The 230,686-nt window shown below is 42.5% G+C and carries 178 protein-coding genes and 4 tRNA genes (2 of these 182 cut by a window edge); 124 read left to right on the top strand and 58 right to left on the bottom strand.

Going from position 1 to position 230,686, the window contains the following annotated elements:
* Positions 1–568, top strand: partial view of a MarC family protein gene (locus tag I6E61_RS08230; RefSeq protein ID WP_194196894.1) — the 3' portion only. 74 nt of this gene lie to the left of the window's left edge; only the last 568 of its 642 coding nucleotides appear in the window; the start codon falls outside the window, past its left edge; its stop codon occupies positions 566–568.
* A gap of 275 nt (positions 569–843) precedes the next feature.
* Positions 844–2,226, top strand: a complete 1,383-nt coding sequence (locus I6E61_RS08225) for an NAD(P)-binding domain-containing protein (RefSeq protein WP_197132997.1) — start codon at positions 844–846, stop codon at positions 2,224–2,226.
* A gap of 163 nt (positions 2,227–2,389) precedes the next feature.
* On the opposite strand, the gene I6E61_RS08220 is transcribed toward I6E61_RS08225, so the two are convergent.
* Positions 2,390–2,992, bottom strand: coding sequence for a LysE/ArgO family amino acid transporter (locus I6E61_RS08220; protein ID WP_197132994.1), 603 nt, complete (start codon positions 2,990–2,992; stop codon positions 2,390–2,392).
* A gap of 149 nt (positions 2,993–3,141) precedes the next feature.
* Here I6E61_RS08220 and I6E61_RS08215 point away from each other — a divergent pair, with 149 nt between their 5' ends.
* The 3 genes from I6E61_RS08215 (at position 3,142) to I6E61_RS08205 (ending at position 5,414) form a co-directional block, all read left to right on the top strand.
* The gene (locus tag I6E61_RS08215; protein WP_320158581.1) at positions 3,142–3,927 is read left to right on the top strand and encodes a hypothetical protein; all 786 of its coding nucleotides are present in this window, start codon (positions 3,142–3,144) and stop codon (positions 3,925–3,927) included.
* A 218-nt stretch (positions 3,928–4,145) separates the two neighbouring features.
* Positions 4,146–4,817, top strand: coding sequence for a hypothetical protein (locus tag I6E61_RS08210; RefSeq protein WP_197132991.1), 672 nt, complete (start codon positions 4,146–4,148; stop codon positions 4,815–4,817).
* Between the two features lie 45 nt (positions 4,818–4,862).
* Positions 4,863–5,414, top strand: a complete 552-nt coding sequence (locus tag I6E61_RS08205) for a hypothetical protein (protein ID WP_197132988.1) — start codon at positions 4,863–4,865, stop codon at positions 5,412–5,414.
* A 212-nt stretch (positions 5,415–5,626) separates the two neighbouring features.
* Here the strand turns inward: I6E61_RS08205 and rluB are convergent, their stop codons facing one another.
* Complete coding sequence (rluB, locus tag I6E61_RS08200; protein ID WP_194362818.1) at positions 5,627–6,574, bottom strand: 23S rRNA pseudouridine(2605) synthase RluB; 948 nt, start codon at positions 6,572–6,574, stop codon at positions 5,627–5,629.
* Between the two features lie 553 nt (positions 6,575–7,127).
* Here rluB and I6E61_RS08195 point away from each other — a divergent pair.
* The 17 genes from I6E61_RS08195 (at position 7,128) to I6E61_RS08115 (ending at position 26,978) form a co-directional block, all read left to right on the top strand.
* Positions 7,128–8,219, top strand: a complete 1,092-nt coding sequence (locus I6E61_RS08195; protein ID WP_197132985.1) for a polysaccharide biosynthesis/export family protein — start codon at positions 7,128–7,130, stop codon at positions 8,217–8,219.
* Positions 8,220–8,228: 9 nt separating this feature from the next.
* Entirely contained in the window at positions 8,229–8,705 is a 477-nt protein-coding gene (locus I6E61_RS08190; RefSeq protein WP_197132982.1) for a low molecular weight protein-tyrosine-phosphatase, read from the top strand.
* Between the two features lie 31 nt (positions 8,706–8,736).
* Positions 8,737–10,998 carry a polysaccharide biosynthesis tyrosine autokinase gene (locus I6E61_RS08185; RefSeq protein ID WP_197132979.1) on the top strand — a complete coding sequence of 754 codons (2,262 nt, stop codon included), beginning with the start codon at positions 8,737–8,739 and terminating at the stop codon, positions 10,996–10,998.
* 54 nt (positions 10,999–11,052) lie between these two features.
* Positions 11,053–13,056 (top strand): nucleoside-diphosphate sugar epimerase/dehydratase, encoded by a 2,004-nt coding sequence (locus I6E61_RS08180; RefSeq protein ID WP_197132959.1) that lies wholly within the window; start codon positions 11,053–11,055, stop codon positions 13,054–13,056.
* 73 nt (positions 13,057–13,129) lie between these two features.
* Positions 13,130–14,446 carry a lipopolysaccharide biosynthesis protein gene (locus tag I6E61_RS08175; protein WP_197132956.1) on the top strand — a complete coding sequence of 439 codons (1,317 nt, stop codon included), beginning with the start codon at positions 13,130–13,132 and terminating at the stop codon, positions 14,444–14,446.
* A gap of 69 nt (positions 14,447–14,515) precedes the next feature.
* A complete protein-coding gene (locus tag I6E61_RS08170) occupies positions 14,516–15,532 on the top strand; it encodes a glycosyltransferase family A protein (protein ID WP_197132954.1) in 1,017 nt (338 codons plus the stop codon).
* On the top strand, positions 15,525–16,715 hold the full coding sequence (locus I6E61_RS08165) for a hypothetical protein (protein ID WP_197132951.1): 1,191 nt from the start codon (positions 15,525–15,527) through the stop codon (positions 16,713–16,715). The genes I6E61_RS08170 and I6E61_RS08165 overlap by 8 nt, the downstream gene beginning before the upstream one ends.
* 13 nt (positions 16,716–16,728) lie before the next feature.
* Positions 16,729–17,811, top strand: a complete 1,083-nt coding sequence (locus I6E61_RS08160) for a polysaccharide pyruvyl transferase family protein (RefSeq protein ID WP_197132948.1) — start codon at positions 16,729–16,731, stop codon at positions 17,809–17,811.
* Positions 17,808–18,800 carry a glycosyltransferase family 2 protein gene (locus I6E61_RS08155; RefSeq protein ID WP_197132933.1) on the top strand — a complete coding sequence of 331 codons (993 nt, stop codon included), beginning with the start codon at positions 17,808–17,810 and terminating at the stop codon, positions 18,798–18,800. Before I6E61_RS08160 ends, I6E61_RS08155 begins: the two co-directional genes overlap by 4 nt.
* Before the next feature lie 66 nt (positions 18,801–18,866).
* The gene (locus I6E61_RS08150) at positions 18,867–19,994 is read left to right on the top strand and encodes a glycosyltransferase (RefSeq protein WP_227685734.1); all 1,128 of its coding nucleotides are present in this window, start codon (positions 18,867–18,869) and stop codon (positions 19,992–19,994) included.
* A 146-nt stretch (positions 19,995–20,140) separates the two neighbouring features.
* Entirely contained in the window at positions 20,141–21,181 is a 1,041-nt protein-coding gene (locus tag I6E61_RS08145) for an EpsG family protein (protein ID WP_197132930.1), read from the top strand.
* Positions 21,181–22,044, top strand: a complete 864-nt coding sequence (locus tag I6E61_RS08140; RefSeq protein ID WP_197132927.1) for a glycosyltransferase family 2 protein — start codon at positions 21,181–21,183, stop codon at positions 22,042–22,044. The genes I6E61_RS08145 and I6E61_RS08140 overlap by 1 nt, the downstream gene beginning before the upstream one ends.
* Positions 22,045–22,075: 31 nt before the next feature.
* Positions 22,076–23,257 carry a glycosyltransferase gene (locus tag I6E61_RS08135; RefSeq protein ID WP_197132924.1) on the top strand — a complete coding sequence of 394 codons (1,182 nt, stop codon included), beginning with the start codon at positions 22,076–22,078 and terminating at the stop codon, positions 23,255–23,257.
* Complete coding sequence (locus tag I6E61_RS08130) at positions 23,254–23,877, top strand: sugar transferase (protein ID WP_197132921.1); 624 nt, start codon at positions 23,254–23,256, stop codon at positions 23,875–23,877. The genes I6E61_RS08135 and I6E61_RS08130 overlap by 4 nt, the downstream gene beginning before the upstream one ends.
* A 101-nt stretch (positions 23,878–23,978) precedes the next feature.
* Positions 23,979–25,178 (top strand): DegT/DnrJ/EryC1/StrS aminotransferase family protein, encoded by a 1,200-nt coding sequence (locus I6E61_RS08125; protein WP_197132918.1) that lies wholly within the window; start codon positions 23,979–23,981, stop codon positions 25,176–25,178.
* A gap of 294 nt (positions 25,179–25,472) precedes the next feature.
* Positions 25,473–26,360 carry a bifunctional methylenetetrahydrofolate dehydrogenase/methenyltetrahydrofolate cyclohydrolase FolD gene (folD, locus tag I6E61_RS08120; protein WP_197132915.1) on the top strand — a complete coding sequence of 296 codons (888 nt, stop codon included), beginning with the start codon at positions 25,473–25,475 and terminating at the stop codon, positions 26,358–26,360.
* Between the two features lie 99 nt (positions 26,361–26,459).
* Entirely contained in the window at positions 26,460–26,978 is a 519-nt protein-coding gene (locus I6E61_RS08115) for a phosphate-starvation-inducible protein PsiE (protein ID WP_194196915.1), read from the top strand.
* Positions 26,979–27,160: 182 nt separating this feature from the next.
* Here I6E61_RS08115 and I6E61_RS08110 read toward each other — a convergent pair whose 3' ends face one another.
* The 3 genes from I6E61_RS08110 to I6E61_RS08100 all read right to left on the bottom strand — a co-directional run bounded on the left by I6E61_RS08110 (position 27,161) and on the right by I6E61_RS08100 (position 29,628).
* Positions 27,161–27,562, bottom strand: a complete 402-nt coding sequence (locus I6E61_RS08110) for a hypothetical protein (protein WP_197132912.1) — start codon at positions 27,560–27,562, stop codon at positions 27,161–27,163.
* Between the two features lie 276 nt (positions 27,563–27,838).
* Positions 27,839–29,053, bottom strand: coding sequence for a magnesium/cobalt transporter CorA (gene corA / locus I6E61_RS08105; protein ID WP_197132909.1), 1,215 nt, complete (start codon positions 29,051–29,053; stop codon positions 27,839–27,841).
* Positions 29,054–29,238: 185 nt separating this feature from the next.
* On the bottom strand, positions 29,239–29,628 hold the full coding sequence (locus I6E61_RS08100) for a DUF2237 family protein (protein WP_194196918.1): 390 nt from the start codon (positions 29,626–29,628) through the stop codon (positions 29,239–29,241).
* A gap of 481 nt (positions 29,629–30,109) precedes the next feature.
* Between I6E61_RS08100 and I6E61_RS08095 the strand changes: the two genes are divergently transcribed.
* The 12 genes from I6E61_RS08095 (at position 30,110) to I6E61_RS08040 (ending at position 46,458) form a co-directional block, all read left to right on the top strand.
* Positions 30,110–31,417, top strand: a complete 1,308-nt coding sequence (locus tag I6E61_RS08095) for an ATP phosphoribosyltransferase regulatory subunit (protein ID WP_197132906.1) — start codon at positions 30,110–30,112, stop codon at positions 31,415–31,417.
* A gap of 222 nt (positions 31,418–31,639) precedes the next feature.
* Positions 31,640–32,929: an adenylosuccinate synthase gene (locus tag I6E61_RS08090; RefSeq protein ID WP_110922316.1), complete on the top strand. Its 1,290-nt coding sequence runs from the start codon at positions 31,640–31,642 to the stop codon at positions 32,927–32,929.
* 434 nt (positions 32,930–33,363) lie between these two features.
* Positions 33,364–33,795, top strand: coding sequence for a nucleoside-diphosphate kinase (gene ndk / locus I6E61_RS08085; RefSeq protein WP_197100686.1), 432 nt, complete (start codon positions 33,364–33,366; stop codon positions 33,793–33,795).
* Between the two features lie 508 nt (positions 33,796–34,303).
* Entirely contained in the window at positions 34,304–35,533 is a 1,230-nt protein-coding gene (gene rlmN, locus I6E61_RS08080; protein ID WP_197132902.1) for a 23S rRNA (adenine(2503)-C(2))-methyltransferase RlmN, read from the top strand.
* A 212-nt stretch (positions 35,534–35,745) separates the two neighbouring features.
* Positions 35,746–36,681, top strand: a complete 936-nt coding sequence (gene pilW, locus I6E61_RS08075) for a type IV pilus biogenesis/stability protein PilW (RefSeq protein WP_227685733.1) — start codon at positions 35,746–35,748, stop codon at positions 36,679–36,681.
* Positions 36,678–37,490 (top strand): RodZ family helix-turn-helix domain-containing protein, encoded by an 813-nt coding sequence (locus tag I6E61_RS08070; RefSeq protein WP_197132881.1) that lies wholly within the window; start codon positions 36,678–36,680, stop codon positions 37,488–37,490. The genes pilW and I6E61_RS08070 overlap by 4 nt, the downstream gene beginning before the upstream one ends.
* Before the next feature lie 81 nt (positions 37,491–37,571).
* Positions 37,572–38,687, top strand: a complete 1,116-nt coding sequence (ispG, locus tag I6E61_RS08065) for a flavodoxin-dependent (E)-4-hydroxy-3-methylbut-2-enyl-diphosphate synthase (RefSeq protein ID WP_197132878.1) — start codon at positions 37,572–37,574, stop codon at positions 38,685–38,687.
* A 129-nt stretch (positions 38,688–38,816) separates the two neighbouring features.
* Entirely contained in the window at positions 38,817–40,106 is a 1,290-nt protein-coding gene (gene hisS, locus I6E61_RS08060) for a histidine--tRNA ligase (RefSeq protein ID WP_197132875.1), read from the top strand.
* Between the two features lie 63 nt (positions 40,107–40,169).
* Complete coding sequence (locus I6E61_RS08055; protein ID WP_197132872.1) at positions 40,170–40,967, top strand: tetratricopeptide repeat protein; 798 nt, start codon at positions 40,170–40,172, stop codon at positions 40,965–40,967.
* A 251-nt stretch (positions 40,968–41,218) separates the two neighbouring features.
* Positions 41,219–42,427, top strand: a complete 1,209-nt coding sequence (gene bamB / locus I6E61_RS08050; protein ID WP_197132869.1) for an outer membrane protein assembly factor BamB — start codon at positions 41,219–41,221, stop codon at positions 42,425–42,427.
* A gap of 483 nt (positions 42,428–42,910) precedes the next feature.
* Positions 42,911–44,335 carry a ribosome biogenesis GTPase Der gene (gene der, locus I6E61_RS08045; RefSeq protein WP_197132866.1) on the top strand — a complete coding sequence of 475 codons (1,425 nt, stop codon included), beginning with the start codon at positions 42,911–42,913 and terminating at the stop codon, positions 44,333–44,335.
* 185 nt (positions 44,336–44,520) lie between these two features.
* Entirely contained in the window at positions 44,521–46,458 is a 1,938-nt protein-coding gene (locus I6E61_RS08040; RefSeq protein ID WP_197132845.1) for a HAMP domain-containing sensor histidine kinase, read from the top strand.
* 111 nt (positions 46,459–46,569) lie between these two features.
* Here the strand turns inward: I6E61_RS08040 and I6E61_RS08035 are convergent, their stop codons facing one another.
* Positions 46,570–47,736, bottom strand: coding sequence for a D-alanyl-D-alanine carboxypeptidase family protein (locus tag I6E61_RS08035; protein ID WP_197132841.1), 1,167 nt, complete (start codon positions 47,734–47,736; stop codon positions 46,570–46,572).
* Between the two features lie 468 nt (positions 47,737–48,204).
* Positions 48,205–48,639: an MCR_0457 family protein gene (locus tag I6E61_RS08030; protein WP_110922327.1), complete on the bottom strand. Its 435-nt coding sequence runs from the start codon at positions 48,637–48,639 to the stop codon at positions 48,205–48,207.
* Positions 48,640–49,137: 498 nt separating this feature from the next.
* On the opposite strand from I6E61_RS08030, the gene surE reads away from it, so the two are divergent.
* From surE to modB, 12 genes are all read left to right on the top strand, one after another.
* Entirely contained in the window at positions 49,138–49,950 is an 813-nt protein-coding gene (surE, locus tag I6E61_RS08025; protein ID WP_197132838.1) for a 5'/3'-nucleotidase SurE, read from the top strand.
* A 177-nt stretch (positions 49,951–50,127) separates the two neighbouring features.
* Entirely contained in the window at positions 50,128–50,919 is a 792-nt protein-coding gene (locus tag I6E61_RS08020; RefSeq protein ID WP_197132821.1) for a peptidoglycan DD-metalloendopeptidase family protein, read from the top strand.
* Positions 50,920–51,043: 124 nt separating this feature from the next.
* Positions 51,044–52,345, top strand: a complete 1,302-nt coding sequence (locus tag I6E61_RS08015) for a lytic murein transglycosylase (protein ID WP_197132818.1) — start codon at positions 51,044–51,046, stop codon at positions 52,343–52,345.
* A 423-nt stretch (positions 52,346–52,768) separates the two neighbouring features.
* Complete coding sequence (gene glp / locus I6E61_RS08010; RefSeq protein ID WP_197132815.1) at positions 52,769–54,064, top strand: gephyrin-like molybdotransferase Glp; 1,296 nt, start codon at positions 52,769–52,771, stop codon at positions 54,062–54,064.
* Positions 54,065–54,191: 127 nt separating this feature from the next.
* Complete coding sequence (gene moaA, locus I6E61_RS08005) at positions 54,192–55,226, top strand: GTP 3',8-cyclase MoaA (RefSeq protein ID WP_197132812.1); 1,035 nt, start codon at positions 54,192–54,194, stop codon at positions 55,224–55,226.
* 98 nt (positions 55,227–55,324) lie between these two features.
* Positions 55,325–55,855, top strand: a complete 531-nt coding sequence (moaB, locus tag I6E61_RS08000; RefSeq protein ID WP_197132809.1) for a molybdenum cofactor biosynthesis protein B — start codon at positions 55,325–55,327, stop codon at positions 55,853–55,855.
* Positions 55,856–55,863: 8 nt separating this feature from the next.
* Complete coding sequence (locus tag I6E61_RS07995) at positions 55,864–56,586, top strand: molybdenum cofactor guanylyltransferase (protein WP_197132806.1); 723 nt, start codon at positions 55,864–55,866, stop codon at positions 56,584–56,586.
* Between the two features lie 25 nt (positions 56,587–56,611).
* A complete protein-coding gene (gene moaC, locus I6E61_RS07990) occupies positions 56,612–57,118 on the top strand; it encodes a cyclic pyranopterin monophosphate synthase MoaC (RefSeq protein ID WP_197132803.1) in 507 nt (168 codons plus the stop codon).
* A 77-nt stretch (positions 57,119–57,195) separates the two neighbouring features.
* A complete protein-coding gene (locus I6E61_RS07985; RefSeq protein ID WP_227685732.1) occupies positions 57,196–57,495 on the top strand; it encodes a MoaD/ThiS family protein in 300 nt (99 codons plus the stop codon).
* Between the two features lie 74 nt (positions 57,496–57,569).
* Positions 57,570–58,061 (top strand): molybdenum cofactor biosynthesis protein MoaE, encoded by a 492-nt coding sequence (locus I6E61_RS07980; protein WP_197132800.1) that lies wholly within the window; start codon positions 57,570–57,572, stop codon positions 58,059–58,061.
* Positions 58,054–58,887, top strand: coding sequence for a molybdate ABC transporter substrate-binding protein (modA, locus tag I6E61_RS07975; RefSeq protein ID WP_197132797.1), 834 nt, complete (start codon positions 58,054–58,056; stop codon positions 58,885–58,887). Before I6E61_RS07980 ends, modA begins: the two co-directional genes overlap by 8 nt.
* A gap of 54 nt (positions 58,888–58,941) precedes the next feature.
* Positions 58,942–59,643 (top strand): molybdate ABC transporter permease subunit, encoded by a 702-nt coding sequence (gene modB / locus I6E61_RS07970; protein ID WP_197132794.1) that lies wholly within the window; start codon positions 58,942–58,944, stop codon positions 59,641–59,643.
* Between the two features lie 95 nt (positions 59,644–59,738).
* Here modB and I6E61_RS07965 read toward each other — a convergent pair whose 3' ends face one another.
* The 4 genes from I6E61_RS07965 to I6E61_RS07950 form a co-directional block, all read right to left on the bottom strand.
* Complete coding sequence (locus I6E61_RS07965; protein ID WP_197132781.1) at positions 59,739–60,740, bottom strand: D-cysteine desulfhydrase family protein; 1,002 nt, start codon at positions 60,738–60,740, stop codon at positions 59,739–59,741.
* Positions 60,741–60,899: 159 nt separating this feature from the next.
* On the bottom strand, positions 60,900–61,712 hold the full coding sequence (locus tag I6E61_RS07960) for a DUF5020 family protein (protein WP_320158579.1): 813 nt from the start codon (positions 61,710–61,712) through the stop codon (positions 60,900–60,902).
* Positions 61,713–62,388: 676 nt separating this feature from the next.
* Positions 62,389–62,465: transfer RNA gene (locus I6E61_RS07955), tRNA-Asp, on the bottom strand.
* A gap of 53 nt (positions 62,466–62,518) precedes the next feature.
* Positions 62,519–62,594, bottom strand: a tRNA-Val gene (locus tag I6E61_RS07950).
* Positions 62,595–62,888: 294 nt separating this feature from the next.
* On the opposite strand from I6E61_RS07950, the gene I6E61_RS07945 reads away from it, so the two are divergent.
* The 7 genes from I6E61_RS07945 (at position 62,889) to I6E61_RS07915 (ending at position 73,270) form a co-directional block, all read left to right on the top strand.
* The gene (locus tag I6E61_RS07945; protein ID WP_265091288.1) at positions 62,889–64,526 is read left to right on the top strand and encodes a cardiolipin synthase; all 1,638 of its coding nucleotides are present in this window, start codon (positions 62,889–62,891) and stop codon (positions 64,524–64,526) included.
* 104 nt (positions 64,527–64,630) lie between these two features.
* Positions 64,631–66,178 (top strand): tetratricopeptide repeat protein, encoded by a 1,548-nt coding sequence (locus tag I6E61_RS07940; RefSeq protein WP_197132779.1) that lies wholly within the window; start codon positions 64,631–64,633, stop codon positions 66,176–66,178.
* 143 nt (positions 66,179–66,321) lie between these two features.
* On the top strand, positions 66,322–67,914 hold the full coding sequence (locus I6E61_RS07935; RefSeq protein WP_197132776.1) for a 3-deoxy-D-manno-octulosonic acid transferase: 1,593 nt from the start codon (positions 66,322–66,324) through the stop codon (positions 67,912–67,914).
* Positions 67,911–68,645 carry a 16S rRNA (uracil(1498)-N(3))-methyltransferase gene (locus tag I6E61_RS07930; RefSeq protein ID WP_197132773.1) on the top strand — a complete coding sequence of 245 codons (735 nt, stop codon included), beginning with the start codon at positions 67,911–67,913 and terminating at the stop codon, positions 68,643–68,645. Before I6E61_RS07935 ends, I6E61_RS07930 begins: the two co-directional genes overlap by 4 nt.
* Before the next feature lie 381 nt (positions 68,646–69,026).
* Positions 69,027–70,136 carry an extracellular solute-binding protein gene (locus tag I6E61_RS07925; protein WP_197132770.1) on the top strand — a complete coding sequence of 370 codons (1,110 nt, stop codon included), beginning with the start codon at positions 69,027–69,029 and terminating at the stop codon, positions 70,134–70,136.
* Positions 70,137–70,263: 127 nt separating this feature from the next.
* Complete coding sequence (locus I6E61_RS07920; RefSeq protein WP_197132767.1) at positions 70,264–71,958, top strand: iron ABC transporter permease; 1,695 nt, start codon at positions 70,264–70,266, stop codon at positions 71,956–71,958.
* Between the two features lie 145 nt (positions 71,959–72,103).
* Positions 72,104–73,270, top strand: a complete 1,167-nt coding sequence (locus I6E61_RS07915; RefSeq protein WP_265091290.1) for an ABC transporter ATP-binding protein — start codon at positions 72,104–72,106, stop codon at positions 73,268–73,270.
* Positions 73,271–73,368: 98 nt separating this feature from the next.
* Here I6E61_RS07915 and I6E61_RS07910 read toward each other — a convergent pair whose 3' ends face one another.
* Positions 73,369–74,232, bottom strand: coding sequence for a methyltransferase (locus I6E61_RS07910; protein ID WP_197132761.1), 864 nt, complete (start codon positions 74,230–74,232; stop codon positions 73,369–73,371).
* A 162-nt stretch (positions 74,233–74,394) separates the two neighbouring features.
* Positions 74,395–74,676: a hypothetical protein gene (locus I6E61_RS07905; protein ID WP_197132758.1), complete on the bottom strand. Its 282-nt coding sequence runs from the start codon at positions 74,674–74,676 to the stop codon at positions 74,395–74,397.
* 449 nt (positions 74,677–75,125) lie between these two features.
* Between I6E61_RS07905 and gyrA the strand changes: the two genes are divergently transcribed.
* From gyrA to I6E61_RS07875, 6 genes are all read left to right on the top strand, one after another.
* On the top strand, positions 75,126–77,927 hold the full coding sequence (gyrA, locus tag I6E61_RS07900) for a DNA gyrase subunit A (protein WP_197132755.1): 2,802 nt from the start codon (positions 75,126–75,128) through the stop codon (positions 77,925–77,927).
* A 202-nt stretch (positions 77,928–78,129) separates the two neighbouring features.
* Positions 78,130–79,200 (top strand): EamA family transporter RarD, encoded by a 1,071-nt coding sequence (gene rarD, locus I6E61_RS07895; protein WP_197132752.1) that lies wholly within the window; start codon positions 78,130–78,132, stop codon positions 79,198–79,200.
* 240 nt (positions 79,201–79,440) lie between these two features.
* Positions 79,441–80,508 (top strand): EamA family transporter RarD, encoded by a 1,068-nt coding sequence (gene rarD / locus I6E61_RS07890; RefSeq protein ID WP_197132748.1) that lies wholly within the window; start codon positions 79,441–79,443, stop codon positions 80,506–80,508.
* A 188-nt stretch (positions 80,509–80,696) separates the two neighbouring features.
* Positions 80,697–81,365 carry a glutathione S-transferase gene (locus I6E61_RS07885; RefSeq protein WP_197132733.1) on the top strand — a complete coding sequence of 223 codons (669 nt, stop codon included), beginning with the start codon at positions 80,697–80,699 and terminating at the stop codon, positions 81,363–81,365.
* A gap of 92 nt (positions 81,366–81,457) precedes the next feature.
* The gene (locus I6E61_RS07880) at positions 81,458–81,709 is read left to right on the top strand and encodes a hypothetical protein (protein ID WP_197132730.1); all 252 of its coding nucleotides are present in this window, start codon (positions 81,458–81,460) and stop codon (positions 81,707–81,709) included.
* A gap of 32 nt (positions 81,710–81,741) precedes the next feature.
* On the top strand, positions 81,742–82,887 hold the full coding sequence (locus I6E61_RS07875) for a ribonuclease Z (protein ID WP_197132727.1): 1,146 nt from the start codon (positions 81,742–81,744) through the stop codon (positions 82,885–82,887).
* Between the two features lie 40 nt (positions 82,888–82,927).
* Here the strand turns inward: I6E61_RS07875 and I6E61_RS07870 are convergent, their stop codons facing one another.
* Positions 82,928–83,875, bottom strand: coding sequence for an ATP-binding protein (locus I6E61_RS07870; protein WP_197133206.1), 948 nt, complete (start codon positions 83,873–83,875; stop codon positions 82,928–82,930).
* Positions 83,876–84,079: 204 nt separating this feature from the next.
* Between I6E61_RS07870 and I6E61_RS07865 the strand changes: the two genes are divergently transcribed.
* The 4 genes from I6E61_RS07865 (at position 84,080) to I6E61_RS07850 (ending at position 88,251) form a co-directional block, all read left to right on the top strand.
* Positions 84,080–85,150, top strand: coding sequence for a protein kinase (locus I6E61_RS07865; RefSeq protein ID WP_197132724.1), 1,071 nt, complete (start codon positions 84,080–84,082; stop codon positions 85,148–85,150).
* Between the two features lie 168 nt (positions 85,151–85,318).
* Complete coding sequence (locus I6E61_RS07860) at positions 85,319–85,879, top strand: DJ-1/PfpI family protein (RefSeq protein WP_320158580.1); 561 nt, start codon at positions 85,319–85,321, stop codon at positions 85,877–85,879.
* 30 nt (positions 85,880–85,909) lie between these two features.
* Positions 85,910–86,308 carry a ribbon-helix-helix domain-containing protein gene (locus I6E61_RS07855; protein WP_194196956.1) on the top strand — a complete coding sequence of 133 codons (399 nt, stop codon included), beginning with the start codon at positions 85,910–85,912 and terminating at the stop codon, positions 86,306–86,308.
* Positions 86,309–87,186: 878 nt separating this feature from the next.
* Positions 87,187–88,251 carry a 2,3-butanediol dehydrogenase gene (locus I6E61_RS07850; RefSeq protein WP_197132707.1) on the top strand — a complete coding sequence of 355 codons (1,065 nt, stop codon included), beginning with the start codon at positions 87,187–87,189 and terminating at the stop codon, positions 88,249–88,251.
* A 144-nt stretch (positions 88,252–88,395) separates the two neighbouring features.
* Here I6E61_RS07850 and I6E61_RS07845 read toward each other — a convergent pair.
* The 3 genes from I6E61_RS07845 to I6E61_RS07835 form a co-directional block, all read right to left on the bottom strand.
* Positions 88,396–88,480: transfer RNA gene (locus tag I6E61_RS07845), tRNA-Leu, on the bottom strand.
* Positions 88,481–88,695: 215 nt separating this feature from the next.
* Positions 88,696–90,489, bottom strand: a complete 1,794-nt coding sequence (locus I6E61_RS07840) for a sigma 54-interacting transcriptional regulator (RefSeq protein ID WP_197132705.1) — start codon at positions 90,487–90,489, stop codon at positions 88,696–88,698.
* 101 nt (positions 90,490–90,590) lie between these two features.
* Positions 90,591–91,922, bottom strand: a complete 1,332-nt coding sequence (locus tag I6E61_RS07835) for a nitrogen regulation protein NR(II) (protein WP_197132703.1) — start codon at positions 91,920–91,922, stop codon at positions 90,591–90,593.
* Positions 91,923–92,055: 133 nt separating this feature from the next.
* Between I6E61_RS07835 and rimO the strand changes: the two genes are divergently transcribed.
* The 12 genes from rimO to I6E61_RS07775 all read left to right on the top strand — a co-directional run bounded on the left by rimO (position 92,056) and on the right by I6E61_RS07775 (position 107,023).
* Positions 92,056–93,648 (top strand): 30S ribosomal protein S12 methylthiotransferase RimO, encoded by a 1,593-nt coding sequence (gene rimO, locus I6E61_RS07830; RefSeq protein WP_197132701.1) that lies wholly within the window; start codon positions 92,056–92,058, stop codon positions 93,646–93,648.
* A gap of 183 nt (positions 93,649–93,831) precedes the next feature.
* Positions 93,832–94,557 carry a UMP kinase gene (gene pyrH / locus I6E61_RS07825; protein ID WP_110922359.1) on the top strand — a complete coding sequence of 242 codons (726 nt, stop codon included), beginning with the start codon at positions 93,832–93,834 and terminating at the stop codon, positions 94,555–94,557.
* Positions 94,558–94,706: 149 nt separating this feature from the next.
* On the top strand, positions 94,707–95,261 hold the full coding sequence (gene frr / locus I6E61_RS07820) for a ribosome recycling factor (protein WP_194196961.1): 555 nt from the start codon (positions 94,707–94,709) through the stop codon (positions 95,259–95,261).
* Positions 95,262–95,477: 216 nt separating this feature from the next.
* Entirely contained in the window at positions 95,478–96,236 is a 759-nt protein-coding gene (gene uppS / locus I6E61_RS07815; RefSeq protein WP_197132699.1) for a polyprenyl diphosphate synthase, read from the top strand.
* A 191-nt stretch (positions 96,237–96,427) separates the two neighbouring features.
* Positions 96,428–97,237 carry a phosphatidate cytidylyltransferase gene (locus I6E61_RS07810; RefSeq protein ID WP_197132697.1) on the top strand — a complete coding sequence of 270 codons (810 nt, stop codon included), beginning with the start codon at positions 96,428–96,430 and terminating at the stop codon, positions 97,235–97,237.
* Between the two features lie 92 nt (positions 97,238–97,329).
* Positions 97,330–98,535 (top strand): 1-deoxy-D-xylulose-5-phosphate reductoisomerase, encoded by a 1,206-nt coding sequence (gene ispC, locus I6E61_RS07805; RefSeq protein WP_197132695.1) that lies wholly within the window; start codon positions 97,330–97,332, stop codon positions 98,533–98,535.
* A gap of 110 nt (positions 98,536–98,645) precedes the next feature.
* On the top strand, positions 98,646–100,022 hold the full coding sequence (rseP, locus tag I6E61_RS07800) for an RIP metalloprotease RseP (protein WP_197132692.1): 1,377 nt from the start codon (positions 98,646–98,648) through the stop codon (positions 100,020–100,022).
* Between the two features lie 264 nt (positions 100,023–100,286).
* Positions 100,287–102,680, top strand: coding sequence for an outer membrane protein assembly factor BamA (gene bamA / locus I6E61_RS07795; protein WP_197132689.1), 2,394 nt, complete (start codon positions 100,287–100,289; stop codon positions 102,678–102,680).
* A 139-nt stretch (positions 102,681–102,819) separates the two neighbouring features.
* Positions 102,820–103,836, top strand: a complete 1,017-nt coding sequence (gene lpxD, locus I6E61_RS07790) for a UDP-3-O-(3-hydroxymyristoyl)glucosamine N-acyltransferase (RefSeq protein WP_197132686.1) — start codon at positions 102,820–102,822, stop codon at positions 103,834–103,836.
* A 52-nt stretch (positions 103,837–103,888) separates the two neighbouring features.
* On the top strand, positions 103,889–104,398 hold the full coding sequence (fabZ, locus tag I6E61_RS07785) for a 3-hydroxyacyl-ACP dehydratase FabZ (protein WP_110922367.1): 510 nt from the start codon (positions 103,889–103,891) through the stop codon (positions 104,396–104,398).
* Between the two features lie 185 nt (positions 104,399–104,583).
* Positions 104,584–105,363 carry an acyl-ACP--UDP-N-acetylglucosamine O-acyltransferase gene (lpxA, locus tag I6E61_RS07780; protein ID WP_197132683.1) on the top strand — a complete coding sequence of 260 codons (780 nt, stop codon included), beginning with the start codon at positions 104,584–104,586 and terminating at the stop codon, positions 105,361–105,363.
* Between the two features lie 307 nt (positions 105,364–105,670).
* Positions 105,671–107,023 (top strand): sodium-dependent transporter, encoded by a 1,353-nt coding sequence (locus I6E61_RS07775; RefSeq protein WP_197132680.1) that lies wholly within the window; start codon positions 105,671–105,673, stop codon positions 107,021–107,023.
* A gap of 108 nt (positions 107,024–107,131) precedes the next feature.
* On the opposite strand, the gene tgt is transcribed toward I6E61_RS07775, so the two are convergent.
* Positions 107,132–108,283 (bottom strand): tRNA guanosine(34) transglycosylase Tgt, encoded by a 1,152-nt coding sequence (gene tgt / locus I6E61_RS07770; RefSeq protein WP_197132677.1) that lies wholly within the window; start codon positions 108,281–108,283, stop codon positions 107,132–107,134.
* A gap of 395 nt (positions 108,284–108,678) precedes the next feature.
* Between tgt and I6E61_RS07765 the strand changes: the two genes are divergently transcribed.
* Positions 108,679–109,329, top strand: coding sequence for a heme-binding protein (locus I6E61_RS07765; RefSeq protein ID WP_197132674.1), 651 nt, complete (start codon positions 108,679–108,681; stop codon positions 109,327–109,329).
* Positions 109,330–109,485: 156 nt separating this feature from the next.
* Here I6E61_RS07765 and asd read toward each other — a convergent pair whose 3' ends face one another.
* Complete coding sequence (gene asd / locus I6E61_RS07760; RefSeq protein WP_197132671.1) at positions 109,486–110,619, bottom strand: aspartate-semialdehyde dehydrogenase; 1,134 nt, start codon at positions 110,617–110,619, stop codon at positions 109,486–109,488.
* A 422-nt stretch (positions 110,620–111,041) separates the two neighbouring features.
* Here asd and I6E61_RS07755 point away from each other — a divergent pair, with 422 nt between their 5' ends.
* Entirely contained in the window at positions 111,042–112,169 is a 1,128-nt protein-coding gene (locus tag I6E61_RS07755; RefSeq protein ID WP_197132668.1) for an endonuclease/exonuclease/phosphatase family protein, read from the top strand.
* A gap of 614 nt (positions 112,170–112,783) precedes the next feature.
* On the opposite strand, the gene I6E61_RS07750 is transcribed toward I6E61_RS07755, so the two are convergent.
* Positions 112,784–114,184 (bottom strand): peptidylprolyl isomerase, encoded by a 1,401-nt coding sequence (locus tag I6E61_RS07750; protein ID WP_197132665.1) that lies wholly within the window; start codon positions 114,182–114,184, stop codon positions 112,784–112,786.
* 187 nt (positions 114,185–114,371) lie between these two features.
* Complete coding sequence (gene lptD / locus I6E61_RS07745) at positions 114,372–117,479, bottom strand: LPS assembly protein LptD (protein WP_320158578.1); 3,108 nt, start codon at positions 117,477–117,479, stop codon at positions 114,372–114,374.
* A 383-nt stretch (positions 117,480–117,862) separates the two neighbouring features.
* On the opposite strand from lptD, the gene I6E61_RS07740 reads away from it, so the two are divergent.
* Both I6E61_RS07740 and murU read left to right on the top strand, forming a co-directional pair.
* The gene (locus I6E61_RS07740; protein WP_197132659.1) at positions 117,863–118,975 is read left to right on the top strand and encodes an aminoglycoside phosphotransferase family protein; all 1,113 of its coding nucleotides are present in this window, start codon (positions 117,863–117,865) and stop codon (positions 118,973–118,975) included.
* A 58-nt stretch (positions 118,976–119,033) separates the two neighbouring features.
* Positions 119,034–119,768 (top strand): N-acetylmuramate alpha-1-phosphate uridylyltransferase MurU, encoded by a 735-nt coding sequence (murU, locus tag I6E61_RS07735; protein ID WP_197132656.1) that lies wholly within the window; start codon positions 119,034–119,036, stop codon positions 119,766–119,768.
* 429 nt (positions 119,769–120,197) lie between these two features.
* On the opposite strand, the gene cydB is transcribed toward murU, so the two are convergent.
* From cydB to I6E61_RS07705, 6 genes are all read right to left on the bottom strand, one after another.
* On the bottom strand, positions 120,198–121,214 hold the full coding sequence (cydB, locus tag I6E61_RS07730) for a cytochrome d ubiquinol oxidase subunit II (RefSeq protein ID WP_197132653.1): 1,017 nt from the start codon (positions 121,212–121,214) through the stop codon (positions 120,198–120,200).
* Positions 121,214–122,710: a cytochrome ubiquinol oxidase subunit I gene (locus tag I6E61_RS07725; RefSeq protein WP_227685729.1), complete on the bottom strand. Its 1,497-nt coding sequence runs from the start codon at positions 122,708–122,710 to the stop codon at positions 121,214–121,216. The genes cydB and I6E61_RS07725 overlap by 1 nt, the downstream gene beginning before the upstream one ends.
* A gap of 426 nt (positions 122,711–123,136) precedes the next feature.
* Positions 123,137–125,617, bottom strand: coding sequence for a triacylglycerol lipase (locus I6E61_RS07720; protein WP_197132650.1), 2,481 nt, complete (start codon positions 125,615–125,617; stop codon positions 123,137–123,139).
* 563 nt (positions 125,618–126,180) lie between these two features.
* On the bottom strand, positions 126,181–127,278 hold the full coding sequence (locus tag I6E61_RS07715) for a hypothetical protein (RefSeq protein WP_197132647.1): 1,098 nt from the start codon (positions 127,276–127,278) through the stop codon (positions 126,181–126,183).
* 224 nt (positions 127,279–127,502) lie between these two features.
* The gene (gene coq7 / locus I6E61_RS07710) at positions 127,503–128,147 is read right to left on the bottom strand and encodes a 2-polyprenyl-3-methyl-6-methoxy-1,4-benzoquinone monooxygenase (protein ID WP_197132645.1); all 645 of its coding nucleotides are present in this window, start codon (positions 128,145–128,147) and stop codon (positions 127,503–127,505) included.
* Positions 128,148–128,386: 239 nt separating this feature from the next.
* On the bottom strand, positions 128,387–129,718 hold the full coding sequence (locus tag I6E61_RS07705; protein ID WP_197132641.1) for an MFS transporter: 1,332 nt from the start codon (positions 129,716–129,718) through the stop codon (positions 128,387–128,389).
* 456 nt (positions 129,719–130,174) lie between these two features.
* On the opposite strand from I6E61_RS07705, the gene I6E61_RS07700 reads away from it, so the two are divergent.
* Positions 130,175–133,456: an autotransporter assembly complex family protein gene (locus I6E61_RS07700; RefSeq protein WP_197132639.1), complete on the top strand. Its 3,282-nt coding sequence runs from the start codon at positions 130,175–130,177 to the stop codon at positions 133,454–133,456.
* Positions 133,457–133,528: 72 nt separating this feature from the next.
* Positions 133,529–138,523: a translocation/assembly module TamB domain-containing protein gene (locus I6E61_RS07695; protein WP_197132626.1), complete on the top strand. Its 4,995-nt coding sequence runs from the start codon at positions 133,529–133,531 to the stop codon at positions 138,521–138,523.
* Positions 138,524–138,760: 237 nt separating this feature from the next.
* Here the strand turns inward: I6E61_RS07695 and hemP are convergent, their stop codons facing one another.
* Entirely contained in the window at positions 138,761–138,925 is a 165-nt protein-coding gene (gene hemP, locus I6E61_RS07690; protein WP_010200173.1) for a hemin uptake protein HemP, read from the bottom strand.
* A gap of 279 nt (positions 138,926–139,204) precedes the next feature.
* Between hemP and I6E61_RS07685 the strand changes: the two genes are divergently transcribed.
* The 19 genes from I6E61_RS07685 to I6E61_RS07595 all read left to right on the top strand — a co-directional run bounded on the left by I6E61_RS07685 (position 139,205) and on the right by I6E61_RS07595 (position 161,856).
* Positions 139,205–140,341 carry an NUDIX domain-containing protein gene (locus tag I6E61_RS07685; RefSeq protein ID WP_197132614.1) on the top strand — a complete coding sequence of 379 codons (1,137 nt, stop codon included), beginning with the start codon at positions 139,205–139,207 and terminating at the stop codon, positions 140,339–140,341.
* A gap of 438 nt (positions 140,342–140,779) precedes the next feature.
* Positions 140,780–141,946: a lipocalin family protein gene (locus I6E61_RS07680; RefSeq protein WP_197132612.1), complete on the top strand. Its 1,167-nt coding sequence runs from the start codon at positions 140,780–140,782 to the stop codon at positions 141,944–141,946.
* A 400-nt stretch (positions 141,947–142,346) separates the two neighbouring features.
* Positions 142,347–143,789, top strand: coding sequence for a glyceraldehyde-3-phosphate dehydrogenase (locus I6E61_RS07675; RefSeq protein WP_197132609.1), 1,443 nt, complete (start codon positions 142,347–142,349; stop codon positions 143,787–143,789).
* 300 nt (positions 143,790–144,089) lie between these two features.
* Positions 144,090–145,301: an Obg family GTPase CgtA gene (gene cgtA / locus I6E61_RS07670; RefSeq protein ID WP_194196989.1), complete on the top strand. Its 1,212-nt coding sequence runs from the start codon at positions 144,090–144,092 to the stop codon at positions 145,299–145,301.
* An 81-nt stretch (positions 145,302–145,382) separates the two neighbouring features.
* Entirely contained in the window at positions 145,383–146,555 is a 1,173-nt protein-coding gene (gene proB / locus I6E61_RS07665) for a glutamate 5-kinase (protein ID WP_194196990.1), read from the top strand.
* Between the two features lie 186 nt (positions 146,556–146,741).
* Positions 146,742–147,878, top strand: coding sequence for a uroporphyrinogen decarboxylase (hemE, locus tag I6E61_RS07660; RefSeq protein ID WP_197132606.1), 1,137 nt, complete (start codon positions 146,742–146,744; stop codon positions 147,876–147,878).
* A gap of 85 nt (positions 147,879–147,963) precedes the next feature.
* A complete protein-coding gene (gene argC, locus I6E61_RS07655) occupies positions 147,964–149,031 on the top strand; it encodes an N-acetyl-gamma-glutamyl-phosphate reductase (protein WP_197132603.1) in 1,068 nt (355 codons plus the stop codon).
* A gap of 103 nt (positions 149,032–149,134) precedes the next feature.
* A complete protein-coding gene (locus I6E61_RS07650) occupies positions 149,135–149,968 on the top strand; it encodes a hypothetical protein (protein WP_197132600.1) in 834 nt (277 codons plus the stop codon).
* 176 nt (positions 149,969–150,144) lie between these two features.
* Positions 150,145–150,552: an ATP-dependent Clp protease adaptor ClpS gene (locus I6E61_RS07645; RefSeq protein WP_110922394.1), complete on the top strand. Its 408-nt coding sequence runs from the start codon at positions 150,145–150,147 to the stop codon at positions 150,550–150,552.
* Between the two features lie 514 nt (positions 150,553–151,066).
* A complete protein-coding gene (locus tag I6E61_RS07640) occupies positions 151,067–153,631 on the top strand; it encodes an AAA family ATPase (RefSeq protein ID WP_197132597.1) in 2,565 nt (854 codons plus the stop codon).
* 177 nt (positions 153,632–153,808) lie between these two features.
* Positions 153,809–154,546: a uracil-DNA glycosylase gene (locus tag I6E61_RS07635; RefSeq protein ID WP_197132594.1), complete on the top strand. Its 738-nt coding sequence runs from the start codon at positions 153,809–153,811 to the stop codon at positions 154,544–154,546.
* Complete coding sequence (gene tadA / locus I6E61_RS07630; protein WP_197132591.1) at positions 154,547–155,113, top strand: tRNA adenosine(34) deaminase TadA; 567 nt, start codon at positions 154,547–154,549, stop codon at positions 155,111–155,113. It abuts the gene before it with no gap.
* A gap of 120 nt (positions 155,114–155,233) precedes the next feature.
* Positions 155,234–156,001 carry a (d)CMP kinase gene (gene cmk, locus I6E61_RS07625; protein WP_197132588.1) on the top strand — a complete coding sequence of 256 codons (768 nt, stop codon included), beginning with the start codon at positions 155,234–155,236 and terminating at the stop codon, positions 155,999–156,001.
* 299 nt (positions 156,002–156,300) lie between these two features.
* Positions 156,301–157,989, top strand: coding sequence for a 30S ribosomal protein S1 (rpsA, locus tag I6E61_RS07620; RefSeq protein ID WP_110922399.1), 1,689 nt, complete (start codon positions 156,301–156,303; stop codon positions 157,987–157,989).
* Positions 157,990–158,340: 351 nt separating this feature from the next.
* Positions 158,341–158,646 carry an integration host factor subunit beta gene (locus I6E61_RS07615; protein WP_110922400.1) on the top strand — a complete coding sequence of 102 codons (306 nt, stop codon included), beginning with the start codon at positions 158,341–158,343 and terminating at the stop codon, positions 158,644–158,646.
* Positions 158,647–158,763: 117 nt separating this feature from the next.
* A complete protein-coding gene (locus I6E61_RS07610) occupies positions 158,764–159,171 on the top strand; it encodes a lipopolysaccharide assembly protein LapA domain-containing protein (protein ID WP_197132585.1) in 408 nt (135 codons plus the stop codon).
* A 73-nt stretch (positions 159,172–159,244) separates the two neighbouring features.
* Positions 159,245–159,943, top strand: coding sequence for an orotidine-5'-phosphate decarboxylase (gene pyrF / locus I6E61_RS07605; RefSeq protein WP_197132582.1), 699 nt, complete (start codon positions 159,245–159,247; stop codon positions 159,941–159,943).
* Positions 159,944–160,057: 114 nt separating this feature from the next.
* Positions 160,058–160,855 (top strand): metallophosphoesterase, encoded by a 798-nt coding sequence (locus I6E61_RS07600; RefSeq protein WP_227685728.1) that lies wholly within the window; start codon positions 160,058–160,060, stop codon positions 160,853–160,855.
* A gap of 164 nt (positions 160,856–161,019) precedes the next feature.
* The gene (locus I6E61_RS07595) at positions 161,020–161,856 is read left to right on the top strand and encodes a histidine phosphatase family protein (protein WP_197132576.1); all 837 of its coding nucleotides are present in this window, start codon (positions 161,020–161,022) and stop codon (positions 161,854–161,856) included.
* Positions 161,857–161,982: 126 nt separating this feature from the next.
* Here I6E61_RS07595 and rpsT read toward each other — a convergent pair whose 3' ends face one another.
* The gene (rpsT, locus tag I6E61_RS07590; RefSeq protein ID WP_010200097.1) at positions 161,983–162,249 is read right to left on the bottom strand and encodes a 30S ribosomal protein S20; all 267 of its coding nucleotides are present in this window, start codon (positions 162,247–162,249) and stop codon (positions 161,983–161,985) included.
* A 501-nt stretch (positions 162,250–162,750) separates the two neighbouring features.
* Between rpsT and I6E61_RS07585 the strand changes: the two genes are divergently transcribed.
* From I6E61_RS07585 to I6E61_RS07565, 5 genes are all read left to right on the top strand, one after another.
* Positions 162,751–163,452 carry an NAD-dependent epimerase/dehydratase family protein gene (locus tag I6E61_RS07585; RefSeq protein ID WP_197132573.1) on the top strand — a complete coding sequence of 234 codons (702 nt, stop codon included), beginning with the start codon at positions 162,751–162,753 and terminating at the stop codon, positions 163,450–163,452.
* Between the two features lie 91 nt (positions 163,453–163,543).
* Positions 163,544–164,077, top strand: coding sequence for a ribonuclease E activity regulator RraA (gene rraA, locus I6E61_RS07580; RefSeq protein WP_197132570.1), 534 nt, complete (start codon positions 163,544–163,546; stop codon positions 164,075–164,077).
* 217 nt (positions 164,078–164,294) lie between these two features.
* Positions 164,295–167,996, top strand: a complete 3,702-nt coding sequence (mfd, locus tag I6E61_RS07575) for a transcription-repair coupling factor (protein WP_197132567.1) — start codon at positions 164,295–164,297, stop codon at positions 167,994–167,996.
* 223 nt (positions 167,997–168,219) lie between these two features.
* A complete protein-coding gene (locus I6E61_RS07570) occupies positions 168,220–168,654 on the top strand; it encodes an HIT domain-containing protein (protein WP_110922409.1) in 435 nt (144 codons plus the stop codon).
* A gap of 585 nt (positions 168,655–169,239) precedes the next feature.
* On the top strand, positions 169,240–170,523 hold the full coding sequence (locus I6E61_RS07565; RefSeq protein WP_227685727.1) for an adenylate/guanylate cyclase domain-containing protein: 1,284 nt from the start codon (positions 169,240–169,242) through the stop codon (positions 170,521–170,523).
* Positions 170,524–170,628: 105 nt separating this feature from the next.
* Here I6E61_RS07565 and fdx read toward each other — a convergent pair whose 3' ends face one another.
* From fdx to I6E61_RS07525, 8 genes are all read right to left on the bottom strand, one after another.
* Positions 170,629–170,967: an ISC system 2Fe-2S type ferredoxin gene (fdx, locus tag I6E61_RS07560; RefSeq protein WP_110922411.1), complete on the bottom strand. Its 339-nt coding sequence runs from the start codon at positions 170,965–170,967 to the stop codon at positions 170,629–170,631.
* Between the two features lie 70 nt (positions 170,968–171,037).
* Complete coding sequence (gene hscA, locus I6E61_RS07555) at positions 171,038–172,918, bottom strand: Fe-S protein assembly chaperone HscA (protein ID WP_197132560.1); 1,881 nt, start codon at positions 172,916–172,918, stop codon at positions 171,038–171,040.
* A gap of 328 nt (positions 172,919–173,246) precedes the next feature.
* Positions 173,247–173,828: a Fe-S protein assembly co-chaperone HscB gene (gene hscB, locus I6E61_RS07550; protein ID WP_197132557.1), complete on the bottom strand. Its 582-nt coding sequence runs from the start codon at positions 173,826–173,828 to the stop codon at positions 173,247–173,249.
* Between the two features lie 119 nt (positions 173,829–173,947).
* On the bottom strand, positions 173,948–174,268 hold the full coding sequence (gene iscA, locus I6E61_RS07545) for an iron-sulfur cluster assembly protein IscA (RefSeq protein ID WP_110922414.1): 321 nt from the start codon (positions 174,266–174,268) through the stop codon (positions 173,948–173,950).
* A 225-nt stretch (positions 174,269–174,493) separates the two neighbouring features.
* Positions 174,494–174,904 (bottom strand): Fe-S cluster assembly scaffold IscU, encoded by a 411-nt coding sequence (iscU, locus tag I6E61_RS07540; protein ID WP_110922415.1) that lies wholly within the window; start codon positions 174,902–174,904, stop codon positions 174,494–174,496.
* Positions 174,905–175,053: 149 nt separating this feature from the next.
* The gene (locus tag I6E61_RS07535) at positions 175,054–176,280 is read right to left on the bottom strand and encodes an IscS subfamily cysteine desulfurase (RefSeq protein ID WP_197132554.1); all 1,227 of its coding nucleotides are present in this window, start codon (positions 176,278–176,280) and stop codon (positions 175,054–175,056) included.
* Positions 176,277–176,786 carry an Rrf2 family transcriptional regulator gene (locus I6E61_RS07530; protein ID WP_197132551.1) on the bottom strand — a complete coding sequence of 170 codons (510 nt, stop codon included), beginning with the start codon at positions 176,784–176,786 and terminating at the stop codon, positions 176,277–176,279. The genes I6E61_RS07535 and I6E61_RS07530 overlap by 4 nt, the downstream gene beginning before the upstream one ends.
* Positions 176,787–177,289: 503 nt before the next feature.
* A complete protein-coding gene (locus I6E61_RS07525) occupies positions 177,290–177,934 on the bottom strand; it encodes a hypothetical protein (protein WP_197132548.1) in 645 nt (214 codons plus the stop codon).
* Between the two features lie 518 nt (positions 177,935–178,452).
* Here I6E61_RS07525 and I6E61_RS07520 point away from each other — a divergent pair.
* On the top strand, positions 178,453–178,725 hold the full coding sequence (locus I6E61_RS07520; RefSeq protein ID WP_045445077.1) for an HU family DNA-binding protein: 273 nt from the start codon (positions 178,453–178,455) through the stop codon (positions 178,723–178,725).
* A 384-nt stretch (positions 178,726–179,109) separates the two neighbouring features.
* Positions 179,110–180,984: a SurA N-terminal domain-containing protein gene (locus tag I6E61_RS07515; protein WP_197132545.1), complete on the top strand. Its 1,875-nt coding sequence runs from the start codon at positions 179,110–179,112 to the stop codon at positions 180,982–180,984.
* 239 nt (positions 180,985–181,223) lie between these two features.
* On the opposite strand, the gene purH is transcribed toward I6E61_RS07515, so the two are convergent.
* The 6 genes from purH to mrcB form a co-directional block, all read right to left on the bottom strand.
* Positions 181,224–182,804 carry a bifunctional phosphoribosylaminoimidazolecarboxamide formyltransferase/IMP cyclohydrolase gene (purH, locus tag I6E61_RS07510; RefSeq protein WP_197132542.1) on the bottom strand — a complete coding sequence of 527 codons (1,581 nt, stop codon included), beginning with the start codon at positions 182,802–182,804 and terminating at the stop codon, positions 181,224–181,226.
* Between the two features lie 153 nt (positions 182,805–182,957).
* Positions 182,958–183,320 carry a DNA-binding transcriptional regulator Fis gene (fis, locus tag I6E61_RS07505; protein WP_197132539.1) on the bottom strand — a complete coding sequence of 121 codons (363 nt, stop codon included), beginning with the start codon at positions 183,318–183,320 and terminating at the stop codon, positions 182,958–182,960.
* Between the two features lie 205 nt (positions 183,321–183,525).
* Positions 183,526–184,710 (bottom strand): DUF3426 domain-containing protein, encoded by a 1,185-nt coding sequence (locus tag I6E61_RS07500; RefSeq protein ID WP_197132536.1) that lies wholly within the window; start codon positions 184,708–184,710, stop codon positions 183,526–183,528.
* Positions 184,711–184,891: 181 nt separating this feature from the next.
* Entirely contained in the window at positions 184,892–185,818 is a 927-nt protein-coding gene (gene prmA / locus I6E61_RS07495) for a 50S ribosomal protein L11 methyltransferase (RefSeq protein WP_197132533.1), read from the bottom strand.
* A 122-nt stretch (positions 185,819–185,940) separates the two neighbouring features.
* The gene (locus I6E61_RS07490; RefSeq protein WP_197132530.1) at positions 185,941–186,735 is read right to left on the bottom strand and encodes a tetratricopeptide repeat protein; all 795 of its coding nucleotides are present in this window, start codon (positions 186,733–186,735) and stop codon (positions 185,941–185,943) included.
* 32 nt (positions 186,736–186,767) lie between these two features.
* Positions 186,768–189,236: a penicillin-binding protein 1B gene (mrcB, locus tag I6E61_RS07485; RefSeq protein ID WP_197132527.1), complete on the bottom strand. Its 2,469-nt coding sequence runs from the start codon at positions 189,234–189,236 to the stop codon at positions 186,768–186,770.
* 654 nt (positions 189,237–189,890) lie between these two features.
* On the opposite strand from mrcB, the gene I6E61_RS07480 reads away from it, so the two are divergent.
* Entirely contained in the window at positions 189,891–192,752 is a 2,862-nt protein-coding gene (locus I6E61_RS07480; RefSeq protein ID WP_197132524.1) for a heavy metal translocating P-type ATPase, read from the top strand.
* 8 nt (positions 192,753–192,760) lie between these two features.
* On the opposite strand, the gene I6E61_RS07475 is transcribed toward I6E61_RS07480, so the two are convergent.
* The 9 genes from I6E61_RS07475 to I6E61_RS07435 all read right to left on the bottom strand — a co-directional run bounded on the left by I6E61_RS07475 (position 192,761) and on the right by I6E61_RS07435 (position 205,949).
* The gene (locus I6E61_RS07475) at positions 192,761–193,102 is read right to left on the bottom strand and encodes a hypothetical protein (RefSeq protein WP_197132521.1); all 342 of its coding nucleotides are present in this window, start codon (positions 193,100–193,102) and stop codon (positions 192,761–192,763) included.
* Positions 193,099–193,800, bottom strand: a complete 702-nt coding sequence (locus I6E61_RS07470) for a GAD-like domain-containing protein (RefSeq protein ID WP_197132518.1) — start codon at positions 193,798–193,800, stop codon at positions 193,099–193,101. Before I6E61_RS07470 ends, I6E61_RS07475 begins: the two co-directional genes overlap by 4 nt.
* A gap of 16 nt (positions 193,801–193,816) precedes the next feature.
* Entirely contained in the window at positions 193,817–194,332 is a 516-nt protein-coding gene (locus tag I6E61_RS07465; protein ID WP_197132515.1) for an ankyrin repeat domain-containing protein, read from the bottom strand.
* 12 nt (positions 194,333–194,344) lie between these two features.
* Positions 194,345–195,478 (bottom strand): GH-E family nuclease, encoded by a 1,134-nt coding sequence (locus I6E61_RS07460; RefSeq protein ID WP_197132512.1) that lies wholly within the window; start codon positions 195,476–195,478, stop codon positions 194,345–194,347.
* Positions 195,475–198,171: a DUF2345 domain-containing protein gene (locus tag I6E61_RS07455; protein WP_197132509.1), complete on the bottom strand. Its 2,697-nt coding sequence runs from the start codon at positions 198,169–198,171 to the stop codon at positions 195,475–195,477. Before I6E61_RS07455 ends, I6E61_RS07460 begins: the two co-directional genes overlap by 4 nt.
* Positions 198,172–198,268: 97 nt before the next feature.
* On the bottom strand, positions 198,269–199,075 hold the full coding sequence (locus tag I6E61_RS07450) for an OmpA family protein (RefSeq protein WP_197132506.1): 807 nt from the start codon (positions 199,073–199,075) through the stop codon (positions 198,269–198,271).
* A gap of 85 nt (positions 199,076–199,160) precedes the next feature.
* A complete protein-coding gene (tagF, locus tag I6E61_RS07445; protein ID WP_197132504.1) occupies positions 199,161–200,141 on the bottom strand; it encodes a type VI secretion system-associated protein TagF in 981 nt (326 codons plus the stop codon).
* On the bottom strand, positions 200,138–204,187 hold the full coding sequence (gene tssM / locus I6E61_RS07440) for a type VI secretion system membrane subunit TssM (RefSeq protein WP_197132500.1): 4,050 nt from the start codon (positions 204,185–204,187) through the stop codon (positions 200,138–200,140). The genes tagF and tssM overlap by 4 nt, the downstream gene beginning before the upstream one ends.
* A gap of 67 nt (positions 204,188–204,254) precedes the next feature.
* Positions 204,255–205,949: a hypothetical protein gene (locus I6E61_RS07435; RefSeq protein WP_197132480.1), complete on the bottom strand. Its 1,695-nt coding sequence runs from the start codon at positions 205,947–205,949 to the stop codon at positions 204,255–204,257.
* A gap of 429 nt (positions 205,950–206,378) precedes the next feature.
* Here I6E61_RS07435 and I6E61_RS07430 point away from each other — a divergent pair, with 429 nt between their 5' ends.
* The 4 genes from I6E61_RS07430 (at position 206,379) to icmH (ending at position 210,536) form a co-directional block, all read left to right on the top strand.
* Positions 206,379–207,413, top strand: a complete 1,035-nt coding sequence (locus I6E61_RS07430) for a M15 family metallopeptidase (protein WP_320158577.1) — start codon at positions 206,379–206,381, stop codon at positions 207,411–207,413.
* Positions 207,414–207,456: 43 nt separating this feature from the next.
* Positions 207,457–208,125, top strand: a complete 669-nt coding sequence (locus I6E61_RS07425) for a hypothetical protein (RefSeq protein ID WP_197132477.1) — start codon at positions 207,457–207,459, stop codon at positions 208,123–208,125.
* A 9-nt stretch (positions 208,126–208,134) separates the two neighbouring features.
* A complete protein-coding gene (gene tssK, locus I6E61_RS07420; protein ID WP_197100844.1) occupies positions 208,135–209,481 on the top strand; it encodes a type VI secretion system baseplate subunit TssK in 1,347 nt (448 codons plus the stop codon).
* A 242-nt stretch (positions 209,482–209,723) separates the two neighbouring features.
* Positions 209,724–210,536, top strand: a complete 813-nt coding sequence (gene icmH / locus I6E61_RS07415; protein WP_197132474.1) for a type IVB secretion system protein IcmH/DotU — start codon at positions 209,724–209,726, stop codon at positions 210,534–210,536.
* 278 nt (positions 210,537–210,814) lie between these two features.
* On the opposite strand, the gene I6E61_RS07410 is transcribed toward icmH, so the two are convergent.
* A tRNA-Asn gene (locus I6E61_RS07410) sits at positions 210,815–210,890 on the bottom strand.
* 289 nt (positions 210,891–211,179) lie between these two features.
* Complete coding sequence (locus I6E61_RS07405; RefSeq protein WP_197132470.1) at positions 211,180–212,382, bottom strand: pyridoxal phosphate-dependent aminotransferase; 1,203 nt, start codon at positions 212,380–212,382, stop codon at positions 211,180–211,182.
* Positions 212,383–213,047: 665 nt separating this feature from the next.
* Between I6E61_RS07405 and I6E61_RS07400 the strand changes: the two genes are divergently transcribed.
* From I6E61_RS07400 to I6E61_RS07365, 8 genes are all read left to right on the top strand, one after another.
* Positions 213,048–213,785: an SDR family NAD(P)-dependent oxidoreductase gene (locus tag I6E61_RS07400; RefSeq protein WP_197132467.1), complete on the top strand. Its 738-nt coding sequence runs from the start codon at positions 213,048–213,050 to the stop codon at positions 213,783–213,785.
* 257 nt (positions 213,786–214,042) lie between these two features.
* Positions 214,043–215,773, top strand: coding sequence for an NAD(P)/FAD-dependent oxidoreductase (locus I6E61_RS07395; protein WP_197132464.1), 1,731 nt, complete (start codon positions 214,043–214,045; stop codon positions 215,771–215,773).
* A 40-nt stretch (positions 215,774–215,813) separates the two neighbouring features.
* Positions 215,814–216,764 carry a DUF1365 domain-containing protein gene (locus I6E61_RS07390; RefSeq protein WP_197132461.1) on the top strand — a complete coding sequence of 317 codons (951 nt, stop codon included), beginning with the start codon at positions 215,814–215,816 and terminating at the stop codon, positions 216,762–216,764.
* Positions 216,765–216,886: 122 nt separating this feature from the next.
* Positions 216,887–218,341: a cyclopropane-fatty-acyl-phospholipid synthase family protein gene (locus I6E61_RS07385; RefSeq protein WP_197132458.1), complete on the top strand. Its 1,455-nt coding sequence runs from the start codon at positions 216,887–216,889 to the stop codon at positions 218,339–218,341.
* Between the two features lie 200 nt (positions 218,342–218,541).
* Positions 218,542–218,952 carry a DUF2177 family protein gene (locus tag I6E61_RS07380; protein WP_197132455.1) on the top strand — a complete coding sequence of 137 codons (411 nt, stop codon included), beginning with the start codon at positions 218,542–218,544 and terminating at the stop codon, positions 218,950–218,952.
* Positions 218,953–219,028: 76 nt separating this feature from the next.
* Positions 219,029–219,538, top strand: a complete 510-nt coding sequence (locus I6E61_RS07375) for an acyl-CoA thioesterase (RefSeq protein WP_197132438.1) — start codon at positions 219,029–219,031, stop codon at positions 219,536–219,538.
* Between the two features lie 219 nt (positions 219,539–219,757).
* Positions 219,758–220,828 (top strand): cation diffusion facilitator family transporter, encoded by a 1,071-nt coding sequence (locus I6E61_RS07370; RefSeq protein WP_197132435.1) that lies wholly within the window; start codon positions 219,758–219,760, stop codon positions 220,826–220,828.
* Positions 220,829–220,853: 25 nt separating this feature from the next.
* The gene (locus I6E61_RS07365; protein ID WP_197132432.1) at positions 220,854–221,447 is read left to right on the top strand and encodes a DUF2059 domain-containing protein; all 594 of its coding nucleotides are present in this window, start codon (positions 220,854–220,856) and stop codon (positions 221,445–221,447) included.
* 171 nt (positions 221,448–221,618) lie between these two features.
* On the opposite strand, the gene dps is transcribed toward I6E61_RS07365, so the two are convergent.
* Positions 221,619–222,101, bottom strand: a complete 483-nt coding sequence (gene dps, locus I6E61_RS07360; RefSeq protein WP_197132429.1) for a DNA starvation/stationary phase protection protein Dps — start codon at positions 222,099–222,101, stop codon at positions 221,619–221,621.
* 402 nt (positions 222,102–222,503) lie between these two features.
* Here dps and uvrB point away from each other — a divergent pair, with 402 nt between their 5' ends.
* The 3 genes from uvrB (at position 222,504) to I6E61_RS07345 (ending at position 226,527) form a co-directional block, all read left to right on the top strand.
* Positions 222,504–224,615 carry an excinuclease ABC subunit UvrB gene (gene uvrB / locus I6E61_RS07355; RefSeq protein WP_197132427.1) on the top strand — a complete coding sequence of 704 codons (2,112 nt, stop codon included), beginning with the start codon at positions 222,504–222,506 and terminating at the stop codon, positions 224,613–224,615.
* Between the two features lie 301 nt (positions 224,616–224,916).
* Entirely contained in the window at positions 224,917–225,969 is a 1,053-nt protein-coding gene (locus tag I6E61_RS07350) for a histidinol-phosphate transaminase (protein ID WP_320158576.1), read from the top strand.
* Between the two features lie 174 nt (positions 225,970–226,143).
* Positions 226,144–226,527, top strand: coding sequence for a hypothetical protein (locus I6E61_RS07345; RefSeq protein ID WP_227685725.1), 384 nt, complete (start codon positions 226,144–226,146; stop codon positions 226,525–226,527).
* Between the two features lie 125 nt (positions 226,528–226,652).
* Here I6E61_RS07345 and I6E61_RS07340 read toward each other — a convergent pair whose 3' ends face one another.
* The 3 genes from I6E61_RS07340 to I6E61_RS07330 all read right to left on the bottom strand — a co-directional run bounded on the left by I6E61_RS07340 (position 226,653) and on the right by I6E61_RS07330 (position 228,962).
* Complete coding sequence (locus I6E61_RS07340) at positions 226,653–227,057, bottom strand: hypothetical protein (RefSeq protein WP_197132424.1); 405 nt, start codon at positions 227,055–227,057, stop codon at positions 226,653–226,655.
* 300 nt (positions 227,058–227,357) lie between these two features.
* Positions 227,358–227,873 (bottom strand): hypothetical protein, encoded by a 516-nt coding sequence (locus I6E61_RS07335; RefSeq protein ID WP_194197046.1) that lies wholly within the window; start codon positions 227,871–227,873, stop codon positions 227,358–227,360.
* A gap of 489 nt (positions 227,874–228,362) precedes the next feature.
* Positions 228,363–228,962 carry a YbhB/YbcL family Raf kinase inhibitor-like protein gene (locus I6E61_RS07330; protein ID WP_197132421.1) on the bottom strand — a complete coding sequence of 200 codons (600 nt, stop codon included), beginning with the start codon at positions 228,960–228,962 and terminating at the stop codon, positions 228,363–228,365.
* 564 nt (positions 228,963–229,526) lie between these two features.
* On the opposite strand from I6E61_RS07330, the gene recJ reads away from it, so the two are divergent.
* A protein-coding gene (gene recJ, locus I6E61_RS07325) for a single-stranded-DNA-specific exonuclease RecJ (protein WP_197132418.1) crosses the window boundary here: on the top strand, positions 229,527–230,686 show its 5' portion. It continues 682 nt past the right edge of the window; the window shows 1,160 of its 1,842 coding nt (coding positions 1–1,160); it begins with the start codon at positions 229,527–229,529; its stop codon lies beyond the right edge, outside the window.

Genomic DNA, 230,686 nt, shown 5'->3' with positions numbered 1-230,686 from the left:
TCTGGATTTGACCCGCGGTTATTCAATGAATAACCGACGTAAAGTCGCGCGTGTGGCTTGTTTAACGATTTTTATTACGATTAGCTTTTTTACTGTAGCAGGTGAGTCATTACTCAAAATATTGGGTATTTCTATTGGTTCGTTCCAGCTGGCGGGTGGTATTTTGGTGTTTTTGATTGCCCTAAATATGATGAATGGTGAAGGTAATCCAGTTAAACCTGACCAAGAAAATTTCGATGTCGATCATGTACAAGACTCCCCAGTTTCAATGGCAGCAGCCGTTGTCCCTCTCGCTATTCCAATGATGATTGGGCCGGGCGGTATTTCAACGGTGATTATTTATTCTTCACAAGTTTCTGGCGTACTGCAAGTATCGGCCATATTAATAGCTGGATTGTTAATCAGTTTGTTTTGTTATTTGGCATTGATGGCAGCAGGTCGTATTAGCCGTTTATTGGGTGATACGGGACTCAACATTATGAGTAGAATTATGGGAATGTTGTTGGCGGCAGTTTCTATCGAAATTATCGTTAATGGCCTACGCACGCTGTTTCCTGCTTTGGTTTAACGAAAAGGTTGCTTCCCTATATGCTTGCCTCAAATATTTAGAATGATCTTTCAATTTTTAGGTTGTAAAAAAAGCTTACCGCTTACTCCTCCTATCAGCTAAAAACCTCTAAAACTCTCCAAAACTTCTAAATATTCTATAAAAATGGCTAAAAGCGATTTTTATAGAATAGCTATGTCTAAAATAACGATATTAATCACCAAAAGTATTCGAAAAAACACAACCCATAAAAATATGTTACAGTGGAGGAACAACTAATATCATAGGAGTTAATTTTGAGTAACAAAAGAATTGCTATTTTAGGGGCAGGTCCAAGTGGTTTAGCACAATTACGCGCTTTTGAGGCGGCACGATTGGCTGGTGCAACCGACTTACCTGAAATAGTCTGTTATGAAAAGCAAAATGCTATCGGCGGTATGTGGAATTATAGTTGGCGTACTGGTTTAGATAGAAACGGTGAACCCGTCCACGGTAGTATGTACCGTTATTTGTGGTCCAATGGTCCAAAAGAGTGCTTAGAGTTTGCCGACTATTCGTTTGATGAACACTTTGGTGAAGCCATCCCTTCATACCCGCCACGTGAAGTCTTAAAAGACTACATCATGGGGCGTATCGATAAACAAGATATCCAAAAATACATCCGTTTTGAATGCCCTGTACGTTGGGTATCATTTGACGATGACACACAAAAATTCACCGTGACGGTGATGAATCATAAAACCAATGAGCAAGAAGTCGAAGAGTTTGATTATGTCGTGGTAGCGACTGGTCACTTCTCAACGCCAAATATGCCATATTTTGAAGGTTTAGAAACTTTTCCAGGTCGTATCCTGCATGCACATGATTTCCGTGATGCGCTAGAATTTAAAGACGAAGATATCTTACTCATTGGTAGTAGCTATTCAGCCGAAGACATTGGCACGCAGTGTTATAAATATGGCACCAAATCAGTAACCATTAGCTATCGCACACAAGCACTGGGTTATGACTGGCCAGAGGGTATCAAAGAGGTTCCTTTAGTCACTCATTTTGAAGATGACGTGGCGCACTTTGCTGATGGTACGAGTCAAAAGTTTGACGCTATTATCATGTGTACTGGTTATTTGTTCCACTTTCCGTTTATGCCAGACGAATTGCGCTTGCAGACGCATAACTGCTTGTATCCAGAAAATCTATACAAAGGTGTCTTTTGGCAGCCCAATCCAAAGCTTATTTATTTAGGTATGCAGGATCAGTATTTCACCTTCAATATGTTTGATGCCCAAGCATGGTATGCACGTGACGTTATGATGGGCGATGTTGCCGTACCTGACTTGGCGACACGGACAGCCGATGAGCAAGAGTGGGTGGCAACCTATGCTAAATGTGTCACAGTTAGCGATTCGATTGACTTTCAGGCGGCTTATATCCGTGATTTGACCAATGCGACAGACTATCCAGAATTCGCGGTAGAAAAGCAAGGTGAAATCCTAAAAGAGTGGCAAGAAGATAAAACCGACAATATCATGACCTTTAGAGAGAAAGGCTATCGTTCGACATTGACGGGTACATTATCTCCTGAGTTACCGGAGCCTTGGTTAGATGTTCTTGATGATTCGCTTGAGCATTTTTTGAATATGTCGCTTGTGAAGCCTAAAAAACGCAAAAAAGCATCGTAAATAATTGGCATCGCTAACAGTTAGTATTGTCTAAAAAGATAAAAAACCAAATACGTTTCAGCGTGTTTGGTTTTTTTGTGCAGGGTACATTCAGCTACTATAGTCGGCTCAATATAATTTGGAGACTGACACAGTATACAGTTCATAGAGGGTTGACTCTATATCAGCTATGATATAAGTGCCAAGCCAAATACAGCATCAATATGCCGATTAGAGCATCGAGGATATTCCATGCTTTTGGCTTTTCAAACAAAGGTCTGAGTAGTCGTGCCGCATAACCCAATGCAAAAAAGAAAAAGAACGAAGCACTGACAGCACCCACACCAAAGGCCAATTTGCTACTAGCACCCGTTGAAACCATACCGACGAGTACCAATGTATCTAAATAGACGTGCGGGTTGAGCCACGTAAAGCCAAAGCATAGCAATAGTGCTTTTTTTAAGCTAGTGACAACCTGACCATCGACAGTCATTGCATGTGAGCGCCGGACGCTGGCATATAAGCTTTGTAGCCCGTAGACCAGCAAAAACAGCGCGCCTGCTAGTCGGGCTATATTTACCGCTTGTGGATAGCGAGCGGTTACAGCACCGAATCCAGCAACACCTGCCGAGATCAATAACGCATCACTAACGGCACAAAATAAACAGATGAAAAAGACGTGTTCACGTTTAATGCCTTGTTTAAGTACAAAGGCGTTTTGTGATCCAATCGCTAAGATGAGCGATAGACCAAGTAAAAAGCCAGAAGTATAGTCAGTCGCATTCATAGTAATGTACTTATTCTTTTGAAGAGTAGGAATATTGACACTTTGCTTACTGGCAGTGCCAAAAAAAGCTGTTAAGATACGTTATTGAATCAATATATGCAATACGAGCTCAATTTGAGTGCACGGAATGAGAGGCAAGGTAGGTCATGGTGGTAAGTTTGACGAGAATACTACAATCATTTGGACAAGCGCCAGATGACTTGCCAACACAAGCGGCCAAGCACGCTCAGGAAATGGGTGTCAGCCAAGTGACAGATTCGACGGATATTAGCTCGACTGATATTAGTGTGAATAATGACAGTATAAATAATGACAGCGAGCAAGCTGATAGAACGTCTTCTGTATTGACACCGCCTGAACGTGCCAACCGTATTTGTGATGCATTGGCACAAGTGAGTGATATTCGAACGCCCACGCCTTTGACTGATCGCTATTTGTCCAATCGTGCTCAGATGCGCCCGACCAATAGACCTCCTTTTGACCCAGATACTTTATGGTATCTCAAACATGGACGCTGTCCGATTATGACTGAGCTTATTGATGTGGTGGATGAGGCCACGCTAAACGCCATGCCTATTGAGGCTGTGGCAATCCTAGACCGAATCAATGGTAAGTTAAAGCGCTACCGTGAATGGAGCAGCGAGCTCAACGAGCAGCAACAGCAGCAGCATAATGAGCGTCAGTTTGTCATCGATAAGCTGGTGTCCGAGAGTATTCCAGAAGCGCTGCATCATTATGAGCAACTACAGCGGTTCAGCCCACATCGTACCAAAAACAATATGGTACAAGGCAAGATGACCGCAGGGGATATGCTGACCGATTTGTTTCTTGAGATTGATTATGAGCTTGATGAGTTGCTAGATGAGCTGCATCAAACGGTAATGAATCGTCTGGCCTCAACACACCGTTATGTCAAAAGCCGGACGAAAAGTTAGTTAATAATGGCTTAGATGATCATTGTCAATTTAAGACAGCTAAGTGCCATTAAATCCAATCGACTCACTATGATGCATAACAATATAGGGCTTTAATAAAGCCTTATTTTTTTGTTTAATAATAGCAACTCTAAAATATGAAAGGCCTAAGCATCAAGACGTATCAAAAATAATAATAAGCTTGCCACAAAATTCTGCTAAATAATAAGGACAGTCTAATGACCCAAGTTACTGCGATGTTTGTCATGTTTGTTTTGTATGGGCTGTTGCCAGTCGCTGGGTTATACCTAGGGTATCGGGGTATCAAAAAATTCACCGCGCCCAAAATGCTTGAATATAAAGCGATGCCGCAGTTGGGTTATATCCCTGAAAAGAGTCTACCTGTTGAAGTTAAAACAGCTCTTGACCAAATTAATGAAAAAGGTGAGAAGCTACGTGTCATTTATGGTGATACCAATAATGATGGAAAGATTGATGATAAAGATACCGTCACCGAAACGTATATTATGATTCAAAACCTGATGGACAGGCATGTGCCACTTGCCGTGGCGGACTATCGCCGTTTGCATGACTTAGATGGTAGGGATGGTGCACTCGCTGACACGACCAAGATTAAGCATTCTAATGTCACTGGTAAAGAGGCGCTGCTAGATGTATTAAGTACGATTAATACGCAGTTTGATGATTTACTTAATGCATCCTATCATCAAGATGGACAAAAGCTACTCGCGACCAACCGCTATCTACAAAAGCGCTTTGATAATCCTGCTGGTAATACAGAGTTTCAAAAGCTCGATAGCAGTGTAAGTAGTGCCGGTAATGAGGCAAATATTCAAGCGATTGAAAGTCCAACGGGTACAAATGTGAGTGCTGAAGATATTAAACTATAAATGCAGAATTTTGTGATTAAAGGGTAGAATGAAGAGTAAGCATATATGAGCATCTTAATAGGCATTGGCATTGTAACGACAGTTACTACCTTTTATCTGGGTAAAAAAGGCTGGCAAGCTTTCCATAAAGCTGTTGGTATTACGCCAGGTGTGCTCGTCTATCAGAATGATAATGCACCATTGTCATTATCCAAACTCAGTTGGCAGCAATTAAGTTTAAATAAGAAACATCTAAAAAATCTGCCAGAGCAGCAACTGCACCAACTGCAACGTATTGATGAAAAAGTGAATCACTATCAAGCGTATCAAACAGCGCTACAAGCTCAGCATAAGACGCCTGAGGTAACAGAGCAGCAGTTTGTATTGAATAAGATGCTGCATACTCGGCTTCCAGAAATGTTAGCCAGTCATTACCATTTAACAAATATAAGCGCCGATAATATAAGTAATGACAATGAAGCGGAAGCCAATGAATTATTACAGAGCGTGTTAAATAATATTGAGCAGCGCTTAGATAAGTTACTGGCGCAAATGGACACGCAGCAGTTGCAAGAATTACGAGTAATGAAAAACTACATCAATAGTCATGATAGCTAAGCCTAGATTATGAGATTTATCACGACTTGCTATAAACGACCCACGAAAAAGCTGCCAATGATTATTCATCACTGGCAGCTTTTTTTATGCGTCATTTTAAAACGATACCATTCGCAAAAATTAGAGTAGCAAGGAAAACAAGTGCAAGTACTACGAATGGTAGACTAAACGAGTTTGACACAGCTAATCGTATTTTTTGGGTTTGGTATCACTTAACGCTTATCGTTGCGGTCACGAGTGTTACGCGTACCACGGCTGGCAGGGCTAGCACTGCTTTTAGGTTTTGCGCTGCTGTTGCGATTGTCGCTACCACTGCGGCTATCGCTACGGCTGTCAGTAGCGCGACGTGCTTTAAGCGGCTTGCTTCTGATACGCTCTTGCTTCTCTTTCGCTGCGCCATGCAGACCCGTACCATAACGAGGACGCAAGCTTACTAAATCGGTCAACGTATTGATGTCTTTTCTGTCGAGTTCTAAGAAGCGACCAGTACGTAGCTCTTTTGGTAGAGCAATCGTGCCATAGCGTGTGCGTAGTAGACGGCTAACTTTTAGGCCTTGCGATTCAAACAAGCGACGTACTTCACGGTTACGGCCTTCTTTTAGCTGGACGTGATACCATTTATTGACGCCTTCACCGCCACCGTCTTTGATATCTTCAAACTTTGCAAGGCCGTCTTCTAGCATGACGCCAGCCGTTAGTGCACGGGCAATCTCAGGCGTTACTTCACCCAATACACGTACCGCATATTCACGAGTGACTTCACCAGAGGGATGCATCAAGCGATGCGCCATTTCACCATCATTGGTAAACAGTAACAGACCTGTTGAATTGATATCCAATCGTCCGACCATCACCCAGCGATCATGAGTCAGCTTTGGCAAACGCTCAAAAACGGTTGGACGGCCTTCTGGATCTTTAGCAGAGCAGACTTCGCCTTCAGGCTTGTAGTAAGCGATAACACGGCGACGCTTCTCATTTTCAGAGGTGTATTTGATCTGACGGCCATCAACGCGAATCTCATCGCCTTGTTCAACACGATCACCGATGGTTGCTGGGCCGTTATTGACAGTGACGCGACCAGCTTTGATGACTTCTTCCATCTGACGGCGTGAACCAAGGCCCATGCGGGCGAGGGCTTTCTGTAATTTTTCGTCTTTCATAATCATAACCTTGAGTCGGTGGGTTTACATTTCTCAATGTAAAAAAATTTGGATTGACTATTCTACGCTATTTTGATGGCTTTAGCACGAAAACCTGTTGTTACTAATTATATAAGTTGTTGTTATGAAAATAAAATTGAATAAAAGTTTATTAACTATATACAGCTATTTCAACCAGATATCGGCTCGATTATATCGAAAGTTATATTTTGACAAAAGATAGCCTTGTTTAATTAATACTAAATTATGGGTTGAAATATAAAGTGCGACACTCACTTTTGAAAGTTACAGAATTATTACTTGTATTCTTTGCTATCTGCTCACTATTTAATCCTTCCAGTTGTGTCTACTTCTAAATAAATTGGTTAGGCATTGTTATAAAAGGGCTGTATTGAAAATGGGTAATAATCAGAAATTGTTATATGAGAATTTATAAATATTGCGTTGTGTATAGTTTGAGTGTATATTTGATATATACATTCTTTTTAGTGAATATATTTATCATAGTGAGCGGCTTCGATTTTATGCAATATTATAAATATGAGTAACTGTTATGGTTTATAAATACTTCATTTCTGTACGCAAGCGCTTTTTGATGACGAGCATTGTTGGCTTGTTATTAACACTCTCACTTGCGAGTTGCACAGTCAATTCAGGACTTCAGTCTGGAGATGTACCGGAATCAGGTGCATTCACTGCAGAAAATGGCCTACAGTTTTATATTCAACCTTTGAATTTGGCGACCTTGCCACGTACAGAAGCCGTTACCCCAGATCAGGATTTATATCATTTAATAAAAACGTCTGGTCGAGTCAGTTATGGAATTGCTAAAGGTGACATTCTCAATATCATACTTACCAGTTATCCAGATATTAATGCATCGACATCTAACCTAACCGTTGATCAGCAAGGCTTTATACAGTTCCCACTGATAGGACGCATTCAAGCCAGCGGAATGAGTGTGCCGCAATTCACCGCAACCTTACAAAGTAAATTACAACGCTATCTAAAATACTCAGATCCTCAGGTCAAAATCATTAATTATCGTGGTAGCAAGTTTTTTGTGGATGGTGAAGTCAAGGAGTCTGGTGAGTTTACGATTGCTGATGTGCCAGTCTCCGTATATGGGGCAATCTCTATGGCAGGTGGTACGACTGATGCTGGTGATTCAAATCATATTGTCTTAAATCGCCAAGGCAAGAGTTACAAGCTAGGTATCCAATCATTACAGCAAATGGGACTGTCTGCCAATCAAATATATTTACAAGATGGTGACGCCATTCATGTCAACAGCCAAAGCCGTAATAGAGTCTATGTATTGGGTGAGTTTGGCAAAATTGAACCAGTGTCTATTCCTGAGCAAGGGCTGAGCTTGGCACATGTGTTAGGCGAGTCGAACGGGCTAAATTCTAATACCGCCAATGCTGCCAAAGTATATATCGTTCGTGATAACCCGCAATCACAATATACGCATATTTATTATGTCGATATGCAGAGCATCACCAGTTTGGCATTGGCGAGCCGTTTTGACATGCAGGCCAACGACATACTTTATGTAGATCCAACAGGTTTAGCACGCTGGAATCGTATCATCAGCGCCATTCTTCCTTCAACATCAGCAATCAATCTGATTTCAGGGATATAGGAGTCCATTATGACTGCGTTTGACAGTATCTTAGTCGTCTGCGTTGGCAATATATGCCGTAGCCCGATGGCCGCTGCTATTTTGAGAGAGCGCTATCCAGACAAGCACGTAGACTCTGCAGGTCTGTCAGCGTTAGTAGGTCATTCTGCGGATACTAAAGCCATAGAATTGATGGCCATGCACGATATCGACATCAGCTCACATATCGCCAAACCCATCAGCGAAGCATTAGTCAGTCATGCAGATTTAATTTTGACTATGTCAGTGAGTCAAACCAAGTGGATTGAGAATCGGTGGCCGCATTGCCGTGGTAGAACTTTTCGAATTGGACATTGGATTGATAAAGATATTGCAGATCCTTATCAGCAGGATAACTCGGTATTTGAGACGAGTAGACAAGATATTGACGACAGTCTTGAGCAGTGGGCTATCAAGATGAGCGAGGCGATTGTCATAAAAGAATTGAAGGTTAGTGAGTGCTATTAAGCGGTAAACATTGAGTAGTGAGTATATGGTTATGAATAAAACAGATTCAAAAAACCTATCAATGCCTATGGGCAAAAAAGACACTGACGACATCGACTTAATGGCGCTGGTTTTAGTATTGCTGCGCGGTTGGAAAATAATAGCGCTCATGGTGTTATTAGGTTTACTGATAGGTTTTTTGTATACCCGCCATGTCAATCCAACGTTTAAATCTGATGCGCTGATACAGATTGAAGAAAATGCGCAAGGGGTGGAAGCACTTGGCGCGAGCATCTCAGAGTTGGTCGGTGCAGAAACAAGCAAAGCAGAAACAGAGGCAGAGCTTATAAGATCACGCATGATACTAGAGCCTGTAGTCGATCTACTGCATCTGCGTATTAGGCTCACGGATCCTAATATTGGATATATTGATACGATCAAAAGAAACTATATAGAGACTCAAGTTAATACAACTGATGAAGTGTCACTGAATACCGAAAATGGCGTAGTAGAGATCAGTCAGTTTGATGTGTCGAAAGCTTATTTGAACCAATCTTTTACTTTGAGTAGATCTGCTACTGGATTTGTTTTAAGTAATGGTCTGGATAGCTTTAAAGGTCAGCTTGGTCAGCCGTATCAGTTTAAAGGATCAAAAGGTCAGATTAATATTATCGTGACCGGATTACCGACGGGTAATTACCCAATTAGTATTAGTAAACAGACATTGAAAGCCACGACAGATGGTATCAATAGCGCACTAACGGTTGAAGAAAAAGGACAAAGCACGGGTATTATTCAGCTATCGATGACGGGTACAAACCAAGAGCAAATCACGACCATACTCAATCAAATAGTTCGATCTTATGTGGATCAAAACCAGTCACGCGGCTCTGAAGAAACCACCAAAACGCTCACCTTTATGGAAACGCAGATACCGCTATTGAAAGGGAAGCTAGAAGCGTCTGAAGCACTATTTAATGACTTTCGTAAAAAACACGGCACTATCGATGTGGCTCAAGAGGCTGAGTTGCTATTAAATGAAAAATCCCGAATCGATGGGCAGCTCAACGATCTTAAGCTCAGAAAAGCAGACTTGACCACTTATTATACTGAAGAACATCCCTTGGTCGTCCAGATTAATGAGCAGCTCAAAGTGCTGAGTAATAGAACGAGACAAATCGAAAATACGGTATCAGGTCTACCTGAAATCCAGCGAGAGTTTTTAAAGCTATCAGAAGACACCGCCATCAATCGAGAAATCTATCTAACGCTACTCAAGAATTATGAACAACTAAAAATCGTGAAAGCGGGCCAAATCGGCTATGCCCGAGTTATCGATACACCCACCAGTACCTTTAATGCCATTGCCCCTAATAAGCCACAAATCATGATGCTAGCCATAATGGTGGGTGCGATGCTTGGGGTGATATTGGTTTTACTCAGAAACTTAATGGGGACGGTTGTAAAAGATCCAGAGCGTTTAGAGTCTAAGACAGGTATTCCTGTCATTGCCACGATTCCGCGCTCACCTTTACTATCCAGACTGAGTAAAAATAAAAAGACCACCGATCGAATGCTTGCTCATGTTGACCACAGTAGTTTGAGCTATGAAGCCATTAAAAGTTTGAGAACAAACCTGATGTTTGGTATGCCAACAGGCGCAGGGGTCGGAGAGTCCGCACAAGTCATATTGATTACTGGAGAAAGCCCAGGTGTCGGTAAGTCCTTTATCGCAGCCAATTTATCTGAGGTGTTTGCACAGCTTGATAAAAAGATTTTGGTCATTGATGGCGACATGCGTTTAGGTGCGCTGCATAAGATGTTTAAACTGGGCCCGCAGGAGGGTCTTGCAGATTATCTGATGCAGGATAAAAGTAGCGCATCTCCCATTAATGGCACTCAAGCCATTAGCGAGATATCTAGTCCAAGGATTGAAGGTTTTATTCATCCTACTGGTATGGAGAACATTGATTTTATATCGCGAGGACAGTCGTCAAATAATCCTACTTCACTATTAATAGGTCAAAAGTTTAATCAGCTTATGACAGTGCTGAAGACGCAATATGACTATATTGTCATTGACTCGCCACCAATATTGGCAGCTTCAGACGCGATGGTGTTGGCGCAACATGCAGACAAGGTGCTTATCGTTACTAAATTTAATCGCTCAGTAGAAGGTCAGCTGATGTATGCGGTCAAGCAGATGAGTAAAGCCAACGTACAAGTAGATGGCATTATTCTCAATGATGTACAGCAAAGCCGTATGAATAAATACAGCTATCATTACCATTATGCCTATGGAAATAACCGCTAATTAGTATTTTGTGGTTGTTCATTATCATCAATACAACTTAAGTGGGTGGATCTTATGTTTATAAAAACAGAGTCTGACAATGCTTATCGGTCGACTGGTGAGTTGCATCAATGGTCGAAGCGTGCGGCTCTGCTTTTATTGTCATTACCACGGTTTGTCAAATGCTCTATTTTATTTAGCATAGATTATGCTGTATCGATTTCTTGCTTATTTTTAGCGTTGGCATTACGACAAGGGTATGTGGCGCATCATGTCAGCCCTATAATATTGGTTTCGTATGCCTTTACTCCTGTGGCAAGCTTGTACCTTATCGGGTTTTATAGAGGTGCTTCTAGAGGTTTTTTTGATGCGGTAATGGGTCGTGTATTGCAGTTGTTTTTGTTGCTTATTATCGTCTACCAAGTGCTTATCTATGTAAGTCCCCTATCAATGATACCGCGCTCAGTACCCATCATATTTCTATTTTCTTTTTTTATCTGGTTATGGAACAGTAGGCTGATAATACGTACCTTTTTGAAAAGGCTGCAGAAAACAGACGAAAAACGTCGTTCAAATGATTGCTGTGATAACGTGATTATTTATGGCGCAGGAGAAGCGGGTAGAGAGCTGCTAGAAAGCTTGAGATATTCCCATAAATATAACGTGGTGGCATACATCGATGATGATCAACAGCTGAGAGGTGCTTACTTGCATGGTAGAAAAATATATGCCGGTCATGCGCTGCCCTCGTTAATAGAGAAGTTTGATGTGGCACAGGTGATTTTGGCGATGCCTTCTATGAGCCGTGCCCGCAAAAAGCAGATTATGGATAGCCTATCAGGTATTTCTGTCAAGATAAAAGACTTACCGAGCTTACGAGAGTTGGCAGACGAGCGAGTGACAGTCAGTCATATACGACCCGTTGATATTTTGGATGTCCTTGAACGCGATACAGTCGAGCCAGTCGCTGAGTTGCTGCAAAAAAATATTACTGGCAAAAACGTCCTCGTGACAGGTGCTGGTGGCTCTATTGGTAGTGAATTGTGTCGGCAAATTATTAAGAATAAGCCTAAATGCTTGGTGTTATATGAGCAGTCTGAATATGCTCTATATACGATAGATCAAGAGCTCAGAAATAAAAAGATAGAAAATATCGATTATCAAGATATTGAGATTATTAGTATCATCGGAAGCGTGAGCAATGAAAAAAAATTAATCAATATATTCAAAATTAACCATATAAATACAATTTATCATGCAGCAGCCTACAAGCATGTCCCGATTGTTGAGTCCAATCCCTTTGAAGGCACGATTAACAATACCAAAGGCACCTATCACTGTGCTCGTGCGGCGATAGAGGCTAAAGCAGACACCTTTGTATTGATCTCTACGGACAAAGCAGTGCGACCTACTAATATCATGGGGGCATCCAAACGCTTGGCTGAGTTGGTTTGTCAAGGATTGAGTCAACATAGTAGTCACACTTGTTTTAGCATGGTGCGTTTTGGCAACGTATTGGGTTCTTCAGGCTCTGTCGTACCGTTATTTACCAAACAGATTGAGCAGGGTGGTCCGATTACCATCACCCATCCAGACATAACACGCTACTTTATGACGATTCCCGAAGCGGCCAGTTTGGTGATTCAGGCAGGTGCTATGGCATTTGGTGGGGAAGTGTTTGTACTTGATATGGGTGCACCCGTGAAAATTATAGACCTTGCCAAGCGTATGATTCGTTTGACTGGCTGCGAGCTAAAAGATGCGAGTAACCCTAACGGAGATATCGAAATTGTGTTTACTGGATTGAGGCCAGGTGAAAAGCTCTACGAAGAGTTGATTATAGGTGAAGATAATATCGAGACCACGTTTCATCCGTTAATCATGCAAGCAATGGAGCACAGCTTTCCTTTGGAAGATATCGAAAATATTTTGTTTGAGTTTATAGAAAAAGCCAAACAGCAGGATGTGGCATGGCTAAAAACACAATTTAGAGCATTTGTGGAAGGCTATCGTGAAGGGGATGATGTCAGGATTAAGGTCGAAAAACTGACATCACCGCTGGTGGATGAAATTGGTTAATACAGTAGATAGCTAACCGCGAGACTGTTAATTCTTTATAAGTTTTACGAAGTATCAAATTGGATGATGAGCAATGGCTTCTGAAGTGTTGTTATCGATACAAAGCGTAATCAGTCGATTGAAAACCAGTCACTTTGTACGAGATGTGGCCATGGTTGGAGGCGGTATTGCGGCTGGTCAGGCAATCGCTATGGTCTTTATGCCGTTTCTCACCAGATTATATAGCCCTGAAGATTTTGGTATTGCTGCCGCATTTGCCGCAATCATCAGTATTATTACTCCGATTGCGACTATGGGTTATGCCAATGCCATTGTGATGCCTGATAGTGACGAGGATGCTGCAGCCATTATCAGGTTGTCTGTATTGCTCAGTTTATTTATAGCGGCTATAGCGTTCATCGTTGTCTATTTCGGCAATGTTTATTTGGCACGATGGACGGGTATGGAAAGTACACCATACATGTTGTATCTCATACCGTTGACGCTATTGGCAGGCGCGTTTCTATCTGTTGCTGATCAGTCTGCTATCAGAGTAGGTTTGTTCAAGGCCAAAGCTCGTGCTTATGTAGAGAGCAAGCTTGTGACAGATACCAGTAAGTTGATAGGTGGTGTGTTGGCACCTTCTGGTATGTTGCTTATTTTATTAACGATAGCAGGACAGCTTACGAATTTTATAATGCAGATGCTCCGTGTGCCTAGGATTGGTGTATTAAATGTCCGAAATTGGTTCGGCACGGTTGGTATCCGTAACGCCGCTATATCGCAGCGTGACTTTGCCATATACCGCATGCCACAGAGTATGATGAATGCTGCTTCAGTAGGGTTGCCAACTATCTTGTTAGCATCACTATTTAGTGCTTCTTCTGCTGGGCAGTATTCGTTGGCTGTTCTTGTGCTCGGCGCACCAGCGATGTTGTTAGGCCAAGCTGTTGGAGAGGTTTTTTATCCTAAGATTACGCGTGCGATCACAGCAAACTCACCAGAGGCTTATCAATTTTTATTAAAGGTCACGATGATTCTGTTAGTGGTTGGTATTGTACCCTTCGGTACAGTGTTCGTTTTCGGTGATTATCTTTTTTCTTTAGTGTTTGGAGCAGAGTGGGCATTAGCAGGTAGTTATTCGCAGTGGCTTTCTATTTGGCTTTTGTCCAGCTTGGTATCGGGTGCGAGCACTGCGGCATTGCCAGCATTACGTTTGCAGCGTTTTCTTTTAATCAGAGAAGTGTTTGCAGTGATATTTCGTGCTGCAGCATTGTATGTAGGTTTTTACGTTTTTGAGTCAGATATGGTCGCTATTGCCCTGTTCTCATTTGTTGGGGTCTTGCTTAGTTTATCTATCGTTTATGTCGCTTTTCGGCGTCTTGTTCATATCCATGAAGTGCAGCAGTAGGTAAATATTTTGACTGCGTTGGATGGCACAAAGGATATGCATTAGAAGTCTCAACTCAAGAGGCTCATTATGATTTCAGTTATTATCGCCGCATTTAATGCCGCTGCCACTATTGATCTTTGTATTAGTAGTATTGACGTTGCGAAAAAAAGCCATGAGATTGAGTTGATAGTTATTGACGATGGTTCTGATGATGAGACTGCTAGGTTATTGCATAGGTGGGAGAGTGATAGGGCGTGGATTACGGTGAAATATCAAAAAAACAGTGGCGTGGCAGACGCTCGTAATACTGGGCTTGATATCGCAACCGGCAACTACATTGTTTTTATAGATGCGGACGACACTATCGACGATTGGTATTTTGACTTTGTCATTGCACAAGCGGTTGATCGGGATATCGAGATGTTGGCGTTTGGTCATAAGCGCATCATGCTAAATGGTGATGTAATCGAGCGCCATAACATTTCAGCAGAATATTCACGGCAAGATATTGAGAGTTTGCAACTGAGAGTGACAGAGAATAGAAATATATATTGGTATGTAACTACCAAAGTTTATAGCAAAAGCCTGATAGCGGATTTACGGTTTAATTGTGACGTAAAGCTTGGTGAAGATGGTATTTTTAATATTGAGTGCTTGGATAAAGCGAACCATTTATCTGTCGTACCCGACTGTCCATATAACTACTATGAAAATGCTACTTCGATGACGAGTTTGCAATATAAGCCAGGGCTGTTGGAGTCTATTGAAGCAGACTATAAAGCCAGAGTCAGGATACATGACTGGTCTATCAGTGCTACTGAGAAGCAAGTGTTGCTATCAGATTTCGCACGTAGTTATATCGAGCATATGCTGCCATATTTACTCAATAATTTGGCTTATATTGAGGTATGGAAACGCCATGCAGAGTTGATAAAAATACGCCAGTCTTTCGTTTATCAGAACTGTTTACTGCACTATCATCAACAACACCCAGCACGCGGCATTCGTATCTTGATTTCATGTTTTTCACGACATTGGTATGTTATGACATTGGTTTTTCTTCAACTGTCTTGGACTAAAGCAAAGGTAAAAAGACATGTTTAACATTGATTTGTTTCCTCAGGCATTAAAGAGTGACGAAAGCGGACAGACTCGTTCTTGTTTGCTGAAACAAACGACCGCGAGCGAAAGTGTCACTGAGCAAGAATTGTGGTTTGCGTATCCTATTAATCTACCCATGCCAGAAGACGATGATTGCGACTCTTATTTGTTAGCCACATTGTTGCCCGCGATGCAGTTGCGTGCTGCTATTCGTGTCCATGGTAGTGTGTCCCGCGAGCTATTAGCCAACCTGACAGAGCTACAGCATGTCTGGAACAAATGGTTACCAGAGCATTATTTTTTGATTGATATACAAGTTGATCGTATTAGAGAGAGCGACGTACAAGTAGATGGTGCGATTGCTGCATTTTCTGGCGGTGTGGATGCTCAGTTTACCGCTTATCGTCATGCGACAGGCATAGCGGGATATGCCACGCGAGATATTAAAGCAGGGGTTTTTGTGCATGGCTTTGACATACCTTTAACTGATACCGAAGGCTTTACCAATGCAGCAAAAATAGCAGCCAAAGCGCTTGCAGATATCAATATCGAGCTGTTGCCAGTTGAGACAAATATTCGCATGCTTTGGTCTATTAATTGGGAGGACTACCATGCTGCTGCTATTGCCTCAGTATTATGCGGCTTAAAAAAATATGCTGGTATTGGGCTCATCGGTAGCGGTGACCCTTATGATGTATTGACTAGCCCTTGGGGCTCACATCCAATTACTGATCCGCTGCTGAGTTCTGGCGACTTTAGAGTGATTCATGATGGCGCTGGCTTTAGTCGATCGGAGAAGCTTCAAGCGCTTTCAGCATGGCCCTTGGGTATTGAAAGCCTGCGTTTCTGTTGGGCGGGTGACCAGAATGATAGCAACTGCGGCCGCTGTGAAAAATGTGTTAGAACGCGTCTCAATTTTTTGGTCGCAGGTATAGATAATCCAAAATGTTTTAGCGAGCCCATTGATTCATCACTTCTTAAATCGATGGTTTTAAAAAATGAAAGCGTACGTATAGATTGGAATCTAATTCGTCATGAGATAATTAAAACGGGAAGAGGTCTTGAATGGCTTCCATACATTGAAAAAGTACTTAAGCGTAAACCATCTCCAAAATTGAATGGGTTGTTTCCTTTTGGCTCAAGGCGTCGTATGTGGGTGAAAAAAATGTTAATGAGAAGCAAATAAGGGAGTGTCGAAAATGAATACTACCGCTATAAAAAAACTCATACCACTCAGACTAAAAAAATATTTAGCCGCCTATATTGGCGTGCGCGATTTACTACTACCGAGCAGTAATCGATGCTTCGTTTTCCTTGCTGCTGACTATGGCAATATTGGTGATATCGCTATCTCTCATGCTCAAAAGCAATACTTGCAACGTGTGATGACCGATTATGAGGTTATTAGCGTTCCCATCAGTCAAACCAGATTAGTGCTTAACTCGATTAAACAGCAAATAAAAGAGAAGGATATCGTCACTATTATCGGTGGCGGTAATATGGGTGGTACATATCCTGATATTGAGGAGCTGCGCCAATTAGTCATCAAGGCGTTTCCTGCAAATCGTATTATTTGTTTTCCTCAGACATTGGACTGGAATGATTCTGCTAAGTCTAAGCATGCATTGCATCGTATCGTAAACGTCTATGCCAAACATCCAGATATACATATTTTTGCCAGAGAGTCGATGACAGCGGCCAAGCTTATTAAGCTTTTTGCTGAATGTAGCAATGTCCATATTGGTCTTGTGCCAGATATCGTCATGAGTGCCAATGCAGCAATGCTTGGAGCGACAGATGGCTTAGCACCTTCAGGTATTTTGCGCTGCTTACGAGATGACAAAGAAGCTGCGCTATCGACAGAGCAATATGCAATGATAGACAAAGCCCTAGCAGATACTGGCTATCAGATTGAAAAAACAGACACCCATGCTGGCGGCTCTCAATTAGACGAGGCACATTGTTTAAAGTTACTGACTGATAAGCTTAGCCAGTTTCGTGCTGCAAAGTTGGTTGTAACTGACCGTTTGCATGGCATGATTTTATGTTTGCTGTCGGGTACGCCTTGCTTGGTATTACCGAACTCCAATCATAAGATAAGACAGACGCAGTTGGACTGGTTACGCAATCATCCAAGACTCGTATTTTTAGAGTTAGATGAGATTGCTGAGATTCCAAAGTTCATCGATAGGCTTCTATCACTACCTCACGGCACGATGATTGAGTCACCCGTTCACATCAATGAATACAATGATTTAAAAAAATCGGTGGCCAGAATATGACCAGCGCAGCCGAGCCATTGGTGAGTATTATCGTGCCAGTATATAACGTCGCGTCATATATCGACGCCTGCTTAGCATCCATCAAGCAGCAGACTTATAAGAATATTGAAATTATCGTCGTTGAAGATTGCTCTACTGATGACTCAAAACAAGCACTAACCCCACATCTCACAGATAAGCGCATAAAAGTCATTCAACATAACGAAAACAGTGGCCTTTCTGCTGCTCGTAATACCGGCATTAAATCTGCAATAGGCGAGTATATGATGTTCGTTGATTCCGATGATATTGTAGATATTCGCTTGGTGGCAGCTTGTGTAGATTGCGCCCTCACCACGAATGCAGAAGTAGTGACGTATGGTTTTGTACCGTTCAAAGAGGGCATAGCAGAGACAGAACTACCGTATCCAGCTGCCAGCTTAGCATTCGATGCCACTAAAATAGACGACTCGTATTTTAGCCTACCGCATTTTGCATGGCTCAAATTTATTCGGTCTAGTGTCGTGCGTTCTGCCTCGCTACATTTCCCAGTGGGCTTGTACTACGAGGATTGGCCATTTCATTGGCATCTCGGTTTATCTGCTAAGGTGAGATATCAACTGCCTATTGATTTTTATCTGTATAGACAGCGAGGCACGTCGATTACAGGGTCAACGGATAAAAAGCTATTAGACCTTTTCGTTATTCACTCAGAAGTCATAACTCTAGTAGAGAGCTATCAAGTGGATAAAGTTAAAAAAATACTTGCCAATAAAATCAGACAAAGTCATTGGAGTATTCTTACTCGTATAGACAATGAATATTTAGCAGCTGCATTAGCACAAGCTAAAAAAGCAGATAAAACGCTGCGATTAAAGGGTTATCAGAACAATTTGACGTTAAGGAATATAGTGATCAGCAACATAGTACATATGCCAAGCCAAGTCGCTTTGTCTATGTTGCAGGTGCTTCGTCAAGCACTAGATAAAAAAGCAAGAATGAAAGGTTAGTAGATAATAGGTTGAAAATAGTTTTGAAAAACCCGTTTGGTTTTATGCTTCTTAATAGGTAAAGAGATGGCTATTCAGAGAGTACTGCACATAGTGGGGAAAATGGATCGTGCTGGGGCAGAGACCATGCTCATGAATCTATATCGCCATATAGATCATAGCCAGATTCAGTTTGATTTTATTACCTTTACCGATGAGGTCGGTGACTATGATGCTGAGATAAAAGCGTTGGGCGGTAGAATTATACCCGTTTTAGCCAGTCATTCATTGACGCGTATGTGGCAGCTTAAACACTTCCTTAAACAACACCCTGACTATCAAATCGTTCATGCTCATATGCTATTAAATAATGCTTTTCATCTATTGGCTGCTAAAAGTGCTGGCGTGCCACATCGCATTTCACACTCTCATAGTACCAGTAATGGTAAAACCAATATCGTCAAAAAAATATATGAGCAATGGGCATTAATTACCAATCGTACATTAGCCACTAAGAGAATTAGCTGCGGTGACCATGCTGCAAATTACCTATTCGGTACTACGAAAGATGTGTGGCTACTACCCAATGCCGTTGATATACAAAAGATGATGACAGTCGCTAACCAATCACGACATTATATTGATCAGGAGTTTGGTGCTAAAGGATTTGGATATAAAGGACTTGGACATAAAGGGTTAAAAATTATCCAAGTCGGTCGTCTCAATGAGGTTAAAAACCATCAGTTTTCTTTAGAATTCGCTGAGCAGCTAAAAAAACGTCAGATTGACTTTACCTTATATATTGTTGGGCAAGGTCCATTGGCTGCGATGCTAAAGCAGCAAGTGCAAGACAAATCACTGTGCAGCAATATCAAGTTTTTGGGGCTGCGTACGGATATCACAGAACTGATGGCCAGCGCAGATTATATGATCATGCCTTCTTTGCATGAGGGCTTTCCAGTTGTATTGGTAGAGAGTCAAACCGTTGGGTTAATAGCGTTGGTCTCTGATCAAGTATCACCTGAAGTGGATTTGGGGCTTGGACTGGTGAAGTTTTTACCGATTCATTCGGCCAAGGAGTGGGTCGATTGTTTATTGAAACCTAAAGACATAGGGCCTAATGAAAAACAAATAACAGAAGCACTAAATCTATATGGATTCAGTGCTGTGACAAACGCGGAAAAGTTAACGCAAATGTATTTGAATATGAAATGACAGCTTTTGCTGTTTATCTATAGCAGGTTTAGCGTGATTTGAGTACAAGGAATGAGAGTAAAAGTGCGACACATAATAGGCTGAGCAAGCCTGCAATCATATCTGATTGATATAGAGTTGATTATATCTACCTTATCGAGGGTTAAATGCTTCCATACCTATTGGTTCTTAGCCTTGTTATCTTTTGGATCGTACTGGAGAAAAAATCTCTCAATCGTACGTCTTTTTGGTTGCCGTTAATTATTTTGACATTATTTGCAGGCGCTCGAAGTTATCGTGTTGGTACAGATACAGGGAACTATACAAGAAATTTTAACAGTCAATTAAATGTCGAATATTTTAGATTTAACAAAGACATTGAGTTTGGTTATCAAGCTTTAGAGTATGCATTGTTAAGTGTGACAAGCAGCTACTTTTGGCTTTTGACGATTACCAGCTTAATCATTGTGTACTGCTATCTTAAGATTATTAAAAGATACAGCGTCAACTATTGGTTTTCGGTATTTTTATTTATCACATTAGGTGTTTATACGTTTTTTTTCAACGGATTGCGTCAAGGGTTGGCGATGGCACTATTTGCATTGGCTGTTCCCTATTTATTAGAAGAAAGACTTATTCCATATCTGTTGGTGTGTGCGGTCGCCTCATTATTTCACGTTACCGCCTTATTCATGATTCCATTTTATTTTATCGTCAACTTAAGGGTAAGGCCTGTATATAAAATTTTGGCAACATTCTTAGGGTCGTTATTGGTAAGTGGGGTACTGGTCTCTTATATTGCTTCTACCAATGATAGGTACGAGGGTTATGCAAAAGCTTCTGAAGAAGCAGGTGGGTTTTTAACGCTCGGATTTTATACCGCTCTCATGATTTTAATTATGTTTGTGAGTTACGTATATAAAATTAAAGATGAAAATTACCAGAAGCTCATAACGTTTTATGCATCAGGCGTGGTTTTTATCATACCGCTAGCGATGTTGGGTACGAGTCCTTCAGGGCCGCAAAGGTTACTGGCGTATTTTACGTGGACATTAATTTTGATACTGCCTGTGATGCTGAAGAAAATAAATAACATTTACCTTTATATCGCTAGTGTGCTGTTGTTTCTCACTTACTTTATGTTGACGACATCGAGATTTAGTAACTTGAGTCCGTATATTCTCAATCCGATATTTGAGGTTTTCTAATGAAAAATCAGACGTACATATCCATTGGTATCCCTATTTATAACGCTGAAGCATACTTGGAAGATGCCATAAACTCAGTATTGGCTCAAACGTATGAGCTATGGGAGCTGATATTAATTGATGATGGCTCTACGGATGGTTCATTGGCCATCGCTCGACGTTTCCAGAAAGCGGATAATAGAATAAAAGTCATCTCGGATGGCAAAAACAAAAAACTGCCAACACGCTTAAATCAGCTCATTGATGAATCGCAATATGATTATATTGCCCGCATGGATGCAGATGATCTCATTCACCCAGACAGATTGACCATTCAAATGGCATTTTTAGCAAGTAATACAGATTGTGACCTAGTGTCCACGGGTGTGGTATCTATTGATAATCATAATAAGGTATATGGCTGTCGTCATGTAGACCGTATTTATACGAAGTTCGACGAAATCGCGCCAGCATATCCTATTGTACATGCCTCTATTTTGGCAAGAAAGACTTGGTATGAACGCAACAGATATGATGAGAATTATCCAAGGTCTGAAGATTATGACCTATGGTGTAGAGCTATAGCCAGTCGAGATTTAAGATTGGCGGTATTGCCAGACTTGTTATATTACTATCGAGAAGAGGGCAACTTATCATTAGAAAAAATCATTCGATCATACAAAGACAGCTTTAAAACCTACCGTGAATATAAAGGACGTAGTGCATTAGGATCTTTGAAACTCAACGCAAAAATAGCAACGGTTAGATTGCTGGACGCTATGGGTTTGTTGCAACGAATAGCCAATAAAAGAAATAAATTAATGATGTCTAATGAACTAAAAACGCAGCATCAAGCTGTCGTTGATAGCATCTGTGCTGAGTGAGTTCACTAATGAGAAACAATGAGGTGCTTAAATGAGTTTCAAAATATGCTTTCTTGTGACAGATGCCGTTTCATTTAATGCTCTATACCGCAATCAGCTTGAGTATATGAGAGACAACTCAGATTTTGATATTACGCTAATCTGTGGGGGTAATGAGGCGCAGCTAGATATTTTACGGGCACGTGATATAGGTAATGTGGTCAATTTAAACTTTCAACGCAAACCTTCTTTATTTGAAGATACTAAGTCACTGGTGCTGCTAACTCGTTACTTTCTATTGAATCGTTTTGATGTGGTGGTTTATCTAACCCCCAAAGCGCTACTATTAGGAAGTATTGCAAGTGCATTTACTTTGCAAAAGAGACGGATTGCTTTCAGTGTGGGTAGAGCTTATGAGAATTTTTCAGGTTTCAAAAAGCGGATATTTCAGGGTTTTGATACATTAAGTTTTGCCTTGTCTCATGAAGTTCTATTCGTGTCTGAGTCACTATTGGCTGTATGTTTGGAAGAAAGGATTTTAAAAAATAGTAAAGCAACCGTTATCGATAATGGCTCATTTAATGGGATAGATATCGATTTGCTTAGTCCTATAGATCAGCAGAAAAAAGATGCATTAAGAGAAAAATATAAAGTGCCTTTAGACTGTTTTTTAATTTGTGTGGTAGGACGAGTGTGTGAAGATAAAGGTCTAACAGACATTGGTTATATATCTAAAACACTCAAAGAAGAAAATGTCCACTTTATCTTTATTGGAGGTTTTGAAGATGATGTGGGGCAAGCCATCGTAGAAAAAATGGTTAAAGACAATAGAGCTGTATATATACCAGCCAACCCAAATGTACACGAGGTTTTCCAGTGTGCTGATTTGCATTTATTTTTGAGCTATCGGGAAGGGTTTGGCAGTGTGGCGATTGAAGCGGCAAGTTGCGGTGTTCCTACGTTTGCCTATGATGTTGTCGGTGTAAAAGACAGTGTGAAAGAAGGTGTTAGCGGTCAAAAATTTACATTTAAAGATGTGCAAGCGGTGGCAACAGCAATTAGTAATGCTGCTACTGATGAGAGTTTCAAAAATAGATACCCTGAGGCAAGAGACTGGGCCACTGCGAATTTCGAACAAAATAGATTATGGCAAAGCTTTTTAATTTTTTATTTGCCCCGTGTTGATGATGTTATAAATAACAGCGTGGATGGAGAAAGGCGGGCGGAACAATGATAAAACGACTATTTGATATCACGGCGGCTACTACCGCATTATTGGTATTGTCTCCTGTATATGCTATTACTGCCTACAAAGTTAGCAAGAATTTGGGTTCGCCCGTCTTGTTCCGTCAGACTCGCCCAGGTCTGCATGGTCAGTCATTTGAGATGATAAAATTTCGCTCAATGAAAGACAGTGCAGATACAGACGGCAATCTGTTAGAAGACGCTGAGCGTCTCACGGGATTTGGTAAAGCATTGCGTAATACCAGTCTGGATGAGTTGCCTGAGTTATGGAATGTGATTAAGGGTGACATGAGCTTGGTTGGTCCGCGCCCGTTATTGATGGAGTATCTGCCATTATATAGCGAGGAGCAAGCTCGCCGTCATAAGGTACGCCCGGGTATTACGGGGTACGCACAAATTAACGGTCGTAATGCTATTGGTTGGCAAGAGCGGTTTGAGCTTGATAATTGGTATGTGGACAATCAATCGCTATGGCTAGATATAAAAATCTTACTAAAAACAGTAAAAAAAGTCATCGTAAAGGATGGTGTTAGCGCAGAAGGCGAGGCGACCATGAGTAAGTTTACGGGTAATGAGACTAGGGCGTGTCCTAGCAAAAATATGCTTTAATAGATTGAGAACACGCTCTAGCTATTCAATCAAGTCTTTGAGTATTAAAATGTTGTGTAAGAAGCAATAAACCATTAGACATAAGTACCATAGAGGAACATATGCTAAATACCCCTTTTTCACCTTGGCCAAGTTTTACGCAACAAGAGGCCGATGCCGTTAGCCAAGTATTGTTATCCAACAAGGTTAATTATTGGACAGGGCAAGAATGTCGTCAGTTTGAGCAGGAGTTCGCTGATTGGTCAGGCAGCAAGTACGCGATTGCAATGGGTAATGGTACCTTAGCCCTAGATGTGGCCTTGCAAGCCCTTGGAATAGGAGCAGGTGATGAAGTGATTGTTACACCGCGCACTTTTATTGCCAGTATTTCATCGGTAGTCAATGTGGGTGCGACACCTATTTTTGCAGATGTTGATGATGCGACAGGTAATATCACAGCCGATACCATCGCTGCTGTATTGACTGATAAAACCAAAGGTATCGTGTGCGTGCATCTGTCTGGTTGGCCGTGTGATATGGACGACATCATGGCACTCGCAGATGAGTATGGTTTGTATGTTATTGAGGATTGTGCACAGGCGCATGGCGCACAGTACAAAGGCCGCAGTGTTGGCAGCATCGGTCATATTGGTGCATGGAGCTTTTGTCAGGATAAAATCATGACGACAGGTGGTGAAGGCGGTATGGTCACGACCAATGACGAGCAGCTATGGCGTAAAATGTGGGCGTATAAAGATCATGGTAAAAGCTATGCAGCGGTCTATGAGACTGAGCATGAACCTGGTTATAATTGGCTGCATGAGAGCTTTGGCACCAATTGGCGCATGACGGAGATGCAAGGTGTCATAGGGCGGATTCAATTGGAGAGGATGAGTGATTGGACTGCCAAGCGTACTGCCAATGCACAATCGATACTAGATGCGTGTGCTGATTGGGAAGAACAAGGCTATCTGTCGGTGCCAAGGCTAGAGGCGTCTGCTCAGTTTTCAGGTTCTACACATGCGTACTATAAACTGTATGTATATGTGCAACCGGATAACTTACCTAATGATTGGTCCAGAGATCGTATTATTCAAATGATAAATGAGCAAGGCGTACCTTGTTTTTCTGGATCTGCTTCAGAGGTGTATTTGGAAAAAGCGTTTGATGATACAGGGTTACGCCCAGAGACTAGATTGCCAGTCGCAAAGCAGTTGGGCGAGACTAGCTTGATGTTTTTGGTTCATCCTACATTGACCACCGCAGAGATAGAGCAAACGGTTCAAGCTATCGACAGCGTGTTTGGTTCAATAGCTAAATGAAGCATTGCTGATACGCACTGGTGTTCTGTACCGAAATGCCAGTCTGATATCAGCTTTATGGTTTATTGAAATGTTGATTGAAAGTCATTAAAGGTTTATGGATGATAATGTGATACCGCTTAATAGAGTCTGTATAGAAATTTATGAGTATCTAACCTTATGCCATGCTAGGATTTTTAGACGCAGGCAGGTACAATATCACTATCAATCATACCTTGATTAAGGATAAGACAGGCATGCAAGCAATTGCGGCGCTGTCTTTATTTTTTTGTCATACCCTCTATTGGAGTTCCTATGTCTATTGCGTCTACTACCCAAGAGTCTGCCACCATTTTGGACGGCAAAGCACTTGCCAAACAAATAGAACAACAACTGCGCACGCGCGTGGATGCTATCAAAGAAAAGACAGGACGTACGCCGAGCTTGGCCACCATCTTAGTTGGTGCAGACCCTGCATCTGCAACTTATGTACGTATGAAAGGCAATGCCTGTAAGCGTGTCGGCATGGACTCTATACGGGTTGAGATGCCAACTGAGACCACCACTGAACAGCTCATGGCAAAGATAGAAGAGCTGAATAATAACCCAGACGTACATGGTATTTTGCTACAGCATCCTGTCCCTGCGCATATCGATGAACGTGCTTGTTTTGAGCAGATCGATTTGGCAAAAGACGTCGATGGCGTCACCTGCCTTGGCTTTGGTCGCATGGGTATGCAGCAGTCAGCCTATGGTTCATGTACGCCGCAAGGTATCATGCATTTGTTAGAGCATCACAATATTGAGCTCTCAGGTAAAGAAGCAGTCGTCGTCGGTCGTAGCGCCATCTTGGGCAAACCAATGGCAATGATGCTATTGAACGCCAACTGTACCGTGACCATTTGCCATTCTAGAACTCAGGATTTGGCGGCGCACATTAAGCGTGCTGATATCGTGGTTGGCGCTGTAGGTGTGCCAGAATTGATTAAAGCAGAGTGGATCAAAGCGGGCGCTGTCGTCATCGATGCAGGGTTCCATCCTACTGATAATGGTGGCGTGGGTGATATCGAGCTAGAAGGTGTAGAGAACATCGCCAGTGCTTATACGCCAGTACCTGGTGGTGTTGGACCAATGACCATCAACACCTTGATTCGTCAGACTGTTGATGCCGCTGAAAAGTCAGCAGGATTGAGCATCGACTAAAAAGAGAGTAATAGAAATACTGATTGCCGATATATAAGGGGCCTGAGGCAATAATAACTCAGGCTAAATCAACCACATTTCAGTTGATAGGACCTAAACATGGCTAAAAAAAACGTAGGTATTCATGAGCGACTACAGAGTATCGGTAGAGAGTTTGTCGATATTTGCCACTACGTTATCTTATTTCTAATCAGTGTGGTGGTCGTGTGGACGGCAGGCAAGGAGTTTATTGAGATTGTCCAAAAAGGCTCAGCGGACTTAAAAGATATCTTGATGTTATTTATTTATCTTGAGCTACTAGCCATGATAGGGATTTATTTTAAAACCCATCGTCTGCCAGTACAGTTTTTGATATTCATTGCGATAACAGCGTTGTCACGGCATTTGGTGGTCGATGTACAGGCCGTCTCAGATTATTTTCATTTATGGCTACTGGCGACGATTTCTGTAGCTATTATGCTGTTAAGTGCTTCTATCGTAATACTGACATGGACAGCAAAAACCTTTGGCCGCCCAGAGGACAATCTTGATAAACAGCATGCAAACTTAACGGTTAAAGCACTGTTGCCTGATAATGCACAAGCGCCTGATAGCCATACCAAGCATCGCCGTGAGTGATATATGATGACCAGCACAAAAAAGGGCTACCAACGGGTAGCCCTTTTTTATTGCCTGCTCAAACTCTATGTTTGACCCTTAACGATTTAAATATCTTTTGAGGGTGTCAACTAACCATTATATAAAGCAGTACTATGTAGGCCACCTGCGGCGACAGTACTTTTTAAAGAAGCACCTCCTAATTAAGCACTTTCTAAATAGGTGTTTTCTACATAAATCGTTTTAGTTGAGCGCATGATATTACCAGCATTGTCTGTGGCTTCTAAGAGGATAGTATTGCTACCTAAAGCCAATAAGATACGATCCTTAAAATGACCTTCAGTATCCACTTCTAAGATGTGCGCTGACTCTTCGTTGAGCGTATAAGTGAGCGATTTAACACCATTACTGTCTTGTACTTGGCCTGAGACAAATAAGTCTGCAGTCGTACTATAGCCATCCGTAAAGTTACTATCGGTGGTTAATAAAGGCGGTGTCCCATCAATGATAGCGATGGCCATGTCAGAAGCATCATCGCCACAAGCTGCGAGCACTAAAGCAGTGGCAACGAAAGTCACGGTTCGAATCAGGTGAGATAAGCGCATAAAAAACCTTAATAAGTTCACAGTAGTATTATGTCAAAACATCAAGATAGCGAGGAGTAGAGGTGCAATCACTATATTTGATAGGCTTAGCAAGTTTGACGTGGCTCATCACATTCTTGCAATTGAGGTTATATCAATCATGAGAAAAGCTTAATAATAATATTGCAAATAGGAAATTTTATCAATAAATAAATGAGAAGGCGATATCATTATTAGCAATACGGCCTTCTCACTTAACGATGGATAAAACATCACGTATCTATTATAAAACGCGTGCTATAACCATTTTAGTCTTTTGAAGTTATAAAATAGATAGCCACATAACGAACCAATAATGAGCATAATCACAAGGTAGGAATACTGCCAGTGTAGCTCAGGCATAAAGTCAAAATTCATCCCATAGATACCAGCGATGGCCGTCGGTACAGCTAAGATACCCGCCCAAGCTGCAAGTTTACGCACCACTTCATTCTGTCCCATATTGACCATGGCCATATAAGTGTTCATGACCACGCTGAGCATTTCATTAAGTCCGTTGATGGCATCTAGAGAGTGTAATAAATGGTCATTAACATCGCGAAAATAAGGTTTTGCGGCCTGAGAAAACCCCGAGACCAGCTCGCTTTTTTTATGGTTGATAAAAAAGCTACAGATGTCTTGTACAGGCAAAATAATGGCACGCATATGTACCAATTGCGACTTTAGCTCATAAAGGTTTTTGAGCGTGGTTTTGTCAAACTCAGAGGTAAAGACATAGCGCTCTTGCTCACGTAGATACCGTCCCAAGCGATCTGTGACCGGCATATAGTTATCAACGATAAAATCGAGGATAGCATGTAGCACAAATATTGGCCCCATACGGAGCTTTTCAGGTCGACGATGACAATGCTCACGGACAGGAGCGTAGGAGTTTGATGGGCCATTACGAATGGTGATTAGATAGTTTTTGCCCATAAATATCGCTGTGGTGCCATAGCGAATGATTTTGTCTTCCAGCTTGGCCGTACGTAACACTACGAAAACCATGTCATTATCGTAATTCTCGACTTTGGCGCGCTGATGGTCAGCGAAAGCATCTTCAATCGCCAGTTCATGTAAGCCAAAAGCTTCTTTGACTTTGACCATGGTCTCTAAGCTAGGATCGTATAAACCTAACCAAATAAACTGACCATTGTTACTCAAAGCACGACTGACATCGTTCAGTGCGACCCTATCGAGATTTTCGCCCGTCTTACGCGAATAAGAATAGCAGTTGACAACCTCATCCTCACTCGACAAGTCAATATCTTCATAGCGTTCAGAATCAGGATCGTAGACCGTCATGGTCTCGATGGTATCCTCATTCGTTGCATCAGTATCACCGTAGATGTAACTGCCATTGTTGTCTAAATATAAATGTGCATCATTCATATCGGCATAAAGACGGTTGATATTGGAGTCGGGTGCAATACGCGCTGTTTTCTGAATCAACTGATCATTATTTTTTTCCATACACCCTCCTTTAATAAGTAGTACCAATCCCAAAAAACACGATTAGCTGTGTCAAACTTGTTTAGTCTACAATGCGTAGTACTTGCACTCGTTTTCCTTGCGACTCTAATTTTTGTGAATGGTATAAAAAAATATATCGATACCGCAATTCATGTCATAACTCATGTCACAACTTATGACACGCTCTAAAGGGCATAGCGCTTTAACGTCTCAATATCCACTAAGCTCAATAAACTCTCATGACACGCTTCTAGTTTTATTTGCGGTGCAATATCGAAGTCTAGCGCTTCAACCCAGCGTAGGGCACAGATACACCAGTAGTCACCAGGTTTGAGGCCCGCAAAATTATATTCAGGGAGCGGCGTAATAAGATCATTGCCGCGACTGGCAGAAAAGTTTAAAAACTCGCTGGTCATCTTGACGCAAACAGTATGCTGACCGACGTCGTGATTGCCAGTATGACAAAAGCCATTGCGATAGTAGCCAGTGATAGGATCAAAGCAGCAGCTGGCAAGCGCTGTACCTAAAACATTGGTTTGGTTGATGGCTGGGTTTGGGTGATAATCAGATGACATAAGGCTTCCGAGATAAAAGTATGCGTTAGTGTATCATGAGTCTGCCGCAAAGGCGTTGTCCTAACCATGCTCATGACTGTCTTTATTGTATAGAATGATTGTGACATTTCTGAATCGAACTATTACTTATATAGGGTATAGATAATCTTCATCGTTTTAGTGTTGATAAGGCGTAATTAGATAGTGATTGTGGCCAATTGTCACTAGGCGAACCTTAACTGCTATGCTAAACTAAAACTGTAAAGCGCCTTGATTATTTATCGCCGTTTATTAGCGTATAAAGATACTCGTCTTATCATTCTAAATAATACTTATTACTCACCCTTTTGCGGTTACCTAGTTTGTTTATAAATAATTGGGTCAATGATGTTGTGCGTTAAAAATAAAAAATGCGTGACGTCAATGCAATTGTAAATATAACCTTTAAGTACCGCATCAGTACCGCGTTTTTGGTAAGCGATACGCCAAACAAGGATTTATTGTGTCTGTCAGTCCTGATTTTGCAAAACCTGCCCCGTCAAATACTACCAATCAAGCAGCGACTCAGCATGCCAACGATGCTGCTGCATCTAATAGCACGCCGTATCTCAGCCATTTTTCTAGCGATGTTGCCAACAGCTGGCTATTGCCTGATGGTGTGGTCGATGTGTTGTTTGAAGATGCGCATAAGCAAGAAGTGCTTAGGCATCAATTGACCAAGCAGCTTATCTCTCATGGCTATCAGCTCGTAAGCCCACCAATGATTGAGTTCACTGAGTCATTGCTAAGTGGCGCCTCAGAAGATTTAAAACGTCAAACCTTTAAAATTATCGATCAGTTAACGGGTCGATTGATGGGGTTGCGTGCGGACATCACACCACAGATTTTGCGTATCGATGCGCATCATGGTGGTACAGGTATTGCGCGTTATTGCTATGCAGGCGATGTCATTCATACTTTGCCATCAGGCCTATTTGGCTCACGTACACCTTTGCAGCTTGGTGCTGAGATATTTGGTTGTGCCTCACTTGCCGCAGATATTGAGCTGATAGATGTGTTGTTCACTATGGTGAATACACTGAATATGAGTGCTGCGCTACATATAGACTTAGGTCACGTCGCCATATTCAAGCGCTTAGCAGAGTTGGCTCAATTATCTGATCATGATACTGAGCAATTGATGCATTTATATGCCAATAAAAACTTGCCAGAGCTAAAACGTGTCTGTCAGTCATTGCCATTGGGTGATGATTTCTATGCATTGGCACGCTTGGGTCATGATATTACCAATCTATTGGCAAGGTTGTCAGAGACAGCGCAGCAAGACACGCAAGTCGCGACTGCTATCAATGAATTACAACGTCTAAAAACACATCTACAAGAGCAGTGGCAGTGCCCTGTGAGTATCGATGTGACGGAACTATCAGGCTATCATTATCACACTGGTATCGTATTCAACGGTTATATCAATAGTGAGACTCAGCCACTGGTACGTGGCGGTCGTTTCGATGGTATGCAAAGCGGCAATCAGTTAGCACTCAATCAGCCACGTGAAGCCACCGGCTTTAGTATGGATGTCAGTCGTTTGCTAGCACACACTCAGCTCGAGGCGCCAATTATCGTATTGGTCGACTATGAAGCATTGAGCAGTGCGAGCCAAGAGCAAATGCAGACGCTGTTGCAGCAAATCGAGAGTTTACGCCAGCAAGGCTATCGCGTCACCATGCCATTAGATATAGCAGATTGCCCAGTTGGCATGACGCATCGCTTGAGCTTTATCGATAATCATTGGCAGTTACAGAATATTTAAGCATTAATTTTAATAGTATTATCATTTTTTAACGTTTTTAAAATCAAGGTAACGAAAGTCATAGTTGATTCAGTTTAAAAGAGAGTCAAGTCAACCAAGCGCAGAGGTATATGTCATACTTCAAGCGAGGTTAACGCTATCACTCTTTTATATAAGATTGACTATACCGCCGTTTTAAACCGTTATTGTACACACCTCAATACATAAAGGTAAGGATTGATCATGGGTAAGAATGTCGTAGTTTTGGGTAGCCAATGGGGCGATGAAGGTAAAGGTAAAATCGTTGATTTGCTAACCGAAAAAGCCTCAGCAGTCGCTCGCTTTCAAGGCGGCCATAACGCTGGTCACACGTTAGTTGTCGATGGCAAAACCACCGTCTTGCATTTAATCCCATCAGGTATCTTACGTGAAGGCGTTACCTGCTTCATCGGTAACGGTGTCGTATTAGCCCCTGACGCATTGCTAAAAGAAATGAAAGAGCTAGAAGACAACAACGTACCTGTACGTGAGCGTCTGCGCATTTCACCGAATTGCCCACTTATCATGCCATATCACGTAGCGCTTGACCAAGCACGTGAAGCCAAGCGTGGCAGCGGTAAAATCGGTACAACGGGACGTGGTATCGGTCCTGCTTATGAAGATAAAGTAGCACGCCGTGCCATCAAACTTGCTGATTTATTCCGTGAAGATTTAGAAGAAAAACTACGCAACCTAATCGAATATCACAACTTCCAACTGACTCAGTATTATAAAGTGGAAGCGATTGATTTTGATGAAACACTTAAGCTGTGCAAAGAGTGGAAAGAAGAGATTAAGGGTATGGTTACTGATGTAACTGAAGACCTAAATCAATTGCGTCTTGCTGGCGAAAATCTAATGTTCGAAGGTGCTCAAGGTACGCTACTTGATATCGATCATGGTACTTATCCGTTTGTGACCAGCTCAAGTGTCACTGCTGGTGGCGTGTCTACTGGTACTGGTATCGGTCCATTATATTTAGATTACGTACTTGGTATCACCAAGGCTTACACCACGCGTGTTGGTAGTGGCCCATTCCCAACAGAACTATTCGATGATGTTGGTGCTCATTTGGCCAAAGTCGGTCATGAATTTGGTGCGACCACTGGTCGTGCGCGTCGCTGTGGTTGGTTCGATGCTGAAGCATTACGCCGTGCCGTGGTACTGAACTCTATGTCAGGTATTTGCTTGACTAAGCTTGACGTATTAGATGGTCTTGAAGAGTTACTAATCGGTGTGGGTTATAACCTACCTGAGACTGAGTGTGCAGGCGCACATGATGCTGAATTCTATGAGTCAGTTACGCCTAAGTACGAAACCATGCAAGGCTGGAGTGAGTCAACCGTTGGTGTAACCAACTATGACGACCTACCAGAGAACGCTAAAAAATACATCAAACGTATCGAAGCCTTGATTGGTTGCCCAGTTGATATCATCTCAACTGGTCCTGATCGTGAAGAGACTATCGTACTGCGTGACCCATACGACGCGTAAGGATAGTGATTCAGATATGAAGCTGCTACTGTGTCAGACTCGTTTAATGTACTAATTGTACAATTCGTACTCGTCTTCCTTGTATCAGCTTTATATTTGTTACACTCTCAACAGACTAAATAATCGACTGACAAAACCCTAGTGCTAAGCATTAGGGTTTTTGCTTTTAGCCTGTTTTATGGTTTATGAATAGTTTATACATATTAAATAGCATCTATTAAATTTATAGTTATGCAAGGTGCGGTCATAAATTAACCCTATCATTTATGGTCTCAATCATTATAATAGGCAGCAATCCTATGTTGGCGCTCAGGTTTTAGATTTGACTAACAATAAGTTAGTCAAGTCAGCCCAAGTCGACATTGTGGCCAAAGATAAAACAAAGCATTTACCATTTTATTTTTATCCAATTTATCATTTATTAGGAGCTTTTCATGGCTAACGAACGTACTCTATCTATCATCAAACCTGACGCAGTTGCTGGCAACCACATTGGTGCTATCTACAGCCGCTTCGAGCAAGCTGGTCTAAAAATTGTTGCTGCTAAAATGATGCAACTTGATGATGAAAAAGCAGGCGGTTTCTACGCTGAGCACGCTGAACGTCCATTTTACAACGACCTAAAATCTTTCATGATGTCAGGTCCAGTATTGGTATCAGTATTAGAAGGCGAAAACGCTATCGCTAAGCATCGTGAAATCATGGGCGCAACTAACCCTAAAGACGCTGCTGAAGGTACTATCCGTGCTGATTTCGCTAGCAGTATCGATGAAAACGCCGTTCATGGTTCAGATTCAGCTGAATCAGCAGCACGTGAAATCAGCTATTTCTTCAGCGATGATGAAGTTTGTGCACGTACGCGCTAATATAGTAAACCAACTATAAACGATGACGGCATTAGACTTGTTTGCTGTAACTGCTATAATTAGCTAGTTACGATTTACACTCGTCTTATGCATACTGGTTTTATATTTGATTCACTGTATACGACTGACGTAGCAAATTAGCTGTCAATCAGTCGTATCGCGAGACGGCTTATATCTTATGGGTATAAGCCGTTTTAGCTATTATAATAATCCTATAGTCAAAGAATTATTAAACTGCTACGGCGTTACCCTCCTTAGATGTACTACTTGTACAATCTGTAGTCGGCTGCCTTGTATCCGCTTTAGAGTTCTGTGACCATATTATTCATTGAAATTCTTAATGACTTGCCTCATTATTAATTTTACTGAGCGTTATCAATCCCTTATCAGCATGTTTTTATCGAATGCGCTCATAACGGATTGCTCATGCACTTATATATCATGTATGACAACATTCATATAAACAATTGCACCGCTTATCTAAGCTTATGCAAAAAGGTTATCTATTATGTCCACTGTTCAATCACCGATCCAACATATCCCTGCTAAGCTGACAGATAGCATCAAGCTAGTTGATGAAGCTCAGGCAAAAACCAATCTGTTAGGAATGACGCAAGCCCAACTTGCAGAGTATTTTAAGAGCATTGGCGAAAAGCCTTTTCGTTCAACGCAGGTGGTTAGGTGGATATATCAGCAGGGCGTGACAGATTTTGAGCAAATGACCAATCTTAGCAAATCATTGCGTGATAAGTTATCACTCAACGCTTGTGTCATTCCGCCAAAGGTGATTCATCGTCAATATAGTGATGATGGCACGCGTAAATGGGTATTTGAAGTCACGGGTGGCTCATTGGTTGAGACCGTTCTTATTCCTGCAGATGACAGCAAACTAAACGGCCGTAAGACATTGTGTGTGTCTTCGCAAGTAGGCTGTGCGTTGGACTGTAGTTTTTGTAGTACGGGCAAGCAAGGGTTTGAGCGTGATTTAACCGCTGCTGAGATTATTGGGCAGCTGTGGGTGGCCAATGCTTCTTATATGACTGACGAAAATGACAGCTTAGAAAACGTCGATCATAGTCTATGGGAAAATAACGTCACCAACGTCGTGATGATGGGAATGGGTGAGCCGCTATTGAATTATAAACCAGTGGTTGGCTCAATGGAGCTGATGCTCAGCGATCATGCTTATGGATTGTCAAAGCGCCGAGTCACATTATCGACTTCAGGTGTCGTACCTAAGATGTATCAGTTGGCGCAAGATATCGATGTGGCATTGGCCATTTCATTACATGCACCCAATGATGAGCTGCGTAATGAGCTGGTGCCAATTAATAAGAAGTATCCGCTAGAAGAGCTGATCGCTGCGGCAAAAAACTATGTATTTGACGTCAATCCACGTCACAAAAAACACGTTACGATTGAGTATGTAATGCTTGATGGGGTTAATGATAGCAACGAGCATGCTCATCAGTTGGTTGCACTATTAGAGGGGCTACCAAGTAAGATTAACTTGATCCCATTCAATCCGTTCCCACATGCAAACTACGACAAATCAAGCAACAACCGCATTCACGCTTTTAGTAATATACTAAGCGAAGCAGGTTTTGTTTGTACCATTCGTCAAACCCGCGGTGATGATATTGATGCGGCCTGTGGTCAATTGGTTGGACAAGTGGCAGATCGTACTAGACGCTCAGCCGCATGGCAGCAGAGTATTAAAGACCGTGAAAACGTTTAGTAGGACCTTAGACAGGTAAGTTTAGTATTTGCTTGTCTTCGAAGATAAGCTGTCTTTTATCTGTCGCAATGGTAATAAAAATGTAGCAATAACAATCAGTATTGATGAGTACAGCAATTAATCACAACTAAATTGTACTTATGGGGGTTAAATCTATTAAACTGATGCCTCGAGGATCGAACGCATTGAATCACAGTTTTATGATGGCGGCTATGATGACTTCTAAAAATTCTTGTCAGTTTAAATATCAAACATTATTTTCTAAAGATCGTAGGCAGTTGAGTGCAGTGACGAACCAAACACCGAGCCTTAAGCATATGGTGCTAGCAACAGCGCTTATAGGGTTATTGCTGACTGGTTGCCAGAGTACACCAACCAATGGATCGACTAGTAGCACGGTCTATCAAGGATCTACACGATCCAGTGATAATCGCAAAACTGATCAAAAAGAAGTGGCTCGCGTGCGCACCTCACTTGCCGCGCAATACATTCGTGAAAACGATCTCGATACGGCCCAGCGCCAACTAGAAAAAGCCTTTGCTGCTGATAGCCGTTACGCGCCAGCCTATGATATGATGGGTGTTTTGCTGCAGCAAGAGGGCAGTCCGCGCAATCTTGAAAAAGCTGATGAATACTTCAAGAAGGCGATTGCACTTGATAAAGATTTTGAGCAAGCAAATAATAACTATGGCGTTTATTTGTCACAGATGAAGCGTTATAGTGAGGCGGCTGAGCAGTTTGAGATTGCAGGTTCAGCATTGGGTTACGAAGGGCGTATTGGTGCGTTAGAGAACTTAGGTCGCACGTATTTACAGCTAGGTGATCGCAGTGCCGCTTCTAGAGCATTTTTACGTGCGCTTGATGGCAATCGTAATAGCATTATTGCCCATATTGAATTGGTAGATTTATTGTTTGAGCAACAGCGTATTCCACAGGCTCAAAGACTTTATGATGAAACATTGGTGATAGTACAAAGGCAGGGTGTTAGCCCGCGCGTACTATTACAAGGTATTAAACTTGCTGCTGCGCAAAATAATATAGCGACACGTCAAAAATTAGCACAGCAGCTTTTATCCGCTTATCCATTAAGTGATGAAGCAAAAAAACTTAAGACTTGGCTTAACAATCCAGAGGCACCATGGAAATGACCAACCCCTCATTAAACACTCAATCTAACGCTCAGGGATCATTTGGTGCCATGTTGCAGCAAGCCCGAAAATCTAAGCAGATCAGCTTAGAAGAGGCAGCTGCCGAGTTATTTATTTTAAAGCGTCATTTACAAGCGCTAGAAAATGAGAATTTTGCTGATTTACCACAAGCAACGTTTGCTCGTGGTTTTGCAATAAACTATGCCAAATTTTTGGGATTGGATGCAACCAAAGTCGCTAGCAGTTTTGATGCGGCTTATCCTAGTGAACTTAAGGCTAAATCGGTTAATAATACGAATACACCATTGCGTCCGATGGGCACGTTGCAGCGCGATACCCGTAACCGCATTCGCTTTAACCCGTTACTGATTTTGGCCATCATTGGCGTCATTGTTTTGGCAGTTTTCTTGTTCCGTATGGTGAGCAATGCCAGTAAAGAAAATAACGCAGAACCAGAAGCTACAGTAGATGATGTGTCTGAAATAGAACAAGCCCAAGGCGCTGCGATTGATAGTGCAACTGGCGTTGGCGCGTCTGGCTCTGCATTAAATTTAGGCGGTGCTGAAGTAGGGCCAGCTGCGTTGGAAGTCAAACTGACTGATACTGCAGTCATTAGCATCATTGATGCCTCTGGTAGCACTTTAATAGAGGGTTCGCAAACAACGGGTGATTATCAGTTGTCAGGCACACCGCCGTTCAGTGTGAAAATTGATAACGTCGATAACGTTAGCTTGACGCTCAACCAAGAAGCGGTTGCGTTAGATTCTTATGCCACTGATAATCAAGCCAGTTTTGAACTAGCACCTTAATTGCCAAAGCCAATAGCTGTTTATAGTTATTATAAGCATGTGTCTTCTATATTTTTTTCGCTCTAATAAAAGGGTTTGTCTATGTCAACGTCAGCGCCTATTAACCGTCGCCTTACCAAAAAAATATATGTCGGTGATGTTGCGATTGGTGGTGATGCACCGATCAGTGTGCAAAGTATGACAAATACTGACACTTGTGATGTGGCAGCGACTGTTGCTCAGATCGAACGCTGTGTTGAAGCAGGTGCTGATCTGATGCGTGTCTCGACGCCCACGATGGATACCGTCAAAGCGTTTGGCGAAATTCGTAAATTGGTCAGTGTCCCTTTGATTGCTGATGTGCATTTTGATCATAAGATTGCATTGGCAGTGGCCGAAGCGGGCGCTGATTGTCTACGTATCAACCCAGGCAACATCGGCAGCGATGCCAAAGTACGTGAAGTCGTCGCTTGTGCCAAACATTATAATATTCCTATTCGTATTGGTGTGAATGCAGGTTCTTTAGAAAAAGACATTCAGCGTAAATATACTGAGCCAACTGGCGCTGCCATGCTCGAATCTGCGATGCGCCACATTGATATATTAGAGCGTCTAAATTTTGATCAATATAAAGTGTCGGTCAAAGCCAGTAATGTGTTTTTGACATTGGATGCTTATCGCCTTATATCTGCTCAAATCGATAATCCATTACATCTTGGTGTGACAGAGGCTGGCGTTTATCGTACTGGCGCCGTAAAGTCTGCAATCGCTTTAGGTGGTTTATTGTTAGATGGTATCGGCGATACCATTCGTATCTCTCTAGCAGCAGAGCCTGAAGAAGAAATTAAAATTGGTTTTGATATTCTAAAATCATTAAATATTCGTTCTAATGGTGTTAACTTTATCGCTTGTCCAAGTTGCTCACGTCAAGAGTTTGATGTGATTAGAGTGATGACCGCGTTAGAGTCACGCTTAGAAGATATCCGTGAACCGATGAATTTGTCAGTGATTGGCTGTAAAGTGAACGGCCCAGGTGAAGCGAAAGAGTCGGATATTGGTATCGTTGGCGCTGCACGTAAGTCCTTGGTATATCGTATGGGTGAAAAAAGCCATCTTATTGATACCAATAATCTGGTTGACGAAATAGAAGGTATGGTACGCGCTCACGCCGCAGACCTCGCCAAACAGCGTGAAAATGAGATTATTCGAGTAAAATAAAACGCAAAGCGTTTTGAATGAAAACAGTAGGCGACTATTAAAAACAATCGTGCCATTAAAAATAATACGCCACTGTTAGTAAAAAATGATAGACATACTTGTTAAAAATTTTAAGGATACGACCGTACCATGATTAAAGCTATCAAAGGGTTCAATGATATTTTGCCTGACCAGTCCGCAAAATGGTTACATTTAGAGGCAATACTGGCTGACGTTTTGGGCAGATACGGCTATGAGCATATTCGTTTGCCAATCGTTGAGCAGACCGATTTGTTTGCACGTGCTATCGGCGGCGCAACAGATATCGTCGAAAAAGAGATGTATAGCTTCACTGATAAGTCTGATCCACCAACGCCATTGGCACTACGTCCTGAAGGTACCGCTGGTGCAGTACGTGCAGTGATTGAGCACAATCTACTGCGCGGCGATACACCCAAATTATGGTATATCGGTCCGATGTTTCGCTATGAGCGTCCACAAAAAGGCCGTTATCGTCAGTTCCATCAGTTGGGTGTCGAAAGCTTCGGTAGTGCATTGCCAGATGCTGATGCTGAATTGATTGCGATGACCCATTTAATGTGGCAAGAGTTGGGTCTAAAAGACGAGATGCATTTGCAGCTGAATAGTCTAGGGGAGCTGGATGAGCGTTACGCTTATCGCGAAGCACTTGTGGCTTATTTGACGGATAAAAAAGATCAGCTCGACGAAGACAGCAAGCGCCGTCTAACGACCAATCCACTACGCATTCTAGACAGTAAAGAAGCGAGTACCCAAGCTGTATTGGCAGACGCGCCAAAGCTAGCTGAATTTTTGGGTGCGGATAGCATGGCGCATTTTGAGCAAGTACAAGCGTATTTGACGACACTTGGTATCAAATTTGAGATTAATCCGCATCTGGTACGTGGGCTTGATTACTATAATAAAACCGTCTTTGAATGGGTAACAGATAAGCTTGGTAGTCAAGCTACTGTGTGTGCTGGCGGCCGTTATGATGGTCTAGTTGGACAGCTAAAATCTATCGGTACCGATGCCAGTAAGCCAGTGAAGTCTGAGCCCGGTGTTGGGTTTGCGATGGGGCTTGAGCGTTTATTGTTGTTGATGGAAGCGGTGGCACCGATCTCTGATATACCTGCTTGTGATGTATTTGTAGTCGCTCATCCAGAAGTCTATAGTGCTGGTATTGGTTATGCACAGGACTTGCGTTACAGTCGTCCAGATGTACGGGTCAAAATGGCAAGTGCAACCAGCCTAAAAGCGCAAATGAAAAAAGCGGATAAGTCAGGTGCTGCATTAACGGTTATTATTGCTCAGCAAGAGTTGGATGATAATACCATTAGTGTGAAGGATATGCAGACGGGTGAGCAACAGACGGTTGCGACAGATTGGTTGTCAAATAAAGACAATTTTTCTCGTAACTGATCGGTTTCGGCTTCCTCAGTTTTAGCATCAGCAATTTAATATAAATTTATCAGGTAAATAGATATGGCTCTGACCCCCAATTCGCCGAATGCAGACAATTCAATGCAAGCGCTAAAGCAATACGGCAGCTATATTGTCACTGCGATTTTATTAGCATTGGCCGCCTATTTTGGTTGGACGTATTGGCAGGACAATCATGCACGGGTGGATACTGTGGCGGCGGATAGTTATGCTGATATTCAGCGATTGAATGAAGAAGTTAGCTTGTCATCACAAAACCCTGATTTAGAAGCAGAGGCACAGGCAGCGCTTGAACAGAGCCGTACACAACTGAGCAGTGATATCGATACATTGGTGAGTACGCATGGTGAGTCAGTCTATGCATGGCAAGCATTGATGATTAAAGCTCGTCATGAAGTTGATAGCGACGATTTTGCTGCTGCTACAGAGACTTTTAAGAAAGCACTGGCAATCGATTTGGGTGATGCAGGCTTAGAGGCTATTACTCGTTTGCGTTATGCAAAAACGTTGTTGGCGACAGGTGACACAGATGCAGCATTGGCAGAAGCTAAAAAGGACATGCCAAGCTCTTTTGAAGCCAGTCAGCAAGAACTGCTAGGTGATATCTACTTAGTACAAGACAATAAAGAATCAGCAGTTAAATCGTACAACAATGCTTGGGAGCTGTTACGCAGCCGTCAAGAAACGCGTGCAGTATTGGCGTTAAAGATGGAAAGCTTGGGTACGGTGCCTGAGCCTATCGAAGACCAAGCCAGCCTTATCCAAGAGTCAAACGCTTCTGTCCAGTTACCAGTGACCGCTGACTCTGCAGAAGCATCTGCTGCTGAGGTTACGCAATAGTCGTATCGTCGTAAATATTATTGACTAATAATGGCACTTGTATTCTACTTAGCTGTACTGATAGTCAGTAACTAACCAACTAACATTGTTCCATATACCAGTTCTATATACTAAATGGCGCAGTAAATCAGTAGCACATTACGACACAGGGCGCTGATTTGACGTGCTTTGCTAATACTATTAGTCGATTAGTTATTTATCGATAGCTAATTTACTAATTAATAATAATTTATTTGTAGTGAGAACTTATAATGACTCAATCTATTCGCTCTAGCAAAACCTCAAAAGCTAAAACCATCAAAACGACGGTTATGCATGTGGCCGTACTGGCAGTAATGAGTACTGCAGTGATTGGGTGTAATCGCGGTATCAAACCCATTGTCAATGATCCGGTAAAGCTGGTACAGATTGCTGAGCCTATTAGTGTACTACAACCTGTTTTTAGTACGGATGTCGGTAATAAAAAAGTCAGTAAAAAAGATCCACTAGATTTGCAGGTTGGTTACACCAATGGACAAATCGTTACTGCATCACGCGGTGGTGAATTGACTGGTTTTAATAATACTGGTGAGCGTCTATGGTCAGTGAATGTTGACGAACAAATCACCGGTGGTGTCGCTTTAGATGCATTGAGCCAAACGGCAATTATCAGCACGCGTAGCGGTCAGGTAATGGCGTTTGATAGTGCCACTGGCGAAAAACGCTGGGAGCAACAGCTATCAGGGTCAGTGTTGACACCTGCACTCATTACCAATAACCGTGTTGTTTTGTCAGCAAACAATGGCTTTTTACATGGCTTATCACTACAAACTGGACAGTCTGTATGGCAGTTTGCCACACAAGTACCAGATATCAGTGTGCGTGGCAGTGCGGCGCCAACACTATTAGATAGTAAGACGGCATTATTGGCTACGGCCGATGGACGTTTACATGCAGTGACAGCGGATAATGGCTTGCCGCAGTGGTCAAGACGCGTTGGCGTTGGTACTGGTAGCAGTGAAGTTGAGCGCATGAGTGATGTTGATGGCATGCCTATCGTTGATAAAAATCAAATGTTCGCCATTAGTTATAGTGGTCAGTTATTAGGTATTGATTTGGCATCGCGCCAAGTGATGTTCGTTAATGAACAAGCTAGCTTAAAAGCGTTGGCCGTCAATACTCAGCAAGTCATTGCGACTGGTTTAGATGGTAAGGTTGTTGCTTATGATCGCAGCACTGGTGCGGTATTGTGGGAAAGTGAAGAGTTGGCTTATCGTCATTTGACCAATCCTGTGATGATCGGCAACTACATTGCAGTTGGTGATTTAGATGGTGTAGTCCATTTATTTGACCCTGCTAGTGGTAAAATTGTCAGCCGCGTAGAAACTAAAGGTGCGTTGAGCAGCTTGCAGGTACAAGGCAGTCGTTTGATGACTCAAAGTACCTCAGGACAAGTCGCAATCTGGCAATTAACACGCTAAGATATTGATTAATAAGCATTAAGTTAAATAATATGTTTTAATATAGTTAATTCAGTTTAAAAGAGAGTCAAGGCAACCGAGTGCAGATGTAACTATGGTACGTCAAGCGGGGTTAAGGCTAGCACTCTTTTATAGAGAATTGACTATAGTACTATTATACGATTTGATTGATCTTGATTTTATAAAATACAAACGCTGCTTAGTCAGCGTTTAGTGCCTTGTGTAAATGACTTGTTTAAACACAGGCTTTCGCGTACTCTATGCGACCGATGCGCTATAGGCGTTATCTATATATATTATCTATACAAAATGTAATCCCCTTTATATAGCATTCATTAATCGCAAAATAGTTGATTATTTGTTTTTGCTATCGTTTTATTATTTATTTTAATTTATGGTCAAGTGCGGTAGGTTCGCTGTTATGTTATTGGTTATCAGAATAACTGTACTGTCCGTCATTTTGCCTTTCACTGAGAGTAATCCATGAGTATCAAGCCTGTGGTCGCCTTAATTGGTCGTCCAAACGTCGGTAAATCTACCTTATTTAATCAGTTCACAAAAAGTCGGCAGGCATTGGTTGCTGATTTATCAGGACTGACTCGTGACCGTCAATATGGCGATGCTACTTACGAAGATAAGTCTTTCATTGTTGTAGACACTGGTGGTATCGGTGAGGCGGATGATGGTAGCGGTAACATCGATGATTATATGTCTGAGCAATCGCATACTGCGATTCATGAAGCTGATATCATTGTATTCGTCGTTGATGCTCGTGCCGGTATGATTGGTGCCGACGCTGAGATTGGTAAGTTTTTGCACACACTTGGCAAGCCAGTATATGTTGTTGCCAACAAGGTCGATGGCGTCCATGATGCTGCGCCTGCCGAATTCTACGCATTAGGATTGGGCGAGCCGTATCCGATGGCTGCCAGTCATGGTCGCGGTGTTGGTAATTTGCTAGAAATACTGACTGCAGATATGCCTGAGCAAGAAAATATTGTAGAGCCAAGAGGCTTAAAGCTTGCCATTATCGGTCGTCCAAATGTTGGTAAATCAACGCTAGTCAACCGTCTGCTAGGTGAAGATCGAGTGGTGGTTTTCGATATGCCTGGTACCACACGCGACAGTATTTACATTCCTTATAAGCGTGAAGGCAAAGATTACGTATTGATTGACACCGCTGGTGTACGCCGCCGCGGTAAAATCGATGAAAAAGTCGAAAAGTTCTCTGTCATCAAAACTTTGCAAGCAATCGAAGACTCTAACGTCACCGTTATTGTGATTGATGCTCATGAAGGTATCGTCGATCAAGATTTGCATATGATTGGCTATGCACTTGATGCGGGTCGTGCATTAGTAGTGGCAATCAATAAATGGGATGGTCTGACGCAGGATCAAAGAGACTATATTAAAATTGAGATGGATCGTCGTTTCAACTTTATCCCTTATGTGAAAATTCATTTGATATCGGCGCTGCATGGTACTGGTGTGGGTAATTTATATCCATCTATCTTACGTGCTTATAAATCATCTATGTTTGAGGTATCAACCAATCGTTTGACTCAGATTTTGCAAGATGCTGTGACTGCGAACCCGCCACCAACCGTGTCTGGTCGCCGAATTAAATTGCGCTATGCACATATTGGTGGTCACAACCCGCCAGTTATCGTTATTCATGGTAACCAGACCAGCTCATTACCTAAAAGCTATCAGCGCTATCTTGAAAACCAGTTCCGTCAGGTATTCAAGCTCGAAGGTACGCCGCTTAATGTCGTTCTTAAACAAAATGACAACCCATATGCAAATAAGAGCGACACTCCTACCAAAGCGAAAGAACAGCAGTTGCGTCAACGTGAGCGTAACCGGGCACAAAAATTCACTACTAAAGATAAAAAACCTCGCAAATAGATAAGACAGTTGACTCATTCATTATTTACTTTATCGCGCCATAGAGTGCGATAAAGTATGCTGTACGCTACTGTATCTGTGGTTGCTTTAGCTGTCATGAAGAGTGAGTGTCTATCAGTTTCACCTATCACACCTTCCTAATAGCTGTAGTATAAATCAATGTTATCTTAACTTAGTTGAGTGATATGAACAGCCGTTCACCGCAAACTATCTCTAAGCTTATCCGGCGCTCTGTCGCACAGGCCCTCATACTAGCTGTGTTAGTAGGCTTTTTATTGTCTTTTATTTATGGTCTGATCTATCACTACGCAGAAAAATATCGGCATGTCCAGCAGCTAGCTACACTACTAACTACCAGTGCATCGACGGCTGATAGCGCCGATGTTGTGGCTGAGCAAGTAAAATTTCTGTTAGAGAATGAACCAAGCATCAAAAGTATTTTATTTTATTCAACACTCCAACCTATTGATGATGTCAGCCAATCAAACGATAATTGGAGGAATGCATTATTTGCAGATACCGTTAGCTTTAACTATCCGGTAACCAGCAACTATATTAATATCGATAGTGACGTCAATGCGTTAACACCTAAGCAGCAATCGGCTACTACTTTATTAGGTAATACACATGAGTCGTCAGCAGCTGATAAAGTCGATAAAGACAGTGCGTTAATTGGTTATATTAATATTACTTTAGATGTGCAATTACTTCGGTTGCATTGGTATCGTAGCAACTCGCTGTTATGGCTTTTTACTACAATACTGGCAGTGCTTTGGGCATTATATATTCTGCGTAAACTCAAATGGCCAGTCAGAGATGTTGAATCTTTGACCGAAGCATGCGATATCGTGTTAAAAAACACAGAGCTTGAGCAGTTACCAGTTATTCCACAACATTTTAATTTTCAAGAGCTGACATTGATTAAAGAGGCTTTCATTGCCTTATTTAATCGTTTGCAAAAAGTCAGGCTAGATTATGAGTCGCTTGCTACTTTTGAGCAGCAGTTACATAGCAAAGATTTGTCTCTCGATGTACAGTTACATAACTTTCAAAGTATGATAACCCATGAGCTGAAAACTTCGCTAAATGCTATTGTGGGTGGCTTACAGTTGCTGGATTACGACTTACTCACTAGAGATCAGAAGGATGCTATTGAAATCATTAGTAGTGGTAGTGATAAGTTAGTATCTTCGCTTGAGCATATTATCCAATTAAATCAAATACAAAAAGGTCAGGTAACTATCAGTTGTAATGAATTCAATCCACTACAATTGATTGCAGATCTCTTGGCAGAGTTTGAGCCTGTTGCTCAGAAGAAAGGCTTAACATTGACCAGTCGTATTCATCATATTGACTATAGCCTTGCAGGTGATGCTGAAAAGATACAACAAATTTTATCGATATTACTTAATAATGCAATCAAGTTTACGCCTGCTGGGCAAGTGATTATTACGTCGCAATTGACCCATTTTGATAAAAGTAATCGTTGGCAAATTAGTGTGAAAGATACGGGTATCGGTATTGATCGTAATCATATAGAGGATATTTTTAATCCATTTTTTCAGGTGGATTCATCACAAACTCGGCAGTACGAGGGGTCAGGTGTTGGGTTGCCTGTGGTTAAGCAAATAGCGCAGCTTATGGGTGCCGCTATCGAAGTTGATAGTACGTTAGGATTAGGTACAGAGTTTACGCTGACGGTAGTAATGCCTACCAAGCACCAGTCGCAGCAGCAGCAGCTATTGGCCGGGTTGACGGTCATTTATTATTATTATCATGAGGTGGGTTTTTTAGGGAACGAGTTGGAGCGTTTAGGAGCAACCGTTATCTACCATCAGCAAGAACAGCTGGTTATTGATGAGATAAGTATCAAAAAAGTAAATATGGTCATGTTTGCAGAGGATATCATTGTAAAAAAAGCAGAGTCCTTAGCCGACCGTATCCGTCGATCTGAAAGTGAGCACCGTGCCTTGTTGGTGTACTGGTATTCACCGCATCGCGCCCAGTATTTAGACAGTTTTGAGCATGGGTTGAAGGTTGCAGGTATCGATTATTGTCGTAGTGCTACTTATAAAGATAAGGCTTTAAGTGATTTGTTAAAAAGTTGGTTAATCTGGAAATAAGCTAAGCTGTCCCTTACCACTTATCACAATTATAAAAAAGACGCCCCATAAGGCGTCTTTTTTATTGAACAACCTGCTTATCAGGCAGGTTGTTCATATCTCATCTGATGCTTAAAAGAGGTTCTGTACCCAACGTGCAAGACGCTGCCAAGTACGGCTCATAAAGCCTGATTCTTCAATATCGCTAGTGGCAATGATAGGCACTGATGCTACGGCCTTACCATCAATGACAGCCATCATTTTACCAATTTCTTGACCTTTTTTGATAGGTGCTTCTAGGCTTTCAGGGATATCAACCACAGTCGTGATTTTATTCTTTTGAGTTTTGCTGGTCAAAATCTGTAAATTATCACCAGTAGTCAGCTCAACTTCGTCCGCTTCTCCGAACCATACTGGGACTTTGCTGACGAATTGTCCAGCAGGTGCTTTGGTAACGGTAGTGAAGTGGCCAAATCCCCAATTGAGAAGTTCACGTGATTGATCAGCACGGGCTTGTTGGCTCTTGGTGCCCATGATGACAGAAATCAAGCGCATACCATCGCGATTGCTTGAAGCAACTAAGCAATAGCCCGCCGCATCAGTGTGGCCAGTTTTTAGGCCATCAACGGTAGGGTCAGTAATGAGCAAAGCATTACGGTTACCTTGGGTAATACCATTATAGGTAAATTCTTTTTCTGAATAAATGTTGTAATAGTCGCCACTGTTTTTGATGATAGCGCGAGCGAGTTTAGATAAATCTAAAGCAGATGCTAAGTGGCCTTCATCCGGCATACCGGTAGCATTGACAAAATTAGAGTTCTCCATGCCAATTTTTTCTGCTTGCTCATTCATTAAGATAGCAAACGATGCTTCGCTACCAGCAATGTGCTCAGCCATCGCTTTTGACGCATCATTACCTGATTGAATGATAATACCGCGTAGCATGTCAATGACGCTGGCCGTTTTATTCACTGGCACATACATACAAGACTGACTGCTACTGCCACGGCACCAAGCATTTGGGCTCATTAACACTTGCTCGTCTTCTTTGAGATCGCCCGATGCTAAGCGTTGCTCAATGATATAACTGGTCATCATCTTGGTGAGAGACGCTGGTGGTAGTGATTCATTGGCATTTTTTTGTGCCAAGATTTCACCAGTGTTGTAGTCCATTAATACATAGGCGGTATTGTCCATCTCGGGTGGCTGTATAGCAGCACTTGCCATCACTGCACTCATTGAGATACTTACACCAACTACCAGCTGTACAAGCTGGTTTTTTACACGCTTTACTGTCATATATCGTTACACCGCATCATGGAACCAAATGTATCTATTGCTTGTATCCTGTACTAATTTTCATACATTATTTTAAGCAGCATGTCTTAAATGCAATGTTTAAAATAATGTATCGACGAAAATATGAATCGCTGCGCAATAGACATAAAATTAACGCCTTATCTTAGCAAAATGAGAACCGATGGGGAATCGATAAATACAAAAAATAAGGCGCGACTAAAAACAAAGAAGAATATTTATGGAAGGTTTGGTTATAGCCACAAAAAAGCCTGCTGCACCGTCTATTATTTTGAGCGGGGCTACAGCAAGCTTTTATCGTACAAATTAAATCACACAGTTTTTAAGTCTATTTCTATACAGACCCTATACCGCTTTTTTATTATCGTTGATGATAGCGGGTTTGTCATACTACTGGCAGTAGATTAGTTGTATCTAGGTACTAATAATTAATCGTATCTAGCCTAGCGACTAATATTCAGCATTCGCTAAATCTTCACACAGTGCTTTGTTCTCTTGTTTTGAGAAACCCATCGTCCAACTACGAATGCCTTGTAAGATTTGACGATAGTCTTGTTGAGTTGATAGATATTGAATGGCTGCTTTTGGATCCTCTAGAGACGGCATCAATTCGTGCAGCTGCACACCATATGATTTATAAAAACGCTGTTTTTGGTTACCATTCAGCATCGGAGGACATATCTCTGACAGCACTTGCATCACTGCAATTTCATGCTTGGTTATGTTTACGCCAGCCATGTCTAGAGGTATGGTTGTGTCGGGGTTATTCGCCGCAAAAGATGCTTGAGATAGCATAGCAGCAGACGTTATTAAGCCTGCAAGACCAAATTTTGGTGCAGTTTTCGCTATGACAGAAGCTATAGATAATATCGATTGATTTTTCATTTAGCATTACACTCGCTTATCTTTATTTGATGGTCATATGTTAATGGCTAAAAAAACAAAAGTCACATAAAATATTGACTTATGTGTAGATGTCTTGTGAGCCAAAGGCATTTTTTAGCAACATATCAGCAGCATATACTTGTAAGTTACGTCAGCATAAAAATATAAGTTTATATTGTTGTCCGTTGTTGCCTATTGTAACGTGAAGCGCGATGTTTTTGCCCCTGCTAATGTTAGTGACTATACGGATAAAGTCATTAGTAAAATAACAAATCAGCTAGATTCTAAGCAAAGACATGGTTCGTGTCAGGATACTATGTAGGGTATAATCTTTTATCGTCACGATTGCACTATAGCCTTGATATACTGAACTAATATCGTGCAATTTTTTCATGACTGTGATGTTATCACTTTTGTTTTCGGTTCTAATTATAGCAATTTTATACCGATAAAGTTCATAAGTGGACAGGCGGTCATTTATAAATATATTGAGTAGCAATGAAATTTTTGATTAGTAATGATGATGGGGTTTATGCGCCAGGGTTATTGGCACTGTATCAGGCATTGTCTACCATTGGTGACGTGGTAGTGGTTGCACCAAATAGTGAGCAGAGTGGTTATGCTAGTGCATTGAGTGTGACTACGCCATTACACACTCATGAACTGCCTTCTGGATTTATCGCTGTGAACGGTTCGCCTGCAGACTGTATTTATTTAGCGTTGCATGAGTTATATCGTCATACACGTTTTGACTGGGTGATTACGGGGATCAACTCGGGTGCTAATTTAGGGCAAGATGTTATGTTTTCTGGTACCTTTGGTGCGGCTTTAACAGCGCAGCTTTTTGGCGTTCCAGCTATCGCAACTTCTTTAGTAGGCGGTGGTGTCAAAGGAGGTGGGCAAGAGCAAGTCAGTCATTATCAGCTGGCGGCAGATGAGATAGTCAAGCTATTAGCTGAAACTTCAATATTAGATGCCTGCAAAAATTTGCCCTATCACGTATTAAACGTTAATATTCCGAATGTTAATCATGCCGATGAGATCAAAGGTCGCAAGATAACCTCGTTGGGGCATCGTCAGGTTGCACGTCCTGTGCACCATATGGTCGATCCACGCGGGCGAGATGCCTATTGGCTGTCGCTACGTAAATGTAAACATGAGTTGCCAGAAAAAACGGAAGATATACAATCATCTGCCATACAATTGACGGATGACCAAGCAGTGGCAGCGGGCTATATTAGCCTATCACCAGTGCGACTCCATCATACGCCAGCTGCCGCGCTAGATAGTTTATCTACGTTAGCCTTATAAATGCGCTATATAAAACGATGAATAGCACTAGGTAGGTGGTGAAAGGCAAAATAATATGTCGATTATCAAATGACCGATGGTGGTAATTGTCAAATATTCAAGTAGTATAAAAGTTAGCAACATGCTTGTGAGTCACACAAGACGTTTGTGAGTAATGTAAAAAATAGGAAACCTTGTATGAAGAAGCTTATTGCTGGATCACGCTTTGCAACAGCGGCATTGATTGGCACTCTAACAGTAGCAACCTTAACGATAGTAGGTTGTGCCACCAAGCCTACTTACCAATCAGCTAACCAAGCTGGCCCTACGATTATCACCAATGCACAAGGCATTCCTAACTATCATCGCGTGCAGCGTGGCGATACGGTCAGTCAAATCGCCGAGCGCTATCGTATCAGTTATCGTCAAATTGGTACGCTCAATGGTTTGGACAGTAAATATACGATTTATAGTGGTCAATGGCTCAAGCTATGGCAAGGTGGCCAAGAGACGGCAGCGAATAACACGTATACACAGCCTCAGCAAACCTATACACCTCCTGTAACGAGTACGCCTCAGAATAACTCACAAAATCCTGTCTATGCAGTGACTGCAAACGCAACGTCAGGTTATGAATATCCGAGTCGCAATCAAGTCACTCGTAATTTTGATGCGGCAGCTGGCACGATGGGTATGTGGTTTGCTGGTAATGTTGGTGATCCAGTGCTTGCCAGTCAGTCTGGAACAGTGCTTTACTCAGGTAATGGCCTAACAGAATATGGCAACCTTATTATGATTCGTCACAGTGATAACTACATCACTGCCTATGCACACAATAGCGAGCTACTGGTCAAAGAAGGTGATGCGGTACAGCTGGGCCAACGCATTGCAAGCATGGGTAACAGTGGTCAGACTAACCAAGTTGGCTTAGAATTCCAAGTACGTCTAAATGGCAATCCTATCGACCCACGTGCGGTATTGGGACGTTAAGTTTGACACCGTATTTTTAATTGTTTGGCAAATTTAGTCGCTTTATTGATATTGCTTTATGAACTTAATTTGAATAAAGTTGTTTTGTTTGAGTCACTTTACTTATTCATACCTGAGAATTTTTATGATGTTAAAAAAACAGTACATTGCTTTTTTCCCAGCCTTAGTCATGGTTGGGTGTACGAGCCAACAGGCCATGCAAGAATCTAACAAACCCGTGCGTCAAGGCAATGTTGAGATTACCCAGACCCAAACGATACAAGTGAAACCAACACCGCAGCCAGTAGTCACGCAGCCAGTAGCAAAGCCAACTTACAACAGCTTCTATGATTGGAAGTCGGATTTTTCCATGCGTGCAATTGCATCAGGCAATGATGCGGCAACTGTCCGTCGTTTGCTTGACTCAGCTTACTTAAATCAACAAGTGATTTCGCTAGACTCAGGACAGCCAGAGTTCTCTAAGATGCCTTGGGAATATGTAGATTCTGCTGTATCTGATGGACGCGTAAGTACCGGTAAGCGTAAGTTTGCCGAGCAACGTGCGTATCTATCGCAGTTAGAATCACAGTATGGTGTGAGTGCAGAAATTGTCGCTGCTATCTGGGGTATGGAGTCTTCATATGGCGTTGTGACTGGTAATAGTAGTCTGCCAAGCTCGTTGGGTAGTTTGGCTTATGACGGTCGTCGCCAAGAGTTTGCAGAAACTCAGCTACTGTCATTAGCGACGCTATTACAGCGTGGTGATGTGTCATGGTCACAGCTTGAAGGCTCTTGGGCTGGTGGTATGGGTCAGACTCAGTTTATCCCTGCCACGTGGCTTAAGCATGGTGTCGATGGTGATGGTGATGGACATCGCAATCCATGGGCTACTGGCGATGCTTTGGCTTCTACGGCTAATTACCTAAGCAATTCAGGTTGGGTCCGTGGGTTAGCACCGTTTTATGAAGCGACGGTTCCTACCTCGTTTGATTATTCAACCGTTGGTAGCAAGCAGTCGGCGGCTAGATGGGCCGCAATGGGCGTTGATACAATAGCGGATGTGTCGTTGGATGCTAATACAGAAATGGAGCTATGGCTACCAGCTGGCAAGGATGGCCCAGTATTATTGTTAAGCCCAAACTTTGATGTAATCAAAGTCTATAACAACTCATCAAGCTATGCACTAGGGGTGAGCTTACTGGGTAAAGCAATCACAGGACAAGGCGGCTTACAAAAATCATGGCCGCGCTATGAGCGTCCGTTATCGACTACTCAGGTACGCAATTTACAACAGCGTTTGACCAGTGCAGGCTATGACACAAAAGGCGCTGATGGTATTGTTGGTACTAATACTCGTATGGCATTCCAACGCTGGCAGGGAGATAATGGTCAGACTCCAGATGGCTTTATCACCCAGCGTAGCGCGTCTTCATTAGCATCATGGTGAGAGAAGCTATTGCTGTTCATACGTGATATAAGTGCCACTATTTTCGACCGCTAATGTTTCAATGATTACGTTACTTTGTTCTACAAAAAGCACCTTGCCAAGGTGCTTTTTTTGCCTCAGTCTATGGGTGATTTTGCTGATAGCTATCGAGACGATGAATAGGGAGCACTCAAGCTGAATATACTGCGGTTTTGTCAAAACTTATCAGGACAAGGTTAATACAAGAAAATTACGATTGTGAGTGCTAGACTCTAAGGCGTGTCCTCATTTTTATCACCATTTTTAAAATGAGGACAGGCCCTAGAAAACGGGATTTTTTAAGCCACGTTTTTTAACAGCAGCTTTTAGATGATAATTTTCAAATAACAGTTTTCGAATAACAGTTTTCAAATAATAAATAGAATAATCCAAAGAGTGTGCAATATGATTACCATGGAAGAACTACAAGCGGCGATAAAGAAGCGCATAAATAACTACAACGATACCGACTTTCCACTACAAAATAGAGATCTGCAGACGTGCGATTTATTAGACAGTCGCAACCATATTTTGGCGCAAGAAATCACCTCGACATTTGATGTGCCCAGGCAAAATCTATCTGCGATGGATGGTTATGCGATTGCTCAAGGTAGCGAGCTATCAAAAGACAGCACTATCGACATTATCGGAGAGTCTCAGGCTGGCTGTGCTTATACAGGTGAGTTGGTAGTAGGGCAAGGTGTCCGTATCTTTACGGGTGCAGTAGTGCCAGACGGTTGCGATACGGTTATTATGCAAGAGAACACCAATTTTTCGGACATAAAAGATACGCTCGATAAATCACAACCTTATGCCATAATGCTATCACAAGCAGCTCAGGTTGATAGCAATATCCGCTCGCAAGGCGAAGAGATTGAGTCTGGTGAAGTTGTTCTCAAGATAGGCAAGCGTATTAACCCTGCCGATATCAGCTTACTGGCAAATTTAGGTATCAGCCAAGTTCGTATATTTGAGCCGCTGACGGTAGGTGTTCTAGCAACTGGTGATGAACTTGTGGCGATTGGCAGTGAGCTTACCAGCCTCGCGCAAATATATAACTCCAATACCCCAACGCTTAAAAGCCTCCTATCAGACTTACCTATTGTCATTCGTGACTATGGCATTGTTCCTGATAACTTAGAGCAGACAACCGCTGCTGTTCATGATGCCATGCAAGACTGTGATGTCATTATCTCGACAGCGGGCGTGTCTGTTGGTGATTATGACTTTTTAACTACTGTAATTGAGCAGTTAGGACAAATTAATCACTATAAAGTCGCTATGAAACCAGGCAAGCCTTTCGTGTTTGGTGAATTGAACAAAGACATTGACAAGCCAGTGCTGTACTTTGGTCTACCGGGTAATCCATTATCCACAGTCGTTGGCGCGCTACAGTTTGTGATACCAGCGCTGTGGCAGATGTCAGGCGCGGACGTGTTAGAGCAGCCTATGCAGCTGAGTATTCAAGCCACGCTCACCAATGACATCAGAAAATCAGCAGGTCGTAAAGACTTTCAGCGCGGTGTGCTGTCACAGAATGCAGTAGGCAGTTATGAAGTCGAGAGCTTCACCAGTCAGCAATCTCATAGAATAAAGCAGCTTAGCCGTGCCAATTGTTTTATTGTATTGCATAAGGACAGCGGCAATGTCTCCGCAAATAGTACGGTCACGGTACAACCTTTTCCTTGGTTATATAATTAATTTCCTATGTGTTAACTTACTATAAGGTGAGTATCAAACAACTGATAGTGACTTCTAAAATGGTATGCTAAACGCAAATAATAAAGTAATGCTTATAGATAGTAAGCAATACTGACGGTAGTAAAATATGAGTGATAATAACGTCAAAATAGGCAGTGCTCAAAAGTACTCGCCACTGGAAAACTATGAACCCCTGACGGATGGGTTTTCACGTCGTCTGACTTATCTGCGTCTATCTATCACTGATTTTTGTAATTTTAGCTGTGAATACTGTCTACCAAATGGCTATCAAGGCAAACGTCCTGATGACGAATTGAGTGTGCCTGAGATTGCCACATTAATACGCGGCTTTGCCCAAGTAGGGACTAAAAAAGTCAGAATTACTGGTGGTGAGCCTTCTATTCGCCGCGATGTTGTTGAGATTATAAAAACGATTAAGCAAACTGATGGCATCGAGACAGTGGCTATGACCAGTAATGGTTATAAGCTCGGCAAGCATTTGGCCAGTTGGCAAGCCGCAGGACTGGATCAGCTCAATATCAGTATGGATAGCTTTGATGCCGAGACCTTTCATAAGATGACTGGCTTTAATAGTTTGCCGCAGCTGCTCATCGATATGGATATGCTATTAGAAACGACAGATATTAAACTCAAAATAAACGGTGTTTTGATGGCAGAGACGGCCTTCGAAAATCTCATGGATGCCATCGACTATGTAAAAGACAGAAAAGTCACCTATCGTTTTATCGAGTTTATGCAGACCAGTGATAATAGCGATCTGTTTTTTGCCCAGCATGCGCAGTCTGATATCATCACTGACTATCTATTGGATCATGGCTGGCAACCACATGAGCGTGGGAGTAGCGATGGCCCAGCGGTAGAGTACAGTCATCCTGAATATGTAGGCCGTATCGGTATGATCGCACCTTATGCCGCGCATTTTTGTGATACCTGTAATCGCCTGCGAGTTAGCAGTCAGGGTAAAGTGCATTTATGTCTGTTCGATCAAGGCAATTACGATATCCGTCCGTATCTGCAGCAAAACGATGTGCAAGGACTGGTGAATACCTTACATGAGTTTATGCCGATCAAGCCTGAGCACCATCATCTGCACGACTCTAACAGTGGCATCATGCACAATCTATCAATCATTGGTGGTTAATGTGTATAACCATTAAGCATGACACACGACATTGAATAGCTAGAATGCCAACGACATTTTTAAACATACTATAAAATCATATGTATAAAGGACTTTTTATGAGTAAACCTGCTGCAGAGTTTATCCCACTTAATATAGCTGTATTGACCGTCTCCGACAGTCGTACGCTAGCACAAGACACGTCAGGGCAGTACTTAGTCGATAGTCTAGAAGAAGCAGGCCACCATCTGGCAGACCGTCAGCTGATTACCGATAATATTTATCAAATAAGAGCCGTGATTAGTGGTTGGATTGCGGATCCGAAAGTCCATGCCGTGATAACAACTGGCGGCACAGGGTTTTTCATTAGAGACAGTATGCCAGAGGCTGTAAATGTACTGTTCGATAAGTCTATCGATGGCTTTGGTGAAATGTTCCGTCTCATCTCAAAAGATGAGATTGGCATGTCTACCGTGCAGTCGCGGGCAGTGGCTGGCATGGCAAATGGCACGGGCATATTCTGCTTGCCTGGCTCATCTGGAGCGTGCCGTACTGGTTGGGAAGGTGTCTTAAAAGAGCAGTTTGATAGTCGTACGCGTCCCTGTAATTTTGTGCCACACTTCTTGGCACAAAACCCAAGTCACGACTGATATTGCCAATGATGACTACCTCAAATCGTATGAATGGCTTGGCAGGCATTGTTATTTTAGCTGGTGGCGCCTCTAAACGTATGGGTACGCCCAAAGCGGAGCTTCCTTTGCCGACAGGGGAACGCTTGCTCGACTATCATGTCCGTCATGCGCTCGAGCTAAATGTGGCTGATACCAATCTGCCTATTATGATTGCAGACAATGGTCGCGGGTTTGATATTGATGCAGATTTGATGCAAAATCGACCGCATTCGGCTGTTTCTCATATCCCTGATTATATTGCTAATAAGAGTGATGAACAGATGGATACGGCTGGTGCATTGGCCGCTATTGAGTCTGCTATGCAAACATTGATGAAGGTAAATGCTTCAGCGGCTGGTTCAGTGACCATAGCTAACAGCGAGCCATCATGGCTGATGGTCATTAGTTGCGATAGTTTGATACCGGCGACTGATTTGTGGCACGAATTGCAACGGGCGAGTGCTCAGGCCGCGGATAAAAAAGTCATTTGCTTAACAGATGACAGTCACTTATACCCACTATTAGGACTTTATCAGTTGGGCATTGAGCCTGATTTAAAAGCCTATATTGATAGTGGTCAGCGCCGAGTGATGCCGTTTATCAAACCTATGGTGCAATCTGTACCCTTTGCAAAGAGCTGGCAGCACTTGACCAATTTTAATACGCCTGAAGATTTTGCACAGGCATGTACGGCTTTAAATAATTTATAAAAAAGTCTATCGAGAGAAAGCATAAATGAATATCAGTAGCCAAGAAAACAACCAGTCGACCTTGTCTCATTTAGACAGTGACGGTGATATCACTATGGTTGATGTCAGTGGCAAGACCGCCACGACACGCGAGGCTCACGCTGTTGGGCAAGTGCGTTTCCCAAGCGAGATTTATACCCAAATTAAAGCAGCTGATGGCATGACCAAAAAGGGCAGTATCACGCAGACGGCTCATATCGCAGGTATCATGGCGGCCAAGCGTACGCATGACCTCATTCCACTTTGTCATCCGCTGCCATTGGATAAGATTGGCTTGAGCTTTGAGTATGACGATGCCAGTCATAGTATTAGTGTGAGCGCGACGGTCAAAGTCACCCACAAGACTGGAGTCGAGATGGAAGCATTAACAGCCGTCAGTGTGGCTTGCTTGACCATTTATGACATGACCAAAGCACTGTCACATAACATCACCATCGATGATATTCGTCTGATTAAGAAGACGGGTGGTAAATCCGATTATCAACACAAATAGCATTATCAGATTTTGTTTGAACACTTAGCAATATAATAAATATGAAGATCGACAGCTTGTAATAAATGGAAGGTTTTATGAGTACTACTGATGTTATGGATAATGTTGACATAGAAAAAAACAGTGAATCATTAATGACTATTAATATTCTATACTTCGCCAGTCTAGCTGATGAAGCGGGCTGTCATGAGGAAAAGGTGAGCATTGACTCATCAATGTCGCTTATTGATTTATATACACAGTTGAGTCAAACACATCGCTTTAGCCGTCCACAATCAGAGCTGCGAGTGGCAGTAAACGATTATTTCGCTAAGTGGACCGACCCTATTTCTGATGGCGATAGTGTGGTGTTTATCACGCCAGTTGCTGGTGGCTAAATTAATAAATGGATAGATAGGTGTATAGGTATTCATAACTATTCAACGGACAGTAGAATAAACAGAGAAAATACATGACAGATAATGTTCATAGCCATTCGATGACGATCAAGCGTAGTGTTGATGAAGTATATGCAGTCGCTGAGCGTGATGGTTTTGCTTTATTAGATGTAGCGATTGATGAGGACAGACTCAAAAAAACGCTCGATGACGATAGCTGCGGCGCATTTGTCTGCTTTGAAGGTCGAGTACGCAATCATAATAATGCCACTAGCGTTGATCGTTTGACTTATTATGGTTATGAGGATTTGGCGATCAATCAAGGCCGCGCCATTATAGAAGAAGCCAAAAAGCGTTTTGAGATTACTCATGCTGTTGCGATACATCGTATCGGTGCTCTAGAAGTGGGCGATGTGGCCATATGGGTGGGCGTTGTTTCTGCCCATCGTTACCCCGCTTTTGATGCATGCCGCTGGATACTAGACACGGTAAAGGCGGATATTCCTGTATGGAAGCAAGAGTATTACGAGGATAGCTCTTCTAAATGGCTGAGCAATAATGGGTAAGTTAGCGTTATCAGCATCTACTGGGTTGCTAGTATTATTGAGCGCTTGTACGCAAGAGAGTAGTGCTGATATAGAGTCTGCTGCCAACTCATCTGAGTCTTCCCAAACATTACGTATCGCTGCTGCTGCCAATTTGTCTGATGTACTACCGAGTATTATCGATGCGTATCAAGCAGATAGAAACTTAGCTGAATCTGATATCGAGGTGACATATAGCTCATCAGGTAAGCTATATGCCCAAATAATTGCTGGTGCGCCTTATGATGTCTTCTTATCTGCGAATCAAGCATTTCCTGCCAGGCTTGCGGAAGAGAATGAGGGTAGTGATTCAAAAGATATAACATACGCTCCGTTTACTTATGCGCAAGGGCAGTTGGCGCTATATAGTGTGACTAAATCATTAAGTGAGCTCAATATAGAATCACTGGCTGATGTCTTGACGAATGATGCAACTGTTAAAATCACCATCGCCAATCCTGAGCTTGCTCCTTATGGCGCATCGGCTAAAGCATTTTTAGAGTCAAAAAACATCTATGAGCCTTTAAGTAAGCAAAAACGGATCATACAGGCAGAAAATATCAGCCAAGCCTTTCAATATGCACATACCGCTAGTGTCGATTATGGTTTTGTTGCGCAGTCACAACTCATCGCGATTAAGGCCAAGCCTAAGCAGTTTATGACGTTAAAACCAGACGCTTATCCTGCTATTTTGCAAGATGGTATCGTAGTCAGTGACTCAGACATGGCTGTAGATTTTACTGACTATTTACGCTCAACAGCAGGGCAGCAGTATTTTTCACAAGCTGGCTATCTGCCTGTACAGTAATCCAATACAATACCACTTTTATCTTTATTACCAGTAGGGACGAGCAGTGACATTATGATAGATGAGTCGCTTATGTCAGATATGCTAAGTCCATTGTGGGTGAGTATTAAGCTTGCGGGTGTCACGACCTTCTGCTTATTATTGTTTGCTACGCCCGTAGCCTATTGGCTTGCAAAACCTAGCAATAATAAATATATAGCACGATTTAAAGTCTTGCTTATAGGCATTATCGCCATGCCACTCGTTTTACCGCCTACCGTTATAGGGTTCTACCTTTTATTATTGCTTAGTCCTAATATGAGTATTGGCCTGTGGCTTAGTGAGCATAATATCAGCCCATTGATATTTACCTTCGAAGGGCTGGTGATTGGCTCTATTATTTACTCGTTACCTTTCTATATCCAACCTGTCTATGCGCAGTTTTTGCGTATTCCGAAAAGCGTGACGGAGGTTGCAAGCTTATTAGAGTCAAGCCGTCTCAGGCGTTTTATAACGGTTGCGTTACCACAGGCACGCATTGGTATTGTGCTAGGTAGCTTGATCAGCTTTGCCCATACTATTGGTGAATTTGGTGTCGTGCTGATGATAGGCGGTAGCATCTCTGGTGAGACTAAGGTGATATCAATTGCGATATATGAGCAAGTCGAAGCGCTTAACTATGAGGCAGCGCACATGATGTCAGGCTTCCTTATTGTCATCGGTGTGCTCATGGTGGTTTTGATTGCTAGTCTGAGCCGAATGAATCAGCGTTCATAACACTTAAACGAACTAGCAAGCCCTTATTTTCTCACTAGTAGAGGCATCGGTCAGTTTGAGGCCACTTATCAGAGTAAAGATACTAGCAATTGCCATTAGAGTTTCTGAGCAAAGTCCAAATCATTTGAATATGCAAATAGAGCGGGTGCGCCGCCTGTATGCCAAAATAAAACACTGTCCGTTTTTTTAATTACGCCTGTGCGAATCATATCTATTAGTCCGCCCATCGCTCTGCCTGTATAGACAGGATCTAACAATATGCCCTCAGTTTGGGCAGTCAAGGCAATCGCTTCGTTTTCTAATGCACCAACTACACCATAACCTTCTCCGACATAGTCAGCGTTTAGTATTAAGTCCGACTCTGAAAACTCATAATCTGCACCGATTAACTTTGCCGTACGATTGGCGAGGGAGAGGGTATATTGATCAAACGGAACTTTGTCCGTTTCACCTTTATCAATATTGATGCCTACTATTTGACAAGGTGAGTTGAACGCTTTTTTACCAAGCATTAAGCCGGCTTGTGTTCCTCCAGAGCTCGAAGCAAAAATGATATGAGTAAAGGATAGATTCATACTTTTGCATTGCGACTCTAGCTCTTTATAGGCTTCTACAAATGCTAAAGCACCTAGCTCATTTGAGCCACCATAAGGCACTACGTAAGGTTTTTTGCCTTGAGTTATTAACTGTTCGACAATGTCAGGAATATCCTCTCCCTTGCGATTGGCGCCTGCCCAGTGGATATGACAACCGAAGATTTTATCCAACAACAAATTGCCGCCGGCTTGTTCAGGCTCTTTGCCACCTAAGACTAAATGGCACCCCAGTCCTAAACTTGCAGCAGCAGCGGCAGTTTGGCGACAATGGTTCGATTGCGCAGCACCCGCAGTGATAATCGTATCAGCACCTTTAGCCAGTGCATCGCCGATAATAAACTCAAGCTTGCGCGTTTTATTACCACCCAATGCGAGTCCAGTATTGTCGTCTCTTTTCATAAAAATGGTGGGCCCATCAAGCTTTTGGCTCAACTTGCTAAGCGCTATTAAAGGTGTTGGGAAAAACCCTAAAGACTCTCTAGCGATGTGACTATATTCCATATTTTATCCATTTTATAATAAAAGAGATGATGGATCAGTTTACTGTAATTCTACGGTGAGCTGTACTAAATTTTCTTGGTTTAAAAATCCTGTCGATGAACAAAAAAGCCTCATGCAATACTTAATATTAGCATGAGGCTTGTTTAAACAATCAGCGGTTTAAAAGTGCAATTTAACCAAAGCACTAGGTGAGTTCTGAGTCTCATCAGTACCGTATTTATTTTTCCAGTAGCTATATTCCATACCGACTTCTAGGCGGTTATCAATGCCCAGAACATCTTGTAAGTTATATTTGATCTGAGGATTGATATGAAGTTGGTCTTTTGTGTCATCGTTGTTAAAGGAGTAGTCCACGAAACCATCGACCACAAAATTATTTTTCTCCCAACCATAGACTAAAGTGATTTGTTGGTCGTCAGCAGTATTGTCATTGAAAGCGTGAAGTAAAGATGCTGATGCGTATTTCATGCCCGAAATAGGCACATTTAAGTCTGCACCAATACCGACCAAATAGTTGTCTTGACTAAAGCCTGAACTGTTCGAGCCAAATTCATACTGTGCTTCTAGATTAACCTGTTTGATAAAACTGTCATCGAAGGTTTGCAACTTAAGCTTAGGAGAGAACTCACCATAAGTCTCTTTAAATTTGTTGTTTTCACTATCACTAGCACCTTGAAGACGATCCACAAAGAAAAACACGCCGCCCCAAGTGTGGGCTGAAACATGTTCTAATGTGATGGTCGTTAATTCACCATCTTCTACCAGCTCGTAGTCGTCACCATAAAGAAGAGATACACTGGTATCGCTAAAGAGCATCTCGGCATGACTGCTGCTCATAGCCCCTAGGGCCATAGTAGCGACCAAAGCGGTAGCTAATGGTTTGATGAAGGATAGATTTTTTTTAACGAGATTTTTATCTTTAATGTTACTGTTGAGCGTTAGGGGTAGGCTTGCAGAGGGATTGTAATGCACAGTGGTACTCCTTTAGATACAGTCATTATCTTAGTAAAATCGGCATGAGTGTCCGGGATGACACTTTGATTTATTACGACATACCCATACTACTAAGAATAAAATAAAGTTAATTTTCAGTAGAAATAGAGAGAAATAAAAACTCTAACTCTAAGTGCTATTTACATTGTAAGAATCTGCTTATTTTACTGTGACTTTTAGCAACATTATTTAACACTTTGAAACAGTTAAGCATTTTTTCTATTCTTTAACAACTATAAATCAATGGGTAATAAACTGTTCGAGAGTCATCTTAGGTGCTTGATGTTTTGTAAGATTATGATTTTATTGAATTAACTGACCATTTGGTCAGTTAAATTTATTTTGTAAGGAAAAATGAGTACAGAGATAGCTGTGCTCTCTGATGAATGACGAAAAAGGTATTGCCTGAGGTGAGAGTGAATGTGACTGATATGAAAGGTAGTGATAAATAGAGGTAGCAATGATGACGGAAGGCTAAGTTTAAAAGGGCTTGGTGAGTGATGGTTAATACATAGACTTATATAGAATGTAATAGATCTTACTTTCTATATTCAATGATAGTGTGTCAGAATTTTCAGACACAAAAAAACCTCAAACAATCTAATGTTTGAGGCGAAACTTGCTTAAACTCGAAAGTTTAAATTCGTTTTAAATATGGCGCAGCGGACGGGACTCGAACCCGCGACCCCCGGCGTGACAGGCCGGTATTCTAACCAACTGAACTACCGCTGCTTAGGTCTCTTTAGCATTTTACCTTTATGAGAAGGTCCACTTCGCTAAAGTAGTGGTGGGTGATGACGGATTCGAACCGCCGACATTCTGCGTGTAAGGCAGACGCTCTACCAACTGAGCTAATCACCCGCGAACAATTGCTATGCAATTTATTCAACATCAAATGAGCTCTTAAGTTTGTCACTAAGCTCCGTTGCTGTGGATGTGTATTATATAGATTTATAGTTGCCTGTCAAACAGTTTTTTAAAATTTTAGTAAACAATTTAAAATACTTTCTGAATATTAGTGTTTATAGGCATGAAAGCCCCGTGTTTACTAAGGTGTTCATAAAAGTACTTATTATAGCTAGCTATTGTTTGATGGCTAAAAACTACTATACTATTGATGATATTTTACGACTCGTGCTTTATTTATTTTAATCGTTGGAGGCTGGCATAGATAATTCCATTGTTGAACAAACTGCTACGACCTGGTCTTGGGGTGATTTTGCAGGATTGGGTTTGGTATTGCACATTGTTCTCATGATAGTCATGACGCTACGTGTCGTATCGGTGCAGCGAAATATAGGTGTATCGATTGCTTGGGTCGCTGTGCTTTATACCGTGCCTGTTTTTGGATTTATCGCTTATATACTACTAGGTGAGCCGATGATTGGGCGGCGCTATCGCAAGCGGGTAGATCAAGCGGGCATATTGATGAGTGACATGGCACAGCGTGAGCGTTTGGTTTTTGATCAAGGACAAGACTTACTGCCAGCCAATTATCGCGGTGTTAGCCAGATAGGCACGCGTTGGACAGGGCTTGGGGTATTTCCTAATCACAAAATGCAGCTATTGACTGATCCCAATACTATTTTTCAGAGCCTGATCGAAGATATCAATGCTGCACAGAGCATTATCCTGATGGAGTTTTACATTGTTTATCCTAAGGGGCAGGTGATAGAGGTAATAGAAGCGTTGTCAGCGGCAGCGCAGCGCGGGGTAGAGTGTCATATATTGGCGGATAGCGTGGGCAGTTTCAGCTTCTTTAATAGTGATGCGCACCAGACATTAGAAAAAGCAGGCGTTTTTGTCCATCAGTCGCTGCCAGTGGGTCTGTTTAAGACACTATTTAAGCGTTCTGATTTGCGCAATCATCGTAAGCTCGTCGCTATTGATGAATATATTGGTTATATCGGTAGCTTTAACTTGGTCGATCCGAGGTTTTTTAAACAAAATAAAAATGTGGGACAGTGGATTGATGTGGCGATACGCACGACCAGCCAACACTCTATTAGTATTACGACAGCCATGGCAATAGTGGTGGCTACGGATATCGGTGCTGAAAATAATGACAATTTACACGCACTTAATAAGCGAGTAAATGGCTATACACGTAAGCTATATGTGATGAACCCAACTATTAACGATCTAAACAGTCGGGTAAAAGTGCTAGGGAGTAGTATCGACTATCATGAACAACCAGATATTGGCTCGACATCCATTGTGATACCGAAGATGCCTATCGTAGAAGGTGTAATTGCTCAGCTTATCCCTTCGGCACCGCAAGTGACGGAGCACGTGATTTATAACACGTTGGTCACGGTGATTCATCGCGCCAATAAACGCATTCGTATCACCACTCCGTATTTTGTACCTGATGAAGCATTGTCAGGCGCATTGACGACAGCTGCTAAGCGAGGGGTGGATGTCACGCTGATTGTGCCCGAAAAAGTCGACTCGTTCCTTGTGCAGCATGCATCACAAGCCTATTATCAAGAGTTGCTGGAAGCGGGTGTAACCATTGCTTTGTTTAAAGGCGGGCTGTTGCATACCAAAACGGTGGTAATCGATGATGATTACTGTCTGTTTGGCACTGTGAATATCGACATGCGCAGCTTTTACTTAAACATGGAGGTCAGCTTGGCCATTTATACACCAGAGATGGTTGCTCAAGTGGCAGATTGCCAAGCGGCTTACCTAGAAAGTTGCCGGTTTTTGAGTTTAGAGGATTGGCAGCAGCGCCGCGGATCAAAGCGGTTGTTTGACAACGTCGTCCGTTTGTTTAGTCCTTTATTGTAGCGTTTTCAATTTTAGGGTAAGGTAAATCGCTGATCTTGTTTTGGTACCATGATGGTTTTATTTTTTCTATTATTAATTTATCCATATAAAGGACGCGCTTGTCTATGTATGCATCATCTGCATCACCCCTAACGCCTTTTGATTATATTGCAGCAGGCTATTGGCAAGATTTCTTAGCCGGACGAGCCATCGCTGGTGGCATTGCTTATGAAACTGAGCTTCGTGATTGCGTTTTGGATGAGTCGCTTGCAAGTTTGCAGCGAATAGATACGTTATTGTCGCAGATACGCCGTGAAATGATTAAAGTCGGTCAATGGGATGAAGCGTCACTTTTGGTCGATGAGCGCTATCGTAATTTTATGATGTTTTTGGCATTTTATGCTGGGCGAGTCTTGGCGCAGCAGTGGCAAAGCACATCGCATTGGTACGGGCAATTTGAGCTACGTAAGCGCTATCCTGAATTGTCACTCATAGCAGATGATTTTTATCAGCATATGGCAGTTATTTATCGTGATGACGTTGGTATTAGTGCCGATGCGTCATTGTTTTTTGCCTTAGAGCCAATTGGGTTACGTTTATTTGGTCATATTGATAGACAGTTTGAAGCGGTACAAGGCGGCCAAGTCGCTAGCGGACTATATCAAGCAGTTAATGCAAGATTGCCAAAACTAAATGATGATCAAGTGGTTAAATCAGGCACACTGGCACCAGTTACTCAAATTACTCCAAGCTACTTAAAGCATGCAGATATAGATACAGATATAAATGCAGGTGCTGACATAGAGAACGTCAAAGCAGTTGATATGCATACACCATTGGAAAAGCAGTGGGTAAATGATACGCCCGCTGCTATACCAGAACCTAAAATACTATCTCAGCCAGACAGTCAAAGTCAGCTTGTACTATCTAAAGAAGAGCCGCCAATAGAACAGGTTAAACCAGTAGAAAGTGCTGCCTCAGAGCAGGCTATCTCTAGTCAACTGTCAAAGCCGTTGTCAAATCAGCCACTAACATCTTCAGCATCGCCTGCGCCGTCTTCAAAAGACTTATCGATGCCAGAAATGTTTACGCAACTGCGCATAGAGTTAGAGAGCCTTGATGTGGTTCAGACATCTGGTCAGATTGAATATCAGCAAGCTAGTAATGTGTTAGAGCAGTTTGAACAACACATTGCCAAGCAAAAAAAACCGCGAGCGCAAATTGTATTTTCAGAGAGTCATTTGGCTGCCAAAAAACGAGCGTTGTTAAAGCTACAAGAGGTGGCAAGAGCTGGGAACACCGCTGCTATGTTAAGATTAGCGATATATGAGTTACTCGATGAAGGTATAGCGGCTGATAAAAGTGCTGCTACAGAATCGGGTACTGCTTGGGTCAAGCAAGCAGCTAGCAAAAACGACAGTCGTGCTCAGCGCCTATTAAGTAAGATGTTTTACCAAGGGCTAGGTGTGGCGCAAGATATTGATAATGGCAAATATTGGCTAGAACAAGCGGCAGAAAATGGCCATATGGAAGCCATAAAAATCGTTGAACAATGGCAGCAAGCACAAGCACTGATAACGACCCAAAAGCAAGAACAGCATAGTATCAAGCGTTATCAGTTATTATTTGCAGCCGTTATAGTGGTCGCGTTACTGATACTAGTCGTTGTTTAAAGCTTTTTCACTAAGTTAGGTATTTAAGTCATGACTTATGTATGCGATAAAAGTTTATTGTTATGCACTAAATTCAGGTAGAATTGGCGCAATTTTTACCGCCACTTTCTACTATTCGATCCATTACTAATCTGGGCTACTTCATGCCATCGTCTCATACCTCATCCGATTGTCCTTTATCCGCGTCTGATTCTGAATCATTGACTAGCCAAACTGTCTATCAGCCGCCATCTTATTACCAGTTTGCCATCAGCTTACTTAAGCCCGCGTATCGACTGCAAGTATGGCGACGCTCACATAAGCGTGACAACTATCAGCAAGAAGTTGAGCAGCGTTTTGGTAAAAACTATCCATCAGTTCCAGTAGTAAATGCAGAGGATGCGAGCCCCGCACCAGTAGATATGCCGAGCACTGATAAAGGTATCATTTGGTGCCATGCAGTCTCATTGGGTGAGACCAATACGGTCGCACCGTTACTCGATATGTTATTGGCTAGTGGTTATCAGATATGGTTAACCAACACCACTCAAACGGGATTTGCCCGTGGTGCGAGTCGTTTCGCCGATGAGATTGCTCAAGGTCGAATGAGCCATAGTTACGTACCTGTCGATAGCCCTGCCGTGATCGAACGTTTTTTAGCTCATGTAAAGCCTGATATCGCACTGTTTGTAGAAACAGAGCTGTGGGCTAATATTTTAACCAAACTGTCCGAACATCGTATTCCTAGCATCTTAGTCAATGGTCGACTGTCTGCGTCATCTTTTACACGTTATCAAAAGATTGGTGCTGTCAGCCGTAGCATGATGAAAAACCTTGCGTTAATTATTGCGCAAGACAATGAATCAGCCAAACGCTTTCGACAATTGGGTGCTGATAGTGCGCAAATTCGTGTGGCAGGCTCGTTGAAATGGGTGATTAATACGCCAAAAAATAATGCCGCTCATAGCACCGCTCACAGCAATATGGCTGTTACTGATGCGAAGACAGTCGATGTAGAAGATGAATATCAGCATATACAACACCAAAAAATTGAGTTGGCAACAGAGTTTGGTGTCGTAGGTCGACCGATTTGGGTGGCAGCAAGTACACATGGTGGTGAAGAAGAAATCGCATTGTCATTGCACAAACAGCTACTATCCAACCCCGCACTCACTGACGCGCTACTCATTATAGTGCCTAGACATCCTGAGCGTTTTGACGAAGTTGCAACGCTCATTCAAAGTACAGAATTAACCATGTCACAGCGTAGTGCAGAGGAATCGATTAGCGCAGATACGCATGTTTATCTGGCTGATAGTATGGGTGAGCTAATGACGTGGTATCAGTTGGCAGATGTGGCATTAGTTGGTGGTTCTTTGGTTGATGTAGGTGGGCATAACCCCGTTGAGCCCGCGAGTGTCGCAACGCCTGTGCTGATGGGGCGCAATACTCAGTCTTGCCAAACGGTGGTTGATAGATTGTCAGAAGTTGGCGCGTTATATCAACCAAGTAATACGTTTTATCGTCCAGTTTCCCTAGATATGGCGAGTACAACCACTTTACCTAAGGCAGGTAAAAATAATGATGTAGCGCTTATTTATCAGCAGTTATTATCTTGGTTGAGTCATCTGGATGTTGCAAAGCAGGCGGGACAAGCAGGTGAGCAATTGACTGTGCAGAAGCAAGCCGTATTGGTGCGTCAATTCACCATGATTGAAGACGTGATTGAGCAATACTCAAATCAAGAGCTGCTATGAACTGTATATTATTGTCCGCTACGAACTTCTCGAACGACTCAGCAGTAATTAATGAGCCATCGCAAATCAGCCATGTCAATAAAGTACTGGGTGCAACAGTCGGCGACACGCTCAAAGTTGGCCAGTTAGAGGGTTATTTAGGTACTGCCATCATAAAAAACATCAGCGCTGATAGCATCCAGTTGTACGATATTCAACTTAATGTTACTCCGCCGCCTAAGTTAGATCTTACGGTCGTATTAGCATTACCACGCCCCAAAGTATTACGACGCTTGATCATGGACATGACCGCATTGGGTGTACGCGATATTGCCCTGATCAACAGCTATCGTACCCAAAAAAGCTATTGGCAAAGTCCAATGCTTGAGCGGCTCGATGAGTTTGTATTAGAAGGACTGCAACAAGGTGTTGATACGATTGCACCTCGTATCAGGTTAGAAAAGCGCTTTAAGCCATTTGTCGAGGATGAGCTGGCAAGTCTAATTACCAATCGTGCTATCGTCGCGCATCCATATAGTGAGCTGTCATTTGCACAGTATTTACTACGGCAAACACCACAGCAATCACTAACGCTTCCAAGCTTGGTTTGTATCGGTGCTGAAGGTGGCTGGATAGATTACGAGATAGAGCTACTTGCCGCACAAGATTGCACAGCCGTAAATATAGGCCCACGCATCTTACGTACCGAAGCCGCTGTGAATGCTATCTTAGGACAGTGGCTGCTACAATAAAATATAGTCAGAGAACGGCTATGACGTTACCTTCCTTAAATATACTAGTTACTTTGCTTAGATGTACCGCTTGTACAATCTTCAGGCGGCTGCCTTATATCCATTTAGACTTCTTTAACTATATCAAAAATACCTGAAAATACGCAAAAGCTCTGTGAGTTATTTGGCCATCAAAGTTGATAAATAGGTATCTCAATAATAATTGCTGATTCATAAAGTTAGCCTATCTTTGAATCAAATAAATGGATTGATAATTACTCTCATTTCGATTAGTATATCGTGTTCATCTGTCGCAGTATTACCCCTCTTAATAGTCAGGGGGTTATTGCCGTTCTGTACCATTGCTGTCTTATCTTTTTTAGCATTATTATGGGGAAAATCATGTCATTAAGTGCCATTAGCGCTAACCTAACTTCTACCAAGCTTATCTTGCCTGTTGCCGTATTTGGCATGATGTTGGGATTGGCAGGCTGTAGTAATTCATCTACGACAGAAGAGACTGGAGAAGCGGGTACTGAAGAACAAGCGGCTAACGATGGTGCTACCGGTACAGATGAGCAAACGATTACTATTTATTCTTCACGTAATGAGCAGTTAATTAAGCCATTGCTAGATCGTTATACCGAACAAACAGGTGTGAAGGTTGAGTTGGTGACGGACAGTACAGGCCCGCTGATGGCACGTTTAAAAGCTGAAGGTCAGAACACGCCAGCCGATATGCTGTTGACAGTGGATGCTGGTAACTTATGGCAAGCGGCAGAGCAAGGCCTGTTGCAGCCAGTATCGTCTACTGTATTAGAAGCCAACGTTCCTGCAAAGTATCGCGATCCAAAAGGTCAGTGGACGGGTCTGTCATTACGCGCCCGTACTATCTTTTATGACCCAAGCAAAGTCAGTGCCGACCAGTTATCTACTTATGCAGATTTAGCCGATCCAAAATGGAAAGGCAAATTATGCCTACGCACCTCTAAGAAGGTATACAACCAATCGCTTGTGGCTAGTATGATGGAACATTTGGGCGAAGACAAAACAGAAGAAATCGTTCGCGGTTGGGTTGATAACTTAGCTACTGACGTGTTCAGTGATGACGTTGCCATGCTAGAAGCCATCGCCGCTGGTCAGTGTGAAGTGGGTGTTGCCAATAGTTACTATTATGGTCGTCTGCTAGATGAAAAACCAGACTTCCCTGTCAGCATATTTTGGGCAAACCAAGACACGACTGGTACGCATGTAAACATCTCAGGCGCTGGTGTGGTAGCTGGATCAGACAATCCAGACGGTACGCTTAAACTAATAGAGTGGTTGTCATCTGATGAGGCGCAAGGTCTGTATGCCAGCTCAGATAAAGAATTCCCAGTCAAAGAAGGTATTGATGAGTCAGATCTGCTCAGATCATGGGGCCCATTCAACAAAGATGACATCAGCGTGCAGAAGTTTGGCGAATTGCAAACCCAAGCCATTCAGTTGATGGACAAAGCAGGTTATAAATAGGCGTCATGACCAATAATACCAATCTTAAAAACGAGAATAAGCTAGCTGGCTAAGTTTGATACGGCTCATCGTGTTTTTGAGGTTGGTATGATGTAAGGTCTTTATGCGTATGACACGGTAATAATTTATGAGCACAATGCCAGGCGCGTCTGTACGTCAGAATGATACAGTCAATGACACGGTAATTAATAATACTATTATTGATAAGCATCAGATTGTCAGCCAAGACCATACCCTCCGTAAACGTATTATCTCAAAATCAGTCTTAGGACTGATTTCGTTGTTTATGCTGGTGCCAATTGTAATCGTACTGCTATCGTGGACCCAGCCTGTCGCGGATATTTGGGGTCACATGACGGAGTATGTACTACCGCAAGTATTGAAAAACACCGCGATTTTATTGCTAATGGTAGTCGTCATTTCTGGGACTATCGGCACCGCTCTTGCTTGGGTGACCAGCATGTACCGCTTCCCTGGGCAGCGGTTTTTTTCGTGGGCGTTGATGTTGCCGCTTGCGATACCTGCCTATGTATTGGCGTTTGTTACCCTCGGTATTGTAGATTTTAGTGGGCCGTTACAGACAGGTCTACGTGATATGGGTATCGGCACTGCAATTCCTTCGGTACGTAATGTCTGGGGTGCAGGTTTGGTATTATCACTAGCATTTTACCCCTACGTTTATCTGTTGGCACGCCAAGCTTTTTTGTCGCAGGGTAGGCGGGCGATAGAGGCGGGACAGATGCTAGGCTTAAGCCGTGGTCGCGTATTTTTTCGTTTGGCATTACCGCAAGCACTACCGTGGATTATTGGTGGTTTATTATTAGCCAGCATGGAGACCCTTGCAGACTTTGGCGCAGTATCTGTTTTCAATGTCGATACGTTTACGACGGCTATTTACAAAGCATGGTTTGGCTTCTTCAGTCTAACGACTGCGGCACAATTGGCGGCATTATTAATCAGCATGATATTTATCGTTGTCTTGTTTGAGCAGTATTGGCAGGCAAAGCGCGGTCAGTCTATCACTCAAGGCAGTAGCCAGCGTTTTGAAGTTAGTAAATCAGCTAAATGGGCCATGACATTACTGTGTACGGTCGTGTTTTCAGTGGCTTTTTTCATACCGTTTCTCCAGCTTATCTATTGGACCGCATTAAACTTCAGGCAAGATTTTGATGCGCGTTATATTGGTTTTGTGACCAATAGCCTTATGATTGCGAGTATGACCACGATTTTCATCGGCTTTTTGGCCATTATTATTGCGTGGATAAAACGTCAATATCCTGACAGGTCAACCAAGCTAATGACCACTTTGGCCAATTTGGGTTATGTGGTGCCAGGTACGGTATTGGCTGTCGGAATCTTCATTCCAATCGCATGGTTAGACAATCAAATGATTGCCTTTGGCATTACGTCACAGCAAGTATTATCAGGCAGTGTTATTGTTATGCTGTTGGCACTATCAACGCGCTTTATGACTGTTAGTTTCCAACCCATCGATCGTCAATTGCAACGGCTGACCGTCAATCAAGAGGCGGCTGCTAAATTACTGAGTGATAGCGCTTATCAACGATGGCGACATGTGATATTGCCAGTGCTCAGTCCTGGTGTACTGACCGCGTTATTGATGGGCTTCGTCGAAGTGATGAAAGAGATGCCGATTACGCTGATGACTAGGCGCCAAGGCTGGGATACATTGGCAGTACGGGTATTTGAGATGACCAGTGAAGGCATGTGGGGACGAGCCGCGTTGCCAAGCTTATTGATAGTGCTGGTTGGTCTGTTGCCTGTCTGGATACTATTGCGTCAAAGCGACAAGCAAAGCTAAACGTGGTGTTGAAATTCACCTCAAATATTATAGTCTTTCGTCGCAATTTCTCTATCGCTCTACTGCTTTATCTATGGATTTTATTTACTAACTGGTACCGTCTATGCACACTGATTCAATCAAAGGCTCATCAGGCTCTCAATCAATGGATACTGAAGCAAGCACTAGTATCAATTCTTATTTTAGTGTGCAAGATTTAATCGTCGGTTATGACGATACGATTATCGTTAATGGACTGTCGCTAGTGCTACAGCAAGGCGAGATTGGTTGCTTTCTGGGTTACAGCGGTTGCGGCAAGACCACCGCATTACGCGCCATTGCAGGGTTAGAGCAAAGTCGCGGCGGTAATATTCATCTGAGTAATCAGTGTTTAACAGATATCACCGATCGTAAGTCCTATACAGTAGCGCCTGCCAAGCGTGGCATGGGGATGGTGTTTCAGGACTATGCATTATTTGGTCATCTAAGCGTGGCAAAGAACATCGCTTTTGGTCTGAACAAATGGTCTGCCGCTGATAAAAAAGCACGAGTGGCTGAAATGCTGAGCCTTGTTGAATTGACCGAGCACGCGGATAAACGTCCGAATGAGCTTTCAGGTGGACAGCAGCAGCGAGTGGCCTTAGCCCGCGCATTAGCGCCAAAGCCCAAACTCTTGCTACTTGATGAGCCGTTTTCGAATTTGGATGTGGTACTACGCGAATCATTGGCAATGAATGTCCGTGATATCCTAAAACGCACCAATACCACGGCTATTATTGTCACTCATGATCAAAATGAAGCCTTTGCATTAGCGGATAAAGTTGGGGTAATGCAAGCAGGTAAGTTGGTGCAGTGGGCGACTCCGAGCGAGCTTTATCATGAGCCAGTCAGTCCTTTCGTTGCTGAGTTCGTCGGCGAGGGCGCGATGATAGATGGCATCATCAAAGAAGGTCATGTTGAGACAGCACTGGGTAATATTTATCGCCGTATGGAAGTTCATGATGAGTCGGGTCAATCGCAGTACTGTGAATATGATTATCCAAATGGCACATTGATTAAAGTATTGGTACGCCCTGACGACATCATTCATGACGACGATAGTAAGCAGACGGCATTGGTTATCGGGCGTGTGTTTCGCGGTGCGAACTACTTGTACCGCTTACAGCTCGATGATGGGCAGACCGTACTGTCGCTAGTTGCCAGTCATCACAATCATGGCATAGGAACACGCATCGGTATTTTTCCCATGCTTGAGCATGTAGTCGTGTTTGATGAAAAGAACATCAATGCGACCACGTGGTCAGAGTACGATAGGTCAGAAGAGGCACAGTAGCAGTTAGTAGAGATTGCTCAAAAGACTCGATTTTTCGTACTTATCTCTCAAAGAAATAAGTACGAAAGCTCGGATAGATTAATGATATACGTATTAATTTAACGAGTGGCTAGTATGTGCAAATAGCGTCCCAGCCACTTGTAGGGTTCTAATTGCGAATAGCGCAGTTCCATCCGAATGACTGCTTCTGGGTCATTATGTCCGCCGCGCTTGAGTGGTGCATAGTCATGAAATACACGCAGACCACTGGTGCGCACCGTTTTATAATGATGTGTCGCCAGCCAAGACTCTACTTCTTCTTTAGCGACAGGATAATTGGGCGTTAGGCTTTTTTTGTTGTCAGCTTTGTATTCGGGATTATCAAGTAAATTAAAATTCCCCATTATCAGGTTGCGATAATCGAAGCTCTTTGGGTTATAAAAGCACAGTGACAGCGCACCATTATCTGTTAGATGCTGATCAAAAAAGCTCATGACGGCAGCGGGCTCTGCCAACCATTCAAGTAGGGCATGACAGAGTATCAAATCAAATTTATCTTTCTTATCACCGTTTAGCTTTCCTGCAAGATCTTGATACGGGCAAACATGCCATGTGATATCTAACACTTGATCACTCTTTTCCGCGCTTGCTTTTGCTTTTTCTAGCATATTCTCAGAGATATCATTGATAATCAGCGTGTGACCTTGAGCAGCAAGTTCTATCGAAATCTGAGCCAATCCTGCACCCACATCTAAGATACGTAGCGGTCGATTCAGATCTTTACTCACTTTCGCGCAATACTCAAAGATATCACGACGCAGTACTGCCAGTCGGATGTCACCTTTTAAACCACCGTAGACCTTCTTTTCAAAATGATCAGCAATGGCATCAAAGCTACGGTCAGTACGTGTGTCTGCAGATAAGTCTTCTGGTGGTATGGAGTGGCTTGAGTCAGGTTGGCTGTCTTGATTTTTAGTTGGCATAAGGTATTTAGATCAATAATTAAGAGGTTTAGAGTATAGTCAGCGAACTACTAAACCGCTACGGTGTTACCCTCCCTAGAGGTACTATATGTACAATCTGCGGTCGGCTGCCTTGTAGCTGTTTTAGATTTCTTTGACTACAAGAAAAATATTCAGTCCAATCTAGCGTTTCAAACGTCTGTTAATGACCCATTTGAAGATGATTTTCGATAAAATAATAATGACAAATACGACGATAACAAACACCCACATACCATTGCCTTGTAGGTTTTCTTGATAGGCTTTTGCCAAGTATGCTGATAAGGCCATCGCGACTAAAAGTGTGCCCCAACGGACATAAGGTACAGCACGATTGTTATGGTTAGGAAATTTAGAAACATAATCGCTCGAAAAGCTATATAGCACCATTGCTAAAATCCAAACAATTGCAAGAATGATATCCATAATAAGAGTAGCCTGTTAAGTCGTAATTTAAGTGATGTAAAAGATAAGTTAGTGTAGCGTTTAAATTTTTTTTGTCTAGAGCGTGTTTTCAATTTACTCGATAGTCATTTAAACAGGCTAAATGGGTCAAAAACAGCAAAATTAGTGAATCAAAACCTCCCTATCAGTAATATATTTTCAAAGGGTGTTGATTGCTTCAAATATTGCGGTTAATAGGCTGTTTTGCTTGATTTTAATGGTAGTCAGAACCCCCTAAATCGGCAAATTTGTGCTAAAATAGCTTCTTTATTTTACTATCAAAAATATCATCATTTTCCCAGTATTTTTCACGCTTTATAGTGTTGCTATGCCTGTTGTGTTTATTGGTTTTTACCGATACTTAATGAGGTCAATACGCTATCTATAAAGCCTGCAAAATTAATAGCGTGGATATGAGTGAAGGAGTGTATATGAGCGAGTCGGTCAGTCCTATTGGCATTGTAGATGAACTGAAGCAGTCCTATCTGGATTATGCGATGAGCGTGATTGTCTCGCGTGCGCTACCTGATGTACGTGATGGGTTCAAGCCTGTCCATCGCCGCGTGATGTATGCCATGCATGTGCTATCTAATGACTACAATAAGCCATACAAGAAATCTGCACGTGTGGTCGGTGATGTCATCGGTAAGTACCATCCGCATGGCGATAGCGCGGTATATGATGCAATCGTCCGTATGGCGCAGGATTTCAGCTTGCGTTATCCGATGGTTGATGGTCAAGGTAACTTTGGCTCGATCGATGATGATCCTCCGGCAGCCATGCGTTATACCGAAGTACGTATGACCAAACTGACTCACCAGATGCTTGCTGATTTGGACAAAGACACGGTCGATTGGGAAGACAACTACGACGGCTCTGAGCGCATGCCAAGCGTGATGCCAGCACGTATTCCTAACCTATTGGTCAATGGCGCAACGGGTATTGCTGTCGGTATGGCGACCAACATGGCACCGCATAACCTGACCGAAGTGATCAATGCTTGTTTGGCGTATGCCGAAAACCCACAAGTTTCAGCTGAAGAGTTGATGTCACATATCTCAGGTCCTGACTTTCCTACAGGCGGTATCATCTATGGCCGTGCAGGTATCTTAGATGCTTATCGCACGGGTAAAGGACGTTTGCACATCCGTGGTCGTTATCATATCGAGCCGATGAGCAATGCTGGTGTCAACCGTGATCGCGAGCGCATTGTGTTCACAGAAGTACCTTATCAAACCAATAAAGCCAAGTTGATTGAGCGTATCGCAGAATTGGTTCGTGATAAAAAAATCGAAGGCATTAGCGAAATTCGTGATGAGTCTGATAAAGACGGTATGCGTATCGCTATTGACTTGCGTCGTGGTGAGACTGCTGAAGTTATTGTTAATAACTTGTTCTTACAAACGCCACTTGAGTCTAGCTTTAGTATCAATATGGTGGCGCTTGATAATGGTCAGCCAAAGCTATTGACCTTGCGCCAGCTGATTGCTGCTTTCGTCCGCCATCGTCAAGAAGTAGTGACACGCCGTACTATTTACGAATTGAACAAAGCGCGCGTTCGTGGTCATCTGCTTGAAGGCCTAACGGTCGCACTAGCAAATATTGACGAAATTATTGCGACCATTAAAGCCTCTGCAAACCGTGGCTTAGCACGCGAAAGCTTGTTAAATAATACGTGGGGCTCAGGCAGCGTCGTTGCGATGCTTACCGCTGCTGGTAGTCAGTCTGTACGTCCTGAGTTTATCGAAGGCGAAGATCCTAAAGCGCCATTTGGTCTGATCGAAGGCGAAGAACGTTATCGCTTGTCCCTCGAGCAGGTCAATGCCATTTTAGATATGCAGTTGCATCGTCTGACGGGTCTTGAGCAAGACAAATTGACCGAAGAATATCAAGATCTATTGCGTGAAATCGCGCATTTAGAGTCTATCTTAGGTGACTTTGATAAGTTAATGGCCATTATTTCTAATGAGATGATTGAGATTCGTGATAACTTTGGTGATGAGCGTCGTACTGATATCATCGATTCACGTATGGACTTTAACCGTGAAGACCTCATTCCTGAACAGACGGTCGTGATGACAGTATCACGTACTGGTTATGCAAAAACTCAGCCGATTGACGACTATGTCGCGCAAAAACGTGGCGGTAAAGGTAAGTCTGCAACGGCAATGAAAGAAGATGATGTGATTGATCATCTGATTGTAACCTCAACGCATGCGACGGTATTGTGCTTCACTGATAGTGGGCGTGTCTTTAGCTTACGTGGCTTTGAAGTGCCTATCGCCAGTCGCGGTGCTCGTGGCCGTCCATTGGTCAATCTAATCGGCTTAAATGGTGATGAAACCGTTACAACGATACTTCCTATTCCAAAAATTGCAGAAGACGTATCAGCAACAGGCGAAATATCAGACGCAGACATCTTAATAGATAGCGATGATGATTCATTAGAGGGCAGTAACCAAGCAGAGGCGCCTTTTGTCTTCTTTGCAACGGCTAATGGTACCGTGAAGCGTGTTGAGCTCAAGCAGTTTGCGAATATTCGTTCTAATGGCTTGATTGCAGTTGGGCTAGAAGAAGGCGATAAGCTGGTAAGCGCTCGTATTACTAATGGTAGCCAAGAAGTGATGTTATTTGCTTCAAGTGGTAAAGCCATTCGCTTTGATGAGAATGATGCTCGTGCGATGGGCCGTACTGCGAAAGGCGTCCGTGGTATGCGTCTGTCTGCTGAAGAATTTATCAAGTCACTGGTCGTTATCGAAGATGATGTACGCGAAATCCTAATTGCTTGTGAAAAAGGCTTTGGTAAACGTACATTCATTGATGAGTTCAATACGCAAAATCGTGGTGGTGGCGGTGTTATCGCTATCAAGACCAGTGAGCGTAATGGTGCGCTAGTTCGTGCCACTAAGGTTGATCCTGAAGATGACATCATCCTAATCTCAGACAAAGGCACGTTAGTTCGTACGCCAGTTCAGCATGTGGCCAGTTCTGGTCGTAATACGCAAGGTGTCACGCTGATTCGTCTATCAAAAGATGAGAAACTGGTTGCCATGGCGCGTGTTGAGCACGAAGAAAGCGATGATGAGCTGGTCGATGCTATGAGAGAAGACGGTACATTTGATGTAGAAGGTCAAGAGCAAATAGACATCGATGCGGCGACTGGTAACGCAGTGCCGACCGACGTCAGTGATGTTACTGACATTGCAAATAGTGATGAATTAGACGGCGAGTAAGTATCTCAGTAGTTAGCTTTTTGATCTAGTCTTATATGATTGTTCTAGAAAAGCCTCTGACGTTATCGTCGGAGGCTTTTTTGTTTTTCTGAGGATTACTAATTTTTGAGATCTGCTGTTAGTTCTTAAGATTATATAAATCTCAGCTTCTATATTTTTTTATAAATTACGCCCATAAAGTTATATTTTTAAGGCTGTTGTTATGCTTACGACCAATCAAACCTTTCAAGGTACCCTTGCATCGATATCGTCGAGCTTTTTATTCGCGATGATGTTTTTGTTCGGGCTTTTTATGCTGCCCTTAACGGGTACACAAGTAGCGTCATGGCGTGTATTGATGATGCTATTGAGTCTGATGTTACTAGTCAGTTTTACCAAGCAGTGGCAGCATGTTTTTGACTATATAAAGACACTAAAGACATTGAAAGAATGGCTCATATTTATACTACCAGCACCGATTTTGGGTGGACAGATTTGGCTGTTTATGTGGGCACCGGTGAACGGCTTTGGTTTGGATGTGACTTTGGGTTACTTTTTATTGCCGCTAGTGATGATAGTACTGGGACGATTTTTTTATCATGAGTATATGAGCGTATTACAGTGGGCGGCAGCACTATTTGCCGCGATGGGTATTGGCTATGATATATTCCAATATGGGTCTATATCTTGGGTGACGCTGTTTGTGTGCTTGGGTTATCCGCCGTACTATCTACTGCGGCGTACACTGTCTGTGCCACCAGTGACAGGGCTACTGTTTGATTTAACACTGCTGACGCCAGTGGTACTCACCATGTTATATTTTAGTGGTGGTTTTAGTGTGGCAATACAGGATATGAAGTTTTGGTATCTATTGCCATTACTGGGTGCCTTTAGTGCGCTGGCTATGTCGCTGACGATGATTGCTAGTAGTAAATTGCCTGTTTCATTGTTTGGGGCGTTAAGCTATATAGAGCCCATGCTGTTATTTGTGTTATCGATCACAGTTCTCAGCCAAAGCCTCGAGGAAGGTGGCTCTCTCTTTATGTATGGCATGATTACACTTGCGCTACTGGTCATGATGGCTGATAGTGTCACAGGCTATATGGTTCGTCGTCGTGACGATCATTTGCATGGCTACAATGAGCCACAGATAGGAGGCTTTCCGCCACGTCGTCATTTTATCAATCAGCGTATCGATGGTGTGCTAACAGCCCATCGTTTTCGCAAGAAACGCCGCTATCAAAAAAAGCTGGTGAGAATAAAACAAAAAATCGCACAACTTGATATAAAATAACTACTTAGGTGTATCTAATTTACTCATTGTATAAGTTAAGCCAGTAGATGAACACTGGCATTGCTTATCTGTTTTGACTTTGACATAATGCCCGCCATGATGTAAGCACGATACATTCAAAGCGTTTATCTTAGATTGCGCGACGACCTTATTTGCAAAAGCCTCAGACGTTCTCGTCTGAGGCTTTTGTTTTTTTTAAAAATTGCCAAGGATGTGCACCAATCTTTAAAGGCCGCTGCCATGATGACTACTAACCAAACCTCGCAGGGTACAATCACTGCCGTGGCTGCAAACTTTTTGTACTCACTGCTGTTCTTATTTGGCTTACTACTGCAACCGTTATCAGGTACACAGGTTGCTTCGTGGCGCGTGCTGACGATGTTTTTTAGTCTAGTGCTGCTGGTCACTGTACTGAAGCAGTGGCAGCATATTTTTGATTATCTAAAAACATTAAAAAACGCGAAAGAGTGGTTTTTATTTATACTACCCACACCGATTTTAGGTGCGCAAATCTGGATATTCATGTGGGCACCCGTCAATGGCTTGGGGCTGGAAGTAACGTTAGGCTACTTCTTATATCCGATGATTATGATTGTGGTTGGTCGGTTCTTCTATAATGAAGACATGAGCCTACTCCAGTGGGTTGCCATCGGATGCGCAGGCTTCGGTATTGCTTATGATATCTTCCAATACGGTGCTATTTCTTGGGCGACGTTGTTTGTCTGCTTGGGTTACCCGCCTTATTATTTACTGCGTCGCTATCTGGCAGTGCCACCCATCACGGGTCTGATCTCAGACCTTGTGTTGCTATTACCTGTCGTGATAATCGCACTGTATATGAATGGTGGCTTTGAAGTAGCGATAACCAACCATAAGCTATGGTATCTGTTGCCTTTACTTGGCATTATTAGTACGGCTGCGATGTCATTGACGATGATAGCGAGTCAGAAATTGCCAGTCTCGTTGTTTGGTACTTTATGCTACCTTGAGCCGATATTTTTGTTTGTGTTTTCCATCGCTATTTTGGATCATAATGTCGAAGAAGGCTCGATGCTGATGTATAGCATGATTTTCATCGCATTGCTTATCATGATTGCGGATAGTGCACTTGGTTATATGGCACGCAAACGTGACGACCGACTACATGGCTACAATGAGCCACAAGTGGGTAGCTTCCCTCCACGCCGTCGTCTCAAAAATCGCCGTATCAAAGGCGTATTAGCCGCGCATCGGTTTCGCAAAATTATGAAGTATCAGCAAAAAATAGATAAGATGACACGTAAAATCGAAGCATTGCATTTAAAGTAAATCTGGCTAGTTGGCGTAGGTTGAGTCTGGCTTAGCAGGCCGTATCTTTTGGTACAACGTGGTGCGGTTTCTATGTTAAAGATGAGGTAATTACGCTATTATCAAGAGCAGTGCTGCCATATTTAGATAAATGCAGCACACCCTATATAAAACCTTATTGCTCATTCACACTATAACTAGGATAGTTTATGTTGCATCTTCATCATTTAGCAAACTCACGCTCGTTTCGTATTTTATGGCTATTAGAAGAGTTGAACGTCGATTACAACTTGACGAGCTACGAGCGTAATAAAGCATATCGCGCGCCAGAAAGTCTAAAAAAAGTACACCCACTTGGCAACGTGCCAATACTAGAAGTGAAGGATCGCGCGCTGATTGAGTCAGGGTTTATCATTGAGTATCTACTCAAGCATTATGATAAAGAGCAGCAGTTTAAACCTGCTGATGACAACGAAGCAGCATGGGAAGCTTATACTTTTTGGCTGCATTTTGCTGAGTCATCACTGATGCCACTGCTGGTAATGCGTTTGGTATTCACCAAAGTGGTTCAACAGTCCCCAATGCTGATCAAACCCATCAGTAAAAAAATCCAAGGTCAAGTCGAAAAAAACATGATCAGCAGTGGTCTAGAAAAAATGCTGTATATGATCGAGCAGCGCTTGCAAGACAATCATTGGTTTGCAGGCAGTGACTTTAGTGCGGCTGATATTCAGATGCATCTTGCGCTTGTTGGGGCTAACGCTGGTGCAGGTTTGGACAGTCGTAAATATGCCAATATTTTGAACTGGCTCAAACGTTGTGAAGAGCGTGATGCCTTTAAACGTGCAGAACAAAAGGGTGGTCGTTTGCAGTTTTAGACGAAACACATTTGCACAGTGAGAAATAACTCATTTAATAGTAAAATAAAAGGTTTTGTTTATCATAGACAAAACCTTTTTTGGGATAAAAGATGACAGATCTGAATAAATCAAATGCTTCAAATACAGATATCGCTGCTGAATCACAAATTGATAGAGCCGCTATTAATAGCCAGCAAGTCTCTATCAAATCTTGGTCGCAGAAAATTCTGGTTGTAATACTATGCGCAGCGAGCTTTTATGGTGGTTGGAAATCTTATGAGTCCAATATGGTCAATGAGTGTACGGCCAATGGTGGGCAGATGGTTGAAGCGCAAAAAACCATGATGTGCCAATTGTCATAGCAGATAAATATCATGTGTAAGGGATGTAATCTATGTTGAGGTTGACTTTTTTGGGTACCTCTGCCGGTGTGCCGACCAAACAGCGTAATGTAACCGCACTGGCGATTGAATGTCTGAATACGCATGGTACTCAGCCAAATAATCAATCACGAGCTGCTAATCAGAACAAGAAGTCACGTCCATGGCTACTAATTGACTGTGGCGAAGGTACGCAGCAGCAACTATTACATACCAAGCTCTCTTTGCATCAACTAGCCGCCATCTGTATCACTCATGTGCATGGCGATCATTGCTATGGCCTGCCAGGTCTATTGGCAAGTGCGGCGATGTCAGGACGCCGTGAGACACTGACGATTATCGCGCCACAAGCAATTGCTACTCTGCTTGAGGCTTATACGATAACCACTGAGCTATATCTACCGTTTACTGTTAATTTTATAGCGATTGAAGAGGTGCTGTCTGAGCAAGGTGATACAAACAAGGTGAACATCCGCTTGAGTGACCAGCATCAGCTTGATATTGATATCACGCCGCTATCACATCGGGTCGCATCTCATGCATTTGGTATCACGCAGACCATCCATCATCGCACGCTTGATACGGATAAACTGCTAGCGCAAGGCATTCCTGCCAGTGCACTGTGGGGTAAATTGCAGCAAGGTCACGATGTCATCACTGAAGAGGGTCAGCAGTTGTGTGCAGATGATTATGTCAATGATGACCTATCACGAACACGAGTAGTGGTGGCTGGCGATAACGATACGCCAACGTGTCTCACGGATGCACTGGTTGATACGGATCTATTGGTGCATGAAGCGACGTATACGCATGAGGTATTGACTAAGATTCAAGCCAAAAATCCAGAGTTTGATCCGATGCATAGCAGTGCGCAATTGGTAGGTGACTTTGCAGAGAAGAGCGGCATGAGTAATTTAATTTTGACGCACTTTAGCGCCCGTTATCAGGGTTTTGATAACCCTAATAGCAAGACGCCAAATATGGCATACATTCGTTTGGATGCTGAGAGCGTTTACAAAGGTAGTCTTTGGTTAGCTGCAGATTTCGACCAATATATGGTCGATGGCGCAGTTAACTCGATAAGCAATCAAGAGGGTAGTCAAGAGGGCTGTCAAAAGAAAAACCGCGTGCAGTATATAGGTTCTGCACGCAATAATTAGACATGGCTGAGCTTAGATATAATTTAGCGTTAGATATTACTTAGCGCTTACTGTCTTCAATTTCCAATTGCGTTATACCGCTCCAGTATCGACTGAACTGATATGCTACCCGTCCTGAGCGACCACCACGTTCAGAGGCCCAACGTAGCGCATCCTTTCTGATCTTGTCAGGCATAGACTGACTTTCCAAAACGGTCTTAGCATTACTATCCATATCAGCTGAGATTTTTTGCTGCTCTAAATTCAGATAATGCTGAACGATATGCAGATAAGTCTGCTGATCCATAGGGTGGAAAGTGAGTGATAAACCAAATCTATCTGACAATGACACGGTCTCATCAATGGCCTCATAAGGATTGACTTCATCCGTCTGCCCATTATAAATGTCGACATTGTCTTTCATCATTTGCGGTAGCAGGCGACGGCGATTACTGGTGGCATAGACCAGTAGTTTGTCTTGCTCAGAGTCTAGCGAGCCATCAAGCACGCTTTTTAGCGCACGATAGCTTTCGTCTTGACCGTCAAAAGCTAGGTCATCACAGTATACGATGTAGCGGCAATTACAGTCTGCTGGTAGGGCATTAATAGCAGCGCGAATCTTATCTAATACTTGCAGATCATCGCGTGCAACCTCAATAATACGCAAGCCTTCACTATGATGGGCTTGTAGCAAAGCGCGAATCAACGATGATTTACCGGCACCGCGTGTCCCAGACATTAATACGTGATTGGCAGGATAACCTTTAATAAACTGACGGGTGTTTTGTACCAGTTTCGACTTTTGCGTATCGATACCATGCAAGTCATCTAAGCTCAAAAATAGGTTGACTGATAAAGGCTGCAGGTGACCTGTACGTCCACCAACCCAGCGATAAGCAAGCTGGCTTGGGTCGATTTCGATAGTTGGTGTAACTCGCTCTTGCAAGTACTGACTGAGTAAGTCTAACAACGGTGCGGGTAGGGCATAAGTAGGCTGATTAGATGGCATGGTGGTTGGGATGGTTGATTGTGACATAGTGGCTCAAATATTTAAGGTTGTCTTTAATACCATACCCAAAAATATCATTAACGCAGCTAAAATTCTAGTGCCTACAATCTCAATGCCTACTGAGCGTAGTACTGGTAAAAATTATTCGCGCTATTATTATTTTTGGAAATGATACGAATGGGAAGGCAGTGATCTCACCATATTATGAGAAACAATACCATGGGAAATAGTGCCAGTAATTTATTTACTATACAAGCGTTGCAGAGACAATCTCAGCAACTATTGCCTATTATTACGCAAGAATTAGTCGCACAACACTTTAGTGAGATAGTACATCAACGTATTGCTCAGCAAAGCACAGAACAAACGCAAGGTGAGCATGCGCAAGTTGTCAAAACACAAGATATCAAAACGCAAAATATTGAAAATACGTCCTACCAAGGTCTGACACGCGCCCAACATCCACAGTTTGGTCAAGTTATGATTAAATGGCAGTTGAGTGCTGACGCTTATCCTATCTCTCCTGATTTAGCTCATGAAGCAGACGTTTTAGCTGCTGTAAATGCTTCATTGATAGTCAAAGATAATGCTATCGTACCGCTGCTATTAGCTCGTCATTGCGTAAACGTTCAGATACTAGAGTCGTCTCAACAGCTGGTAATCTTAGTCATGCCTTATTACTCTAATGGTAGCTTAGCAGGACAGTTGAGCGATCGAAATCAGCATTTATTGACAGCACCACAAAAACATCATTTCATCATGCAGTCTGCCTGTTTAATAGCCAATGTGCATCAAGCTGGCTGGTTGCATAATGATATTAAACCTAGCAATATTTTGCTGCATGACTCTTTCGATAGCTCCTTGCTAAATAATGCAGGTGCCAGCAGCTTAATGCCAAATTTATTATTGACTGATTTTGCCTTGTCAGAGAGGTTTAACGATCTAAAAGAAGGAAGTCCTGCTGGTACACCCGCGTATCTCGCACCTGAGCGCTGGCAAGGACAGAGTGCAACGGTGCAAAGTGATATCTACGCGTTTGGCGTAATGATGGTTGAAATACTAACAGGCACGCGTCCGTTTCAGGTAAGTGCTAACAGCAATGATAAATTAAAAGCGTGGGCGATTCAGCATTGCCAACAACCTATTCCAAAATTGCCATTAGAATATAGTCACTATCAATGTATGGTCGATAAGGCATTGGCGAAGCGGATAGAGAGACGGTATCGGAGTATGGAGGAGGTACTGATAGATTTAACATCATTAGACAATCGCTAAGTTTATGATTTTATTTTCAAAAAGTGATTGTTTGTAGTATTCACATGTTACCTAGTCGTTGTTTTTTATGTTTGAATGGATATTCAGGCTCATTTTAAGCTCAGTCACTATAAGCTAATCTGGGTTCCCATATTTCATTACAATGTTTTATTACAATACAGTGAGAATATCATGGCTAAAGTACTTATCATAACCGGTGATTTTGTTGAAGACTATGAAAACATGGTTCCGTTCCAAGCGCTACTAGCGATGGGACATGAGGTTGATGCGGTCTGCCCAGATAAAATTGCAGGTGATGGCATTGCTACCTCAATACACGATTTTGAAGGTGACCAAACTTATACCGAAAAACGCGGTCATAATTTTGTCCTTAATGCATCTTTTGCCGATATCAATGTCGCAGATTACGATGCTCTGTATTTACCAGGTGGACGTGCGCCAGAATACTTGCGTTTGAATGCTAAAGTCATTGCAATGATTCAGCATTTCGCAAATACTGATAAACCGATTGCGTCGGTTTGCCATGGTCCACAAATGCTGACGGCTGCTGGCGTATTAAAGGGTAAAAAAGTATCTGCTTATCCTGCGTGTCAGCCAGAAATAGAAATGGCTGGAGCCGAATATGTCAAGTTACCTATGGATGGCGCTATTACAGATGGCCAACTGGTAACGGCTCCTGCATGGCCTGCCCATCCAGCTATGCTGAAGCAATTTGTTGCCTTGTTATAAGCTTTAATGAGTATCGAGAGAGGATGTTATATGTGCCAATTGTTTATTAGTGCTGACGACAGCTTGTGGAGCTCTAAAACCAAATCACTTCGAATTCAGGGAGTTGTCACCTCAATTCGCTTAGAGGTATTTTTTTGGGATATATTAGAAGAGTTGTCATTTCGGGATCAAATGACGGTTAATCAGTTGATCACGAAGCTATATCTCGAATCTCTCGATGCTGATCATGATATTGGCAATTTCACCTCTTTTTTGAGAGTTTGTTGTTCTCGTTATTTATCTTTAATAGCCGATGGCGATCTTTCTCGCGAAACAAGGTTACCTTTAGAAAAAGTTGATGCAAAAAATATAATTCAACGTGAAACCCTCCGTAAAAATCAACGTAGTGCATTATTCAATGACAGTGAGAAAAATCCTTCTGTTCATTAGGGTATATCCTCAATTCAAGCGATAGTTATCTAACTGGGCTAAAAATGGCTAAATTTTGCCAAACAGCTAGGGTCTGTTGAACATTCAAATGTGGTGCTGGCAGTCACTATTTTTTAGACAATATGCAGTGAAATTTTTGACGCCTAGTCATTCTAGGTTAAACAATTTCGCCATGTATTGGCAAAAAATAGTACTGCCCCAAAGGGCTGATGCTAAAATCACTCCAAACGTTGTTGCAAGCCTAACTAAGGTCTCGACATTATCATCGGCTTGCGCCTAGTTTGGTGCAATTTTATCAATCAGCAGCTCTAATATTTGAATGTTCAACAGACCCTAGTCAATATCTCGATATTATCTACACTATTTTTCTCGTTTGACGACAATTTATCTTATTTTTATCCTCATTTCTGAAATGAGGACACACCCTAGTTATGCCTATAGCAAGTGCATGATCATATAGTCATCCCACTACAAAAGTATTACTGATAGGGCATTGGTGAAGCGTGTAGAGAGGAAATGTCAGAGTATGATGGATGTATTAACTGCCTCAAATGTTATACTGGATAGTATAAATTATTTTTTAACAGTATTTAACAATACTTAACAGTCTTGATACTTTGAAAGTTTTTCAGAGTCGGATAATGAAGTATAGGTTTTTCATTAACTCTCATTGTTAGCCTGTTTTTTTAATTATATAGTCAGTTCAATACAAAAAATAGTTAGCAAGATTGGAGTGAGTTTTTTGTCACTTCTGTCTGCATAGGCACAGCCTGAAATAAAAACTTAACTCGGTCGCGTGTCATATAAAATGCATCTATTTTGTTTAGAATTGACTATACCAATCAAGAGTATGTTGATTATAAACAAAGGAGTTTTATATGAAAGCAGCACGTTTTTATGATAAAGGTGATATTCGTATTGAAGATATTCCAGAGCCTACAGTAAAACCAGGCACAGTTGGTATTGATGTGGCATGGTGTGGTATTTGTGGTACTGATTTGCATGAGTTTATGGAAGGTCCTATCTTTATTCCGCCGTGTGGTCATCCTCATCCTATTTCAGGCGAGTCGGCACCAATTACGATGGGGCATGAGTTCTCAGGGGTTGTGTATGCCGTTGGTGAAGGTGTTAATGATATTGAAGTCGGTCAGCATGTAGTGGTCGAACCATATATTATCTCTGATGATGTACCAACAGGCCCTGGTGAAGATTATCACTTATCAAAAGACATGAACTTTATTGGTTTGGGTGGTCGTGGTGGTGGTTTGTCTGAAAAAATTGCTGTGAAAAGCCGCTGGGTACATCCTATCGCCAATAATATTCCATTAGATCAAGCTGCTTTGATTGAGCCGTTAGCTGTTGGCTATCACGCGTATATGCGTAGTGGTGCTAAAGCAGGTGATGTGGCATTGGTTGGTGGCGGTGGCCCTATTGGTCTATTATTATCTGCGGTGCTAAAAGCCAAAGGTATCACTGTAATTCTGACGGAGCTAAGTGCTAAGCGTAAAGAGAAAGCCAAAGAAAGTGGGGTTGCTGATTATATATTAGACCCTACAGAAATTGATTTAAAAAAAGAAGTCATGAGCATCACTGATAATCGCGGTGTGGATGTGGCCTTTGAATGTACTAGTGTGAATAAGGTGTTGGATTCGTTGGTTGAGCTTAGTAAACCGACTGGTGTGGTCGTGATTGTTTCTATTTGGAGCCATCCAGCTAATGTAAACGTACATAGTGTGGTGATGAAAGAGCTTGATGTACGTGGCACGATTGGCTACGTGAACAATCATAAAGATACAATCCAGCTGGTTGAAGATGGTTTGGTTAATCTTGAGCCATTTATTACTCAGCGCATCGCTTTAGATGATCTGATATCCAAAGGCTTTGAGACATTGATTCATAACAATGAATCAGCAGTAAAAATCATTGTCAATCCAAATCTATAATCGTTGTATATCGCCAGTGAGTCAGTACTATATCTTTGATATGATCCCCACTAATTAGCGGGGATTTTTTATACAAACTCCAGACACAAAAAAACCTGCTAAAAGCAGGCTTTGATATTTGGTCTAAGATGTACTATCCGAAAATGGTGGGGCTGGAGAGACTCGAACTCTCACACCTTGCGGCGCCAGAACCTAAATCTGGTGCGTCTACCAATTCCGCCACAGCCCCATTTTCGTTACTCTATCATTATTAGTGTTTAAACTCAAACACAACGTAGATAGTTAACTGATTCGGTAGTGCGTCTCAGTGGTTGGCTATTATATAGAGTTTGAATAGTTTGGCAACCCCTATTTGCAATTATTTTTAATTAATTAACGTTTTTTTTGTCTAAATATTATAAGTAATTGATATTAATATAATTTTTTATTGGGTTTTTTACGTCCTTATTCAAGATTTCTTTGCACTTCTGATGCTGTGATATCTAATTGCTGCAATTTACGGGTCAATGTATTGCGTCCCCAACCAAGTAAGTTGGCAGCAGCTATCTTTTTGCCACCGCTATGGTTGAGTGCCGCTGTCAGTAAAACACGCTCGAACTCAGGTGTCGCTGTCTGCAAAATATCCGTTTCTCCAGTTTGCAACGACTGAGTAGCCCAAACAGCCAGTGCTTGCTGCCAACTTGTCGTGTTAGAGGTCAGCTGACTTTGTGGGATATGGTTTTGGCTATTCGTATCCTCACTATATAAATCTTGTTCTAGATGGGGCTCTAGATTAGAAGGGATGTTTTCGAGCAGCTCTGGTGGCAAGTCCTCCGCCATGACGGTGTCGCCAGTCGCCATCACGGTCAACCATAGGCAGACATTTTCAAGCTGACGCACATTACCGCGCCACTCAAAAGACTGCATGATCTGTACGGCCATCGGATGTAGCTGCTTGGGTGCAGTATCCATTTGTTCGGCAGCACGCTTCATAAAGTAAGTTGCTAGTGCAGGGATGTCTTCGCGTCGTGTCCGTAATGGTGGAAGGGGTAAGCGAATCACGTTAAGGCGATAAAATAAATCCTCGCGGAATTTACCTTGCTTAACCAGCTCTTCTAAATTTTGGTGAGTAGCAGCAATGATGCGCACATTTACTTTGATGGGTTGCTGACCACCCACTCGATAAAACTCTCCATTGGCGAGTACGCGTAGCAGTCGTGTTTGAGTGCTAAACGGCATGTCACCGATTTCATCTAGAAATAATGTCCCACCATCAGCCTGTTCGAAACGCCCTGGTCGTGTCGTCGTCGCACCAGTGAAGGCGCCTTTTGCATGACCGAATAATTCAGACTCAATCAGATCATGCGGAATGGCTGCCATATTGAGTGCAATAAAAGGCTGCTGGTGACGTGGAGAATGCTGATGTAAGGCACTGGCGACCAATTCTTTTCCTGTTCCTGATTCACCTGTGATCAAAACAGTAATAGGTGAGTGTGCCAATCTGCCAATAGCACGAAACACGGTCTGCATGGCTTGTGATTGACCAATAATGCCACTAGGATTGTCATTCGTGCTAGTGTCTACTTTGACGTCAGCTTTAAGTTTGGGTTTTTTACTGACTTTGCTGACCGTATTAGCCTCATTAATAGGCTTAGATTTATTATCCGGCTTTGTCTTAATATCCGCTGTTGTATCAGCCGTTATTTTCGCTTCAGATGTATCGGATTTGGTTGCCTTACTCTCTATCACCAGATTAGGTTGGTAGTTGATCGCTTTATAGATCGTGGCAACGGCATCATCTAAGTCGAATGGTTTGGGTAGATATTCAAATGCCCCCGTTTGATAGCTATTAATAGCAGAGGTGAGGTCAGAGTGAGCAGTCATGATGACAATAGGCAGCTTAGGAAAGTGCTGATGTACCCAGTCGCTAAAGGACAACCCATCCATCATCGGCATACGAATATCAGTCAATATCACATCAGGTAACTGCGTGACCGACTCAGTTTCTTGCAATATATCATTAAGGCGTCCCCATGCTGCTTGCGCTTGGGTAAAGCTAATAACCGTCAGCCCTGCATCCTCAAAAGTATCTGCTAACACCATTCTTAATGCGGCATCATCATCGATCAGCCATAACGTTGCTGGGTCAACATTGGGATTATTATTGACTGTTACTTTTATGCTTGGTTCACTTGGCAGTGGCTCGGCTACCGTTTGATTATCGCTTTTAGGTTTGTGTTTTTCGCTATATTCAGTCATGTATTAGGCCTAATGAGCAATGAGTTGGTTCAGGATTGTAGTATCGTATTTGTGATTTAATCGTTTTTAGTAATACCTATTGTTTACACTGCAATCATTGGTTAGTGAAACGGCAGGTAAAGTGTAAAGCGTGTCTGCTGTTGGCCTTGTACCTGTGTGGAGCTGACATCAATCATACCACGATGATGGCTGATGATATCTTGCACAATAGATAATCCTAGACCAGTCCCTGCAGCACGGCTGGTTACCATTGGGAAAAATATTTGTCCAATCAATTCTGGATCAATCCCTGATCCATTATCGGTAATGTTTACTTGTAAGACTTGTTTGTGCTGGTGTCCAATAATGGTATGTTGAAAGGCGACCCGCGTTTGGATGTGTAGGGTTGGCTGGTAATCTATATAGCAGTCACTGTCAGTCTCTGAATCGGTAGATTGCAACTTTTTGGCTTCCGATAGCTCTTGCTGTTGCAGCGTTTGTTCAAACTCAGTCATGGACTCACAAGCATTATTAATCAGGTTTAAAAATACTTGAATTAATTGGTCTTTATCAGCGCATAACTCAGGCAATGATAAATCATAATCTCGCTGTAGCGTTAATTGCGGGTACTGGTTAATGACTAATGACAGTACATGCTCTAAGGGCTCGTGAATGTTCAGTGTTTGCCAGTTTGGCAGTTGATTAGAGCCGAGGAACTGTCCTACCAGATGGGCTAAGCGATCCGTCTCTGAAATAATGATATCGGTATAGCCACGTAGTTTTTCGGTGGTCTTTTGTAGTTCGTCATTGTGATTCGAAACAGAGTTTTTGCTGCCTATAGAAGTGGAAGGCTCTCTGTTAAAAGTAGCGTCATCGCTGAATTTGATAAATTTTCGTTGTAATAGTTGTGCAGCACCGCGAATGCCAGCCAGCGGGTTTTTTATCTCATGGGCAACTGAGCGTAGCATATGACGTGCCACACCATATTGCTGCTGCTGACGTTGCTCTTCTGAGATACGACTTTGGCGATCTTTGCCCCACATCTCGATGATAAAATACGTCTTCTGCTCGTAGATGAGCGGCGTCACGCTATAATCGACGGAAAACGATAAATTACCATTTAGTTGCGTATTTATGATGTGATCATGATCAATGAATGGTTGCTGATATTGTCTTGCGAGCTCAAACCTTTCAGCTAAAGAGCAGTTTTGCTCATAGACTTCGTCATTATTGATGGGAGTGCTGTCTTTGGGTTTTAACTCTTCGGGTGCGAGCAATGACAATATGGGTTGCTTGAGCAGTCTGCCACTACTGATAGCCAGTAGTTGTTCGGCTTGAGCATTTAGCCAAGTGATACAAAGATCTTCATTGACCCACAAGATGGCTGTGAACAAATGCTGTGAGATGAATGCCAAATCAGGTGTCGATTTTGCGGTTGTCAAATGGGTTGTCATGGGTCGGCGCCTACAAAAAAATACTCAATATAATATTTAACCATAAATCAACACTATAGAGCGGCAAAACTGGCGATTTTTGCAAAAAAAACGTACAATGCGCACAGCCACTTTATCTCTAGCAAGGTTAGCCATGCCCAAAACTTCTACCGAGTCGGCCAATCCGACTATTACTACCTCACCGTCAGCTTCTATCGCTCCAAAAGACACTGCCACTATTTTTAATCCTGCCAAGCCAAATATAGCGCAAGATAGTCAGGCAGATGTCAGTCAAACAGATACTAAACAACCTTACCATCATAAAGCCAATCATAACCAAAACCGTAGTGTAGCCCAAAGCAGTGATGTAACGATTGCCAATGCGACTGCTACGATGCCAGTTAGTGCAGCGCCAAAAATTGGTTTTGTATCGTTAGGTTGTCCAAAAGCCTTGGTGGATAGCGAGCGTATCATCACCGAGTTGAGCCGTGATGGTTATCAAGTAGCCAGCGACTATGAAGGTGCGGATCTGGTCGTGGTCAATACTTGCGGTTTTATTGAATCAGCAGTACAAGAGTCGCTTGATGCAATCGGTGAAGCTATTAGCAAAAACGGCAAGGTCATCGTGACGGGTTGCTTGGGTAAAGAAGCGGATAAAATCCGTGCAATGCACCCAGCTGTACTTGCCGTGACGGGCGCGCATGCCTATGACGAAGTCATTACAGCAGTTGCACAGCACGTGCCCAAGCCAAACCGTAGTAAGGATGCAAACTACGATCCTAAAATAGATTTGATCAATGAGGCGGGCATCAAATTGACCCCAAGTCATTATGCCTATCTAAAAATATCTGAAGGCTGCAACCACCGTTGTACCTTCTGCATTATTCCAAGCCTACGCGGCGATTTGGACTCACGTCCAATTGATAACGTCATGAATGAAGCATTGGCGCTGAAAAATGCTGGCGTGAAAGAATTATTAATTATCTCGCAAGACACTTCCGCTTATGGACTGGATCTAAAGTATAGGACCAGTTTTTGGAATGGTATGCCGCTGAAGTCGAAGTTCTATGACTTATGCAAAGCGTTAAATGATTTAGGTATTTGGGTACGCTTGCATTATGTCTACCCATATCCGCATGTGGACAAAGTCGTCGAACTGATGGGCGAAAAGAAACTATTGCCTTATTTAGACATTCCTTTCCAACATGCCAGTCATCGCATCCTAAAAGCAATGAAACGTCCAGCGCATAGTGAAAACACCTTGGCACGTATCAAAGCATGGCGTGAGATTTGCCCTGATATCGTTATTCGCTCAACCTTCGTTGTTGGTTTCCCTGGTGAGACAGAAGAAGATTTCCAATGCTTGCTTGATTGGTTGGTTGAAGCGCGCCTTGATCGCGTTGGCGCATTTACCTATTCAGAAGTTGAAGGTGCCGTGGCCAATGATTTGCCAGATCACGTACCTGAAGACGTTAAAAAGTCTCGTTACGAGCGTCTAATGACGCTACAACAAGATATTTCAGCGCAAAAACTACAAGAAAAAATCGGCAAAACCTTGATGGTATTGGTCGATGAGATTGATAGTGAAGAAGGTATTGCGATTTGCCGTAGCTATGCGGATGCACCTGAAATTGATGGTCACGTCTACGTTGACGACATCACTGCACAAGTCAAAGTCGGGCAGTTCTTAACCGTCACTATTGACGATGCTAGCGAATATGACTTGTTTGGCAGCTATAAAGGTTAAAATCCTAACACGATAGGCAAGTGAAAATTGCCCCACAAAGGGCAGTTTTTGCTACAATTAGCGCAATTTAGCCTTTTGGCATGCTTATCATCAAGTATGTCGGTATCGTCCATACCAAAGGCAAACTCCATTTGTATTTTACCGATAACTTTAATTATAATTTAATGATAACAAGGTGATCTCATGTCTGACAAAAACCCGCGTTACTCTCGTATTTTGCTAAAACTCTCTGGCGAAGCCTTAGCTGGTGGCAAAGACATGGGTATTGATACCGAAGTGCTTGATAAAATGAGTTTGTCTATTGCCCATTTGCGTGGACTTGGTGTCCAAGTTGGTATCGTGGTCGGCGGTGGTAACTTATATCGCGGTGCCCAATTACAAAAAGAAGGATTGGTTGGCCGCGTTACGGGTGATCAAATGGGTATGCTAGCGACAGTTATGAATGGTTTGGCAATGCGTGATGCCCTTGAGCGCCGTAACATTAAAACGCGCCTGATGTCAGCACTTCCTATTGGCGAAGTGACCGAAAGCTATAGCAGTCGTAACGCGATTCGTTATCTGAAAAATGGCGATGTCTGCATCTTTGTGGCGGGTACAGGCAATCCATTCTTTACCACTGATACGGCTGCTTGCTTGCGTGGTATCGAAATCGAAGCGGGCTTGATTTTAAAAGCGACCAAAGTCGATGGCGTTTATGACAAAGACCCAAGCCTACATGCTGATGCGGTCAAATACGACGGTTTAACGTTTGACGAAGTGTTAGAGCAAAAGCTTGGTGTCATGGATTTAACTGCTATTGCCTTGTGCCGTGAGCATAACGTACCGCTACAAGTTTTTGATATGACCAAGCCTAACGCGTTATTAAATGTCATTATGGGTGAAAATGAAGGCACACGTGTTTATCACTAATCTGCTTTGATGAGCCCCACATTAATATCACAACGTAAATAATTAAAGTTACGTCAGTCGCTGATAATCAATACTAATGATTAATAGCGACTACTGATATAACTCACAACAATGAATGATTTGTCGGTAGCGATAAATAAGGACACATGATGATTAAAGAGATTAAGCAAGACGGCGAAGCACGCATGCAAAAAACGTTGGAAGCGCTGCAGAATACTTTCAGTAAAGTTCGTACAGGCCGTGCCCACCCAGGTATGTTGTCAGGTGTGATGGTCAGCTACTACGGTGCTGATACCGCCCTCAATCAAGTGGCGAGTGTAAACGTTGAAGACTCACGTACACTGCTTGTTCAGCCGTTTGACCGTACTATGGTACAAGCGATTGATAAAGCCATTCGTGAAGCAGATTTGGGTCTAAACCCAATGACTGCTGATGTGATTCGTGTACCGATGCCAGCATTGACGGAAGAAACACGTCGCGATATGCAAAAGCTTGCGCGTGGAGAAGCTGAGAACAGCCGAGTCTCTATCCGTAATATTCGCCGCGACATGATGAATGATATTAAAGACTTAGCAAAAGAAAAAGAAATATCAGAAGATGACGAGCGCCGCGCCAGTGATGATATCCAAAAAATCACAGACAAATATATCGAAACCATCGATAAAAGTCTGACCAAAAAAGAAAGCGATTTGATGGACGTCTAAATACTGACTCCTCTGTCACTTATGGCACAGATTGATTCAGTTATTCCTCCCTATTAAGCAGCCAATGTGCCAACGCTATTGGCTGCTTATTATTGTGTAAGCACTAAGCGCCTGATGACTGCATTATGATAAATTTATGAATTATTTGTCTGATGCTTTTTAATCGCCCTCGTACACGTTATCATTATCTTACCTCAACAATAAGCAAGCTCGCCTATGTCCACTTCAGCCGTTTTGGCTCCTACTATTCTTCCTCGTCATATCGCTATCATTATGGATGGTAACAATCGCTATGGCAAAGCCAATGATTTAGGAAAAGGCCAAGGGCATGTCGCTGGCAAAGACGCGCTAGATCCCATCGTTGAGTATTGTGTGGATGCTGGTATCGAGGTGTTGACGGTATTTGCCTTTTCTAGTGAGAACTGGCAACGTCCGCCTAGTGAAGTAGCACTGCTAATGCAGCTGTTAGCCTCGACTATTCATGAGCAAATACCACGCATGTATGAGTACCGTATACGCTTACGTTTCATTGGCGATCGCAGTCAACTAAGTGATGACTTACAAGCATTGATGGCAGATGCTGAAGCAAAAACGGCAGACTTTGAAGCCATGACACTGGTTATCGCTATCAGTTATGGTGGACAGTGGGATATTGCGAATGCTGCAAAACAGTTGGCGCAGCAAGTAGAGTCAGGACAGTTACGTGCTGATGATATCAATAAAGAGGTGCTCGGTGAGTATGTTCAGTTAGCAGACGAACCAGCCGTAGACATGTTAGTACGTACGGGCGGTGAGTACCGAATATCCAATTTCGTATTGTGGCAATCAGCCTACGCCGAGTTATTCTTCACCCAAACATTATGGCCGAATTTTGCAGCAGATGAGTTGGCGACGATGGTAACAGAGTTTGCTCAACGTCAACGCCGTTTTGGTAAAACCAGTGAGCAGATAGTAATAGAGCAAGACAGTCGCTAAAACAGTCACCGTTTTAAGCATTTACTTAGTATTTTGCAAAGCCGTTATTGTATGAGTAGTTAATATTGGTTGTTTATGAAATAATAAACCGCTTCAAGGAGTGTTAATTGCTATTAGTGGGCTATTGTAGATTAGCTGTTATAATGCACTTTTTGATCATGCGCTATTCATTATTATAAGGCTCAATAAGTATGTGGCAACGGATTAAGACGGCAATTGTTCTCGTTATTATCGTTGGTATTGCAATGTTTGCGAGCCAAACCCCTGTTTTATTTGCACCGCTGTTAGCTATTGGCGTTATTATTGCGGCTCATGAATGGACGAAGCTGATGCCCAAATGGCGTCAACCAGTTGTATTTGTGCTATTAGTCTTGGTGCTGACGTTAGTCTCACTCATGCTTAAAGTGACTTGGCTGTTTTGGTGGGTGGCGTCACTCGCTATATGGTTGATGGCGCTATCTTGGGTCAGAGTATTTCCAACTCATACCAATTGGTACGGAAAAAAACTGGCGTTGATGGGTGCTGTTATATTGACTGCATCGATTACGGCTATGTTTTATCTGTGGCAACTATCGGCATGGTGGCTGCTCTATGTATTCTTATTGGTCTGGTGTGCAGATAGTGGTGCTTACTTTGTAGGTCGCAAGCTCGGTCGTCGCAAGATGGCACCGAATGTCTCTCCTAATAAGAGCATGGAAGGGCTGGCTGGCGGTTTGATCACAGGCCTGCTAGTGGTTATTGGTATTAGTGTCTTTAAACTACAATTGACTGGTGTGCCGTTAGTCGCATTTGTGGCATTATCAGCGATAACGATTTTAGCATCAGTACTTGGTGATTTGTTTGAGTCGATGCTCAAACGCCGTGCTGATGTAAAAGACTCAGGAACGATTCTTCCAGGTCATGGCGGCATACTGGATCGTATCGATTCGCTATTGTCTGCCACACCAATATTTGCACTTGGTTTTTGGGCGATACAACAGTTTGGCTTGATCGTCGTATAAGGCATCAACGTCAAAGCGTTCAAAAATCAAAGCGTTCAAAAATCAGAGCGCTTATTTATTTTTATTTCTCACAGTATCCTTCATAGGCATCAATGGTTATGACGCAACGCATCGCTGTACTAGGCGCAACAGGTTCGATTGGCGATAGTACGTTAGCAATCTTAGCAGCACAACCACAGTACACGGTCTATGCTTTGTCCGGCTATCACCGTTTAGACAAGTTGTTCGAACTTTGCAAACAGTTTTTACCGAAACGTGTCAGTGTACCGACAGCCGCTGTTGATGATTTTGCTCAGCGTCTTAGTACGGCAGGTTTGGACATCGATGTCGTGGGCGGCGAGCAAGGGCTGATAGATATTGCCGTTGACTCGCAAACTGATACCGTGGTCGCCGCGATTGTGGGTGCCGCTGGCCTACCTTCTACTTTGGCAGCAGCTCGTGCGGGTAAGCGTATTTTACTTGCCAACAAAGAAGCGCTAGTGATGGCAGGGCAGGTGATGATTAACGCTGTCAAAATGCACAATGCCACTTTGCTGCCACTTGATTCAGAACACAATGCTATCTTTCAGTGCTTGCCACTCGCCATTCAGCAAGACAATACCCAAATCCATCAGTTAGAGCATGGTGTACGTAAGTTATGGTTGACCGCCTCTGGTGGGCCATTTTTGCAGCAGTCATTTGAGCAGATGCAACAGGCAAGCGTCGCTCAGGCAGTCAAACATCCAAACTGGTCAATGGGTCAAAAAATATCCGTCGACTCTGCAACGATGATGAATAAAGGATTGGAGTTGATAGAAGCTTGTCATTTATTTGATTTGACTGAGGATAAGATAAATGTGGTCATTCATCCACAAAGTATCATTCACTCAATGGTAGAATATAGCGATGGCAGCTTCTTAGCGCAGCTGGGCAGCCCAGATATGAAAACGCCTATCGCGCACGCACTCAGCTATCCAAACCGAATTGAGAGTGGCTCGCAGCCATTGGATTTATATGCGCTCAGCGGATTAGAATTTATCAAGCCAGACTTGCAAAAATTTGCGTGTTTACGTCTAGCACGTCAAGCCATGCAATCAGGTACGCAAGCGACCATTGTACTCAATGCTGCGAACGAAATCGCAGTGGCTGCATTCTTGGATGGACAAATTCGTCTGACTGATATTGCGGATATCAATGAGCAAGCCTTAAATGACATTCAGGTGCCACCATTGACTGAAACTGCTGACATAGAAGATATATTAACGATTGATAAGATAGCACGCCATCTTACTGACAAACTCGTGGCAAAGTTGAATTAATCGTAATTAGTATAATCGCAGAAAAAAGCTTTTAGTCAAAAGACGATTTATAGCAGACCCTAGCAAAGATGTTGATAAAAGATGCTAAGAAATCATACTGAGAAAAGATCATGACGTTTTTATTAACGCTCCTTGCAGCAATATTTGTCTTAGGTCCGCTCATTGCTTTGCATGAGTGGGGTCACTATATCGTGGCACGTATGTGCGGCGTTAAGGTGTTGACTTACTCTATTGGTTTTGGGCCCAAGCTCTTTGGTTGGACCAGCAAAAAAAGCGGTATCGATTATCGTATTTCGGCATTACCACTGGGTGGTTATGTCAAAATGCTCGACGAGCGTGAAGGTGAGGTGGCCAAAGATGAGCAACATTTGGCGTTTAATCATCAGCATCCGCTAAAGAAGATCGCGATTGCCGCTGCTGGCCCTATCATGAATTTTGTTATTGCTATCGCCCTGTTTTGGGTACTGTTTATGACCCCATCAGAGCAGCTAGCGACTAAAATTGGCAGCGTATTGCCTGATACGCCTGCTGCTATGGCACAGCTACCCGTTGGTGGTAAAATTGTGGCGATTGATGGTCATGACGTGCAAACGTGGGAAGGCATCAATTATCGTCTGGCTGGACGTATGGGCGAGACAGATGATGTGAGTATCACGGTGCAATCAGACATCCAGACTGATAACTCTGCCAAAACGTATCAAGCACCCGTGCAGCAATTTATGCAAGGCGCCGCACAAGGTAAAGACGCATTGACCAGCTTTGGCATGCTGCCATGGCAACCAGATATTGCTCCGATAGTGGGTGATTTAAGCGCTGATGGTGCTGCCAGTCGGCAGGGGCTAAAAGTAGGTGATCGCATTACGGCTATCAATGATACAGAAATCAAAGACTGGATCAGTGCTACCCGTATCATCCGCGATAGTCCTGAAACGCTGCTTAATTTTACCGTCCTACGTGACGAAAAATCTTTGCAATTGCAGATTATGCCGCAAGGTAAAAAAGATAACTTAGGTAACGATTATGGCCAAATTGGTGCTATGGTGGTACAGTCTGAGATTGTGGTTCCTGATGCATATAAAACCACAGTCGTTTACGGTCCTGGCGAGTCGTTAGTAAAATCATTTGAGAAGACCGAGCAGTTAGCAGTAATGACGGTTAGCTCAATGGGGAAGATGCTGTCGGGCATGATTGGGTTGGATAATTTATCAGGTCCTATCACGATTGCCAAAGTTGCCAAACAGAGCTTTGATATCAGTTGGCAGATGGTATTGTCTACTGCGGCTTTGATTAGTTTGAGTCTTGCTGTATTGAATCTTTTGCCCATTCCTGTATTGGATGGTGGTCATATCGTTTATCACTTCATTGAGCTGATTCGCGGTAAGCCACTCTCTGAAGGTGTGCAAATGGTTGGTCTGAATATCGGTTTACTCTTGCTGGCAGGTTTCATGGTGTTAGCAATTGGTAATGATATAAGTCGGCTATTTTGATTAAATGATAGCTAATATAAATGATAAGGCATTATGTACTAATGGCTTTAAGCCTATCGTAGTCTGATTATCGTTACGATAGGTGTGAGAGCTTTGTGTCATAGTCTCTGTACTAAACGTAATTTTTAGTTTATTTTGTGATGCATTTTATATAAAGTGTTCTGAGTCTCCCACGTATGAGTTGAAAATTCCATATGCAATGGGTTAGACAATATGAACTTTTTAACTTAACTTAAGCAAGTTTTTTATTGACGGATAGTGTTTATGCGTACGCCTTTATTTATGAGCGCGGCAGGGTTGCCGTTAGTTGTAACAATGATGAGTATGCCGGTACATGCTGCAGATTTTGTAGTCACTGATATCGGTTTCAATGGTCTACAACGCCTAACCCCCGATAGCCTCTATCCGGTTCTGCCTATTACGGTAGGGGATACAGTGACTGATAGCAGTTTAGCGGCTAGTATTAAGTCGTTATATGCTACTGAAAATTTTGCTGACATTCAAAGTCGTGTCGAAGGCGGTCAGCTACGATATGATGTGATTGAGCGTCCGATCATTGCTGAAGTAAATTTTGAAGGCAATAAGCTCATTCCAAAAGAAGGGCTAGAGCAAGGGTTAAAGAATGCTGGATTAACTGCAGGTGAGGTTTTAAAACAAGCCACACTACAAGGCGTAGCCAATGAGCTACAGCAGCAATATATCAGTCAGGGTTATTACAATAGTAATATTGAAGTAGACCAAACTGTCCTAGATGGTAATCGTGTCAAGCTAGATGTACGTTTCGTCGAAGGCGATGCTGCTAAAGTGGTTGATATCAATATCATTGGTAACAAGCACTTTAGTGATGAAGACATCAAAAATGTGTTCGCACTAAAAGAATCTTCTTGGACGCGTTTGTTGTCTAAATCTGACCGTTATGCTCAAGAGAAACTAGCGGCAAGCCTAGAGAGTTTGAAAGCGCTTTATCAAAATGATGGTTATGTGCGTTTTGCAGTAGACAATGCTGTACTGAATATCAGTGAAGATAAAAACAGTATCTTTATTGAGGTAAGCCTTAACGAAGGCGAACAGTACCAGTTTGGCGAAGTCAACTTCTTAGGCAAGCCGACTTTTGATAATGCTGAACTCAAAGAAATGGTTACTTTTGCGCCTGATGAAACATACTCACAGGCTAAGCTAGATGCTACTACCGCAGCACTCAAGAGCAGTTATGGCAATAAAGGTTATTATCTAGCACAGGTCAGACCAGTTCCACGTATCAATGATGAGACTAAAGTAGTCGATATTGATTATTTTATCGACCCTGCACGTCCTATCTATGTGCGTCGTATCAACTTTACGGGTAATATTAAAACCCAAGATGAAGTACTACGCCGAGAAATGCGTCAGTTAGAAGGCACGCTGTCTTCTAATGACAAGATTCAGCTGTCACGTACGCGCTTAATGCGTACTGGTTTCTTTAAAAACGTGACGGTCGATGTCAAACCTGTGCCTAACCAGCCAGACCAAGTTGATGTGAACTATGTAGTTGAAGAGCAGCCTTCTGGTAGCTCAACCATTGCGGCGGGTTACTCACAAAGTGGCGGTGTAACATTTCAGTTAGACTTGACCCAAAACAACTTTATGGGTACTGGTAACCGTCTTAAAGCGGCATTATCACGCTCAGAGACTTATGACTCTTATAGCCTAGGATATACCGACCCATACTTTACAGAAAATGGCGTGTCGCAAGGTCTTAGTGCTTATTATCGCAAGACCAAATACGACGATGATAACGTCAGTAACTATGTGACCGACTCTCTTGGTTCTACGCTAACGTACAGCTATCCAATTGATGAAACTAAGCGTATTAGTGCAGGTTTGAATATCGACAATACGACCGTACGTGGTGGTAGTTATCTTGGGATATCTAACGCTCAAGAGCTGTTAGATGATGGTGGAACGGTAACATACTATGATGATGATGATTTAAGCGATGCCAGTTTTAAAAACGACTATACGACTTATAACTTACTATTAGGTTGGGATTACAGCACGCTAGATCGTCCTGTTTTTCCAACGAAAGGTATGAGCCATGCAATTGATGCAACGATTGGTGTTGGTGATGCTAGTTATCAAAAGTTAACCTATAGCGGTAATGTTTATTATCCTGTTTACAAAGACTTTATCGCACGTGGCTATACCAAGCTTGGTTATGGTAATGACTTGCCTTTCTATGAAAACTTCTATGCTGGTGGTTATGGTTCGGTACGTGGCTATGAGTCTTCAACGCTTGGACCAACATCGGAAACATATTACGATGTGATTAATGGTACAGACGGTACAGATGAAGAGGTCGGTGGTAATGCATTGGCTACATTTGGTGCTGAGCTGATTCTGCCAATGCCGTTTAAAGGGGATTGGGCAGATCAAGTACGTCCAGTGTTGTTTGCTGAGGGCGGTCAAGTCTTTGATACCACTGGCAAAGAAGATGAAACCTATGGCGATACGGGTGTATCACTGATCACGCAAGACAATGACTTACGCTATAGCGCGGGTGCTGGGATAACTTGGTACACGCCAATTGGACCGATTTCATTGAGTTATGCTGTGCCTATCGGTGACAAAGATGGCGACGAGACTGAAGCAGTTCAGTTCCAGATTGGTAGTACGTTCTAACCAAGTACGACCAGCTGTTCTCGTTTCATTAATGACAAAAAATTAGTGGAATACTGACGTATCAGTCAGATATAAATAGGTCGCCAAGATGTTTTTCAGCTTGGCGACTGACTTATTCATAATAACGTTAATATTACCTATGATAACGATAGAGCAAATTGTCACTCGTATTGAGCAGCGTCAGCCTGTTACCAACAAGTCTGATATAAACGCTCAACAACTACGCCGAGAGTTTAATAGCGTTGGTAGTCTGACTACTGCCGATCAGCAGCAGTTGAGTTTTTTGGCTAATGCTCGCTATGTCTCTAGTCTTGCGAGCACGCAGGCAGGAGTAGTGCTGGTTACGGCTGAGCTTCGTGATCAAGTGCCATCGACAGCCATAGCATTAGTGGTTGCAAGTCCTTATTTGGCCTACGCGAGTACCAGTCAGCTGTTTGCTCAAGAGTCATTGCCTAATGGTATTCATCCAAGCGCTGTAATTGCTGATAGCGCTGTGATTGGTGACCAGGTTAGTATCGGTCCTTTTTGTGTAATTGGTGACTATGTGCATATTGGTGAGCGCAGTTCACTGGCTGCTCATGTGGTCGTTGAGGCAAATACTACGGTAGGCACTGATTGCGTTATCAAACCACACGTGGTCATTGGGCATGATTGCATTATTGGTAATCATGTTAGATTGCATGCAGGCGCGAGTGTTGGCTCAGAAGGTTTTGGGTTTGCACCAACCAGCAATCCTAGCAATACAGGCTGGGAGCGTATCGCTCAGCTAGGACGTGTGATAATCGGTGACCATGTGCGAGTCGGTAGTCAAACTTGTATTGATCGTGGTGCCATCGATGATACGGTTATCGGCAATCATGTTATTATTGATAACCTAGTACAAGTCGCCCATAACGTAAGAATTGGTGATGGTACCGCTATCGCTTCACAAACAGCCATCGCTGGCAGTACTAGTATTGGTAAGCGTTGCATCATTGGTGGTGCTGTTGGTATTACTGGTCATATTGAGATCACAGATGATGTGACTTTGTCTGGCATGACGATGGTAACCAAATCGATTAAAACTGCTGGTTCATATTCCTCTGGAACGGCTGCAATGCCGACGGCTAACTGGCGACGTGCTGCGGTACGTTTTCGTCAGCTTGGTCATGATTAGCGCAATTACAAACAAATCATAAAGATTCAAAACATAGCAAGGAAGCGCCATTATGAGCAGCCAAGATATAAATATTTTAAATGATGACAATATTAAAAGTTTAGATGAGCAAGGTCTTAAGTTACCATTAACTTATCACACGCTTAAGCATTATTTGCCACACCGTTATCCTTTTCTTCTAGTGGACAAAATTATTGATTGTACCCCTGGAGAATGCATTACTGGTGTGAAGAACGTGACGATTAATGAAGAATTCTTTAATGGGCATTTTCCTGATGAGCCGATTATGCCAGGGGTATTAATGGTAGAGTGCATGGCTCAAGTCTCAGGCGTTCTTGGATTCATTAGTGCGGGGCTCACGGCAGAAGATGGTTATCTATATCTGTTTGCAGGCGTAGACAAGGTTCGTTTTAAGCGCCGTGTTATCCCTGGTGATCAGCTGACTATTCGTGCTAAAACCGTGATGCAAAAGCGTGGCATTTATAAGTTCGACTGTACTGTGCATGTCGACGATGAGCTGGCTGCTAGCGCTCAAATAATGATTGCTCGTCAAGAGCAATAGCATTGACTGAAAACGATAATGTCCATAGTGAGCCATAGCATCTAAATAGCTATGTTAAAATGGACGATCAGAAAGACCGTTGAATATTTTATATAATAGCAGAGCCATTTTTAGTTTTTTAAACAACGCTAGAGTGGCTGTATTTTTACCATTTACTCGCATCAGATGATACAAAGGCCCACATTATGAGTCAGATCCATTCAACAGCACTCATCTCACCGTCCGCTCAGATTGATGAGACTGCCACTATTGGTCCATATTGTATCGTCGGTGACGAGGTAACCATCGGTGCACATACCGTTTTGCATCGACATGTAGTTGTCACTAAGTTGACTCGTATTGGTCAGCACAATCAGATTTATCAGTTTGCGAGCATTGGTGAAGATCCACAAGATTTGAAATATGCTGGTGAACGTACATGGCTCGAGATTGGCGATCATAATACCATTCGTGAGGCTTGTAGCTTACATCGTGGTACAGCACAAGATGGTGAGCTGACCAAAATTGGCAGCCATAATCTGCTGATGGTCAATACGCATGTGGCTCATGACTGTGTGATTGGCGATCACAATGTGCTGGCTAATAATGTCGGTGTGGCAGGGCATGTCACGATTGGCGATCATACGATCATCGGTGGTAACTCAGGCATTCATCAGTTCTGTACGGTTGACGACTATAGTTTGATTGGTGGGGCGAGTTTAATTCTAAAAGACGTGGCTGCCTTTACGATGGTATCTGGTAATCCGGCAAAAGCGCATGGTTTGAACATCGAAGGTATGCGCCGTAAAGGTTGGTCAAAAGAGACCATCAATTTTTTACGCGAAGCCTATCGTACAATTTTCAGATCGGGTTTGACGACCGTAAAAGCGCTAGAAGTTTTGAATAATGAGCTGTTGCCACAAGAGCCAAAAATTCAACTGCTCATTGACTCATTACAGAAAAGCCGTCGCGGCGTGGTACGTTAAAAGTAGGATAAAATGCGCTAAAAGTTATTAATATTACAAGTCTTCTAATCGAAAAAACGCTTGTTAACTTTAGAGAAAACCCTGAAAGTCATAACTATTAGTTATGGCTTTTTATGTTTGTGAGTACTTGACTTTTTTGGTCGCTTAGCAGAAACTGAGCGTTTACGGTATTGTAATCAATTCTTTCTTAATGTTACTGGGCGTTTCGCATTGATGCGCTTATTAAATAGCCTACTATTGTGAATGGCTTTTATGATAATCAAGGAAGATTATCAGTGACATTAATTGAAGCACGAGGATGGAAAAAATGTCTATCAATAAACAAGAACATGCACAGTGGAGCTCAAGTTTTGGCTTCGTGTTGGCAGCAGTAGGTTCAGCAGTTGGTTTGGGAAATATATGGAAATTTCCATATATGGTAGGTGAAAGTGGTGGTTCAGCTTTCGTTATTGCTTATTTATTCTGTATCGCGCTGGTCGGTTTCCCAATCTTGGTTGCTGAATGGCTGATTGGTCGCCGCGGACAAAAGAACCCAGTTAATACCTTTGTTGATGTTGCTGCCAGTGAAGGCAAGTCACGCAGTTGGGGAATTATTGGGGCTTCAGGTATTTTGGGTGGCTTCTTAATTCTATCGTTCTATAGTGTCATCGGTGGTTGGGCACTCAACTATGTGACTAAAATAGCGACAGGTCAGTTTGTTGGACAAGATAGCGATGCTGTCGGTGCCACATTTGATGCTATGTTAGCGTCTGCTGGTACATTAACGATATGGCACACGGTATTTATGATCTTTACCGCTGTTATCGTTGGTATTGGTGTAACGAGCGGGATTGAAAGAACCGCTAAGATTTTAATGCCGTTATTAGGTGTGATTTTATTCGTTATCGTTGGCTACAACGTCATGAATGGTGGCTTTGGTGAGGCAGTGGCTTATCTGTTTACTCCTGATTTAAGCAAGCTTACCGAAGATGTTATGATTGCCGCATTGGGTCATGCTTTTTTCACACTATCAATTGGTATGGGTATTATGGTCGCTTATGGCTCGTATTTGGGTCGTGAAGTGAACTTGCTTAAGACGGCGCGTATGGTTGTTATTCTAGATACTGTGATTGCTTTGGCTGCTGGTCTAGCTATTTTCCCAATTATCTTTAGTAATGGCCTAGATCCTGCTTCAGGTCCTGGTTTGATTTTTGTCAGTTTGCCAATTGCTTTTGGTAGCATGGGTGCCGGTACGATTATTGGTACATTGTTCTTCTTACTTATTACCTTTGCTGCTGTTACATCAGCAATCTCATTACTTGAGCCAACGGTTGAGTTTTTAGAAGAGCGTACCTCTATGAGCCGTACCGTAGCGACGATCGTTTCGAGCACTATAATTTGGTTGTTAGGTATTGCAGCATTACTATCGTTCAATCTATGGTCTGACGTTACTATCTTGGATAACAACATCTTTGATGCTTTGGATAAACTGACTAGTAAATTCATTCTACCTTTAACAGGTCTTGCAGCGATTATATTCCTTGCTTGGAGAATGGATCAGCGTAGTATTCAACAAGAGCTTGGATTGTCTAATGGCGCGTTTCAGATTTGGCAAATCGTTGCTAAATTTGTTGCCCCAATTGCAGTCGTGGTCGTATTTGTTAATGCACTAATCTCGTAAGGATTAGGCACAGCATTTGATTGTTCTGTATTAAAAGTAATAGATAGAAAAAGGGCTTAAGATAATTCTTAAGCCCTTTTTTTATTCAAATTAAAATGCTAATGAATGTTAGCGTAAATTTAACTCAGGAACCGTTTGACCACGTTTGGTATAAAACTCAATGACAAACTCATCAAACTTGTCTTGTTCAATAGCATCTCTAATACCCTGCATCAAACGTTGGTAATAACGTAGGTTATGAATGGTTGCTAGCTGAGCACCCAACATCTCTTTGCATTTATTCAAATGGTAAAGATAAGCTCGGCTAAAGTTCTGGCAGGTGTAGCAGTCGCATTCAGGGTCTAATGGGCCTTCATCGTTGCGATACTGGCTATTACGGATACGTACCACACCAGCATTGTCTGTATCGCCTGTGACAAAATAGTGACCGTTACGCGCGTTACGGGTGGGCATGACACAGTCAAACATATCGACGCCGCGGCGTACACCTTCAACCAAATCCTCAGGCTTACCAACACCCATCAGGTAGCGCGGCTTATCTGCTGGCATATCATCAGGAAGGTAGTCTAGGACATCCATCATCTCATCTTTTGGCTCACCAACAGACAGACCGCCAATAGCATAACCATCAAAGCCAATATTTAGCAGACCTTCAAGTGATTGCTGACGCAAATCAGGATACATGCTGCCTTGTACGATACCAAATAAGGCATTGGTACTGCCCAGTCTGTTGTGCTCATCCACACAGCGTTGTCCCCAACGTAATGATAGCTCTAAAGACTTTTTGGCTTCGTCATGAGTGGCTGGATAAGGCGTACACTCATCGAACTGCATGACGATATCTGAGTTTAAGCTGTACTGAATTTGCATCGATTTTTCTGGAGACAGAAATACCTTGGCACCATCGATAGGAGATTTGAAGTCGACACCTTCTTCGGTGATTTTACGCATGGCACCTAGACTGAATACTTGGAAACCACCTGAATCAGTCAGGATAGGTTTGTCCCAATGCATAAACTTATGCAAGCCGCCAAACTTATCAATCACTTCGGTACCTGGACGCAACCATAGGTGAAAGGTATTGCCCAAAATAATATCCGCACCGATGGCCTCGATATCACGTGGCAGCATACCTTTGACCGTACCATAAGTACCAACAGGCATAAAAGCAGGCGTTTGCACGTCGCCATGATTGAGATGAACTGTACCACGGCGCGCACGCGTTTCGCCGATGGCTGTTTTATGTAAGACAAATTGCATATGATTATCACTATTTACGCTATGAAAATGGCGATAATTATAGCATTGTTAGCGGTTTTTTTGGACATATAGTCAGAGAATCACTGAACTGCTACGGTGTTACTCTACCTAAATGTACTACTTGTACAATTTTCAGTCGACGGCCTTATACCCGTTTTAGCGTTCTTTAACTATAGATATTGGGTGTCATCGATATACGCTCGATACACACTTTGTTCAATATCGCTTTGTCATAACCAAAAAACACAGATAGCACCCCAAAAGACACAGACAGCAAGTGGCGTCATTGATAAAGTATAAATCATACAGGCGAGGCAGCCAAAGTCATCGGACTTATTTGAAGAAACAGAGTTATTTTAAGAAACAGAGTTATTTTAAGAAAATAGGAAAATAGTATGAAAAAGACAGGTTATTTATTATTAATGGGCGGATTATTATTGATATCAAAAGGAGCGATGGCCGCTGAGACAGAAGAGCCTGATTACACGGTACTGTCGCAATCAGGCGATTTTGAGCTGCGTCGTTATGATGAGCAGCTCGTGGCGCAAACGTGGGTGAGTGGTGACCAAGACGCCGCCAGTCGCGCAGGGTTTAAGACATTAGCCGATTATATCTTTGGCAACAATACAGCGCCAACAGGCGGCAGTAGTAAAATTAGCATGACAGCGCCTGTCACGATGCAGTCTGAAGCCGGTAATGAATCACAAAAAATTGCAATGACAGCACCAGTAAGCATGCAGCAAGAGAATGGTAAATGGCGCGTGCAGTTCACTATGCCTAGTCAATACACTATGCAAACACTGCCAAAGCCTAATAATCCAAATGTTGAGATTATTGAAGTGCCTGCACAGACTTATGGTGTCATTAAATTCTCTTGGCTCGCAGGAGAAGACAAAGTAGCGGAAAAAACCGCAGCGTTGCAAACATGGATGCAAGACCAGAATCTGACGCCTACAGGTGAGCCTGAATTGGCACGTTATAACCCACCTTGGACGCTCCCATTTTTGCGCCGCAATGAGGTCATGATTGCCTACGAGTCAAAATAGTAGTCGCAAAATAAGCGTTGGTTTTTATAAATACGTTATTTATCTGCTTTGACTATTCTTAAATTCGGTGCAATGGGCAAAGTTCATAAAAATTAGGCCCATAAAAAAAGACAGCAATCGCTGTCTTTTTTTTACGCAATGTTTGAGTTAGCTTGTCTAGTTTTTTTGCTCGCGGATGATATTGAGCATACGGCGTAATGGTTCAGCTGCGCCCCATAGCAGTTGGTCACCGACAGTAAATGCACCTAGATACTCAGGACCCATATTGAGCTTGCGCAAACGACCTAACGCAACAGTCAAAGTACCAGTGACAGCTACTGGCGTTAAGCGGTTCATGGTGGCTTCTTTGTCGTCTTCAACCAAGTCCAACCATTCGTTACCGCTATTTTTCAGAGCTGCTTCGATCTCTTCTAGTGGAATGTCTTTTTTGAGTTTGATAGTTAAGCCTTGTGCATGACAGCGCATCGCACCGACGCGTACACACATACCGTCGATAGCAATCTTATCAGCTTCAGAATTACCAAGGATTTTGTTGGTTTCAACACCACCTTTCCATTCTTCTTTTGACTGTTTGTTCTCTAGTTGAACATCAATATATGGGATTAAGCTACCAGCCAAAGGCACACCAAAGTACTGAGTAGGGAAGTCATTCGAGCGCTGAGTCTGAGCGATTTTTTTATCGATCTCAAGAATCGCGCTAGCAGGATCAGCTAACTCGTCTTTGACCGCATCATGTAATACGCCCATACCACTGATGAGCTCGCGCATGTTATTAGCACCAGAGCCACTAGCGGCCTGATAAGTCATGGCGCTGACCCATTCGACCCAGCCTCTATTAAACAACTCACCGATAGCCATCAGCATCAATGACACGGTACAGTTACCACCGATGAAGTCTTTTTTGCCATTGGCTAGAGCGCTATCAATGACATTGCGGTTGACCGGATCAAGAATGATGATGCTGTCATCTTTCATACGTAAAGTGCTTGCCGCATCGATCCAATAACCCTCCCAACCGCCATCACGTAATGGTTGATGTACCTTTGACGTGTAATCACCACCTTGGCAAGTAATAACGACATCACAAGCAGCAAGTGCGTCAATATCATGAGCATCTTTTAATTGGCTGGTTTCAATACCCTCAAAGCTCGGCGCATCTCCGCCTGCATTGCTGGTTGAAAAGAACACAGGTGTGATGCCATTGAAGTCATTTTCTTCTTGCATACGTTGTATCAATACTGACCCAACCATACCGCGCCAGCCTACCAAACCTACTGTTAAATTACTCATGAAATCCAATCCTATTTACAATTATTTTTTGCATCACCAACCGATAACAATGCCGTGAATAGCGCTAAAAAGCAAGGCGTTTTAGTAGTTTTCTATATACTATTAACTATGTTCGTTATAACTTTAAGTTATTAGAATAATGGAAATACTTACTAAGCCTTAGACAGACCCTAATAATACCTAGAAATCACGACTATCAAAAAACTCACATGATAGTTGTTATTATGAGCGGGTAAATATTGTATATGTTTTATGATAGTTGTCGCATAATAACTACTCATTAGTAGTCTATAATATTACGAAATGCTAAGGTAAGAAGCTAACGTCAATTCAGACCAAGCCGTGCAAGATTTCGTCATCGAATAAGTCATGAGCAGGGCCATTTCTTCAGTCATCATCTTAATAGACGGTTAATACACATTATGGATCTCTCACTACTATATTACAGCCTACAGGGGCTAGCAGGATTCATTGCCTTTGTGACGATTTGGGGTTGGATACCACTTGATAATTGGTGGGTGCGCGGTGTTGAGTTTCCACGCATTCAAATCATGGTGTTAGGTACCATTGCTTGGATTGGCATGCTGCTGTTTTGGTCAGAATGGCAGTTAAGTCAGTGGGTGCTATTCTCAGTCTTAAGTATCACTTTAGCGTTTCAGCTGAGAATGATACTGCCTTATACCAGACTGTGGAAAAAAGAAGTCGAGAAAGCAAAAGACAAGCCAGAAGGGCAGGAGAACCATCTGAAAATAATGGTTTCAAATGTACTGACACCCAATGATGACACCCAGAAATTGGTCGGTTTAGTCGAGCAAAAACAGCCTGATATCTTGATTACGTTGGAAAGCGATAAAAAATGGGAAAGGGCCTTACACCAAATCGAATCAGATTATCCTTATACCGTAAAAGTTCCATTAGATAACTTATACGGTATGCATCTCTATTCTAAGCTTGAGCTGATTGATCCTGAAGTCAAATACTTGATGATAGATGACATCCCTTCTATTCATGCACAACTGCGACTACAAAGTGGTCGCGTCATTTGGTTGTACTGCTTGCATCCTATGCCGCCTAGTCCAACCGAAGCAGATAAATCTACCACTCGTGACGCCGAGTTACTGATGGTCGGAAAACACATAAAAGAGAACAACCAAACAGCGATATTGGCAGGTGATCTCAATGATGTGGCATGGTCAAAGACGACTCGACGTTTTCAGCGTATATCTGGACTACTAGACCCACGTATCGGCAGACATTTTATCAATACTTTCCACGTCAATTATCCATTTCTGCGCTGGGCGTTGGATCATATCTTTCATAGCGCCTGCTTTACTGTCGTAGATATTAAGCGTATGCCTTCTGTTGGCTCTGACCACTTTCCTGTTATGACAACGCTACAATATGAGCCGGAAAAAACCAATCAACAAGCGCAAAATGCGCCTACTAAGGATGCAGAAGATATTAGAGAGACAGATCACAAAATAAAAGAAGGTAAAAAAGAAGGTAAAAAAGAAGGTAAAAAGGTATCAAAAGAACACGCAGAAGAATGAAGCGTTTTGGGTCAACAGATACTAGTTTGATAGCTTATTGCGCTATTAAGCTTCCTCTGAAAACGTAAGCATATGCTTACGTCAAATAAGGTCTTTAGCCTCTAGTTGTATTAAACTGATTGCCCTACAATACGACCATCAACACAAGGATATGCAAGGATGCAGTGTTGAGACAGTATCAATAAAAGTTCAGGTCAGCCCGCTGTCTTATAGGTTACTGTTCATGACTTAGGATGAGTCAACACGGAAGAGATAATAACAACAACATGAAGCGTTAAAGCCCCGAACCAATCGCCCTAGGTTCGGGGCTTTTCTTTATTTGTACAGAGTTAAGCCGTATAAAATTAGCTTTCAGAGAGTTGGCGCATGTATCTAATGATTAAAATAATAGATTAAGATGTCTACACTACATCTCGAGGTAGTAAATCTGATATTAGCAAAGTATTAGCAGGGGTAGAGCATATGCCATTTTTAACCCATTTAGATAACTATCGAGTGAATTGAAGACATGCCCTAGATTTTTATAGTTTTTAAAGCACAAATAAAAAGGGTACATGCATTGGCATGTACCCTTTTTCACAAAGACTATTTATGTGATTAGTCTATTCAGTGGCTTATCCAAGTACTTGGATATAAGCGCTAGAACGTAACTCTTGTAGCCAGTCTTCTTGAGCCTGTGGTGCTAGGCGTTGGTACAATGCTTGACGTGCCATACTGCGACGATATTGCTCACTAACATCTTGATCACGCTTACCGTCAATTTTTAAGATATGCCAGCCAAACTGGGTCTTGAAGGGAGCAGAGTAATCACCGACTGCTGTATTTTTCATGACAGCTTCAAACGGACCGACCATGTCTTCTTCACTGACCCAGTCAAGATCGCCACCACGACCAGCTGAGCCTGGATCATCTGAGTAGGTCGATGCTAAACCAGCAAAGTCAGCACCACTACGTAACTGTTCATATAAGTCATTGATTTTTTGTTCAGCAAGCGCATCCGTCTGGAGCTCATCAACTTTAACTAATATGTGACGAGTTTGCCACTGCGGTATCAGCATGGTATCACTGGCTTTTTTATCAGCAAGCTTAATGATATCGATACCTTCAGGAGTAATTAATGGCTCACTGACAGCACCGACATCAAGCTTGGTAATTTGGCTTGATAACTCTGTAGGTAATGAGGCGGCTTTGTGAAAGCCCATATCGCCACCTTGTAGCGGGATAGGATAGCTACCTTGGCTAGCAGCAACAGCTTCTGTAACATTAACATTTGATACGAGCAGGCGAGTGCGTAACGCTTCCGCTACCTTTAATGCTTCTGCACGCTGAGCCTCGGATAGACGGCTATAGTCATCTATGTAAGGCACGCGTACATGGATTGTTTGATATTCACTTTGGTTTAAACGCTTGGCTTCAGGCGATGCCAAAAATGCATCAATATCTTGCTCGCTGATGCGGACACGACTACTGATTTGGCGTTGCTGCAATGTTTGAATAGAGGCATCTTCGATCATTTGAGCACGTAGAGCGGCGTAGCTACCAGGTCTGGCTGCATCTAAGCGTTGCTGTAATGCTGCAATGCTACCGAGTCCTTCTGCTTGTGCGATTTGACCAAGGCGCTGATTGATAGCCGCATCATCAGGCTTTAGACCTGAGCGCTTGATCATAGACAGCTGTAGCTCACGTAAAATAAGTGCATTTAACACTTCAGACTGTAGCTGTGCTGAGTTGTCAATTGGCTCACCAGCAGCTTGAGCACGTGCTTGAGCTTGCGCAATAGCAGCAACCAATTCACTTTTTAAGATAGCATCTTCATTGACCAATGCAATGATACCGTCTGTGCTATTGGCTGGGGTCAAGCGATTCACGTTGCTTTGTTCAGCATTGGTTGTCGCTTTAGCCGCTGCAGGTTTTACGGTGGCAGCTTGGGCATTGAGACTAAGCACAAGGCCTGCACTCATACCCATAGAAAACAGTACAGCACGGCTGGTTTGACGTACAGAAAAAAATCTCATGATGCTCCTCATCAATGTCATCGCATCGGATGGTAGTTGGACAGCACTATCTTTTATGTTTTTAATAATTACATACTGGATGGTGTTGCCCATAATGTTATAAATAATATCACGTAATTAGATAATGACGCGAGTATAAGCTTAGTTGGCTTCTTAGTCGCGTATATTTCATGTATTGGTTAAACCACTAATTTTTCCACGCTGTTTGTACAGGCTCAAAACCGAGTACTTTTTCAGAGAGTAAACTTGTCAAACTACTTTTACCACTGCCCAGACCACTGAGTCTAATCTCGGCCATAATAGCTTGTGTTGGCTCTTCTGTAATATCTAAGTCATTATAGTAACGACGACCATAAACGGCAAAGCCAAAGCAGCAGTCTTCATAATCCACACCAACGAGCGCATCAAGCATTTTACTATCACTATAATCGTATTGGAGCTGTGTCATCACACGCCATTTATTATTGATAGGGAACACGGCAGATGCAGTGACTGCATCTAGTTCTTCTTGGTTGGTATTCGTATCAGTTTGACGTTTAATCAAGCCAACATTGAATAGACTGTTCTCATTTGGCTGATAGCGTAGCTGAGTAGTGATATAGCTTAGATCGTAACTGTGCTTCAATGCACCGTTAACATCGACCCAAACGTTATTATATGGTTGAATGCTAGAGTCCCACGCTATACCTGATGATGAGGTAGTAAAAACTGGTTCATCATCAACCAGTGTTACACGACCATCGTCGATATAAAACTGCTCTGCAATACTACCATCGAAACGTGTCACACCCGTTGCATCGATGTAACGATAGTTAACGCCAGGGGTAATCGCATGCAAATCTTGCAAGCGGTCATGCCCTAAAAACCAACTGTCCGAAAAAAGTTGTTCATAATTAACTGAGGCAATGCGAGTATTAAAGTTGGGAATATCATTTTGGTCCTCGTATGGCGCATATGTATATTTCAATCGCGGACTTAGCAACTGATAGCCACCCATCGTATCGTCAAAAGCGCCAAATGGTGAGCCAGCTTGGTAGAAAGTTAATCCGGCATCAATACTGGCTTGTGGTACAAACACTGATTGACTACCATCTTCTTCACTTAATGAATTGTCTTCTAAGCTATCCTCATCATACACAGTATAGAGATGTTGCAGACTGAGTTTTGGCTTAATATAACCCCATGAAGATTCAATTGGGTAGGCGGCACTAATTTTATTATAAAGACGTGTGCCGCTTTTTTCGTTTTCAGAGCCATCATCGATAGATTTTTTAAAGTACGCCGAATCACTAACACCTGTGACTTCAAAGTTACTGTTCGTAGGTATGCGGTAGTTCAATGTCAACTGTGGTAGGCGAGAATAAGGTCGATCTTTATCTTCTAGTTCCTCACCATCGCTATCAACTGCATCTAGTGTTTGAAAAGATTCAACCTTCAGCTCACCAGTCACATAATCATTATAGTAGTTAAGTCGCGCGCGTCTCGGCAAGTTTACGGTGCTATCAGATAAACCCATTGTGTCAAAATCATCTAAGTAATCAGAATCTGATACGTAGCTGTATTTGAGATCCCCACTCAAACGCGGAATACTTTTGGATTCCCACGTATGCTCATAAAAAAGACTACTACGGTCTTCATCGTCATACTCGTTATCACTGGGCAGGTATGAGCCGTTTAAGGTTCCTTTGCCATAGTCTTCGGTTAAATAGCGAAACTCACCTGATATCATTGGGTTACGATCAGTATAAATATGCGTATCGAGTGTGGCGTCGTAATTGGGTGCCAAATTCAAGTAATAAGGAACCTCAATTTCTAGACCACTTTCACTATCAAAACCAACGTTCGGTAATAAGACGCCACTACTACGACGACTGTCTATAGGGAAGTTAAAATAAGGCAAATAAAAGACGGGAACATCGGCGATACGGAAGGTTGTATCATAGGCTTTACCGCGACCTGTCTCTGTATCTAAGTCAATACTTTTGGCATCAAATTGCCACTTGCGATCCATGGGTGGGCAGGTACTAAACATCACTTCGTCTAATTCGTACTGACTGTCATTAGGTCTGTTCAAACGCTTGGCATAGCCATGAGCTTGTAGGCCGACACTCGCAAAAGCCACATCGTTAGCGGTTGATTGTCCGGTATTGGTATTGTAAGCCAAGCTGTCTGCCACACCGATTAGGCCACTTTGTGCTGTCTTGTCTACAAGGCTATTGGATGTATTATCTGGCGCGCCATCACGTGTTACGCTTTGCCCAGTCGCTTGGTCAGTAAACATGACATTGCCTTGAGCTGCCGCCACACCACTACTCAAATCTAACGAGACTTTTTCTGCTGCTATTTGCTGAGTGCCTTGATTAATAATGACATTACCCGAGAGCTCGGCGTAGTCAACGCTATCGTAATAACCATAGTCCGACTCTGTAAATAAAGGTGCTCGGTTATTTTCGAGGCTATTAGTTGCTCCAGCCTCGTTTACAGCACGCTGATAATTAGGGTTGCTCTTTGGGTAAACCCATTGGCCTTCACAGCGTTCTGAGCTATCTACAGTACGTATTGGCAGCTGTAAGTCTTTACCTACTTTTGGAATGGTTTGAGGGCTGGTTGTGTCGACCGTGCTATCTGCTGCTGGAACTTCAGTATCGGGTGTTAGTTCATAAAACTCTGCCAAGCGCATTAAGCTGTCTTGAATACTTTCATCGCTCAAATCAAGCTTGTTGGTATTTTTTGCAGTTTTAGGCGTGCTTGTATTATTAGTTTGTGTGGCAGAAATGTTTTTCTGAGCATCCAATGCTGGTACAAAAGCTGGATTGTTACTGTCTTGAGTATCGCTGTCTTTATTGCCGCTATCTTTAATGGCAGTGATTTCTAGAGAGCTATTATTACCGATAGAGTCATCACTGAATTTGCTATCGTCAAAAGAGCTGTTATCTAAAGTGCTACCATCTAAATCCGTATCATCACCATCAATACTGTTGGTTAAAGTCGAGTCATCAATAGTAGATTTAGTGGCAACGGCTGCCTGTTGCGACTGTTTGGTTGCAGTAGTAGCCTTTGGACTCTGACTCGCTTGATAGTTGATATCACTATAGTCATGTGTTTGATTGACATTACTATTAGCATTAGGCGCTGCTTTAGATATGTAACGTGTACTACTATCGGTGAGGATCGGCGCAGTTTTTTGTGTGTCAGCATCGCTGATTGCAGCATTAACAGCTAGGCTGGATAAGCCTAAAGCGCCAAATAAGATCACGCGAATGCTTTGGTAAAGCGGAGAATATAACAAGGGCACACCTATGATTGCAGAGCCTATTGGATTGCGATACTGAGCTTAGTAGCCGCATTATTGAACAAGGTATAGCAGTTAATAAACGACTAAAAAATCACTAATTGATGATAGCGATCTCAAGAGTTTGAGTGTTTTACATATAATGACGACTAATCATAGTCAAAAAAAACCAAATCAGCTACACTATTTACCAAAATTTATAATATAGCCATGCTGATTTTCGAATGATTGCCGAGATTATGCTTAGCGCTAAATATTTAATGATAACTTAATATACTTGTTATAGCAGTTATTGTAGCTCAAGATTTCACTATTTTAACAAGGTTTTGCCTGACTTATCACTACTTTAATTGTTTACGACTTATATTTAACCTACGATGCCCATTATGACTGACAAACTGACTTTAGAGCCAACCATGACTGATACCAAAACCAATAGTCGCCTACAGCAGCTAGAGAGCTGGTTGCAGCAGGTATTTACAGGCCAAGAATTTAACTTAGATAGTCTGCCTGGTGATGCCAGCGCCCGACAATACCACCGTATTCAACTGCCAAAAGATGATGGCAATGGAACGTTGAATTACATTGTCATGGATTCTGCTGACGAACAAGATGCCATGCGTCAGTTCATCAACGTCACAAAATTGATGTCACCTGCCATCAATGTACCAGCGATTGTCGCGCAAGATGTGACCAAAGGCTTTTTAGTACTACAAGATTTTGGTGCGGTAGAGTTCGCTCATTTGCTTGTTGATGCGCCAGCTACTCAAATTAACGACTACTATCAGCTAGCAATGCAGACGTTGGTCGCACTACAAACCGTACCTGTTGAGACAGCAAAATCTCAGCACCAATTACCAGATTATGATACGGCGTTATTGGATCGTGAGATGGAACTGTTTACGGATTGGTTTATACCATATATCGGCATAGCGCTCGATAAAACGTTGTGGGACAATTTAAAAGCGGCATTGACCAAAGAGATTTTGCAGCAGCCACAAGTCATCGTCCATCGTGATTATCACAGTCGCAATCTTATGCAAGACCAAGCAGACCATTCACGCTTGGGTGTGATTGATTTTCAAGATGCAGTGGTTGGTGCTTACACCTATGATTTGGTGTCATTGGTGCGTGATGCTTATGTCGAATGGCCAGAGAGTCAAATATCTGAATGGATGAAAGACTTTTGGCAATTACAGCAACAAGCAGAATTAACCACAGCTGCTAGTGCGCAACAGTTTGAAAATGACGTCAATGTAATGGGCGTACAGCGTCATCTAAAAGTACTGGGGATTTTTATCCGTTTGTCTGAGCGTGATGGTAAAGACCGCTATTTAGCAGACATTCCTAAAGTGATGAGTGATCTAGTCTTTGAGCTAGAGTGGCTTGGCAAGCAGGGCAGTGATAGCTTACAACAAGCGCTACTACCATTTAATAAATGGTTTGTGGATACCGTGCTGCCTGCATATCAGCACAAGTTTGTGCAACAGTATATCTAACCATATTTATCGTATTAGTATTTTAAGAGCTTAAAAATCACACATTATAGGAGTGTACATGTCTACCTCTACGATTACACAAGCCATGATTTTGGCAGCGGGCAAGGGTACGCGTCTACGCCCGTTGACGCTTGAGACGCCCAAGCCTTTGGTGGAAGTTGCGGGTCAGCCGCTTATCGTTTGGCACATCAAAGCGCTACAGGCAGCAGGTATCACTGACATTACGATCAATGCGTCGTGGTTGGCTGATAAGCTCATCGATACGTTGGGCGATGGCGCTCAATATGGCGTAAAACTGCATTGGTCAGTAGAAGGCGATGAACCTCTAGAAACAGCGGGTGGCATTTTTCAAGCACTACAAATTGGTAAACTGCGCGATGAGCCATTTATTTTGGTGAATTCTGATGTCTGGACGACCTATGATTTCACACAGTTGCAAGACTACACACTGGGTGCTGATCAGCGTGCGCATTTACTCTTGATTGATAATCCGGCGCACAATGATAGCGGAGATTTTGCGATTAATAATGGGCTTGCTAGTGAGCAACCTGTAGGTGATGCTGATAAATATACCTTTGCTGGCATCAGTGTGATGTCGCCTAGATTGGTTGATGGTTTGGTATCAGGTCAGCCAGCAGCGTTGGCACCATTGCTCAAACAAGCGATGCTCAAGTTTCAGATTACCGCTGAAGTCATTACTGACAATTGGATAGATGTGGGCACGCCTGAGCGCTTGGAACAGGTAAATGAGTTTATCGAAAGTAAAGGTGCCAAAAACCACTTGGGTGTATAAGCTCGATAAATTCTTATATAGTCAGAGAACTACTAAACTGCTACGGTGTTAGTCTCCTTAGATGTACTATTTGTACAATCTACAGTCAACTGCCTTGTAGCAATTTTAGATTTCTTTGACTATATGAGTATGCATAAAAAAGCAGTGTTGATTCAATCAACGCTGCTTTTTTATGTGTGTGCCGTTATGAGTATTAAACACCCATTGCGAGTTTGATTAATTGTGCAATGGTAAATACCACCAAGAACCCTGCCACATACAGCCCGACAAACCATAGCCATTGTGACTTTTTCTTACTGAGTTTTTTCATACTCGTCTCCTACTTGCGTGTTAATACGCTTTTGAAAATCAGTATAGCTATTGCTAATAACGGCAGTAGCCAGTGACTGTTTTATCAATTCATATGTCTGTGCTTAATGTTCTTACTTATCAGTACATATGCTCATGATCCGTTTTACCCTTAAAGGTGTAATACGCAAAAGCGGTATAACTCAGAATAATTGGCAGCATAATAACGGCACCAATTAACATAAAGGATAATGACGTATCTGCTGCGGCTGCCTCATAAATCGTCATTTGATACGGTACGATATAAGGGAACATGGCAGAACACACACCGATATAACCCATCAAAAACAATGCCACAGTCAATAAGAATGGACGATATTCACGCTCGGTATTTAAATCTTTACGCATGATAAAGAATAACAGCACAACGATAATAGGCATAGGAGCCAGATATAAGATACCTGGAAAATGAAACCATCCGTCGAGTGCATTGATATCTGAAAAATACATAAAAGCTGTCACGACAATCATGGCGACGACCAAGGCCGATAACATCCAACCAGAGACTTTGCGTGCCCAAACTTGTAGTTTGTGCTCTGTTTTAATGATTAGCCATGTAGAGCCTAATAAGGCATAACCAATAATCATCGCAAAGCCGCAGACGATTGAGAAAGGCGTTAACCAGTCAAACGGTCCGCCAGAGTATAATCGATTGCTGGCTTCGAGCCCTTGTACCAACGCCCCAAGCATAATCCCTTGAGAAAAAGTAGCAAGTACTGAACCGACAAAAAAGCAAGTATCCCAGACATGACGACGTGTCGAGGATTTGAATCGAAACTCAAATGCTACGCCGCGCAGGATAAGGCCGAATAACATCGCCGTCACAGGCAAATAAAGACCTGTCATAATGATGCCATAAGCGACTGGGAAAGCGGCGAACAAGCCACCACCACCCAGTACCAACCATGTCTCATTACCGTCCCAAAATGGCGCGATAGAGTTCATGATGCGACTACGATTTTTATCGGAGCCTGCAAATGGAAATAAAATACCACAGCCTAAATCGAAACCGTCCAGTAAAACATAAACGAATACTGCGAGAGCGATGAGTCCGCCCCAAATTAAAGGTAAGTCTAATACATCACCGTAGTTAAACATTAGCGTAACCCTCCTTCATCGATGTCATCTGCAGGTTCATCAAGGTCTGTTCTCATTCTATCGCCAGCGTTGATATCGCCAGCCAACGTACGACCTTGACCTTCCGTGACAGAATGCTCATAGAAGTTATCTTCAGAAGGGTCGGCATAAGGTTTTGGCCCTTGAGCAATTAGGCGTAAGATATAGAAACTGCCTGCGCCAAAGACAAAGATATACAACACAATAAAACCAATCAGTGTGGTCGCGACTTGCTGTGCAGCGACTGGTGACATACTCTCAGCGGTACGTATAACGCCATACACGGTCCATGGCTGACGGCCAGTTTCAGTTACAAACCAACCAGACAATAATGCAATAAAACCAAGCGGTGTCATCATCATCCACGCACGGTGGAACCAGACACTTTCGGGATTGAATTGCTGTTTTTTGAAGTATTTGTATATACTAAACAAACCGACCAACACCATCAACATACCAATAGCGACCATCATACGGAATGCCCAAAACACAATCATAACGTGTGGTTGGTCTTCAGGTGCCCAGTTTTTGAGACCTTTGATTTCACCATCTAATGAGTGTGTCAGAATCAAACCAGAGACATATGGAATCTTAACTTCATATTTATTGGTTTGGTTTTCTTGGTCGGGAATCGCAAATAAGCGTAAGGCGGCGCCGCGCTCATCTTCCCAAATACCTTCCATCGCAGCGACTTTGGCTGGTTGATGTTCTAAGGTGTTTAGACCATGTTCATCACCAATCAACACCTGAGCTGGCGCGACAAATATGGCCATAATCATCGCCATACCTAGCATGACACGACCGTGTTTGCGGTGCTCGGTATGTTTTTTGGATTGTAAATAATAAGCACCAATACCACCAATGACGAATGCAGTTGTCAAGAATGCTGCTGTCATCATATGAGCATAGCGGTATGGGAAAGAAGGGTTGAAGATAATCTCAAGCCAATTGGTTGGGTATAACAAACCATCTGCACCCACCATAAAGCCCTGCGGCGTTTGCATAAAACTGTTGGCGGCTAAAATCCAAAAACCTGAAATTAGCGTACCGATGGCGACAATTGCAGTGGCAGCAAAATGCATACGTTTGCTCACACGTCCCCAACCAAATAGCATGATACCCAAGAAAGAAGCTTCTAAGAAGAAAGCAGTCAGTACTTCATAGGCGAGTAGTGGGCCCAAGACGTTACCAGCTTTGTCAGAGAATACAGCCCAGTTAGTGCCGAACTGGTAGGACATCACCACACCTGATACGACACCCATACCGAAGACGACAGCGAATATCTTAATCCAATGCTTATAAACTTCAGCATAGATAGGATCGCCCGTTCTTAACCAACGGAATTCAAGTACGGTTAACCAGCTAGCAAGCCCAATAGAGAAGGCTGGAAATACAATATGGAATGAGATAACAAACGCGAATTGAATACGCGCAAGTAGTAGTGCGTCCATTTGATCGATCATAAATGCAGCGAACATAAGCGCTTACCTTTATTTGTTAGCCAAGTAGCGCAAGCTTCCATGATACGCTCAAGTAACTGCCCGCAACCTTTTATACGAGTATCGCGGTCAATAATCAGATTTTCTTTAGCTGTGAATATTAGCAAGTTAAATCGTTTTATTTGTGCTATGACTAAAGCGATTTAACTGAATAAATAATTTATATCCATACAAATTAAGAAATAGTCGTTCATTTAATTACTGCTACTGTTACTGATGCCTCATTATGCGCCTACAGCTTTATAGCTACAAGTAAGGCCATGTAACGCATACTTACTAGTACATATAAATTAGTAAGAATAAGTTAATGCTATATTCTTTATATAATATTATATATTGTAATAAAGTATAAAGAAGGTATTTTATCGTACTCAACAGTGTTCAATATCGTCAATCCTAATAAAGTTACTGATTGAGCTGCTGATGCAGTATACGCCTTAAAGTTAAGATAGTTTGAGGGTTTTCTTGAATGCTATGACCACCATTAATGACCGTCTCAGAGGCAGCACCGTCTAGATGTGCACTGGTGTAAGGTACGATACCATCAGATAAACGCTCAGTTAATGCCTGACTGATATCTTCATCAATGGTAACAGCTGCTACAAGTGATTCATCTGTCAGTTGAGTAGTATCAGAATTAGAGATTTTACTTGTACTAACAGTATTATCTCGCGCGTTTTCTTCCATTACTTGTGACAAGTCAATTCTTGCACCGCCTGGCTGCATTTGTGCCAGTCCTTTGGTGATGTCAGCATCGTTATTGGCAATAATTGAGTGATAAGTAATGCGCTCACTCATGTTGATGTCTTTGGTTAACTGTATAAAGGAGGATTTATTACTGAGTTGACTGGCGCCATTTTGTAGATATAGAGCCCCTAATGGGTTGTCTGCCAAATCGCCTTTCGTTGCAATCGTTGCTAAATTTTCAGTGACGGTTTTCACTAAACCGACAGGCAAGTAGACAACACGGCGTAGGGCACGAGTGAACCAGCGGTCTGCATAATCAGTGCCACGAAACGGCGCAGACAAAAAGACAGCGGTATCTACTTGTGGTAATGCCTGTAGCTTAAAACGTTCTTGCAATTGTGCTTCACCAAACGAAGCTTTGAGTGCATCACGAATTTTACGTTTCTCGCTATTTGAGAGTATATCTTGATCATCGAGGTTGTCTAGGTCATCGACCAAATTCTCGTCAGATAGCATCATGCGAGCGATCACAGCACCCATGCTATGACTGATAATCACACTGTTTTTGCTGGCGAGATTTTGTCCTGTTGGGTCGGTCTGTTGGTAAGTGCTGTCAATCAGACGTTGGATTTGGTAACGGTTTTCTAAAATAGGTAAGTTGGTTGGGTAGAATATTTGCCAAACTTGATAGTTGTCACGTAACTTATCATCATTGAGAATATCGTTGGTCAAATTCACCCACGTTGCAGGGCTAGAGGCTAAGCCATGCAGCATAATCAGCACGCGCTTATTGGGATCGTAAGGCTCAAGCATAAATAGTTTGGGCAGTCTTTCTTCTGGCTGACGAGTGATTAAGTTCAAATAGCCGACGCCATCCAGTTGGTTTTCTGATAGCCACAAGCCATAACCGGCAGAGAAGTTAGCAGCCAGTGTATAGTCGTTATTAAGGATATTGACGCTTTCGCTTTGATACGGGTCATACAGATGGATATCGAGCTTGCGACTGTCTAGTACTTTTAGCACGCTATCACCACTGGGTTTAATCAGACCTGTTAATAGTAAGTGGCCTGTGGGATAGATTCGCGAACTTGGTTTACTGTCATCGATGTTGTTATCTTTTTCATCACTCGATTGACCTGATAATGAGGATACCAATAGTTGGCGAATCGTGGTGGTGTAGCGATCATCCAGTGAGGCAACAAAGCTAATACCTAAGCCTGGACGTTTGCTAATTGAATTGAGCCCAGAGAGGCGTAGATCATAAGTAGAGACCAAGTCTGCCAGTGCGGACGTTTGCTTATGCGCATTTTGTAGATAGCTGTTTTCATTGGGTAGATAAACACCGAGGTCATAGCCATCGACTTGTATTCTCATGACTTTGATTTGGTCGGTGGTCTTGCCTTTTAGAGGTGGACGATTGGCAATAGCAGCTTGGGCACTGTTGTCACGCTCAGTGGAGGCTATTGGTAAATGTTCTATCTGCGGGTCGCCCATCAATTTATCTGAACCATCCACTGCTTTGTAGAGCTGAGTGATGACATCGTTGCTCGCCGCATTATAGATATCTTGGGTCTGAATATCGGTATCGTTTGGAATGCGGTTTGGTGTACTAGAATGGCTATTGTCCTGAGTGCTACCCTCAAAATCATGCGCTAAACTGTCATAAAATAAATAGGTATAACTGTATTTTATTGCATTAAACAAGCTTTCTTGATAGCCAGTTAGGCAGCGACTGGTGTTTTCTTGTTGAGTATTGGCCTCGGTATCACTTAACGGTGCATTGGCATAATAAGGGTCGAGAGGCGGACGAGCAAGGGCATTGCGGCAGTCTTGCGATTTGGCAAGCTGTCGAGCCTTTGCATAATGTAGTTCGGAAAAAACAGCCAATGCAGGACGGTAGTGTTCATTTAAGAGACTGTCTGTGAGCTGGGTCAAACATAAATCAAATTGTTGCATACAAGCTTGCTCATTGAGCCCTGCTGATAGGAGTGCTGATGCGGTATCACTACTAAGCTTATCGTCAGTGACAATATTACCACGCTGTGCCGTAATGGTCTTTGCTGACGCTTGTTTATTCACCGTGACCGTACTACATGCAGGCAACAACGCCATCGCTGCTATCAAAACGACTGAAGTGATCGGTATATTTTTTTTATTAGCGTGCGTTACCATATTTTTGATAGGGTTAACGAAAGTCATAGTTCAGTCCAGTTAGTCATCAAGGTATGAGTCAGTAAGCGGTGTACAAGAGAGAGTGTAGCGTAACTTTTGTGATTAAGCTTTTTTATTTGAGACTGTATCATTAGGGCTTTATCATTAAGTAATATCTAAGGAATAAGGCTGTCTATTATTGATGCTACTGTTGACATTGCTCAACTATATTTATATTTCAATAATCGAATATATTACTTATTTAAGCAAGATGAGAACCCAATTAAAATAACTGGTTTATTAGGGTGTGTCCTCATTTCAAAAATGGAGATAAAATGAGATAAATTGTCGTCAAACGAGAAAAATAGTGCAGATAATATCGAGATATTGACCAACTATTTGACGCTGTTTGACGCTGTTTGACGCTGTTTGACGCTGTTTGGCAAAGTTTAGCCATTTTTAGCCCAGTTAGATGATTATCGCTTGAATTGAGGACATGCCCTACTAGACACAAAAAAGCGTCTCCATTTTATATCGATATAAAATGAAGACGCTGACTACTTTGGTCGTAGATTATGTATCAATCATTTTGATCAATACATAAAACCATTTTAAGCACCTGGTTTAACGTTGATGTCAGGCGCTGGTATGTCCCAAATATAGAATTTACCTTCTTCAATGAGTTTGATCTGCTGACCAATCATAGCATTATTAGGATTTTGACTTTCAAGGCGACGTAGACGCTCTAATGCGCTATCACGACGGTCACTTAACACGTCTGACTGTGCCAAGCTTTGCTCTGCTTCGGTATAGCCTAGAGAGACGGCTTTATCTAAGTATTTTTGACCTTCTTTAAAACCGCCACCTTCTGATAGCATCATGCCGTACAAGAAGTTGGCTTCACCACTATCAGGCTGAAGCTTGATAGCGCGGTCAACATATTTACCACCGCGTATCGTATAGTCTGAACCCAAATCTAAATTACGTCCCATACCATTAAGCTTGGCTGCACGAAGCAGTACATCATAAGAGGCATTTGGTGACAGGGCATAAGGTTCAATCCACTCAGCTAACACTTTGATTTTTTCGCGAACATTATATCGTTGCGTACGGTTAGGGAAGTTTGGCGGATAATGGCGGGCATTAGGTGACGCCTCTTGGATAAAGTCATCAAGCAAGCTCACGTCTAATTTGTCAGAGTTAGCGGTTGTTTGTTGTGGAATCAATACGGTCTTTAAAAAGCTCACGTCTGACAACTGTACTTTCGGCGTTGGAATATTTGCAAGTTGACCACTACGCAGATCGATACCAGATGTCGTCATTGGCCCAGGCTCATAGACATGAGTGCTACCTGTATATACAGGCTTAGTTGGGGCAGGTGTGACATTTTGTGGCTGCCCAGAACTCATCGGGAAAAGGCTTTGTGTAGGAGCGCTTGGTTGAGTAGTGGCGGCAGGCGCATTAGCTTGTGAAGTTGGTTGAGTGTTTGATTGATCTGTACTAGCAGCTTTAGGTTGAGCAAGACGAATCACGCGTTTGCTAGAGTCTACAGCACTAGGAACTGATGTGGCTGCTGCATTGGTTTCGGCCGCATTGACAGGCGCTGATAGTAACATTGTACATGCGGCTGCTAGGGCGGTCATCGTGACCAGTTTAGAAGACTTGGTAGACACACTGCTAGAGAGTATTGATTTTTTAATGGTATTCATAAAGATTGTTACCTTGTTTATTTAGTCGTTATTTAGCAATTAAATGGTCATATAAGTTGTGTCTTTACTGCAAAATCGTACAAATTTTTTATACCGTAGCAAATTAAGCTTTACGCTATCAGTAGTAGGATTGTTAATAGCAAACGTCAAAAACTCGATAGTAGACGCGATAATCAAGCTTATAGTCTCTATTAATCTAGAGCTGGCAAACTTCCTGCTTAGCACTACAAATGATAAGCAGTGGCTTTCATACGGTTGGCCATCCAGCGCATCGTCTTGCGTACAGGCGGTGACAATGCAGCACCGCCGCTGGCAAGTGCGAGCTCACGATGGTGCAACTCTTCGATATCCATTTGTGCCAGTATCTCTTTTGAGCGCTTGTCATGCTCAGGCAGTTGCTGGATATGATCTTGCAAGTGCTCACTGACTTGTGCTTCTGTCTCTGCGACGAACCCCAAGCTGAATTCATTAGAGATAGCACCAGCTACTGCCCCAAGACTAAAAGACATGCCGTACCATAGTGGCGTAAAGAGACTGGCGTGGCTACCAAGCTCACTTAGACGAGTCTCACACCAAACCAGATGGTCAACTTCCTCTTCGGCAGAGTGTTGCATGGATTGCTTGACGCCATGATCTTTCGCAGCAAAGGCTTGACCGTGATACAGACCTTGCGCACATACTTCACCAGTATGATTGATACGCATCAGTCCTGCGACATGCCGAGCTTCAGTAATGGTCAGCTCGGGAATCTCATCACTGCTGACGGGTAATGGACGGGTACTAGGATTTGAGTGCGGTACGACAGCTCGTAATGCCTTATCGACGCCGAGTAAGAACTGGTCAATTTTGGATAAGGGACGTAGGGCCATAATTCACTCCTAATGGCTGTATGTACTATCAAAAGGTACTGTTATTAAAAGGTGCTATTGTTAAAGTGCTATTGTTAAGAATTACTATCAAAAAATAAGGTTGTCTGTTTTTCTGAGACAATTATAGTCTCAGCTTCACAAGCATTACTATAGCAAACAATCTAAATTATCAGCACGAATATTATCGGCTCAAAAACATACTGATTACTATAGTAATACTCAATTCAGCTTTAGCATATTTATGGAACGACTTCATCATGCGTTTGAATCACAGCGCTTTTGATATGTTTATTGAGCTTGACGTATAAAAACGCGCCAAATGCAATATTGAGTAGTCCTGTTGCCAAAAACAGCTGAGGCATGCTCAACGCCAACGTATTTAAGATAATAATTGCGAAAATCGCTGAGGTAACCATAAATATCGCATTAAAGATATTATTAGCACCAATGATACGCGCACGATGGCTTTTGGGTGCATACGCCTGCATAGATGCATATAAAGGCACAATATATAGACCGCCACTAAAACCCAAAAAGAACAAGTCTGCAAATACTCGCCAGCTACCACTCATACCCACTAAATCACTGACACTGAGGAAGGTGTCATTGCTCACGTTGATATTAAGACCTGATAGTGAGAAATATAAATCGATTGCAAAAATACTTAATCCAGCAATGCCAAAAGGTAATAAGCGCAAACTGACTTGGTTTTTGGTCAAAGATTTACACAGTAATGAACCAATCGATACGCCAACTGAAAATAGCGTCAATAGGAAAATTACCACTGACTCATCACCATGCAAAATGACTTTGCTAAGTTCTGGCATTTGGGTCAAGAACGTCGCACCATAAAACCAAAACCAACTGTTGCCAAGGATGACACAGAATAGAAAAGGTAATGAATATAAGTAGCGAACCGTGGCCAAACTGGTGGTGAAAATATTCCAGTTGATTTTTAGACTGGGCTGCATCGCTGGCATGGTTGGAATGTAACGTGCTGCCAAATAGCCCAACACGGCTACGATCAGAACGGTCACACTAATCCAATACAGCGACTGCGACAGTTGCGTGAGGACGCCCGCAATAATCATCCCTAGCAAAATAGCTAATGAGGTGCCCATTTGAAACAAACCATTGGCACCAACCAACTCGTCTTCTTTCATCGCTTGTGGCAAGTAGGCGTATTTAATCGGTCCAAAAAAAGTTGAATGGGTACCCATTAAAAACAATGCTACAAATAAGAGGGCATACCACTCAAACACGAAACCAACTGCAGCGATCGCCATGATCACCAGCTCAAGCAGTTTGATCAATTGTGTTAGCTTTGACTTTTCGTATTTATCCGCAATTTGCCCTGCCAACGCTGAAAACAAAAAATAGGGCAAGATAAATAACATCGCGGCTAAGTTATTTAAGATACTGACTTCCATTCCCAATTGACTTGCAGCGGTGTAAGTCAGAACCAGTATGAGCGCTTGCTTAAAAACATTGTCATTAAACGCGCCCAAAAACTGGGTAAAAAACATGGCACTAAACCGGCGGTGCTTAAATAACTGAAACTGATTTGCCATGAAAGTTCCTACAGATAGATCGCGGCTGATAGATTAAAAGGACATACGGAGTGCGGCTTTTAAGATAAAGGTAATTATTAATAGTATCAAAAACTTATCGAAATATAGCATAGGTTTTATCAATATTAGGACGTATAATAGCAAGGCTTTGGTATAAATACATGCGCCCGACGCTATGATTTCATAATTATCTACGTTATGATTTGTGAATTTTACAGGGTTTTACTGTTATATATAAGTGATGGCAAGCCCCGCTATCAATACAGTCTACCTACCTATTGATACGATAATGGCACTCAGGTCTAAAGTTTGCACTATTGGCCGCAGACTGTCATTATCAAGAGCAAAGGTAGTCAATCAGAATCTGAGCCCCGATTAATAAGTTTATTCACCGGTAAAACTTAGCGACTGCTATCGTTAATGACATTGTGCCGCGTGAGGTGATAGGAAATAAAAATGAACCACCAGCCTTCAACTCTAGCGCGTCTTATATCGGTTAGTCCGTGTGATACTCATATAAATGTGCAAGATGATATCAGTGCTCAACGCATGCGATCTCATCATACTCAACCTTGCGATATTCAACTTTGCAAAACTCAAAACAGCCCTCGTATGGCTACGTGCGATGCGCCGCGCATTCACTTTACACGCTCTGCGCTTTTTTCTGCTTTAGCGACCAGCTTTGTTGGTTTTGGTATCGCACCTGCAGCTTTAGCTGATACTGCCATCAATGCAAGTACTCCTGCTCAATCCGTGACCAACCAAGTAGCAGCCAGTCAATCAACCACACTTTTAGATTTAGATCTAGATTCAGATGACGATGTTCAGCTCAATCTTTTTGATAGTTCGGATGATGAGTTGTTGCAACAAGCCACAGCGATACAGCAGCAGGGTTATCAGATGATGACGCCTGCGCAGATTGATCGTGAACTCGCTGAGTTGAATACGCAAAATACCCAAGATATTAATACGATAGGTAGCGGTAACAATCTTAATAATACTAATGGCATCAGCAATAGTGACGTTGATAGGGACTTTACGGCGCCAATCGCGACGTTGAATGATACGGCACCTCCAATTGGTTTAGATGTGGAACTTGATGCCGACAGCCTGCCATTACCTAGTAATCTTGACACATTGGGTAGGAATGAGACAGCCGCTGAATCAACAGAAACAACTGAAGTGGTACAGCCTGCAACAGTCAGTGCCGAAAGTGTAGATGGTGACAGCGGTGATAGTAATGAGTTGATAGCGAGCACCAGTGATGTAACGGATGTAGAGGGTACGACATCAAATATTATTGATCCAAGTGATTACCTGCCAGATTATCAAACTGATACTCAGGTAGAAATCGAAAATGTTGAACAAAACAATAGAACTGGGCCGCGGGAACGCAACAAAGGCAACATCGTTAAGCGCCTTTACAATCGTTTCTTTAATGATGGCGCGATAACCTTACCTAGTATAGAAACAACGATTTATTTACAGCAAGCACCGTCTGATGATACGACCAATGGTGAGCCTAAAGAAATCAAAGCAGATGATAGTATTCAGCCGATGAAAAATATCAAAGCTGCCCTTGACCAAACCACCGCTCCTTCAGTTGCCGACTTTACTTCCGCTTTGCCAGGCTTACGTGAAACCGCTTTGGATGCGGCAAAAGCAGTGGGTTACTATGAGGTTGAATTGAGTCTGCGTCAGCCCAGCAGGGACACGTTGGATGTCGTTATTGAAGAACTGGGCGAACCAGTGCTAGTAGATAGCCGTATCATAGAAATTCGAGGTGAAGGTAGCGACCAAGAAGAGTTTGTCAAATTAGGGGAAGAGCTGCCACCAAAAGAAGGTGATGTCTTTAACCATCGTGTCTACAAAGAAAGTAAAGCTGCGCTAGAGTCGCTCAGTAATACTTATGGTTACTTTGACCAATACTGGCTAAACAAATCTGTCGACGTCATCTTGCCCGATAACACAGCGGATGTGTCTTTGGTCTATGACACGGGCGAGCGTTACAAGTTTGATGAAGTGGTTTTCTTTACCTATGACAGAGAAACCAACACATTGACTCGAGATCCCGATAAACTGCCAGTTGAGCTGTCATTATTACAGCAGCTGTTTGACTTTAAACCAGGCGAGCCATTCTATGCACCTGCCGTGACTAAATTTAGCAACGATTTATCATCGACACGTTACTTTAATACGGTCAACGTAGAATCGATATTACCACCAAACGAAAGCAGTGAATACAGTACCTTGGCTTTTGATAATACTCCAGTGAATAGTAACAGTACGTCAAGTGAAGACATCAGTAGTGGTAGCATCACAGATCTCATGAATAATGGCAATGAATCTATAATGACTGCTAACGAGGCCCTTGTCAGTGACTCTGATGACAGTAGTGTAGTTGGCGAAAACACGGTTAATGAAGAGGATATTGCGGCTATTGAGTTTGAAGCTGATGAAGCCACGCTCGATAAACTACAAGCCATCGAACAAAAAGCAGAACGCTTGAGTAGCTTGCCAAATGACCGAGTGCTGGATGAAAAAGAGCAAGAAGCAGAGAATCTTTTGGGTAGAATTAGTGATTCCATCAGTAATGTCGCTCAAAAAATATTCCCTGATAAAGAAGGTCTCCTCGCTGATGAAAACTTTGTGCCACCAACCTTGGCAGGACGAAAAACACCGCAAGAAGTGGCTGAGAGTAAAAAAGTACCTTTATATGTTTTCGTGGCTTCTAATAAGCCACGTGATGCTCAATTTGGTCTTGGTTATGGAACAGATACTGGTGTTCGAGCAACCGCAAAAATAGATTACAATCTGCTAAATCGTCAGGGCTATCAAGCTGGTGCAGAAACTGAAGTGTCAGGCATCACTCAAAATGTGGGTATTTATGCAAGTCGGCCTTGGAAGCATCCACTCAATGACAAGCTTGATGCGACCTTAACTTATGAAGAAGAAGTCATCGATCAAGGTGAAGGCAATTTTGACCTATCGACCAAAACCCTAAAAGCAGGATTGGCACGTAATATCCGTCGTGACAGTGGGTGGAGTCGTAGTTACTCTATGCGCTACCGTTTGGATCAGCTTGAGACAGGTGTTGATGAAACAGAGTTGGAAGATTTACCCATACGCTTTACGTCCTCCAATCCAACTCAGCAAGCATTGTTATTTGGTTATAGTGTCAGTAAAGCCGATGTGGATAATAATACCAATCCAACTCAGGGCATACGTCAGACCTATTCCCTTGAAGCAGGCAGCGATACGCTAGCTAGTGATACCAATATGGCCATCGTTCGTGCTGGTCTTAGCGGTATTTATAGCTTTGGTGAGGATAAGAAACATCAAGTATTGGGTAGTCTAAATACGGGTTATATTTGGGCAGATGACTTTTACGATGTGCCTTATAAATTACGTTTCTTTGCAGGTGGTGATCAAAGTATTCGTGGTTACGATTACGAAAGCTTATCGCCATTAGAAAATGGCTATCTGACGGGTGGGCAAGTTCTCGCAGTTGGTAGTGCTGAATATAACTATGAGTTTAAACCAGGTCTTCGCGGTGCATTCTTCACTGATGTGGGTAATGCTTATGACGAAAACTTTGAGACTGAGACAAAAGTCGGTGTCGGTGTCGGTATCCGCTGGGCATCGCCAGTAGGTGTGGTGCGAGTCGATGTGGCAGCTGGTGTAACAGAGGAGAGTATTCCTATTCGATTACATTTCTTTATTGGCTCACCTTTGTAGTCATGAAATTGGTTCTATTTGTTGTTTATCGTGCCAATCGCTGGCCATCATTTTCTAACGTAGTTGAGTGTCATGCTGACAAAAAACACCCCGCCTAGTAATTCACCAGATGAAGATCCTGCACAGCGTGACGCTCGTGCAGTTAAACGTTTTTATCCCCTGTCATTCCTACTCAAACTGCTGGTTCTGGTTGTAATTGTACTAGCAATTATGTTTGCAGTGTTTTTTTACGCAGCAGGTACAGAGACGGGCACTAAGTTCATATTAGAAAAAGTTAGCGCTGAGACGGGCATAGAGTTCAAATATGGTCAAGGTAACTTGCGTGACGGTATTTGGGTTAGTGATATCGATATCAAAGCGACAGAAGATCTTGAGATATTGGTTGATAAAGCCTATGTAAAGATAGGCTGGCGCGCTGTGTTTGCCAAAGAAGTGCATTTGCGTGAGGCCGACATACAGAATATTGAAATTATCAATAATGAGCCACCAACGGGTGAGCCTTTCGATTATAAAACTCTGCAATTACCCGTTAATCTACGGTTTGACCAAGCTAAAATCAAAAACATTACTTATAAGCAAGTGACTAAAGAGCCTATTGTCGTCCGCAATGTCGTTGCCCGTGATTTGACTTGGGTCGGCAGCACGGTATCCATTGCTCGTGGTGATTTACAGTATGCTGATATAGTCAAGATCAGTGCCTTGCAAGGTGAGATTGATTTCCAAGGCGATTATCCACTAGATTTAAGTGCTATTGCAGAAGTAAGTGCACTAGAACAAGCCTATATCGATCCGCTGAATATTACCGCTACAGGCACCCTCAAACGTACGGTTGGCAAAGTGCGCAGCCGCTATAATGATAGTGATGTGAGTGGCGATTTTATCGTGCAGGGATTGGACAGTGATTCACCGTTTCGGGCAAAATTGCAATGGGATGATATCCTAATTCCTTATGCTGAAGATCAAGATATTCGTCTAAAAAGCGGTACGGCCACCGCTGAGGGTGTCGTCTCTGAGATACGTCTACGCATCAATACTGAACTGACGGCCAAAGATATCCCTTCAGGTCATTATCAAGGCCGTGCGATTATTGCTGATAGTCAGCTGCGTATTGATCGTTTAGATGCTGATGTACCTGCTGGACGTTTAGGGTTGCAGGGTATTTTGGATTGGAAAAACAGCTTTGATGCAAAAATTAGAGCGACAGGCAGTAACTTTAATATTCGCCAAGCGATTCCTGATGAGTATGCTGACTTTAAAGCATATGCACCGCAAACGCTTGATGGCAGACTGTCGCTACATTATCAGCAGCAGAATAGCGCAGGTAATACAGAGATAGATGTAGACTTACGTCAACGTGATGGCGAGCATGTCAATGCCAACATTGCCAGTGGTAAAGTTTCAGCGAAATCTAAACAGGCGGCTCCTTGGTACATTGATGCCAAATGGCAAAACTTAGTTCGCCGTGATGTGCCTGATATAGGCAATATTAATAGCCCTAGTGGGCAGGCGGATGTCATCATTCGTGGTTCACAGCTATCCGTCGATGCCAATGCGGTTATCAATGAGCTCAATGCTGCACCTAAAGGCAACTATGATGTGCGTCTACGCAAAGCTGGTGACGTCATAGATATCAATCGCCTTAACTATGAAGGAATCGTGGGCGACCTATCGGGAACTGGACAGATTCGACTAGCGAGTAAGAATACGCCACTTACATGGCAAGTGGATGCGAGTACCAAGGGTTTGCTCCCGAAAAAATACCGCAGTGACTTACCGCTTGAGCGTTTGATAGGCAGTATTAATGCCCGTGGTCGTTTGTTAAACATCACCAAAAACGGTGTTAGTGGACAGCGTCATATTATTACGTTGAATAACACTGATTTGCAGACGCAGCTTGATGCCACACAAGACAGTCGTACCATCGGCATAACAGGTGGTGGTGATGCTAGTATCGATATCGTGGGCGGAGAGCTTTCTGTATTTGATGCGCGTTTCGATGGGCAAGTTGACACGGCAGATGTGCCAAAAGGTCGCCTATCTATTGATGCCGCTGGTACGCCAAGTCTGATTAGTATTCGTAAGCTAAACTACAATGGCGAGGCTGGTGCAGTGGCAGCGAAGGGTGTCATTGATTTACGCAAAAATATTGGTTGGACGGTAGATGGCCGCTTTGACGATTTCAATTTGGGTTATTTTCTGCCTAATAATCCAGCAATTATTACTGGGGATCTAAAAACCAGTGGAGAGTGGCAAGCGGCATCTAATAATAGTGCAAATGCAGCAGGCAAACTAAAACGTTTTGCCGTAAATTTCGATGGTGTGCTGGATGCTGAACAACTGCCAGCTGGTAAGTTGACCATTGAAACTAGCGGCGATGATCAATTGATTCGTATCAAACGCTTCCGCCATGTTGGGGCTGCCGGCAGTATAGATGCCAACGGCACCGTAGATGTGCGTCAAGGCGTTGCTTGGGATATCAACGCAGTAATGGATCGGTTTAACCTAGGGTATTTCCTAAAAGATACACCAAGCCTTATCACGGGTACGATAGATACTGATGGGCGCTGGAGTGACTCACAGCAAATTATTAATATTAAACAAGTTGATTTGAGAGGAACGTTAAAAGGTCAAACGCTAAGTGCTAAAGGCAGTTTAACGGCAAAGATGCGCTTACCAAAAGACTTGGCAAGCTACTTTGAAAGCCTGCAAAAGCAAGATGCTCAAGCGCAATATAAGAAAGTAAATGCCTTAATTGATAGCTTAAATGCCAACAACCTCGTACTGCGCTGGGGTGATAATTACGTAACCGCCAACGGTAATGCTAAGCAGTTACAAACTAAAATTAATATTACCAGCTTAGATCAGCTCTCAAATCAGTTTGCAGGTAAAGTAACAGGGGGCGCCACTTTATCACAGCCCGTAGGGCAAGCCTTGCCAACGATTTATATTGATTTGGTGGGTGAGCGTCTTGCGCTACCAGGCTTTATATTGCGTCAGGGCCGAGTTCGCGGCAAACTGGTTAATCTGGCAAACAGTCCAAGTCAGCTTATCATTACTGCTGAAGGACTAGATGCTGCTGGACAGAGCTTTAAGAGTGTTAAGGCTTCATTCAATGGTACAGAGCAGGCACACGTGGTCGATCTCGACGTGGCGAATGAACAGCTGACTATCGGTGCGCGAGTCAAAGGTGGTTTCAATCGCAATAACGTGAGCTGGTCTGGAGTAATCGGTGAGGGTCGTATTAAGTCTAAATACGCGACCTTGAACCAGTTACAACCAGCACAATTGATTGTGAATTTACCTAATGAACAGAATGGAAAAAACACGGACTTCAAAGTACAGCTAGCCGCGCACTGTTGGCAAGCTGCTGATCAAACTGGCAAGCTGTGTTTACGCAAAAAATTAATCGCATCACCAGATCAAGGTGAGGTCGATGTGGCCTTACAAAACCTGGATACTTCATTGTTCTCAGTCTTTTTGCCCGAAGATATTGATTGGTATGGCAAGATTAATGGTAAGGCTATTGTCGGTTGGCAACGTGGTCGTCCACCGACTATCAATACAACCTTGTATTCGGACAATGGCAAAATCGGCTTAGCTCAAGAAGGTGATAGTGCTGCTGTTACTTTGCCTTATAAACGAGTCTCTCTCATTGCTGTATCAGTCGCAGAAGGTCTCAAGCTGCGTACAGACATCAATACAGGAAGCGGTGCTCGTGGCTATGCTGAGGTCGTTGTTGATCCTTATAAGTCGCCTAAACCAATCTCAGGTGCACTGGTGCTCAATGAGCTTAATCTAGCGATATTTAAGCCTTTCTTCCCTGGTATGCGAGTCCTGCGAGGGAATGTCACAATGGCAGGTGGAGTCGGTGGTACGTTAGACAAGCCGCAGTTCTATGGTGATGTAAAACTTTCGAATGGCCGTATCGCCATGTTGGACTTACCAATTAACTTGACCAATGTGAATGCTGCAGCCAAAATTCGTGGCACTCAAGCAACGATGGATGGCACGTTTAACAGCGGTACTGGTAAAGGGTCTTTGACAGGAACGATTGATTGGAAGCAAAAGCTACAAGCTAAGCTGAGTGTTATAGGCGAAGGCTTGGTGCTTACTCAGCCGCCGTTGCTAGTGGCTGAAATAGATCCAGATATTGACATTATTGTGCGACCAGGCGACCGCTATGTCGATATTAAAGGGGCGATTAGTGTACCGTCAGCGACCATTCGTCCACCAGAAGCCAGTGAAGATATTGTGACTCAAACCGAAGACGCAGTCGTGCTCGATCGTCGTTTGATTGGTAATATCGATGAGGTCTTGGCTGTCTCTAAGCCTTGGTCTATTAATGCAAATATTGGTATTGATTTGGGTGAGGATATCAATTTCCGTGGCTTTGGTGCTGTTATTCCTTTAGCAGGTGCGATTAATATCACCCAAAATGGTACGGGCATTATGCGTGCTAAAGGTGTGGTACAGGTGTCACGTCGTACCGATATCAATGCCTTTGGTCAAAGCTTAGAGCTCAATTATGGTCAAGTACGCTTTGATGGTGATGTTATGAACCCGACCTTGAGTATCGAGGCGGTTAAAACTATTGAAAGTAAAACAGTTGGTCTACGGGTCACAGGTAATACCGAATCACCAAACATTACTGTCTTCAACAATGCTGGTCTAACACAGCAGCAAGCGATGAATGCATTGGTCACAGGCCGCCTTACTAATACTGGTGCGACCCAGATCAGTGAGCAAGGATTTAAGTCGCAGGTTACCAACAACTTAGCAGCAGCTGGACTGAGTTTTGGACTGAGTGGTACGCGCAGCTTAACCAATCAGATAGGTCAGGCTTTTGGGCTACAATCTCTGACAGTGGATGCCTCAGGTAGTAGTGAAGATACTAATGTCAATGTCACTGGTTATGTGACCCCTGACTTGTATATTCGCTACGGAGTGGGTGTGTTCAATGCTCAGAATAGCTTGTCTATTCGTTACCAGTTGACGCGTCGTATCTATGTTGAAGCAAGCGCTGCTGCAGAGAATGCAGTGGATGTGGTTTATAGCTGGCAGTTCTAAGCGTAACGCTGTAGTCAGAGAATTACTAAGCTGCTACGGTGTTAGTCTCCTTAGATGTACTACCTGTACAATCTGCAGTCGACTGCCTTGTAGCAATTTTAGATTTCTTTGACTATAAATTATTATCAATATCTAAAATCTATATCCATTAACGATGACTATAGTAATGTTCAGTCAATAAAAAACGCCTTTTAATGAAGGCGTTTTTTTATAAGTGGACACCGAGCGATGTTCGTTCTATTTGGTTAGGATTAGTCGATTATTACGCGTTAGGCGTAGACGATACTCTTCACCTTCGTGCTCGATACGTACTTCCTTGGTTAGAGCAAATAAGTGCTGTGATTGTAGGGTAGGTAGACGGTTTTCGCGGCAGTTTAGATAACGAGAGATGACCATGCTCATAATAAAATCCTTTTGATAAAAAATAGCTGAGTAGCGATAACAGTAAGCAATCATCTTTAACGATAATAATTATCATTTAGATTGAATGATTTTGCAAGACAATTGATAAAATAAAATGCAGTTATTATGTAAACTTATCTAAAGCAGTTGTCATAAAGCCTACATCAAACAAGTTAGTTTATAAAAATTGTTTTCAGAATCAGTATTTTAAGTTAGATAATTGCTGTTTTCTAATATTTTTGAATGACTGGATAAAAATGAACAATGAAGGACAAAACTATGCCAAGCAAATCAGATAACCAAGAAATAAACCAAAACATAGATAAAAAAGCAGTCATCGTAAACGTTGCCGTCGCTGTTATTCACCATAAAGAGCAATATTTGCTTGGGTTTAGAAATGCTACCCAACATCAAGGCAATTGCTATGAGTTCGTCGGTGGTAAGATTGATGCCAATGAGAGTGCTGAACAGGCACTGGTTCGAGAAGTCGCTGAAGAAACAGGGATTGCTATAGAGAATGACATTATCGTCAAGCTTGGTCGTTTGCATCATGACTATGGTGACAAGCAGGTTGTACTACAGGTTTACAAGATTGAGCTGGCAGTGCAGCAATACGAGCAGCATAAGCATTGCGAATATGGACTAGAAGGGCAGGCGCTGACATGGGTAGATAAGTCCAAGTTATTGGCAGGTGAGTATCCTTTGCCTGCTGCGAATAAAACGATTCTAGAGTGGCTGAGATTACCAACGCAAATCACTATTACCTATCCGTTAGCACATTTTAGTGAATGCGCAGATTCAGCGGCAGCATGGTTGCAATATCATCAAGCACATTTAGCACCAGAGTCTTTGGTTTATATTCGAATAAAAGAGGCTTGCCCAGAGCGCTCAGGTAACTTAGCAGCTCAATTGATGCATGGTCGTCCAGACATTCAAGTAATTGTACCTTATGGTACTGACAGCCAATTTGTAGACGTTGATGAGCCAATGCCGACTAAAGCTGAAAGCATCTCTCATCAAGTCGTTGCAAATCATTTGACCCATGCATCACTGATGCAATGGTTTGAAGATGCTCAAGATCTTTCTGTCTCTGAGGCTTGTTTATCGGATAGCTTTCCATTGATAATCAGTTGTCACGATATTGCCAGTATTAAAGCCGCCAACAAACTCGCCAGTGTTCGAATACAGCACCAGCTGTCGCCAGTGATTGGTATTTTTATCTCACCAGTATTAGCCACTCAGACACATCCTGATACTGTGCCACTTGGTTGGGAGGCGTGGTCTGCCTTAGCACAGCTGGCCGATATGCCAGTCATTGGTTTGGGAGGTCTGTCACCCATGATGATTGACCGTGCATTAGTACATGGTGGTATTAGTGTTGCTGGTATTCGTCAGTTTTTTAACAAGGAAAATTGATAAGAGATTCGACTTATTTTGAGCCTGTTATTTGTCGAAAATTATCAGGATTATTACTAATTCTCCTGATACTTATCCAGTAAGTAACTATGTTTTTATTAGGTATTTGTTCCACCGTATAAATACCTAATAAAAACATAGTTACTTACAAACCGTTGCTTTTCCCTACATAGCGACACTATTTTAATAGTCAAGTTGTCCTTAATATAGAATACCTAATTAAAGAGTGTTTACTCTATCATTCATAAGCAAACTGCCTATCGTTCATTAGCAAAATGCCTATGAAAATATATTTTAACCTTTGTAGTAATATCAAATTCTATAGCGCTGATTTGTTTATTAAACGCGTTTTTTGAATTTGGTGACGTTCAGAGAGTTAGGTTAGGTGGATAAATACACAAAGAAATTTTCACAGTCATTATTAATAACGGTAATTCTATGAAAGCCAACAAGTTACCTAAGTCAGGATGGTCTGATTCACAGGAAGCTGGTTCTCAATCTCAGCAGACTAGCCAGCCAAGCAGTTATTATCTGAATAAGGATAATACGCGAAGGACAGGCTATGCCAGCAATGATGCTAGCTACAACCATGACGAATCGAATGATGAGTATCCGAGCCATTCGGTAAAAGACACGTCTTCGCAAGACAGCTATTTTGGGTACAAAAACGCTGTCAAAAGCCCGCCAAAGGCTAAAGAGTCTGCTATGTCTGATAACGACATTACGAAAAATAATGGTTTGAACAGCAGTCTTGAACAGTCTCAAGGAGTAACCTTGTCTGAGCCACTGACTTCAGAGTCTGTGGCTGATCAGGTGAACATATCAAAAGAAAAATTCGAGCACAAAAATTTTGAACAAAAAACTGATTTGTCATCGGATACCACTCTTTCATCGTATAAAGAAATACCGGAGCGCGTATTTATGAATGGACTGATTAAGCATACGGGTATTGCCTTAGCGATTATTATCCCATTGGCTGCGTTCTCAGCTTATGCTGCTACGCCACCAGTCAATGTAGCGGCTATGGCTGCTACTAATGCGATGATGGATAAAACCACGACAGAGACATTGTCTATAGAACCAAGTGCCATCATTCACAAATCTGCAACTACACCAACCACTGTAGATAGTGTTGATTTAAAGCAGTATGCGGGTAAATGGTATGAGATAGGGCGCCTACCGATGTATTTTCAACGTAAATGCGCAGGTGATGTTACGGCCAATTATGCTCAAAAAGCTGATGGAAAAGGTATAACCGTTACTAACAAGTGTATGGCCGAAGATGGCTCGGAGATTGTTGCTGAAGGTCTAGCAAAGCCGGCGGATGAGACTGGTAGCAAGCTAAAAGTCACCTTCTTGCCCTCATGGATTCGTTGGTTACCAGTCGGCCGTGCCGACTATTGGGTGCTAGCACGTGATGCTGATTATAAGACGGCATTGGTCGGTACACCTGACAAAGATTATCTATGGCTGTTGGCTCGTTCGCCCAATATCAGTCAAGAGACCTACTCTAAATATCGTCAGATTGCGCAACAGCAAGGCTATGATCTAAAAGAATTTAAGCTAACGCCGCAAACCAATCAGACGGTAAATTTAACGCCATAGTTAATGTTAAATATGAAACGTTAGATCTAATTGTAGAACGAGTTTGTATATTTGCTTGAGAGCTGTTTATTATCAGGCACTTCAATTAATAAAAAGTTATAGCAATTCTAATTTTAAAAAAACCTGATAAGGCAGCATACATGGCTGCCTTTATTTTTATCCCTGTCTATATATGAGTCTGTATATGAGAATGAAACCTATTATGCACACTAGCTAATCGGTTACTACTGGCAAAATGAGGCGTTTTAGGCTAAAATCTATGCGATTCAAATACTCTAGTGTCAATAACCCATATTGATAGTGGTTGATTATCATATTAGAGTCACCATTTAAAGCATACACAACCTATCTATTTCATACTTCTTCATATTTTATTGATCATACATTACTGACCATAAGGATGTTTCTCGTGAGCAACGCTGATACCTTACGCCAATTACATCAAGACCACTTAAGCAACTATAACAATCAAGAGCAACAAGCGATTGAGCTAATGGGGTTATTGAATAAGCTCTATAATGCGCAAGACGTACAAGTGACCTTGTTCGGCGAAACGCTAGACTCTACCTCAGTTGGTCAAATACTCGCTTTGCATCAAAAAGTTGCGTTGCGTGACCATGGCGCTAAGTCTATTGATATCGCTGATACTTTAGCAATGGTAAAAGTCATCGCAGAGAGCAAAGATATCCAAGCCACTCGTATCGATGTTGGTCAATTGATTGCTAATGACACTGACGTACAAGCTGCGCTAAAATCTGTTAATAATGCAGGTGCCGTGAATGGCGCGACAGATGTAGTATTATATGGTTTCGGCCGTATTGGTCGTATCTTGACCCGTTTATTACTGGCGCAAGCATCAAGTGCAAAAGGTATGCAGTTAAAAGCTATCGTCGTACGTCCAGCAGCTGCTGGTGACTTGGCCAAACGTATTTCATTGCTTGAGCGTGATTCGATCCATGGTAGATTCTTGGGTGGCATCAGTATCGATGATGACAACAACGGCATGATTATTAATGGTCGTTTTGTACAAGTTATCTATGCGAAAGATCCTAGTGAAATAGATTACACCGCTTATGGTATCAACGATGCTCTCGTTATCGATAACACGGGTATCTGGAAAGACGAAGCAGGCCTTGGCAAGCATCTACAATCTACTGGCGTGAAAAAAGTACTACTAACTGCCCCTGCTGGTGGTGACATCAAAAATGTCGTTTATGGTGTGAACAATGACACGGTTGGTGATGACACTATCGTTAGTGCTGCTAGCTGTACTACTAATGCTATTACACCAACGTTGAATGTATTGAATGATGAGTACGGTATCGAAAACGGTCACGTAGAGACTATTCACTCATTTACCAATGATCAAAACTTGGTTGATAACTACCATAAAGCAGACCGCCGTGGTCGTAGTGCAGTGATGAACATGGTTATCACGAGCACAGGCGCGGCAAAAGCAGTTGGTAAAGCACTACCAGAACTAAGTGGTAAGCTAACGGGTAACGCTATCCGTGTACCAACACCAAATGTCAGCCTAGCAATTTTGAACTTGACGCTTAAAACGGCACCAGAAAGTGCTGAAGCGTTGAATGAATTCTTGCGTAAAATTGCCAACGGCAGCACTTGGCAGTCGCAGATTGCTTATACAGATTCTACAGAAGCCGTATCGACTGATTTCGTTGGCACGACTCATGTTGGCATCATCGATGCGCAAGCGACTATTCTGACTGGTAATCAAGCTATTGTGTATGTTTGGTATGACAACGAAGTAGGTTATAGTACTCAGGTATTGCGTCTGGCGACACAGATGGCCGGAATCAGCTACGCTCAGATTCCTGCATAGAACGTTAAGCATAACAAACCAGTTGTCTGATATTGTGTAAATCGGTGCAGTCGTACTGCAAAATTTGCCATAATAGCGTCTGGTTTGGATAGCTTGATATTGCGTTAGCTGTCATACTTAAACACCCGATAGTCCGATTGATTATCGGGTGTTATTTTCATATTGAATATCAAATACAAGTAGCGTGCTTTTAGCGATTATTTTGTCACGATATTTTTTGTGACAACACAGTAAAACCCCATAATATAACCGTTGGTTGTAACCAGTACATAAACTGGATTGTGAATTAAGGAAAGTAAAATGCGATTTATTGATGAAGCCGTCGTAACGGTAAAAGCAGGTGACGGTGGTAACGGAATCGCCAGTTTTCGCCGAGAAAAATATGTCCCACGTGGTGGCCCTGATGGTGGTGATGGTGGTAAAGGCGGAGATGTTTATGTCATTGCAGAAGATAACACTAACACCTTAGTTGATTATCGTTATACCCGTCGTCATGATGCCATGCGAGCTGAGAACGGTCACAGTAGAAACTGCTCAGGCAAGGGTTCTGATGATTTGTTCTTACCAGTACCTATCGGTACCACGGTAGTTGATACCGAAACAGATGAAGTATTGGGTGATTTGATTGAACTTGGTCAGACGTTACTAATTGCCAAAGGTGGTGATGGTGGCTTGGGTAATACCCACTTCAAGAGCTCCACTAATCAAGCACCGCGTAAAGCCACATCAGGTTTTGAAGGTGAGCTAAAGGTTCTTAAATTTGAGCTAAAAGTTGTGGCTGACGTTGGCTTGATTGGTTTACCTAATGCTGGTAAATCGACCTTTATCCGTCAGGTTTCTGCTGCTAGACCAAAAGTTGCTGATTATCCATTTACCACGCTAGTTCCGAATCTAGGCGTAGTCGATATCGGTCGTCATCGCTCATTTGTGATGGCAGATATTCCGGGTTTAATCGAAGGTGCTTCAGAAGGTGCTGGACTTGGTATCCGTTTCTTAAAGCATGTAGCGCGTACTCGTCGTCTGTTACATGTGGTTGATGTAAAGCCAGTTGATGGCAGCGATCCAGTAGCCAACGCTCGTGTTATCTTAAATGAACTTGAACGTTTTTCGCCTGAATTATCTAACTTGCCTCAGATTTTGGTATTAAACAAAATTGATCAGGTGCCTGAAGAAGAGTTAGATGAGCTCTGTACCCATATTGTCGCTGAGCTTGGTTGGACAGGCGATGTATTTCGCACGTCAACCCTAATGGGCGAAGGGACTGATGCGGTTAAATATCATCTGATGAATGAGATTGAACTAGAGCGTGAGCGTGAACTAGAAGATCCTATCTTCGCTGAAGCACAAAGAACACGTTTTGAGCGCTTAGAAGTAGAAGTCCGCCTGAATACTGAAGCTCAGCGTGAAGCCTATCGTGCAGCTCGTAAAGCAGCACGTGAAGGACTAGACTTAAATGACGATGATGACGACTTCGATGATGAAGATGGTGTCGAAGTGGTTTACGTTCCGTAGTAAGTGAACAAGCTTGAACTGATATACCTGAATTTTTTAAATCAATCCCCTAATCAATTCATAAGATAAAAAGGAGTTTATATGGCAGATGGCATAGAAAACACGATCGAAGAAGCAAGATTTGTTAAACAAAATCGCAACTTTGATATTCAGCGCGTTATTGTCAAGATTGGCTCATCGTTGTTAACCAATAACGGTCGAGGACTGGATCGAACTGCCATATACGAGTGGGCCAAGCAGATTGCTAAGCTGCACAAGCAAGGCGTCGAAGTGCTGTTAGTATCGTCAGGTGCTGTTGCTGAAGGTGTGGTACGTATGAACCTTGAGGAGCGTCCTAAAAAACTAGCAGCACTGCAGGCCTGTGCTTCTATTGGTCAAATGGGTTTGATTGAAACATGGTGGTCAGCATTGATCCAACATGGTATCCAAAGCTCGCAACTGCTACTGACTCATGATGATCTGTCTAATCGTAGCCGTTATCTCAATACGACAGGTGCTCTGACTCAATTATTAGAATGGCGCGTGCTACCTGTTATCAATGAAAACGATACCATTACCATCGATGAAATCAAATTCGGTGATAATGATACATTAGGGGCAATGGCTGCTGCGATGGTCAATGCTGATTTGTATATCATCCTCACCGATCAAGATGGTGTGTTCACAGATAATCCACGTGACAATCCTAATGCAAAAATGATTCGTCAAGAGCGTGCGATGGCTGATTATTTATTTGATATAGCTGGTGATGGCGGTAAGCTAGGACGCGGCGGTATGTTAACCAAAATCCGTGCTGGTCGCCTTGCTGCAATGGGTGGCTGTCCAACTGTTATTGTGAGCGGTGCCATTGAAGATGTCATTACTCGTGTAGTATCAGGTGAAGCGGTTGGTACGCTATTGACGACTAACGATGAAGACAAGATTATCGCCCGTAAGCAATGGCTTGCTGCGCATTTACGCATGTCAGGTAGCTTGGTTGTAGATGCAGGTGCTGCTAAGGCATTGACTGAGCTTAATAGAAGTCTACTACCGGTCGGTGTTGTCGAAGTCCGTGGTGGTTTTGATGAAGGTGATGTGGTTGAGATTATCCATCAAGATACTGGTGAGCGTATCGCGGTTGGGCAAGTCAACTTCTCATCGCAGGATGCACATCGAGTAGCCCGTGAGCGTACAGAGCAGTTTGATAGGATTTTTGGTAGCAGTGAAGAGCGCGTTGTCATGGTACATCGTGACAACTTGGCACTAACCGTATAGTACATTAATAATATAGAAGCGCTTGGTATGTACACATTTTCAGTCTAAATATGTATTAATAATATTGAAACTGAGATGTTGCTACGACCATTCTATAAATATTTATCATTCTTTTATTTAACGTATTTTATCCAACAAAGTATTCATCGATAAGTATGAATACTTTGTTGTTTTGGAGATTTGTACATGAGTGCTTCAGACAATAGTAATTCAACTCAGCACGACTTTGCGCCATTAAAAAACGACAGATTGCTGCGAGCACTACGATTTGAGACGATAGATACCACCCCAGTTTGGATGATGCGTCAAGCAGGCCGTTATTTACCAGAATATAAAGCGACCCGTGCTGAAGCCGGCGATTTCATGAGTCTGTGTAGAGATACAGACCGTGCTACGGAAGTCACTCTACAGCCATTACGTCGTTATGATTTAGATGCTGCCATCTTATTCAGTGATATCTTGACTATCCCTGATGCAATGGGACTGGGCTTATACTTTGAGGCGGGCGAAGGTCCTAAATTTAAGCATCCTATTCGTACACAAGCGGATCTTGATAGAATACCAAAGCTTGATCCGACCGACTCTCTTGATTATGTCATGCGTGCGGTGACGAGTATTCGTAAAGCGCTGAATGGTCAAGTGCCGTTATTTGGTTTTTCTGGTAGCCCGTGGACGTTAGCCACGTATATGATTGAAGGCGGCAGCTCAAAAGACTATCGCTATACCAAAGGTTTTTTATACAGCAATCCTGACTTTCTACATCAACTATTGGATAAATTGGCAACGTCTGTCATTGATTATCTAGATGCGCAAGTAGTTGCTGGTGCCCAAATTTTACAGATATTTGACAGTTGGGGCGGCGCGCTTGGTCATCGTCAGTTTATTGACTTTTCTCATGCTTATAATAAGCGTATTGTCGCTGAACTAAAGGTACGCCATCCGGAAATACCAGTGGTGTTGTTTACCAAAGGTGGTGGGCTATGGTTAGACATCCAAGCTGATAGCGAAGCTGATGCTTTAGGCCTAGACTGGACGATGCCGATTGATCGTGCGCGTCAAGTATTGACTGACAGTCAGCGTCAATTGACCAAGCAGCATAAAAAACTACAGAGTAGCAAAGCTATCCAAGGTAACTTGGATCCAGCAACCTTGTATGGTTCACCTGCCACGATTCGCACTGAAGTAAATGCAATGCTAGATAGTGCTTATGCGAGCGGCGAAAAAACAGGTTATGTCGCAAACTTAGGTCATGGCATCACTCAGTGGGTCAACCCTGACAATGCAAAAGTGTTTATCGATGCAGTGCACGATTACAAAATCTAAAGTTTGAATATGCAAAGCTTATAAGCGTTAACATAGACGTGATATTTATCTGCTATTTACTGAGTAAAAGAAAAAAGGATATCTTATGATTTCAGCAGCGATTGTTGGTGGTACAGGTTATACAGGTATTGAGCTGATTCGCTTATTATCTGCCCATCCTGAAGTATCTATTGATTTGCTAACCTCGCGTAGTGAAGCTGGTACACGAGCTGATGAGATATTCCCAAGCTTACGCGGTATATCAGATATTGTCTTTAGCGACTTAGGTGACGATACGCTTGCGACGCTACAAAAGTGTGATGTGGTGTTTTTTGCGACACCACACGGCGTAGCAATGCAACAAGCTGAAGCGCTTACTCAAGCAGGCGTAAAGGTCATTGATTTGGCTGCTGACTTTCGTTTGCAGTCATTGACTGACTTTGAGAAATGGTACAAACAGTCACATGCGTGTCCTGAGCTATTAAAGACCGCTGTTTATGGACTACCTGAAGTTAATCGCGATAAACTTGCAAATGCATTGTTGGTGGGCAACCCTGGCTGTTACCCAACCACTGCAATTTTGGGTTTGAAGCCGATTATTGAAGCACAAAATAAACAAGCAGAACGTTTGATAGAGTCTCGCATTGTTATTGATGCAAAGTCTGGTGTGTCTGGCGCGGGTCGCCAAGCTTCGCTCGCGCTTAATTACGCTGAATCAACAGATAACTTTAAAGCTTATAGCGTCGAGGGGCATCGTCATCTACCTGAAATTGAGCAGGGTGTTGCACAACTATTAGATAGTCAGTTTACCCATCGTATTCGTTTTTTACCGCATTTAGTACCGATGATACGCGGTATGCTAAGCTCAATTCATATGGAACTGACGGATGCTGGGGCTGCTATCGACTGGCAACAGGCGTTTGAAAACGCATATGCATCAGAGACGTTCGTTGATGTGATGCCAAAGGGTGTTTACCCTGATACACGTAGTGTACGTGCCAGTAATCGTTTACGTATTGCCGTGCATCAAGACAACGATCGTGCTGAGCTGACGGTTATCGTAGTACAAGATAATTTGGTCAAAGGCGCAGCAGGGCAGGCTGTGCAAAACATGAACGTTATGTTTGGGTTTGATGAGTCAATGGGACTGAACTTTGCGCCGATTGTTCCTTAACATCGACTGCTTTATATTCCAATCATTCACATTTACGGTGCTAGGTATTGATTATAAATTCCGCTATAATAACAGGTACTTATTGTTAAGAGATACCGCCTAAATGCGTGTTAAGTTTGTATTACGCTTTTGCTCACAGTCAGCACGTTCATCGTGTATAGACGCCAATCGCCATCGTTTTAGCCCAGTAAGTTCTATAGGCCGCGAGCAGCAAGGAGCGTCTACATTGGTACTGGCGCTATTTGTGGTTGTCATACTGGTAACTGCCGTGGTTGGACTGATATTTGGTCATAAGCTCGGCTATCAGCGCGGCTACCACTCTATGGAAACGGAAACCCAGCAAGCACTAATCAATAGTGAAGAGGCGACCAAAGAGCTGGAAGACACGCGTCTTAGTCATAAAATAGCGATCAATCAAGCGGCTACTGCCAAGCAAGAGCTGGGGATAAGCTTAGCCAATGTAAAAGAGCTGAGTGAAAACAAGCAAGAATTAACGGTTGAAAACAGACAGCTTTCGCAGCTCAACGAGTTATATGCTGATATCGTTAGTAGTAAAGGCGGCATGCCATTACAGGTGCTTGGCGCTCATATTAAACCATTACCCGAAAATGCTTTTGAGTATATGTTTGATGTTGGAATGCTTGCCAGTGATGGCACATCAAAACGACTGACGCCAACATTGACACTGCTCAATGATGATGACTTCGTAGAAGTGCCTTTAGAGTATCCAGTCGATACGATTGAAGGCATTGTTCGTATTCGTGGTCGCTTTATCATGCCATCTAGCTTTAAGCCGTTACAAGTAAAACTCAGCTTGAAAGCAGACGGGCAGGAAGTAGAGCAAATCTATGATTGGAAGCTCGGTGCTCGAGTTGATAACATGCCGCTATCACTTTTGGATTTGCCAGAAGTTGATGACAGTCCTATTAAGCCTTAGTTGGTTCTAGATAACTGAGATATGAAAAAGGCGAGTGACAGTACTACAAACAGTAGACTAAGCGCGCCTGATACTATATCTGAATGTGTTAAATCTAATTGTATTAAACTAGCGATTACCTCTCTTCACTATCCCTTATTCTGTAATAAATATACCTATTAATTTGTACTCTAATTATGATAAATCAAGCAATACTACAGACTACGCCAATCGTCTCTGATTGGCATCTCCCAAACATGCCTGCTGACCGTGCGCAAGATGGGGATACGGATGGCGAAACGTCACCGCAAGCAGACGTACTGGTGGCAGAACCGGAAGTGGCTAAGCCGCCGATGTATGCAGTCGTTATGTATAATGATAACTATACACCGATGGAATTCGTCGTCTATATTCTGCAATCAGAGTTTCGTCACAGTATGGACTCTGCCGTTGAGATTATGCTGACGATTCACAATGCGAGCAAAGGTATTGCGGGTATTTATCCAAAAGACATTGCTGAGACTAAGGCCAAAAAAGTAAATAGTTTGGCGCATCGTGAAGGCTATCCATTATTGACTCAAATAGAGCCGCACCAAGGCGAATAACTGAATCCCCTTATCATGCTGATTTCAATGTTTCGTTTATCTATTCTTAGCTTTGATAAATAGCTTACTTGCCACAGTGAGCTATATAGTTATTTTGCATAGAACTTTTTTCACTTCACTGTTGATAAAAAACCCTTTCAAATTCTTTGTCGCCTCGTTCAATCTCTCTTTTATCTGTTTCACTCTCTAAGCTTTTATCATTTATTATTTCTAACACCGTTGGTGTACAGCACGCTTTGATACACTTTAGTCGTTTTTAATAGATTGACTCTGATTGAGTATCGTGTTGATATAAAGAACAGCAAGTATGAGTTATCAACACTCTTGGTTGGTAATAGTTAGTTGATGATAGAAAGTACTGTTATTTATACAATCCCTAGACAGTGTCATTTAGCAAGATATTTTAATAATACAGATATTACCCTTGAACAATCCATCTATCGCCCTGATTTACTTACTAACTCATTCATAAAGCTATCAATTATAAAGATAGGTATAACCGTAGGAAGTTGTTATGTTAAGTCGTCATCTTGAAGTTTCTTTGCGTTTAGCAATGACCCTTGCGCGTCAAAAGTCGCATGAGTATCTAACTGTTGAACACTTACTACTGGCATTGCTAGAAAATACGCACGCCGCCAATACATTGACTGCTTGCAATGCAAATGTATCAACGTTGCGTACTGAGTTGGAAGCTTATATTAATAAGCATACGCCAACGATAGATGCAGATACAGAGCAATCACCGCAGCCTACCCAAAGCTTTGATCGTATTTTGCAACGTGCTATTTTTCATGTGCAATCTATCGGTGGTGGGCGTTTGGTAGAGGGCTCCGATATCTTGGTATCTATGTTCTCAGAACATGATACTTATGCTGTTTACCTGCTTAAAAAGCAAGGTATCAGCCGTCTTGAGTTGACTCAGTACTTATCACATGGTCAAGACAAAGAAGAACCATCTGAGCCGCGTGCTTCGATGACTGGTGAGCGTCGTAATGCCTCAGAAAAAACCAGTAAAGATCCACTGGTTGAATTTGCCACCAATTTAAATCAGCGCGCTGCTGAAGGTAAAACCGATCCATTGATTGGACGTGCCTCTGAAATTGAACGTGCTGCGCAAGTACTATGTCGTCGCCGTAAAAATAACCCGTTGCTAGTGGGTGAGCCTGGTGTTGGTAAAACGTCTATCGCTGAAGGTTTGGCGTGGTTGATTATCAATGATAAAGCACCAAAGCCATTAAATGGTTGCGTGATCTACAGTCTTGATATTGGCTCATTAATCGCTGGTACGAAATACCGCGGTGATTTTGAAAAACGTATGAAGTCGCTGCTTGACGCACTTAAGAAAAAACCCAATGCGATTTTGTTTATTGACGAAATCCATATGATTATTGGCGCAGGGTCGTCAATGAGTAGCAATATGGATGTGTCAAACTTAATCAAACCGGCACTTGCTAATGGCGAGCTACGTTGTATAGGTTCTACGACCTTTACCGAGTATCGTCAGGTATTTGAGAAGGATCATGCGTTATCACGTCGTTTCCAAAAAATCGATGTAAAAGAACCAAGTGTTGATGACAGTATCGATATTTTACGTGGTCTAAAGCCTCGCTATGAAGAGTTCCATAACGTTGAATATACTGATGAAGCATTGGTTACCGCTGTTCAGTTATCTGCTAAGCACATTCACGAGCGCTTCTTACCAGACAAAGCCATTGATGTGATTGATGAAGCGGGTGCTTACAAGCGTTTGGGTGTGATTCCGGATGCCGATGATATTGATGCAGAAGAAAGCTTCATTGCTGATTTAGAGCAAGACTTTGATGCTCAGATTGACGCTGATGAGGAAGATCTTGATGGTGTGACTCACAGCGATATTGACAGTAATGAAATGCAAGATGAAGCCGATACTGCCAAAGCCAATGATCGTGCCCAATCATCTAGTGAGTTCAAAGCTACGAAAAAGCGACCACCGATGAAAATTGATGTGGCAGATATTGAAGCCATCGTTGCCAAGCTTGCACGTATTCCACCCAAGTCAGTGTCTAGCGATGATAAGAGCATTCTCAAATACCTAGATCGCGATCTCAAGCATTTAGTGTTTGGTCAAGATGAAGCGATTGAGACATTAGCAGATGCAATTAAACTGTCTCGTGCTGGTCTAAAAGCACCAGACAAGCCTATCGGCTCGTTTATGTTTGCTGGTCCTACAGGTGTTGGTAAAACAGAGGTATCACGTCAGTTAGCCAATTTACTTGGTGTGGAATTAGTTCGCTTTGATATGTCAGAGTATATGGAAGCACATACGGCCTCACGCTTGATCGGCGCGCCTCCTGGCTATGTCGGTTATGATCAAGGTGGTCTGTTGACTGAAAAGATCAATCAACATCCGCATTGTGTCTTATTACTTGATGAAATCGAAAAAGCCCATCCTGATGTATTCAACTTGTTACTACAAGTGATGGATCACGGTACTTTGACGGACAACAATGGTCGTGTTGCTATCTTCAAGCAAGTTATCGTTATTATGACCACCAACGTGGGTGCTGACAGTATCAGCCGCTCATCTATGGGCTTTACTCAGCAAGACCATAGTCGTGATAACACAGAGTCACTCAAACGTGTCTTTACGCCAGAGTTCCGCAACCGTCTTGATGCAATTATCCAGTTCAACCCATTAGATACGTCGGTCGTGGTATCAGTAGTCGACAAGTTCTTAGTTGAGTTGCAAGTGCAGCTTGATGATAAGCAAGTAACTTTAGAGATTGACGATGATGTCCGTAACTATCTAGCTGATAAAGGTTACGATCGCCTAATGGGTGCACGTCCTATGCAGCGTCTGATTCAAGACGAGATCAAAAAGCCATTGGCAAGCATGATTTTGTTTGGTGACTTGGTCAATGGTGGGGTTGTACATCTAACGCTAGAGCCTGAAGAAAGTACTGAGCAAGATGACAAGTCTGTTAAGATTGAAAAAACCAATGGTAAAACGTCAGATAAAGGTTCGTCAGACAGTCGTATTATTTTGACCGTCGTTGAAACGCATGAGCCATATCCGGACTCTGAGTCGTTAGCCAGCTAAGTCTTTTATTATCAATAAAACAAGAACGGTTACCATGTTGCTACGGTAGCCGTTTTTTTATTGCTATAATTCATCATAAAGCCAATGCATGAGTCCATTCATTCCAATGTGAGAGACTTATTCATGCACCCTGAGGCAGCATTTATATGATGTATAACAAATAAAAAAGGATATATTATGGAACTGTTTGATGAGCAGACGACCAAAACTCCCGAGCAAAAGCAAGCGATTTTAGACAATGTGCGTCTGCCAACTGATTGGAAAACAGCATTAGCAGATGAGCTAACCTCTGATAACATGGATAATCTGCGTGCGTTTTTAAAAGAAGCGTACCAATCAGATGAGAGTGTTTATCCACCAGCACCGCTGATGTTCAATGCCTTTAACCTAACACCTTTATCACAAGTCAAAGTCGTGATATTAGGTCAGGATCCTTATCATCGTCCAGGACAAGCAATGGGATTATCGTTTTCTGTGCCAAAAGCCATTCCAAAACCACCATCGCTTAATAATCTATTGAAAGAGATGGCTACGGATATTGGTTTGCATCCATCAGCACATGGTGACTTGACGTATTGGGCGCAGCAGGGAGTATTATTATTGAACAGCTCATTGACCGTAAAAGAGGGTGAGCCGAACAGTCATCAAAACCAAGGATGGGAGCAGTTCACTGATGCGGTAATAGATGTGGTTAATGAACAAACAGAGCATACAGTGTTTATATTATGGGGTAGTAAAGCTCAGAAAAAAGGCAAATATATCAATACAGATAAGCATCTTATTTTGACGGCTGTGCATCCTTCACCGCTTGCTGCTAACCGTGGTGGTTTCTTTGGCTCTAAGCCATTTTCTAAGACCAATGACTATCTGGTGCAGTATGGTCAGACACCGATTGATTGGCAGTTACCGCAGTAGATGATAAATATACCGGACATAAGCTTGAAACCATCTCAACTCTTTAATCATCAACCAGATATCGAAGGCATTCAGGTCAGTACATTTTGGTCAACTGAAGATGTTAGGTGGATGCAAGAAGCACTCAAGCTTGCTAAACAAGGTGCTGAGCATGGAGAAGTGCCAGTAGGGGCAATACTGGTACACAATCAGCAAGTTATAGGTCATGGGTTTAATGAGCCCATTGGTCGCCATGATGCAACTGCACATGCCGAAATTGTCGCATTAAGAGATGCTTGCACTCGTCTAAATAACTACCGACTGCCATTACAGACGACACTGTATGTCACCTTAGAGCCTTGTACGATGTGTGTGGGCGCGATGATTCATGCACGGGTGGATAGGTTGGTCTATGCGGCAAGTGAGCCACGAGCTGGCATGGTTGGCAGTCAGATGAACTTGCCAATGCAGCCTTTTTATAATCATAGTATTCAAGTACACAAAGGTCTGTGTAGCGAGCATAGTAGCCAAATACTCAAAAGCTTTTTTCGTGAACGAAGAAAACTGGCTAAAATGAAATCAAAATAAACTGTTAACAAGATATCGGACTTGTTTCTAGTGATAGGAAGATTTCTTTGCTATAATATCGCCCTATTTAATGGCAAAGTTGTCAGCCATATGAGTATTGTCTCCGATTAAGTGAATATTATGACCGTTTCTACAGCTGATAACACAGCACCTCATAACGATAATAGCCAAACGCAATCACTGCGTTATCCTGTTATTTGTATTGATGGGCCGAGTGGTGCAGGCAAAGGCACGGTCACATGGCGCTTAGCTCAAGCATTGAATTATCAGCTGCTTGATTCGGGTGCTCTATATCGTATTGTAGGACTTAAGGCATTTGAAGCTGGTTTGGTTGCCGCTGATGCAAGCAAAGCCATTGATGAGATGGCGGTATTGAAGTTGACACAAAGTCTAGAAATTGCATTTGTGCCTAATAATGCGTCAGGACGTGTCGATATTCTCGTGAATGATGATGCGGTCGGTGAGCAGGTGCGTAACGAAACAGTTGGAGGCTATGCATCACAGATAGCAATCTTTCCAAAAGTTCGTGAAGCGTTGTTGAAATTACAACAGGACATGGCCACTCGTTCAGGTCTGGTTGCTGATGGTCGCGATATGGGGACTATAGTATTCCCAAATGCTGATGTTAAGGTGTTTTTGACAGCTAGTGCTGAAGCGCGTGCTGAGCGCCGTGTGACACAGTTATTGAATGCTGGACAAATAGCAGACTTTGATGCAATCTTAACAACGATTAAAGCCCGTGATGATCGTGATGAAAATCGTAGCACTGCACCGTCGAGACCTGCAGAGGACGCTTTGCTGCTTGATAGCTCAATACTAGATGCTGATACTGTATACGAACAAGTGAAGAAACACTGCCAAACAAAAGGCATATTCTTTAATAGTTAATAAAAACAACATATTAAGCATTAAAAGCTTTGCTATGAGGTTTGGTTTTAGTATAAAATTGTAGTGTTGAAATTTATAGGGCTTAATAGATCCTAAAAAGACACTATTTGATAGAATAGACAACAAAATTCTAGGTAAGACAGTTGTTGTTAATAATTTCAGTAGAACATGCGCTTATTAACAACAAACGTTTTTATATATGATTGCATGGGATAAAAAACCAGTATTCTCGTTTTATGCAATCATAAATTTGATCCGTACTGTGCTGGACAGGATACGGCTATACAAAGGTAGACATAATGGAATCATTTGCTGAACTATTTGAAGCGAGCATCGAAGAAACAGGTCTGGATATCGAGCGTGGCTCGGTTATCACTGGTACTGTTGTAGCCATCGATAGCGACTGGATCACTGTTGACACTGGTCTTAAGTCTGAAGGTATTGTCGCTCGTGAAGAGTTTTTAAGCGAAGAAGGCGAACTTGAAGTTGAAGTTGGCGATAGCGTTGATGTCGTGGTTGAAGCAGTTGATAACGGCATGGGTCAAACCTTGCTATCACGTGAAAAAGCTAAGCGTGTTGAAACTTGGAACTTCCTTGAGAAAATTGCTGACAACGATGAAATCGTAAAAGGTATCATCTCAAGCAAAGTTAAAGGCGGTTTCACTGTAGATATCGGTTCAGTACGCGCATTCTTACCAGGTTCATTGGTAGATGTACGTCCTATCCGTGATACGACGCATCTTGAAGGCAAAGAGCTAGAATTCAAAGTTATCAAACTTGATCAAAAACGCAACAACGTTGTAGTTAGCCGTCGTGCAGTTATGGAAGCTGAAAATTCAGCTGAGCGCGAAGAGCTATTAAACAAGCTTGAAGAAGGCATCGAAATCGAAGGTATCGTTAAGAACCTTACTGATTACGGCGCATTCGTTGATCTTGGCGGTATTGATGGTCTATTGCACATCACTGATATGGCATGGCGCCGTATCAAGCACCCATCAGAAGTTGTTGAAGTTGGTCAAGACCTAAAAGTTAAAGTATTGAAGTTTGATCGTGAACGCAATCGCGTAAGCCTAGGTCTAAAACAACTTGGTACTGATCCTTGGGATAACGTTGGCGGAACTTATCCAGTAGGTAGTGTTGTTAAAGCACGCGTAACTAACCTAACTGATTATGGTTGTTTTGCTGAGATTTCTGAAGGTATTGAAGGTCTAGTACACGTATCAGAAATGGATCATACCAACAAAAACATCCATCCATCTAAAGTTGTTCAAGTGGGTGATGAAGTTGAAGTAATGATTCTTGATATCGACGAAGAACGTCGCCGTATCAGCCTAGGTATCAAACAAACTCTTGCTAACCCATGGGATGAGTTTGATAAGAAACATGAGCGCGGTGATAAAATCACTGGTACTATCAAATCAATCACTGACTTCGGTATCTTTATCGGTCTAGACGGTGGTATTGATGGTCTTGTTCATCTATCTGATATCTCTTGGAACGAAACTGGCGAAGATGCTATCCGTAACTACAACAAAGGCGACACCGTTGAAGCAATGGTATTGTCAGTAGATGCAGAAGCTAACCGTATCAGCCTAGGCGTTAAGCAGTTAAGCTCTGATCCATTCAACGAATACCTAGTCAACAATGACCGTGGTGCTATCGTTAATGGTAAAGTGAAAGAAGTAGACGCTAAAGGTGCTACTATCGAACTTGCTGACGAAGTAGAAGCTTATCTACGTGCCTCTGAGATTCAACGTGACCGCGTTGAAGATGCCACTAAGCATCTAACTGTTGGTGATGATGTTGAAGCTAAAATCATCAGTGTTGATCGCAAAACACGCAACATCAACTTGTCTATCAAAGCGAAAGACGAAGCTGAAGAGCGTCAAGCGATTAAAGAACTAAGCAGCACAAGTACTACTGCCGCTGCCGGTTCTGAAGCTCAACCAAAAACTATTGGTGACTTGATCAAAGAACAAATGCAGTAAGCTGCTAAGTTATTGATATAAAGTAATATAAAAGAAGCGACTCCGGTCGCTTTTTTTTATGAATAAATTTTGATATTACTATTCATAGGTGATGTTTTTGCCCAAAGAGGCAAACTCTTATTTTCATTTACGGTAATATCCGCTATCATTTGCAACATTGAGTAACAAGATGTGAGTCACTATTTATTTAAAGCGATAGGCTGTTCTAAAGACCGAGTTTTTATCCTTACTATTTTAAGGATATGCTGATTTAATAGCAGTTATTGAAATAAATACCGTTATTTAAATAACCTAAAATATCGTTTTGACTCACAATCATCTTATCCATTAATTTACAAGGCAAGCGTAATAATGCAGCAAGCGATTAACAAGTCCGAATTTATTAGTAATTTGAGTGCGAACTGTGACAATATGACTGATACAGTCGTCGATGATGCAGTACGCGAAATATTAACTTTAATGACCCATACTTTAGCCAATGATGGCCGAGTAGAGGTTCGTGGGTTTGGTAGTTTCTGTCTACACCATCGCCGTGCACGTCTAGGACGCAACCCTAAAACAGGGGAAAGCGTGCCAGTACCTGCTAAGGCTATTCCTCATTTTAAACCAGGAAAAGCACTACGTGAAGCGGTCAATGATACGGTTGCAACTAGCTAAATGTTGTCATAACCCATTTATTAAATAAGCATTTTTCATAAAATGGTTTATCAGTCGCTCATATCACTTATTTATTCTGAATACATTAACGGCATTTCCAACTAAGGTAACCGTCTCATGCGCTTTTTACTGTTTGTATTACTGTTTCTGAGCTTTGCCTATGCGCTTGGTTTGGTGTTGGCAAATAATACTGAAGTTGGTGTAAATTTACTGTTCTCGCAAGCGCCTACGATGAATCTAGGGCTGCTACTGATACTTTGTCTGATGCTGGGTATCGTTATTGGTATTTTGCTAGCACTGCTTATTTTCCGCGTTTTACAAAACAAGTGGGAAATTTCGCGTTTGCAAAAAGCAAAAACCAATCTACAAGAGCAACTCACACAAGCCAATATAGTCATCGATCGTCAAGCGAATTCGCCAACGGTAGAAGAGGCCGTTTATGGCTCTACGGCGATTAATGTAAAGGATGGAGTGGATAGTGACTTAGATGAAAATGCTACGCTCACTAAACATAAGCGAGACTAAACCATCTCGCAATGAATCTGCGGTTAAGTTAGATATACTTCTTCAATAACTCCGATATCAATATGGCTAAGTCATGAATAATATAATTAAGTCTCCAGTCGTCGTTGCTCTAGATAATATGACCATGGAAGCCTCTTTAGCGCTAGCGGATCAATTAGATCCAGCATTATGTCGATTAAAAGTAGGCAAAGAGCTTTTTACTCGCTGTGGCCCTGACATAGTGAAGGCACTGCATCAGCGTAATTTTGATGTGTTTTTAGATTTGAAGTTTCATGATATTCCCAATACCACTGCACAAGCAGTTTTGGCAGCGGCTGAGCTGGGTGTATGGATGGTGAACGTCCATGCAAGTGCAGGTCTAGAAGCAATGTCATTAGCCAAGCAGCGGTTACTAGATAATGGTTTTGATACCTTGCTGATAGCAGTCACTGTATTGACCTCTATGGACAATGAAGCGCTGACGCAAACGGGCATTACTGACGGCCTGGATGCGCACGTGAGTAGACTGGCACAATTGACCAAGCAAGCTGGACTTGATGGTGTGGTGTGCTCAGCACAAGAAGCTAAAGCGCTTAAAGCATTGTGTGGTCAAGATTTTAAACTAGTCACTCCTGGTATTCGTCTGCTAGAGGACAATGCTGATGATCAAAAACGTATTTGCACGCCTATACAAGCACTTGGTGATGGTTCTGATTACTTGGTCATTGGGCGTTCAATTACACAGGCAGAAAACCCTGCTGCAAAATTGAAAAAGATACTGCAAGGTATTTAGTTATTTGTAATGACAGAACGACAAAAAGACAGCCTAACTCGCTGTCTTTTTTGCTTTTTGCGGGTAGGTAAAAGGTGCTAAACTATTTGTGTTTATTCAATGATATTGGCTTATATGAAATTACAGATTTTGAGTGACTTACATATCGATAGTTATGCTCGTCAGTCGCATCCGATAGGGCATATTCCTAAAACTGATGCAGATGTGGTGCTAGTAGCAGGAGATACTGCAAACAGTGACGGTGGCATGCCATGGCTACAGGAGCAAGCTGCACGTCTACAAGTTCCTCTGATCACTATTGCAGGTAATCATGAGTACTTTGATGAGGATGTGTTGAGCTTTGATCGAAAGTTAGCAACGTGGGACAATTATAATGTAGAGTCGAGCCAAGGCGTTCGCGTATTGCAGTGTCAACATATGGATATTGGTGAGGTACGAATCCTAGGTTGTACGTTGTGGACGGATTATCAATATCATGCCAATGAAGATACGATGGCTGCTGCTCGACAGTTTATGCGTGACTACAAACAAATCTATGCCGGTAAGGAGTTGTTTTCACCTGAGGTCTCCATGCAAATCCATGCGACACATCGTCAGTGGTTAAAGCAAGCACTGATAACGGCTAAGGAATTGGGCAAAAAGACCGTGGTAATGAGCCATCATAGTATCAGTGCACTCTCTGTGTCTGAAAAGTATGCCAATTTGCCAAGTAATGCCGCTTTTGTCAGTGACTTGTCTGAATGGATGTATGAGGAATGGGCGCCGATACTTTGGGTGCACGGACATACCCATGAAGCATTTGACTATCAGATTGGTAAGACGCGAGTGATTGTTAATCCCCGTGCTTATCCAAATGAGGTAAGCAGTACAGCATTAGAGTTCTCATGGAATAGAGTGGTTGATATCGGTTAGCGTGCATCTGTAGAGATATAGGTATTGTTAGCAATAATGTCATAGCATTATTAAGACGGACTATTCTATTCTTGAGCAGCTTTTGGTATAACAATTGGCGCATATACTATGATTATACTGATATTTTGTTCATTCCTACCAAAAAATCTGCTACGCTTGCTGTCATGAGTAAATACACGAACGATACTTTGTCAAAATTATCCGCTGAAAAGCTTGGGACTCACATACCGAGTGCACCAGCGCCTTCGCACCTGCCTGATAGTATGATCTCGTCAGTCAGCTTGTTGCCTGAAAATAAGCGATTGATTTTGTTTACTAGGCACTCTCTACGTGAGCGTTCTGATGGCAATGGTTTTGCCAGCTATCAGTTGCCATTGACCTCTAAAGGTCGCGTGTTGGCAAAATCTTGGGGTCGCTGGTTGGCAGGACATCTGCCGTACTCCCTCGATGTTGATAGTATCTCCAGCCCTATAGGCCGTTGTATTGATACAGCGCAGCTGATGCAAGAAGGCGCAGGGTTACGACGAGACATTGCACATCAATCATTGTTGGTTGAGCCCGGCAGCCTCGTGACTGAACCTGAAATAGCCAATCCAGTGTTCAAAGAGATAGGTGTGCTTAACTTCATCAATCGATTCTTACAAGGCAATCTTGAAGGTACTAAAAACGCCTATCAAGGTGGGCTCGATATTTTATCGCTTTTTTATCAACACCAGCCTGAACACGGGCACCTCATGCTCGCAGTCAGTCATGATACGTTACTGTCTGCATTTTTAGCTGTTATGTTTGATGTGGTCGAGATTGACTGGAATGATTGGCCAAAAATGATGGAAGGGGTGTTTCTGTGGTTTGATGATAAACCATTTGAGCAAGCTAACGCGCATTTTGTCTGGCGTGGTCAAGTCTATATTCGTCCAATTCATACTTTGTTAGACGGCTACCGTGCTGCAGGGTATCATCCTAGTAAACTACTGCTACCACCAGAAGTAAAATGGACTTGAGTTCAGTATAAGTTGAATCAATAAGTTTTAAGCAGACATAAAAAAACCTTGCCCCAGTATTAGAACCAGTGACAAGGTTTTAGTCATTACACTATAAAGCGTAATGCGGTCTAAACATGACCAATCTTAAGCTTGAAGGCCTTTGATTGTTTTGTTTAGGCGGCTCTTACGACGAGCAGCTTTATTCTTATGAATAATACCTTTGTCAGCCATACGATCAAGAACTGGTACCGCTTTTTTGTAAGCTTCGGTAGCCGCGTCATAATCTTTAGCTGCGATAGCCGCATCAACACGTTTTAAGTAAGTACGAACCATAGAGCGTTGTGACGCAGAGTTCTGACGACGTTTGGTGTTTTGACGGGCGCGTTTACGAGCTTGTGCAGTATTAGCCACGCGTATCTCCTTGATAAAGACAGATAAAATATGAATGTTGATTGCAATAAAGGGTTTAAACAATCATCGGTGACGAGCAGCCTCTCGCCAAACATGATGTCGATGTCTCATATTAAAGTATCTAATATGAATAGATCATCGCAAGCGCCAGAACTGTTTGGAATAATTAAACAGCGTTGACGTGTAAAGCCGGACATCTTAGCAAATTATTGCGCTTAGAACAATATATTTGATGATTAATGCCAAAAGAAGTTATGATATCACATGGGCTACTGGTTTCTCTACTTTCTATTAGGGTTGTTGTTAAGCTATCTTTCAATATTGTTGGCGTAGAGATGATTGGTTACACAGATGCGCTAGCTGATAATACCTCTTACAATATATCCTATAGAATACCGTCAGTCGTGCATTAAATTAGGTATGATACTAAACTTAAGGTCTTTCACACGATATACTTTCTTATAATGACAAATTTTCCAACACTATATAAATGGATCGGATATGCAGCGAAAAGCAATTGTAATTGGTGCGACAGGGCTGGTAGGGCAGTATCTGGTTAAGCAGCTTAGTGAGCTTTATGACACGCTAATTGTGATTGCACGGCGTCCACCACGCTATATCAACGCTAGCATGCGTTTTTATCAAGTAAATGATTTTGATAATCTAACTGAGGTTTTTGCCAGCGTTGGTGCTGATCGTAAAACGGATGCTTTTAGTTGTCTTGGTACGACTAAGAAGCAGGCGGGTAGTGATGAAGCATTTCGAAAAGTCGACCACGACTACAACGTGAATTTTGCTAAATTGTGCCAAGATAAAGGCGTTGAAAACTTCTTCTTGTTATCTTCAATGAACGCCGATAGTGACAGTCGTTTTCTATATAATCGAGTAAAAGCAGAAACCGAGCAATCTATCATGTCATTGGACTTTAAGCATTTAGTAATTTTGAGACCTTCATTACTGCTAGGAAAACACCAAGGCCGACCACTTGAAACTATTGGTCAAAAAGCTTTTAAGCTTATATCGCCGCTTGTATCAGAATCATTATCACTGCATCCTATTTCTGCTAAGCGTGTCGCTAGTGCAATTGCAATGAGTGCGCATGCTATCTATGAGCGTAACAAGTACCGTGCTGAACCTATGTTGAAAAAAATAGAAATCATCGAAAATAGGCAGATGCTTGCGATGACGAGAGTAAAAAATTAAGTGCTTAAAGCATCTTATGTTTAGCCCATTAAGATGAATATCGAGTGAATTAAAGACCCGCCCTAGATAATCAAAAACAAGGAGTTTCACTATGCCAGAATCCATGCAAATGAATAGAGAAAATTTTGTGACTTGTGATTTATTGGATGCCAATCCTGAATCGCAAGTATGTTTGCCAAACATTGAAGGTAAGTCATTTCATAACTTTGGTGGCAAAAACAGATTTTGCGGTGAAATCGTAACAGTGAAGTGCTTTGAAGATAATAGCCGCGTCAAATCACTTCTAAACAGTGACGGTAAAGACAAAGAGGGGCATGGCAAGGTGCTGGTCGTCGATGGTGGCGGCTCAATGCGCTGTGCTCTTTTGGGCGATATGATTGCAGCGTCAGCGATCGACAATGGCTGGGCAGGAATGGTTATCTATGGTTGTGTCCGTGACGTGGATGACGTGGCACAGATGGATATTGGTGTTAAAGCACTCGGTTGTATCCCGCGTAAATCAAATCGCCGTGACGAAGGCCAAACAGATATCGAAATTAGTTTCGGTGATTTAACTTTGAACTCTGGTATGTTTGTTTACGCAGATAACAATGGCATTATCGCTAGTGATAAGCCATTATTTTAACAATAGCTCGATGAGTACTCACTAAAAACCTCAGCTTATAAGTTGAGGTTTTTTCATTTCACGACGATTTTAGGCGGTAATGAGTATTTTAAGGTCTTAATTGACCGTTTAATAAATAGTCAAGTTTTGAGTGACAAACCGTTACGGCATAAATTTTGGTAATTGATGAAATATTCGTATAATAGCTATCTGACTCTTAACTTTGATCCTATTCTATATGCCTATCACTGCTTTGACTGACGCGTTTGACCCTATTAACCAGCAGCTATTTCCTATCCAAAATGCCGAGCGGCGTTGGCTAGCACCTGTGCACGGTGCTGTCAGTAGTTTGTGGTTAGCAAGCTTGGTACAGGGATCCATATGGGATGTGGCTGATCGTCTCAAGGTTGTCGTGACTCGCGACCAAAATCAGCTCAATCAGATAGAGACAGAATTGGCATTTTGCGGCGTGGATGCCCACGTGTTTCCTGATTGGGAAACGCTGACCTATGATGAGCTGTCACCGCATCAAGACATCGTTAGCGAGCGTATCAACCTATTGACGGATATGCCGACATCGGGTGTCTTGCTGATTTCTGTACAGGCGTTGATGCACCGAGTAGCACCGCCAAGCTGGCTGATTGGACAGCATTTTGATTTGAGTGTGGGTGATCAATTTGATATCAACACCCAACGCGGATTACTAGCAAAAGCAGGCTACCGCGCCGTTGAAAATGTTTTTGAGCCGGGTGAGTTTGCCGTACGTGGTAGTATTATCGATATTTTTGCGATGGGTCAGCCTTTTCCGTTACGTCTCGATTTATTCGATGATGAAATTGAAACCATTCGCTTCTTTAATCCACAGACTCAGCGCACGCTGACGGTTGATGATCTCAAATCAATGATGAGTGGTAATGATAGTAGTATGGGCAAGGAGTCGTTGTCGCTACTGCATAAACTGCCAGATATATCAAAGCCTATTCAGCAGTTCCAAATCCTACCCGCAAAAGAATTTCCACTTGATGAAGGGCGTGAGACCTTCCGTACCAACTTTGCCGCGATATTCCCCAATACGAGTAGCCGTAAGTTTGAATTGCATAAAGACGTGATGGCGGGTATTGCCAGCAGTGGGCTTGAATATTATCAGCCATTGTTTTTTGATTTGAAAGACTGGAAAGCAGAGAGTAGTTTATTTGCCTACTTGCCAAGTAATGCGTTATTTATCACTGATGAGTTGATTAACGAAAAGCAGGCAGATTATTGGTCACAAATTCAGCGCCGCTATGAAGAGCGCCGTCATGACATTGACAAGCCTATCGTCGCCCCTGAGCTACTGTATCTATTATCTAATAAGCTCAATGAACATCTCAACGGTTATCCACGCGTTATTCTAAGCGCACGTGATGAGCTAGCATTGATGACAGATGTGGCTGAAGTGGATAATGAGAATTCATTATTAGAGCCTGCATCAAACAAACCACAGGGATTGGTAAGATTAAGTGCCCAAGCACCACCACAGCTAGCGGTAAATCATCAAAAATCTGAACCTCTCGCTGAGCTATTAGCGTTCTTAGAAATACAAGAAAAAACGTCCACACCTGTATTAATCGTTGCTGAAACAGCAGGTCGTCGTGAGATTCTCATCGAGTTGTTTAAAGGCAAAGTCGATATCAAAGCCTATGACAGCTTTGAAGCATTCCTGGTAGCCGATAAAACGAGTGGGGCTGGTCATAATAAATTACCTCAGGTTGGTCTAACAGTCGCACCTATTGAGCGCGGTGTTTATGTGCCTGAGCGTTTGGTGCTGATTAGTGAGACGCAATTGTTTGGTCGGCAAGTATTGCAAACGCGTCGTCGCCGTCAAAGCGGTGTGTCAGAAGAGTTCTTGGTTAAGAGCGTTACTGAAATAACGGAAGGCAGCCCTGTCGTTCATATTGAGCATGGCGTTGGGCGTTATAACGGCCTGATTACTTTAGACGTGGGTGACGGCGAGCAAGAGTTTATTCACCTGAAATATGATGGTGACGCCAGTATTTATGTTCCAGTCGCCAATTTACAAATGATTAATCGCTATAGTGGCGGTGATCCAGCCCTTGCGCCATTGCACAAAATTGGTAGTGGCAAGTGGGATAAGGCCAAACAAAAAGCCTTGGAGCAAATCCATGATGTCGCTGCTGAGCTACTTAATATGCAGGCAAGACGCGAAGCTAAGGTAGGCATTCATTTTAAAATAGACTCGTCACAATATGATTTGTTTGCCAGTCAATTTGCGTTTGAAGAAACGCTTGATCAAGCGAATGCCATTCATGCGGTGATGGAAGATATGAAGCAAAATCAACCGATGGATCGCCTTATTTGCGGGGATGTTGGTTTTGGGAAAACAGAGGTCGCCATGCGTGCAGCTTTTATTGCCGTTAGCGCAGGATACCAAGTGGCGGTACTAGTACCTACAACGTTATTGGCAGGTCAACATGAAGACAACTTCCGTGATCGATTTGCTGATTGGCCAGTACGTATCGAAACGCTATCGCGCTTCGGTGGCAAAAAGCATCAAGATACGGTATTGGCAGACTTGGCGGCTGGCAAGGTCGATATCGTTATTGGTACGCACAAGCTATTACAACCTGATGTCAAATTCTCTAATCTAGGATTGATGATCGTCGATGAAGAACATCGCTTTGGTGTGCGTCATAAAGAGCGTATTAAAGCCATTCAGACTGATGTAGACAGTATGTCTATGACAGCAACGCCTATCCCTAGAACGCTCAATATGGCGCTCTCAGGTATGCGTGATATGTCGATCATTGCTACACCGCCTGCGAGACGCCTAGCGATTAAAACCTTTGTTATGCAAAAGACAGAAGCATTAATGAAAGAAGCCATCTTGCGTGAACTATTGCGCGGTGGTCAGGTGTATCTGCTGCATAATGATGTGGCTAGCATTGAGCGCATGGCAGAGACCATACGCGAGCTAGTTCCAGAGGCGCGAGTAGGCGTGGCTCATGGACAAATGCAGGAGCGCCAGCTGGAGCAAGTGATGCAGCAGTATTATCACAAAAAATTCAATGTGCTAGTATGCTCGACCATCATCGAGACAGGTATTGATGTGCCTAATGCCAATACTATTATCATTGAGCGTGCTGATAAATTCGGTTTGGCTCAGTTGCATCAGCTACGTGGTCGCGTCGGCCGTAGCCATCATCAGGCGTACTGTTATTTGCTTGTACCGTCTATCAAAGGCCTCAAGGGCGATGCGAAGCGCCGCCTGCATGCTATTGAACGTGCCAACACATTGGGCGCAGGTTTTATGCTGGCCAGTGAGGATTTAGAGATTCGTGGGGCAGGTGAGATACTCGGTAAGCAGCAAAGTGGTAATATGCAGGTGATTGGCTTTAGCTTATATATGGATATGCTAGAACGTGCGACGAAAGCGATTAAAGCGGGTAAACAGCCTGATTTAAGTACACCGCTGTCACTCACCAGTGAAATCAATCTACACAGCTCAGCATTGATACCAGAAGAGTACTTGCATGATGTGCATCAGCGCTTATTATTTTACAAACGTATTAGCAATGCCGATGATAAAGAGGCACTGACGGATATCCGGACTGAAATGATTGACCGTTTTGGTATATTACCAGATCAAACTAAGCAGCTTTTTGCTATCCATGGTCTGCGTTTACAAGCAGAACCATTGAAGATTAACAAAATCGATGCCAATGGTAGTAGTATGACGTTAGAGTTTGCCCCTGATACGCCCGTCGATGCTTTAGCGATTATTAAACTGATTCAAACAGATGGTCAGCGCTATCGTATGAATGGCGCGTCTGGTATCCGTTACCAAAATGCTGATAAACTGGAAACGCCACAACAGCGTGTTACGGTCATTCAAGAGCTGTTGCACTATTTTAGCCAGCATATGGTGTCAGAGCCTGCTTAGCTTTATTCTATAATGGCTATTTGCTATACAGATGAATGAGAAGATTAGCCAAGTCGTTCACACAGATAGTTTAAAGACAAAACGCCAAGGCAATGAGTCATGGCGCTATTTTATCGGATAGATTACTGATAAAATAATGAGACTATATTTTATTTACTCATATTTTAGCTTTCTATATTTTTGATTTCTTTTATTTGAGATCCATAACAAGAGAACCGTCATTATGTTCCAACTTCATCATAAACTTGCTGCTGATAGCTTTTTAGTGGGTGATTTTCCGCTATCGACGTGCCGTTTAATCAATGATTGCCAGTTTCCTTGGTTGATATTGGTGCCACGTGTATCAGGTATCAAAGAGTTATATGAGTTATCTGAAACAGACCAAGTACAGTTTTTACGTGAGTCGAGCTGGCTATCAAGCCAACTGGCCAAGACTTTCCAAGCGGATAAGATGAATGTAGCAGCACTAGGCAATCAAGTACCACAGTTACATTTTCATCATATCGTACGTTATCAAAACGACATGCAGTGGCCAAACCCAGTATGGGGTGTCCCTGCCGTTCCTTATACCAAAGAAGTATTGGCACAAATGCAGCAAACTCTAATGATGGCGCTACGTGGTCATCACCAAATGCCGTTTGATTGGCAAATGAAATAAAGCGTTAAGCCACAATTACATCAATAAAAAATACATACTCAATTATTTGAAATCTATTTCATCTCAATTAAAACTGAAAAAAGCCAGATAATAAATATCTGGCTTTTTTGTTTTTAACTTAAACAATGAACATTGTTATTTTAATTTAATTAGGTATTAAGACGAATTAAATGATAAATGGTGTTCTTTCGGTTATGAATGGTATGGGATTTATAACCTTTAAGAAGTATAATATAGTATCAGACCATACTTATGTCCAATTAGTCATAAAAATAGGTAATATACTTATAATCATGTCTCTTGGCTTCTCCTATATAGTCCATTCAATTTAAAAGTAGTACAAGGCAACCAAGTGTAGATGTATATTAGATACTTCAAGCGCGGTTAACGCAGTAATACTTTTATAGTGGAATGACCATAGCCTATTTTGCTTAAGCGAACACTCATATGACTACTTTAGACAGGTTGAGACCGGAGCTTCTGACAAAAGAGGAAGTACACGATAAGGTTGACTATCCAGAGGTTTTCGTACTAATACTTACGGTTATACTCCTCGCATTCCATTTTGACTTTAGACCGACTGCAATGGCACTTCTTGTCATTGTTGGTCTGCCAAGCTTGTTAATTCTAATCTATAATTATCGTCGCCAAGCCAGCTTTTGGACATCTAATATTGTCATTATTTTACTGTCTATGGTGATTGGGTCGATAGAGTTGCATATGATTATTTCGCTTAGTCTAGCGGCATTAATAGGTCTTAGAATCATTGTTAGTAGCCCTGAAAATCGTATAAAATTGATCATTGTATCCGTAATAACGGTTATTATTTTTTATTATGTCAGTGTTATTTTAAAGATTCCCAAGCTAGAAGGTTATGATGATTGGATAACGCCTGTCATATTGTTAGCTAGCATGATCGTTGTTTTATGTCGATTTACGTGTTTTTATAGAAAATATATCCGTTATGAAGCCCGCTCTCATCAGGCAGTTGGGCGACTAACTAGCGCAGTCTCTGTTATCAATAAATTAACACGCTTTGTTCCACTACAAGTTTGGGAGCCAATCGTAAGAGCAGATATACCAGTGAACGTTTCTAATAAACGTGCCAAGCTGACGATTATGTTCTCAGATATTATTGGTTTTACTGAGTTGTCTGATAGCCTTAGCGCGGATAATTTGGCCGATATCTTGAATACCTACATGCATAGCATGACGTTAATTGCCAATAAACACGGTGCAGTGCTTGATAAGTTTGTTGGTGATGGCATGGTATGCTTTTTCGGTGAGCCCAATAGTCAAGGTACGCGTCAAGATGCTTTGAGCTGTCTTGAGATGGCAATAGACATGCGACGTGAAATGCGTACATTGAGACAGAAATGGCGCCTTATGGGTTTTGAAGGGCTATATATACGTATTGGCATTACAACAGGTTATTGCCATGTGGGTAATTTTGGTAGTAACAATCGTCTCAGCTATACATTGATTGGTAAAGAGGCCAATTTAGCTGCGAGACTAGAGTCTAGTGCTGGCAAAGACGAGATATTGATCAGTGAAAGTACTTATGACTATGTTTGTCACAATTATGAGTGTCAGCATGCTGGTGCATTTCATCTGAAAGGATTTGATAGGAAGGTACAAGCATGGCGAGTCTTTGATCCTGACATCAATAAAGCTAATTTATCGAAATGGGTCGATTACACACTGCCTGGATTTAATTTGCACTTAAACTTTAAAGACATGAATCATAACGATTATCAAGATATTAGAGCTCGATTGAACTTTGCGCTTGGACGTATTGAACAAGAAAACGAAAAAAATGAAAACGAAATTGATGCAGAAAATAAACGAAATGATAAAGGTAATAAGTAAGCCGCGTTGAAAATTAATAATTTTTAAACGTACATATAAAAAGCCAACGATCATAAGGATCGTTGGCTTTTTATATAAAAATAAAAAAGAGCTTTCTACAAGTGCCTAATGATTTTCTTTAGCATGGTTTAGGGTATATTTAGGAACTTCGATGGTTAGGTCTTCGTCTTCAACTATCACTTGGCAGGACAGACGTGAATCAGGCTCTAACCCCCAAGCACGATCTAATAAGTCAGCTTCGATATCATCCATCTCTTCCAGACCATTAAAGCCTTTACGTACGACTACATGGCAAGTTGTGCATGCTTTTGACATCTCACAAGCATGCTCAATTTTAATGCCTTTCTCTACTAGTGCTTTGCATAAGTTACTGCCGGCCTCTAGCTCGACTTCAGCGCCTTCAGGACAAATCTCGTGGTGGGGTAATACAGTAATCTTTGGCATAAATCGTCTTTCCGATGCTAATCAATTTAAAGAAATGAAAATATAATGAAGATGCTATTCAGCAAATATGCTACCAATCTTGGGCGCTCGTACCAGCCATACTGGTTTTAACACTCTGATTCATAATACGGGCGGCAAAAGCATCACTATGGGGCTTGAGTTGTGCTTGTTGTGCTTCAATAAGTGCTAAGTCATTAGTGCTCAGTACTTCTTGCATCAATTGTATTTGATCAGCCAGTGATTGCTGCTCTTTAGAAGATAGTAAGGCTGCAAACTCATTAAGTGCCGATTGTAGTGCTAATATTTCACGCTCAGCCTCTACTTTGGTTTCGATTAAAGAGCGTGCATTTTTGTCTTCTTCTGCATGCTTAAATCCTGCAATCAATAACTGCTCTTTTTGTTCGTCTGACAACCCATAAGAAGGCACAATTTCAATCTTACTTTCTGTTTTGGTTGTGGTCTCTTGTGCGCTGACCGTTAGCTGACCGTTGGCATCAATACTAAAGGTAACCTCAATACGGGCAAACCCAGCCTTCATGGAAGGAATGCCATACAATTCAAAGCGTCCAAGTGAGCGGCAGTTATCGACAGTTTCACGTTCACCCTGTACAACATGGATTACCATGCCTGTCTGACCGTCTTGATAAGTCGTAAATACTTGACGTTTTTTAACAGGGATAGGGGTATTGCGCGGTATGAGCACTTCGACTAGGCCACCCATAGTCTCAAGACCAAGTGATAGCGGCGTCACGTCTAGCAATAGTAGGTTATTGTCACTATCACCATTGACCAGTTGATGTGCTGTCTGCGCTGCGCCTAGAGCGACTACCTCATCTGGGTTGAGACGGCACAGTGGCTGCTTGGCAAAGAATTCAGTCACGACTTGCTGGATAGCAGGCATACGTGTAGAGCCACCAACCAAGATAACTTCGTCCAAATCAGTACTAGAAAGTTTTGCATCACGTAGTACTTGCTCGCAGACACTTAAAGTACGGCGGCTAACAGGTTCTACGATAGTCATGATATCTGCACGGCTCAATACACCTTGATAAGACTGAGTATTGACGACAATGTCGATATCAACTTGTTCACTATCAGTCAGTGCTTGCTTATATGCTTTGGCTTGTTGCGCAAGTATTGACTTGTCATGAAGACTGACATCTTTTGGATCGATATCCAGTTGTTTGATAAGCCAATTGGTGATGAGGCGATCGATATCGTCACCACCTAATGCACTGTTACCACCAGTGGCTAGTACTTCAAAGACGCCGTCAGTCAGCTTTAAGATAGAGACATCAAACGTACCGCCACCTAAATCGTAAATTAGATAGTAGCTTTCTTTTTCGCTAGCTTCTGTGGCTTGATCGAGACCATAAGCAACAGCAGCAGCAGTTGGTTCGTTCAGTAAACGCAGTACCTTAATACCAGCTGCTTGAGCCGCATCTTTGGTCGCTTGGCGTTGCGCTTCATCAAAATAAGCCGGTACAGTAATGACGGCGCCTTCGATACTGTCTGCAGGCAATGCGCTTGCTGCACGTTGCTCAAGCGCCGCTAATATACGGGCAGAAACCTCAACAGGAGATACTTCACCCTGAGCGGTAACAAAAGCTGGCATGTCATCTTTATTGCCACTCAATTCGTAAGGATGAGAGAACTTGATATCCGCCTGGCTACGACCCATAAAGCGCTTAGCCGAGACGATCGTATTTTTTGGATCATCCGCTAAGTGGGCTAGGGCATCATAACCAACCAATGGCTTGCCAGTGCTTGGGTAATAAACAACAGACGGTAACAAGGTATCAGTGCTGGTATTTGCTTCTAATACTTGCGCCTTGCCTGAACGTACCACAGCGACCAACGAGCGTGTGGTGCCAAGATCGATTCCTAAACCAAAACGATGCTGGTGAGGTTGTGCACTTTGATTGGGTTCGGCAATTTGCATTAAAGACATAAAATAACTCAAAGATAAAATGAATAAGTGAAATGGGGTAAGTGCAACATAGGCATTACGACAGTCTGACAATTACAGTCAAAATATTTATCAAGTAATATGGCGCTAACCTAACGTGTTAACTAATACTGCTATATATGCTCGGTTGCCTTGTATCAATTCTAGACTGTCTCGACTATGTTCTCTACCATACAAATAGAGTCGTACAACGGCCAATAAGTTTTGGGATACATGATTATACGGTATAGTCGGTACTATTTTAACCAAATATTTTTTAACTAAATATCTACAACCTAGCCTTTGGATAAAATAAATTGTTCACAGCTATCTAAACGTATAAATCATCGTCATCTGAATGCGCCGCAGCTGCAACGTCATCAAGACCAGTCGTGACATCTGCATTTAACTTGACCAAAAACTTCAATTTTTGTGTCGCATCAATCGCCGTTTGCCAATCTTGGCTGTCATAAGCATGGCTAAAGCGCTCAGATTGTTTTGCGAGACGCTCTGTGATTTGAGGATGTAACTGCTGCAAGGCTGGAAGATCTTTGCCTTCAATAGCGTCATCCAAATCCATTCGCATTTCCATCGCATCTTCTAAGAAGTCTAAATCTGCAATTGAATGCTCTAGATTTTGAGCTTGATCTGCTATATCTAGTAGGTAACTAGCACGACTATCAGGCGATCTAAGCGTTTGATAAGCTTGATTGATCAGTGCTGAATATTTTTCAGACTGTAGTTGTGCTTGAGCAATGTCAGCCTGGTTTTTAGCAACATTATCAGGGTGATAACGTTTTTGTAGCAGACGTAGATGTTGATCGAGACTGTCTTGATTGACTTCAAATTGTACTGGTTGCTCAAATAAAGCAAAGAAGTTATCAAACTGTGCTTCTGGTGTGATGTCTGTCATATCATACGCCTTGCTTTTTATTTGTTTGAAATATCTGTCTGACGCTCTATTATTGAGTCTACAATCTGGATTGCAGCGTAGACTATTTTTCGAGCGTAAAGGTTGAAAGATTTAAATCATTAAACTGTAAATGACTCACCGCAACCACATTCGCCTTTCTGGTTAGGGTTACTGAACTTAAAGCCTTCGTTGAGACCTTCTTTTTCATAATCCATCAACAAACCATCTAAATATACCAAGCTTTTAGGATCGATAAAGATGCTAACGTCTCGGCTTTCATAACGTGTGTCGTTTTCGTCAGGTGTATCTACAAACTCTAAAACATAAGCTAGGCCTGAGCAACCCGCTGTGCGGATACCGACTCGAATGCCTTCACCTTTGCCGCGATTGTCCAAAAAGTCTCGAACATGCTGAGCGGCGCGTTCTGTCATTTCAATCATGCCAACTCCCATTGACTATTAATTATAAGTATCAATAAAAAAATCTGTATAGACTGGCAACTGAAATTACGAGATTGCCAAGATAATATGCTAGCGGCTCTTAGAAAATAAAAGGTGACAATTACATAAGTGTCATTGTCACCTTTTTAGCATCAGCAGCTGTTTAACGTGTTGCTACTATAGCGCTGCTAATACCATGCAGCACATAGGCTAGTAGGTTTAGCCTTAGATAACAGCTTCTTCAGTTGCTGCTGCTACGCCATGCTTACCTTTATAGTCGCTAATAGCGGCTTTAATAGCATCTTCTGCAAGTACAGAGCAATGCACTTTTACTGGTGGTAATGCCAATTCTTCAGCAATGTGACTGTTCTTGATTTCGCCAGCTTGGTCTAGGCTTTTGCCTTTTAGCCACTCAGTAACGAGTGAGCTTGAAGCAATAGCTGAACCGCAGCCATAAGTTTTAAAGCGTGCATCTTCGATAATACCATTATCATCGACTTGGATTTGTAGACGCATCACATCGCCACATGCTGGAGCACCGACCATACCGGTACCAACATTTTTGGCATTTTTATCAAGGTTGCCAACGTTGCGTGGGTTTTCGTAATGATCAATAACTTGGTCGCTATAGGCCATGGGGTTTTCTCCTAGTTAGATAATGAGCAGTAGCTGATTGGTTTGAACGCTGCTACTCATTGATAATTGGGGTCAAACACTTAATCGTAATTGTCTGATCAATCGGTTAATGGCTATGTTCGATAGCCATATCTTCGTTTTTGGTAATTTTAGTGCTCAGCCCATTCGACTGAATCTAAATCAACGCCATCTTGGTACATATCCCAAAGTGGTGATAGGGCACGTAATTTGTCAACGGCTTCATGCATTTGCTTGATAACGGTGTCGATATCTTCTTCAGTCGTATAACGACCAAAGCTAAAGCGGATAGAGCTATGTGCCAATTCATCTGGACGGCCAATAGCACGTAATACATATGATGGCTCAAGCGTCGCTGACGTACAGGCCGAGCCTGATGAGACAGCCAAGTCTTTAAGTGACATCATCAGCGACTCACCTTCAACGAAGTTAAAGCTGATGTTCACAATGTTAGGAACGCTATGCTCTAAATCACCGTTTAAGTAAATCTCTTCAATATCTTGTAGACCATCCCACAGCTTTTGGCGTAGTTTTGCTGCGTGGGCATTGTCTTCTTTATATCTGTCATTGGCTAGAGCAAATGCTGCGCCAAGACCAACGATTTGATGCGTAGGCAAAGTACCTGAACGCATGCCACGCTCGTGACCACCACCATGTTGCTCAGCTTTTAGACGAATACGTGGCTTGCGGCTAACAAACAGAGCACCGATACCTTTAGGACCGTAGGCTTTATGACCTGAGAAGCTCATCAAGTCGATTTTCATCTCTGCAAGATTGATCAATACTTTACCCACTGATTGTGCACCATCAACATGGAAAACCACACCAGCTTCGCGAGTGATTTCACCAATCGCTTTCACATCAGTAAGCGTACCAAGCTCATTGTTAACCATCATAAGTGATACTAGGATTGTATCCTCACGTAGCGCTTCTTTAACTTGTTCTGGCAAGATTAGCCCAGTGCTTGGTTGCGGCTCAAGATAAGTGATCTCAAACCCTTCTTGCTCAAGCTCACGGCAGGTATCTAGTACCGCTTTGTGTTCAATTTTACTGGTGATAATGTGCTTACCACGAGACTGGTAAAAATGTGCAGCACCTTTAATAGCTAGGTTGTCAGACTCAGTAGCACCAGAGGTAAAGACGATTTCGCGTGGATCAGCGTTAATGACTTCAGCCACTTGTTGACGCGCTGTCTCTACTGCTTCTTCTGCTTGCCAGCCGTAACCGTGCGAGCGCGAGGCTGGGTTACCAAAGATACCGTCTACAGTCAAATACTCGCTCATTTTGGCAGCTACTGATTTAGCAACTGGAGTAGTGGCGGCATAATCTAAGTATATAAGGTTGTTATGTTGGCTCATGCTGGGTTTGCCTCGCTGTTCGATAGAGTAATAGTATTGATGTCTTTTATGGAAATCTCTTTAGTAGAGCTATGCTGACGTTCGGAAACTGACTGCACGTTTTCCATGTCTAATAATTGTGCTAATGTTATATTATTCAAGTACTGTTCGATATGATTTGACAGTGCACACCATAAATCATGGGTTAAGCACATTGTACCACCTTGGCAATCACCACGTCCTTCACACTGCATCGCATTCACAGACTCATCGACGGCAGATATGATGCTCATCACATCTATCTCGTCTAATGGCTTAGCCAAATGATAACCACCGGCTGCACCGCGAATACTGGTAACGAGTCCACGTTTGCGAAGTTTGGAGAATAATTGCTCAAGATAAGAGATAGAAATCGATTGCCGTTTGGCTATATCAGATAAGGATACTGCACTTTCTTGTTGGCTGGTTTGTAATGCCAAATCTAGTAACGCAGTAACGGCATATCTGCCTCGAGTAGTCAAACGCATGTGTTATCTCCAAACTGTTATGTCATTTTAGTTAACAACGATCTTAGCGAGATGATATCTACAATAACTTATATAAATACGCAAACTACGGATATAAATCATAGGGCAGCTAAGTTGTGTCTTATCGTTATTAAACAACAGATGATTGACCCGATGTGTGCAACGATTGGACCAATTATACTTAATCCCGAGTAATTTAGTCAAGATTAAAGTGTGGTTGAATGGTTAATCTAGCTTATTACTACGATTGATAAAAACAATGGTATTTAGAAGCAGTCATAAAACAGTTTAGTAGTGGTGATTATAGAGAGTGGGCTTAGAGTTTTTGAATGTACTGAGAAACAGAAGGTTGTAAGATTGTCTGCCTACTATGTTGAGTTGACTAAGTGTTGAAGTGACTAAGTATTGAGGTGGTTAAGAAGCAAAAAGCGGCAGATATCCTGTAATGGATATCTGCCGCTTTTTATTAAGCCATCGTTCTAAATTATGACGTACCATTGAGATTAATTCATTAATAACGCAATGATAGTGCCAATCATAATGATAAGAGCAGCGACCGTCACAATAACAAGTATCTTTTGCTTACTTTGTAATTCCTTGACGGTGGTTTCAAGTTCACGGTTTTTGATAGTAAGAGTGTTTATCTGGGTTTGTTGTTCTTTAATGCGTAACTTATAGTTTTCCTTTTTTTCTGCTAGGTCGGCTTCAGTTGGCTTAGATTTACCTTTGCCACCTTTTATCTTTTTGATTAAGCCTTGAATTAAGCTGCCTAAACCAAGTTGCATGATGAATTGTTTGACCAACTGTACTTGTACAGACTCACCGCGCATTTGTAACTTTTCAGTCGTTTCACTGTCATGAGTGGTAATGGCATTGATGACTTGGAGACTGTAGGCATTGATGATGACATCAGGTTCGCTACGATCTATAGGTAACTGGGCATCTAGCAATACGCCTTTGGTACTAAAAGTGGCAAAAATTTCAACGTGCGGCAAGTACAATCGCAATGCTACAACAGTACCTTGCTTAGCAAGCGGATAAGCAGCTCTACGCAGTTCAGGATCTAAACGTAACAATAATGTCAGCGCCGACTCGATGAACACCAGAATGATATTAGAAAAAGAGTGAGACAACGTAGAACGCTTCATGTAAATAATCCGTTTTTTTATTTGGCAAATTATAGGCAAAAGACAATCAAGGGTCAAAATTGACGCAAAATGTGCAGTAATATTTTGCTTATAGTAACGCCTTTATAATAAAAAGTAACGCTAGTTTCTGTCAGTTGGTAAATTATTACTTTACAATTTGTTAGGCAATAAAGACACGAGTGTTTGTGACTGATGGTGTATTAATGTGACCTGACTAGGGCTAGACGATAAGATAATATATAGATATGTCTTTAAGATAAGATCATATTAATTTAACATTGTGCCTTGATAGAACCGTTGAAGATACTTTGCGTAACATTGAGTGTCAAATACGTAGTGTAGTGAACAAAAATATGTAAAATCGCTTGCGCTCCTTATGCTGCCTTGATATAAAGACGATAACAAAGCGAAACCTGTTAATACGTCAGTCAGGCAGTTTTTATTGCTTAAATGCTATGAGAGCGTTACAATGCTTGGCGTGAGCGTTTATTATCCCCCTTAAACTTGAAGGAAATTTTATGAATAAGTCAGAATTAATTGATAGCATCGCAGACAAAAGTGGTCTAAACAAAACCCAAGCTGGTGATGCATTGAATGCTGTTATGGAAAGTGTTGGTGAAGCGCTAGAAGCTGGCGATAGCATCTCATTAGTTGGTTTTGGTACTTTCAGCGTAAAAGACCGCAAAGCGCGTACTGGCCGTAACCCTAAGACTGGTGAAGAGCTTAGCATCCCTGCAAGCAAAGTACCTAGCTTCAAAGCTGGTAAAAACTTAAAAGAGCGCTTGAACTAAGCCATACTATTATCAGTAAGCGCTGGGTTATGACGTGATATACGAATAAACATAGCGCTTACTAATAGTAAAGTAGATGATGATTTAGAGTATGGTTTAACGTCATACTCTAAGTCATAAAAAAGCACCTAATATTTGGGTGCTTTTTTTATTGCGATAGTTTGTATCATACAACGTGAATATTTTGAGTCTACACCAAAAATCACGTATCATAGGGCGCGCGATAGATGCGTTGTTGAAACTAGGCTGCTTTAGTCAGTCTTGTCTTTCTATATAAAATGCACGCGCGCTTACTTTTACCATTGCCTGCTTAGATAGCATTGATATTCATATTAATATTACAATGGTTTTTCATCAATATAGGTTAATACAGCAGAGATAACTATGGATAAATTGCGCGATTTCTTAAAAAGCTGGCCAGGTCGCATTTTATTGATTTTATGCCTATCGCCGCTCGCTCTATTGGGTGTCGAAAGCTACTTTGGCGGTGGAGTCGATCCCAACCAAGTCGCTCAGGTAGGTGATGCAAGCGTAGGGCTGACCGAATATCAGTCTGCTGTCAATAGCCGTCGTACTGAAATATTAGAACAAGTTGAGGATGCCAGTCTATTAAATGAAGATGTGTTGCACGAGCAAGTTCTAAAAGGTCTTATTGATCGTACGCTATTAGAGCAGCAAGCAGGAAAGCTTGGTATGACTGTTTCTGATGACACAATTAATCGTTTGTTGCGTCAAGAAGAAGTTTTTCAGGATGCTGATGGTAATTTCTCTAACGATCAATTTGCGAACTTTTTGCGTCAGCGCGGTATGACAAAGAATCAGTTGTTTGCTGAATTTCGCAATCAGTTAAGCTTGGATCAGCTTAATGCCAGTATCGTCGGTACAGCAGTATATCCAATGCAAGCGGTCAGTCAGTTGATAGATCTGCAGCTTGAGTCGCGCAACGTCTGGTTGCATCGCTTCAATTGGCAAGACTATACCGATCAGGTGAAATTGAGCAAAAATGACATACAAGCCTATTATGATGCCAATAAAGACACGCTAAAAAGTGCGGCAATGGTAGATTTGGCTTATCTGCAACTCAGTCCCCAAACTATCCAAGTGACAGATGTTACAAAAGAAGACTTGCAGCAGCAGTATGAAGCTTATAAGCAAGAGCAAGCCATCGTTGATGAGCGTCAAGTTAGTCAAATTCTATTGACAGGTGATAATGCTAAGACAAGAGCAGATAGCGTTAAGGCTCGTTTAGACAAAGGGGCATCGTTTGTAGCATTGGCCAAATCAGAGTCAGATGATCCATCAGGAGAGACGGGTGGTAGTATCGGTCGCTTTAACGCTTCTGTATTCGGCAATGACGCGACAGCAGTTGAAAAAGCGTTAGAAGGATTGAGTGTTGGTGATATCACCGCACCCATCAAGACCAGCTTTGGCTATCAGATATTTACGGTGACCGAAGACAACGGTAGTAAAATACCGACTCTAGAGAGCATGCGCGATGACTTAACAGCCAAGGCTACCGAGTATAAGCGTCAGGAAATGTATGCTGATAAAGTGACATCGATTAATGATATGGCAGCAGATGGCTTTAGTATTGAAGACATTGCTCAACAAGAGAACGTGTCGTTGAAACGTCTCAAAGATTACCGTAAAGAGAACAACACATCAGTACTGTCACAACCTGCGGTGATCAAGCAAGCATTTGATGAGTTTACCATTCAAGATCAAGCAGTGACCGCTGGTATCGAAGTGGGTAATGGCACAGTATGGGTGCAGCCAAGCAATTATCGTCCTACTAAAACGCTGGTTTTATCTGCTGCTACACCAAGAATTACCCAGATACTACGTCAGCAGAAAGCCACAGCATTGGCATTGAAAGAAGCCAAATCGTTGGTTGCTGGTATTAAAACGTCAGCTGATATTAGTAAGCAGCCAGTCAGTCTTCAATCATTGGGTGCAGTGAATCGTCAAACGACGCTATTGACAGAAAAAGAGCGTGGATTGGCTTTCAGTCAGCAAGCGGCTAATAATGGTGTGGTTGCTGTTGCGAGCGAAACAGAAACGGGTGCTACTCTGTTGGTTGGTGATCGTATCAAGACAGAACCACAGTCTCCATTATCTGATGCGCAAAGAGCGCAAACGGCTAGCATTATCCGTGATAACTTAGGTCAGGATCAGCTACAAGACTATTTAGATTATCTACGCTTGGTGTATAAAGTTGAGATTAATGAAGCCAATATGTCAAATGCGCAAGGGCGCTAGAGATAAAGGTGTTGAAATAAGTATATTAAAATAAGGGTATTAAGGGAAATATGATTTACTTGTTAAACCGTATCTTCTAAATATTCTTATCAAATTTGAAATATAAAAAAGCCACTATTTATAGTGGCTTTTTTAATGGATATTGCTTTTATCATAAGAATGTAGCATTGATAGCAATATAAAGTTTCATTCTGCTATTAATGCTATTAATGCTATTTTTCAAGGTGATAAAACACATTTTAATGGCGGAAATGGCGCATACCAGTGAAGACCATTGCAATGCCATGCTCATTGGCTGCAGCGATGGTTTCGTCATCACGCATAGAGCCACCTGGCTGGATAATGGCAGAGATGCCTACTGCAGCAGCGTTATCGATACCATCACGGAATGGGAAGAACGCGTCTGATGCCATGACAGCACCTTCAGTCGCTAGTCCAGCGTGCTCTGCTTTGATAGCAGCAATACGAGCTGAGTTAACGCGGCTCATCTGACCTGCGCCAACACCGATAGTGCGTTGCCCTTTGGCATAGACAATGGCGTTAGATTTGACGTATTTTGCTACGTTCCAGCTGAACAGTAGATCAGCAATTTGTGCTTCAGTCGGCTGTACATCAGTGACGATTTTTAGGTCATTGGCGGTAATCAAACCAAGATCTTGCTCTTGGACGAGTAGACCACCATTAACGCGCTTATAGTCTAGTTGGATATCGCGTTGATCTGGGGCTGGTAACTCGCCGCATACCAATACACGTACGTTTTTCTTAGCAGCAGTCGCTTCAAGCACACCGTCTTCGATACTAGGCGCGATAATCACTTCTACAAATTGATTGTCGATAATGGCTTTTGCTGCTGCAAGCGTCAATGGGCGGTTAAAGGCAATGATACCACCGAAAGAAGACTCAGGATCAGTGCTGAAAGCGGTGTTATAAGCAGCTACCTGATCATTATCAACTGCGACGCCACAAGGGTTTGCATGCTTGACGATGACGCAGGCAGGTGTGCTAAAGGCTTTTACACACTCAAGAGCCGCATCAGTGTCAGCGATATTGTTATAAGACAGTGCTTTACCTTGTAGTTGCTTGGCAGTCGCTATAGAGGCTTGTTGGCTCTTTAGTGGCTGATTTTCGATATAGAAAGCAGCGTTTTGATGTGGGTTTTCGCCGTAGCGTAGGTCTTGGACTTTTTCAAGCTGTACATTGAATGTACGTGAAAAGTTTTCTGCTTCTTGGTTTTTGTTAACACGACTGCCTAAGAAGTTGGCAATCATACCGTCGTACTGTGCCGTATGTTCAAAAGCCTTAACTGCTAAGTCGTAGCGTAGAGCAGTTGTCAATGCAGTACCATCACCTAAAGCAGTAAGGATGCGATCATAATCAGCCGGATCAGTCACGATACCCACATGGGCGTGATTTTTGGCAGCTGAACGGACCATGGTAGGGCCGCCGATATCGATGTTTTCGATGGCATCGTTCATCGTGACATCAGCACGAGCAATCGTTTCAGCAAACGGATATAAATTCACCACCACCAAATCTATACGGTCAATCGCATGCTCACTCATGACAGCATCGTCTGTACCACGGCGTCCTAAGATACCACCATGAATTTTAGGGTGTAGTGTTTTGACACGACCGTCCATCATTTCAGGGAAACCGGTATAGTCTGATACCTCTGTCACATCAACGTTATTTTCTGTGAGTAACCGATAAGTACCGCCAGTAGATAGCAAGCCAAAGCCTGCTTTAATAAGGCCCTGAGCAAATTCAACGATATTAGATTTGTCGGAGACCGATAACAATGCAAGTGGGGTAGTACTCATAAAAAAACTTCCATAAAAAAAGCCTGACGTAAACGTCTGGCAAGGTGATGAAGACAATTATTGCAAGCAGTATCACAATGGATAATGTCATGAATATTAAATTGCCATACATAGTAATGGTTGGTAAAGATAAGTGTGCTCATAGAGCAAGGGCTACATTAAGTCATAAGTTTTGAGTTTTTTGCGTAAAGTGCCACGGTTTAGACCTAGGATTTGCGCACATTTGGTTTGATTGCCTCGAGTTTTTTCAAGGACGACAGATAAGAGCGGTTCTTCTATTTGTTTTAAGATAAGCTCGTATAAGTCGGTGGGTGTCTCATCGCCTAGCATCGCAAAGTACTGTCGTACCACACGCTCAACATGTACTCGTAGCGGCTCATGCGTATTACTCGCATAGCTATCTACTGACGCATTAAGTTGGTGAGTCGGCTGAGGGTATTTTTCTTTATTATAATCGGCAGGATGCTCAGAGCTTGTAGCAAAATGATTGGCATAATGCTGTGCATGAGGCGCCATAAGATAATGTCCTTGGGATTAGGGAGAATCAAACCATAAGATATTGTGGGTATTATATCAAATTAATGTCGTCTAGCGCTGATATATTGGCGGTTATCTTAGCATTGGCGCTATTTACGAAAGCTTATTCTCAATATTGTTGATACGAACTTTTGTGATTGATAGACACCAACTCCATGTACTAAATTTTAATTTAGCTCAAAGCTTAGTATAAGGGACTGATGCTAACATCACGAATTTGTGTATTGGCAACAGGTATAGTAAAGAGTACCTGACGGTTACTGTCTGCAGCAAGCTGGCTTTGCTTACTCAATAGATAATCACTTGGTGCAGCGATAAATTCACCAATCAGCTCGTTGGTACCATAGACGCTGACTTTAACATTCGGATATAGCTGCGTGCTTGCACTTTGATTGTTTAATGTAGCGCTTATATCGCTAAATTTACCCGTCGTTTTTATTCTACTGGATCTATGATTGGTATTGGTGATAGTCAGAGCATTTATATCGGCACTGGGCAAGCTACAAGAAATAGCTGAACATATTGACTGGAGTTTTCCAGCATGAGCAGGATTTTTTACCAAGGTTTCTAAGTTGAAAATGACATATTGTGCAAACAGCAATAGTGCCAATACTAAACATCCGAGTATCCATAGTACCGATGCTGCTGAACGTTTCCTCGGTGTTGGTATGAATTGCTCTTGAGACTTTCTCATACGTTCGTCAATGGTCTTGTCTTCGTCTTTAAGTGGTACGCCCATATCGAGTAATAATTGAGATAAATCGGTATCGTCTTGCAGTATGTCTTCGTTTTTATTTTGGTCTTTCAGAAGCTTTTCGAGCCATGAGTTGTCAGTAGTATCATCGATATTGGCGTGAATATCATTAGAGACGGCTGAACTGATGCTTTTACTGGTTGTGTCAGAGGTAGTGTTCGACGGTTCATCAGGCGCTACTGAAGTATGATTGGCCTCATTTATTTGATCCAACCATGCATCCATACTGTCTAGAGAGTCATATTCTAAAGAGGTATCGTCTGGCTCATCAGTATCCATGTCATCATAGATCAATATGTCAGAGGAGATTTTTTTTGAAGGTGGTTTTTTGAGTACTGATTTAGTGTTAACTGAGCTGTTTTTATGGTCGATTTTGGAAGTTTTTACAGAGTGGTCATTTGGAGTCGATTTATCATTTTTAGGGATCGTTGTCGTAGCTACTGGAGATAGTGACGTCTGGGAAACATCAGGGTTCACAATAAGATGTTTGTTGACTAAAAAACTTTGTTGGCACTGATCACAGATGACCGTTGCATTGTCTTTATTCAGCTGATCCTGCTGTGTTTTCAAGCAGTTTTTGCAATGAGGGCATTGGGTCTGTATTGGCGTAGTCATAGGGTCGAATCCAAAAAATATGGTTATCAATACCGTTTAGCCACTCAATAAAGGCTGCCTATGATGCTAATGCCATCATTCAAAAGCTTTCAAAAATCTATAAGTCATGAGCACAGATAGAGTGGCGTCAAACACAGGGTATCTGACTGCCCTCTATCGTAACAGATGTAATTAAATGTTGCTAGCCTGTAAATGTACCAGATAGACGTTGCCAATGCTGGTCTTCTTGCGCTGTAAAAGCATGCTTTGCGTCAAGGGCAAAATAAGGCTGATAAGCATCAGTGACTTGGTCAGTCTGTGACTCTATCAAGCCTGCTAGTACGATTCTACCTTTTTGCGCGATTAAAGTTGCAAAGTAAGGCGCTAGGCCAATCAGGGGCTTTGCCAAGATATTTGCGACGATAACGTCTACTGGCAAGACAGTATTCTGTGAACAGTAATCTGTAAATTCTTCTGGCAAGAATGCTTGTAGACGGTTACCAACATCATTGCGTTCTGCATTTTGATTGGTTGCCAATACCGCTTGTGGATCGATATCGACCGCATACACTTGGCGCGCACCCAATAGCAAAGCAGCAATGCCCAAAATACCTGAGCCACAACCATAATCAATGACCACTTTATCTTTTAAATCTTGCTCTGTCAGCCAATCAAGACATAAGCGGGTGGTCGCATGATAGCCAGTACCAAATGCCAGCCCAGGATCCATAATAATATTAGTCGCGTCAGGGTTCGGTGGCGTTAGCCAATTAGGTACGATCCATAGGTTATTGGCACACTCGATAGGATTATAGTTACTCATCCACTCGCGTTCCCAGTCTTTATCATCGACAGCGCTCAGCCAAACACGGGTGGCCTGTACTTGCGCTGCGATTTCATGACTCAATTGCTCGACAACCTGAAGGCTACCAGCATCGGTCGTCGCATCAAACAAACCCGTCAAAATGACGTCATCCCATAAAGGAGATTCACCAGGTAATGGCTCAAATAAAGGCTGGTCACCTGCATCGTCTAAGGCAATAGACAGTGCGCCTGCTTCTAGTAGCAGTGCCTCAGCCAAATCGACGTTTGCTTTTTCACATTGTAAATGTAGTTGTTGCCATGCCATAACGATAACCTTAAGCTAAATTAAATGTATATTTTGGATAAATGATGGGGTGTGAAATATAAAAAGTGAACAGGTTGCAAAGTTAGAAACTGGGCGCCTATTCACTTAGATATGTTTTGATATTAGCGTAATGCTTGTTTTGCCTCACTGACCACACGTGAGTTACCTTGTGCCTGTCCTGACTGCAAAATGATTTGCCATAACGCGCGTCTGCGATTGGCGTCTTGAGAAACACTAAGCCCGCGGCGTGCCATTGCCTCTGCTTTACGAGGTTGGTTCTTTTTCAATGCCACTTGTGCTAAATAGAAATAAACCGCTGATGATTTGGGCGCTAGACGCTGCGCTCGGGTAAAGCTACTTTCGGCGTTGGTCAGTTGACCCGCTTTGAGTTGACTGATACCAGTTTGCATTAAATTGCGAAATGCTGGCAGGTTGCTATTATTACTGGTCGCTTGTTGCGTCCGTTGCTGTGAGTTTCTTCTAGCGTGCTCTAACAGCTCATTGTGTGACGGTATTGATGGCTCAGGAGTAACATAATCCTCACGAGAAGGGGTGATAATAATAGTTTCCGTTTGAGTCGGCATTGGACTAGATGGTATGAATACTGGTGTCTCTTGCGTCAATGGGTTTGTCGATTCAATTGGACTATCAGGCTCGATTGGATAATCGTTGCCATCATCCTCTTCATAGATAGGAGCTTGAGTCACAGGGGTCACAGATGTGTTAGGTATTTGCGACAATGGGACAGTTTGAGAAGGGGCTGTCGTCATCGTAGTCGGCGCAGTCTGACAAGCGCTCAAACCCAACATGCTGATAAGTGCGCTGGTTACCAGTATAGCATTGGCTGAGGTAGGCCTTTTGGGACTACCAATAACGGCTGGCTTGACTGAGGTAGCGTGCTTCTGAGATAACAACATGTTGAGACCTTTTGTAATGTTTAAAAGCAATGTTAGAACCATTCAACGGCACGTTCATACCAAGTATCAGCATCGTTTTCATCTTGCTCATCACTGTCAGCTTGACTATCGCTATCAACGGCTTCACCATTTGGAATCTCAAAGTTACCTTGCTGGTTTTGCAATTGTGACTGCTCGCGTGCACGGTCTTGTTGATATAGACCAAGCGCACAACTGCTGGCTTCTTCTGGTAGATGTGCTGATAGTACTGGCAGATAACGGGCATCAGTACAGCGCTCATTAGAGAGCTTACCTGAGTTATTCTCCAACCATAACCATTCAATGCCTTCAGGCTCTGGTAATGACACAGGCGTCAGCTTGAGACGGTCCATATAATCAACCCAAACTGGTAATGCGCCAGTACCACCGCTTAGACCGATAGGTTTGTTATCATCACGACCAACCCAAACCACACTAACGTAGTTGCCACTATAACCAGCAAACCAAGCATCTCGAAAGTCGTTCGTAGTACCTGTTTTACCCGCCAAGTTTAAATTGCTACCAAGTGATTTTGCACGTTTAGCAGAACCAGTTGCGACCACTTGCTGTAGCGCGTAATTCGTTAGGTAGTTGGTCTCAGGTGGGATGCTGCGCTGAGTATTGAGTCCAGTACGCTGCAAGATACGGCCGCGATCATCTATCACCGTACGAATACTATGAATAGGGGTGCGAAAGCCACCAGTCGCAAAGACTTGGTATACGCCAAGCATATCCATTGGGCTGAGATTGACAGAGCCTAGCAATGCTGAAGGGTAAGGTGGTATATCCTCTTTGACACCCATACGCTTTAACTGCTTAGCAAAGGTATCAATCCCAAACTCCATACCTAAGCGTACCGCCGCTTGGTTATATGATTGTGATAGCGCAGTGGTAAGCGGTATATAACCATGATCACGATTGTCGTAGTTCTTCGGGTTCCATTTAGTGCCATCACTGAGATTGACCGTAATTGGTGAGTCATCTACCGAGCTTGCGAGATTGTAGCGACCACTTTCAAGCGCTGTCATATAAATGACAGGCTTTAATAATGAACCGACTTGACGCTTGGCATCGACGGCACGGTTAAAGCCTGTAAACTCACTGCCACTACCGACCACAGATACCAGCTCGCCAGTTTCAGGATTGGCACTCACTAGCGCACCTTGCAAATCTTTGGTTTTGCTGCTCTTGCGACGTAGCTCACCCAGTTTTTTATCAACGGCTTTGTCTGCTGCCAACTGCGCAATTGGGTCTAACGTACTGATAATAGTTAAACCTTCGTTTTTGAGATCATCAGAATAATAAACAGTGTTCAGTTCACGTTTGACAATATCCAAAAAGTCAGGGAATTGGCTCTTACCCTCAACAGGTTTTTCAACGATATCGAGCGGTCGTTCAATCGCTTTATCATAGTCTTCTTGGCTAAGTGACTCTACGGCCAGCATATTACTAAGGACAACATTACGGCGTTCTTTTGAGTCATTTGGATTGCGACGCGGATTATAAATACTTGGGCCTTTTGCCATACCGACAAGCATTGCTTGTTGATCTAAGCGTAGCTCTTTGAGTGGTTTGCCAAAATAAAACTGTGAGGCCAAGCCAAAACCATTGATAGAGCGCTTACCATTCTGACCTAAATAAATCTCGTTTAGATACGTCTGTAGAATTTCGTCTTTGCTGTAATGCAATTCAAGCAATACAGCCATCAATGCTTCGTTGGCTTTGCGTTTGAGCGTACGGTCTGAGTTGAGATAGAAGTTTTTGATCAACTGCTGAGTAATGGTGGAGCCGCCCTGTCTAGAGCCACCAGAGAAATTATTTATTACGGCGCGTGCGATACCGCGTACAGATACCCCTTTGTGCTCATAAAACCCACGGTCTTCCGTGGCGATCAACGCGTCGATGAGCGGCTGCGGCACGTCATCTAATGAGACGACCATACGATCTTCGTTACTGTCTGGGTAAATACCACCAATATTGACAGGCTCTAAGCGAATGATGCCGCTCTTGGCAGGTAAGGTGCTCTGTACCGATGAAATCTTATTACCATTAATAGTCATTTTGATGACTTGCTCTTTGTCCACATCATTGGCGCTATAAGTAAAGCCACGCGTATGGATAAAGTAGGTATTACCTGACTTATGATAAGTGCCAGTTCGATCATAAGCTTTATTGCTTTGATAATTGAGCAATTCTAGCCAAGTTTTCATCGTATCTGTATCGACACTAGCACCTTGATATAATTCAAGTGGCTGTGAATATACTTTGGCAGGAATGTCCCAACGCTTACCCTCGAACTTATGGGTAATGGTACGATCAAGTTTGATTAAGTATAGCGCGAGCAGCACCATACCCGCGATAATGACAATTAATATAAGACTACTAAATACCAAGCCGCGCTGCTGTGAAGGTAGCGTGCTTACAATAGGCCTAGCAGACTGTGGTAACTGGGTATTTGGTAGCTTGGAATTGGATTTTTGCACTGATATCGCACCATTTTGGGATAAAAAACTGCTTCATAATGACGCAAAATGACAAATTTTTCAATCTATCATCGTCAAAGTCGGCATTCATTGGTATTAAACTATGAGCATTGAGACGGCTTACAGTACTTGCTTATAGTATAATCTTTATTAAAGTATTCACATTAATATAAACGCATCAAGAGCTTTTAATTGCTTTTATGGATGCCATATAGAATAGTCGTTCACGATAGCAATTTAATCTTGCTACAACGATGTGTTTTTTATGAATTATTCGCTGTTATTGTTGCGTGTTACTTTATGCTAGCAAAGCCAAGAGCTACGGCGTGTCATCAATTAGCACATTAATACATTTAGTGGCCTTAAAGTGGCTAAATTTTGCTAAACATCGTCAGAAATTTTGCCAATATGTTCATATTAACGGCAATTTCTTCCTTGTTTATCTACAATTTTTCTCATTTTAAGCCTCACAATCTAATTGATGACACGCCCTAGCTAAAATTGCTGTTTTATTTGGTTATATAACCTAAGTTCTATAACCTAAGCATTAAATACCGTGAATGATAGCAAGCTGCACGCGAAGCGAATTTACTTGAAACGAACTTGAAACGAATAAGGTTCGAGCAAACCTGTCTAAAGGAAGTAAGCGCGATTATGTCTAGTGTCCCTCCATCAATAGCCGCTACCCCAAACCATCATTATGAAGACAACTCGATTATTGAAGGTCTAGTGCTGCCACTTGCGGGCGATTGCTTTCATTGCGGCGATCCTGTACCGCAGCCGCCATTCTATGCCGAGATATTGGGTCAATCACGTGAAATGTGCTGTATGGGCTGTCAGCTGGCAGCGCAGAGTATCGTAGAGGCAGGGCTTGAGCAATATTATCTGGATCGCTCGGAGATTAGTCGTACGGCAAGCTTGCCTACTCAAATGACACGCCTTGAGGCTTATGATCATGACGAGATAAAGCAGCAGTTTGTGTATGCGCAGGATGGCATGTCAGTGGCAGAGTTGTCTGTTAATAATCTGCGTTGTGCGGCGTGTACGTGGTTGATTGAATCACGTCTCGACGAATTGGACGGTATCAGTAAGTGTCAGGTAAATCTGACCAACCAACGCATGCGAGTGATTTGGAACGAAGACAAGCTACCGATTAGCCGTATTCTAGCCGTTATCAATGAAATCGGCTATGAGGCCAAGCCTTATCGTCAAGACACGCATGAGGCCATGCTGGCACGCCATACCAATCAAATGCTGCTGCGCCTTGGCATTGCTGCGCTAGGTTCGATGCAAGCAATGATGTATGCGGTGGCGCTCTATTTTGGTGAATATAGCGATATGCTGATATTGCAGCGTGATTTTCTACGTTGGGTTTCATTGTTCGTCAGCACACCTGTTTTCTTTTATGCTGGATTACCGTTTTTTACATCAGCATGGTCAGCGGTTCGTGCCCGCCAAGTCAATATGGACGTGCCTGTCAGTATTGCGCTAATTGTGACTTTCTTCGCCAGTCTCTATGCCACGATCACTGGGCAAGGGGAAACGTATTACGATTCGGTTAGCATGTTTATTTTCTTCTTATTAGCGGGGCGTTACATCGAGCATAATGCTCGTCTAAAAGCTGCGACTATGGCCAATGATTTGGTGGTGGTTGAACCGGTATTGGTTCAAAAAGTTGCGGAAGATAAAGAAGCTGCTGAGCGTATTTTGCAACAGATTTCGCAGAACATGCTCAATGAAACGGCTAGCAATACAGAAGGTGGCACTGCTGATATTTCACGTGATAATGTGAATATGGATGTTATAAGCAACCAAAATTTATCAAGTGCTATGCCCAATTTTATGAAGAGCATAGATGATAACGTTCATGAACTAACCGTACGTATTGCCCAAGACTGGCAGCAATCGCGTAATCAGCAATTCTCTTTATTAAAACTAGAATCAAAACCAGAGTCAACAACAGACGTCAACGTCGAAGAAAAAAATAGTATACAAGATAAAAAAATGGTGACCGCTCACAGCTTGCAAGTGGGTGACATCATCATGGTAGAAGCTGGATCTGAAATTATCAGTGATGGTATTTTGCTCAGTTCAACAGCAACAGTCTCGCAAAGCCTGCTAACGGGTGAGGGCGACTTGATTATCAAGACCCAAGGCGACTATATCGTTGGTGGTGCGCAAAATGACAGTCAACCGTTTGAGATGCTAGTCACCGCACTACCAGAAGACAGCCAGATAGGCTTGATAGATAGACTTATGAACCGCGCCATGAGCGAAAAGCCAAAACTGGCACAGCAAGCAGATAAGCTGGCACGTTGGTTTGTAGCACGGATTTTAGTATTGTCCGTCTTGGTGTTTATCGGTTGGTATATCGTTGATCCAAGCCAAGCCATTTGGGCGACCGTCGCAGTATTGGTTGCAACTTGTCCTTGTGCATTGTCTTTGGCGACACCTATTGCCCTGACGGTATCGACGAATCGGTTGGCGAGCTATGGATTTTTAACGACGCGTGGACATACGCTGCAGACGCTCGCTGAAATAACCCATGTGGCTTTTGATAAAACGGGTACGCTGACTTATGGTAAGCCAAACTTACTCAATATCGAATTAACTGATCCTCTGAATCAAAAAAATATAGAAGGTTTAGCATTATCAGACCAAAAAGATAAAGTCTTAGCCATCGCTGCTGCTCTAGAAGTGGGTAGTCGCCATCCCATTGCCCACGCATTGCTGACTGCGGCTTATCAATTGCACCTGCCAGCCACGCAATCACTACAGCATTATCCAGCGGGTGGGGTAGAAGCAATGATCGACGGTGTGTTATATCGGATTGGTCATGTAGACTTTGCCTTAGACAACACCAATGATGCTAGTGAAAATAATATAAATATTGATTTAGTAACTCAACGGGCTAGCTCAGCAGTAGTATTATCTTGTCAAAATAACGATTCAGACGATTGGCAGGCGCTAGCGTGTTTTTACTTTAATGATAAGGTGCGTGACAGTGCCAAGTCGATGCTTGATACACTGAAAGCGCTAGGCATCGAGTCTGTGATGCTGACGGGTGATCCAAGTCCACAAGCGTTAGTGATGGCGAAAGGTTTGGGTATGAAATCTGCTTATAATGGTCTGTCTCCAACCGATAAGGTCAATCATATTCAAAAATTGCAGTCTGAAGGTGCAGTGGTGTTGATGGTTGGTGACGGTATCAATGATGCTCCCGTATTAGCAGCAGCAGATGTCTCGACTTCGATTGCTGGCGCGGCAGATTTGGCGCAAGTATCGAGCGATAGTATTATCTTAAACGGTCAAATAGAAGCTATTACTGCGGCCAAACGTATCGCTGATAAAACAGAACGCATCATCAAACAAAACTTTCGCTGGGCACTGGTGTACAACAGTATTGTGTTGATACCAGCAGCTTTGGGTTACGTGCCACCATGGCTCGCTGCTATTGGTATGTCACTCAGCTCGTTGTTTGTGGTCTTAAATGCTTTGCGCTTGAAGCGTGCTTAGGTTTAATTTCAGAAATGCATTGGCAGTGTAGTTATCATCTCACCCATCGACCGCTGAAACAGCGTATCAGCAGCGCTTTCTATCAGCGTGTAGGGCGATTGTTGATGGGTTTTGGTTTGCTGATCCTCTGCAATGTTTTCTAACTGGGTCTTAATCGCTTTGTGGTCATTGACATGACGTCCCGATCCCGTTGCCAACTGTGTTAAGCGTTCAGCTAGATGTTGACCGCCCAATGCTGTTTGGGTGAGAGTCAGGGTGTGCTGTTGATAGTTATGCTGTCCAGATTGCGCATGAGTTGTGAAACAATAATAAAAAACCACCCAAAGGTGGCTTAAGTCATTATGAATCATTGCAAACTATTTAAATCAGGCAGATTTGAAGTATCTTCAATGCCAAATGCCATTTGTCCTAACTTTTTAAAGTCGATATGTTGAATTTCAATCAAGTCAGCAAGGATGTTCAGATGTACAAATATGTTCATCTTATCTATATTTTTGATGGAAGCATTATCACTAATAGCAAGGGCAGGGACAAAGCCAAACATCTCATCATACTCAAGTGCACCGAACTTTTTAACGCAGCGGTCAAAAAGTAGTTTGCTATTGTTATCAACCATATCAACGTTTTTGGTCTTTTTAAAAGCGAAAAACAGTTCTATTTTTTCATTAGCTAAACCTTTTGTAATATCGTTAGCCTCTCCTATCTCTTGGTATATCCAGCCTAGAGTTGGAGTTATAGTATAAGAATGACCTGTTTTTTCTCCCCAAACATACAGCTTACCAAAACCACTACGAGCAATGACATAGTAATCGTCTTGTTTTAGAATATCTTCACCTAACCAAATAGCTAACTCGTCCGCATAATCAGAAGGATTGACTATCCAAAACAAACCCTGCTTAAAACGGCAAAAGCCCATTTTTTCCCAATAGAAAAGAAGTTTATCAGGTAGTTTGCCCCGATATTGATTAATAGTATTTAGGTCTACCTCGACTTGCCAGTCAGGTAAGCTGAACTTTTCTAAGAAGTAATTAAAACCTTTATCTGTCACAGATTTTCTCATTTGATTATTTAGTGTATCTTTCCATCATCCTAATCACTGGTATAAACTCTTCTTCGTCTGATCTATATTTTTTTATTTTCTCTAAGATTGTGCCATTACCTGTATTAATATTTACGTCACCGCCCTTATCTAGCATAAGTTTTAACAGGTCAAGCTGCTCTGGCACACCATTGATATAGGCAAGAGGGGTTAGCTTTTTTTCATCAGGAATGTTGGGATCAGCACCTGCTTCTAGTAGTAGCTTAGCGGCATCTACATTTTGTACACGCATGGCATAATGTAAAGGTGTCATACCATAGCAGTCTTGAGCGTTTACATGGACACCTTGATTCAGATAGAATTGAATGGTTTCTTTTGGTGATGGATTAATTAGGTTTGCTCTATGAAGATAGTTCCAAGACTCTACCTCTGTAATATGTAAAGGATCAATTTTTTTTTCATTAACCATTTGTTGTAGAAATGCAATATCTCCATCCCAGTTAGCTCCAATGATTTTTTCTCCGATTGTTTCTAGTTTCATAATTAATCTCCACTATTTGTTTTCTAAGAATCTTCTCATATCTTTGGTAATATCGTCTAATTCTCCACGTCCAGGTTTTTCATCGCGGTGGCTTATATTGTCAGGTCCGTTTTCAATTTTAAACAAATTAGGTTTTGAATTAACATAATCATTTAGCTGTTTCTGTGACATGCCTAACTCCTCAGAGGCTTCTATTAGCCTTCTATTCTCCCAACCATATTGATGACCGTAATGTAAAGGAGGTTCTATAACTTCACCTGTTATTTTGTCAATAGCCTTACCGTCATCAGTAAATTTATAGCGTTCTCTAATTTTACGTTCAGTATTTGCCCGAATTGATGGTCGAGTCAGATTAGTTCTAGGTTTGTTTGGATCATAAGTATAACGCCCTTTTTCATCTCTAGGAGGATCTTTTTTAGCGACAGTTGACGTTATGCTACTATTATGACTGACCGCTTCACCAGAAGCATTTCTATTGGTTGAAGCCAGTGCCGTACTCGGCTTATTACCAGCTGTCCGACCAACTCCTACGCTATTGCTACTGGCTGTCGCTGGTGTCATCTTTGACCAGCCATTAATCTCATTGACGATTTGCTGAGCGAAACGATCAAAGTCCTTTTGAATCTGTATCAGCTTTTGCTTGTTAGACTTGCTTAAACTGTTTAAAAACTTAGGAGTCAAGATGTTATTCAGTAAACCCTTTAGCCTGCTCACATCTAAGGCTTTTTTTAATGCTTGCTCTGCATTACCTTTGCCAAATTTTCTGATGAAGGCAAACAAATCAGCAGGACTTTTACCGCCAATCTTAATTGCTTTAATAGCACTTTTAACTGCATCACCAAAGACAGGTATAAGCCCTATCAATGCTGCTATGAGTAAGAACCATAAGGTGGTATCAGAAGGCTTGTCTTTTAGGTTCATGACTGCTTTGATGATGTCTCGAGCATCAATCAATTGCCCAGCGATAGGTACAGCACCGATTACAATCTCGGCAAACAGCGCCCAAGTTGACGTATTTTCACCTGTAAGAAACGAACCTGCTTCTTTTTGTAATGCTGCAAACCAGCCTGTAGGCTGCTCGTTTACCTTATTTTTTCGTTTTTGGACATTAGTATACTTTTTGGCATGTGCTACTGGATCGCTCATATCTCATCTTCCAAATCAGTATCTGGCACAAAGTCAGCGGGATCTTCACCGTAGTAAACGTTCGCTTGACCCTTTGGTACACCTTCTAAACGGGCGAAGCCATTGTCATCTAAAGTACCTTCTCTTACAGAGCCATCAGCGAACTCTACGCGATAGGGGGCTTGGCTAACAGGTGTATCATCATCGTATAGATAATTTAGTTCAATGAATGTTGGCGGCTCAGCTAAAATGTTGGAAGGTAATCCTGAAACGAATTTTCCATCCATCCCGCCGCTATCACGACTATGCTTACCAGCCTTCTCCGTAAACTGCATCGCCGCAATCGTAATATCACCGCCATCTAGCGTGATATTCGCACCGCCCGCCGTTAGCGTAATCTTATTCGTTGCCACTATCTCAACTTCTTTAGTTGAAGATGACATATTCACATCTTGCTTCGCCGTTGCCTCAAGCTTCCCTGTATGCGCAGACAGCATGATATTGTCCTTACTATTTGTCATACTAAACTGACCATCAGCGACCATTGTCAAAGACTCACTACTGACCTGATGATGACCATCACCACTACTCACCATCATATCTTGCTGAGTGGTGGTTATCATCTCACTCATCGATCGCTGAATCAGCGTATCGTCACTGACATAGCTGGTATCAGCAGCGCTATCTATCAGCGTATAGGGTGCTTGTTGATGGGTTTTGGTTTGCTGTTCCTCTGCGATGTTTTCTAACTGAGTCTTAATCGCTTTGTGGTCATTGATATGACGTCCCAGTCCCGTTGCCAATTGTGTTAAGCGCTCGGCCAGATGCTGACCGCCCAACGCCGTTTGGGTCAGAGTAGGGGTGTGCTGTTGATAGTTATGCTGCTCAGATTGTGCATGAGTTTGCGGCTGGGTGGAGAATACTAAGGCTTCGCCTGACTTGATATTGATTTGTGCACTGGTATTGGCATTGATACCTTGACGTTTACTACTGGCGCCATCACCCTCAGCATTGATAATCCCCATCTTGAGTGTGGCAGCTACTTGACCATCATCGACGTTCAGCTGTGAGTACGCTTGCTCATCTCTATGATCGCTGATCCATTCTGATAGTCCATTGTCTGTATTGCGATAGCCACTCTCAACAGCTTGCTCATTGTCCGTAACAAATAGGCTAGGGCGCGTGCTAGATAATAAGCTACCAGTATTGATTAAGTGCTCACCATCACCGATAGATTGCATCAGGGTCTGGTCGTCAGTTCTATGAGTGAAGTGACTGCCATAGTTGGCACCTGCTTGAGCTTCTAATCGATTGATAGGTTGTGCAGGGCTATCAAGCAGATAGCTCTTAGTAGGTGTCATATGATTGCGACTGTCGGTATCGCTTTGAGCATCTGTGATACCTGTCATTGGCGGTAGCACGCGTTTGCTATATAAACTACCGACCCACGGCGTGTCTGCGGTAATCAGACGCAGTTGGGTTAAGTGAATGCCTGATTCTAGTGTTGAGGCATGACGCTCATGGTGGCGACGACTTATGGTCAGTCCTGTCACATGTGCCAGACTGTTACGTGCCAAATGTACGATATGGGTCGCACGATAGTGCTGATTAAGATGGTTGTGATCAACCAATATAAATGTATCGGCAACATTCAAATCAGTGGCATGAGCAAGTGCATGATAGACGCTGTGATGGCTGTGATGACTGTTTGCTATGACAGTCGCTTCGTCGACGGTATCGGTATCGGTCACTGGGGCAAACGCAGCAGGGGTATCTAGCGTGAGTGATTGGCTATTTGCTTGATTGTCCTCTTGACCATTCTCTTGATCGTTATTGGTAGCAATATCAGCGGACTGAGTAGGGTGTGCAACACTCGCACTGTTAAAGCGTTGCATTGTCACGGAGCTTGGCTGAGTGATGATTTGCTCACTCAGTGCCAATACTGGTGCATGTACGCGGTCGTGTAATACTTGCTGGTAGCGTATCGCACCAATGTTTGCGCTAATGCCATCGCTATCGCTTGGATAGGCTGTGGTGATAATGAGCTTAGGCGGGCAATGTTCATCCGTTTGCTCATGTCGCAGATAGGCTGTCAGTCCTTGACGTGCAAGCCGCTCACGAATATGTGTCCAGTCACTGATTTGCCACTGAGTCATGCGCGCTGGTGTCCAGCCAGTAGCGTCTTCACTGCTACTATCATCGACGGTCTCTATCTCTAAAGTAGCAGTGCGTTCTGCCACCATTGCTTGTACGGATAAGTCAGTATCTATATGACAGCGTGGATGCTGATGCAGGCGATAAGTAATGGGCTGTGCGAGCAGACGATAATAACCATAGCTGCCATCGTGATCCAATTGATGTACGGCCGTCAGGTATAAATGACGATAGTTTAGACCGCTCGGGGTATCAAATCTCAAGGTAAGCGGAGTGCCGATTAAGTAAGTAAGCGATGTAAATGGCGGATGGTGACGCTCATGAATATAGACTTGAAGCAGGTAAGTGTCGATACCGTGCTGCTGATATTGCTCATTCCCATTGGGGTTTAGCTGGGCAACGATATCATCTTCAGAAGATGCTTGAATCAGCTTATTCTGCCACGCTTTATGGTCATTGATGTCCTGCTGAGCACTCGCATAGGGAGCTTGTGTACTGCCTTCACTGGCATAGAGTCTGTCAGGATGCATGGGAAGTACAGTATTGGTCAAGCGTAACATAGTTATGTCCCTATTCTTTGCGCAATGGCATCATGTTTTTTGAGCGCTGGCATCAAAACATAAGTGCTTGTCTGCCATTATCACGCGTACAGCCGTGTTATTCAGCGAGGGTAAATTCGATACGGCGATTACGAGTACGTCCTTCTTCATTGTCATTACTAGCGATGGGGTCTGCGTCCCCTTTACCCGTAGTGCTGAGACGTGCTGCACTGATGTTTCGACCGATGAGGTATTGTTTGACCGCTTCGGCACGCTTATTTGATAACACCAAGTTCGAACTTGGGTTGCCGACATTATCCGTATGTCCAGTGATGGTCACGGGCTTATCACCGACTCGCTGTAACACGCCTGCCATATCGTCCAAAATACCAAGCCCCATGGGTGTTAGTGTGGTGCTACCTGATTCAAACTCAACGATACGATTGCCTAAGGTATCGTCGAGGAGACGTTGTTCCCCCTCTACGACGACCAGTTGGTTGTCCAATTGATAGAGGTCGGTTAGACGGGTATGAATGCGATTTTGGATCGCTTGTTTTTGTTCAAGACTGCTTACTTTGCCATGTAAGCTAATGGTCGTACCATGGATATCGATACGACCTTGGCTAATATTAGAGATGTCGCTATCGATAATAGCAGTGGCTACCTGTTGCCAATTAGTCGGTATACTAATATTCGAGCGCACTTCGATCTCGTCTCTGACCGTTTTATTGGGATATTGTGCTTTTAGTTTTTCGAGAAGCTGCTGCTTGTCTGAGCTGGTCGCGACCACCCCTTTGATGACGACAGGCGAGTCTTGAGCTGCAAAGACAGCCGCACTGATAGGAAATATCATCGCGGACACTAATAACAGTTTTTTGGAGTGACCAGCAAGCTTAGATGGTAATATTTTGGAGAGGACTTTCATTGAAGTGCCTTTTAATCTTTATATTATTGAGCAGTTATTAAATACAGAGGCCTGACATACACGGTCATCAGTTAATCATGAATCATCATTGTGCCAAAAAGGTTTTTTTAAACAATTGCCTAGTATCATACAGGTAGAGACTGTCTTGTAACAAGACTTTATTGAAGCGGGTCAGACCGATATCTTCTTCAATATATCCTTGTGTCCAGTCACTATCAGCGATGACAACCCAGCCTTCAGGGTAGCTGTCCTCACTCTCCGATATTTGACTGAGTATATGCCCGTCAGGTTTCGTAAAGCTCAGTAGCAGACGATAGCAATTAGAAGCACGGTAGAGATAGGTGTTCAGATAGAGTTGATGTGGTTGGTAAAACCCACTGATCAAATCATGCCAAAAAGTAGCCATATTTATCGAGGCAGCTCTATCAGAAGTGAGTGACCAACAGATAGCCTTGTTCAGACCATGAAAGCCTTTCGTGAATGTCGGTAAAAACAACAATCCAGTCGCGATAATTTGCTGTATCAATTGCGACTTGTCGATTTTCATCAATATGGCGATATCGTGTAGAGTCGTGGTATTGATAAAATCGTAATAGTGCGTACTGGCATTATTGTCAATCGTGAGCTGGCTATGACCGAGATATTCCATCAAGTCAGTGCTGTCTGTCTTAGACTTGGCTATGCTTATAATTTCGTAAGTCTCATTCCAAATGCTAGCAGACTTAATGGGCAAATAATTCATCCAACTCTTGGGTTTGTCGATATGTAGTACACCGAAGCCTACCAACGGATAGTTTCTCTCACTACTATCATGACTGGGAATCAAGACGCCAGTGATAATTTCATTGGTTCTGGTATCCACATGACTAAAGTTTAAAAAAGCCGTTTTATTGGTCGTTGTCTTGTCTACTAATCTGTCACTGAATAGTGTTTCCGAGCTTGCTAGGGCTTTACTGACCCACTCGTCAATCGCGTTGGTCTCTGAGATATGAGCACGTGCCCGCACAAAGTCTCCGCGTGCAGGCAGCTTGCCAAAATATACTAAAGGTAAAGATTCAGGAGTCATGGGGCTTGCTCCTGAGTTTCTGCTTCGGCTGAGTCATTATCCGTAGAGGTGTTATTCGCAACAGGGCTATCAGTTTGCGCATTACTAGCATCATTGGTATCAGTAGTAGGCGTCAAGTTCAAGGCGTTGGATGGCGTCGTAGATGGTGTATTATTCTGCCCACCACTTGGCGTTGTCGTGTTGGTTGTTGAACCATTGGTAGGCGTACTATTATTGGCAGCATTGCTATCAGCAATAGGGGCTGCCGTACGTGTGACCCCAAGAGCGATAATCTCATCGGGTAATTTCATACCATTAAATGGATTGGTAGAGCGACCCTGAGTAGCATTGCTGCTATTACCACTAATGATTCTAAAGCGTACAGAGATAGTGATGCCGTCACCTGACCAAGCCATCTCAAAGATATCGTCGCCAAGTTCAGTACGTCTTGCACTATTGATGAGGCGTTCTACACCGAAGCTACCAGCTTCTTCAAAGACGGTAAAGTCTCTGCCATCATAGTCCTTAGCTCGAATGCTCGCACCAGGCTGGCTGCTTGGGTTCGGCCATACAAAGGTCGTCCAAGCTTGGGTACCCATGCGGTAGCGTAGCTGCTGACCATCAACCACAATCGTATACTCGGTCAAGCCGCTGACGGGTAGTGGCATGATTTGGAAAGTAGTTTGATTAGTAGAGCCACCATTGCCAGCGGCACCTGTCGTTCCAGAAGTATTGCTACCCGTATAGTTAGTAAAGTAACGGCCAAAATCAGCGACAAATTTTGGGTTAAGGCCTAGGCCTGCACCATTCCAAATCTTACTAGAGATTTGGTCACCACGGCGAATGATAAAGGGCGACAACGTCTCGTTGACGAATTTTGCCACATAGCCGTCTTCACCAAAGAACTGACCAATCTCTGCGGGTGTTGCCTCTAAATTTGCATTGGCAGTAAATGGATATTTCTTTTCTAAATTATCGAGGAAAGGCTTACGTACTTGTGCTTTCCAGACTTTATTAATCTCCGCTTTAGTGGGCGTCAATAGCATATTAAATGAGCGAGTTAGTGGCTCACTTAATAACGGTCGAACGAGTTTTTTGATTTCAGAGTTGGCTTGGCTGAGTATCTGCTCGTCCAAAATCTGTAGAGATTTGGTCAACTCTGAACCGTCAGGGCTGAGGGTCTGCGAAGCAAATAACAGAGCATCAGGACCGATATCATCACTACGAGCAATATTATTAAAGCGCGTTCTAACATCACCTAAACTCGCCAAATAGTTGTCCAATAGCGATAGGTCTTGATTGTCTTCTCTTGGTGTTACCAAGGCATGTATAGAAGAGAACTCTTGAGCAATTACCCCTGATGGTGCTTGTGCTGTAGGGGTCGCTGCGTTACTGGTGCTACCATTGTTGCCTAGCGCTGCTTCTGCCTGTCGCAGCTCCGCAGGGCTTTGACGCAGTATGGTCTGCTTAAACCAATTGACAAATGAGCGACGAGATTGGCCACCATTGGCTGCTGCTGGATTGGCTGCCTGATTATCCCATTGTGTCTGACGATCGACGGTCTCAAACAGTGTCTTTAATGGTGACTCTGTGGGGTTAGACAGCTGATTCAACAGCACAGCATGGTCATCGAATCCTTTGCTATCACGAACATATACTTGCGATAAAAACCGTTTCCACTCGCTGATGTACTCTTGCTTATAACGGTTGACCAAATATTGTCGAATCTGTTCAGGACTGCCTGTTAATGTAAGATCATTCTGGCTGCTGGTTGCTAGCACCCAGTCATCTGCTACCACTCTAGTAGTAGCGGCTTTGTCTATCTCATCACTGACAAAAGAGTCCCATGCTTGCTTGGTAAAAGTACCCGAAATCACGTAGCTGCCCAGTAGCGCTTCACTGTTGGTGTCTTGCGTAATTTGGGCAACGGTAACGGATGGGAAGCGGGCAGAGGAGCGCATTTTAATTTCAGAGTAGACACGATCACGAGCAGGTTGACCTTTGCTGACTTTCGATAGATTGGTACGTGTTTTGTCTACCAAACCCAAATCATTTTGGATGAGTGGAAAGGCAGGGTCATCGGCATGAGACAGTGTGAAACTCAAGATACGCTCAGCTTGGCGAATCATTTTGTCACGTGGCATATCTGCACGATTGGCTTCAAGCCAGTTACGCCAAAATCGTGTCATCTGATCACTCAAGTGACTGGTCTCTAAGTTGTCATGATTGCCAAGCATGAGGTAGGCTTTGAGGGCATTGTAAGCATCTTCAACATCCGTAGGATCTGACTGAATGTAGGCATCATTAGTCGCGGCTTCAGCGGCATCGTCAGTGGTTGAGTCCTCTGTACGCACTTCTAGCTGGTCAGTATTGGTGTTCACCTCGGTCAAAAACTGTTCTATGTTTTGTTTGGTGGGTGCCAAGACGATAATGCTGATACCGTTGTAGTACTCTGCTAGCAGTTTGTCTTTGAGTTTGTCACCTTGATACAGACCAAATCTCAAAGATAGCGGCTTGTCTTCTTCATAACCCTCAAGTTGCTCTATTCTGCTTTGTAAGATATTAAGCGACTCAAGCTGAGACTGTAGGTCGCCATTAGCGTTCTTTTGTAGCGCTGCGACTTGTTGTAAGTCAGCCACGACGCGTTCAGTGAGCTGTTTGTTGTTGGCATAAGACCACGTCCATAGACCAGCTGCCGCGCATAGTGTTACGACAGCTGCTAAGGTTGCAATCGCACGGTGACTGCGTCTATTACGGTTTTTGTGCTGCTTGACCAAATGCTTGTCTTTTAAAATAACTTTTGAAAATAGGTCTTGTAAAAAATAAGGCTTGTCTGCAGCCTCTTGCTGCGCATTGAGCGGGATAGCAGGTGGACGTAAGTCGTAATTCTGCATCATTTGCAGCGTCATTTGACTGCTAACTTGTCCCTCTTGCAATGCGCTCGTAAAGTAAAACCCACGAAGGATAGGTTTAAACTGAAAAGGGTTGTCCTCAAACAGAGCATGCATCAGTGTTCGTATCATTGGGCGTAATGACTGAAACTCCATAGGAAATGTCATCAAGCTAGGAGATACGGTCCGCTGATGACGTAAAGATAATTTCGTTGTACTCAAATCCTTTAGACCATTTACCAATATGCCAAAATGCTCTTCGAATACATCGGTCATGTTGATGTTATCTGGATCTTCAGGGTAGGGGATGGTCGCACCCCATACTTGATTACGCTCCTCTTGCTCATAGTCATTAAAGAAGTCACGAAAGCCCGAGATTAAATCCATCTTGGTAAAGACGACGTAAACCGGTGCATAGACTTCTAGCTGCTCAGTCAAATCTTGGACACGGCTACGTAAGTTTTTGGCCAAATCTAATGCATAGTTTGGGTCGTTTTTGGTCAATTCAGCGATACTAACAGCGATAATAATGCCGTTAATCGGTGCTTTAGGACGGTTCTTTTTGAGTAGGCTTAAAAACGACAGCCATTCTGAGCGATCTTCTTCATAAACAGAATAGCGCCCTGCAGTATCAAGTAAGATTCCTTCAGTTGAAAAGAACCAATCACAGTTACGTGTACCGCCGACCCCTTTGACAGACAGCTTGTTGGTTTGCTCCATAAATGGGAATTTTAAGCCAGAATGCAGTACGGCTGAGCTTTTACCTGCTGCTGGATTACCAATGACCATATACCAAGGCAATTCATACAATGCTGCTTTGCCCGTTTGATCACCGATCTTTGATTTGCGAATGGTTTTGATCGCATCTTGCATTTGCTGACGTAGCGCTTGTACTTCTTGGGTGTTTTCATCTTTGGCTGTAGGAGTGCCATTTTCAATGGTACCCTCACCGCCATTATCTTCTACCAAATTTGCCAGCTCATCTGAGGCTTTTTTACGCTTCTTCCACAGATAGTAGGCAAGCGCTCCTAACACCGTAAAGGTGATTAGGACGCCAATAATAATGAAAAAGGTTTTGATAGGGACGTAGTCGTATAGCAAGACTAAGGCGACTATGATACCCAAGGCCAATAGCACTCTTGGGTTATAGATAAGATGAAAAAACCTTGAAAACATGCGTGCTACCTAGTGTGGTCTTAAGATAATAAAATGAGTATTTTCGATAGTAAAGCCTCAACAAAAGCTATGATTCAGACTGCTGAGAGGCATCTGCTAACCAAAGCATGGTGCAATTCTTATGTTGAGTAATTAAAAATACGCTGTCTGACTCTTGTTGGTCATTTTCGACTAAGTCTACGAATAGCGATAAGCTAATAAATGGCTTTAACCAGTGATTCAATGGCATATAATGCCCTAAATGACGTTCGTTTACTAGAGCGCCTTGCGCTATAAATGCGTCAAGAAAATTCATGTATACCGACATGTCATAAGGTTGGTTTGATGGATTAATGTCTGATATGGCCATAATGCTGAGGTCTGATAGTGCAACATTAGTTTTGGAATCAGCATCATCTGCTTTTGTTGTGGGTTTGTTGACAGGATTTAGCGCTGCCGTATTGGTTGGTGATAGTGATAGCTTATTATCGATTAATATTTTTTGGATTGTTGTTAGATGATTAAGATAGCGACGATTATTACTTATATGATTAGAGGTATGAGATTCCTTATCTCTATCGTTGGCTTTGGGAGTATCTATCTCGGTTAATAGAATACTAGTACTCATCTCGATATTTAGTAGATCTTGTGCCGCTTTATTAAAAAATACTAGCAGAGCGCCAGCCTCAGTAGGAATAATGTTGGCCGTTTGATTGGAATACAGATGAGAGTCCAACCATTCCTCACTAATTTGCGAATCTGCAATGAGCATCAAGCAAATGTCAGGGGTAGCAGACTGCGACAAGGAGATGATATGCCTATTGATAAACTCGGCAGGATTGGCCGTTGTCGTTTCGCTTACTCTATCACTTGTTGCATCGGTATCGTCAGTCGCGATAGTCGTAAAGGAGAGTGCGGTTTCGGGAATACCGTAGGTCGCTAACTGTTCTGTTATTACTGAGATAAGAGATGCTGAGTCAGCGCTGGCAGGCAAGCACAAATAGATAGGCAAGTTGGACAGACGGACAGTAGGAGCGGTCGCCATTGTCTCATCGCTATTGCCTTCTTTGGCACTAACTAAGTAATGCTGCTGCCATTCGGGATGAATATGGGCAGCCGAGTTGGACTGCATATTGTCTTTCTGATGATGTTGATAAAAATGTTCAGCGAGTACGGACCATATCTCATCGCTCAAAGTAAGCTGCTCATGAATCAATGAGCACAAGCGCAAAGTTGTATCATTTAATACGGCCATACGCTCTGATCGTGTGTCGTCTTCATCGGAGGTGTCAATATCCCAGTCCGAGTCTTCCAGATCCTTAGATATATACTGATATGGTAGCGATGCTGCATCGGTAAGTCTGGTAATCGGTTTTACTAGTATCGGCAGACCATCGAAATCTGTCAGCTCATCACTTAATAGTGTTAGGTCTTCGTCGTTGTCAATAACTTCAGACCAGCTATCTCCTTCAGGCAGGCAAACACGGCTAAATATAAATACTTGATAAGTATCGGGATTTTTGGCGCTTGCCTTTTCGCTTGATACGCCATCAAGGGAGTCTGAGTTTTTGTTGGCTTGCTTATCTAACTTTTTTTGCCACCATAGGAGTGCCATGATAGTGCCAAGTAACAATAAAGGAATAGCAACGAACCACAGTAATAAGCCAGATGAAGTCAGCTGTCGGGCATTGTCTTTAAAGTACATCCAAACCAAAATGAGATAAATGCCCAAAAATGCGCCTAAAATAAAGCGACTGTACGACAGTATTTTTTTTACAGCCACTTATCTAAACTCCCTATTTGTTGAGTTGTTATCATCATTGTAACTACGTAGACAAACTTACTAGGCAGTATTTTAGGGTATTCACAGACTTCTTTCTACTATATTTGATGACTTTATTTTACTTATATGTCATTTGCTTATGAAGGGAGTAAGTAATCGATGGCCGTCTGCTCAAACAGGAAATATCTATAAAAATAAGGTAAATAAAGGGTTATAAGTGATAGTTTATAAGATAGTCTGAATATAAAATGGCTTATAAAGAAAAAAGTAAACGGAAAGATAAGAAAATTAACGTAATTAAGTCAGCTTTGTTTTAAACGGTGGATATTTATCTATATAATACTTACGCAACACTAATAATAAACGCCTGTTTGTTTTTATTTCCATCGTCTTAACTATCGCTACTGCTTCCTTATGATTTACTGGACTGTGTCTGCATTTACTATTGTCTCTATCATCATGATTATCATGCTGTTTGATAGGCAGCTGTGTGCGCGACTGTTTAATAAAGTAGCTGTTCGTTTTCAGCGATTATTCAGATTCAAAATTAAGCGCTCATCTATCAAACCACAATCAAAACTGCTCCGTTCTCGTATCCGGCAGCTGAGCAGTATGGTTTCGCGTATCGATGTCTCTCGTGTCCCAGTCATATCAGCATTGTCGGTATTGATTGTCATGGCAACCGCTGGTCTCTGCTATGCACTGATTAACAATCACTCGTTGGCGGTATACCATGCGAAAGATACCGTACCCAGCACTGCCAGCACACAAATCAGCCAGTTACTGATAGGAGAGCGGTTGCGTCCGCCACCAACGCCACCAGAAGAGCTGTTTGATGAGCTCGATGCTGAGATTGCAAGTTATCAAGCCAGTAAAGCGGATGTCGACTATTGGCCGGATGCCCAGACGGATGGAAGTCAGATAAATAGACCTCTTATGATGCCTGAACCTGACCTGTCTAACGTAAATGCGCTAGATCATAGCACTGGCTATTCAGGTGACATGTTGGCTTCGCATTTGAGTGGTGGTCATATCAACATCAAGAATGCTGACCGTAATTGGAAAAAGATGAACTCGGAATTTGTTCAACGGCTGTTGACTGTGTATAAGGTAATGAGTGATCAGTATGGCTATGATATGGTGCTTTTAGAAGGTTATCGTAGTCCTGAAAGGCAAGGCAGACTGCTCAAAAAAGGAACGCATGTGACAAAAGCAGGCTCATATAAGAGCTATCATCAGTTTGGTTTGGCAGGTGATAGTGCCTTTATCAGAAACGGCAAGATTGTCATAACTGAAAAGGATCCTTGGGCGATGCGGGGTTACAAATTATATGGTAAAGTAGCCAAGTCTGCCGGACTTGTGTGGGGTGGTGACTGGCGCATGATGGATCTAGGACATGTTGAGCTGCGTAAAAAAGGCGTACTTGGTCGGCCAGAAATGGCAGAGCTTTTGACCAGTCAATGATGATAATAATATCTCAAGGTAAATTGAAAATATGAACAGATGTATGACATTGCCGACAGCATTAATAACCACGGTCTGTTTGCTAAGTGGCGTGCTCACAGGATGTAGCACGGATAGATTTAGTCAATCAAATGATAAAACCTCTGAACTGGCTGGTGAGTCTGGCATTGGTGACAAGATAAAAGATATGATTAGCAGTGACAATGATGATTTACAGAGCCTCAAAGGCCAGTTAGAGAAGCAGCAACAACAGTTAGAGACAATGCTTAGTGAGCAGCAGGCGTTGCAGCAACAGCTAAAGCGTCAGCAGATTACATTGACTATTAAGCCATCTGCTAATGCCAATGCGGGACGCGCAACGCAGGGTACAGCGAGTACTGCTTATATTGCGTTTTTGGAAGAAGAAAGTGAATTCACTGACATCGAATCGCTAGCAGCGAAAGAGGTCAGTGTCGTGCCCAATCGTGAGAGTAGTTTGACATTGAATATTCCACAAAACGCACGTTTTATCGCAGTAAAAGTGGGATTGAGATATACCAAAAAGCGCTCACAGTTCCTTATTCCTATTACCAGCCTCAACTTTGATACCCCACTTACTCTGAATATTGGCGCATGTGATGTGAGTATCGTAGAAGGTATCAGCCCAGAGCAGGCACCCACATTTACCACCAAACTTAAATATTATCAGCAGCCGCTTGTCAGCTGTTCGTAGGAGATTGTCTTGAGTAAACACAAAGTACTATGGGGCGAGGGGCTATTCTTACGACCTCAGCATTTTCAGATTCAAGACACCTATCATGACTCGCAGCGAGCGTTGAGCATGATGCTGATGCATCCCTATGCTTACGGTGTATCGGATGTGCAGATCGACAAGCAACTTTTGGAAAGCAACCTATTAAGCTTTCAGAGTATTTATGCTGTACTGCCAGATGGCACGATATATCAGGCTCCCCGTACCGATACGTTACCAAAAGCCATTACGCTAGATACTCAAGACAATGGCGATGAAGTTTTTGTATTCTTGAGCTTAGAGATTGTCCATAGTGGTGGTAGTAATATACAGACAGACCACAGTGACAATCCCGCTCGCTATGTCAGAGGTGCTGTTGAGGCGCAGGATTTGTACAGTCAAGCCGCCGAAGCCGTTATTGATGTCGTTAAGTTATCACCTAGCTTACAGCTAAGTCATTCTGTGCAAGCGCCTAGTCAAGATACTGTATCTCTACTGGTTGCTAAGCTAGTGCGTACGACCCAAGGTGTTTATCAAGTGGACGATGATTACATCGTGCCGAGCGTACATATTACGAGTAATGCTGCGCTTGTGAGTCAGGTCTATCGTTTGATGACTATGATTAATACCAAGTCTACTTCGCTGTACGATCATCATCGTCAATCCAACAATGACTTACTAGAATTCCGATCTTCAGATATTGCTTCCTTTTGGTTGTTACATACACTGAATACGGCATATTCTCAGTTGAGTCATTTGTATAACAACGCTAAATTACATCCAGAGCGCCTCTATGAAGCGCTGCTAAATGTGGCCAGTCAGTTAGCGACTTTTAGCTCATTATATAAAGTAGGTGATTTGCCTGCTTATCATCATGATAATGCCAATGAGTCATTTGTGAGTATTATTCTGATCATTCGTGAGCTGCTTAATACGGTCATTGCGAGTAACTTTATATCGATTCCATTGCGTCAGAATAAGCCGTCTTACTATACTGGTGAGCTAGGCAGTGACAAGATTACGCGTGGCTCACAGCTGTATCTGTCTATTAGCTCGTCGCTACCAATGCATGAGCTCATCGATATCGTACCGCGCCGCTTTAAGATTGCGACCCCCGATTCAGTAGAGAAACGAGTCTTATCCGCGCTTCCAGGCTCACCTGTGTCACACGTCACTCAAGTGCCTAGTGCGATACCTGTGAGACCTGGATTCAGCTACTTTACTATTGAGCCGGTAGGTGAGCTGTATGACGAGATGCTAAAGTCTGAATCTATCTGTATCTATGTGCCGAATGGCTTTGATGACTTAAAAATTGAACTGATGGCTATCGTGCAGTAGTCTCTTTAATCGCTACTATCGTTTTCAATTTTGAGTGCAGCTTTATATAAACAGGCAAAGTGATTCTACTTAACGATTATCTATCAATGTATTTATATACCAATGTATCTATTAGTCTATACGTCAACAGTCGTTAAGGATTTCTATTCGTCAGTGCTTTTAAGTTAGTATTCGAAAACCAGCATTCGCAAACCAGCATTTACAAATTAGTATTCGCAAAATAACAAGCATTAGGAACAATCATGTCAGGGAATAATTCAACGGGTTCTGCGCCTTCGCTATTAGATTCAGGTGAGGTAGCCTCAAAAGTCTCAGCAACGGGCCTTGATAAACGTATCAGCAGCCAGTCGCTGGTTGATATCATGTATGACGGTTTTTATTTGGTGTTTTTACTGCGGAATCATTATTTCAGTACAGAGCCACGCAAATTTCGTCAAAAAATATATGATTTTTTAGATAAATTCGAGATGAATGCGCGCAAAAAAGGATTTCTGTCAGAAGATGTCCATGAAGCCAAGTACGCGTATTGTGCGTTGATTGATGAAACAATTATGACATCGCAAGAGCCAGAGTTTCAAACTCTCAAAGATTCTTGGGAGCTCAATCCGTTGCAATTGGATTTGTTTGGCTCACAAGTCGCTGGTAATGAGTTCTTCGACCGTCTAGATGGGCTGCGAGAGCAGGGGGAGAAACGTCTGCCAGCCCTAGAAGTTTACCACTACGCAATGCTGCTTGGTTTTCAAGGAAAGTATCGTTTAGAAGCACCTGAAAAAATCCGCTATCTTATCTCACGACTAGGTGATGAGATTGAACATCTACGCGGTAACAAAAACGAGTTTTCACCATTTTGGGCGATTCCTGATCAGATCAAACATACGCTTACGAGCGAAACGCCATTATGGATTATTTTGGCAGTGATGGCGGTATTATTGACAGTGATATTTGCAACCATGTGGCAATTTACCAATAGTTTCTCTAACGAGCAGCTGTCCGCCTATGATAATGTGATTCAAGAGAACAAAGAGCAGGCTCATATTTCGATTTTCTTACCTTAATGACAGCTATGCTGTGGTAAGTATGTAGAAGCTCTGAATAGATTCTACGAGCAGACAGCAATATAAGAAGGGCATTAGTATGGTTACTATTTTATATAGCGACTATTACTAATGCCTTTTTTGTGCGCATAGTATCTATTATTTGAACTGTATTGTCCGTCTTGCATATGTCGATTAAGAAAATAGCAGACATAAAAAAACCCTCATCAAATTGATGAGGGTTTTGGCAAATGCCATAATCGAATTAATAATAATTCAAAAAATTTACTACTAAAATGTGGCTCTCCAACCTGGGCTCGAACCAGGGACACACGGATTAACAGTCCGTTGCTCTACCAACTGAGCTATTGGAGAATAGGTTGCAAGTATTAAACACTCTTACAACGAGCTTAGAAAGTCTCTAACGAGTTCTTGCTAAGTGGGGCGTATTCTAGCAAAGATAAGAAATACGTCAAGCTTTTTTTGCATAATTTTCAAAGTTTATTATTTTAATTAGCTAATAAGGCATTTTTCGAGGTTTTTTCCCCAAAGAACTAGCCATTGCTAGGTGAATAAAAAAGACGCCACATACTCTCTATCTGGCATCTTCTCTAAGTGCTATCTTAATCTATCAATATATTTCTGAGCTTATCGCCTTTGAAGTTTATTCAGCAACGTCTAGATCCGCAACTGCTTGTTCGATACGTGACAATGCATCCTTTAGTGTGGCTTCATCAGTGGCGTAAGAGATACGCATGTAACCGCCAAGGCCGAATGCATCACCAGGTACGACTGCCACGCCAACCTTGTCTAATAACCATGCTGAGAACTCCGTGCATGACGACAGGCCAGCCGCTTTGATGAGCGGTACGATATTTGGATATACATAGAATGCGCCATCAGGACGCAGGCAAGTAATACCTTTAATGGCATTTAGGCCATTCACGACCAAATTACAGCGCTTCTCGAAAGCCGCTACCATTGGTTCTAGTACGCTTTGATCGCCACTGATAGCCGCTTCGGCAGCGACTTGACTGATAGAAGCTGGGCATGAGGTGGATTGTGATTGCACCTTTTTCATCGCACCAATTAGTTTGGCAGGCCCGCCAGCATAACCGATACGCCAGCCTGTCATGGCATAGGCTTTTGAGACGCCGTTCAAGATGATGGCGCGGTCTTTTAGCTCAGGTGCAGCATTCAAAATATTGTAGAACTTATCACCTGTCCAGCGGATATGCTCATACATATCATCTGAGGCTACATAGACTTGCGGATGCTTCTTTAAGACTTCAGCAATGGCTTTTAGCTCGTCTAACGTATAAATCATACCCGTTGGGTTAGAAGGGCTATTCAATACCAACATTTTGGTTTTATCGGTGATAGCTGCTTCTAACTGGTCGGCAGTGATTTTGAAGTTTTGCTCAGCAGGGCATTTGACAATGACGGGTACACCTTCTGCGATTATGACCATGTCAGGATAGCTGACCCAGTAAGGCGCAGGAATGATAACTTCGTCACCTGGATTGATAAAGGCTTGAGCAAGGTTAAAGAATGATTGCTTACCACCGGCCGATACTAAGATTTCATTAGGTTCATAGCTGATGTCATTGTCACGCTTGAATTTCTCAATAATGGCTTTTTTTAGCTCTGGCGTGCCATCAACAGCAGTGTACTTGGTGAAGCCATTATTAATGGCGTCAATCGCTGCTTTTTTGATGTGCTCTGGTGTATCAAAGTCAGGTTCGCCAGCGCCTAAGCCGATAATGTCTTTGCCCGCAGCCTTCATCTCTTTGGCTTTATTGGTAATGGCCATAGTCGGTGACGGCTTAATGCTGTTGACGCGGTTAGACAGTTGTATCTCGCTCATGAGGTATCCTTTTTATATTAGAGTGGCGTGGGTGAACAGCTGATATTGATTATATAACGTGTTGCATGAAACCAGTACACAACGTTGTAGGCGTGTCGAAGATGAGGTGGTTTTTTAAGCCGTTAAGACTATAAATAATACTCAATAATAAATGTGCTTTGACTGTAATATTGTAGCATCTAGGTATTTTGCTGTCCCAAGACACTAGGTTATGTCATCAACTCGGTCGACATTCAATTGATAGTTATATACATGAGCTAACAATGACTAAATTTTGCAAAATAGCTGCTTAGCGGTTCTATGTTATTCGCACTATATTGTCTGCGCTGTTTTTCTCTTCTAACTAACCTCTATCTAATTTTCACCAATATTTTATAGAATGAGGGTGGTGTCTTAATAATAGGAATTAATGTCATTATTCATAGCATTATCATTGACTAGATAAACCGGAAAAATTTGTACTCTTATACGTATTTTAATTGCGAAGTCACAACAATAAACCTGTATCGGTACACTATAATTATTTAGATTTCTTAAATAAAATAGGCATTATCTTAATGAAATGCGATTAATGTTATATACCAAAAACAATAATAACTGAGTATTTAATATCTGTTTAAGCGTTGACTTATATATTATAGAAGACATAACAAAGGATGCTGACAATGACAAACTCTCCCAAGAAACAATATATTCTCATCACTGGCGCAACATCAGGTATTGGCAATCAATTAGCTAAAGATTACTTGTTAGACGACCATCATGTCTATGCTGTTGGCCGTGATGATGTCGCATTGGCTGAGCTAAAATCATTGGGGGCAGAGACCATTGACTTGGACCTCATGGATCGAGAAAAGGTAGTTGAAGCTTTCGAGAAAATCGAAGTGGTTGATTTGGCGATTTGCGGTGCAGGTATGTGTGAATATCTAGATATGCCAAACTTTGATAGCGCGTCATTTATGAAGGTTATGACAGTGAATATGGGAACATTATCGCACGCTATTGAAGGTGTCTTACCTAAGTTAATTGCCTCAAAAGGTCGCTTGGTTGGTATTGGTTCAGCATCTGCTTATGTGCCTTTTGCCCGTGCTGAGGCTTATGGCAGCTCAAAGGCGGCCATTCATTACCTAATGAAAACGCTACAGATCAGTCTTGCACCGCATGATGTATCAGTCAGCTTAGTCGTGCCTGGTTTTGTCGAAACACCAATGACCAAACAAAATGATTTTCCGATGCCATTTATTCAGACGCCAGAGCAGGCAAGTCAAGCCATCCGTGACGGTATAGCTAGCGGGCATGATGTGATTGAATTTCCGAAGAAGCTAACTTTGCCATTGAAGGCGTTGGGTACATTACCAGATCTGGTATGGCAGCAAGTCAGTGGAAAGCTTAATAAAAAATAACTGATACTAGGGCGTGTCTTCAATTCACCCGATAGTCATCTAAATGTGCTAAAAATGGCTAAATCTTGCCAAACATCGTCAAATAGCTGGTTAATATCCCGATATTATCTGCGCTATTTTTCTTGTTTGACGGCAATTTATCTCATTTTTATCACCATTTTTGAAATGAAGACACGCCCTGAAGAGTCGTTCAAAATAAATCGCTAAAAACAAGTCGTCAAAAACAGATTGTTAAAAACCTACAAAGGAATGCATGTATGTCGTTTATCCGCCGTAAACGTAAGAACACAGAAACAGTCTCTAACGAAGCCAGCAACGTTTTGAAAAGTGCGTCTAGCGTCCAAGTCAAAAAGCGTATCGCTATTATTGGCTCGGGTGTGTCAGGATTGACTTGTGCTCATTACCTCGTGGCACAACATGACGTGACAGTGTTTGAAGCCAATGATTATATCGGCGGGCATGTGAATACGATTGATGTTGCACTCCAAGATGGCAAAAAAGCAAAAACGGGTAATGTGGAAACCAGTGCGATAGACACGGGATTTATTGTTTTTAACGAGCGTACCTATCCTAACTTCTTTCGGTTGTTATACGACTTAAAAGTACCGTTCCAATCGACAGACATGAGCTTTTCGGTAAAAAATACCGCACGTCATTTTGAATACAACGGTCATACGCTAAACACGTTACTATCGCAGCGCAAAAACGTGCTCAATCCAAAATTTTGGCGATTTATCAAAGATATCCTACAGTTCAATAAACACATCAAGCAGCTACGTCAAGACTATGAAACGGCACGTACTCAAGGTCAGGATATCAGCACCTTCACTGAGCAAACACTTGGTGGTTATCTCACGCAAAAAAACTACGGTAAACTGTTCACAGACAACTATCTGCTGCCAATGGTCTCTGCTATTTGGTCGACCAGCCTCGATGAGGTACAAGATTTCCCATTGGTGTTTTTTGCACAGTTCTTTGACAACCACGGCTTGCTCGATGTGGTCAATCGTCCACAGTGGTTCACGATTAAAGGCGGCTCAAAACAGTACGTCAATAAGTTAGTGCCACGCTTTATCAAAGCGGGTGGCGAAGTGCGAGTAAACAGCCCAGTACAGTCGGTAGTTCGTGATGGTGAGCAAGTATTATTGACAGTGCAAGATAAAGGCAACTCTGATAACAAGATCGAAAATTTTGTATTTGATGAAGTTATCTTTGCTTGTCATGCAGATACTGCGCTGAAGATTTTAAAAGATGCCAGTACAGAAGAGTCTGAAGTACTGAAACATTTCCGCTTTACCAAAAATACTGCCGTACTTCATACCGACACCAGTATCCTACCTAAAAAACCGCTGGCATGGGCAAGTTGGAACTACCTCATTGATGAAACAGCATCAGGCAACACGACGGAGACGGAGCAAGCTGTTGAAAGCGCACAAACCCCTTCTAAGCCCGTACTGACGTACCATATGAATATCCTGCAGCGACTCACCAAACAGCATAATTATCTAGTGACGCTTAATCCAGAAACCGTTGATAAAAATATCGATGACAAGCAAGTTATTAAAAGTATTGACTATAGCCATCCAGTTTTTGACCTCGCGATGATTGACGCTCAAACCCAATGGTCAAGTATCTCTAGTAACGGTTTGCATACGCACTTTTGCGGTGCCTATTGGTTCAATGGTTTTCATGAAGATGGTGTGCGTAGTGGTCTACGTGTATGTCAGGCATTGGGTCATGATATTGAGATAAAAGACGACGTTGACCTGGCTCACTTGCCTGATGCTGATAGTGCCCATACGCCATTCCGCTATAAAGACATGCCAGTAAAAGCAGATACTAAGTTACGCAAACTTAATAAGCGTGAAGTCATCACAGCGACCACCAATCAGGAGCTGGTTGAGTATGCTGAGCGTTTACAGTCTACCGTTATAGATAGTGGTCAGAAGAAAAAACGTGGCTTATTTGGCTATCGTAACTCGAAGTAATTTTAGAATTAAAATAAAAAACACCACTAAAGAGAGTGCTATGTCTAACGAAGACTACTCGTCTAACAGCGCCTTACCACATCAGTTGTTTCATGGGACAACATGGCATAGCCGGCTACTGCCTAGTGTGAATAAATTTGTCTACCCGTATCGCTATTGGGGAGTCAATATCAGCGCACTAACTGCAGGGCAGGAGCTTCCTGAAGTCAGTAAAAATATTTTTAGCAAAAATAGCCTTATAAAGAAATTGCCATTACAAGGGCTTTTAGCAAAAGGACTACCGTTATTCTCAGCAAATAAAAGAGCCTTGCAGCAGTTTTGCCCTGATGATTATTTGCAGAAATTAGAAGGTTTAAGCGGCAATGAGGATAACGACAATGACGGTACTAATGGCAATATTGATTTAAATCCTACTCAAGCACTCAATAATCGTCTGCGTGATGCTTTCGTTGAGTATTCGGGTAGCGCGCCGAAAGGCGATATGGTCGGCTTGCTAGTCTGTCGCAATGCGGGCATGTATTTTAGCCCAGTTAATTTCTATTTAGGATTTAACGAACAGCAGACCCCAACGCATCTGTTAGCTGAAGTTTCTAATACGCCATGGGACAAGCGTCATTGTTATGGGTTTTTACTCGATGGCGAAGACACAGAGTTCTGTCATGACAAGGATTTTCACGTATCGCCTTTTAATCCTATCGACCAGCTCTATCGTTGGCAGGTAAAGGTAAAAAAACAGCCAAATAACTGCTTGCAGGTTCGTATAGCCATTAATATCAGTGATGAGCGTGGTGAAGTGCTAAAAACGGGTGTAAAAATGACAGGCGTGCCGATGACCGAGGACTCTATACGCAAAAGCTTGCAACAAAATCCGCTAATGAACATGACATCTGTGACTCGTATCTATTGGCATGCTTTTAAACTTTATGCCGTCAAAAAAGTCCCTTATATTAATTATGATGAAAAGCTAGCAGATAGCCAACAGCAAAAATAAAACAGCTCAAAAGATAGCCATTAGCCATTTGAAGCCGTTAGCAATTTAAAGCCATTAATAATCCAAAAATCTCATGAATGTTAGACCAACCAATAAAGCATTTAGACAAGGATAAATACACGATGCCAGCCAGACTGACCGACCGAGCACCTGTTTCAACACTAGAGAAGTTAACTGCACAGATGAGTAAAGTGGTCAATGAGAGCGCTGTCTTGAAACCCGTCAGTGGCGGGGTCAATAAAGTGGCAAGAAAGTTGATATTTCACGCGTTGCAGCATATACAGTTTGGTAGCCTTACCGTCATCGAATCGTTTGGTAATGAGGCACCTAAGACCAGCTGTTTCGGCAGTGAGTCTACTACTGTAGCCAGCAGCTCGGCAGTGGGTCGTCACTCTTTGCATGTCACCTTGACCATCCATGATCCAGCTGTCTATCGACAACTGCTACTTGGTGGCTCTATTGCGTTAGCAGATAGCTATATCAATGGCGAGTGGGATACGAATGATTTGACAGGTTTGATTCGGTTGGCGGCTCGTAACTTGGCCGTATTGAATAAATTGGAGAATCGTTTTGCAGGTGTCAGTAAAGCCTTTGAAAAAGCCAAGCATCAGCTGCGTAGTAATGATAAGTCTGGCTCCAAGTCCAATATTTTAGCCCATTACGATTTGGGCAATGATATGTATCAGCGTTTTTTAGATGACACCATGATGTATTCATCAGCGGTATATCGTACGCCTGATGTGTCTCTTAGCGATGCTCAGCAGCATAAATTGGCACTCATTTGCCAGCGACTGCAGCTTAGTGCTGACGATCACGTGATTGAGATTGGTACAGGTTGGGGCGGTTTTGCTATTTATGCCGCCAAGCATTATGGCTGCCATGTCACCACAACGACCATCTCTGATGCCCAGTATGATGAGGCACAGCGTCGAGTCAAGGCGGCAGGTCTGTCTGATAAGATTACGCTACTCAAGCAAGACTATCGTGAGCTGACAGGACAATATGATAAATTGGTCAGTATTGAGATGATTGAAGCAGTCGGTCATGAATATTTACCGACGTTCTTTGCCAAGTGTAATAGTTTACTCAAGCCAACAGGGCTGATGGTGTTACAAGCAATCACTTTTAACGACCAAAACTATCAAGACTATGTAGGGTCAGTGGATTTTATCCAAACGCATATATTCCCAGGTGGCTGTTTGCTTTCAAACCAAGAGTTGACTACTCAATTCACAGAGCAGACCGACATGGTTATCAAGCAGCTTCATGACTACGGCTTTGATTATGCGCACACACTACGAGATTGGCGCCTAGCCTTTATGGAGCAGCGTGAAGAGATAGTCACGCTTGGTTATGATGAGGCGTTTATCCGTTTGTGGAACTTTTACTTTTGCTACTGTGAAGGGGGATTTTTAGAGCGCACTATCGGTGTGGTGCAGTTGACAGCAGTGAAGCCAAACAACATCGATATAATGCATTTCTCTGATTTGCCAGCTGCCGTCTTAAATCATAAAACAGTTTTGAACGATGAGACAGTCTTTAATGATGAAAACATGACAGACACCGCGACTGTGTAAATGTTTTGATGTGGATATGGTTTCGTTTTAGCGCTCGTAAGGTCTCATAACGCATTAACCGTTTGAGACTTACGTGCTGAGATATTTTATATTGTTTGATTAGCGCGTCTATCAAGGAACCCTGAATAGCGTGTCACCGCTAACGCCTCATCGACATTATAATTTTCTACGTTTTTATTCATTTTATAAGAGGTGATATTATGGGTTACGTTTTTATTTATCTCGCCGCTGTGGTTATCTTTTTGGGTGTTGACGCTGTTTGGTTGACGACTATGAAAGGCGCTTTTTATGAGTCGCGCATTGGTCACTTGTTGGCTGACGAGCCAAACATGATGGCTGCTGGCGTGTTCTATATGTTTTATATATTGGCACTTTGTATTTTGATTCTGTATCCACAAATCAAGGCAGGCGCTTCAATTGGTCATATATTCTTGCTTGGTGGTTTAATTGGGCTTATGGCTTATGGCACTTATGATTTTACCAATTTAGCATTATATAAAGGCTTTACGTTAGATACAGCGTTGGTTGATTTTGTATGGGGTGGCGTCTTGACAGGTACGGTAAGCGCAGTTGTTGCATGGTTGGCTTATCGCTTTCATTGGCTCAGCTAAATATTATTAAGTCATTAAATCTGTCATACTGGCATGCAAATATATACAAATAAAATTTCTAAAAATAAGGATCATCATGCCACAATCTAACACCAGCACATCCGCTCAAAAAGCTCCTTTGAATAGTGAGCTATATATGTCGATACTTATGACACCTGATATGGCAAATTTTATTGGGAATGTGCATGGTGGTGATTTGTTAAAGATGCTTGATCAGGTCGCTTATGCCTGTGCCAGTCGCTATAGCGGTAACTATGTGGTGACACTGTCTGTCGACCAAGTGATGTTTCGAGAGCCTATCTATGTGGGTGAACTGGTGACCTTTGCTGCCAGTGTAAACTATGTGGGAAATACGTCGATGGAGATTGGCATTCGTGTCGAAGCGGAAGATGTGCGTGGTCGTACGGTCCGTCATACCAATAGTTGTTACTTTACGATGGTCGCTATCGATGATAAAGGTAAGCCAACAGCAGTGCCACCACTTGAGATTAAAAACAATCTGCAACAGTGCCGTGCTGATGCTGCGTTAGAGCGAAAAAACTTGCGTATGCAAAGCTCACATCGTCCAAGTTGCGACCTAAAATAAATGGTCGGAGAGTTGGATAGCGATTATGAGCGTTAAAGTAATAGGAATATAGGTAAGGGGTTAATTTACTGTTCCTATGTTCCTATGTTCCTATGTTCCTATGTTCCTATGTATGTATCTAATTATCGTAAAATGATTATCGTAAAATAATTATCCTAAATCTACTATATCGTTGAGTATCTAAATATCTATGTTTAACCCGTCTGTATTGAGGCTACTATGAATCTGAAGCCGCCAAAAACCAATTCGCAAGACACTTCTATCGCTCAACCAACAACACGAATCGCACGTGGTGTTGGTATGGATATAGTGGACTCTGATAATGCCACTAGTGAAGGTGAGCAACACTCTGGCTCATTGACGACAGTACTGATTGCTGTTGGGGCCAATCTTATTATTGCTATTGCAAAAACCGTTGCGGCAGTTATGACGGGCTCTGCTTCTATGATAGCGGAGTCCGCACACTCTTGGGCTGATGCAGGCAACGGCACTTTGTTAATTGTTGCAGAAAAAAAGGCAGTTAAACCTGCCGATAGCAGTCACCCATTAGGCTACGGCAAAGAATCTTATGTCTGGTCGATGATTGCCGCTTTTGGTGTCTTTATGGCAGGCTCTATTGTCTCCATTTATACGGGTATCACCGAATGGAATGCTGCGGAGAGCGAGACCAACTATACCATTGGCTTTATTATATTGGCGGTGGCATTTGTACTCGAAGGGTTTTCATTAGGGCAAGCTTATTTACAAAGCAAAAAGCACGGTGAAGTGATTAATGTCAGTGCTATCGGTTATGTGATCAATACATCTAACCCAACGTTACGTGGTGTATTCTTTGAGGACTTGGCCGCTGTCATTGGCTTGGCGGTTGCGGCTGCTTCGATGGGCATGCATGCTTATACTGGACAGCCATTTTGGGATGCACTAGGTTCTATCATCGTTGGAATATTATTGGGCGCTGTAGCAATATTCTTGATTAGCCGTAACCGTGACTTTTTGGTTGGTTATAAGGTGTCAGAGAGAATACATAACTACGCATTGAGCGAATTGCTCGAACATTCAGATATTGACAGTGTCTCATATCTACATTTAGAGTGGGTAGGACCCAAAAAAATATTTATGGTAGCAGCAGTGGACATCGCTGGTAATCAAAAAGAAAAAGAGATTGCCCAAAAATTCGAAATTATTGAAAGTCAATTCCGTGCCAATCCATTATTTCAAGAAGTCATATTGACACTGTCAGTACCAAATGCAGATGTTTTGCTCTTGCCCGACAGTCCGCTAGAAACTTAACCCATCATGATAAAGTGATAGTCATATGAAAACTATATTAAAGAACGCTATGCTAAAGAGTACTATATTAAAAAATACTGTATTTGCTGTCTCGTTGAGCGTTAGCACTGTTGGCTTGATGACCGTGCCTACTTTATCGGCACAAGCAGCTGTGCCAACAAATGAGTCTCTATTAAACTTAGTAAAAGTGACTAAAGTTGTAGAGATGATGAACGACATGTCTAGTGATAGTGGGATTACCGATCAAGTGACGCAGTCCATGTTATCTTCGCTACCTAATGAAAATTTGAGTGCAGATCAGCGCCAACGTTTAGAAGAAATCGTCAGTAAATACAGTAAAGAGATGACAAACAATGGCGATAGAGAAAGCGTGAATCAACAAGTTATACAGGTCTATATGGATACGGCGAAACAGCACTTTGACCAAACAGAGGTTGATGCACAGATAGCATTTTATAGTAGTAAAGCAGGTCAAAGTATTATTAATAAGCAGCCGGCTATGATGAAAGATTATATGACAAAAGTGATGCCTATCGTTATGGAGGCTACGATGGAAAAGGTACAAGATATTATGCCGAGAATGGCTGCAGATATTAAAGCCCTTAAACTTGAAGAATAACTTAGATCGTTATTCGTCTTAAAACTTACATATTCTCCAAACTGTTTATAGAAAAGTTTTAAGGCATAAAAAAGGTCGCCATAGTTGGCGACCTTTTTTTGTGTTCTAAATTTACGCTTCAAATGCTCGGTAAGTTGTCTGCTTATTACTTGCGAGGATTACTTATTAAGGTTACTTACTAGGAGCGTTCGCACCGATGAACCATGCATCTTTATCAATGATACGACTGGCTTCTGTAAATAAATCAGCGGTATCTTCATCACCTGCATCGCCAGCAGTAGTAATTGCCTTACGCAATGTTTCAGCTACTTTCTTGTAGCGGCTAGTCAGCTCACGGACATGTTGATCGACTTCAGTGATATCAGTTGGATAATCGTCTAGGATAGACTCTTTTACCACACGACTGGCCAAACCGTTTGGTTGACCGCCTAAGATTACAATACGTTCAGCAATAGTATCTGATACTTCAAGGATACGGTCTGATGTGTCATCTAATAACTGATGCACACCGATAAAGCCAGTACCTTGTAGGTTCCAATGACACTGCTTACCGTCTAACGTTAAATCAATGACGTTAGCTAAATTTGCATTTAACAGCTCTACCATGTTTTTGGCTGTTTCGTCTGATATTCCACTTGCGTAACGTTCTCTCATATCTTACTCCGTTATCTATTTTGTTTTATTGAATCGAATGTTTAACTTATTCTTATTTAATATGTTGTATTAGTACTGCTTGTTGATTCGTTATGAATAATAGCAGTTTAAATCGCTATTGGAACCCTCAAGCGTTAGGCTTTGTTGAGTGGTCGTGTAAAGAGTTTGTTAACCATGAAAAGCTTTGTAAATATAGCCAAAATTATGTAAGTTTTTTACAACTGCCTTAGACTTTTTGCCAAAACAGGCGTATACAATATCGGTTTTGTGCACCTATATATAAGCTAAAACTAGTACCCATTAGCATCGTATCCAGCCCATGATTGTCCTTTAAAAACGAACACTCAGACCCCATATTGTTTTAAACCTTACCTCATTATAAAAATTAGGAAGAAAGCCATTATGCGTATGCCTGAACCGCGCTCATCGCGTCAGTTAAATCAATTGGCCACTCAGCTCCAAGGCGAAGCTGAAATTAGTGGTGTCAATGCGTCAGGGACGCAAATATCGAGCCGTGCCTTTGAGATGGTCACGGATTTTGAGCCGGCAGGCGATCAGCCACAAGCCATCAAAAAGCTGGTCAACGGTATCAATTCTGGTATGGATGAGCAGTTGTTATTGGGTGTGACGGGTTCTGGTAAGACATATACCATGGCGAAGGTCATCTCTGAGACGCAGCGCCCAACCATTATCATGGCGCATAATAAAACCCTTGCCGCTCAGCTATATGGTGAGTTCAAATCATTCTTCCCCAACAATGCGGTTGAATACTTTGTCAGTTATTATGACTACTATCAGCCTGAAGCTTATGTTGCAGCGAGTGACACTTTTATTGAAAAAGACAGTGCCATCAACGATCATATTGATCAGATGCGTCTATCAGCCACGCGTGCTCTATTAGAGCGTCGTGATGCGATTATCGTGGCGTCAGTATCTTGTATCTATGGTTTGGGTGATCCTGAAAGCTATCTAAAAATGCTACTGCATGTGGTTGTGGGCGATCAAATAGACCGTACAGCGACGATTAAGCGCCTAGTTGAAATGCAGTATATGCGTAACGAGTTGGATTTTGGCCGTGGTACGTATCGCTTGCGTGGTGAACTGTTAGATATCTATCCGGCTGAGTCTGAGCAATTGGCCGTTCGGGTGCATTTGTTTGACAATGAAGTGGAAAAGATCACTTGGTTCGATCCACTGACGGGCAAGACTGTGCGTAGCGTGCCGCGTATTACCATTTATCCAAAGTCGCACTATGTGACGCCGCGCAATAAATTAGAAGCTGCTAGCCATACCATTCGAGAAGAGCTAGAGCCACGTCTTGAGTATTTCCGTGAGAATAATAAGCTCATTGAAGCACAGCGTCTCAAAGAGCGTACGCAATATGATCTTGAGATGATACAGCAGCTCGGCTACTGTAACGGCATCGAAAACTACTCGCAGCATCTGTCTGGCCGTCCGTCAGGCGAAGCGCCACCGACGTTGTTTGATTATATTCCAGAAGATGCACTGCTGTTCCTTGATGAATCACACGTAACCGTCTCGCAAATTGGGGCGATGTACAAAGGCGATAGATCACGTAAAGAAAACTTGGTGAATTACGGTTTCCGTCTACCAAGTGCAATGAATAACCGCCCGATGAAGTTTGAAGAGTGGGAGCGTATCAAGCCGAAAACTATTTATGTGAGCGCCACGCCAGCCTTATATGAGTTAGAGCACAGTGAGCAAGTGGTCGAGCAGGTGGTACGCCCAACGGGTTTGATTGATCCAGAGATTGAGATACGTCCCGTATTGACGCAAGTCGATGATGTGCTATCGGAAATTACCAAACGCCGCGAAAAAGATGAGCGTGTATTGATTACCACATTGACCAAGCGCATGTCAGAGGATCTGACCAGCTACCTAAAAGAATACGATGTCAAAGTCGCATATCTCCATTCAGATATCGATACCGTCGAGCGTATGCAGATTATTCATGAGTTACGTACAGGTGTGCATGATGTGCTGGTCGGTATCAACCTGTTGCGTGAAGGTTTGGATATGCCAGAGGTGTCGTTGGTTGCGATATTTGATGCTGATAAAGAAGGTTTCTTGCGTTCTGAGCGTGCCTTAATTCAGACCATTGGACGAGCCGCACGTCATATCAATGGTAAAGCCATTCTATATGCGGACCGCATTACCAACAGTATGCAAAAGGCGATAGACGAGACTGACCGTCGCCGTGAAAAACAAGTGGCGTTTAACCTTGAGCACAATATCACGCCGAAAGGTGCGCGTCGTAGTATCACGGATAAAATCGATACCGGTGACGATCAGAATGCCAATGACAATCAAGTGATTCCAATCAAGAGCAATCTGCCTGATGTCGATATTAGCATCTTACGTAGCCCTGATTTGCTTGCCAAAGAAATCAGCCGTCTTGAGAAGCTTATGAAACAGATGTCTCGTGACTTGAAGTTCGAGGATGCAGCGAAGACGCGTGACAAAGTGTTAGAGTTAAAAGCACATTTAATCTAAGGCGTGTTTTGGCTTTTATTCAATAATATAAATGATGAGTTACATATTCTGTAGCTCATCTTTTTATGCATCATTTGATATCAGAATCCTTGTAATAATAATCGATGCCACTTACCATATCAGCACTTATGCAAGTGAGTCTTTCCATCCATAAATCATATCATTCCAAATAACGACAGCAGTGACTAACAGTCGTAAGAACTTTCAGTCGCAAGCATTTTGTCTAATAGACTTTGCGAGTCTAATACTGACACTGCGAATTCAATATTTGGTATGAGTACTAACTAGGCGTATTTATATTGTGCTTACCAATAATTTAATAGAATTAAACTCTAACGAAAACTCACTAGGTATGGCAAACTCTGCCAAACAAGCCGTTATCGACTCTTTGAACATCGGGTTTCGTTATCCGGACGAACAACGTGCTGCCCTTATCAGCCGAATTGCTGATATAAACGGCGTTACGGAAAACCAAATCTCTCTAGGCTGCGGCTCTAGCGAAAACATCCGTACGGTTGTACAGATGCTGAAAAACAAAGCCTTGAGAGAAGGCAAAAACTTTCAAATAGTCGTACCGCATCCAACGTTTGCCTATGCTGAATTATATGCGACTTCTATTAATGTGCCTGTGGTAAAAGTACCGTTAACGCCTGAAAGCTATTCTCTTGATTTACAAAAAATGCAAAAAGTGGCTGATGACTTTGACGGAATAAGCTTATTTTATCTCTGCAATCCTAACAATCCAACCGCGACGATTACTGATACGAATAAGCTTAAAGAATGGGTAGGAGCGGCACCAGACCATCATTATTTTTTATTAGATGAGGCATACTCAGAGTATGTGACCGATTCAAGTTTTGAGAGTGGTGTTGCCTGGATACGAGAAGAGTATTCAGAAAATATCGTTGTAGTGCGTACTTTTTCAAAGCTGTGCGCGCTCGCAGGCATGCGTATCGGCTATGCAGTTGCTAGCCCGCAAATGACTGCTAAGCTAGAGGCATTTATATCAATTGATAATACCAATCTATCAGGTGCTGTTGCCGCGATGGCGACCTTAGATGACGAAGCATTTTTAGCATTGAGTTTACGTACTGCCAACCAGTCCCGCCAGATGGTCGAGCAGACGTTAGATGAGCTTGGTCTGCGTTACCTACCATCGCAGGCCAGCTTTATATTCCATGAGATAAAAGGCGATGTGCAAACCTATATCGATAGAATGCGTGAGCATGGTATAGCAGTCGGTCGTGAGTTTGCGCCTATTACTGGTTTCAATCGCTTAACGCTTGGTCGACCTGATGAAATGGCAGTATTTGTAGAAGTGCTTAAGTCATTTCGTGAAAAGGGTTGGGTGTGATTTGAATTGTGTTAAATGCTAAATTTAAGAATTATTTTTACTAACCATAAACGCATGTTTACACATTGCCCCTTAACAAACATCCTTCCATCTAATAGGATAAGCAAACACAGTATATAGCTGTTTTTGACTCATCAAGATCAAAAAATATTAGATAAAAAGGACATAATTATAATGGACGTTAAAGCATTATTTAAAAAGGGCATAGAAAAACAGTTACTGGATGTGGATGACTATATATTTAAGCCTGAGCTGATAGAGATGACGGTTGAAGAAGGGGAGTTGACCTGCGTGCTAAACAGCGATGGTAGTGTCAATATTTTCTATACTAAGGCGGGAATCACTGACGTCAGAGCAGCGGCTCGAAAGCATCCTTTTACTTCTTTTGCGACTGAGCTACATCATGGAATTTATGATGATGTCATCGACGATGTGGTAGGTAACGTAAATGATATTATAGACAGTCACTCTAAGTATTTCCGTCGCAGCAAAGTCTTACCTGTTACGCCTGCACTAGGAGGCAGTGATGCGATTATTACAGAGGCTGATAAATACTAGATATCGTCTTTAACTGATGTTGATAATTCAATTATTATAATGATTTATAAGTTTGATAAAAAGGGCTAGGTTATCATCGATAACCTAGCCCTTTTTTATGCGTCTACATATCGTTAGTAAGTGATCTATTTAACGAGACTGGTGTAGCAGCTTTGTAGTGATTTGGCGACCACGGTAGCGACCAATTCAGTGCGATAGCTTGAGTCTATTGCAGCATTGCCCAATTCAACCATAGTTACTTGTTGAGGTGCTTGCTCACTGACGCAGCCACAAACGTTGGTTTTAACAGTTTCTTGTTGCGCATCAGTCATCGCAACACTAGCAACGCGCCATGCATTTTGTTTTTCGATTTCGCTGCGGCATTGCGTATCGATGGCTGATGTAAATATATTCATACCAATACTACTTGCAGTTGTCATGGCTGTGCTAGCAGTAGTGCCAGTACCTGTAGTCGTACCAGTGCCTGTTGATGTACAGCCAGCTAGAGCAAGAGTGGCAAGCATAGCGGTCGAAGCTAGGAGTTTTTTCACAGAGTTATCCTTTAAAGTTTTTATGCGCTTTTGAAGCATGTATTTGATAGCAATTAATATTGGTCAGTCGAAACTTATTTTCGTCCTGAGCAAGTTGTATATTATCAGCAAAATACGTTAATAACACTATCAATGGTTACTTAAGAAAAATCAAGCCACTTTTTATGTTAATCCAGCCATGCATAAGGATGATAGTAATTATGCTATTCACAACCGACATATCCCGCCAGTTAACAACATAAAAAAACCAGCAAAGACAAATAGTCTAAGCTGGTTCTTGATGTTATTTAATGAGTGCCTTTATACATTTTTACCATGCTGTTTGGTTTGAATTTCTTTTGCTAGCTTGTAGCATTCATTGATATGGTCATTAGCAATTTTTTTGAAAATCATATAGCCCATGGTTGCTGCAACCATTTGACCACCCAATGGGATAAATTTCGTCACTTGCTTGGCAGCGATACGACCACCGAAGCCTTGTACTGTCTTTTTTACGATACCACGTGTCGCCATTAGACCTGCGAAGTCAACGGTACGGTCTTTTAAAGCGCCCCAATGAACGGCTCGTGACTCTAAATCAACAGCTGACTGACGATCTTCAATTAAACCGAAACGCTCACTGATATCAGGCAATAGCTGGGTAAGCATGCCCGCATCCACAGCAACATCAAAGAAAGGCACAGGAACGATGGCAACACCAGCAGAGTACTTCGCGCGTTTTTTGACCAACTTTTGACATTCTTTTTTTGTTTGTTCCAGGTCTAAGCTAGGATCTATCGTATTTGGTAGTTTTTCGGCGTTTGGTGTGGTTTTCATAAAGGTTCCTTATAAATAATTGAAGTAAGTAATTAAAATAATACACTCTAAAATATCGAATTATAGTTTTAATGAATAACAAATATCTCAGTTGCTATCTATTTTATGGATTTATAAGAGGCATACAATCATTGCTTTGTAGCAAAATGCAGATAAATACAGTTACTGTGCACCGTTTTTGTAAACTGGCTGTCTTGTAGCGCATTGATATGGTCTAAGAATGGCTTGTTTTATATAGACATTAAAATATGATTAATATGGTCAATCCTCTATAAAAGAGTGACAGCGTTGACCTCGCTTGAAGTATCACATATCAATCTACACTCATCGCTTCACGATCAGTAGATGAAGCAATATAAAGATATTGTTCATCGCACGTAACAGATACGCTTTGCTTAAACCCTGCATTACCTATTGATTGTACAATCACATGCTATCGCAATGAGGTAATCTTACATTAGCGATTAAATATGATTTATCAGGCTTGGATTACCCCTCTGGTGTTGGTTTTGAATCCGGCTTGTGCTCGGCGCTATTAGCGCTTCGCGAGTATTTTACCGTCATACTTGCAGTATCGAGTGTAATATCTTTTACAGCGGCGAGTAATGCTGAGCGATCTACTTTTGTATTGCTATTAAAGGTAACCGGTGCAGATAACGCGTACACAGTATAAGTATAGCTTTTTTCACCTGGGCCTTTAGAGCAAGGAGGCGCGTATTGGTTCAAATCGTTTACGCTATTAGAGCCTACTTCACCGAGAGTTTCGTCCGCTTTAATTTGTGTTTTATCAGCGGCAATATTGTACATGGTCCAATACCAATGCATTCCTTCAGGTGCTTTATGATCCATAATTAACGCATAATATTTGGTTGCGTTAGGCGCACCGCTCCAGTTAAGTGGAGGGCTAATGCTTTGCCCATCGCACGTATAAGTAATAGGCAAGTCACCGCCATCAATTACTTTCGAGCTCGTTAGCGTAAAATCATTGAGGTTCGATTGTTCAAGCGATTGGCTGCTTTGGTCATTGCAGGCACTTAAGGTTACGCAGCACAGTGCACTAAGTAAAAATGCATAGGTATTTTTCATCATTCAAAAATCCAAAGATTGAGAGTACATAAAAAGAATTAGCCATGAAGAGTGTAGCTCTTACATGTAGGGCAATTATGTAGTTTTGAACTTTTTTGTGTTTATTAAGTGATAATGCGTGAGCTGTCCACGTGGATAAGAAGTCGTATATAAGCGCTTGGTTATAGATATAAATATTAACGTAAGCATGCGCTTTGTTTTATTCAGTTAAATAACGCAAAAATCCTCAACTCCCACATTCTAAAATATCGAATTGTAGTTTTAACGAATAACAAATATCTCAGTTGCTGTCTATTTTATAGATTTATAAAAGGCAGACAATCATTGCTTGTAGCAAATGCAGAAAAATACAGTGCACTGTGCACCGTTTTTGTAAACTGGCTGTCTTATAGCGTATTGAGATGGCCTAAGAATGACCTGTAACCTCGCTTGAAGTATCATATATACAGATGCACTCGGTTGCCTTGTCTCTCTTTTAAACTGAATCAACGTCATACATAAAAATGATAAACCGTCCCGCTAGAAATGACCATTGTGACCTTTTACTAAAGCCAGTAGAATACACCCATGCTAAATTTAACCCCCCGTTATACCAGCACTCGCGTCGACGAGTTGCCCACCGCGCTGCAGCCACTTGCTGCTCAATCATTAACGCTTGCCCGCCTATATGCTGGTCGAGGTATCACTGATCCCGATGAGCTTGAGACAGGACTAGCAGGTCTACTGCCTGCAGAGATGCTACATGGCGTTACTGAAGCAGTACGCTTGTTAGATATTGCCATTGATGATGGTCAACGTATCCTGATTGTGGGTGACTTCGACTGTGATGGTGCAACCAGTACCGTACTGATGATGCGTGCGCTCACAAAGATGGGCGCAGTCGTTGATTTTTTAGTGCCTGATAGGTTTAAGTACGGTTATGGTCTGACACCAGAGATTGTCGAGTTGGGTATTGAGACTTATCGCCCTGACATGATAGTGACGGTGGATAATGGTATATCAAGCCATGAGGGTGTGGCTCGTGCGCAGGCCGATGGCATCACTGTCATTATCACTGACCATCATCTTACGACCAAACAGACACCACCCGCTGAAGCTGTGGTCAATCCCAATCAGCTCGGTTGTGACTTCACCAGTAAGGCACTAGTAGGTGTGGGCGTGGCATTCTATGTGCTTGGACGCTTGGCCAAGCTGCGCCGAGAGGCTGGTAAGTCTACCGTACAAGTCAGTCAATATTTAGATTTGGTAGCGCTTGGGACGATTGCTGATGTTGGGGTACTAGATAAAAACAATCGTATCTTAGTACATCATGGGTTGAATGCTATCCGTCAGGGGCGCTGCTGTCTAGGTATCTTAGCCTTACTTGAGCAGGCTGGTCGTGATCCCAAGCAATTGCATGCACAAGACTTTGGGTTTGTCTTGGGACCACGTATCAATGCTGCGGGTCGCATGGACAATATGCGCATCGGTATTGAGTGCTTATTGACGGAAGATTGGAGCACCGCACAGCGATTGGCGCAAGAGCTTGAGCAATTGAACCGTACCCGTCGTCAGGTAGAGGGTGAGATGCGGACGCAAGCAGACAGCATTGTAGCAGCGTTGGCAGTGGAGACGGATAACGATATAGATGAAGCCAGTGATATCATCATCCAAATGAAGCCTGAGAAGAAGGCTGTTAACGGTGCTGAGTCTAATAGTGCTAAGCCTAGTATTGCTGAAAGAAGCAT

Origin of the sequence: Psychrobacter sp. NZS113 (genome assembly GCF_015864825.1) — a bacterium.
In the GTDB taxonomy this organism is placed as follows: domain Bacteria; phylum Pseudomonadota; class Gammaproteobacteria; order Pseudomonadales; family Moraxellaceae; genus Psychrobacter.
This window is presented reverse-complemented; position numbering and strand designations above follow the sequence as displayed.

Excerpts from the sequence above, each read along its gene's own strand:
- uppS (WP_197132699.1), top strand. The coding sequence starts at position 95,478 with ATGTCCACTTCAGCCGTTTTGGCTCCTACTATTCTTCCTCGTCATATC.
- asd (WP_197132671.1), bottom strand. The coding sequence starts at position 110,619 with ATGAGTAATTTAACAGTAGGTTTGGTAGGCTGGCGCGGTATGGTTGGG.
- I6E61_RS07345 (WP_227685725.1), top strand. The coding sequence starts at position 226,144 with ATGGACGTTAAAGCATTATTTAAAAAGGGCATAGAAAAACAGTTACTG.
- I6E61_RS07755 (WP_197132668.1), top strand. The coding sequence starts at position 111,042 with ATGGATCTCTCACTACTATATTACAGCCTACAGGGGCTAGCAGGATTC.
- I6E61_RS08180 (WP_197132959.1), top strand. The coding sequence starts at position 11,053 with ATGTTTATAAAAACAGAGTCTGACAATGCTTATCGGTCGACTGGTGAG.
- pyrF (WP_197132582.1), top strand. The coding sequence starts at position 159,245 with ATGAATAATATAATTAAGTCTCCAGTCGTCGTTGCTCTAGATAATATG.
- I6E61_RS07705 (WP_197132641.1), bottom strand. The coding sequence starts at position 129,718 with ATGGCAAATCAGTTTCAGTTATTTAAGCACCGCCGGTTTAGTGCCATG.
- tadA (WP_197132591.1), top strand. The coding sequence starts at position 154,547 with ATGATAAATATACCGGACATAAGCTTGAAACCATCTCAACTCTTTAAT.
- I6E61_RS07985 (WP_227685732.1), top strand. The coding sequence starts at position 57,196 with ATGAGTACTACTGATGTTATGGATAATGTTGACATAGAAAAAAACAGT.
- I6E61_RS07940 (WP_197132779.1), top strand. The coding sequence starts at position 64,631 with ATGTATGCATCATCTGCATCACCCCTAACGCCTTTTGATTATATTGCA.
- icmH (WP_197132474.1), top strand. The coding sequence starts at position 209,724 with ATGTCAGGGAATAATTCAACGGGTTCTGCGCCTTCGCTATTAGATTCA.
- I6E61_RS07870 (WP_197133206.1), bottom strand. The coding sequence starts at position 83,875 with ATGCCATCTAATCAGCCTACTTATGCCCTACCCGCACCGTTGTTAGAC.
- frr (WP_194196961.1), top strand. The coding sequence starts at position 94,707 with ATGATTAAAGAGATTAAGCAAGACGGCGAAGCACGCATGCAAAAAACG.
- der (WP_197132866.1), top strand. The coding sequence starts at position 42,911 with ATGAGTATCAAGCCTGTGGTCGCCTTAATTGGTCGTCCAAACGTCGGT.
- I6E61_RS07695 (WP_197132626.1), top strand. The coding sequence starts at position 133,529 with ATGCTGACAAAAAACACCCCGCCTAGTAATTCACCAGATGAAGATCCT.
- bamA (WP_197132689.1), top strand. The coding sequence starts at position 100,287 with ATGCGTACGCCTTTATTTATGAGCGCGGCAGGGTTGCCGTTAGTTGTA.
- I6E61_RS07650 (WP_197132600.1), top strand. The coding sequence starts at position 149,135 with ATGCGTGTTAAGTTTGTATTACGCTTTTGCTCACAGTCAGCACGTTCA.
- I6E61_RS07500 (WP_197132536.1), bottom strand. The coding sequence starts at position 184,710 with ATGACTACGCCAATACAGACCCAATGCCCTCATTGCAAAAACTGCTTG.
- corA (WP_197132909.1), bottom strand. The coding sequence starts at position 29,053 with ATGGAAAAAAATAATGATCAGTTGATTCAGAAAACAGCGCGTATTGCA.
- I6E61_RS07330 (WP_197132421.1), bottom strand. The coding sequence starts at position 228,962 with ATGATGAAAAATACCTATGCATTTTTACTTAGTGCACTGTGCTGCGTA.
- I6E61_RS07530 (WP_197132551.1), bottom strand. The coding sequence starts at position 176,786 with ATGCGTTTGACTACTCGAGGCAGATATGCCGTTACTGCGTTACTAGAT.
- tagF (WP_197132504.1), bottom strand. The coding sequence starts at position 200,141 with ATGACTCCTGAATCTTTACCTTTAGTATATTTTGGCAAGCTGCCTGCA.
- fis (WP_197132539.1), bottom strand. The coding sequence starts at position 183,320 with ATGGCGCCTCATGCACAGCATTATGCCAATCATTTTGCTACAAGCTCT.
- I6E61_RS08145 (WP_197132930.1), top strand. The coding sequence starts at position 20,141 with ATGCTTCCATACCTATTGGTTCTTAGCCTTGTTATCTTTTGGATCGTA.
- I6E61_RS07865 (WP_197132724.1), top strand. The coding sequence starts at position 84,080 with ATGAGAAACAATACCATGGGAAATAGTGCCAGTAATTTATTTACTATA.
- I6E61_RS07885 (WP_197132733.1), top strand. The coding sequence starts at position 80,697 with ATGTTGCATCTTCATCATTTAGCAAACTCACGCTCGTTTCGTATTTTA.
- I6E61_RS08155 (WP_197132933.1), top strand. The coding sequence starts at position 17,808 with ATGACCAGCGCAGCCGAGCCATTGGTGAGTATTATCGTGCCAGTATAT.
- hscB (WP_197132557.1), bottom strand. The coding sequence starts at position 173,828 with ATGACAGACATCACACCAGAAGCACAGTTTGATAACTTCTTTGCTTTA.
- I6E61_RS07930 (WP_197132773.1), top strand. The coding sequence starts at position 67,911 with ATGAACTGTATATTATTGTCCGCTACGAACTTCTCGAACGACTCAGCA.
- I6E61_RS07520 (WP_045445077.1), top strand. The coding sequence starts at position 178,453 with ATGAATAAGTCAGAATTAATTGATAGCATCGCAGACAAAAGTGGTCTA.
- cgtA (WP_194196989.1), top strand. The coding sequence starts at position 144,090 with ATGCGATTTATTGATGAAGCCGTCGTAACGGTAAAAGCAGGTGACGGT.
- gyrA (WP_197132755.1), top strand. The coding sequence starts at position 75,126 with ATGAGCGAGTCGGTCAGTCCTATTGGCATTGTAGATGAACTGAAGCAG.
- I6E61_RS08070 (WP_197132881.1), top strand. The coding sequence starts at position 36,678 with ATGACCAACCCCTCATTAAACACTCAATCTAACGCTCAGGGATCATTT.
- I6E61_RS07405 (WP_197132470.1), bottom strand. The coding sequence starts at position 212,382 with ATGAGCGAGATACAACTGTCTAACCGCGTCAACAGCATTAAGCCGTCA.
- I6E61_RS07715 (WP_197132647.1), bottom strand. The coding sequence starts at position 127,278 with ATGAATACCATTAAAAAATCAATACTCTCTAGCAGTGTGTCTACCAAG.
- I6E61_RS08100 (WP_194196918.1), bottom strand. The coding sequence starts at position 29,628 with ATGTCATCTGATTATCACCCAAACCCAGCCATCAACCAAACCAATGTT.
- glp (WP_197132815.1), top strand. The coding sequence starts at position 52,769 with ATGATTACCATGGAAGAACTACAAGCGGCGATAAAGAAGCGCATAAAT.
- I6E61_RS08020 (WP_197132821.1), top strand. The coding sequence starts at position 50,128 with ATGAAGAAGCTTATTGCTGGATCACGCTTTGCAACAGCGGCATTGATT.
- I6E61_RS07365 (WP_197132432.1), top strand. The coding sequence starts at position 220,854 with ATGAAAACTATATTAAAGAACGCTATGCTAAAGAGTACTATATTAAAA.
- I6E61_RS07700 (WP_197132639.1), top strand. The coding sequence starts at position 130,175 with ATGAACCACCAGCCTTCAACTCTAGCGCGTCTTATATCGGTTAGTCCG.
- I6E61_RS07935 (WP_197132776.1), top strand. The coding sequence starts at position 66,322 with ATGCCATCGTCTCATACCTCATCCGATTGTCCTTTATCCGCGTCTGAT.
- moaB (WP_197132809.1), top strand. The coding sequence starts at position 55,325 with ATGAGTAAACCTGCTGCAGAGTTTATCCCACTTAATATAGCTGTATTG.
- I6E61_RS07615 (WP_110922400.1), top strand. The coding sequence starts at position 158,341 with ATGCAGCAAGCGATTAACAAGTCCGAATTTATTAGTAATTTGAGTGCG.
- I6E61_RS07565 (WP_227685727.1), top strand. The coding sequence starts at position 169,240 with ATGGCACTTCTTGTCATTGTTGGTCTGCCAAGCTTGTTAATTCTAATC.
- I6E61_RS08160 (WP_197132948.1), top strand. The coding sequence starts at position 16,729 with ATGAATACTACCGCTATAAAAAAACTCATACCACTCAGACTAAAAAAA.
- rraA (WP_197132570.1), top strand. The coding sequence starts at position 163,544 with ATGCCAGAATCCATGCAAATGAATAGAGAAAATTTTGTGACTTGTGAT.
- I6E61_RS08115 (WP_194196915.1), top strand. The coding sequence starts at position 26,460 with ATGGCTAAAAAAAACGTAGGTATTCATGAGCGACTACAGAGTATCGGT.
- I6E61_RS08030 (WP_110922327.1), bottom strand. The coding sequence starts at position 48,639 with ATGAAAAATCAATCGATATTATCTATAGCTTCTGTCATAGCGAAAACT.
- moaC (WP_197132803.1), top strand. The coding sequence starts at position 56,612 with ATGAATATCAGTAGCCAAGAAAACAACCAGTCGACCTTGTCTCATTTA.
- I6E61_RS07455 (WP_197132509.1), bottom strand. The coding sequence starts at position 198,171 with ATGTTACGCTTGACCAATACTGTACTTCCCATGCATCCTGACAGACTC.
- I6E61_RS07880 (WP_197132730.1), top strand. The coding sequence starts at position 81,458 with ATGACAGATCTGAATAAATCAAATGCTTCAAATACAGATATCGCTGCT.
- I6E61_RS08210 (WP_197132991.1), top strand. The coding sequence starts at position 4,146 with ATGACCCAAGTTACTGCGATGTTTGTCATGTTTGTTTTGTATGGGCTG.
- I6E61_RS07995 (WP_197132806.1), top strand. The coding sequence starts at position 55,864 with ATGATGACTACCTCAAATCGTATGAATGGCTTGGCAGGCATTGTTATT.
- I6E61_RS07920 (WP_197132767.1), top strand. The coding sequence starts at position 70,264 with ATGAGCACAATGCCAGGCGCGTCTGTACGTCAGAATGATACAGTCAAT.
- I6E61_RS08125 (WP_197132918.1), top strand. The coding sequence starts at position 23,979 with ATGCTAAATACCCCTTTTTCACCTTGGCCAAGTTTTACGCAACAAGAG.
- I6E61_RS08195 (WP_197132985.1), top strand. The coding sequence starts at position 7,128 with ATGGTTTATAAATACTTCATTTCTGTACGCAAGCGCTTTTTGATGACG.
- I6E61_RS07965 (WP_197132781.1), bottom strand. The coding sequence starts at position 60,740 with ATGGAATATAGTCACATCGCTAGAGAGTCTTTAGGGTTTTTCCCAACA.
- I6E61_RS07635 (WP_197132594.1), top strand. The coding sequence starts at position 153,809 with ATGGAACTGTTTGATGAGCAGACGACCAAAACTCCCGAGCAAAAGCAA.
- rpsA (WP_110922399.1), top strand. The coding sequence starts at position 156,301 with ATGGAATCATTTGCTGAACTATTTGAAGCGAGCATCGAAGAAACAGGT.
- ndk (WP_197100686.1), top strand. The coding sequence starts at position 33,364 with ATGGCTAACGAACGTACTCTATCTATCATCAAACCTGACGCAGTTGCT.
- I6E61_RS07335 (WP_194197046.1), bottom strand. The coding sequence starts at position 227,873 with ATGAAAACCACACCAAACGCCGAAAAACTACCAAATACGATAGATCCT.
- pilW (WP_227685733.1), top strand. The coding sequence starts at position 35,746 with ATGATGACTTCTAAAAATTCTTGTCAGTTTAAATATCAAACATTATTT.
- I6E61_RS07840 (WP_197132705.1), bottom strand. The coding sequence starts at position 90,489 with ATGACTGAATATAGCGAAAAACACAAACCTAAAAGCGATAATCAAACG.
- I6E61_RS07765 (WP_197132674.1), top strand. The coding sequence starts at position 108,679 with ATGAAAAAGACAGGTTATTTATTATTAATGGGCGGATTATTATTGATA.
- I6E61_RS07570 (WP_110922409.1), top strand. The coding sequence starts at position 168,220 with ATGTTCCAACTTCATCATAAACTTGCTGCTGATAGCTTTTTAGTGGGT.
- I6E61_RS07855 (WP_194196956.1), top strand. The coding sequence starts at position 85,910 with ATGTGCCAATTGTTTATTAGTGCTGACGACAGCTTGTGGAGCTCTAAA.
- I6E61_RS07680 (WP_197132612.1), top strand. The coding sequence starts at position 140,780 with ATGAAAGCCAACAAGTTACCTAAGTCAGGATGGTCTGATTCACAGGAA.
- rluB (WP_194362818.1), bottom strand. The coding sequence starts at position 6,574 with ATGAAAGACGAAAAATTACAGAAAGCCCTCGCCCGCATGGGCCTTGGT.
- I6E61_RS07535 (WP_197132554.1), bottom strand. The coding sequence starts at position 176,280 with ATGAGCCAACATAACAACCTTATATACTTAGATTATGCCGCCACTACT.
- I6E61_RS07465 (WP_197132515.1), bottom strand. The coding sequence starts at position 194,332 with ATGAAACTAGAAACAATCGGAGAAAAAATCATTGGAGCTAACTGGGAT.
- I6E61_RS07450 (WP_197132506.1), bottom strand. The coding sequence starts at position 199,075 with ATGAAAGTCCTCTCCAAAATATTACCATCTAAGCTTGCTGGTCACTCC.
- I6E61_RS07720 (WP_197132650.1), bottom strand. The coding sequence starts at position 125,617 with ATGACTTTCGTTAACCCTATCAAAAATATGGTAACGCACGCTAATAAA.
- I6E61_RS07725 (WP_227685729.1), bottom strand. The coding sequence starts at position 122,710 with ATGTTCGCTGCATTTATGATCGATCAAATGGACGCACTACTACTTGCG.
- pyrH (WP_110922359.1), top strand. The coding sequence starts at position 93,832 with ATGTCTGACAAAAACCCGCGTTACTCTCGTATTTTGCTAAAACTCTCT.
- I6E61_RS07910 (WP_197132761.1), bottom strand. The coding sequence starts at position 74,232 with ATGCCAACTAAAAATCAAGACAGCCAACCTGACTCAAGCCACTCCATA.
- rarD (WP_197132752.1), top strand. The coding sequence starts at position 78,130 with ATGCTTACGACCAATCAAACCTTTCAAGGTACCCTTGCATCGATATCG.
- rseP (WP_197132692.1), top strand. The coding sequence starts at position 98,646 with ATGACGTTTTTATTAACGCTCCTTGCAGCAATATTTGTCTTAGGTCCG.
- I6E61_RS08185 (WP_197132979.1), top strand. The coding sequence starts at position 8,737 with ATGAATAAAACAGATTCAAAAAACCTATCAATGCCTATGGGCAAAAAA.
- I6E61_RS07925 (WP_197132770.1), top strand. The coding sequence starts at position 69,027 with ATGTCATTAAGTGCCATTAGCGCTAACCTAACTTCTACCAAGCTTATC.
- bamB (WP_197132869.1), top strand. The coding sequence starts at position 41,219 with ATGACTCAATCTATTCGCTCTAGCAAAACCTCAAAAGCTAAAACCATC.
- I6E61_RS07810 (WP_197132697.1), top strand. The coding sequence starts at position 96,428 with ATGTGGCAACGGATTAAGACGGCAATTGTTCTCGTTATTATCGTTGGT.
- cmk (WP_197132588.1), top strand. The coding sequence starts at position 155,234 with ATGACCGTTTCTACAGCTGATAACACAGCACCTCATAACGATAATAGC.
- I6E61_RS07480 (WP_197132524.1), top strand. The coding sequence starts at position 189,891 with ATGTCTAGTGTCCCTCCATCAATAGCCGCTACCCCAAACCATCATTAT.
- iscU (WP_110922415.1), bottom strand. The coding sequence starts at position 174,904 with ATGGCCTATAGCGACCAAGTTATTGATCATTACGAAAACCCACGCAAC.
- I6E61_RS07645 (WP_110922394.1), top strand. The coding sequence starts at position 150,145 with ATGATAAATCAAGCAATACTACAGACTACGCCAATCGTCTCTGATTGG.
- I6E61_RS08055 (WP_197132872.1), top strand. The coding sequence starts at position 40,170 with ATGGCTCTGACCCCCAATTCGCCGAATGCAGACAATTCAATGCAAGCG.
- I6E61_RS08165 (WP_197132951.1), top strand. The coding sequence starts at position 15,525 with ATGTTTAACATTGATTTGTTTCCTCAGGCATTAAAGAGTGACGAAAGC.
- I6E61_RS08205 (WP_197132988.1), top strand. The coding sequence starts at position 4,863 with ATGAGCATCTTAATAGGCATTGGCATTGTAACGACAGTTACTACCTTT.
- I6E61_RS07850 (WP_197132707.1), top strand. The coding sequence starts at position 87,187 with ATGAAAGCAGCACGTTTTTATGATAAAGGTGATATTCGTATTGAAGAT.
- coq7 (WP_197132645.1), bottom strand. The coding sequence starts at position 128,147 with ATGGCCCTACGTCCCTTATCCAAAATTGACCAGTTCTTACTCGGCGTC.
- I6E61_RS07460 (WP_197132512.1), bottom strand. The coding sequence starts at position 195,478 with ATGAGCGATCCAGTAGCACATGCCAAAAAGTATACTAATGTCCAAAAA.
- I6E61_RS08175 (WP_197132956.1), top strand. The coding sequence starts at position 13,130 with ATGGCTTCTGAAGTGTTGTTATCGATACAAAGCGTAATCAGTCGATTG.
- I6E61_RS07740 (WP_197132659.1), top strand. The coding sequence starts at position 117,863 with ATGACTGACAAACTGACTTTAGAGCCAACCATGACTGATACCAAAACC.
- hscA (WP_197132560.1), bottom strand. The coding sequence starts at position 172,918 with ATGTCTTTAATGCAAATTGCCGAACCCAATCAAAGTGCACAACCTCAC.
- hemP (WP_010200173.1), bottom strand. The coding sequence starts at position 138,925 with ATGAGCATGGTCATCTCTCGTTATCTAAACTGCCGCGAAAACCGTCTA.
- I6E61_RS07390 (WP_197132461.1), top strand. The coding sequence starts at position 215,814 with ATGTCTAACGAAGACTACTCGTCTAACAGCGCCTTACCACATCAGTTG.
- iscA (WP_110922414.1), bottom strand. The coding sequence starts at position 174,268 with ATGATTGAAATGACAGAACGCGCCGCTCAGCATGTTCGAGACTTTTTG.
- I6E61_RS07610 (WP_197132585.1), top strand. The coding sequence starts at position 158,764 with ATGCGCTTTTTACTGTTTGTATTACTGTTTCTGAGCTTTGCCTATGCG.
- I6E61_RS07640 (WP_197132597.1), top strand. The coding sequence starts at position 151,067 with ATGTTAAGTCGTCATCTTGAAGTTTCTTTGCGTTTAGCAATGACCCTT.
- I6E61_RS07525 (WP_197132548.1), bottom strand. The coding sequence starts at position 177,934 with ATGAAGCGTTCTACGTTGTCTCACTCTTTTTCTAATATCATTCTGGTG.
- rlmN (WP_197132902.1), top strand. The coding sequence starts at position 34,304 with ATGTCCACTGTTCAATCACCGATCCAACATATCCCTGCTAAGCTGACA.
- I6E61_RS07490 (WP_197132530.1), bottom strand. The coding sequence starts at position 186,735 with ATGTTGTTATCTCAGAAGCACGCTACCTCAGTCAAGCCAGCCGTTATT.
- I6E61_RS07515 (WP_197132545.1), top strand. The coding sequence starts at position 179,110 with ATGGATAAATTGCGCGATTTCTTAAAAAGCTGGCCAGGTCGCATTTTA.
- I6E61_RS08035 (WP_197132841.1), bottom strand. The coding sequence starts at position 47,736 with ATGACAGTAAAGCGTGTAAAAAACCAGCTTGTACAGCTGGTAGTTGGT.
- I6E61_RS07835 (WP_197132703.1), bottom strand. The coding sequence starts at position 91,922 with ATGACAACCCATTTGACAACCGCAAAATCGACACCTGATTTGGCATTC.
- I6E61_RS07775 (WP_197132680.1), top strand. The coding sequence starts at position 105,671 with ATGTCTATCAATAAACAAGAACATGCACAGTGGAGCTCAAGTTTTGGC.
- fabZ (WP_110922367.1), top strand. The coding sequence starts at position 103,889 with ATGAGCAGCCAAGATATAAATATTTTAAATGATGACAATATTAAAAGT.
- I6E61_RS08140 (WP_197132927.1), top strand. The coding sequence starts at position 21,181 with ATGAAAAATCAGACGTACATATCCATTGGTATCCCTATTTATAACGCT.
- lpxA (WP_197132683.1), top strand. The coding sequence starts at position 104,584 with ATGAGTCAGATCCATTCAACAGCACTCATCTCACCGTCCGCTCAGATT.
- purH (WP_197132542.1), bottom strand. The coding sequence starts at position 182,804 with ATGAGTACTACCCCACTTGCATTGTTATCGGTCTCCGACAAATCTAAT.
- I6E61_RS08090 (WP_110922316.1), top strand. The coding sequence starts at position 31,640 with ATGGGTAAGAATGTCGTAGTTTTGGGTAGCCAATGGGGCGATGAAGGT.
- I6E61_RS07395 (WP_197132464.1), top strand. The coding sequence starts at position 214,043 with ATGTCGTTTATCCGCCGTAAACGTAAGAACACAGAAACAGTCTCTAAC.
- modA (WP_197132797.1), top strand. The coding sequence starts at position 58,054 with ATGGGTAAGTTAGCGTTATCAGCATCTACTGGGTTGCTAGTATTATTG.
- I6E61_RS07600 (WP_227685728.1), top strand. The coding sequence starts at position 160,058 with ATGAAATTACAGATTTTGAGTGACTTACATATCGATAGTTATGCTCGT.
- folD (WP_197132915.1), top strand. The coding sequence starts at position 25,473 with ATGTCTATTGCGTCTACTACCCAAGAGTCTGCCACCATTTTGGACGGC.
- rarD (WP_197132748.1), top strand. The coding sequence starts at position 79,441 with ATGATGACTACTAACCAAACCTCGCAGGGTACAATCACTGCCGTGGCT.
- murU (WP_197132656.1), top strand. The coding sequence starts at position 119,034 with ATGTCTACCTCTACGATTACACAAGCCATGATTTTGGCAGCGGGCAAG.
- moaA (WP_197132812.1), top strand. The coding sequence starts at position 54,192 with ATGAGTGATAATAACGTCAAAATAGGCAGTGCTCAAAAGTACTCGCCA.
- I6E61_RS08040 (WP_197132845.1), top strand. The coding sequence starts at position 44,521 with ATGAACAGCCGTTCACCGCAAACTATCTCTAAGCTTATCCGGCGCTCT.
- uvrB (WP_197132427.1), top strand. The coding sequence starts at position 222,504 with ATGCGTATGCCTGAACCGCGCTCATCGCGTCAGTTAAATCAATTGGCC.
- fdx (WP_110922411.1), bottom strand. The coding sequence starts at position 170,967 with ATGCCAAAGATTACTGTATTACCCCACCACGAGATTTGTCCTGAAGGC.
- I6E61_RS07380 (WP_197132455.1), top strand. The coding sequence starts at position 218,542 with ATGGGTTACGTTTTTATTTATCTCGCCGCTGTGGTTATCTTTTTGGGT.
- I6E61_RS07905 (WP_197132758.1), bottom strand. The coding sequence starts at position 74,676 with ATGGATATCATTCTTGCAATTGTTTGGATTTTAGCAATGGTGCTATAT.
- mfd (WP_197132567.1), top strand. The coding sequence starts at position 164,295 with ATGCCTATCACTGCTTTGACTGACGCGTTTGACCCTATTAACCAGCAG.
- I6E61_RS08130 (WP_197132921.1), top strand. The coding sequence starts at position 23,254 with ATGATAAAACGACTATTTGATATCACGGCGGCTACTACCGCATTATTG.
- I6E61_RS07875 (WP_197132727.1), top strand. The coding sequence starts at position 81,742 with ATGTTGAGGTTGACTTTTTTGGGTACCTCTGCCGGTGTGCCGACCAAA.
- I6E61_RS08015 (WP_197132818.1), top strand. The coding sequence starts at position 51,044 with ATGATGTTAAAAAAACAGTACATTGCTTTTTTCCCAGCCTTAGTCATG.
- I6E61_RS07385 (WP_197132458.1), top strand. The coding sequence starts at position 216,887 with ATGCCAGCCAGACTGACCGACCGAGCACCTGTTTCAACACTAGAGAAG.
- ispC (WP_197132695.1), top strand. The coding sequence starts at position 97,330 with ATGGTTATGACGCAACGCATCGCTGTACTAGGCGCAACAGGTTCGATT.
- I6E61_RS07915 (WP_265091290.1), top strand. The coding sequence starts at position 72,104 with ATGGATACTGAAGCAAGCACTAGTATCAATTCTTATTTTAGTGTGCAA.
- proB (WP_194196990.1), top strand. The coding sequence starts at position 145,383 with ATGGCAGATGGCATAGAAAACACGATCGAAGAAGCAAGATTTGTTAAA.
- tssM (WP_197132500.1), bottom strand. The coding sequence starts at position 204,187 with ATGTTTTCAAGGTTTTTTCATCTTATCTATAACCCAAGAGTGCTATTG.
- hemE (WP_197132606.1), top strand. The coding sequence starts at position 146,742 with ATGAGTGCTTCAGACAATAGTAATTCAACTCAGCACGACTTTGCGCCA.
- I6E61_RS07675 (WP_197132609.1), top strand. The coding sequence starts at position 142,347 with ATGTTTCTCGTGAGCAACGCTGATACCTTACGCCAATTACATCAAGAC.
- I6E61_RS07425 (WP_197132477.1), top strand. The coding sequence starts at position 207,457 with ATGACATTGCCGACAGCATTAATAACCACGGTCTGTTTGCTAAGTGGC.
- I6E61_RS08170 (WP_197132954.1), top strand. The coding sequence starts at position 14,516 with ATGATTTCAGTTATTATCGCCGCATTTAATGCCGCTGCCACTATTGAT.
- tgt (WP_197132677.1), bottom strand. The coding sequence starts at position 108,283 with ATGCAATTTGTCTTACATAAAACAGCCATCGGCGAAACGCGTGCGCGC.
- I6E61_RS08135 (WP_197132924.1), top strand. The coding sequence starts at position 22,076 with ATGAGTTTCAAAATATGCTTTCTTGTGACAGATGCCGTTTCATTTAAT.
- ispG (WP_197132878.1), top strand. The coding sequence starts at position 37,572 with ATGTCAACGTCAGCGCCTATTAACCGTCGCCTTACCAAAAAAATATAT.
- modB (WP_197132794.1), top strand. The coding sequence starts at position 58,942 with ATGATAGATGAGTCGCTTATGTCAGATATGCTAAGTCCATTGTGGGTG.
- I6E61_RS07375 (WP_197132438.1), top strand. The coding sequence starts at position 219,029 with ATGCCACAATCTAACACCAGCACATCCGCTCAAAAAGCTCCTTTGAAT.
- I6E61_RS08190 (WP_197132982.1), top strand. The coding sequence starts at position 8,229 with ATGACTGCGTTTGACAGTATCTTAGTCGTCTGCGTTGGCAATATATGC.
- prmA (WP_197132533.1), bottom strand. The coding sequence starts at position 185,818 with ATGGCATGGCAACAACTACATTTACAATGTGAAAAAGCAAACGTCGAT.
- I6E61_RS08110 (WP_197132912.1), bottom strand. The coding sequence starts at position 27,562 with ATGCGCTTATCTCACCTGATTCGAACCGTGACTTTCGTTGCCACTGCT.
- rimO (WP_197132701.1), top strand. The coding sequence starts at position 92,056 with ATGCCCAAAACTTCTACCGAGTCGGCCAATCCGACTATTACTACCTCA.
- I6E61_RS08150 (WP_227685734.1), top strand. The coding sequence starts at position 18,867 with ATGGCTATTCAGAGAGTACTGCACATAGTGGGGAAAATGGATCGTGCT.
- I6E61_RS07980 (WP_197132800.1), top strand. The coding sequence starts at position 57,570 with ATGACAGATAATGTTCATAGCCATTCGATGACGATCAAGCGTAGTGTT.
- I6E61_RS07400 (WP_197132467.1), top strand. The coding sequence starts at position 213,048 with ATGACAAACTCTCCCAAGAAACAATATATTCTCATCACTGGCGCAACA.
- I6E61_RS07475 (WP_197132521.1), bottom strand. The coding sequence starts at position 193,102 with ATGATTCATAATGACTTAAGCCACCTTTGGGTGGTTTTTTATTATTGT.
- I6E61_RS07595 (WP_197132576.1), top strand. The coding sequence starts at position 161,020 with ATGAGTAAATACACGAACGATACTTTGTCAAAATTATCCGCTGAAAAG.
- argC (WP_197132603.1), top strand. The coding sequence starts at position 147,964 with ATGATTTCAGCAGCGATTGTTGGTGGTACAGGTTATACAGGTATTGAG.
- dps (WP_197132429.1), bottom strand. The coding sequence starts at position 222,101 with ATGAGAGAACGTTACGCAAGTGGAATATCAGACGAAACAGCCAAAAAC.
- surE (WP_197132838.1), top strand. The coding sequence starts at position 49,138 with ATGAAATTTTTGATTAGTAATGATGATGGGGTTTATGCGCCAGGGTTA.
- I6E61_RS07685 (WP_197132614.1), top strand. The coding sequence starts at position 139,205 with ATGCCAAGCAAATCAGATAACCAAGAAATAAACCAAAACATAGATAAA.
- hisS (WP_197132875.1), top strand. The coding sequence starts at position 38,817 with ATGATTAAAGCTATCAAAGGGTTCAATGATATTTTGCCTGACCAGTCC.
- I6E61_RS07370 (WP_197132435.1), top strand. The coding sequence starts at position 219,758 with ATGAATCTGAAGCCGCCAAAAACCAATTCGCAAGACACTTCTATCGCT.
- lpxD (WP_197132686.1), top strand. The coding sequence starts at position 102,820 with ATGATAACGATAGAGCAAATTGTCACTCGTATTGAGCAGCGTCAGCCT.
- cydB (WP_197132653.1), bottom strand. The coding sequence starts at position 121,214 with ATGTTTAACTACGGTGATGTATTAGACTTACCTTTAATTTGGGGCGGA.
- I6E61_RS07750 (WP_197132665.1), bottom strand. The coding sequence starts at position 114,184 with ATGAGATTTTTTTCTGTACGTCAAACCAGCCGTGCTGTACTGTTTTCT.
- I6E61_RS07585 (WP_197132573.1), top strand. The coding sequence starts at position 162,751 with ATGCAGCGAAAAGCAATTGTAATTGGTGCGACAGGGCTGGTAGGGCAG.
- I6E61_RS08220 (WP_197132994.1), bottom strand. The coding sequence starts at position 2,992 with ATGAATGCGACTGACTATACTTCTGGCTTTTTACTTGGTCTATCGCTC.